Below are 217,955 nucleotides of genomic sequence, written 5' to 3' on the forward strand. Positions count from 1 at the left end.
CCTTTAATGCCAAAATTAAAGCCTTTAGGGCACAGTTTAGAGGAGTTAGAAATGTAGAATTCTTCTTATTTAGACTAACTAATATTTTTGCTTAATTCTAAAATCCCACAACTTTTTGACTTGATCCAACATAACTTTTGAGCAAGATCCTTTTTGAGCAAGATCCCTAATTAACACCCCATAAAACAAAAAATCCCGTAAACAGTGATGTTTCGGGATTTTTTTGTGGTACCTCCAGGAATCGAACCAGGGACACAAGGATTTTCAGTCCTTTGCTCTACCAACTGAGCTAAGGTACCTCGCCAAAGCGGTTGCAAATATATATTCATTTTTATTATTACCCAAACGAAATTCATAAAAAATCGCTCAGCTTTATTTATTTTTAATCAAAATGACTTTAACTAATTTGTAATTAATATAATATATTAAAAAAATAATTATTTGGGACTCGTTTTGTAAATTTATGCTTTTTTATAAAAAGTATGAACTTAATAATAGATGTAGGGAATTCTTTTGTTAAACTGGCTGTTTTTGAGGAAGGTATGCTTAAACATAAAGAAGTTGTAAGGCTAAATTTTGTTTTAGAAGGTATCAATATTTTAAAAGAAAAGTATATTTCAATAAAAAAAGCAATTATTTCTTCGGTAGGAAAGTTAAATAAGGGAGATATTAAAGCGATTAGTAAATCTTTTGATGTTATGATTTTAGATGCTAACATAAAACTACCGTTTAAAAACCTTTACGCAACGCCAAATACTTTAGGAGTAGATAGAATAGCATTAGTATGTGCTTCAGTTGAACAGTTTTCAAATAATAATGTGCTTATTATCGATGCAGGAACTTGCATTACTTATGATTTTGTAACAGCAAAAAATGAATATATAGGAGGCGCTATTTCGCCTGGGCTGCGCATGCGTTATAAATCATTGAATAATTTAACAGTCAATTTGCCGTTATTAGAATCAGAAATTCCAAAAAGCATCACTGGAAATTCAACAAATGAGTCTATCCATTCTGGAGTGGTGTTTGGTATTTTAAAAGAAATAGAAGGCATTATTGATGAATATCGTCGAAAATATTCAGATTTAACAGTAATTTTAACAGGAGGCGACACTAATTTTTTGTCAAAACAATTAAAAAGTAGCATATTTGCCAATTCTAATTTTCTTTTAGAAGGATTGAACTTTATTTTACAATTTAACTTAAACGAATGATAAAAAAACTTGTATTAGTTTTTATTGCAGTTTTTGCAATTCACAGTTACGGTCAAGAAGGAACGGCTTCACCCTATTCTTTTTATGGTATTGGAAGTCTTAAATTTAAAGGCACCGTAGAAAATAGAAGTATGGGTGGTTTAAGTATTTATAGTGATAGTATTCATATTAACTTGCGTAATCCTGCTTCTTATGCAGGAAAAAATATGGAAGCTTTTAATAACGAAAGCAGACCCGTAAAGTTTACAGTAGGGGGGAGTCATTCTAGTATAAAATTTAAAAGCGATTCTGAAACAGATGATACGTCATCAACTACTTTCGATTACCTAGCCTTATCAATCCCAATGGGTAAATTTGGCTTAGGTTTTGGATTATTACCGTACACATCGGTTGGATACAAATTAGAGTCCTTAAACACCAACGGAGCTATTCAAAATAGATTTAGAGGGCAAGGTGGACTTAATAAAGCATTTCTTAGTTTAGGATACCAAATAAAAGACGGGTTAAGTATTGGGGTTGATGCTCAATATAACTTCGGAAATATTCAAAACAGTACAGTTGAATACTTATATGATAGTGATGGTGCGCCGCTTCAATATCAGTCGCGTGAAAAAAACAGATCTGATTTAAGTGGTCTAAATTTTAATTTGGGATTGTCTTATAAAAAGATGTTAACTGAGCGTTTAGAATTTTCTTCTGGCTTAACTTATACGCCAAAGAGTAATTTAGTATCTAAAAATTCTAGGTCATTTTCTACGATAACAACTAATGCTTCTGGTCAAGAATTTGAAGTTAATAAAATAGAAACCGATTTAGAAGCGCTTGGTTTATTAGAAACCGATTTAGTGTTGCCATCAAAGTTTTCGATAGGTGCTGGGATTGGAAAACCAAGAAGCTGGTTTGTTGGTGCTGAGTATAGCTCTCAAAAGACCAGTGATTTTTCAAATGAACTATATACTAGTACCGATATTTCTACAACATATGAAGATGCTTCGACTTTTTCTTTAGGAGGGTTCTATATTCCACAATATAACTCGTATACCAGTTTTTTTAAACGTGCTGTATACAGAGCGGGAATACGCTATGAAAAAACAGGGTTAAATATAAATAACGAATCGATAAATGAGTTTGGCATATCTTTTGGGGTAGGGTTACCGGTTGGGAATCTTTTGTCTAATGCTAATTTAGGTTTTGAGGTTGGTAAACGGGGAACCACTAATAGTTCTTTGATTCAAGAGAATTTTATTAATTTTCAAATTAGTTTATCTTTAAACGATAGATGGTTTCAGAAAAGAAAGTATGACTAATAGCATAAAATTATAATTATGAAAACAAAAATTACATTATTATTTACATTATTATTTATTGGCTTAATAAATATAGGTTATGCGCAGCAAGATGAAGAGTGCATGACCAAACTTTCTATTTTTCATGAGTATGTGAAAGCTAAAAATTATGATGCAGCTTATGAGCCGTGGATGGCGGTAAGAAATAAATGCCCAAAATTTAATAATGCCATTTATATAGATGGGGAGAAAATTTTAGATCATAAAATTGAAAAATCATCGGGAGCAGATAAAATAAATTATATTAATGATTTATTAAAGTTATGGGAAGAAAGAGCGTTACATTTTGCAAGTAAGACCAAAAAAGGGGAATATGCTGCCAAAGCGTGTCAATTGATGTACGACAATAGAAAGGTATTAAATAAAACAGAAGAAGAACTTTACGAGTGTTTTGATGTTGCTTATAAATTAGATAAAGCTACTTTTACCAACCCTAAAAGTTTATATACGTATTTTTCTTTAATGGTTGATTTATATGATGCAAAAAAGAAACCAGCTAAAGATCTGTTTAATAAGTATGATGATGTTGTAGAGAAGGTAGAGGAAGAGGTTAAAAACTATTCTGAAAAGCTTAATAGGCTTATAGAGAAAGAAGATGCAGGTACCGAACTGACAAAAAAGGAAGATAGGTATAAAAAATATTATGAAAGCTATTTAAAAGCTTATGATCAAATTTCTGGAAGTATCGACCAAAAGTTGGGTGATAGAGCCAATTGTGAAAATTTAATTCCTTTATACAAAAAAGATTTTGAAGAAAACAAAAACAATGCAGTTTGGTTACAAAGAGCTGCAGGAAAAATGTCTGAAAAGGAATGTACAGACGATCCATTGTTTTTTCAATTGGTTAATGCATACCATGAGTTAAGTCCATCGGCTAACTCTGCTTATTATTTAGGGATCTTAAAGGATAAAGAAGGGAAGTCTAGCGAAGCTATCAAGTTTTACGAGCAAGCCATTGGTTTGGAAACAGATAACTTTAAAAAAGCAAAACTTTATAATCGAATCGCTTTAAAACTAAAAGCAAGACATAATTATGGGAAGGCCAGAAATTATTTCAGACAAGCATTAAAGTTAAACCCATCGAACGGGCGCCCTTACTTATCAATAGCGGCTATGTATGCTGCCAGTGCAAATAACTGTGGAGATACTAACTTTAATAAAAGAGCTGTATACTGGTTGGCTGCAGATGAAGCAAGAAATGCTGCCCGTGTAGATCCTACACAAAAGAAAAACTCGGCAAAATCTGTTGCTAATTATTTGGCAAAAGCACCGCAAAAATCTGAAATTTTTAGTTCAGGTAGATCTGGAGAAGTCATTAAAATAGGTTGTTGGATTGGAGCTTCGGTCACAGTACCAAAGATTTAATGAGCAGAACACATTCATATAATATATTAAGCATAGTCACAGTAATAATTACTGTGACTATGTTTTTTTCATGTAATGACAACTTTAACCAAGTGCAAAAAATTGGCATTTCGGAAAATGAACCTATTGGAATTGCCGAAAACATTAATTTAAAATATACAGACTCAGGTAGAGTGACAGCAAATCTTTTAAGTGCTAAAATGCTTGACTATTCAAATAGGGATTTCGCTTTTAATGAGTTTACAGGTGGTATTACACTATATGTATTTGATAAGGAAAATAAAAAAAGTACTATTGTCTCAGATTACGCTATAGTATATGACCGGACCAACCTGATAGATTTGCAAGGGCATGTTGTTATTACCACACACGATGGAAACGTTTTAAAGACAGAACAGTTATATTATGATCAGAAAAGAGAATGGCTATTTACTAATGTTCCTGTGTCATTTACAACAAAACAAGATGTTATTAACGGTAATGGTTTTGATTCTAATTCAAAATTTACAAATGCCGAAGTGCTTGAAGTAACTGGAATTATTTCACTTGACGAATAACTTTCCCGCGTCATAATTTCTTTTCCGATTTTACTATCTTTGTTTTAATTAATTAACGATTCGTAACCTGTGAAATGAGCCATAACAAGAAGTTGATACCAACCGAAATGATTATTGGCGAATTACACTTGCCTGCCGGCAAGGCAGGTCTGACCAATGAAAAGAAATAAAAATAAACAGATGAAACGAACATTAATAAATTTTAAGCATTTTTTTACAAACAGAAATGTTTGAAATTTTTAATGTGAGAGCGTAGCGGTTGCACACGTTCTCAATTTTATAATTTGCTTATTATTAAATAATTACTAAAATTTAAACGTGTGAAATATTCTAAGATCTTTCAATATGCCTATATAGTATTTGCAGTCTTATTTGCATACGATGCCATTGCAAAGTATATAAATACGGGTGAAATAGTATATCCTTCAATATTGCTGGCAGCCTTAGCTGTTTTTATGTTTTTCTTTAGAAGCCGCTTTAGAAAAAAGTTTGAAAATAAAGATAGCTCAAAGTAAATGAGTATTTATGCTATCATTATAATTGTATCATTAATTCTTTCGGCCTTTTTTTCAGGTATGGAGATTGCTTATATATCTTCAAATAAAATTCATATTGAAATTGAAAAGAAGCAGGCAGGTATATTTGCCAAAGTTTTAAGAAAGCTTACCGCTAAACCGTCAAAGTTTATAGCTACTATGCTTATCGGTAATAATATAGCATTGGTTATATATGGGTTTTTTATGGGCGATTTGTTGGTAAATTGGTTTCAAGCGATATTGCCAACACCATACCGTTTTTTTAACTATATGCTAACAGATTTAAGCCTACTAACGCAAACTGTAATATCTACAATTATTATTTTAATTACTGCCGAGTTTTTACCTAAAGTATTTTTTCAAATTTATTCGAATACATTAATTAAAATCCTGGCGATTCCAGCCTATGTGTTCTATGTCTTATTTACTTTTATTTCAGATTTTGTTATTTGGATATCAGATTTTGTACTTAAATATTTTTTTAAAACAGAAGGCGATCAAATACAATTGGCATTTACAAAAGTAGAGCTCGGTAATTATATAAGTGAACAAATGGAATCTGTTGAGGCACATGAAGAGGTAGATACAGAAATTCAAATTTTTCAAAATGCACTTGAGTTTTCCGAAGTAAAAGCAAGAGAAGTGATGGTGCCCCGTACCGAAATCATAGCGGTAGAAATTAACGATTCTATTAAATCGCTTAGTACATTATTTACCGAAACAGGTTGCACTAAAATATTAGTCTATAAAGAAACTATGGATGATATTTTAGGATATGTACACTCTTTCGAATTATTTAAAAAACCTAGGGACATTAAGTCCATGATGCTACCTGTTGAGTTTGTACCAGAGACGGTTCTTATAAAAGATGTATTAGGTGTGCTTACAAAAAAAAGAAGGAGCATAGCTGTTGTTTTAGATGAATATGGAGGTACATCGGGTATTATGACTGTGGAAGATATTGTTGAAGAGCTGTTCGGTGAAATTGAAGATGAGCATGATACGGTAGATTTAATTGAAGAGGTTGTAGATGATGTTACATATAAGTTTTCTGCACGATTAGAGGTGGATTATATTAATGAAACTTACAAAATAAATTTGCCAGAGAACGAAAATTACGAAACACTTGGAGGACTTATTGTTAATCATACCGAAGAGATTCCAACTCAAAATGATATTGTGAAAATCGACATCTTTCAATTTACAATTTTAGAAGTGTCAAATACTAAAATTGATATGGTAGAGCTTAAATGTTTAGACGAAGATCGATAAGTGAAGAACGGCCCGAAGCTTTGAATAATAGCCCCATCTATAATGGCTGTTCTCTTTAAAATAGAAATCTGAAAGCTTAACGCAATTAAAGCGCCTTTCTGCTTTTATTATTAAATAGAAAATGGTATTTTCGCGCACGATATTTTGTTAATTATATCATAATCTATAATCTATTTTGGAAAAAGGCATTTTAATACGAAAATGTTTTTATGATTAAATTGACAATTAACATAACAAGTTAAATCCTAACAAGGGGTTTCAAAAATTTAAATGACAAATGGCAGTTTTAAATAAGATTAGACAACGTTCACTATTTTTAATATTAATAATAGCAATGGCGTTATTTTCTTTTGTATTAGCAGATTTATTTAAAAATAGTGATGCGCTTGCTTCAAAATCACAAAATATTGTTGCTACTATAAATGGTATAGATATTACACGTGAAGACTTCATGCAAAAAGTTGAGGCTGCACAAAGACAAGCTGGACCAAATGCAACAAATACTCAAGTAATGAACATGGTATGGGAGCAAGAAGTTAGAAAAGCGGTCATGCAAACTCAATATGATAAACTAGGGATATCTGTTGAAAAAGATCAGATGAGGGATCTGTTAAAAACATCTTTAGCAACAAGCCCAGAGTTTTTAAACGAAGCAGGTCTTTTTGATGAGAATAAATTAAACGAATACATAGCCAATTTAAAAGAGACTTCAAAACAAGGGTATGCTAGTTGGATAAATTACGAAAAATCTGTTGCCGCAAATGGTTTACAGCAAAATTATTTTAATTTAGTTAAAGCAGGTTTGACAGGTACTTTAGCAGAAGGCGAATTAGAGCATAAATTAGAAGGTAATAAAGTTGATATCAAGTTTGTTCAAGTGGCTTATGCAACTATTAATGATAGTTTAATTGAAGTTTCCAAATCCGATATTTCAAACTATATCAATAAAAATAAAAAGGCATACCAAGTTGATGCCTCTAGGGATATTAGATTTGTAAAGTTTGATGAAGTAGCATCTGTTGAAGATGAAAGTGCTATTAAAGCCGATCTTAATGTTTATTTAAATGGTAGGTTTGTTGACGAGACCGGAAGAAAGGATACCATAGTTGCTTTTTCAAAAGTAAAGGATAACGAAGATTATATTAACATACATTCAGATATTAAATTCGACAATCGTTTCGTGTTTAAATCAAGCTTGCCCAAGGCTGTTGCCGATACCATTTATAGTCTTAGTGAAGGAGATGTTTACGGACCATATAAAGATAACGGCTATTTTAAAATTTCTAAAGTAGTTGCTGTTAAACAAATTCCAGATTCAGTAAAAGTAAGACATATTTTAATTCCTTTTGTAGGATCTCAAAGTGCCGCTCCAGAAGTTACGCAAACAGAAGCAGAAGCTAAAGTAACAGCTGATAGTTTATTGGCGGTTATTAAGTCTAATCGTTCTAAATTTCCAGAGCTGGTAAAAGAATTTTCTTCAGACAAAGGAAGCGTAGAAAAAGAAGGCCGTTACGATTGGCACCCATATAACACGATGGTTCCAGAATTTAATGATTTTGAATTTGAAGGTAAAACGGGGGATTTAGGTGTTGTTAAAACGGTTTTCGGATTTCACATTATAGAAATTGAAGGTCAGACAGATAAAGTCAAAGCGATACAAGTGGGAACCATAGCTAGAAAGATAGAACCATCTGAAACAACGACTGCAAAAGTATTTAGAGACGCCTCTAATTTTGAAATTAAGGCAGACGAAGGAGATTTTGAAGCATTAGCAAAAGAAGGAAAGCAAACAGTACGTCCCGTAAACGGCATTAAGATCTTAGATGAGAGTATTCCAGGTGTTGGAAATCAAAGACCCATTGTACGTTGGGCTTTTAAGGAAGGTACGGAGATAGGGGCTGTTAAACGTTTTAATATTCCTAATGGTTATGTTATTGCACAGTTAGTTGCAAAGCATGAAGAAGGCTTAATGTCTGTTGAAGATGCGACGGCTAAAGTGTTACCCCTTGTTAGAAAAGAAAAGAAGGCTAAAATGATAAGAGATAGAGTATCTGCTAAAACACTTGAAGATTTAGCAGCTGCTGAAAATACAACTGTAAGATCTGCATCTGCAATAAACATGAAAAGCCCAACTATTTCAGGCGCAGGAAGAGAGCCATTAGTTGTTGGAACTGCTTTTGGATTAAAAGAAGGAGAAACCTCAAAATTAATTGATGGAGAAAATGGTGTTTACATGATTCAAGTTACTAAAGTAACGCCAGCTGTAGAACTTGATAGCTACCAAGCTGCTGCAAATAGAGTAGAGCAACAAAAGATGAATGTGGTTAACTCTAAATTGTATAATGCTTTAAAAGAAGCTGCAGAAATTGAAGACAACAGAGCTGAAACACAGGTTCAATAAGAACTAATACCGTTTTATATTTGAATTTTTCGTGAAAGAAAATAAAGTTTAAAAAAGGTCTCGTTTTACGAGGCCTTTTTTGTTTTTATAAATGGTGTTTGATTTTGATTAAAAAACTACCCAAGTTTATAAAACCATATCTGTATAACAAATTACGGTTTCAAAGCCTTTTTGATTGAAATAAGGGCTTGGATTTTCTTTAGAAGTTACTAAGACAAAATCGCCTCCCCAAGCACCCAGACTTTTAATACTTCCTTTAAAGTCATTAAACAAAAGAGCCTTAATCGTTTTCTGCTTAGTTAGTTTGGATATAATTTCTTCATGTTGCATTAATAAGGTTTCAAAACCCTCTAAAGAATTTGAGGTCGTTATTTGCGAAGTGATATTGTTAATGTCTTCAATGACGGTTTTTAAACGCCCTTTATTGGCATGATAATGTTTAATGCCTTCTCTGCTATTTTGTTTTTTATTTAGATAAACAAAATATAAACGATCCTTAAAAGGAGGGTTGAAGTTTATGGGATTAACTATAGGGATATTGTTTTCTAATCGGTAGATAATAGGCGTGTCATGTTGTGCACATGCTATGTCGTACCCACTACCCCCAAAAGTAGCTTCTAACAGTTTGTAAGCATCAACCTGTGCCCATTGTGCTATGTTGTTTATTAACGTGGAAGAAGTCCCTAACCCCCAATGTCGAGGGAAATCTAATTTAGTAGTAATTTTAAAACCATTATTGGCGTTCAAAAAATTAGGATTGAACTGTTTCGCAGCATTTAAGATTTGAATGAGCCTTACTGAAACATCATGGTCATTTCGAACAATATGAGAAATCCCATTATTTATGATTTCAAAAGTCGTTTCAAACCAAATAGCTTTATTTTCATCTAAACTCTTCCAAACAAGTTTGGGTTCCGCAATGGTTTCAATATCTAAAGATTGCCCATATTTCGTAGGAATAGCTAACGATAGTGTGCCGTCAAGAACAGCATATTCCCCTGTAAGTAAAAGTTTTCCGTTGCTATAGTAACTCTTCACTTTTAATTTTTAACTCTTAACTTATTAATTTTTAACTTCTTAACTTACTAACCCTTAACTTGTTAATAGCCTCAACAACCGCGCTATGCGTTACAACGTTTGTTTTAAAATGCTCGGTGATGGTTTGCTTCTCTTCATTATTAGCATCAAACTGATTAAGAATATTCATTAAATGCATTTTCATATGACCTTGTTGAATACCGGTAGTCGTAAGTGAACGGAGCGCTGCAAAGTTTTGAGCCAAACCAGCTACAGCCACAATTTGCATAAGCATTTTAGCCGATGGTTTATGTAATAATTCTAATGCTAATTTTACTAAGGGGTGTAAACCTGTAAGTCCGCCAACAGTTCCTAGTGCCAATGGAATTTCCATCCAAAAAGTAAATATGCCATTTTCAATTTTGGCATGTGTTAAACTACTATATCTTCCATGTCTTGATGCATAGGCATGTACACCAGCTTCTACCGCCCTAAAATCGTTTCCTGTTGCTAAAACTACAGCATCGATACCATTCATGATACCTTTGTTGTGCGTAACGGCACGATAGGGCTCCACTTCTGCAATATTAACAGCCTGTATAAACTTATTGGCAAAAGTTTCACCAGACATCGAACTATCTTCACTTAGATCTTCAACTTTGCAGCTCACTTCGGCACGTACTAAACAATTAGGAACATAGTTGGATAAAATACTCATAACGATGTCTATTTGTTTTTCTTCCGCAGAGAAAGCTTGAAATAATAATGCGTCGTTCTTAAAAGTTTTGGCAAACTGTTCTAAGCAAGAATTTATAAAATTGGCACCCATCGCATCAAGCGTTTCGAAAGAAGCATGGAGTTGATAATAATGGTCTATATCGGCTGTTTTATCACGCAACTCAATATCAATAATACCGCCACCACGCTTTTCCATGTTTGCTGTAATAGACTTAGAGTCCTGTATGAGCTTGGGCTTTGTTTTGTTAAAAAAACGTTTTAATTTTTCATAATCACCCTTATAGATAAAGTGAACCTGACCAATTTTAGTTGTGGAAATAACACGTGTTTTAAACCCGCCTCGCTCTAGCCAAAATTTAGCTGCTTTACTGGCAGCAGCTACTACCGAGCTCTCTTCAATAGCCATTGGTATCGTATAGAGCTTGTCGTTTATTAAAAAGTTAGGTGCAACACCAAGCGGTAAATAATAGTTGGTTATCGTATTTTCAATAAATTCGTCATGAAGTTGTTGTAGTTTTTCGTCGGTATTCCAATACTGTTTTAAAATGCGCTTCGCATCTTCAGTATTAGAAAAATAAGTCTCAACAATCCAATCGATTTTTTTAGATTTAGATAGTTTAGAAAAACCAGCAATAGATTTACTCATAAAATGTTAATTTACAATACAAAGATACTACTCTTGATATGAATATTGATTACCTTAACTTATGCGAGGTTATTTAAGTGTTAATAATGACGGTTTTTTGCATAATTTTTAGTAAACTTGACATCATTTTATGAAATAAATATTTTTTTTGATGAAATACTTAAAATTGTCTTTTTATATTTGTTTTTTTACAACATTTTTTTTATCTGCTCAAACAAAAGAAATTACCCTCGAATCTATTTGGAACGGTTCTTTTAGAACGGAAAGAATGGACGTTTTGCATTCTATGGCAAATGGTCAGGAATATGCCGTTTTAAATTTTGATAGGCAATCACGAACAACGACTATAGATATATACGATTATAAAACTTTAAAAAAAGTTAAAACCTTAGTGAATTCAGGTGCACTGGAGGCTGTACAGTATTTTACGGATTACACCTTTAGTGAAGATGAGGATAAAGTGATTTTAGCCACCCAGGAAACAGCTATTTATCGACGTTCTACCTTGGGTAACTATTATGTTTATGATGTTAATGAAGCCTCTTTAACTTTGATAGATGAAGACAAAATCCAAGAACCCACATTTTCACCAGATGGAAATAAGGTTGCTTATGCAAAGGCTAATAATTTATATGTAAAGGATTTGCAATCTGGAGAGACAAGTCAAATAACTTTCGATGGTAAAAAGAATGCTATAATCAATGGTATTACAGATTGGGTTTACGAGGAAGAATTTGCATTTGTTAGGGCTTTCGAGTGGAATGCCGCAAGCAATAAAATAGCATTTATAAGATTTGACGAAACGAATGTGCCGGAATTCTCAATGGATGTTTATGGTGAAGGCCTTTACCAGACGCAACAAGTGTTTAAATATCCAAAAGCGGGTGAAGCAAATTCGATAGTGTCATTACACATTCATAATTTACACACGAAAACAACAAAAGAAGTTAAAGTAGACAAGGCCTATAGCGATTTTTATATTCCACGTATTAAATGGACCAACAATCCAGATATTTTAAGTGCACAATACATGAACAGGCACCAAAACGAATTGGATCTATGGATGATAAACGCTAAAAATAATACATCAAACTTAGTTTTGGACGAAAAAGATGTGGCCTATATTGATGTGACGGATAACCTAACATTTTTAAAGGACCATAGCTTTATTTGGACAAGCGAAAAAGATGGGTTTAACCATATTTATCATTATGATAAAAATGGGGAACTAATTAACCAAATAACAAAAGGCAATTGGGAGGTCACTAATTATTATGGTTACGACGAAAAGACAGACAGGATTTTTTATCAATCAGTTGAAAATGGTTCTATTAACCGGGATGTGTATTCCATTAAATTGAATGGGCGCAATAAAACACGATTGACAAAAAGCGAAGGTACCAATAATGCTTCTTTTAGTGCCGATTTCTCTTATTTCATTAATACCTTTTCAAGTGCCTCTACACCACCAGAATATACTTTAAATAGTGCTGCTTCAGGAAATTTAATTAAAAGCATAAAGGATAATGATGTATTATCACAAAAACTTTCAGATTATAAGACCTCCAAAAAAGCATTCAGTACCATTCATATCAATGGAAATGATCTTAATATGTGGATGATCAAGCCAGCTGATTTTGATGCATCGAAGCAATATCCCTTATTTATGACCCAATATTCTGGACCAGGTTCTCAATCTGTTGCCAATAGTTGGCATAGTGCGAATGATTACTGGTATCAGTATTTAGCACAACAAGGCTATATTGTTGTATGTGTAGATGGCCGTGGAACGGGATTAAAAGGAGCGGCGTTTAAAAAAGTAACTCAAAATGAGTTGGGAAAGTACGAAGTAGAAGACCAAATAGCAGCAGCAAAACAATTGGGGGAACGACCATATATTGATGCCTCCAGAATAGGAATTTGGGGATGGAGCTATGGTGGTTTTATGAGTAGTAGTTGTTTGTTTAAAGGAAATGATGTGTTTAAAATGGCTATTGCTGTGGCACCTGTTAGTAGTTGGCGTTTTTATGACACTATCTATACTGAGAGATATATGACGACCCCACAGGAAAACGCTAGTGGATATGATGATAATTCTCCTATAAATCATGTCGATAAATTAAAAGGAGATTTTCTATTGGTACATGGGTCTGGTGACGACAATGTGCATTTACAAAATACCATGCGTTTAGCAGAAGCATTAATTCAAGCAGATAAGCAATTTGATTGGGCGGTATACCCAGATAAAAACCATGGTATTTACGGTGGTAATACCAGATTGCACTTATTTAAAAAAATGACACATTTTATTAATGAGACGCTTGGAGATAAAATAGAAAAGCAAAAAGAAAATAACATAAAAAAAATAAAGATTAAAGGATAAACTAATTATAAATTTATGTCAAATTCAACTACAATAAAGCAAAAGGAATTATTTGGGCACCCAATAGGATTATATGTGCTGTTTTTTACCGAAATGTGGGAACGCTTTTCATACTATGGAATGCGAGCCATATTGGTGTTATATCTAGTAGCGCAAACGCAAGCAGAAAATGCTGGATTAGGATGGACAAATGGAGATGCCTTATCGCTTTATGGAACGTATACCATGTTGGTTTATGTAATGTCTATACCAGGAGGATGGATCGCTGATAAGTTTTTAGGTCAGAAAAAATCTGTTCTTTATGGAGGGTTGCTTCTTGTAGCAGGACATAGCATATTGGCGGTAGAAGAAATGTGGGCATTTTATACAGGATTAGGCTTAATCATTGCAGGTGTAGGCATGTTAAAGCCAAATATTTCAACCATGGTTGGCGGGTTATATCGGCAAGGAGACATAAGAAGAGATAAAGGGTTTACCATTTTTTATATAGGCATTAATGTTGGTGCTTTTTTATCAAGCTTAATTGTTGGTTATGTAGGGGAAGTACATGGTTGGCATTATGGTTTCGGATTAGCAGGAATAGGGATGGCTTTAGGGTTAATACAATATGTTGTGGGGCAAAAACATTTAAAGCATGTCGGAAATTTTTTAGGAGCTTCTGAAAATAAAGAAGAAAAGGAAGCCATGAAAAAACCTTTAACCAAAATAGAGAAAGATAGGGTAGTAGTGTTATTTATATCTTTCTTATTGGTTATTGTGTTTTGGGGAGCTTTTGAACAAGCGGGAGGACTAATGAATATATATGCCAAGGAAAATACAAATAGAATGTTAATGGGGTGGGAAGTGCCAGCTTCTTGGTTTCAGTCTTTAAATGCTATGTTCATTATATTTTTGGGAACCTCAGTGGCATTATATTGGGCAAATAGAAAATTAAAAGGAAAAGTATCCAGCTCTTTATTTAAAATGATAGTTGGGTTAATCATTATGGGAACAGGATTCTTCTTTATGTCTGCTGCAGCTTCAGAATTTAATAGCACGGGGGCTTCTGCTATGTATTGGTTAGTGTTGGCATATTTGTTTCATACAGTCGGAGAATTATGTATTTCACCAGTGGCATTGTCATATATCACAAAACTTGCTCCAGTTAAGTATGCATCGTTAATGATGGGAGTTTATTTCGCAATGACCGGTTTTGGTAATAAGTTAGCAGGGCTTTTGGGAGAATCTGCAGAAGGCTTAGGAGAGTTTACTGTATTTACGGGAATTGCTGTTTTTTGTGTTTTATTTGGAGGTTTGGTTATGGTATTCCGTAAAAAATTAGAAAAACTTACGCATGGTGCTGAAGATAATGAACATGTAATCCATGACGAAGCCGAAGGTTTTGAATTAGCAGATAATTAAAAATAAGTAATAAATATAAGTTAATAATTATGAGTGTTGCAAAGTATAGGTTTGAAGGTTCTGATATGAATAGAAAACTTTTGATGGGACATCCATCAGGTCTGTTTGTATTATTTTTTACAGAAATGTGGGAGCGTTTTTCATATTACGGAATGCGTGCAATATTAGTTTTGTTTTTAACGCGCTCTATATTAGATGGAGGATGGGCATGGTCTAGAGAAGATGCTTTAGGGTTATACGGAACTTATACTATGCTAGTATATTTCTCTCCAATTATTGGAGGGTTTCTGGCCGATAAATTTTTAGGCTATAGAAGAGCAGTAGCAATTGGAGCGTTTATTATGACCTTGGGTCATGCTAGTATGGCTTTGGATACTCCTTGGAGTTTATATCTAGGAATTGGGTTTTTAGTTGCTGGAAATGGGTTGTTTAAACCAAATATTACATCTATTATTAGTGGCGTTTATAAAAATGCACAAGATAAAAAAGACGGTGCTTTTACTATTTTTTATATGGGAGTTAACGCTGGAGCTTTTATTGGGATATTGCTTTGTGGGTATATTGGTGAAACTGTAGGATGGCATTATGGTTTTGGACTGGCAGGGATATTTATGTTTTTTGGAATGTTACAATTTTGGTATGCACAAGGTATTTTTGGTAGTATTGGCTTATCGCCTTCAAAGAAAATAGAATATGGTGATGCTATAGAAGATATAGGTGATACACAAGAGGTTGTTGAAGAAGAAAAAGTAGCACCAAAAGTTCAAAGAGATAGATATATTGTAGTTGGAATTTTAGCCTTTTTCACGATCTTTTTTTGGGCAGCTTTTGAACAAGCAGGTGGGTCAATGACCATTTTTGCCGCTGATTATACAGATAGGGTTTTAGAAGGTAATTCGGCTAATATTTTTAGAGTAGCTAACACTTTGTTAGTTGTTGTGCCATTGATAATAATAACCTATGTATTATTTAAATTATTTCAAATTACATTTAAAAAGTACGGGCTTTCAAATATTTTTTTAGGAACAAGTTTTGTTATTATTTGGGGTATAGTAATTTGGATGCTTAAAAACCAATACTCAGAAGTAAGCACAGAAGTACCCGCATCTTGGTTCTCAATTTTAAATTCTTTTTATATTATAGCTTTTGCTCCATTAGTGTCAAAAATATGGGAAAGCAAATATAATCCACCAGCTTCAGTAAAGTTTGGTATTGGGCTTGTATTACTTGGACTAGGTTTTGGGGTTTTAGCTTATGGTTCTTCTGCAATAAGTCAGGGAGCACAAACTGCATCGGTAAGTATGATATGGTTAATTTTGGCTTATTTACTTCATACACTTGGGGAATTGTCATTATCCCCGGTAGGATTATCTTATGTAAGTAAATTGGTGCCGGCAACTAAAATTGGTCTCATGTTCGGACTGTGGTATATTGCCATAGGATTAGGGAATAAAGCAGCAGGATCTATGGGAGGTATGATTGATAAAATTACAGCAGCTTATGATATGAGTACGTTTTTCTTAATATTTACAATTGTTCCTATTACTGCAGGGTTAATAATAATGTCTTTAACATCTATATTGAAAAAACTCATGCACGGTGTCCGTTAATCGAAAAAAACAGCTAAAATAATTTCAAAATGCTCCTGTTTAGGAGCATTTTTTGTAAGTTCGGTATATGTTTTGCAACAAATAGGACTATGAAGAAAACAATTTATATACTTTTAATAAGCATTTTTGCTACCGGATTTGTAAGTGCCCAAGAATTAACTTGGCATACAGATATGGGTAAAGCATCAGAATTTGCCATAAAGGAAAAAAAACCACTGTTAATGTTTTTTACGGGATCAGATTGGTGTGGTTGGTGTATCCGTTTACAAAAAGAAGTCTTTCAAACTAACGAATTTAAAAAATGGGCACTTGAAAATGTCGTACTTGTAGAGTTGGATTTCCCAAAAAGGACCCCTCAGGAAAATAGCATTAAAACCCAAAATAGGCAATTGCAAAGTATGTTTAAAGTAAGAGGGTATCCCACCATTTGGTTTGTTGATCCAGAGATTAATTCTGAAAAGCAAATAAATTTAAGAAGCCTTGGAAGTACGGGGTATATAGCTGGAGGCCCAACCAAATGGATAGGCAAAGCAACATCAATGTTGTAATTAAAGTAAAAATTTAAACGTATGAAAAAGATATGGCTATTATTAACTGTTTTTGCAACAGTTTTTACAAATGCACAGGAGATTAATTGGGTAACTTTTGAAGAAGCTTTAGCGCTTCAAAAGAAGACGCCTAAAAAAATTATGATGGATGTTTATACTAACTGGTGTGGCCCCTGTAAGATGTTGGACAAAAACACGTTTCATAATAAAGATGTTGTAGACTATGTTAATAAAAACTATTATGCTGTAAAATTTAATGCAGAGGGTAATAAGGAGGTTAATTATAAAGGACAAACATTTTCGAACCCTAATTATAATCCGGCAAATATGAATAGGCGAAATTCTGCCCATGAGCTGTCCCGCTATTTTCAAATACAGGCCTATCCAACGATTGTGTTTTTAGATGAAAAAGGCGATGTGATTGCCCCGATTAAAGGGTATCAAACGCCTCCTCAATTAGAGTTATATTTAAAAATGTTTAGAGAAGACAAGCATAAAGAAATTGATACTCAAGAAAAGTTTAATGTTTACTATAAAGCATTCAAACCAGAATTTAAAGGTTGAAAGAGAACGCGGTTTAAAAGAGGAAGAATGGGCTTTGTCATTCCTGCAAAGGCAGGAATCCACTAGATTACCAGAATTTTTCAAAAAAAATCAATACTCAATAACAAAAGCACCCTTTTTACTGGTTTGATGAAAAGGAAGTGCTCTTTTTTTACAAATAGCCTCCCATTTTTCCATATAAGATCTGTAATTGCTTCCATCTGCAATAATATATTTTGGTTTTATCGAATCGATCAACCTGTTCAAATTTATCTTAGGTGATTGCCTTAGCAGTACATAATCCGGTTTAAAAGATTTAATATTGTAAATACCCAGACTATCAATAATTAAAAGTTTTGACTTGTTAAGAAGGTAAATAGGCCGTAGCGAGTCTTTTTCAATAACATCGATATGATTGCCAACTGCGTAATCCCTTATGATATTGTTTTTCACTTTCGATAAAGTATCAAGATCCAGATCCTGAGCTACTATCATTTTGTTATGTATCATGTTTCCAATAAGGCTATGTCTGCTTTTGTGAAAAATAATAAAGGCATTTGTAGAGGCATTATAATTGGTGTAAATAACAATACCTTGAAAAATCATAATCGTCATCAATAAATATTTCAAACTCGAATAATGCCTTTTCTTAAAAAATCTTAATAAACAGATAATAACGAGGTAAAAAGCCAAAACATACCAAAAACTAAAGGCAATATCTTTTATTAAAAATAATTCTTGTCTTGACACCCAAGCAATAAAATCATTCATTAAGGTAATAATATGTCCATAAATATTGGCTATAAACTGGGGAAGTAAATTTAAAATGGCCAAAAGAATGATGAGTATTCCGAGACCTAAAATAAGCCCCAAAAAAGGAATGATTACTAAATTAGATATAAAAAACAAGCTTGGAAATTGATGAAAATAATAAAGACTTATTGGGATGATTCCCAATTGAGCAGAAAGTGTAACAGTAAAGGTATGCCAATAAAAATCAATAATTTTAGATTTTGGTTTCCATTGTTTATATATAACAGGATCGACAATAACAATGGCAAAAACAGCCAAATAACTTAATTGAAAACCAACATCAAATAAAAACATAGGTTTAAAAAGCAATATTATAAATAGCGATATCGCTAAAGTGTTATATATATTAGTGGGCCTTTTAAGGTTCATAGCAATGGTGAGGATGCTAAACATGGTAACGGCTCTGGTAACAGATGCCGATAATCCGGCAATAAGCGCAAAACACCATAAAATAAGTACTAGAAGAAACGTTTTTATAAGTTTTCCATGTTTAAAGTTTTCAATAGGCCTAAGTACGAAGCTTAATATGATTAACAGCATCCCTACATGTAAGCCAGATATAGCCAAAATGTGTATAGCCCCTGCATTGGTATAATTAGAGTAAATGGCTTTACTAATGTTTTGCCGTTGCCCTAATAATAAAGCATTAATGATAGCGAGTTCGTCTGGTCTAAAATGATGGGATTTTAATTTTAAGTTGATATATTCACGAATATTACTTGCTAACCCGAACAGGGAATGTGTCTTTGAGCTTACTTTTAAAAGTGATTGATTGGAAACAAATAATTGTTGGTAAATATATTTTTTCTCAAGATAGGTTCTGTAATTAAATTGATGGGGATTTAAAGGTTGGTTTAAATTTTGGAATACTGTTTTACTTATAAACAGGTCATCAACTTTTAACGCCATTTGCGTGGAATCTTTTTGAACATTTAAAAGGGATTTTCCTTTTACCTTGCTTTTATCGATCTCTAAAATCTCTATAATGTATTTATCATGGAAATTTCCAGATTTTAAAACCTCCCGAATCCTAAAGGTTATAGTTTTTAAAGAATCATTTTCTATTGAAGCTTGATTTGTATAATGATTGGAATGATTTTTTTCGTTATGAAGGTTTATTGTCAATATACCAATACAAATCATCATTAAAAAAGAAGACAAGCCAAACCAGTTGGTTTTAATGAACTGTTTTTTTGCAATGAAATAAAATACTAATAAGGCAACAAAGAGGAAAGCTGTTAAGTATAAAGATATATACAAAGGTATATTAAACAGATAACCAATAACAATACCTACAATAAAGCAGATCGTTAATTTGATAATAGTAAAATTCAACAATGGCATCTGCTTGCAATATACGAAATATCTTACAGAAACCTACGAGTTTCGACAAAAGCGGATTTCCAATAGTTTTCAGAAAGTTTAGAAACAATAACCCCTTTTCTGGTTGTTGCATGTATAAAAGCAATATCTCCTGCTTTGGATTTTACAATCAAACCAACATGATTAATATCATGTCTCCTACTTTTACTGGTCTTAAAGAAAAGCAAATCACCTTCCCGTGCTTTTTTTAATGGAATTTTATCACCTTTTTTAGCCATGTCCCTAGATATTCTGGGTAATATGATACCATGAGCTCTAAAAGACTCAAAAACCAACCCAGAACAATCCATTCCTGATTTTGTGGTACCTCCCCATTTGTAGCGCACCCCTTTAAATTGTTTAGAGTAGTCAACTATCCTATCAGCCTTAGTTTTATAAGAAGCAGTTTCTTTTTTGTTTTTTTTGATGACGTAGGATGATACAGAGGCGTCTTTTTTGCTTTTAGCTCTTTTTGAAGATTTGCAGCTAGTAAAGCTTACAATTACAATTATTAAAAGAATAATGATTGTTCTTTTCATGTATTTTAAAGTAGGTTTGGGTTACTAATTGTAAATTTATAATAAAATGAGATACTTTGTATGTATTTTGATTGGTTAGTTATAGTTCAGTGTTCAGTATTCAGTCCTCAGTCCTCAGTCCTCAGTGTTCAGTGCTCGGTGTTTAGTTTCGGTTTCAACTTCAATTTCAATTTCGATTTCAGTCTTCAGTCTTCGGTCTTCAGTCTTCCATCTCCTGTCTTCAATCTCCAATCTCCAATCTCCAATCTTCAATCTTCAATCTCCAATCTCCAATCCCCAATCTCCAATCCCCAATCTCCAATCTCCAATCTCCAATCTTCAATCTCCAATCTCCAATCTTCAATCTCCAATCTCCAATCCCCAATCCCCAATCTCCAATCCCCAATCTTCAATCTCCCACCTTACCCCTTTATGCTGTTATAAATCAACTCAGCAGTTTTTTTACTAGCTCCCTTACCGCCTAAAGTGCGTTCCAACTCATAATACGCTAAAAATAAATTGTGGCGTACATCTGGATTTAAAATTTTGTCTAACTCTTGTTTAAGCCTTTTTTTATTGAAATCATTTTGAATAAGCTCTGTGACCACTTCTTTGTCCATGACTAAATTAACTAACGATATAAATTTTAAAGTGATGATTCTTTTTGCAATTTGATAAGAAAGCTCACTTCCTTTATAACAAACCACTTGAGGTACTTTAAACAAGGCGGTTTCTAAAGTGGCCGTTCCAGATGTAACCAACGCCGCAGTTGAAACACTTAATAAATCGTACGTTTTATTGGAAATGAATTTAATATCGTAAGATTTTATAAAAGTTTCATAAAAACTATAATCTTGACTGGGCGCACCGGCAATTACAAACTGATAATCAGGATAATCATCGACCATACTTAGCATAACCGAAAGCATTTTTGTTATTTCCTGTTTTCTACTACCTGGCAATAATGCAATAATTGGCCTGTCTCCCAAGCCGTAGGTTTCTCTAAACTTAAATTCGTTAACCTGTTTACGATTTATAATAGCATCGATTAATGGGTGACCAACAAACGTAACATCGTATCCATACTTTTTGTAAAAGGGTTTTACAAAGGGGAGAATAACATACATGGCATCAATATCACGTTTAATAGCCTTTACCCTACCGGCCCTGGATGCCCAAACTTGAGGGGAAATATAATAATTAGTTCTAAAACCCTGTTGTTTTGCCCATTTGGCTATACGTAGATTAAAACCTGAGTTATCAATAAAAACAACAACATCTGGAAGGAAAGCTTTAATGTCGTTTTTGCAAAATGAAATGAGTTTGAAAATTTTAGATAAGTTCATGATAACTTCAGAGAACCCCATAAATGCGCGTTCTTTGTAGTGTTTTACTAAAGTTCCGCCAGCAGCTTGCATAAGGTCGCCGCCCCAAAACCTGATGTCAGCATTAGCATCTTCTTCTAATAATGCTTTTATTAGGTTGGAACCATGTAAATCACCCGAAGCTTCCCCTGCTAAAATGTAATATTTCATTTTCTTTATTAAAAAAGCTTAAATATAAACGTGAAAACAGCTATAAAAACAGTAATCAATAAAACGCCTCTGGCTCTATAATCCTGTTTTTTTCTTATAAAGATAAAGAAAGCTATTAAATTTAAAATAGCGCCTAAGCTTATTAGTTTTCCTAAAAAGCCTTCATTAGCTGCGGCTTTAATAACTGTTACAAAATCATCTCCATTTCCTAAAAGAGTTGCCGAAAAAAATAAGCCAATAGCATTAGCTATCAAGCCTACAAATATGCCTATAAAAATATCTTTTTTAATCATTTAGATTCCATGTATTTAAATCTTTAATGTATGTATGTGCTGTTAAATCAAACTGAATAGGTACTACAGAAACGTAACCTTGTTCTAAAGCCCACTCATCGGTATCCTCACCACCATCTAAATTAACAAATTTACCCGAAAGCCAATAGTAGTCTTTTCCTTGTGGGTTTTTACGCTTGTCAAATTCTTCAATCCAATTTGCTTTAGCCTGTCTACAAATTCTAATACCTTTTATGAATTTTTTTAAAATATTAGGAACATTAACATTTAGCACAATACCGTTAGGTAAGCTATTTTTTAAAACCTGTTCGGTAATTGTCTTTACATAACCTTTTGATGCTTCAAAATCGGCATTCCAAGTATCATCGAGCAAAGAAAAACCAACTGCCGGAATGCCTTCGATACCAGCTTCAATGGCAGCGCTCATCGTACCAGAATAAATAACATTTATAGACGAATTAGAACCATGATTAATACCAGAAACACAAAGGTCCGGTTTTCGGTCTAATAATTCTCTAATAGCAAGTTTGACACAATCGGCAGGTGTTCCGGAGCAACTATATTCAATTTGTGGGCCATCGTCTATATACACACGCTCGGCATAAAGTGTTGAATTCAAGGTGATAGCGTGTCCCATACTACTTTGAGGACTGTCTGGTGCCACGACAACAACTTCGCCAATGGTATTCATGATAGAAATCAATGTTCTAATACCAGGCGCATTAATGCCATCATCGTTTGTAATTAATATAAGAGGTCTTTCTGTCATTTGATGCGTTTATGGCATCGCTAAAATACATAATTTACCCAGTAAACTGTTAATTTGTTTGGTTTAACAAAAAATTTGCAGTAATTCTACATATTGGCACAGTTTTTTCTTTTATTTTAGTGAAGTAATTAAATAATGATAGATGAAAAAAAATATGAAAAGGAATTATAAAATTTTATCGCTTTTATTGTTATTGGCTTTTGGATCATGCAGCTTTACTACAAAAAAATTCAGTAACCCAGATAAAGATAAATTATTGATTCAAATCATAACATTTGTTTTAGAGCAAGGTCACTTCGACCCTATAGCTATGGATGATGAGTTTTCTGCCGAACTGTTTACAGATTATCTTGAAATTCTAGATCCGGTAAAACGTTATTTCTATGAATCTGATTTCAGGGATTTTGAAAAGTATAAATTTTTCCTTGATAATCAACTTAAGGCTACAGATGTTACATTTTTTAATGTTGTAAACGAACGCATGCTAAAGCGTATAGAAGAAGCAAAGGCCATTTATAAAGAAGTTTTATCGGAGCCTTTTGATTATACAATAGATGAAGTATTTGACACAGATTACGATAATAGCGCGTTTGCAAAAAATAAAAGAGAAATGAAGGAGCGCTGGAGGAAACAACTAAAATTCTCAACGCTTTCTAATTATGATGATTTGATTACGCAAGAAAAAATGGCAAAAGAAAAAGACCCATCTTATGTCATGAAGACGGAAGCCCAAATTGAAAAAGAAGCTCGGGAATCCACTTTGAAATCCATCGATATTTATTTTAATGATAATATTGAAGATCTACAGCGTGAAGATTGGTTTGCTATTTATGTTAATACCATTGTAGAAGAGTTCGATCCACATACCTATTATTTGGCTCCTAGAGGCAAAGAAGATTTTGATCAACGTATGTCTGGTAAATTAGAAGGTATCGGGGCCAGGCTACAAAAAAGAATGGATTATATAAAAATAGTAGGGCTTATTTCTGGAGGCCCAGCTTGGAGAAGTAATGAGCTTGAAGTTGAAGATATTATTTTAAAAGTAAAGCAAGAAGATGAAGAGTATCCTGTAAATATTGTAGGGATGCGTATAAATGATGCCATAAAATATATAAAAGGCCCAAAGGGTACCAAGGTGACGTTAACCGTAAGGAAAGTAGACGGAAGTGTTAAGGATATTGTGATTACAAGAGATGTTGTGGAATTGGTCGAGACTTTTGCAAAATCTTCAGTAGTAAATAAAGACGGCAAAAAATTTGGAGTGATTAATCTACCTGCTTTTTATGTAGATTTTAAAGATTATAAAAATATAAATGCAGCAAAAGATGTAAAAAATGAAATCGAGCATTTAAAATCTGAAGGTGTGGAAGGCATCGTTTTGGATTTACGAAACAATGGAGGAGGTTCATTGCCAGCAGTTGTAGATATGGCTGGTTTATTTATAAAAGAAGGCCCTGTGGTGCAAGTACGGTCTACTGGTGAATCTAAAGAGGTTTTAAAGGATATGGACAAGTCTATTGCTTGGGATGGCCCTTTAGTTATTTTGGTTAATGAAATATCAGCATCTGCTTCCGAAATTATGGCAGCAGCCATGCAAGATTATAAGCGTGCGATCATTATAGGTAGTAAACAAACCTATGGAAAAGGAACCGTTCAAAATGTTATTAATTTAAATAACATGCTAAGGAGTAATACGAGTGGAGATTTGGGAGCCTTAGCTTTAACAACCCAAAAATATTATAGAATTAATGGAGGTTCGGTACAGCTTGAAGGTGTTAAAAGTGATGTGAAAGTACCTGGACGATTTAGTTTTATAGATGTTGGTGAAAAAGATAAAAAGAATCCACTGCCATGGGATGAAATTGATGCCGCAGAATATACGCCCTGGGAATATTATTTTGATTACGATGAAACGGTAAAAAGAAGTGAAGAGCGTATGGTAAATAATATGCAGTTAAAGCTTATTGAGGAAAATGCTAAATGGGTAAAGACTAAAATTGATGATAGGATTTTTTCATTAAATTATAAAACATATAGAGCACAGTTGGATTTAAATGAGCAAGAAGCTAAAAAATTTGATGCCATAGCTGAGTACCAAACAAATTTAACTTTCCAATCACATAGTTATGAGAAGTCACTTTTTAAAAAGGACACAACAGACTTAAAAGAAAAGCGTGTACGTTGGCACGAGAGTTTAAGCCAAGATGTTTATATTGAAGAAGCGCTTAATGTGTTGGAAGATTTAAAAACATCGCATCCTATAAAAAAAGTGGCGTCTACAGTAAGGAAATAAGTTTATTTATGAGTCATAAATCAAGCTCATTAAAACAATTAGCGCTCCAAAAGTTTAAAAAGAACTTTTGGGGCGTTTTTAGTTTTTGCTTTATTGTATTTGTTGGTTTAATAGCTGTATTTGCTTATGTTTTTGCACCCGATAATTCGCAGTCTGCTAACCAAATGCATTTGTCAATTCATTCTAAAAAGCCTGGCTTTAAAGTTGATATGTTGACGATTCCATCTCAATTGGAAACCAGTCAAAGTTGGGTAAATAAGGTTTTCTTTGGAAAGAAAAATACCGATACCGAAATACCTATTTCGAAACATACAATCGAACAAAATTTGTTAATGTACACAGAGTATGCGTCCGATGGTTTAGAGGGTGTTGAAAAAACGATTCCATTAAGTGCTTTTCCAGATAGCAAGGTAGGTAATTATATAGAAGAAAAGACCTTTCTTTTTGGTACGGATAAATACGGAAGAGACCTATTAAGCCGTGTGTTGGTAGGTGCCAGAATATCGTTTTTTATAGGATTTGTGGCCGTTTTCATTTCGCTGCTCATCGGTGTTTGTATGGGGAGTATGGCAGGCTATTTTGGAGGAAAAACAGATGCTGTTATTATGTGGGTTATTAATGTTACATGGTCTATTCCAACTTTATTGCTCGTTATTGCTATTACCTTAGCTTTAGGAAAAGGGTTTTGGCAAGTATTCATAGCGGTGGGACTTACCATGTGGGTCGAGGTGGCCAGGGTGGTGCGCGGACAAATAATTAGTGCCAAAGAAATGCAATATGTAACGGCTGCAAGGGCTTTGGGGTTTAGCAATCTTAGAATTGTTGCCAAACATATTTTGCCCAATATTATGGCTCCGGTTATAGTCATTTCGGCAGCTAATTTTGCAGGTGCTATTTTAATAGAAAGCGGACTAAGTTTTTTGGGTATTGGGGCACAGCCGCCTATGGCAAGTTGGGGAGCCATGATTAAAGATCACTACAATTATATTATACTAGGGAAGCCTTATTTGGCTATTATACCAGGACTTTGTATTATGAGTTTGGTAATGGCGTTTATGCTTATTGGTAATGCCCTTAGGGATGCTTTGGATGTGAAGGGTTAATGAGTTTGTTTAACGGTCTTTGTAAATACACACAAACCTCTCGGAAATCCTGTAGTAGCTATGTTTTATTGCGTTGTTAGCTACTGACTTTATTCCGATTTACAAGTAAATTTTATATTCAAATCCCTTATAAATTCAAAATCGTCAATACACTTAACGTTCATATTATCGCAAACGTGAGGAATTTTAATCTTGGTTTGTTTCTTAAAATAGTCTTTCGTTTCCTTTGTTACTACAATTGCATTTTCTTTAATTGCGTGAGCGATTACCCAAGGGTCGGCTTTTGAGTGGATACCGTTGCTTGAAACTAAATATTTATGACTTGGATTTGATGCATAAATTTCTTTTAAACAGTTTGTTACCTCTCCGTTAATTTTTCTAATCGGAATATCACTGTTTTTTAGCCATTCAAATAGATTGTCTTCACCTTTCTCTATTTCTTCATAAACTAATTCGGGAATAAAAATCACGCCTTTTTTACCTAAATTGTTTAAAACCTCCCAATAAGAAGGACAAATTTCTGGTGAGTAATATTTTTGCCAAGCTTGAATAAGAATATTGGCATCAATACAGTATACTACTTTTTCATCTTCGAACATTAGGCAAGCAGTTTTTCAAATTTTTGGAATTTATTAATCTGCGTGTTAAGAAGATTACTTGCAATTGATGGTGACAACGAACCGTTATTAAAAGAATCCATTACAATTCTCGTGAATAGTTTACTGTTTTTATTTAGACGTAAAAGGTAAGCGTCTGGTCCACCTTTTCTTTCTCTTTGTTTTTCCTTTTTTATTTTTTCTCTTTCCAAAAACTTCTCAAATTCATCTTGAGCATCTTGTTTTAGAATTCTATATTGAGATTGGGAAATTAAATTTAAGTTTAAAGCGCGAACCAATAATGCAAAAGAACTTACACCGAGTTCTTTAGCTTGCTTAAAAAGTAAATCATTTGTATCAAATGTATCTGTGCCCAATTGGATAATTAATTCCCTTGGCATTAGTGCATTGGCTGCAACTTGGTTACAAAACAATTCTACTGGGTGAAATTTTGATTTAGGTTTATCAGTAAAATCAATATCTATTTCATTTGAGATACCTGATTTAGCTATCCAAATATGTGCTAATTCATGGACTAATGTAAATAGTTGTGGTGCATTCCAATTTTTTGAATTCACAAATACAAAAGGAGTAAATTTGTCAGCAATGGCAAAACCTTGAATTAAGTCTCTATCTAGAACTAAATGTGAATGCAAATAACTAGCACGGGATATAAATATTCCTGCAGTTTCTGCTTTTTCAATCCATTCGTTTATCGGTGTTTCCTGATAATTATTTGGACTAATTTTTAAGGTGTCCAATATATCTCTAGCAACAATTTCTGGATTATCATTGATAGAATATTTCCCAACAAAAGGAAGTTTGTCTTCGCCAATTTCTTCGAATAATTCACTTATCCAATTCTGTTTTTCTTGAACATCACGAATAATAAATAATGATGCTGTATCTAATTTCTGCGCATCATCTCTTCGATAATCTTGTAGTGGTTGAAAATCTTTTGGTATTTCTGGTAAAAAGAAAAGTGAAAATGGTCTTCTAAAACTTTTTGCCAAGATTTGAGCTTGTCGAATTGTCGGAAAATCATTTCTGTCCTCCCAAGTCAGATACCTTTCACGCGATACAGAAACCTTTTTGGCGGCATCTTCAACAGAGATATTAGCGGACTCTCTTGCCCACTTTAAAATCTCAGATGTTATAAATGCTTTATCAGCCATTATTTTTTTATACAAAAGTAAAATTTTAATTCAGAACGTAATTTTTTTTAGCTTGTAGCTAACAACTGAATATGAAACCGTTTTAATACTGAAACGAGTTCAGTACAGGTTGTTTTATATCGAATGTTAAACGAAAGTAGTTGAAAATTTTTACAAAAACAAGGTAAGAGGAAGAGAACGGATTAATTAGAGCTTAAATCCATATTAGTATTCAAAGAATCTATATACCCTAAGACTTCTTCTTTGCCAATATCTTTAGAAGACGATGTTATAAAGTAATTTGGCATGTCTTCCCAGGTCTCTAAAAGAATGGCTTTGTAAGCTTCCACATGGTTTTCAATGGCTTTGGGCTTTAGCTTATCGGCTTTAGTGAAAACAATAGAAAAAGGGATGCTATTTTCTCCTAGCCACTGCATAAATTCCAGGTCAATAGGCTGTGGGGTGTGTCTAATATCCACTAAAACAAAAGCGGTAACAAGTTGCTCCCGCAAACCAAAATATTGTGTTATAAATTTTTGGAACACTTTTTTGGAACTTTTGGAAACACGCGCATATCCATAGCCCGGTAAATCTACCAAGTGCCAATTTTTATTAATCAGAAAGTGGTTTATTAGCTGTGTTTTTCCTGGTCTGCCAGATGTTTTTGCTAAACTTTTTCGCCCCGTTAACATATTAATAAGCGATGATTTTCCAACATTGCTCCTGCCTATAAAAGCATATTCCGGTAACATACTTTTAGGACATTTAGCAACATCGGAATTACTCATTATAAATTCGGCAGACTTAATCTTCATATTCATTATTCCCGAGAAGTCGGGAATCTCATTAATTGAACTTAGTTTTTGTATTCTGGGTCGCTCTTTTACCTCTCCTTTGGAGAGGTCGAAACTGACTTTTTCAGTTTCGGGTGAGGCTTTAAAACCCTCTTTTTTTTAGCCATCCATCAAGGATGGTATTAAATTCGTCGGGATGCTCCATCATGGCAGCATGTCCGCATTTGTCTATCCAATACAAATCAGAATCTGGGAGTAATTCGTTAAATTCCTCTGCCACTTCTGGAGGCGTTACAGTATCGTTCCTGCCCCAAATAATACAGGTAGGTATTTTCATATTGGGCAAATCTTTAGCCATATTGTGCCGTATGGCACTTTTGGCAATGGCTAATGTTTTTATAAGTTTATTACGATCGTTTACGGTTTCGTAAACCTCATCAACAATTTCTTTAGTAGCCACTTCAGGGTCATAAAAAACATCTTGAGCCTTCTTTTTAATCACTTCATAATCGCTACGCTTCGTATAGCCACCCCCCATAGCACTTTCGTAAAGTCCAGAACTGCCAGTAATGATAAGGGCCTTTACTTTTTCGGGGTACAGTTTAGTATGATATAAGCCTATGTGGCCACCAAGGGAATTTCCTAGTAAAATAACTTCATCGAACCCTTTAAATTCGATGAAATCATGTAAGTACTTGGCAAAGCTTTTAACATTGGTTTTTAGCAAAGACATGGAGTATATAGGTAATTCTGGAATAATGATTTTATAGCCCTTGGTGCTAAAAAAATCTGAAACAGCATTAAAGTTGCTTAATCCACCCATAAGACCATGTAATACTACGATTGGTGTACCTTCTCCAGCTTCAATATAAGTGTATTCTTTTTCCTTTTTTAAACGATATATCATTAAGTTAATTAGTCATTGCATTAAAAACAAATATAGTTAATTCATTCATATTTCAACGATTTAAATTTTTATCAAAAATAAAATTTTCCAAAAGAAATGTTGATAAAATGTATGTTATTAAATTTTTGCCTTTAATGTATTGATAGTAAGTACTCCGTGTTTTTTTTTAAGCTAAAATCGTGTTTAACCTTCATTTAATCGAAAATTTATTAACAAAGTGGTATAAAGTGGTAAAATGTGGTATATTTTTCAATATATTTGAAAATCAAACGTTAAAATTTCAACAAAACCGTTTTGGACTTAATAACAGGGACATACGATTGTAAAGTAGATGCTAAGGGAAGGTTAATGATGCCTGCTGCTTTAAAAAAGCAGCTGTCTTCTATTTTGCCCGATGGTTTTGTGTTGCGTCGCTCTGTATTTCAAAAGTGTTTGGAATTATATCCCATGGGAGAGTGGCAAATTTTAATGAAAAAAATGAATAAGCTTAATAAGTTTAAGAAGAAAAACAATGATTTTATTCGCAGGTTTACTGCGGGAGCAAAAATAGTAGAAGTTGACGTTAATGGCCGTCTGTTGATTCCAAAAGATTTAACGGTATTTGCCAGTATTTCGAAAAACATAGTTGTGGCTTCGGCTATAAACATTATCGAAATTTGGGATAAGGATTTGTATGAGCAAGCTATTGATGATGCGGCTATTGATTTTGCCGATTTAGCTGAAGAAGTAATGGGACAAGACGACGACGATCATGGAATATCATAACCCTGTACTGTTAAAAGAAACCGTAGACGGCTTAAATATTAAGGCCGATGGCGTGTATGTAGATGTGACATTTGGAGGTGGCGGGCATAGTAGGGAAATATTGAGCAGGCTTGGTGAAAATGGTAGGTTGTTCGCTTTTGATCAAGATAAGGATGCTCTTGAAAACACTATTGAGGATGCTCGATTTACGTTGATTCATGAGAATTTTAGATATATAAAGCGGTTTTTACGCTTTCACGGTGTGAGACAGGTCGATGGGGTTTTGGCAGATTTTGGGGTGTCTTCACATCAGTTTGATGTTGCGGAACGAGGATTTTCCACACGTTTTGAAGCAGATTTGGATATGCGAATGAATCAGCAAAATAAACTATCTGCCTTTCATGTGGTAAATGAATATGAAGAAGAGCAATTAAAGCAAGTGTTTTTGCAATATGGAGAATTGCGTGCGGCACCAGCCATGGCAAGATTGATAGTAGCTCATAGGAGGACAGCCCCAATAATAACAAGCGAGCAGTTAAAGGGGGTGTTGAGGAAGTTTTTACTACCACGACATGAAAATAAAGTGTTGGCTCAAATTTATCAAGCTATTCGAATAGAGGTAAATCAGGAAATTGAAGTTTTAAAAGAGTTTTTGGAACAGACACCGGAAGTCTTGTTTAAGGGCGGTAGGTTGAGTTTTATATCCTATCACTCCTTGGAAGATAGACTGGTAAAGCGTTTTATTAGAAATGGCATGTTTGAAGGGGAGCCAGAGCGGGATATGTTCGGGAATTTTGAAGTCCCCTTAAAAAAAGTAAATGGTTTGATCGTGCCCTCTAAAGAAGAAATAAGTGTTAATAGTAGAGCTAGGAGCGCCAAGTTGCGAATTGCAGAAAAGCTTTGAGGATTATATATAAGAACAATGAGGTGCTCTCCTTTGGAGAGGTGTCTCAAAGAGACAGAGAGGAATGAAAAAAAATATCTACAACATATTAAAAGGGACTTTCTTGGTCAGTGATGATTCTTTTAAGAATTGGAGGTTTATCATTTTTATTTCTGTTTTGGCAATTATAATGATCGCTAGTTCGCATAGTGCTGATAAAAAAGTATATGAAATTGTCCGATTGAAAAATGAAGTCAAAGAAATGCGTTCGGCTTTTGTAGATGGGCGTTCCAAACTTATGAGGCTCAAAATGGAGTCGGCAGTTATTAGAAAAATGAAAGAAAAAGGCTTGTCGCCCTCGGTGATTCCGCCTAAAAAAATAAAAGTTAAATCTCGAAAATAAAGAAGTCTTTGGCAGTAAACGAAAAAGGCATATTAAACCGATTGTATTTTATAGCAGGATGTATGTTCGTCTTCGGGCTTGCTGTGATGTTTAAATTGTTAAGCATTCAGTTTTTGCAAGGGGATAAGTATCGTGCCTTGGTTGATAAAAGGGATATTAAAAATGTAACAATACCTGCCAATAGAGGTAATGTGTATGCTAATGATGGCAGTTTGCTGGCAACGTCCATCCCAAAATACAATATAGCTATAGATGCGGTAACATCCCAAAATAAAACCTTTGAGAAATTTATAAAACCATTATGTGATTCCCTTTCTGGTTATTTGGGGAAATCTTCAAGTTATTATGAAAGGGAAATAAGAAAAGCAAGAGCTAATAAGAACCAGTATTACTTGTTGGTTAAAAATATTAATTACACAGATTATGTCCGGTTTAGAAATTTCCCGCTTTTAGAGCGAGGCGCTATTTCTGGAGGGTTGATTGTTGAGCAAAAAACGAAACGTGAGTTTCCTATGGGAAGTATTGCGAGGCGTACTATAGGGTATGAGCATTTTGATGATGAAGGTAATGTAACAAGACCAGGTATTGATGGCGCTTTTGGGTTAAAATACTTAAGAGGTACAGATGGGTTAAGAAAAAAACAGAAAATAGGTAATGGCAAATGGAAGCCAATGACCGATCATAACCAAGTAGAACCAAAAGATGGTTATGATGTATATACCACTATCGATGTTAATATTCAGGATATAGCGCATCATGCGCTTTTAAAACAATTGGAGCTATATAAGGCAGAACATGGTTGTGTGGTGGTCATGGAAGTGAAAACTGGAGAGATTAGAGCTATTTCAAATCTAGGTAGGACGAGTAAGGGTACTTATTATGAAAAACTAAACTATGCTGTAGGAGAGAGCCATGAACCAGGTTCTACATTTAAGGTGATGGCATTCATGGCTGCTTTAGAGGATGAAGTTATTGATACCTCTACGGTTGTCGATACCCAAAAAGGCAGGAAACGATTTTATGGTAGATATGTACATGATTCCCGTTATGGGGGGTATGGAAAGATTTCTGCAGCTCGGGCATTAGAGGTCTCTTCAAATATCGGTCTGGCTACCATCATAGATAAACATTATTCTGATAATCCTAAAAAATTTATAGACAGGCTTAAGGAATGGAAGCTGGATAAGCCTTTGGGGGTTTCAATTATCGGTGAGGGGATGCCGGATATTCCTGAGCCAGGCGGTAAAAAGTGGAGTAGAAATGCGCTTCCTTCAATGGCATATGGTTACAATTTAGAATTAACGCCACTTCAAACATTGGCTTTTTACAATGCTATTGCTAACGATGGAGAGCTTATCAAGCCTAGGTTTTTAAAAGCTGTAAAAGAATTTGATAAAGAAATAGAGGTTTTCGATAAAGAAGTCATTAAGGAGAAGATTTGCTCTGATAAAACCTTAAATAAGGTACGGGAAGTTTTAAAGAACATTGTAGTTAGGGGAACGGGAGAGAAATTGTATTCTAAAAATTTTTCAATGGCAGGAAAAACCGGAACAGCAAGAACTGAATATTGGATGAAGGATTGGGAAGAAAATAAAAGGTATATCTCTTCTTTTTCAGGATACTTTCCAGTAGAAAACCCTAAATATTCGTGCATTGTGGTTATTCATAAACCAAGTACAGAGGTTGGTTTTTATGGCGCAGATGTCTCGGGGCCTGTATTTAAACGCGTAGCGCAAAAAATATATACAGATACACCAATGGTAGACGAAATAAGATCATTGGATATTAAGGTTGCTTCGGTAGAAAAGGAATATGAGTCCTTTTATCAAGCAGCAAGAACTTACAAGACAATCATGCCAAATGTTGTTGGTTTGCCAGCAATGGATGCTTTAGCGCTTCTTGAGAATATGGATGTGGAGATAAAGGTGCAGCTTAATGGTAATGGGGTTGTTGAGGAACAATCTATTAGTGAAAATGTGAAATTAAAAAATAATCAAACAGTAGTTTTAAAAGCCTCATGATGTTATTAAAGGACATATTGTATAAAGTAACTATCAATGCAGTGGTAGGTAGCACTAGTATTGGTGTCGATGCTATTGATTTTGATTCTCGAAAAATTAGTGACGGCCATTTGTTTGTTGCTATTCGGGGAAATGTGGTAGACGGGCATCGTTTTATAGATGCTGCTATAGAGAATGGGGCTGTTGGAATTGTGTGCGAAGCACTGCCAGAAAATTTAACCGATGGGGTTACTTATATAGAGGTTGATAATTCTAGTAAGGCCTTAGCTATTATGGGGGCTAATTATTATGGGTCGCCGTCTGAAAATTTAAAACTTGTTGGTGTTACTGGGACTAATGGAAAAACGACAGTGGCGAGTTTATTGTACCAATTATTTAAAAAAGCAGGCTATAAAGTAGGCTTGTTATCAACCGTTAAGGTCATGGTTGATAATACGGTCTATGAAGCAACACACACCACACCAGATTCATTAACCATAAATAAGTATTTAAAGGCCATGAATGATGTGGGGGTTGAGTTTTGTTTTATGGAGGTAAGTTCTCATGGAATTCATCAATATAGAACGGAAGGCTTGTGCTTTGAGGGCGGTATTTTTACCAATTTATCTCACGATCATTTAGATTATCATAATACGTTTGCTGAATATAGGGATGTTAAAAAAGTGTTTTTTGACGGACTTTCGGAAAAAGCTTTTGCATTGGTAAATGTAGATGATAAAAACGGACTCGTTATGTTGCAAAACACAAAGGCCAGAAAGTTTACTTATGCTTTAAAAGGGTATGCCGATTATAAAGCCCAAATTTTAGAGAACCAATTTAGTGGCCTGTTGCTTAAAGTAAATGAGAGTGAGGTTTGGACACGGCTTATTGGGGATTTTAATGCATACAATGTACTGGCTATTTACGCTACCGCGGAATTATTAGGTCTGGAAAAAGTTGAAATATTACGCTTAGTAAGTGAACTGGATAATGTAAGTGGACGATTTCAGTATTTAATTTCTGATGAAAAAATTACTGCTATTATAGATTATGCGCATACGCCAGACGCTTTAAAGAATGTATTGGAAACTATTAATAGTATTCGAACTAAAAATGAAGAATTAATAACAGTAGTAGGATGTGGAGGCGATAGGGATAAGACCAAGCGTCCAAAAATGGGGCACATAGCTTCCGCTTTAAGTACTAAAGTCATTTTTACGAGCGATAACCCGCGTAGTGAAGTTCCAGAAGACATTCTTAGCGATATTGAAAAAGGAGTGGCACCTCAGGACTATAAAAAAACACTCACTATTGTTGATAGAAAACAAGCCATAAAAACAGCTTGTCAATTAGCCCAATCTAATGATATTATTTTAATAGCGGGGAAAGGTCATGAAACATATCAGGAAATTAAAGGTAAGCGCTTTGATTTTGATGATTATAAAATAGTACAGGAATTTTTAAAACAAATACAAAAATAAATGTCATTCTGAGCAGCTTGTGCTGAGCGTAGCCGAAGTAAGTCGAAGAATCCCAATATAAATAAACATGTTATACTATCTATTTGATTATTTAGAAAAACAGTTTCAAGTTCCTGGAGCATCGCTTTTTGGTTTTTTAACCTTTAGGGCCGCTTTGGCAATGATTTTGTCGCTCCTTATTTCAACAATATATGGAAAACGAATTATACGTTTTTTACAACAACAACAGGTAGGTGAAACTATTAGGGATTTAGGGTTGGAAGGACAACAGGAGAAAGCAGGAACACCAACAATGGGGGGGATTATTATTATTCTGGCAACATTAATTCCAGTGCTGTTATTGTCTAGACTGGAAAATATTTATATCATTTTGCTAATAGTAACAACCCTTTGGATGGGTGCCATCGGTTTTATTGATGATTATATTAAAAAGTTTAAGAATGATAAAGAAGGATTAAAGGGACGCTTTAAAATTCTTGGACAAGTAGGATTGGGTATTATAGTTGGTGCTACTTTGTTTTTTCATTCAGATGTTACTATCAAGGAAAAGTTACCCGTAGAAGTTCAACAAGAAATGTTGGCCGCAGATGCTCATATGGCACCGTCAAAACTTTTTAAGGAAGAAGTAAAATCAACCAAGACAACAATTCCTTTTGTGAAAGGAAACGAATTTGATTATGCCAGCCTAGTTACATGGATAAGTCCAGACTTGGAAAAATATGCCTGGATCATATTTATTCTAATATCCATTTTAATAATAGCTGCGGTTTCAAATGGCGCAAACCTTACAGATGGTATTGATGGGTTGGCAGCAGGAACATCGGCAATCATAGTACTCACTTTAGGAATATTTGCATGGGTTTCCGGTAATATCATCTTTTCAGATTATCTCAACATCATGTATATCCCAAGGGTAGAGGAAATTACTATTTATATCGCGGCTTTTGTTGGAGCCTTAATAGGGTTTTTATGGTATAATACATTTCCGGCCCAGGTTTTTATGGGAGATACGGGAAGTTTAACGATAGGAGGTATTATTGCGGTGATAGCCATTGCAGTTCGTAAAGAGTGGTTAATTCCGCTGCTGTGCGGCATCTTTTTGGCAGAAAACGTATCGGTAATGATGCAAGTGAGCTGGTTTAAATATACCAAGAAGAAATATGGTGTAGGGCGTCGCATTTTTAAAATGTCACCGTTGCACCATCACTATCAAAAAATAGGATATCACGAAAGTAAAATTGTAACCCGATTTTGGATTGTGGGTATTCTGTTGGCCATTGTTTCAATTGTAACATTAAAGATTAGATAAATTCCTGCGAAGGCAGGAATCTTTTGAAATGAAATGGAATGGTAAAATTTAAGGGAATCATATATATAAAATGATGAGAAATCGTAAATCGTAATTCTAAAATCGAAAAGAAGAGAAATAGCGCTAAGAGAAGTGAAAAAAGAAATTTATATAAAAACAATTAATAAAAGCAGAGTGGTAAGTCCTTACCCTTTGGGGAAGGATTTAGGATGGGGCGTTTAGTCATATTAGGAGGCAGAGAAAGCGGTATAGGTACAGCACTTTTGGGAAAAGAAAAAGGGTACCATGTTTTTGTCTCAGATAAAGGAGCCATTAAGGAAAAATATAAACAAGTTCTTATACATAATGAGATTGAATGGGAAGAGAAAAAACATTCTGAGGATAAAATTCTGAATGCAGATATCGTCATGAAAAGCCCTGGGATTCCTGATAAAGTGCCTTTGGTAAAACAGCTTCGAGAAAAAGGCATATTAATAGTGTCCGAAATTGAATTTGCCTCAAAGTTTACTAACGCCACCATAGTTGGAATTACAGGGAGCAATGGGAAAACAACGACAGCCTCTTTAACGCACCATATTTTAAAACAAGAATTAAATGTGGGCTTGGCAGGTAATATAGGAGACAGTTTTGCAAAGCAGGTTTTAGAAGAAGATTTTGAAAATTATGTGTTGGAGATTAGTAGTTTTCAATTAGATGATATCGTCGATTTTAAACCGCATATAGCAGTAATAACAAATATTACACCCGATCATTTGGATAGGTACGATTATCAATTTGAAAAGTATATCGCTTCAAAATTTAGAATAGCTATAAACCAAACAAAAGACGATTATCTTATTTATGATGCCGATGATGCCGTGATTACAAATCATTTAAAAAACAACCCGGTTCAATCTATATTATTGCCATTTTCATTAACAAAAAGCATTGAAAGCCTGCCTGTCGGCAGGCACGGTGGTGCGTATTTAGAGGACAATAACATTAAAATAACAATTAATAACAACCAAATAATTATGCCAACAAGAAACCTGACATTAGAAGGAAAACACAATATAAAAAATGCCATGGCTGCCTCGACAGTCTCGCATTTATTAAGGATTAGAAAGCAGACCATAAGAGAGAGTTTGGAAAATTTTCAAGGTGTAGAGCATCGTTTAGAGCAAGTTTTAAAGATTAATAAAGTACAATATATAAACGACTCTAAAGCAACTAATGTAAATGCGACCTATTATGCTTTAGAGAGTATGGATACACCTACTGTTTGGATTGTTGGGGGCGAAGATAAAGGAAATAATTATGAAGAATTATTCCCTTTTGTAAACGAAAAGGTGAAAGCCATTATTTGTTTGGGGGTCGATAACGAAAAACTGATGAGAACATTTGGAGGTATGGTCGATGTTATTGTTGAAACACAATTTATGAGTGAAGCTGTAAAGATAGCTTATAAAATGAGTGAGGCAGGAGATAGTGTTTTATTGTCTCCGGCATGTGCAAGTTTTGATTTGTTTGAAAGCTATGAAGATAGAGGGCGTCAATTTAAAAACGCAGTAAGAAATTTATAATTATTTGTCGCCCTGTGTGTCACACTAAGCTAGCCTGTGCTGAACGCAGTCGAAGCATCGAAGTGAAAAGCAGGGATCAATAAGTATATATATTAATTAAATAACAATTTCTTCCCTTTGGGAAGATGTCCGAAAGGACAGATGGAATGCAAACAATATTTAAAAACATAAAAGGAGATCGGTTAATTTGGGCCATAGTAGCATTGTTGGCTATAGCTTCGTTTTTGCCCGTTTATAGTGCCGCTAGCGATTTAGCATACGATAAGTATGATGGAAATACATTTATTTCGTTTGTAAAGCATTTTATGCATTTGTTTTTAGGGTTTGCGATCATGTACGGTGTTCATAAAATTCCATATAGATATTTTAAAGGCTTGTCTTTGGTAATGATCCCTATAGTTCTGGTGTTGTTGGTCATTACTATGTTGCAAGGAACGGTTATGGGAGGAGCTAGTGCTAGTAGATGGATTAAAATACCTATTATTGGTATGTCCTTTCAAACATCAACTTTTGCATCGGTGGTGCTTATGGTATATGTGGCCCGGTATATGTCTAAAATTAAAGACATTGATATTACATTAAAAAAATCTATCCTGCCACTTTGGGTGCCGGTTTTCTTTGTATTGACCTTGATCTTGCCATCAAATTTTTCGACAGCGGCTATTATGTTTTTAATGGTTCTGTTTTTGGTTTTTTTAGGAGGGTATCCCGTGCGCTATTTAGGGGTTATACTAGGTTCGGGGTTGGTGGCGTTAGTGTTCTTTGTCATGTTTGCTAAATTAACAACAGGTCCTTTGCATGTTAAGGTAACGACTTGGGAAAATAGAATTAAAAATTACTCAAATAACGAAGATACAGAAGCCGATTATCAAATAGAAAAAGCAAAAATAGCGATAGCATCCGGTAGGGTTTTTGGTGTTGGTCCAGGCAAAAGTATCCAAAAGCATGCCTTGCCACAATCGTCATCAGATTTCATTTTTGCCATTATTATAGAAGAGTATGGTTTAATAGGAGGTTTTCTAATCATAATTCTTTATATGTGGTTGTTGTTTAGAATTGTTATTGTATCTCAAAAATCTGATACCATATTTGGTAAGCTTTTAGTGCTGGGTGTGGGTTTGCCAATAGTATTTCAGGCATTGATTAATATGGCCGTAGCTGTAGAGTTATTTCCTGTAACCGGACAAACACTGCCATTAGTGAGTAGTGGAGGAACCTCTATATGGATGACCTGTTTGGCAATAGGAATTATTCTAAGCGTAAGCGCTAAAAGAGAGGAAATTAAAGAACAGGAAATTAGAGAAGATAATCCGTTGGAAATTTTATCGGAAACGATCTGATTTTAGATATACGATTTTTGAATTACGATTTGTGAAATGAAACAGATTTTAAAAAATAGGACAAAGAAATATGCAGCGGATTGTGTCAAATATTTATATAAAACTAAGCATAATCGTAAATCGTAATTCATAAATCGTAATTCAAAAATCAAAAATCAAAAATCGTAAATCGTAAATCATAAATAGTGAATCAAAAATATAGAATCATATTATCAGGAGGTGGTACAGGAGGGCACATTTATCCTGCCATTGCCATTGCAAATTAAAGAACAGGAAATTAGAGAAGATAATCCGTTGGAAATTTTATCGGAAACGATCTGATTTTAGATATACGATTTTTGAATTACGATTTGTGAAATGAAACAGATTTTAAAAAATAGGACAAAGAAATATGCAGCAGGTTGTTGGAGTTCATTATAGGGCTACATATAGAAGGAAATGAGTTGTTGCCTAATTGTAAGCCTCTATTAAAACTAGGTGTAATCGTAAATCATAAATCATAAATCATAAATCATAAATCGTAAATCAAAAACCGTAAATCATAAATAGTGAATCAAAAATATAGAATCATATTATCAGGAGGTGGTACAGGAGGGCACATTTATCCTGCCATTGCCATTGCTAATGAGCTGAAGTCTCGTTTTCCGGATGCTGAGTTTCTATTTGTGGGAGCGAAAGATAGAATGGAAATGGAAAAAGTGCCACAAGCAGGGTATAATATCAAAGGACTTTGGATTTCCGGAATTCAACGTAAACTAAGCTTAAAAAACCTGGTATTTCCTTTTAAGTTATTAAGTAGTCTTTGGAATGCGCGAAAAATAGTGAAATCGTTCAAACCACATGTTGCCATAGGAACGGGGGGGTTTGCCAGTGGACCATTATTATATATGGCAGCATTGAATAAAATTCCAAGCTTAATACAAGAACAGAATTCGTATCCAGGAATTACTAATAAGTTGTTGGCTAAAAAAACACAAAAAATATGTGTGGCTTATGATGGTTTGGAACGTTTTTTTCCGAATGAAAAAATTATAAAAACAGGAAATCCGGTACGTCAGGATTTATTAAATATAGATAGCAAAATAGTAGAGGCCAAAGAGTTCTTTAATCTAAAGCATGGAAAGTATACGCTTTTGGTTTTAGGAGGCAGTTTAGGGGCTAGAAGGGTAAATGAATTGATTGAGAATAAATTGGATTTTTTGGACATGCAAAATGTTCAAATTATATGGCAATGTGGAAAACTATATTACCAACAGTACAAAATTTATAACAATACAAATAATGTACAGGTTTATGAGTTTTTAAATAATATGGATTTTGCTTATGCAGCGGCAGATATTGTGATATCCAGAGCTGGTGCAAGCTCGGTTTCTGAGTTATGTGTTGTGGGCAAGCCAGTGATTTTCATTCCGTCCCCAAATGTGGCAGAAGACCATCAAACAAAAAATGCGATGGCGATTGTGAATAATAATGCGGCCATAATTATTAAAGAAGCAGATGTAGAGGTGGATTTTGAAAACAAGTTCTCTCAGCTTATGGCATCTCCCAAAAAGCAAAAGGAACTGGGGGACAACATTAAAAAAATGGCATTGGTAAATGCTACAAACCAAATAGTGGATGAAGTAGAAAAGCTTCTGAATAATAATAAATAACTAAAAAAAGATTCCTGCCTACGCAGAGGAATTGTAAGATGAATTTAAATAACATACATAATATTTATTTTGTTGGTATTGGAGGTATCGGGATGAGTGCTTTGGCGCGTTATTTTCATGCTAATGGTAAATGTGTTGCAGGGTATGATAAAGCGCAAACGGAAATAACAGATGATTTAGTGGTTTTGGGTATTGCCGTTCATTTTGAAGATTTAATCGATAATATTCCTGCGTCTTTTTTAAATATTGAAAAAACGTTAGTTGTTTATACCCCGGCCATTCCTAAGAATCATTTAGAGTTAACCTATTTTCACGACCATGCATATCGGGTTTTAAAGCGCTCTCAAATTTTAGGATTAATAACAGCGCATACATTTTGTTTAGCAGTTGCGGGAACTCACGGAAAAACAACTACAACAAGTATTTTAGGACATTTGATGAATGAATGTCATGTGCCTTTAACAGCTTTTTTAGGAGGTATCAGTGAAAACTATAATTCTAATTTAATATTAAATGGGACGGATGTTTCGGTAGTCGAAGCAGATGAGTTTGACCGTTCTTTCTTGGCACTGTCTCCAGATATGGCTTGTATCACATCAATGGATGCCGATCATTTGGATATTTATGGTGATCCTTCAGAATTAAGAAGGTCATTTGAGGATTTTTCAAGAAAATTAAAACCCAACGGAAAATTATTTGTCAGGAATGGATTGCCATTACAAGGCATTACTTATGGTATAGAAGATGGTTCAGATTATGCCATTCAAAATATAAAAATAGAAAACGGCACCTATGTTTTTGATGTAAAAACCCCAAAAACAGTACTTGAAAGTTTACGGTTTAACTTACCGGGTAGGCATAACCTGTTGAATGCACTAGTAGCTTTGGCGATGGCTATAGAGTACGGTTGCCCTTATCAGCAACTTACCAAGGCTTTAGTGGATTATAAAGGGGTAAAACGTAGGTTTACTTATCATATAAAAACGGATGACCTGATTTTTATTGATGATTATGCACACCACCCAGAAGAAATTAATGCGGTTCATCAAGCCATTAGGGAAATGTATCCCAACAAAAAAGTGTTGGCCATTTTTCAGCCGCATCTATACAGTAGAACACGTGATTTTATAGATGGTTTTGCTAAAAGTTTATCACAGTTTGATGAGTTGATATTGTTGGATATTTATCCAGCTAGAGAGTTGCCCATTGAAGGCGTGACCTCAGCTTGGTTATTAAATAAAATAAAGACTAAAAATAAGCAGTTGGTAGACAAAAAAGAGTTGTTATCAACGATACATAATAGCCATGCACAAATTGTACTCACAATTGGTGCAGGTGATATTGGGGAACAGGTAAAACGAATAAAAAAAGAATTTAGCATTGCGGGTTAATTGGAATTATATAAAGATGTTTGTTTTATTGATGCTGGTAGGATTTCTGTTCGCTTTTGCATCACAAAGAAATGCCGCTAGAAAGGTATCAAGTCCTCGTGTGCAGTTTATCGGAGAAAATAACCTTTTCGTTACAAACGAGACTGTTAGTAAATTGTTAATACAAAAATATGGCGGCGTTGAAAATGTACCCAAAGAAACTTTAGATTTGAATAAGCTGGAAAACGCCCTGAAATCTAATCCAATGATAAAAACGGCAGAAGTGTATGTTGCTGTAAACGGGACACTTAATGCTGAGATAGAACAGAAAACACCTATAGCGCGAGTGAGTACAAATGCGTCTTATTATATTGATGACGAAGGTTTCTATATGCCATTATCTAACAATTATTCGGCAAGAGTACCATTAGTTACTGGTTATGTGGAAAAAAATAATTTAAGAAGCATTTATAAAATTGCAAGTAAAATTACTCAGGATGAATTCTTAAAAAAAAATGTTATAGAGATTCATCAAAGTATGGATAAAACTATTTATTTAAAATTAAGGCAATGTAAGTTTATAGTAGAATTAGGCCATGCGGATTTTTTAGATAAGAAGATTAATAATTTAAAAGTGTTTTATCAAAAAATACTAAAAGAGAAAACATTTGATAATTATAGTAAAGTCAATTTGCAGTTTGACAACCAAGTAATATGTACCAAAATATAAGCCATGGAGCATAATTTAGCAGTAGGATTAGACATAGGAACCACAAAAATTGTGGCTATGATTGGTCGTAAAAATGAATACGGTAAAGTAGAGATTTTAGGAATAGGTAAATCTAAAAGTTTAGGTGTGCACCGTGGTGTTGTAAATAATATTACGCAAACCATTCAATCTATACAGCAAGCTGTACAAGAGGCAGAAGTTTCTGCTGAGATGAAAATAGGTGGTGTTACTGTAGGTATTGCAGGGCAACATATTAGAAGTTTACAACATAGTGACTATATCACAAGACCCAATTCGGAGCATGTTATTGATGATGAGGATATTGACAGATTGATAAATCAAGTACACAAGTTGGTGATGCTCCCTGGAGAAGAAATTATCCATGTATTGCCTCAAGAGTATAAAGTAGATGGCCAAGCCGAAATTAAGGAGCCCATAGGGATGTATGGGGGGCGTTTAGAGGCCAATTTCCATGTCGTTGTTGGCCAAGTGTCTTCTATTAGGAATATTGGGCGCTGTGTGCAGAGTGCTGGTTTAAATTTAGAGGGCATCACGTTAGAGCCATTAGCTTCTGCAAATGCGGTTTTAAGCCAAGAGGAAAAAGAGGCTGGTGTAGCACTTATTGATATAGGGGGCGGCACAACAGATCTGGCCATTTTTAGGGATGGTATCATTCGTCATACTGCAGTGATTCCTTTTGGAGGTAATGTGATTACGGAAGATATAAAAGAAGGTTGCTCTATTATAGAAAAGCAGGCCGAATTATTAAAGATAAAATTTGGTTCGGCGTGGCCAGGAGAAAATAAGGATAACGAAATAGTATCCATACCAGGTTTACGTGGTAGGGAGCCAAAAGAAATTACGTTAAAAAATCTCTCAAAAATAATTCATGCACGGGTTGTCGAAATTGTTGAACAAGTATATGTTGAAATTAAAAATTACGGACACGAAGAGCAGAAGAAAAAATTAATTGCAGGTATTGTCTTAACGGGTGGTGGAAGTCAGTTAAAACATTTAAAACAATTGGTAGAATATATAACAGGAATGGATACTAGAATAGGATATCCAAATGAGCATTTAGCGGGAGATAGTGATGATGATATCACAAGTCCGTTGTACGCCACAGCAGTAGGATTGGTTTTAGACGGTTTAAAGCGTCAAGACAGAAAAAAGCTAGAACAAAATGAAAAGGATTTTTTAAATGAAGAAGAAAACCCCATTGAAGAAATTAAAGAACAGCCTATAAAGGAACGTCGTTCTTTCCTTGATAAGTTAACCGAACGCGTTAAAGATTTTTTAGATAACGCAGAGTAAGAAGTATCATGAAATTATCTAACGGATAATTTTAGTGAAGTGTTAGATGGCACAGAGATAATAAAGCCCCATTGAATAAAAAAATAAAGTATAAAACCCTCAATAATTATAGAGTTTATGAGCAGCAGCAAAGAAGAATTCGAAAGTATAGCATTTGATTTGCCCAAGAATCAGTCAAATGTCATTAAAGTTATCGGTGTTGGAGGAGGAGGCAGCAACGCCATTAATCACATGTTCCAACAAGGTATTAAAGGTGTCGATTTTTACATCTGTAATACCGATGCACAAGCACTTCAAAACAGTGGTGTACCAAACAAAATCCAATTAGGGCTTAACTTAACCGAAGGATTGGGAGCAGGTGCAAACCCAGATATTGGAGAGCAATCGGCCGTTGAGAGTTTTGATGATATTTCCCAAATGTTGGATTCCAATACCAAAATGGTTTTTATAACTGCAGGAATGGGGGGTGGTACAGGAACAGGGGCTGCTCCTATTATTGCTAAAATGGCTAAAGAACTAGACATCTTAACAGTTGGTATCGTTACCATGCCATTTCAATTTGAAGGGAGAATGCGTATTGAGCAATCTCAAAAGGGGATTGAAAAGTTAAGAGGTGTTGTCGATTCTTTAATTGTAATAAATAATAATAAACTTCGTGAGGTTTATGGGAATCTTGGTTTTAAAGCAGGATTCTCTAAAGCAGATGAAGTGTTGTCAACCGCTGCTCGTGGTATCGCTGAAGTTATTACACATCATTATACACAAAATATAGATTTACGTGATGCTAAAACGGTATTGAGCAATAGCGGAACTGCTATTATGGGATCTGCTTTGGCCTCAGGCCAAAATCGTGCTCAAGATGCTATTCGGAAAGCTTTGGACTCTCCATTGTTAAATGATAATAAGATTACAGGTGCTAAAAATGTACTGTTATTAATTGTTTCAGGGTCTCACGAAATTACTATCGATGAAATAGGGGAGATCAATGATCATATTCAGAATGAAGCTGGTCATGGTGCCAATATTATTATGGGGGTTGGTGAAGATGAAGCGTTAGAAGAATCTATTGCAGTAACCATTATTGCTACTGGATTTAATCTTGAACAACAAGATGAAATTTCTAATACAGAAACTAAAAAAGTAGTGCACTCACTTAGTGAAGAACAAGATTTAAACCCGAAAGAAAAAGAACCTGTAATTATAGCTCCAGAAATCGAACTGGAAGAGAAAAAGGAAGTGCCGATTGTTCGTCATACTTTAGATTTGGAATCTGAAGAAAAAGAGCATGTTAATATTGAAAAACGTTCAAATAATAAACAGAAGCCAGCCAAGCCAACTGAAAATATAGATTTAATACCAACATCAGAAATTATTAAAAACATCAATGTAGTATATGACGAAGTCGTGACTAATATTGAAGAAGATGAAGATTTTATTATTAAACCAGTTACAAGGATGTCCGACGATGTAGAAGATATTACTGATGTTGAAATTATTTCAGATTATATTGAAGAAGAAAAACAGATTACCCTGACCTTTGATTTACCGCTTTCGTCAAACAATCAAGAAGCTAAAGGTGAAGACGTTATTTCCCATGAGTTAACGGACGAAGACGTAAAAAAAATACCGGTGAATGATTATGTAGAGCTTATCCCTGTTACAGAAACTAACGAAGATGGAGATGTGCGTTACGCGCTGGATGATTATGTTGAGGTTGAGTCTTCAATGAATAAAAAGAAGCCATCACCTAATGAAGTTGTGGAAGAAGTGGATGACGATATGGTGTTTGAGAAAAAGACGATGCATGAGTCTACTTTAAAGGAAGAAACTGCAGAAGAAATAGACCCTATGAATAGTCCTATTTCAGAATTGCTTAAGGAGCGAGCAGAAGAACGCAGACTCAAAATGAAGGATTTTAATTATAAATTCAATAATGCCAAGATCGATGATATAGAGAAGGTGCCTGCATATAAGCGTCAAGGTGTTAACTTAGATGAAGCTAAGCATTCTTCAGAGACAGATATGTCTAGGACCACTATTGGTACAGATGATAATGATGATATACAATTAAGAAGCAATAATTCGTTTTTACACGATAACGTAGATTAAACGTTATACTGGCCTTACTTTGTTATGAACCCGAAAAGTCTCCCTCAACTTTTCGGGTTTTTTATTTCTTTTTTATTGTTGTCCGATAAAAGCTATTGACTATTATTAGAAGCCCATCAATAATAGTATAAGTAAAAGCATTACAGATTAGACACTTTGCTTTAAATACCAGTAAAAACAATCAAGAAATATTTAGGTTTCAGGAAGTAAAACAATAGAGGTGTATCTTGTTTGTCAGTTAGTTACAATCAAGTCTTTGTTCTTGGTTCAAATAGCGAAGCGGTCTTACGTCTTTAGTCGGGCACTGATGATTTTTTTTTTGAAGGTTTTAAGCATATACTTTTTCCATTATAAATCATGTTTTTTACTGAAAACTGTTTACTGAAGACTGCTTACTTTTTTATATCTTCGCATCCAAATAGAATTATAATGGGTTTACAACAAGATGTCATGTCTGCCTTAAAAGAGGCCATGAAAGCTAAAGATCAAACAGCTTTAACGGCTTTACGTGCCGTAAAATCTGCGATTTTATTAGCACAGACTGAAAGCGGTGCAAAGGAAGATTTAACAGAAGAGCAAGAACTTAAAATACTTCAAAAACAAGTAAAACAGCGAAGAGATAGTGCTACTATTTATATAGAGCAAGGACGTGAAGATTTGGCTGCTCCAGAATTAGCAGAAGCTGATGTTATTGCACAATTTTTACCAGAAGCTTTAACCGATGAGGAAATAGAGAAAGTGGTTGTTATGACTATTGACAAAATTGGTGCAGAAGGTATGAAAGATATGGGTAAAGTTATGGGTATTGTTAGCAAAGAATTAGCAGGGCAAGCCGACGGTAAAACAATTTCTAATATTGTAAAAGCTAAATTATCTTAGTATAAGTCTTGGTATTTATTAGTTTTTTAATAAAGTAAAAATTAATTTTGAACACTGAACACTGAACACTGAACACTGAACACTGAACACTGAACACTGAACACTGAACACTGAACACTGAACACTGAACACTGAACACTGAACACTGAACACTGAACACTGAACACTGAACACTGAACATTGAACACTGAACACTGAAAAAAGGCCACGTAGCTCAGCTGAATAGAGCACTGGATTTCGGCTCCAGCGGTCGGGGGTTTGAATCCCTCCGTGGTCACGAATAAAAGAAAAACCCACACGTCAAATCAAGCTTGCTTGAATTTGTAAGTGTGGGTTTTTCTTTTTCAAAGCGGCGCTTTGAGGGATCACCGTAGGTAGTCCCTCTTTCATGAATAAACAGAATAAAGGTCACCCTTATTTGCTTGAATTTGTAAGTGTGGGTTTTTCTTTTTCAAAGCGGAGCTTTGAGGGATCGCCGTAGGTGCCCCCCTCCGCGGTCACTAAAGCTAAAATTGTTTAGTAACAAAACCATGTAATTTTTATTAATTAACGTGAGTTCGATATAAGCATAATATTACCGAACTGACTATCAGTAATTTAATCCTGGTTGTCAGGTTGAGTACTTCGGTAAACTCAGCACAGGCTCTGTCAAAACCCATTTAAATAGCTGGTTTTAATGACTTTTCGACTTTAGTTTATGCTGAGCCTTTCGTCTCCGCTCAAAATAAACTGTAGTCGAAGTACTTAAGGAGACAAATCGCTTTATTAGAGAATTTATTGTTAAAAACTCCCTTGTTTTAAATCGAACTCACGTTAATCATGTGGTTTTCAGGTTTTTATAATCACATTTAATTTAAATCATATTGAAGATGAAAACACATTAAGTTTATTTGAAAAAGTTGATTATGGGTTTTGATTCATTTTGGGCTTTAACGAATAAATTCAATGTTTATAAAAGAATAGATAAACAAACATTTGAAGAGATTACTAAAAGTAATCGTTTTAGTATTAGACCACTTTTAAAACAACAAAATATAGTTGATTTTTTTTCTCAAAAAATCAGAAACTTTTTTATTGATAACCCTGTATCAGCAGAAATATTATTGTCATTTTTTGAAGAAGCTCAAGGGAGAAAAAAGAAGACTTATACTTTCCTAATGCTTTAAATAATTTAGATAAAGAAAGTTTAATTTTAGATTACATTAATTATACTAAAGCTAATATGAATTATGTCAAACTAATAGAAAATTCTAAAACTGTTAAACTATCTAATAAAACAAAATTGTTAGCAAAGAAAAAGGCAAAACAGTTAAATGATGAAGCCTTTAAGAATAGTAATGTTTTGAGTCAGATGGGCCAGAGGACCCGGTTTCAAAACAATATTATTTAGTTATAGATGAATTGAGAACTGTTTTGAATGATTTGGAATACACTTCCCTATAAATGAAGTGATTTAAACTTTTTTCAATGGGCTGCAACCTGCCTCTCCGGCAAGCAGGAATGCTTCTTTTCATCCTTTTTTCGTCTTTTTTAATCATGACATGATGTCTAATAAAAAAGACCTCAACAATTTATAAAGAAGTAATATGTTGAGGTCTAATTATCTAACTAACCAACCATTGCTAAATTAATTTAGTCCTATTTTTTAGATTAACTCTATCAAGTAAACATTTAACAGATTAGCTTTAAAAACCAATGAATACATTTTTTTGTGAACAAAAATTAAAAACCGATTTTCTTTAGGTTAAATTTTGTTAATAATTTTTTTTGAGCTAATAAATGCAGTTATTGCGTTCATTCTACAAGCGGTATTTGGATACTTTTGATATAAATGAACAATAAAAAAGTAGATTTATGAAAACTCTAAAAACAATAGCAGTAGCTTGCTTGATATTTTTTACAATAGGAGCTGTTGCGCAAAATAACAAAGACAAAAAAATAATGGCAGATGCCGAACAAGCAAAAACAACCCTTATAACCAAAGACCCTGGACTTGATAAGTTTTTTAAAAACTCATCGGGTTATGTGATTTTTCCTAATGTAGGGAAAGGAGGATTAATCATTGGAGGAGCAAGTGGCAACGGGGTTTTGTATGAAAACGGGACTGCTGTTGGTATGTCAAGCTTAAAAAAACTAAGTATTGGACTTCAAGCTGGTGGACAGGCTGTTATTGAAGTTATCTTTTTTGAGACAGATGCGTCTTTAGAAGAATTTAAGGAAGGTAATTACGAATTTTCTGCTGAAGCTTCTGCTGTTATAGCAGATAAAGGGCAATCTGAAAATGTCGATTACAATGATGGCGTCATAGTTTTTGCTTTACCTAAAGCAGGTTTAATGGCCGATGCCTCCATTGGAGGGCAAAAATTTGAATACCATGCCTTTAAATAGAGGTATTAAAAGTTTTAAATTTTAAGAAGAGGCTGACATTAGTTAGCCTTTTTTGTTTCAAATACCATCAAGTTTTTAAGTCAACTTATAGTACCCTTAGGTTGTATTTTCGAGTATTGAAGTTAAAGGACTTGGCTACTGAGAATGTTAAAAACATGACGATCTACCCTTCGTGGGTGAACGATATTAAAAGGATCTTATAATTTATATATAAGGACAGTTTTAAAATTAAACACCTACCTTCTTTACTTATTGATACTTATAAATCTTGGAATGCAGATAATCCATTTAGATTAAGTGCAGTAATAGCTTATTATGCGGTACTTTCTTTGCCTGGACTTTTGGTCATCATCATTAATCTGGTCGGCTTGGTTTGGGGCGTAGAGATTGTAAAAGGGCAATTAACCGATGAGATTTCAAGTGCATTGGGAAGTGATGCGGCAAACGCTATTGAAACTATGATGCGGGAGACCCAAAATGAAGAAAAAAGTACTATAGCAACCATCCTAGGTATTGGTACTTTAGTATATGGCGCTACAGGGGTTTTTTATCATTTGCAACTGTCCCTAAATCAAATTTGGAATAGTGCACCTGTTAAGAGTTACGGATTTTTAAAGATGATTTTTGATCGAATAAGAAGCTTTGCCTTTATCCTGGTTATTGGCTTCTTATTATTAGTGAGTTTTTTAATTACAGCAGCTATTTCTGTATTGAATAATTACATACGCAGTATGTTGCCCAACATTATTGTTTACATTGCTTTTATGTTGGATTTTCTTGTTTCTATAGGCGTTGTCACTGTACTGTTTGCCCTTATATTTAGATACTTGCCAGATGTAAAAATAAAATGGAAAACAGTATGGATAGGGGCCTTGATAACTTCAATCCTGTTTGTTTTTGGTAAATTTTTATTAGGACTTTATTTTGGTAAGGCAAACCCAGGTTATACGTATGGTGCAGCAGGCACCCTTGTTTTAATATTACTTTGGGTATCTTATTCGGGTTTGATTTTATTTTTTGGTGCTAAGTTTACCTATATTTATGAAAAACGGTATGGATCGGGGATTCAACCAAACTCAAGATCGTCTCTTTAAAAGTCACGATGCTTTAAACAAGTGCTTTACGGTTAAGAACCGATCTTAGTTAGTGGTAATGGCTAAATTTAACTATTTCTATATTTTCAATATGAAGCCTATTAATAATATCATACACCAGGTTAAATAGCATTCCTTTAAAAAGTTAACGTTTGTTGTTTTTCTCTGATGTTTCAATCTTCTTCTTGAGCTTCATGTTTAAAAACTCAACGATTAAAGAAAATGCAATAGCAAAATAAAGATAGCCTTTAGGTATCGCACCAACTTTATTTCCAAAAATGACGGTATTTGAAAGGTGTGCAGCTTCTGTAATGAGCATAAAACCTATTAATATTAAAAAAGAAAGCGCTAGCATTTGAATAGAAGGATTTCTATTAATAAAGTTTCGTATCGTGTTGGCAAAAAATATCATTACTATTATAGAAATAATTACAGCAATAATCATTAAGATAAGAGCATCGTTTGGTGAATTTCCAATACCGTTGGTCATCCCCACAGCAGTTAAAATTGAATCTATGGAAAAAATAAAATCGATAATCAATATTTGAACAATGGCATTTTTCAGGCTGGTTATTTTTTTTGAATTCAATGTGTTTTCTTCTTGATATGGGGTATCCAATTTAATGTGAATTTCAGAAGTACTCTTGTACAAAAGAAACAACCCGCCAAAAAATAATATCAAGCTCTGTGAACTTATAGAGATGTCTAACCACGAATTATGTATGGTATAAAAAGGACGTTTAAGTTCTACTAAAAAAGAAATGCCAAATAATAAAAAGATACGTTGCACCATGGCCATTAAGAGCCCTAGATTTGTAGCCTTTTTTTGTTGGTGTTTAGGTAGTTTATTGGCGGCTAGGGAAATGAATACAATATTGTCAATTCCAAGTATTATTTCCAGAAAGGTTAGTGTTAATAAGGCTATCCAAGTATCAACGCTAGAAAATATTTCAAACATTTTTCGTAAAAAACACCCCTAATGGTATCATCAGGGGATGGATTAATTAATATTTACACACTAAGAAGTGTTTACCATTCAGCAATTTCTTTTTCTAACTCTTCTCTTTTTTTGCCTGTTTTTTCTTGTAGATTACCTAACATTTCATCAAATTTACCTTCAGAATATGTTAAGTCATTATCGGTAATATTCCCATATTTTTGTTTGAACTTACCTTTAACTTGTTTCCATTTACCTTCTAACTGATCTCTGTTCATAATTTCAAAATTTTTAATTAAACAATTCTTGTTTTTAATTTCTGAATCTAAATTATCTAAACGGATACAATCACATTGACTCAAAAAAATAATTTCTTAACGCACAAAAATACAAACTACCCTTGTCAATAGTTAATATTTTATGTGATTAAGTTAAGCCATACTGCTTTTTATTTTAAAATTTAGTACTTAAAAATGAAAACATAAAAATTATATAATTATGGATATTCCAAATATTAAAAATGAAGAACAATATGAAGCCCTTCGTGAAAAGGGGTATAGTAAACAGAAGTCTGCAAGAATTGCTAATACACCAAATGCGGGCAAAAAAGGAGGTAAAGCAAAATCTTATGAGCAATGGACAAAAAGCAAATTATATGAACAAGCTAAAAATGTGGGTATTGATGGACGGTCTAAAATGGATAAAGCGCAACTTATTCACGCATTACGAAACAATTGAGTTTGTTTAAAAATTTATAATAACAGTTGGGATAGACAAGCACTAAAATAATCGTTATGGAGACAGGAGCCATTGGGGGCGGAGATATAATAAAAAAAGGTCATGAGGTACCAGGGATAATTATAAAAAAGAAGCAAAAATGTATATTTATAAGTTGTTTGTTTACACAAAACTTTACACATATTGTTGATTAATTAAAGTTGATAAATAAGATGAGTTGGGAAATTATTTTAATGTTCATTGTTTTGCTGATTACAGTGGTCCTTTTTGTCTTTGAAATTTTCCCCGTAGACAAAGTTGCCTTTTTTATTATTGTATCGCTTATTTTGTTGGGCTTGGTGTCTCCAGAAGAAGGCATAAGTGGTTTTTCAAACAGTGCTACTATAGCTGTATTGGCACTTATGATATTGGCCATTGCGATGGAACAGAATGGTGTAATACAATGGCTAACTTCTGGCATGTCTAGGATAAAGTTTTTGCCCCTTATCGTTATGGGGCCCATTTTTATGTTTGTTACGGCTGGTATTTCAGCATTTATCAGTACCACAGCCGTTGTCATTGTTTTTATAAAAATGATAAACCAACTCTCAGAGAAATACAATATACCACAATCAAAACTCTTTTTGCCTATTTCTTTTGCAGGTATTTTAGGAGGTTCGTGCACCCTGATGGGAACTTCTACAAATCTAATTGTTAATTCAGTTTCAAAAAACCTTGGTATGGGAACATTAGGTTTCTTCGAGTTTTCTCTTTTAGGCTTAATTTTTCTAGGTATTTCAATTATATATCTTACCATCACTTTACGATGGTTGCCATGGGGGAGAGCACAAAATCTTAATAAGGATTATAATATTGATAATTATATTGCAAAAGTTCGTATTAACCCACAGTCTCAATTAGTGGGAAAGAAGATTCAGGAAAGCTTTATGTATAATAATTCCGATGTATCACTTTTGCAACTAATAAGGAATAACCGTGTTTATAATTCGCCAGGGAAATATATCACTTTAAAGGCTGAGGATGATTTATTTTTAATGTGCGACTTAAATAATTTATCACGGATAAACGAATCGGAAAACCTAAGTATTTATAAAGAAAAAAAACTAGAAGAACAAGATAATGAAACTGGAGAACAAGGTTTGGAGGAGCGTATTTTTGTTGAACTTTTAATGTTGCCAGGAGCCTCACTATTAGGTAAAACCATAGGCGACCTTAGGAGTTTTATGTTACGGGATGCCATTCCCATTGCCATTAAAAAAAGAAAAACATTAGTAAACATAAAAGAAAGAATGGTCCATAATAGTATGAACCAAATGGTTTTAAAAGCAGGAGACCGCTTATTGGTAGAAATTTTTAAAGAGAAAATGTATACTCTTGAAACTATGGATAATGTGGTATTACTGCAAAAGTTTGATGAGATAAATAGAAAATCTAAATTTAAAAGATACTTTTCATTAGGTGTTCTTTTATTGGTTATTGCCTTGGCTGCTTCTGGCTTATTATCTATTATGGTAAGTGCTTTAACTGGAGTGTGCCTATTATTGATTACTAAAAACTTAGATCTAAATAGCGTCTATAAAAAAGTGAATTGGCAAATCTTTTTCCTGTTGGCAGGTATGATTCCATTAGGTATTGCTATGCACAATACAGGGGCAGATATGTGGATTTCAGAAAAATTATTAGAGTTTCTGGTTGACCAGCCAGATTTTATCATTATAGGCACGCTGTTTTTAGTCACGATGCTTATGAGCGGTGTGGTTAGCAACAATGCCACAGCTATCATAATGGCACCCATAGCTATTTCCGTCGCTCAAGGTATGAATTTAGATTTCAAGCCTTTTATATTGGCAGTGATGTTTGCAGCTAATTTTAGTTTTTTTACACCAGTAGGCTATCAGACCAATACATTAATATATAGTATTGGCAATTACAAATTTCAACACTTTTTATTAATAGGAGGGATCCTTAGTATAATATTATGGATAACCGCTACGGTTTTATTAACTTATATGCTATAAATTTTTATACAATGAAAGACAAATTTTTTTCGATAGAAGACGCTATAAGCAAATTATGGGACAAATTGGATGGTTGGATGGATGCCATAATTTTAAGATTGCCCAATCTTGTCATGGCTATTTTGATCATGATCGTATTCTATTTTATTGCTAGGGGCGTTAAGAAGCTTTTACTTAAATTATTGCTGCCTCGTATAGGCCAAAAATCAATTCAGGATATTATAGCTAAAATTATTTTTTTAAGCGTTCTTTTAATTGGTTTTTTTATAGCACTTGGCGTTTTAGAACTTAATAAGGTATTAACCAGTATACTTGCAGGTGCGGGCGTCGTTGGTCTTGCGGTAGGTTTAGCACTTCAGGGTACTCTAAGTAATACGGTTGGAGGCTTGGTACTATCCTTTATGCCAAAAATTAATATTAACGATTATATTGAGACCGATGATGTCAAGGGGTTTGTATCAGAAATAAGCCTTCGTAATATAGTTTTGCGCAGACCCGATAATAATTATACCGTTGTTCCTAATTCGAAATTTGTAGAAAACTCATTTACCAACTATTCCATAAGTAAACGAAGTCGGATTACTGTTACTTGTGGTGTAGGCTATGAAAGTAGTATGCAAGAAGTTGAAGACTTGGTAATACGTATTATTTCTGAAAATTTTGAACAAAAAAAAGGGGAGTCCGTAGAGTTTTTCTTTACTGATTTTGGAGATAGTTCCATAAATTTTATGACACGATTTTGGATAGATATGGTAAAAAATAAACAAGAATATGCAGCTAAGCATAAGGCTATGAAACTTATTAAAAGCGAATTTGATTCTAAAGGAATTAATATCCCTTTCCCGATTCGAACCTTGGATTTTGGAAAAAACAAATTACAAATGGCAAAGAATGAAAATGAAGATTAGATTTTTGATAGTTCTGATGAGCCTACCGAACTACCAATTTAATATATGAAAAGTATATGAAGTTTGGGTTGGCAAATTTTTAGAAAACGGCATCATGGGTCAATACTTATAATAAACGACTATTATTGAGCTAATAGCATTAAAATTCAATGGGATTGCGTTAACCTTAATGCCTTTTTTTTTGCAAATTTGATATACTATAGTGAATTATGTGAGATAACGTCCGTCTTTCCTTCATTGTAGGTATTTGTCTAAATAAAATTTAATATGATGGAAAACGAATTAGCAAAACACGAAAAGGATTATATAAGAATTTATGAAAAGAAGGGCTATGGTTCTAACTTCTATTTTAAAAAAAATAAACTTATAAATAGTGAGACTAAAAATCAATATTTACCCGAAGATATTACCATTGTTGCAGAACATAGATATGAAGGTATGAGTGATCCTTCAGATATGTCAATTCTTTATGTCATTGAAACCAATAAGAATGAAAAAGGAACTTTTTTATTGGGTTATGGACCAAATACCGATTTGGACATCGCAGAATTTTTTAAAAAAGTACCAAAATCGAATATTACTGATGCTAAGAACATCAATCTAAATGATAAAGATTAATTAAAAATTTGTTTAATAACCTTATAACAATCTTGTGTTATTTTTTTATGAAATAACACAAGATTGTTTGTTTTATATCTATAGAATTTTTAATTAGAATCAGTTTTTTTCATACTTGATATGAAGAAAAAATAAATGGATTTATTTGTGTCGTGGAATAATTCTTGTATCTTATATATAATTGAACTTATTGAAAAAGTTTAAAAGTTCATGACCTTTTAAGCCTTTATTTTTATTTTAAAAACGGCTTTTACTTCTCGTTCATGTTTTTTAGCACTTTTCTTATTAAAAACTAAAAGTTATATAACATAATCTAAAAGTTGTATAATGTATTTATCTATGTCTATAACGATCTTTATATCATTAATAAAAACACAACAACTTAATATATAAAGAAGTTTATGGAACAAAGTATAAAAGCAAGAGCGAGACAATTTGCAAGAGTGGGTAAATCAAGACCCAGACCTCAATTTATCAATAGTGATTTTTTAAAAAATGCCGTTTGGCGGGTTTTTGGTAAACGAAAAAAACTCTAAAAAATAATCTTCAGCGTTAAAATAATCACGTTTCATGCCTAGAATGTCATGGATACATAATCTCTATGTGCTTAATTATTTGGGATATTGGGTTTTCCCCTTACAAAATAGGTAAGCTGTTCACCTTTTATAAGTTGTAACGATTAACGGTTACTATAGCTATAGTACTTAATCGCCTAAAACAAACAATTCAATATTCTATTCAATAAAAATTTAAAAAAAGTAATACAATGAAAACTACATATTTAAAGACAAATACTATAGAAAACATATTCAAGAAATTAAAACTTAGTTTTGGAGGTTTAATGACAAAAGAATCTAAAGAATATATTTTAGAAATAAAGAATAATATAGGTACTGGTACTATTAAAGGCATCACCTTAACGGGAGGCATTTCTTATATCGAGTTTAATATGATTTTCTCTGAAGATGTTGTACTATCTATCAATGTGCCCGATAAAACTCCAATTTATTTTGCCTACTGTTCTAAAGGAAGTTTAGGTCATAGTTTTGGAGTTAATGGTAAAAAGAATGTGTTACAAAGTTTTCAAACAGGTATTCTAACCAGTCAATCGAGCGACGAGAATGTTCTATATTTTAAGAAGGATAAGCATATAAAAGTTACCTTAATTACAGTACAGGCCAATAATAAAGCAACAGTTTCTGAAAATTACGGATTAAAAAATAAGCTATACAAAGCGTTTTTTAAAGAAGGTACCAATAAAAATTTTATATATATAGGTTCGCAAAATTTAAAGATTGCAGAAAAAATACAACAACTAGAGGCCATTAAACAAAAAGGATTGGTAAGAAGCCTTTTAATACAAGGTTTAGTACATGTTATATTAGCATTGGAAGTACAACAGCATACCGATGATACTACCTCTAGTGAAAACCAATTGGGCTCTCTACTAATAAGAGAGGTGGAAATTATAAAAGAGGCCTCGCAGTTTATAAGAGATCATTTTGATTTGCAGTTGTCAATCACACAATTGTGTTCAAAATTTGGTATAGCTCCATCAAAACTTCAAGAAGGTTTTAAATCAATGCATAATCACACGGTTGCAGATTTTATAAGAGAAGTGCGTATTCAAAAAGCAGAAGAATTTATAAAAAATACCGATATGAACATTTCAGAAGTAGTATATAGTATAGGGTTTTCAAGTAGAAGTTATTTCTCCAAAATTTTTAGAGAAAAATACAATTGTAGTCCGAGCAAATATAAAAATGCCAATAGGGTAAGCTCATTTGTAGCGTAAAGAAATTTGTGTGAATATAAAATATAGCTAAATCAATATAAAATAATTTCTAAATATTCTATGCCATTTTATATTGATTTAGCTATATGTTGTGGAAATTGGCGTAATTGTGAATCCTTTTTTACAATGAAGTGATTTAAGATCTATTTTTTCGATAGGCGGGTTTTCTTCATTAAGAAAAAACGATGATGATGAAAAACTTCTGAAAAATCTAATTTTAGATAAAATTTTCATCCTCTGTTGTTGAGGATATTGTGGGCGATTCCCCACTAAGTCCTTTTTTAAGCCCGGCAGAATCTACTCCGAAAAACTTTAATATTTCAGCTCGGTGTGCTATCAACATAACTTTATCACCATTAACTGCTATAGGTTTTTGCAAAAGTTCCGGGTTTTTGTTTATAATTTTAAGCCAATCATCTGTGCTAAAATTATTTGTATCGCCTATATTAGAACTATCATTATTTTTGACAGTAAAAAGCTCGGCAAGTGATAAGTCTAGATTGTCTGCAAGTTCTACCCAGATAGTGTCACCTAAGTTTTCTTTCACTATATCTATAACCTCTACTTTTTTATCTATACCTTGAATATAACCTAAAACTTGTTTTCCTAAATGGGACAAAGAGCTGTATATGTATGTAAGTTGTTTTTTATCTCGCGCTAATATTGACATGTTTTTACGTTTATTAATTAATTTTTTGAGTTATCGAGATGGTGATTAATAGTTTTAAATTCAAAAAACTGATTGTACACCTCACAGCGATCAGTTTCAGAATCTGGAGGACGATTTTATGCTACCTTTCTTTTCTTTTCTTTTATAGCTCCCATAGTATTTGTTTTTATAGTTAATTATAGGTTTTAATTCCATCCCCGTCACCAAGTGTTAAATTAACTATCTTTTATAATAATGGTTAACGCTAAAAAGAGCATGATTGACTCAAATGATGTTTTTTTTAAACATTCAAAAAACAGGTTGATAGTGTTTTTAATACCGTTAAGAAAATTTGGTTTAGAGCAAATGGATCTGCCATTACTCAATTAATTTTATAAAAGATTATTAATTTTTAAAATATAAAAACATGAAACTTGAAAATAAAAAAATAGCCATTTTAGCGACCGATGGATTTGAAAAATCAGAGTTGTTCAAACCTATGGAAGCTTTAAAAGAAGAAGGCGCAATAGTGCATATCATTTCAAACAAGGACGGAGAAATTAAGAGTTGGGATGATGCTAATTGGGGAAAAACGATTAAAATAGATAAAAAAATTAATGAAGCAAATGAAAATGATTATAATGCTTTGGTACTCCCTGGAGGTGTTATAAGCCCGGATATTTTACGTGTGGATGAGTCTGCCTTAAACTTTATACGTGCTTTTTTTAAAAGTAAAAAACCAGTTGCAGCTATTTGTCATGCCCCTTGGTTATTAATTAGTGCAGGAGTTATTCAAAACCGTACAGTAACTTCATATAAAAGTATTAAAGACGATGTTGTAAATGCTGGAGCTCATTGGATTGATGAAGAGGTTGTTGTTGATAGCGGACTGGTAACAAGTAGAAAGCCCAATGATCTTCCTGCCTTTTGTGACAAAATTATAGAAGAAGTAAGAGAAGGTAAGCATGTAGCACAACATGCCTAGTTTTTAAAAGGGGCAGTTTATGCCTACTGTTAGAAAAAAGGTTCACATTTTTATTAATTAAATCAAATAAAAAAAATGGTACGTGATTATGAAAGTTGTATAGAAGCCTGTCAACAATGTTTAATTGATTGTCAAAAGTGTCTTTTTGAAATGATGGGCAAAGAAAGTGATAATGATTGTCCGAGCTGTTGTATCCAATGTGTGGAAGCTTGTCTAATTTGTATAAAGTTTATGCTAGCCGATAGCCCATTTGTGAAAAAATATTGCAGATTATGTGCTGAAATATGTGAATGGTGTGCAGCACAATGCAAACAGCATGACCACGAACACTGTAAAGTTTGCGCAGCATCATGTATGGCTTGTGCACAAGAATGCCGTGTACATATGGCTTAAAGATTCCAACAAAAATAAATATGATGAGCACTATAAATTATACAGAAAATAAAGCAGGTTTAGAAAAGATTAGGAGTATGATTGGCAATGAGCCAAAAATTGTAATGATAGCAACTAGGTTGGAAAAAATACCCTTTTCAGTCTGCCCGATGACTCTACAAGAAATGGACGAGCAAGGAAGTTTTTGGTTTTTTGTATCGAAAGAAAGTAATTTTTTTAAAGATATAAGATATGATAATAGAATACAAATTCTTTATTCCAATCCAGAGGCACAGGAATATATGTCCATTTTTGGAAAGGCCACACATGTTATAGATAAGAAAAAAGTACATGCCCTATGGAATTCTTTATTGCACAGTTGGTTTGAAGGCGAAGATGACCCAAACTTGATACTATTGAATGTTCAGATAAAACATGCTTATTACTGGGATAATGATACAAGTAAACTAGTTTCTTTTTTCAAAATGTTAAAGAATGCTATCACAGAAGACAAATCTGATTTAGGAAATAAGGGACATATAAGTTTACAGGATTAACCTATTATACCAATTATGAATTAAAATGAGCAACAGAAAACGACATAGCTTATTTGTTTTAGCCAGCTGCGAGTTATTTGCATAGCCTAAGCTATGGAAATGATGAGAAAAGAGAAAAAACGAATTAATGAATGAGTTTGAATAGCGTATTTTAATTCATAATTGGTATTACACATTTTTGATATAGATCTATCAATGAGGTAGTTACGCCATACGCTATGTAAATAGAAAATAAAGACAGTGTATGGCATACTACCTTTTTTATTTTTAATTCTATTTTTTAAACTCCGTGAGGTTATTGTCTATTATAACTAAATCATTATAAAAAGTCATTTTTATTTACAGCCCAGACCTGTCAGGTTTTTAAAACCTGACAGGTCTAAACGGTGAAATACAATTGATAAGATGGTGTTGTTTCTGATTTTAAAATATCTTGGAATGACATTTTATCTTGGTTTGACTATAGCTGACAGTGTTAGGGCTCATTAAAAAAAATATAAAGTTTTTAATGTAAATCAATGATCTTTTTTATAAGGTTTAGCTTTTTTAATAGTTATTATAAATACATTCTTGTAATTTTAACTTTTATAAAGGCTATATATGATAAATACCTTGTTTTTTTTAATGAATCAGCCTAATAAGATTATATTAGGTATTGTGTTTGCAGCACTAGGATGGTTGGTTCTACATTATGCTTTCAAAATGGTAGAAATGGCGTATGTCTTAAAGTATAAAAAGCCATTATACAATCATTTTTATATCTTTTTAAAACAATTAGAGGGACCCAAAAAAGCTATTTTAAAAAATCATTTTTCATTTTATAAAAACTTAACAGATAAAGAAAAGAAGTATTTCGAACACCGAGTAGCATCATTTATTAAAGACAAAGATTTTATAGGTAGAGAAGGAAATAGAATAACCGATGAAATGAAAGTTTTAGTTTCTGCAACCGCGGTTATGTTGACTTTTGGTTTTAGGGATTTTTACATTGGTATTATTTCTAAGATTGTGATCTACCCACACAAATTTTATTCCCATACGAACAATGCTTATCACAAAGGGGAATTTAATCCTAAATTAAAAGCATTGGTATTATCTTGGGAAGACTTTGTACAGGGTTTTCATGATGGAAACGATAATTTAAATTTAGGCATACATGAGCTTACACATGCCATTCATATTAATAGTATGAAGGAACGGGATGTGAGTGCTATCATTTTTAGTGATTCTTTTAAAGAGTTATCTGCTTTATTCTCTGAAAATGAATCCTTGCGAGATATGTTAAAAGAGTCTGATTACTTCAGAAAATATGCCTTTACAAACCAATTTGAATTTTTAGCTGTTGCTATTGAGAACTTTATGGAAACACCACAAGAATTCCAGTCTCAGTTTCCTGAGGTTTATAATAAAATTAAGCAAATGCTTAATTTCAAGGTTAAGGGGTATTAGTTTTCATGAAATTATCTTTTCATGATAACAAATACGCCAAAAAAATGGCAAAACAGATAAGCCTGTTGTATATAATTGGTGAAATTAACACGATATAAATGTCGTTTTATGTTTTTATATGAGCGACATGATTTTTATCATACTTTATTTGCATTTCCGTGCTTAATTTTAATGTAGAATTAAAAATTTAGTAAGATGAAACACCCATGAGAATTGCTTTCACACACACGAGAATGATTATCAAGGCGTTCCATATGACCTCTAAAACAATAAAAATAAACATATGAAAAGAAGCACTCCAGTTTCAGAAATAATGAGCAAGGATGTTATAGCCTTAAGAAGATCGGATAATTTAGAGAGAGCCGAAATGCTTTTTAAAAGATATAATATTAGACACATCCCTGTTGTTAGTAGCGAATCTATAATTGGCATGTTAAGTTATACAGATTTACTCAGAATTAGCTTTGCTGATGCTACAGATAACGGTAGCAGTGTTGATACCGTTGTTTACAATATGTTTACTATTGAACAGGTTATGACAAAAAGCCCTGTAAGTGTTTCAAGTGATACAACTATTAAAGAAGTGGCCGAAATTTTAGCTAAAAATGAATTTCATGCATTACCTGTTGTAGCCGATTCGCTTTTGGTTGGTATCGTAACAACTACAGATTTGATAAATTATTTGCTGAAGCAATATTAAGAATTCGCCAATTCTTTTAAGTCTTTAACCGTTTTAATCTGGTCGCTACTTTTAAATACGTAGCTTCCAGCAACTAATACATCTGCACCAACATCTACAAGTGCTTTTGCATTTTTGTTAGTGACACCGCCATCAATTTCTATAATAGTTGAAGCGCCTTTGCGTGTTATTAATTCTTTTAGTTGTGAGACCTTATTATAAGTGTTTTCAATAAAGCTTTGACCTCCAAAGCCAGGGTTTACACTCATGACACATACCAAATCGATATCGTTTATGGTGTCTTCCAGGACATTTATACTAGTGTGCGGATTTAATGCAACGCCCGCTTTCATACCTTCAGCTTTAATAGCTTGTAAAGTTCTATGTAAATGTGTACAGGCTTCATAGTGCACGGTAAGGACATGACTACCCAACTCGGCAAAAGTTTTAATATACCTGTCTGGGTCAACAATCATTAAATGCACATCTATGGTTTTTTTTGCATGTTTGGCAATGGCTTTTAAAACAGGCATTCCAAAAGAAATGTTAGGTACAAATACACCATCCATGATATCAATATGAAACCAATCGGCATCACTTGTATTAACCATTTCTATATCACGTTGAAGGTTTGCAAAATCTGCTGCCAAAATTGATGGCGCAATTAGTTTAGAACTCATTTAATGTTTTTTGTTTATTAGTGAAACTCAATTTTGAAAAGTTGCGAAGCAAAGCATTCAAAGTTGATCGTTGAACTAATCCCGCTTTTCTAGCGGGTCTTTGGATTTAATGCCTTAAAGCTTATTCCGAAGCAGTTCATTCAGCAAAAATAATTGTTTTACTCAATGTTTAGCTGTTTTTTGTGCAATAAAATTTTCGACCATGTTGATAACTTTATTGGCCAGCTTATTATCTGCTTTTCTTAACCATTCAAGATATTCGTGAAGGTTGTTTAGTTCTTTACTATTATTCACTATTGTGAACCCAAAGTTATAGTCTTCAAAAATACGTTGTTGAATATCAATATTAATAACTTTAAAAATATTCCTATGCCTAGTGTCCAGGCTAATTCTTTTAAAAGTGGCATCAACATGAATTTGATCACCTTCAAGAACTTGTAAGAAATTAGAATTAGAATATATCAATATACCAGTTATGTTATATTTTAAATTATTTTTTTTTGCTTTTGAAAATAACTTTTGGAGAGCCTTTAACGATTCTTCCTGACAAGAATCACTTATATAGCATATGGTCTTTAGCATTTAAAAAAAAAAGTTCGTTTTCTCGAAAGTACAAAAAATAATGAACACATTCTGACTTTTTGTTTTTAACAGAAAATGAGATGCGGTTGAAATTGAAATTGAAATTGAAGTTGAGGTTGAAGTTGGAAGATTGAAGTGATCTGGTGTACTAATTGAGAGGTCGGGGCTATGTCGATAGACAGGTTTCAAGGTTTTTAATTTTTAAATACTACGATGAGACTTTAGATTCGTGTGAATTTGTGCCATTCGTGTCCTTTTTAAAAGTGTATATACAGGTAGTTTTTTGGAACTGGAAGTTATAGCAGTGAGGGGGGATTGAAGTTGAAATTGAAATTGAAGTTGAGGTTGAAGTTGGAAGATTGAAGTGATCTGGTGTGCTAATTGAAGGGTCGGGGCTATGTCGATAGACAGGTTTCAAGGTTTTTAATTTTTAAATACTACGATGAGACGTTAGATTCGTGTGAATTTGTGCCATTCGTGTCCTTTTTAAAAGTGTATATACAGGTAGTTTTTTGGAACTGAAAGTTATAGCGGTGAGGGGGGATTGAAATTGAAGTTGAAATTGAAATTGAGGTCGAGGTTGAGGTCGAGGTTGAAGTTGGAAGATTGGAATGATCTGGTTTGCTAATTGTGGGGTCGGGGTGTCATGTCTGTAGACAGGTTCCTAGTCTTTTAATGTATTACGATGAGACGTTAGATTTGTATGAATCTGTGCCATTTGTGTCCTTTTAATGATGCGTACACAAAAGGAGTATTTTGCAAGGGGGTGGGCTATTTTCAGCTATAGTAATTTAAAACAAGACATGGTATAAAAAATGAACCCCCGGTAATCAGCCGAGGGTTCTTTCATCAATCAAAAAACGAACAGTTATGTGTAACTGTTTGTTACGGTAATTTAGTCGTAAAAAAATTACTATCCTAAATATGTTTTTAATATTTTACTTCTAGAAGTATGTTTAAGTCTTCTAATCGCTTTTTCTTTAATTTGCCTTACACGCTCTCTTGTCAAGTCAAATGTTTCCCCAATCTCTTCTAAAGTCATCGGGTGTTGGTTCCCTAACCCGAAGTATAAACGGATAACATCGGCTTCACGAGGTGTTAAGGTTTCTAAAGCACGCTCAATCTCAGTACGTAAAGATTCATGTAATAACTCTCTATCTGGATTTGGTGATTCACCACTATTTAGTACATCGTATAAGTTGGAATCTTCACCTTCAACTAAAGGAGCATCCATACTTACATGACGACCAGAGTTTTTCATAGATTCTTTAACATCGTTAATAGTCATGTCTAATTCCTTGGCAATTTCCTCTGCACTTGGCGGGCGTTCATGACTTTGCTCAAGAAAAGCAAACGTTTTATTAATTTTATTAATAGAACCAATTTTGTTTAACGGTAAACGAACAATACGGGATTGTTCAGCTAAAGCTTGTAAAATGGATTGACGGATCCACCAAACAGCATACGAAATAAATTTAAAACCACGTGTTTCATCAAAACGTTGTGCCGCTTTTATTAAACCTAAATTACCTTCATTAATTAAATCTGGTAATGTTAAACCTTGGTTTTGGTATTGTTTAGCTACCGATACTACGAAACGTAAATTAGCTTTTGTTAACTTCTCTAAAGCTATCTGATCTCCAGCTTTAATACGTTGTGCTAATTCTACTTCTTCGTCTGCAGTAATTAAATCAACCTTACCAATTTCTTGTAAATATTTATCTAACGAAGCGGTTTCTCTATTAGTAACCTGCTTCGTAATTTTAAGTTGTCTCATCTAAAATTTTCCTGTGATTTTTAATTGAATATTTGGGCTTTCAGTGGTTATACGTTTATATGTCGTATAATGTTACAAAAAGTTTCAAATAATTTTTACATTTCGATATTTTAGTACCCAACGGAATCTCAGGTTTAATCTAAAGAATTCCTCGAGGCTTGCCTGGCGACGAGGCAGCGATATCCCCCTACGGCATGCCTCGGGGATAGTCGGTTTAAGAAGTTTTTTAGTATCTATTATTGAAATTTTAATTATTCAACCATGGACTTATTTGCCTCTTTTGCGTAAATATTAAATGGCATCTGGTTTATACTATTTTATTTCAGGTAAACCACGCGTTAACCAGCCTCTTTTGCTTGCCGTTGCAATAGCATAAGGGGTGATCCAAAATAAACCAAATGTGTACAGAATACTGTAAGTATAGGCCCAAAAAGATGTTTTTATTTCATATCTGTTTGCATAGAATATTACAGAAAATGTCGATAACATTAGTATGCTTAAAAATGTTGAGCTTAAAAACAATATAGGATGAGTAATTACAAAAAATAGCATGAACAATAAAAAAGGGTAGGCCATGACTATTTTTAGTGATTGATTAAAAAATAGAACCCGAGTGGCGGTTTTAGAACCTTCTCTAAAGTTTTTAAACACGTATTTTGACATTTCAATATTCTCACGAACATTACTTCTTCCCCATCTGATAAACATTTTGTACAAACCATTATATTTTTCTGGTACGTTGGTATATGCATAAGCATTTCTTTGGAACAATACATTGTAGCCTTGTTTCAAAATCATGTTTGTCATGGCTCTATCTTCGCCAATATCTGAAAGCTGTCCCATAAAAGTTTGATTGATCCATTCTGGAAGACAAGCAAAAACAGCTTTACTTTTATATGCAGCTAAAGCCCCAGGAGTACATAATACAGAATTTAAACTACTTTCTGCCGAACGTACAAATTCGAAACTTAAAACAAAACTAACATCTAGCATTTTGGGCAATAGTGCTTTTTCCTTATTCAATACACGTATATTCCCTGCGACTGCACCACATTTTTCATTTATAACAAATGGGCTGACTAGGTTTCTTAAGGTATTTGGTTTTACGATAGAATCACTATCAACCGTTACAAAAATGTCTCCAGTACCTTGATTAAAGCCTCTATAAAGGGCATGACGTTTCCCTTTGTTTTTAGGTTGCTGGTAAATTTCCAAACGGTCTCCCAATTGTTTTTTGGCATCTAGCATCCAGTCCCAGGTATCATCCACACTTCCATCGTCAATGGCTAATAGTTGCAATTTTTCTTTGGGATAATCACTCTTTGTTAAACTCATTAAGGTATCCCAAACTTGTTTGCCTTCATTATAAGCTGGCACGATTACGGTACAGGTTGGTAACGCGTCGTTAGATACGGACTCAATATGCTTGTATTTAAAATAGCGATATAAGTTATAGACAAAGAAACCGCCTTTAAATAAAAATAAAGAGATAAAGATTATCATGAACGAAAAGCCCAGTGTGGAACTCATACGTTCGGCATTAAATTCTATAAAGTCTTTTTGTAACACATACCCCAGATAAACAGCATCGATGATTAATAAAAAAGTACACGTTAATACGAGGGCGCCCCAGATTTTAGATGTTTTTATTGATGAAGCATATTTATTGAAGAGGAAGGATTGAGGGGTATTAAAATTGTTGTTTTTGGATGTTTTTAATAGTTTAGAAACTATCTTTTGAATTTTCATAAATCTTTTTTGACTATTAGGTTTATACCTTTTACGTAGTAAAAACGATTTCAGATTTTTTTTAATATTTATTTATGAAAATGATTCTAATTATAGATTTATAAAGGGAAGATCTAAGGTAAAACACCTCTAAATACTGGTGTATATTATAAAAATAAAGAGTCTGAAAAGTACTTAGATGCCCGTTGGATGTCCGTTCTTTCTACTTAAGTCCATACTGAGTGGAGCCGAAGTGTGCGATAGGACAACTTTTAGTTTCTAATACTTTTCAGACCTTTGAATTCTATAGTTTTATAGAGATCTTAAAAATTAATTTTCTTTTTTATCCTCTCTAGGTTTTCTGTCATCACGACGGTTATCACGTCCACGATTATCTCTACTTCTATTATCACGTCCACCTCTGTTATCACGACCATTGCTTTCTCTTGGTGGTCTTGCTACATAACCTTCTGGTTTTGGTAAAATAGCTTTACGAGATACTTTTTCTTTGCGTGTTCTTGGATCAACTCCAAAATACTTCACATCAAAAACGTCTCCCATGTTTACAACGTCCGATACATTTTCCGTACGTTCCCAAGCTAATTCGCTTACGTGTAATAATACTTCATTTCCAGGAGCGTCCAGGTATTCTACAACGGCTCCAAAATCAAGCATTTTAATAACTTTTACTTCGTAAACGCTACCAACTTCTGGTTTAAACATTAATGAGTCTATCTTTGCTAAAACAGCATCGATACCTTCGTTACCAACACCTAGAACTTCAACAATACCTTCTTCTGTAACAGGATCTTCATTAATAACGATCGTTGTTCCTGTTTCTTTTTGTAATTCTTGAATTACTTTTCCGCCAGGGCCAATTAACGCACCAATAAATTCGTTAGGAATTCTTCTGGTTACCATTTTAGGAGCGTGTGGTTTCACGTCTTTTGCTGGAGCAGCGATAGTATCGGTTAATTTACCTAAAATATGTAAACGACCATCACGAGCTTGATTTAAAGCATTTACAAGAATTTCGTAAGACAATCCTTTTACTTTTATATCCATTTGGCAAGCTGTTATACCATCTGCAGTACCAGTTACTTTAAAATCCATATCCCCTAAGTGGTCTTCATCACCTAAAATATCAGAAAGCACTGCGTACTTTCCAGAATCTGCATCAGATATTAATCCCATAGCGATACCAGAAACGGGTTTCTTTAATTGAACTCCGGCATCCATAAGTGCCATAGTACCAGAACAAACTGTTGCCATAGAAGACGAACCGTTACTTTCTAATACTTCACTTACAACGCGAACTGTATAAGGACAGTCTTCAGGAACCATACCTTTTAAAGCACGTTGAGCTAAGTTACCATGTCCTACTTCACGACGAGATGTCCCACGAATTGGTCTGGCTTCTCCTGTTGAAAAAGGCGGGAAGTTATAGTGTAAATAGAAACGCTCTTCACCTTCAAAAGATGGCATATCTATTTGATTCGCTTCTCTAGATGTTCCTAAAGTAACTGTTGCTAACGCTTGAGTTTCTCCACGAGTGAAAATTGCAGAACCATGAGTTGATGGTAAATAACCAATCTCACACCAAATAGGTCTAATTTCATCAGTCTTACGACCATCTAAACGTAAACCTTCGTTTAAAGTTAAATCCCTAACAGCCGCTTTTTCAGCTTTACTGTAATATTTAGATATTAAATCTCCAACATCTTCTAATTCTTCTTCAGAGAAAGTGGCTTTTATTTCTTCCTTAATTTCTGCAAATGCAGCACCTCTTTCATGTTTTGCAGAACCTGCTTTTGCTACAGCATATACTTTATCGTATGCCATATCATGAATTTTTTGAGCTAAATCGGCATCTTCACGTTCAGGCTCGTACTCGCGAACTTCTTTTTTTCCGAATGCTTCAGCTAAAGCAACTTGTGCGGCACATTGTACTTTAATAGCTTCGTGCGCAAATTTGATAGCCTCAGTCATTTCTTCCTCTGAAATCTCATTCATTTCACCTTCCACCATCATCACTGAGTCTGCAGAAGCACCAATCATCATATCTATGTCAGATTCTGCTAGTTGTGCTCTAGTTGGGTTAATTACAAATTCACCATTTACACGGCCAACTCTGGCCTCGGAAATAGCACATTCAAAAGGGAAATCTGATAATTGGATCGCAGCAGAAGCCGCTAATCCAGCCATGGCATCTGGCATTACTTCATCATCATGAGACATTAACTGGATCATCACCTGTGTTTCACTATGATAATCTTTTGGGAATAGCGGACGTAAAACACGGTCTACAAGACGCATTGTTAATACTTCACCATCACTAGGTCTTGCTTCTCTTTTAAAGAACCCTCCAGGGTAACGCCCAGCAGCAGCAAATTTTTCTCTATAGTCTACTGTTAATGGCAAGAAGTCTACGTCTGCTTGCTTGTAGTTGGAAACAACTGTACACAAAAGCATACATTTTCCAGATTGCACAACAACGCTACCATGTGCTTGTTTTGCTAATTTTCCGGTTTCGATAGAAATTTCTCTACCATCACCTAGGTCTATGACCTCTCTAAAAACTTGTGGAATCATAAATTTTTTAATTCTAATTAAACAATGGTCGTTGTGTTGTTGTAGTGTTGTGACCAATGAAAAACTATGTGTCCTGAACTTGTTTCAGGATCTGCTTAATCATGTAATTGCGTAGTTTATACTCTTCGCTAGAGTTATACTATTTGCGCCTGAACAGTTGCGCAAAAAAGAAAAAGAGGCTGATTAGCCTCTTTTAATTATTTTCTTAATCCTAATTCTTTTACTATAGCACGATATCTTAAGATATCTTTCTTAGTTAAGTAATCCAGTAAAGCACGACGCTTTCCTACTAATTTAACCAATGAACGCTCCGTATTAAAATCTTTACGATTATTTTTTAAGTGCTTTGTTAAATGGTTGATTCTGTGGGTAAACAATGCGATTTGCCCTTCTGCAGAACCTGTGTCTTTTGCATCTTTGCCATGTTTTTTAAAAATGGCTTCTTTTTCTTTTTGATCTAAATACATGCTAATATTATTGTAAATAATTGTTATGTAAACGAAAGTTTCTCTTTCGAGCGGCAAATATAGTGATTTTTAATGATTTTCAAGAAAATCTGTTAAAAAGAAAAGAGCCTGCCTAAAAAATTAAATTATTCTAGGTAACCTCTTTTTTTTATGCTCTTAAAGGTTGATTTGTTATTAAATCAAGGTATTTGTTGACTTTGTTTTTCAATTCTTTCCTAACTGTAATAAAGTCTAAGAACCCATGCTCTAATAAAAATTCGGCAGTTTGAAAACCTTCTGGTAATTCTTTTCCCGTAGTATCTCTTACAATACGTGGTCCTGCAAACCCAATTAAAGCTCCTGGTTCGCTAATGTTAATGTCTCCTAACATGGCAAATGATGCGGTTGTACCCCCTGTAGTTGGATCTGTACATAACGAGATATAGGGGATTTGAGCATCTGCCAGTTGAGCTAGTTTTACAGATGTTTTAGCTAATTGCATTAAGGATAAAGCAGCTTCCATCATTCTTGCTCCCCCAGATTTGGATATGACCATTAAAGGCATTTTGTTCTTTAAGGAATAATCTGCGGCACGTGCAATTTTTTCTCCTACAACGCTTCCCATGGAGCCGCCAATAAATGCAAAATCCATACAAGCGACTACTAAGTCTTTTCCTTTGGATTTTCCAACTGCTGTACGAACGGCATCTTTTAAATGGGTTTTATCCTGGGCTGCTTTTAAACGTTCTGGGTATTTTTTTGTGTCAACAAATTTAAGTGGATCTTTAGATTCTAAATTAGCATCTAATTCTTTGAATTTATTGTCATCAAATAATATTTCAAAATATTCTTTGCTTCCTATACGTACGTGATAACCATCTTCTGGACTTACATAGAAGTTTTTTTCTAATTCTTCTGCATCAACAATTTTACCAGTGGGAGATTTATACCAAAGCCCTTTAGGGGTATCTTTTTTCTCCTGGGTTGTTGTTGTGATTCCTTTTGTTTTTCTTTTAAACCAAGACATAGTGATTTACAATTTTAGATTAACGATTGTTGTTAAGTAAACGTTATTCGTGTTAAGGATTATTTGTCCTTTAATTTTATTAAATACAAAATCATCAATATTTCATATTCTAGGCATTTATTAAAGCCCTTCTATTTTTATTTAGAAGTGACTACCAAAAGCCTAAACGCAAAATTAAACCTTTTTTTAATTTTGGGGTTACGCCCTAATGATTTTATTAGTTTAATATTTGTAATTTGTTGTTTTACAAGAGGGTATAGAAAAAAAGACTCTGCTTTACACAGAGTCTTTAATAAATGTATTTGTAAGTAAGTTTACTTATAATTATAAGGTGTTTACGTTGTTTAAATCCTCAAAAGCCTTTTTTAAACGTTCTATAAAGGTAATCTCGCCCGCACGTAGCCAAACACGTGGGTCGTAGAATTTTTTATTAGGAAGATCATCTCCATCAGGATTACCTATCTGTGCTTTTAAATATTCAGATTTATCACCCATATAGTCACGAATACCGCTCATAAAGGCATATTGTAGATCAGTATCAATATTCATTTTTATAACACCGTAACTGATACCTTCACGAATTTCTTCAACTGTTGAGCCAGAACCACCATGGAAAACGAAATCGATATGATTGTCTTCAACACCATATTTCTCAGTAATATATTCTTGAGAATTTTTTAAGATTTTAGGCGTTAATTTTACGTTCCCTGGTTTGTAAACTCCATGTACATTACCAAAAGCAGCTGCAATTGTAAATTGATCACTTACTTTGCTTAATTCTTCGTAAGCATAAGCTACTTCTTCTGGTTGTGTATATAGTTTGGAATCATCAACATCACTATTATCTACACCGTCTTCTTCACCACCAGTAATTCCAAGCTCTATTTCTAGTGTCATACCCATTTTGCTCATGCGCTCTAAATAGGTTTTACATATTTCAATATTTTCTTCGATTGGTTCTTCAGAAAGATCGATCATGTGTGAGCTGAAAAGTGATTTCCCGGTCTCAGCGAAATGTTTTTCACTGGCATCTAATAAACCATCAATCCAAGGTAATAGTTTTTTTGCACAGTGGTCTGTATGTAAAATGACAGGAACACCGTAAGCTTCTGCCATGGTATGTACATGTTTTGCGCCTGCAACAGCCCCTGCAATAGCGGCTTTTTGACCATCGTTACTTAATCCTTTACCAGCATTAAATTGCGCACCACCATTAGAAAATTGTATAATTACGGGAGCATTTAAAGCTGCTGCAGTTTCTAATACACCATTAATGGTGTCTGAACCTATGACGTTAACTGCAGGTAATGCAAATCCTTTTTCTTTTGCAAGTTTAAAAATTGCCTGTACTTCATAACCTGTAGCAACTCCTGATTTAATATTGTGTCCCATTTTAAATAATTTGATTAGTAATTAATTGAAGCCAAAAGTAATCAATTTTTGAATAAATAGATATGATTTAATGGCTTGAAAATACTAAAAGAGGACTAAAACGTTATAGTTTTCATAATGGGGATTAGATTCCCGCTTTGCTCGTTAGTCTTTTATTGAAACAAGTTCAGTACAGGCAAGAGAATAATAACTTTAATAGAAAACTCATTACTAAGCACCTACCGTGTGTACACATTTTTAAAAAGGACACGAATGACACAAATTTACACGAATCTAATACCTTAATAGCACCAATTGGCAACAGAAGTGAGTCTTAAATAATACCAATTATTACTCAAAACAACCCATATAATTTGAATTATAGTGTACTTATATGGAATAAAAAACATGAGCTCAGCTTCCTACCTGCCGGCGAGGCAGGAACTGGGTATGAAAGCATAACCTTAGCTATGGGGTAATACCCAGTCAAGCTGAGCACATGTTTTATCTTGAAAAATAAGAGCCATAGAAATCGAAGATTCATGAACTCCTATTTTTAAAATGAAAGATAGTGAACTAAACGAATTATTAGGCTTATTTTATTTGTTAATAGGTATAACAAATAGCTAAGTTAAACAAGAACACGAGTCACCAAGTCTATGTACACTTGAAACCTATCAATAGAGAGGATAATTAATGAGAAACCCGTTTAAGAGTTAATGTGTCTCTTCTGTCACGCTAATTAGTGATAATTTGTGTCATTCGTGTCTGATTTCTATTATTTCATTTCTGCTGTTAATATTTGTGTCCAAACGGTAGTACTAAGCACAGATGTTTTTTTGCGATTGAAGTGATTTGAACTTTCCCGCTTCCTTTTAAAAAGTTTAAGCCACTTTATCAAAAAGGGTAGTTTATACCAATATTATAAACGGCATTTGAGAAGTTATAATCATTAAACCATCTGTTTTGGTCGGTATAAAAAGGATCATAAGTCTTGAATCCTATGTCGAAACGAAATACAAAAAACTTAAAATCGTAACGTAGGCCAAAGCCAGATCCAACGGCAATATCCTTTAACGAATTGAAGCCCGTAAATGTGGCGTTGTCGTCTTCTACATTATCTAGTACATTCCAAATATTTCCAGCATCAACAAAAATAGCGCCATTTAAGTTTTCGAATATATTGAAGCGTTGTTCAACATTTAGGGCTATTTTTAAGTTAGCCTCATTAAACTCATTAATGGTTTTAGAGCTACCGGGGCCTAAGCTATAAGCTGTCCAGGCACGATTGTCGTTAGGGCCGCCCGCAAAGAAACTTTTTGAAAAAGGGATGCTTGTAGAGTTTCCATAAGGGATGGCAATACCTAAAAAATTTCTCATAGCCAATATGTTCTTTTTTCCTAAATCCCAATGTTTTGTATAATTAAATTCTGTTTTCACATATTGAGAATACGCCACATCAAAAATTTCATATCGGTTGTCATCATTTTTTTTTAGACCTACTAATTTTGATACGTTTGCTAGTAGATTACCTGCCAGTTCTAACTTAAAACGAAAGATAGAAAAGTCGTCATCAAATAAATTAGTGCGTTCGTCATTGATAAAACTAAAACTGGAAGAAAGAATTAAGTTGTCTTCCGTTAATCTGTCTTTGCGCTCGTCGACACTATTTATTATTGCTAATTGACTACTTGAAATTTCGCTGGGCGTTTGTGGATTTAAGGCATAATCTAAAAAGGCATCTGTTTGGTCGGGAATACTTAAATCACTATTTGAGTCTATGTAATTGACATCTTTTGCAATCTGGTTCAAAGATCTATAGGAGTTTTGATAGATGCCAAAATAGTTGTTTACATTTAGGTTCCTAACGTATTGGGCATTAAATAAATCTAGTCTGTTGCTTACTTTTTTATTTGGATACCAGTTATAATTAAACGTGCCACTAAAGGTTTGTTTGTCTAGCCCTATATTGGTCTGCCCTGTTGCAGATAAACCAATTCGTGTAGAAGGAGACATATATTTAGGGATAATGCTTTCTGTATTGAAAGGTGAGAACAGTCTCGGGATTGTTAGTTTAAGGTCGATACCAATTTCGTTAATATCGAAAAAAGGATCGTCAATATTGTTTTTGTCTTTTGAAGCTCCAATGGATCCAATGGCAGAGACCTCAAGTGTTTCTGCACCTCTAAAAATATTTCGAATTGATAAGCTCGGGTTTAATGAAAATCCAAATGTTTGAATGTTGCTTTGTGAAGCATCAGCACTAAATCCTAAGCTAAACTTTTTTAAAGGTGTTAATCTAATGGTATCTGTAAGTGTATTATCGGGGTTCTCAATATATTCAATGCTTGGATATTTAAAGATACGTAATTGATTTAAGTGCCTATAGGTACGTGTCCTATCTATATCTTTAAAAACAGAACCTGGGTTTATAAATATGGCATCTGTGAGTGCTTCTGGCCTGTAGCGCATTTTGTTATAACTATAAAGTTTATAGCCGTTGTAAGTTATTGAATCTTGAAACGGTTTCCCCCTGTTTTCAAAGAGGTAATCTGTAATAATGTTAACCTCCTTGATCTTGAATATTTTAAAAGGTTCTCGCCTAATGGAATCTTGTGTTCTAATAGCTCTATCCTGAATCTGAATCCCAACATTTACTTTCTTATTGGTCCCTATGGTATCCATTTCAAAGGTGATATAATCTTGATCAAAATGAAATACGCCAGCGTTTCTTAATTCATTGGAAATTCTATCGCGTTCTTGCTCAAAATTACTGGTTTTATATTGTTCGTTCGATTTTAGTAATGCATTTTTCTTAATGTTTTGGTATAAAGAATCTATGATGGGGGATTTTATTTTTTCTGAAATAGAATCGATTATAAAAGGAACCCCGGTTTTAACCTGGTACTCAATACTGGCACGTTTGTTATCATCTTTTTTAATGTCATAAGAGGTTTCAACATCAAACCAGCCATTATTGATGTGGTAATCCTGAAGCCGCTTTACAGATTTTTTTGTTTTTTCCTCACTCACGATTACTGGAGGTTCTCCCGTTTTACGTAGCCAATTATTAAACCCGATAGCAGAGCTTTTTAGCCTATCAAGTTGTTTTTTCGATAATCTTTTGGTTAACCTGGCCCTGCGGTTGGGTTTTTCATCTAACCATGCTTCAAACAAAGAATCCCTATTGTTACGTGCTAAATTATAAATATGCAAACGTAATGGGATCCCCGCAATTTTTCTGTTGGGCCTTTGATATAGTAAATCGTTTATGGTCTCTGTATTATCTTTTTTGCCATTTACCGACACCGTTGTACTGGTTAGTAAGTGTTCATTTTCAGCAACTCTTTTTGTGCTATCACAGGATAAAAAGTATCCTATCGATACTAAGGAAATTAATATTTTTGAAAGCTGTTTTTTCAAATGAAATTAGTTCAAGTTATAATTTTTATGAATTGATTTTAATTAATGAAATATAAATTGTCTATTTGAGACTCAAAAGTACATTTTTTCAAGTGTTTATTTTATTTTTTTTCAAAGGTAACGTGTAACATCTATATTAAAGATGATTTTAAGTGATTGAATTTTTAGTCTTTGATATTTTCTTTAAGAAAATATTTAAATAATTTTGGTCCGGGACAATGGTATTTTTCATTTCTTTATAAAATATCACATTAATTTAGATTACATGCTCTCTAAAAGCCATATAAAATTAATTACGAGTTTAAAACAGAAAAAATATAGACAGCAACATGGCCTTTTTGTTGTTGAAGGTGTTAAAACCATAAAGGAACTATTGCGATCTAAATTAACGCTTCATGCATTATATACGACAGAATCTTTCAATATTGATGCCAAAAATGAAATTTCAATTACAGAAGCAGAATTAAAGCGTATAAGTTTTTTAACCACACCTAACAAAGCACTCGCCATTTTTAAAGTTCCAGAGGTTAAGCCAATTGAAGAAGGTAGACTCGTTTTAGCATTAGATGCTGTTAGGGACCCTGGGAATTTGGGAACAATTATTAGGCTTTGTGATTGGTTTGGTGTTAAGGATTTAGTTTGTAGTAAGGAAACAGTAGATTGTTTTAATCCAAAAGTGATACAAGCAACTATGGGGTCTATTACCAGAGTAAATATTAGTTATGTAGATTTAGAGCTATTTTTAAACAAAACGAGCTTACCTATTTATGGCGCTTTTATGGAAGGTGAAACGGTTTATGATACCTCATTGCCAAAGCAAGGTGTTTTGGTAATGGGTAATGAAGCTAATGGTATTTCAAAAGAAATTGAAATTTTTATAAAGAAAAAAATCTCTATTCCCAGATTTGGGGAGTTGCAAGCTGCCGAAAGTTTAAATGTAGCTACGGCAACAGCTATTTTATTGAGTGAATTTAGAAGGGGGTAGTGTTCAGGGTTCGGTGTTCAGTGTTCGGTATTCAGTGTTCGTGTTCAGTCGCAGTAATCAGTTTCGGTAAACAGTCGCAGTCTTCAGTATTCAATTTCAACTTCAATTTCAACTTCGACTTCAATTTCAGTATTCCGTTTGTAGTCTTCAGTAGGTAGTGTTCAGTGTTCAGTCGCAGTAATCAGTTTCGGTAAACAGTCGCAGTCTTCAGTATTCAATTTCAACTTCAATTTCAACTTCAATTTCAGTATTCCGTTTGTAGTCTTCAGTAGGTAGTGTTCAGTGTTCAGTGTTCAGTCACAGTAATCAGTTTCGGTAAACAGTTGCAGTCTTCAGTATTCAATTTCAACTTCAATTTCTGCTTCGACTTCAATTTCAATATTCCGTTTGTAGTCTTCAGTAGGCAGTGTTCAGTGTTCAGTCGCAGTAATCAGTTTCAGTAAACAGTCGCAGTCTTCAGTATTCAATTTCAACTTCAATTTCAACTTCGACTTCAATTTCAATATTCCGTTTGTAGTCTTCAGTAGGTAGTGTTCAGTGTTCAGTCGCAGTAATCAGTTTCGGTAAACAGTTGCAGTATTCAATTTCAACTTCAATTTCAACTTCGATTTCAGATTAGGTTTTGTCTCGCCATTTATTGATTATAGCATCATCCCATACCTGTACTTCAATATACTTGTCATACTTTAGGTTTTCTTGAGACAACGATTTTTCTTCAGAAGGCATCCCGTATTGGTCAATTAGTTCTTTCATTTCGTTTAGTAAGAATACTTGTCCGTTACACGCTTTTCTATATTTAGCAAGTTTGGGCTCGTCATAAAACTGAAATGATACCATGCTATCTGGGTAGGTGAAACTTATTTGTTCTGGCTTCAAATCTGTCAAAGAGATTTTTACCACATCAGGGTTTTTATAACAAGATTTCATCCACTCACATGGACCTAAGGTGAAATAAAAGGGATCATTTCTTTTTGGTTTGCCCCCTTTAGCTATAAAGCCTTCTTTTAGTCTTTTTTCCAAAGCAAATCTTAATTCGATATAATTAGGAGGTCTTTTGCTATTAAAACCAACCGATATATTGTTTTGAATTTTTTTTGCCTCTTCAAATTTGTTTTGGGTAATATTTAGAAATGGTCCTTGATCCTTTTCATAATAATGATACAAAAATTCAGGAATATGCATAAAGTATTAATAAATAATGACTAAAGTTTAACCTATTTAAAGGCCTGGTTGTGATGTGTTTTTTAGAAAATTGATTTTAACTTCCAATTTCCAACCGAATACTGTGATTGAATACTGAAAAAAAACTACTGAAACGTAAAATTAATAAACACACCTCTGGTTTTCATACTGGCAATATTACTGGTCCAAGGGCTATTAGGATCTTTGTCTCTAACAAGTTCGTCTCCTATGCCAAAAAGCCCGCGTATAGAAGGGGTGAATTTAAAGTTGTACAAGTATAGATCTATCCCAAACCCAAGTTCATAAAACAATGAATTTTTTTTGGTCCTAAATTGCCCATTACTGTTATCTTCTGGATTATCCTGATTGCTAGATAGATTTAAAGCTGTGGAAAATCCACCTACAATAAAAGGTTTAAAATTGTTAATACGTTTGGTAGAGATTTTTACTAGTAAAGGGACATGTATATAAGTTGATTTAACTTCCCTAGTTAAGTCAGAACTCTTAAAGGTTGTACCGGTAAAATATGTTTGGCTATAATGTAACTCTCTCGTTGTAATTAATAAACCAGGTTCTAAACGCAAATCAATAAAACTATTAATACGTAAATTTCCAATTAAACCAACACTAAAGCCAGGACTTCTTTTTACATAAACATCGCGTAAGTCTTCATTATAATCAAAATTAAAGTCATAATTATTGATCCCCAAAAAGTAACCCCAGCGTAATAACCTATTATCTGTAGAGCCTCTTCCTTGGTTTGCATCGTAAGTCACTTTTTCTTTTCTAAAAAGTTGCGCGTGAGATGTTTGAATTATAAATAAAAATGATATTAGTGCAAAAAACCGCTTCATATTTATTACTTAGATGATTTGTAAATTGTTGCCACACCAAAGGTTTGTGGAAAATCTTCAACATTAATAAACCCAATTTTTCGTAAAATATTGTTCAAAGCTTCTCCATAAGGAAAAACAGAGGCAGATTCGCATAAATATTTATAGGCACTTCTATCCTTGGAAAATAGTTTTCCAATGAGGGGTAAAATGTTTTTTGTGTAAAATTTATAACCTTGTTTATATGGTGTTTTAGAAGGAATGGATGTTTCCAGTATTACGAAAGTGCCATGAGGTTTTAAGACTCTAAATATTTCTTTCAAGCCATTTTCCAAAGTTTCAAAATTCCTCACGCCAAAGGCTACAGTAATAGCATCAAAAGCATTATCTTCAAAAGGCATATTTTCACTATCGCCCAAAACCATTTCTATTTTCGACTCTAAAGATTTCTTTTTAATTTTTTCTTTACCAATTTCCAACATACCGCTACTAATATCCAAACCAACAATTTTTGTGGCATTGGTTTCGGCCAGGTTAATGGCTAAATCTCCAGTTCCTGTAGCTATATCTAAAATAGTTTCAGGATTATTTTCCTTAACAATTTTCACTACTTTTTTCCGCCATTTAATATCTATCCCAAAAGAAATAACGCGGTTTAAACCATCATAATCTTCAGAAATAGTGTCAAACATTTTAGTGACTTGTTCTTTTTTGCCTAAATCGCTGTTTTTGTAAGGTTTAATTTTTGACAATGCTCTAATTTTTTTGGCAAACGTACATAATTTATTTTTACTTTAATATATTAAATTAAGGCAAAATAAATTATACAGGTTGTCCCATTCATAATTATTGAAATAAATATTCTACGGGAGAATATATGTTTTTTAATAAGCATTAACCAATACGATGTCAAATATTATATTTATAATATCTCATGTGGTAATATGTATTTTATAGTATATTTGTTTACTTTTTATGATAATTAATAATGAAAATAATCATTGCTGGTGCTGGTGAAGTTGGGTTTCATTTGGCAAAATTATTGTCTTACGAGTCTCAAGAAATAACATTAATAGATATAGACAAAGAGAGTTTAGCTTATGCCGATACTCATTTGGATATAAGGGTTATTAAAGGAGATACGACTTCCATCTCTATTTTAAAAGAAGCTCGAGTAAATAATTGTGACTTGTTTATTGCGGTAACAGCAATAGAGACGACTAATATTACAGTATGTGTATTAGCAAAGCAATTGGGGGCTAAACGAACCATAGCCAGAATTTCTAATACCGAATTTATAAACTATAAAGACGAAGTGGGCTTTACTAAGTTTGGTATTGATGAATTAATTTCTCCAGAAGCTTTAGCTGCGGCAGAGATTAAATTATCTTTAAAACAAACATCTTTCAACGATACTTATGAGTTTGAGGGAGGTGCGCTTACCATGGTTGGTCTAACATTATCCAGTACGGCTTCATTTGTTGGCAAGACTGTTAAAGAAGCTGCAAAAATATTTCCTGAAATCCATTTTGTACCTATTGCTATTCAACGTTTTGGGGCGCAATATACCATCATTCCAAGAGGAGATACAGAATTTAAGAGGGGTGACAATGTTGTATTTGTGACTTCTGAAGGCGGCGGTGAAGAACTTTGTAGACTCACAGGAAAATCAAACCGGGAGATAAAGAATGTGATGATTTTAGGAGGTAGCCAAATTGGTTACAAATCGGCTAGGGATTTAAGCGAAAAAGGATTTAAGGTAAAACTTTTTGAAGCAGATAAAGAACGGGCATTTGAAATTGCCGATGACTTACCAAATGTTTTAGTGATTCATAGTGATGGGCGTAATGTTAATTTGCTTGATGAAGAAAATATTAGTGACATGGATGCTTTTATAGCTGTAGCAGGTAATTCTGAAACTAATATTATGTCCTGTTTAGTAGCAAAATCAAAGGGCGTTGAAAAAACAGTGGCTTTGGTTGAGAACATGGATTATTTTGAATTATCCCATTCTGTTGGGATTGAGACATTAATAAATAAAAAGTTATTAGCTGCAAATAATATCTTTAGATACATAAGAAAAGGCGAGGTCGTTGCTATGACGAAACTTAACAATATGAATGCCGAATTGTTGGAGTTTCATGTAAAATCCACTTCGGCTATTTGCAATAAATATATTAAGGATATCGATTTTCCAAGATCGGCCATCATAGGAGGCGTTATTAGAAAGGGTTTAGGGGTCATTGCGCTAGGAGGTTTTAAAATTCAAGAAGGGGACAGGGTTGTGGTCTGTAGTCTGCTTAAATCGATAAAAGGTGTTGAAAAATTATTTCGCTAATATGGATTTTGAAGGTAAGATGAATTTATAAGATGAAATTAAATTACAAAATAATTTTTCATTTCTTAGGATTACTGTTGCTATTTAATGGCGGTTTTATGTTATTATCTGCTCTTGTAAGCTTGCTTTACAAAGACGGGGTGACATTTCAATTGTTCTTATCGGGTATTTTTACGTTAATAGCTGGACTTTCATTGATGGTCTTTACGAGACATCATGAAAAAGAAATGAATAAACGGGAAGGCTATATCGTGGTTTCTTTTGGTTGGATAATTATGGCGCTTTCCGGTACGTTACCATATGTGCTGACCGAAAGTATTCCAAATTTCACAAATGCTTTTTTTGAGACCATGTCCGGTTATACGACAACGGGAGCCTCTATTCTAAATGATATTGAAGCGGTCCCTAAAGGTGTTTTATTTTGGCGTAGTTTAACACATTGGATAGGAGGTATGGGCATTATTGTTTTAGCTATTGCCATACTACCATTATTAGGGATTGGAGGCATGCAGCTTTTTGCAGCTGAAGCACCAGGGCCCAGTGCCGATAAATTACACCCTAGAATTACGGATACAGCAAAACGTTTATGGCTTATTTACTTCGGGTATACAGCCGCAGAAACCCTATTGCTAAGTGTAGCGGGCATGTCTTTTTTTGATGCTATAAACCATTCATTATGTACCTTGTCCACAGGTGGGTTTTCGACTAAAAATGCTAGTATTGCTTATTGGAACGGTGAACCGATTATTCAATACATTATTATATTATTTATGTTTTTGGCAGGGACTAATTTTGTTTTAAGTTATTTTGCTTTTAAAGGAAAAGTCCAAAAAATAATTAATGATGAAGAGTTTAAATTGTACTTTAAATTTATAATAATCTTTACCATAATAGCAGCAGTTATCATTTATTTTAGAGCAGATATATCGGCATCCTCTATTGTGCATCCTATGGTTTGGGGGGAAGCAGAAAGTGCATTTAGGCACTCCCTGTTTCAGGTATTGGCTATTGTTACAACAACAGGTTTTGTAACAGCAGATTATACGATGTGGACACCTTTTCTAGTGGTTTTCTTTTTTGGTCTTATGTTTTTAGGAGGATCGGCAGGAAGTACCTCGGGTGGTGTAAAAGTAGTGCGCCATTTAATATTGATAAAAAATGGTTTTTTAGAGTTTAAGCGTACTTTGCACCCAAATGCTATTATACCGGTACGTTATAATAAAAGAGCTATTTCTGGGGATATTGTATTTAATATTTTAGGATTTTTTATTCTTTATATGCTATCTTTTATTATTGGTGCTTTGGGGTTCTCTATGTTTGAAATAGACTTTAAATCATCCATTGGTTTAGCGGCATCCAGTTTAGGAAACGTAGGGCCGGCACTTGGGGATTTTGGACCTGTAAATAATTATTCGGCTTTGCCTTTATTGGCGCAATGGTGGGCTTCTTTTTTAATGCTTATTGGGCGTTTAGAGCTCTTTACTGTACTTATTTTGATTACCCCTTTCTTTTGGCGTAATAGGTGATAAGATGTTTTAAGGCCATGCACATTATTTATTAAGTGCTATCGTGGAGTGTTTTTTTGATAGATAGTCGTCCAAATAAAGAAAAGACAAGTGTTTTAAATAGGGAATTTTATAAAGAATAAGAGAATTTAAAGGGTCTTCTCATTATTTTAATCAGCAGTAGTAATTTATCTGTATAATATATCTAATATAAGCGTATTACTATAAAATTATACTAAAACTACCTAAACATAGAATGATCTTTCTTTGTTAAATAAAACCAAGCTTTTTTGCTTCTTTTACTAAGTTAAAGTTCTCATTGTTGTTGGTATCTAATAAGTTTTTTAATTTGGTTTTCCTTACTTCAATGGCTCTGGTCGATAAGGGGATATAATTAGATAAATTTTTAGTCTTTTCGCCCATGGATAAATGATATAGTATTTGTCTGTCAAAATCATCAATGGTTATTTTATTGGCGAATGTTTTACGGGTATAGCCTTCAATGGTTTTACTATAATATGTTTTTCCTTTAAAAGTGTTTAGGATAGCATTTTTTAGATCAATACCATCAATATCGGATTTGATCATAAATCCTTCAGGATGAATTTCATTGATGATGTTTTGAATTCTGGATTGATCTGTAATAGATGTTAAAATTAAGATATTTGTACTGGGTGACTCCTTTCTTATTAAAACGGCCAAGTCTTCTCCGCAAATATAGCGTTCGTTTGTTGAAATAGGAAGCTGGAGATCTAGAAGAACTACTTGTGTTTTAATTCGTTGAATCTTGTGTATAGCTTCGTCACAATTTTTGGCAAAAGTCACATTAAAGACAACATTCGTTATTTCACTTAATATATTTTTGTAAGCATTTGCTATAATAGCAGAGTCTTCTATGATGAGTAGATTAATGCCGATTTTGTTCATCTTGAGGTATTTGTTTTTAGTCCGACCTTCAAAAATATAGATTGTTTTCTGGAGTCTTATTTAATGTACTGAAAATTTGTGGTAAAACCGCAATAAATTTATAAATAAAAAGTATTCATTTGTACTTTGCTTATAACTTGGTAACAAGGGCTATTATATTGAATACCATTGTTTAAGCAAAAGGTTATTATGAAAGTCACTGATTAATCGGTGGCTTTTTTATGTGTTCTATCCTGAAATAAATTGACTAAAAAGGGCGGTTTTTGAGGAGCAATAAATGCCTATAATTGATTTTTAAAAGGGAACTCATCTTGGTTTTTATAATTATAACCACAAGAAATTCACAACAGAGAATTTAAGAGATAAACGGTTGGTTTCTGCACTAGAACTATTTTAAAAGTCCTTGTCTTTATTACTATTACCATGACAGCTTTTTTCTAAGCATTATTTATTTGAACTTATCTTGATTTTTTGTTTTTAACCGAAATCGAAGATTCATGAACTCCTATATTATGATAATAAGAGTTAAGTGAACTAAAATGAGCTAAAATGAGCTAAAATTTGTTCAGATAAGGCACTTTTTGAAAGTCATAGTACTGTTACGAATAAGAAAAGTAACAAAATATGAACGAATTTGGGCTATTCCTGCCTGCAGGCAGGTTTTAGGAAATAGTAAAAGTCAAGATAAGTTCTTTATAAAACTTGTAACATTTTCATAAAATAAATTACATATAGCTAAGTCGCTATAAAATGGCATAGAATATTTAGAAATAAAAAATTGAAGTTCAAGGCAAAAAGCGCAGGCATAGCCTAGTTACGACGAGTATTTTTAACGAAGAAATTCGGTTTTTTACTCTGAAGGTTCATGTTATTTTATATTGATTTAGCTATATATATGTATATAAAGCAGCTTTTTTTACGATTGTTGAGGATAATCTTTTTTACTAACCTCAAAATAATCTTTTAAAATTTAATTTCAATAAACTTGGTTTTATTGAATGGTCAAATTATTATAAGAACTTTAAATGTATTGAACGTTTTCAATACAATAATCATTTTAATACTTAGAAATTATGGGAGGAGAAGGCGCAATGATGGCTGCTAATAATTCTTTAAAAAATAATAGGAGCCTTTTATCAAAAAGAAAAGAAAAAAGTGCTTTAGGAGGCAGCTATTCTAATGTTAAATTAGCTATATTTCCAGAAGCAACACCAGAGCAGTTAAAAGAAATTAAAGAAAAAATTAAGCAGGAAAACAAGCAGAATAGACAAAAACTAATCATTGTTTTTAGCTTAATGATAGTCTTGTTGCTTTTAGTTCTTGTGTATTTCAAACAATAAATGGTATTATCCAAATAAAAAAGACAGCCTTTTTACAGTCTTTTCATTATTTTTTGTAGAGTGGTATTATTTGTTTGTATTTTTAAAAGCATCTTTAAACTCCACCTCATCATCAACCTGTCCTTTAAAAGCTTTTATCCAGGCATTTCCAAAAATGTTTAGTATAGTGGGCCATACGCCAGCTTTTACATTGTTTAAATCGCCTTCAATGGGGATTTTAGTTGCTAAAGTGTCGGTGCGCTGGTTTTTAAAAATAAATTTAAAAAAACCTACAAGGCCTTCCCAGAGTACGCCGAGAAATCCATCTTCTTTACCAATGAGTTTGGAATCTGTTAACAAAGGCTTCATATAGCCTGTTAAAAATCCATCGGCAATGGCAATTTCGCTATACAGTCCAAAAGTTCCTTTTTCAAAATCTATTCCTGCATAGTGACGCGTAAATTCATTTAAGGCTTTGGCATTGGATTTTTCTAATGAAAAAGCTAGATCCATATCTGGAATTTTCTTTATTAAATTAATACGGCCATCTAAAGTCATATTTCCATTTCCAAAAGTGACACCTGTAGCGTGAAGTTGAGAGGGAAGTATCCTTTCTTTCAATACGACGTTACGTAAATTATCTGCTACTAATTCTACTTTAGAGATGCTTAAATCTATATTAGGGTCTGCTTGCAATTGTACAAAGGCCACTTTTCCATCATGCACTTCAAAATGGTTAATGTCTATAGGGACAATTTTTGTTAAGGCTTGTGTCCAATCTTTTACATTGGGTGTTTTCCCTTCTTTTTTTTGGTCTTCGAAAACATAAATGAGCTCAGGGCCTGTCATGATAATTTCGCTTACAATTCTACCTTTAAAAAGTGATTTCCATTCAATGGAAACATCACTTTTCGGAAAATTTAAAAAGGGCACTTGGGTTTGGGCATTCGTTTTGTTTAAGTACATGCCTTTTATAACATAAGCCCCTCTGTATAAGGCAATATCAATGTCGTTTACATGTCCATGATATCCAGGGATATTGACTAATACATCGTTTATTTTGTTTTTGACCATAGTGGGTAAATACAATCGAAAAGCAACTAAAAATATAATAACGACAATAGGTATAATATAGCGCTTCTTTTTGTAGATTTTACGATTTTTTTTAATGGACATACTATCTTGGTAGTTTACGAATAATTAAACTTTCTCCCCTTAATTCTGGTTTTACAAAAGGCAGCCTTTAAGGCTGCCTTTTGATCTATAACCTGCTTATTTATGAAGTGAATGTTGGTTTAACGGTTCTATTCCACTTCATCTTCAATTTCATCGACTGCATCTTCAATACCATCTCCAACTTCTTCAATACCGTCTTCAACTTTTTCTTCTGCTGTTTTCTGGTCTCTACAACTAGTGAACATAGTTCCTAGTGAGAATAATAATATAAATATATATGATAATTTTTTCATCTTTAATTCGTTTTTAAATGTTTTTGTTTTACCTTTTTATGCCACTTTTTATAAGTGACAAAATAAATAGCACAATAAATATGAAGAATAGAATTTTGGCTATGCCTGCAGAGGCTCCTGCAATACCGCCAAATCCTAATATTCCTGCGATTAATGCTATTACTATAAATGTGATTGTCCAACGTAACATACTTTTGGTGTTTTTTTAATTAATGTTTATCTTTCTAATTTTAGGATACGATATCTTCAAGTCTTTTAACCGTATTTAAAGCATTCTTTATATCTGTTAATTGACTTTTTAATAAATCTCCTATATAAGAATACACTTCGTTTTTTTCAAGTTGTGCTTCGTATTCTTTTACGCTGGCTTTTTCGCCTCTAATACATTCTTCTAAAATAGCTTCATCTGTATCTGAACTTAAAGCTGTTTTAATGTCTATCCATGTTCTGTGTACCGATCCTAAAACACTTCCGCTGGTAGCAGGTGTAGCATTTAATTCGCGAATTTGACTATCTAGTTGTGTGGCAAAAGTGTTTCTTTGGCGCGCTTTACTTTGTAACCAATCTTTTAAAGCTAAGCTGTTTGCTTTGGTCATTACTTTTTTATAGCCTGTCTCTGCATCGTAATTCTTTTGTAATAGTTCCTGTAGAACCTCTACGGTTTCTTTATTTATTTTCAGGGTTTCTTTATTTATACTTTCCATGTTTTCTGTTTTTTAATTATTAATATTGTCTTTGACTTAAGTCCTAAGACATTTTTTTAAATATTTAGAGCTCTAACTATTAAAGCAATTACCAATGTTGCTACTAAAATGTTCTGTTTGGATTTGCTTTAAACGGTTATTTTATGTTTTTTGAAATCACTTTTGTTGAAACATATTGAACAGCATATCCCAATAAACTCTTGAATATATTATTGGATTTGCCTATGAGCAGTTTTTTCGAAAAATACCCTCCTAAAACGCTTACCGTGATTTCGAATAGATTGTTTTTGGTATTAGGGCTTTTTTTCAAATCCATTAAGGCCCTGTTCAATAATTGAGAAGGCCTTAATTCTCCATAGACCATGTTAAGCTCATTTTTTAGTACCGAAAATTCGTTTTTTTGCTTGTTTTCCAGAGCGATTATTTTAGCCTCTAATTCCTGGCTTTTATTTTTGTAAACTTTCATTGTCTTCTGGATTGTATGCTTTGTTCTGAGTTTTTCTCCTTTTCGATAATTTTGATATCACTAAATTGGTAATAGGCGTTTTTATTAATACATCGTTAAAAAGATATATTAGCAGTGCTATAATTAAATAGAATATAGATACTATTAAAAAGCCTAGATAATAATTTCCTATCCTGTTTCCTATAAAAAGGCTTATTGCAATGTTTAAAAACATTGTGAATATGGAAATTACCAGTACCAAAGCAAATTTCAAGACTAATGCCGAGGCGATATCTGCAGTCGTATCAATCGCGTTAAGCTTATATAATTCAATACTGGTTTCAGTATAGTTTTTGGCTTTTTGATAAACAGACTCAAAATGCTTTGATAAGGTTTCCATTTTTATTTATGCTTTTTTTGTTTCGTTATTAATGGCGGGCTCTTTTAAATCTCCTTTTTTTGACTTTATAAACGCTTCGCCTTCTTGTTTGAGCTCAGAATATTTTTCTGAAGCCGTTTCAACAAATTCATCGAAACCTTCTTTTAATTTGTTTTTTGCCTCTCGAGATTTAGCAGCAATTTTTTTTCTGGTTTTCTCTCCTTTATCTGGTGCAAATAATACGCCTAAAGTAGCTCCTACTGCTACACCTGTTATTAATCCTAATAAACTATTTGTTTTCATGTTTTTTAATTTTTTTTATTGTTATTGATTTTTTTTTTATGCTTTTAAACAGATCTGCCACCTATCAATCGTAATAGAATTGCTATAACGGCAATAACTAATAAGATATGTATTAGACCTCCCAAGCTGTAGACAAAGAATCCCAATGCCCAACCTATTACAAGTATAACAGCTATGATATATAATAAACTTCTCATTTCATATGGTGTTTTTAAGGTTAATGTTAATTTTATAATGTTGGAAGCTAGAACTTTTCCATTCCAACCCCTTTACATTTGCATAAAGCGTCTTTATGCTGCTTCTGTTTATAATTGTATTCACAATATTTTTTTATCCATTTCTAGCTTCTTGAGCATGTCTTTGGTTTTGATAAGTTCTAATTTTAAAATTGGATTCGTTTTTTTTGAAAGCTCACTAAACGCTTTGTTATTAGTAGTTTTTGAGAGCTTATTCAGTAATTCAATTTGATTGTTTATTTTTTGGACGATATGTTTTAAATAGTCCTTAACGAGTTTGTCATCTTTGTTTTTTTCTAGCTTGGCATTAACAAATCCATATTCTATATTGTAATGCTGGGGGATTGATATTAGTTTTTCCTGAGCCAATTCTTTATAATCGTTAAATATTTTGATATGGGTTTGTTGTAGTTCTTTAGCTAAGTGCTTAATGTCTTTTTCCGTTTCAGAATTTCTAATTAATTTGCATAACTCGACAGCATCTATATTGTTTTGCGAAGCCATGACCAATAATTTGGCCTCGTGTTTATTCGTGTTCACTTTATTTTGGTTGATGCCAAATACCTTTTCTTTGTTGTGGTTGTTGTTAACAATCATCCAATCACAAGAAGTCAAAGAAGTCGAGACAAAAGATGTTATGGAGATCATAATTATAATAGATTTAATGTTTCCTTGGGATTTCATTTTACTTTTCTTTTTCATTACAAAGATGCCATAGAGTCATCCATTTTCCATTACATCATTTTCTCTTTTGCTTATATAATTTACGTCCAATCCAATACTTTTTGAACATTAACGCTTAATTATAAGACAAAGTTCGTGAAGGTTGACACTATTTGTGTTACAATATTTTTAGTAATGGTTATATGATTTCAACACAACGCTAATAATCATTAACGAATCATTAAAAGAAAGGGCAAAAGATTCATATTCAACTGCAGATATGGATAGGATATTGTAATCGAAAGGAACTTCACTAGGCTTTGCTCCAGGGTTTTGAGCTGGGATTGCCACTCTCGCTATCTGTGCAGAACCTGTTTCGGTAAGGCAAGGTTCGTTTTAAAAAATTCTTTGCTTAATACCAAATAAACTTCAAAACAACTGGTTAAATTCGTTTTTATCTCATCTAAAGAAAATATAATTCAAATTTATCACCAATCATTTTAAAATTCATTGGGTATAAGAAGAAAGCAATGAGGACTAGAATAGTTTACAGTTTTGCTGGAAGGTAGATCGTAAATTTTGCACCAATTCCAGGTTTCCCTTTTGCAATAATAAAACCTTTGTGATTTTCTATGATTTTTTTACAGATAGATAAACCAATACCAGTTCCAGAATACTCGTCCTTATTGTGCAGTCTGTTAAAAAGCACAAATATTTTTTTTGCATATGCATTATCAAAGCCAATACCATTATCTATAAATGTAATTTTATGATAATTGTCTTTTTTCCCTTTTTTGATATTGGACTCTTCGCTTGCTTTAACTTTGCTGTAGGTAATTGTTATTTCTGGTGTTCTTTCTAAAGACCTATATTTAATAGAGTTACCTATTAAATTGGCAAACAATTGTTGAATTTGAAAAGGAATGACTTTTACAATAGGAAATTCATTGGCATTGATAATGGCTTTTTCGTTAGAGATGGCTTCTGCCAAATCTTGTTTGGCACCTTCCAAAAGCAAGTTGAGATTGGATTTTTCAAAAACCTTATCGGCTTTATTGGTCCTGGAAAATTGTAGTAAATCATCAATTAATAAACGCATCCTTGTAGCGGAGGTTTTGATTCTATCGACATATTTTAGACCTGGTTCCGATAGGTTCTCGGCCTCTTTTTCTTCAAGACGGGACAAAAAGGTCTGTATCTTTCTTAAAGGCTCCTGCAAATCGTGACTTGCAACATAGTTAAAAGCAGATAGCTCTTTATTATTGCGTTCTAGGGTAAGATTATGTTCTTCTAGTAGTCTGAAGCTCTTGACTTCCTCTGTAACATCTGAGGTGGTGCCTATAAGCTGCTTTTTGCCATCGGTATTAATTACTTTTTTGGCAAATGACTTTAAGTGCCTTATTTTGCCATTTTTTTGAACAATCCTAAAATAAGTATATGGCAAGTTTTCATTTTCCATCATTTTTTTGATGTCTTTATTCAATTTCTTGATGTCTTTTGGATGCACAAATTTTAACAAGTTTTCTATTGAAGGATGGAACGCATTGGGTTCTTCGCCTAATAACCTATATAAATTATCGGAATATATATAGGTGTTCTCATCAATATTCCATACCCAATTACCATAATTACTTACAATTTCAGATAAGTTGGCAGATTCTTTAAACATTTCTAATTCAATGTTTGATTTTTTTAACTTTTTTAAGTTTGAAATGATTTTTGCGTATGCACCATACATTAACAGTAAACACATTAATAAAACCATATATAAAAAAATGGGCGTAACTTTTAAGTTTTCTTTAAGTTCAGATTGCTGTTCTTCTAATAATTTGTTTTCTAGGGCAATCATATGCTTAACCTTATCCCTTACTGCATCCATGGCCTGTTTTCCCGCCCAAAAATTTTCTTTAAATACTGGATTCCCTAAATCTGAAACGGCAGAAAACCTGAATGATTTTTGAAAGCAGGCTATTCGTACATCTATCAACTTATTGAGCTCTTTGAGATTGTTTAGTTGGGTGGGATTGTTTTTTAAAAGCTCTCTTAGTTCTGCAAAACTATTGTTTATACTGTCCCTTCCTGAATAATAAGGTTCTAAATACAGAGGGTCGTTGGTAATAATAGAACCTCTTTGTGCGGTTTCAGCATCTTTTAAGTATGACAAAACCTGTTCTAGTTCTACATTTATTTTATAAGTGTGCGTTACTAGATTTGAAGCTTGCGACAAGCTTTGTATATTTTTATAGGTCATCCCGCCAACAAGCAGTATGACAAAAGCGCACACATAAACAACTGTTTTTACAAACCAAAGCTTTTTGTGTAATCTGTAAGGCATAATATTATAGTCTTAATAAAAAATTGTCTTTATTTAAGCCATTGGTATGGTATTGCCAGTTAGTGGTTACCACTTCGGAAAGGACTTTTTTAAGAACCTTAAAACTGCTAGGTTTTTTTATATAGATATTGGCGCCTTGCACAAAGGTTTTTTCAATGTCTTCTTCTGATGCTGAAGTGGAATAGATGGCAATGGCAATATCGTTGAATTTAGGGTTTGCTTTTATCTCGTACAAACATTCTAAACCGGATTTTCGTGGCATATTTAAATCCAGGAATAGCACATGGGGCAATTCGCAATTATTTGAATTCAAATAATCCATCAAATATATCCCATCATTAAAGGTTTTTACTTTGGTGCCTATTTTTAATTCATCGAAGGCATCTGTAAAAAACATACGGTCATCTTCATCATCGTCTGCTAATATAATATGAATAAAATCTTTTTTCATGAGGGATTAGTTTTGTTGATTTAGTTCACGCCTTTTAGAAATAATTCTTTGGAATGCAGATGGTGTAATGCCCGTCGTATTTTTAAATTGGGTGCTTAAATGTGCGACACTGGAATAATTGAGTTTGAAAGCAATTTCAGTTAAACTCAAACGGTCATTAATAATAAGTCGTTTGGCATATTCTATTTTCTGAAGAATGATAAAATTTTCTATTGAGGTATAAGTGACTTCTGAAAATAGGTTGGACAAATAGCCATAACTATGCCCTAATGTATCCGATAAATATGCAGAGGTTTTTACATGAACTTCGGTATTTTCATTAAAAACCATATCAATAATAGTATCTTTTATTTTTTGTACGAGGATACTTTTTTGATTTTCTACAACTTCAATGTTGTAGTTTTTTAAAGCATCAAAAAGCATTTGTGCTTTTTCTGTGGTTGGTTTTTTTAGAAGCTCAACTTCCCCAAACCCCATTATTTTATATTCTATATTATAAGCTTGCAATGTGTCCTCCAGAACTTTTTTGCAAATAGCACGAAAATCGAATTTTAGGAATAATGTCATGTCTTGATGTATTACACTTGTAAAGGTAGAACATTATTATTTTATTTTTTATTTTTTTTCCAGCGTTTTAACCTGTTTCTGGCATTACTATGAAGGTGTTTATCTACGGGTTCTCCAATTAAAAATCCGTAAGCATTAAGCCTAGGAATTTCATCAAAAATTATTTTTAAAGAAGCCGTAATGGGAAGGGCTACTATCATCCCCGAAATACCCCAGAGCATTGAGAATACAATAAGGGATAAAATGGAAATAAAAGCATTTATGCTCACTTTCGAACCTGTTATTTTTGGCGTAATAAAATAGCCTTCAAGAAACTGAATAAATCCAAAAACAGCAACAACTCCAAAAGCATACCATGCACTATCTTTTGTAGCAAGTGCAATAATGGCTGGAATTAATGAGCCAATAATAATGCCTATATAAGGGATCAATAATAAAAGAGCTGCAAAAAAACCAAAGAAAAAGGCATTTTTAATACCTAGTATAAGTAAGCCTACAGTATTTAAAATACCTACTATGATAATTACTTTTGTTAATCCTAAGAGATAGTTTCTTTGAACATTATATATTTTTTTTATCATATAATTTAGAAAACTTTTGGAATTGTTCCTAAAAAGTTTGTAAACGAACGCCCTTAAAAAACGTCTATAATACAAGAAGAAGAATAGGTAAATGGGAATTAAGGCAAGATCACTAAAAAGAGAACCGGATTCTGAAATGAATTTACCAATCTTATCGAAATTCCCTTTTACTAGATTTTCAACTTTCAGATCTTTATTGGCTAACGAGTTCCTTTCGCTGATATTTAGAATATCCTCAAAATAACCAATGGTATTATAATATAATTCAGTAATTTTTGTTGAATAATTTTCACCATTATTACTGATACTATTTATTTGAAAATAAATGTAGAATATCACTAATGCTGTTATAAATATAATAATGGCAATGGAAGATAATGTAGCAAACAAACGGTTGCATTTTAATTTTTTTTCGAAGAATTTTTGGACAGGGAATACCATTACTGAGAAAATCATTGCTAACAGTAAAGGCATGATGATTGGCTTCAAGACATATAGAATAAACACAATGGCAATAAAACCTAGTATGTTTAGAGTATTATGAGTTACAGTAATGCTGTTTTTCATTGTTAAAATAAATATGAAAAATTAAAAAATGCCCTACAGGCCAATTTATTAACAACAAACCAAAATAACAATAATGATAATAATCGGCTTTCGGGCAATTTTATGAATATATCTTGACTTTTTTTAGTCTATTTCTGTCTGCTCGCAAGGAGGTTTTAGGAAATAGAAAAATGAAAGTGAGCGGCCTCATAATTTAGAGATCAAACCATACAATTCCTGTTTGGATCTGCCTATTTTTTTGAATTGTCCCTAAAGTTCTATCTTTTTTCCTTCGATCATCAATAGATTATCGTCGTCAATTGGTCATGTTTTTGTTTCAATTAGCCTTTTAACGCTTTCTAATTCCTTTCATCCCTATCATGTTCATCTTTAAATTTTTAGATCTTAAGAAAGATAATTTCTTATCATCCAAGCTTGAGATTCATGTAATTGCATTAAAGACGTCAAGAAATCTATAGTTCCAAAATCTTCTGAGTCTTTCTCCATGTTGACAATCATCTTTCTGGTGTTTGTAATTATAGCCTCATGGTCGCTTAACAATTCAGTTAACATATTTTCTTGAGATTCATATTTAGTAGATTCTTTTAAAGTGGTATGCTCTAAAAAATCCTTCATGGTACCTATAGTTTTACCTCCAAGTTTACTAATACGCTCTGCAACTTCATCAATAGAATGTTCTATGTTATTGTATTGGTCCTCAAAAAGTTTGTGTAACTCCATAAAACTATTTCCAGAAACGTTCCAGTGAAATTTTCTCAGCTTAACATATAAAATCATTTTGTTCGATAATACAACGGTTAAGTTTTTTATACTTCTTTCTAAATCTTTTTTTGATAGTCCTATTTTAATTGTCATGTTTTTTGTGTTTATAATTTATTAATTCAAAGATATGTGTATGTTGAAATTAATGCCTTACATAATTTTTAGCGTTTATTATAGAATTGTTATTATGAGTGTGTTCGAGAGCATATACCTTAGATTGTAAGGAATGGCCAGTTTGCGAATTTTCACTTGCGAATGGTTTCAAGCTTCTTAATTTATTCTTGTAATTTGTGTAAAATTGATGAATATTAGTCGTAATAAGGCCCCATTTAATTTCGTGATTTAGGGCATCTAACATGGTCTTATCGATTTTTTGACATTTCCTTATTATCAAATTATTATCAATGCTTATAAATTTGAGCTTCATGTTTAGCCAAATTTGATTAAGGCTTGCCTTCTTAATAGGAGGTGATTGTGGATGAATTTCAAACTCTTGTGATAGAGTTAAAATTTTCAAGATAAAATCTGTTGTTAATTCTTGTTTTGCAGTAAGCCAATCTCTAATATCCATATGATTGGTTTTCGTTTTTAATTGTTCGTAGCTTGCTTCTGCATGAAGACTTAAAACTAACATTTTTTGTAATGAGTCCATTCCTACTAGATATTTTATTTGAGTTTTCATAGTACTAAAGAATAAATGGTTAATCAATATTTGAAGTTTTTTTTTGAAAAGTACCCATTGCTTCTCCATAGCTTCTCCATAAGATTTGATATTTATTAAGGAGTTTGATACCTTTTTGAGTTTTATAGTTTCATTTTTAAGATATTGAACCTTATCTTTTTAGTTGGTTGATAAATTTTTTTTGTTACAATTTTTTACAACCTCCTAAGCTTTTTTATTTATCAAATGTATTTCAAGTAAGGGATTTAGGCGTTACAACATTTTTTGTAAGGTTTATATAATTTCTTTTTAAGGAATTGATTTGGGATAATCTATAACAGGGATAAAAAAGAGATGCAGGACACCAAATAATACATTACCACAATAGTTTATTTAACAAATGTGTAGGAGTTCTGTAACAATCTTTTAAAATGTTGTAACGTGTTAAGTGGTACTAGTTTGCACCTTTGTGCCATAATAATTTTTATAAACCAATAAAAAAAATGAAAACAATAAAAATAACATTAGTAATCATTACCATAGCTTCGATATTTGCATCTTGTAAAAAAGACGGTAAGAAAGAAATAGCACAAGAAAAATTAGAAAGATATCATACTTATGTAGATTCGGTAACAGGTGTGTCTACCAATGAAGCCGCTAAAAATTGGGATGCTATTGAGAAGGACTACAAAGACAACAAGGCTGAGGCAAGTAATGCCATTGAGGGTATTCATGAAAAAGCAGAGATGCAAGAGGCTATGGATAAATCGACAGCAGATTACGAGGCTTTTAAAGCTGAGGTGATTGCTGAAAATGAAAGAATACAACAAGACACATTAAAAACGGCTCTAAGACGATCCTTATTAGGAAAGGATTATTCTGGAGATGATATGAAATTTATGTGGATTAATAAAGACAATATTTTAAGTGTTTATGAAACATTTGTGTCGACAGTCGAAAAAAACAAAGATGCTTATTCCAGAGAAGATTGGGATGAAATCAAACTGATTTATGAAGCTATTGATACTAGAAAAAATACTGTAGAAAAAGAAGGGTTGACAAGCGCTGATAATAGAAAAATAGCTGCATTGAAATTAAAATTTGCACCTATGCATACATTTAATAGAATGGGGGCAAAATCTGAAGAAAATGCAAAAGCAAAACAATAACTAAAAGATATATTTACGAAACGAATTTAATAACTATGGTATTCATAGGACTTTAGACCAGAAATAGGTTTTAGCAATGAAGTTTATAACAATAGTGGGTCTAGATTTGGATATTGTATTAAATATAAACTATCACAGTTTTAAAAATAATGCAGTATGGCAAAAAACAAAAAAACCAGAAAATATAACTTCTGGTTTTTTTGTTTTCAAAAAATAATTTTTTAGGTCACAGCTTCTTTAATACGCTTAATAGCCTCAATAATCTGCTCTTGAGACGCCGCATAAGAAATACGAATACAATTAGGATTACCAAAAGCATCACCCGTTACAGTTGCCACAAGAGCTTCTTCTAATAAATACAAAGAAAAATCTGTAGCATTATTTATCGTTTTACCTCTTAATGTTTTTCCGAAGTAATAAGAAATATCTGGAAACACATAAAAAGCCCCTTCCGGAGTATTTGAGTTAAAGCCTTCAATGCCACCCAAAAGATCAAGTACTAAATCGCGACGAACTTTAAATTCATCAATCATGTATTTTACTTGGGTAGGAGGCGCGTTAAGCGCTGTAATAACAGCTTGTTGCGCAATACAGTTAGCACCACTTGTAATTTGACCTTGCATTTTGTTACAAGCACGTGCTATTTTTTCTGAAGCGCCAATAAAACCAATGCGCCACCCTGTCATAGCAAAGGCCTTAGATACACCATTTACCGTAATGGTACGATCGTACATATCGTCAAACTCGGCCATACTTGCATGTCCGCCTACATAGTTTATGTGCTCGTATATTTCGTCAGAAACAACATATATGTTCGGGTATTTAACCAGCACATCTGCTAGGGCTCTTAATTCTTCTTTACTATAAACAGAACCACTTGGGTTACAAGGCGAGCTAAACCACATCATTTTGGTGTTTGGGGTGATAGCTGCCTCAAGTTGTTCTGGTGTCATTTTAAAATCGGTATCAATAGATGTTTTAACCTCTACAGGAACGCCGTCATTTAATTTAACAATATCAGAATAACTCACCCAATAAGGGCAAGGTAAAAGGACTTCGTCTCCCTTGTTAAGCATGACAGCGGCAATATTTGCCAAAGATTGTTTAGCACCTGTTGAAACAACTATTTGAGGTAACGTATAGGTCAAGTTATTATCACGTTTAAATTTAGTAATAACAGCTTGCTTTAATTCCACATATCCATCAACTGGAGAGTACGAATTGTAATTATCATTTATAGCTTGAATGGCTGCGTCTTTAATAAAATCTGGCGTATTAAAGTCTGGTTCTCCAAGGCTTAACCCAATAATATCTTTGCCTTCCGCTCTAAGTTCTCTTGCCTTTGCCGCCATAGCTAAAGTGGCAGACGTAGACATGTTTAAAATTCTATCTGATAATAAATTCATTGATTATATGTGTTGTGTTGTGATAAATGTGAGTTTTAGGCTAAACTAGGTTTTTCTCCTAATGTTTTTAGTTGGTTGTAATGCTCATAAATAGCTTTCCAAATAGTATCGTACTCGTTATAAGGCAAACTAAATTCTTTTGCGGTTTTTTTAACGATCTTTGCTATATTATTATAATGAATATGGCTAATTTGAGCAAATAAGTGATGCTCGACCTGTCGGTTTAATCCACCAGTATAGAATTCCACTAGCCAACTTTTGGGTGAAAAATTTGATGTTGTAAATAATTGATGAATGGCCCAGGTATTTTTCATGCTGCCATTTTCATCCGGTAAAGGCATTTCTGTATTGGGCATAACATGTGCCAATTGGAAAATAACACTTAGAATAATTCCAGCGGTATAATGCATAATGAAAAATCCTATTAAGACTTGCCACCAGGTAAAACCTAAAGCCAATGGTAAAATAACCCAAATAGCATAATATATAATTTTACCAATAATTAATTTAGTCCATTGCGTTGCCGGGTTAGGGAACTTGCCATAAGAAAGTTTCCTTTTTAAGTACAAAAATGTTTGTTTGAAATCTGTTGTGATGGCCCAATTTACCGTTAATAAGCCATATAAAAAGAAGGCATAATATTTTTGGTATTTATGAATTTTAAGCCATTTAGTATGTTTTGAAAAACGGATGATTCTCCCAGCGTCAATATCTTCATCATGTCCTTGTATGTTCGTATAGGTATGGTGCAAAACATTATGCTGAACCTTCCAGTTATAATCATTTCCAGCTAAAATATAAATACTGCTTCCCATTAATTTATTGACCCATTTCTTGCTTGAAAAAGAACCGTGATTTGCATCGTGCATGACATTCATGCCAACACCAGCCATACCCACGCCTACTATCATCATGAAAATAATTTGTACCCATCCAGGCAGATCAACTGTAAAAATCAATACAACCGGTACAATAAGTAACGAAAACATAACGATGGCTTTAGTGTACAATTTCCAGTTTCCAGTGCGTTTTATATTATTGTCTTTAAAATAATCATTAACACGCCTGTTAAGTGTTTTAAAAAATTTAGCTGGATCTGTTCTTGAAAAGGTTAGTGCTTGTTTACTCATGCTATTAATTTAAAATATAAGAAGGAATAAATTCCAATTATTATATAGGGCACAAAGATAAGTATAAACGAACTTAAGTAATAACGTTTTTTTATAAAAATATGTGTTTAAAAAGTATATTTTTGTTGAAAATTTAACACTTATGGAGCTAGTTTTAAAATATTTTCCAGAGCTAACAGACGACCAGATTTTACGGTTTAGAAAGTTGGAAACCCTTTATCAAGATTGGAATTTAAAGATTAATGTGGTGTCTCGTAAAGATATTGATGAGCTTTATTTGCGTCATGTGTTGCATTCTTTGGCTATAGCAAAAGTTTTAAAGTTTAAAGCAGGGAGCAGCATTCTGGATGTTGGTACCGGTGGTGGATTTCCTGGAGTTCCTTTAGCTATTTTGTTCCCGGAATGTTCTTTTCATTTGGTTGATAGCATTGCCAAAAAATTAAAAGTTGTAGATGAGGTCGTTATAGGTTTGGGGTTAACCAATGTAAAAACGACACATAGCCGTGTCGAGGAAATTAAGGATACCTACGATTTTGTTGTAAGTCGTGCTGTGGCTGCTATGCCAACCTTTGTGCATTGGGTAAAAGGTAAGATTGCCAAAGAACAAAAGCATGATCTTAGAAATGGCATTTTATACTTAAAGGGAGGGGATTTAAGCGAGGAACTTCAAGACTATAAAACAACAACAATATATAACATAAGCGATTTTTATAACGAAGATTTTTTTGAAACTAAGAAAGTGGTACACTTACCGCTAAAATTTAGAAGATAGTATTCTTACAGTTTCAATAAAGGCGTCATATTATTGTTAAAATAGTAGTACTGATTTTGAAACCAGTAGGTGTTAGCAAACAAATCGAGGCTATCAATACTTTTTTCTGGAGATATTATCGACTTTGCTTTTTGTAAATTCAATTTAGCATTGGGAATGTCTCCCATTTTGTAATAGGCCAATGCCAAGCCAAGAAGGGCATCAAAATCTTTGGCATCAAATTTCAATGCGGTAGAAAAATCAGAAATGGCGTTATTGTATTTGCCCAATAACAAATAGGAGGCACCTCTGTAAAAGTATGCAAACGTATTATTTTTATTAATTCTTAATGAGGTCGATAAATCGGTATTAGCGTTTTGATAGGAATTAATATCCATATAAAACACGCCCCTATTATAAAAGTTATCGGCACTTGGTTCTGCTAAAATAGCTAGGGAATAATCTTCTAATGCTTTTTTATATTCTTTTAAGGCTTTATATGCAGAGGCTCTTAATAAATAAGTCTTTGGTTGGGTAGGCACTGCTTTTATGACCTTGCTAAAATCTTTTATGGCTTCTATATACTCTCCTAAATCATATTTTACACAGCCAAGGCTATATAAAGCGTCCATAAAGGTAGAATCCATTTCAAAAGCTTTACCATAATCACTTTTGGCACCAACAAAATCTTTTAAGCTATATCTGGAATTTCCTCTATTATAGTAGGTGTCGGCATCGGGATTCAATACAATTATCTTAGAGTAATCGACAATGGCACCATGATAGTCTCCTAAATCATTTTTTGCTATACCTCGATAAAAATAAGCATCAAGATTTTTAGAATCTAACTCTAAAACTTTAGTAAAAAGAGCTATTTTTTCATTTAAATCGGTTTCTCTTACAGCTTTCCTGAAAAACTTATTGGATTGTGAAAAAGTTAATATTGGTAAAAATATTAACATTATTATGATAACTCTTTTCATGCTACGAGCAAGTATTTTGGGATAAAATTCTAAACATTAAAGTTAGTGATATTTTACATATATAATACCATTTTCACTTTAAAGTTACCCACTAAAATTTGTTCTTTTCCGTTTATGCTTCAAAATAAAACTTAAACGTAGCTAGGCTATGCTTGCTACCCAGTCAAGCTGAGCACTTGCTTTTCTTTTTTGCCTAAACAAAAAATAACTGTATTTTTTTTGAGTAACTTTAAAGTGAAAATGGTATAACGTTTGCTTTTGCTTTTTAAGTATCAATAATTGATTAAGTTTAATGGTAGGAAAGCTAAAATGAATCTTTTTTATTGATTTTCAGCCAATAATAGATTTGATTTCTTTTTTTGTAAATAGCTTTTTTCAAATTTGTTATTAACCATATTTATCGCATAGTCAATATGTTTAATGGCTTCTTTGGGGTTGTTTATAGCACAATAGAAATCGGATAATGTTCCATGATATAAGTATGCTCTTTGAACAAAGTCTTCAGGTTTAATTTGATCAAGATATTTTTTGGATGTTTCGTAGTCTTTATTTTGTAGGCAAACAACTGCCATCGTTAACAGATGAATTGGCATGGGCTGAATGGTATGGAGACATTCGTACCAATGGAGTATTTTGCTCCAATTGGTATCTTCAAAACGAGGGGCGCGCAAATGCTCGGCAGCAATGGCAGCTTCATAATGATAACAGGAAAATATAGAGGTGTCCACAGCTTTATTCATCATAGTATTTCCCAGTTTTATTAAAGGAGAATGCCATAGACTTCTATCTTGGGTTTTTAAATCTAGGAGTTCGTCATCAGCATTCGTTTTGGTTTCAATACGAGCCGAATGAAAACACATTAAAGCAAACAAGGCATACGCCTCAGGAGTGCGAGTGTGCTTATTTTTAAGAAGCATTTTGCATAAACGCATGGCTTCTCCGCATAATTCTTTTCGTATAAGGGTATCTTTCCTATTGGAATGAAACCCCTCGTTAAAGATAAGATACAATACTTCCATGACACTTTCCAATCGCAAGGGTAATGATTCCCCTTGAGGGATTTGGAATTTTAATTGAGATTGCTGTATGGCTTTTCGAGCACGGGTCAATCTTTTTTTTATACTATCTTCTTTGGTTAATAGGGCAGAAGCGATTTCTTTAATACTGAATCCTGAAACTGTTTTTAATGCAAATGAAATACGGTCTTTGGGATCTAATTTTGGATGACAGGCCGTAAAAATCATACGAAGCTGCGAGTCTTCAATTTCGGTATCTAAAAAGAGGTCGTTTAGGGCAATGGTATGAGTACCGTGAATAATACTAGGGAGCTGTTTTTTTTCGGTATTAAGTTTTCTAAAAAGATCTATAACTCTATTTTTAGCCGCTTTGGTTAACCATGCTTCAGGATTATCAGGTTGTTTGACGCGCCAGGAAATGCTTGCTTTTATAAAAGTATCTTGAATGGCATCTTCAATGATTTCAAGATGCGAAAGCCCGAAAATTCGAGTTAAAACAGAGACCATTTTTCCGCTATGATAGCGGAATAAATGGTCAATAAGTTTTGTTTCCATTAGCGATCAAATACCATGATTTCACGAATTTCTACAGTACCACCAAGGTCATAATCAGGATAATCTTCAGCAATTTTTTGAACGGCATCAAAATCGGTAGTTTCAACAATGTAATAGCCGCCAACAATTTCCTTAACTTCTGCCGAAGTAAGATCTGTTACGGTTCTGTTTGCACCAACAACACGACGGATGGCAGGGGTTAAAGCATTTCCCCCGCGAAGCACGCCCGCTTTTTCCATTTTGTCATTCCAAGCAAACCATTTGCCCATGCGGTTTTGAAGTTCTTCTGGAGATAAACCAAGATCGGTGTAATCGGCTCCAATGAAAATCATCATAAATTCTTTCATAATTATATGTTTTTAATCGTTTATATACTTAAGACGTTTGTTGGATTAAAAAGGGGGACATTATTTTCAAATTTAATGAATTCCTGCGAAGGCAGGAATCTCTTAATTATTGATTTAACGTAAATGATTAGAGCTGAAACATTTCAATTTTTATATAGGGTAGAAAATAGTTTGTTAAAATGTTCGTTTAACGTGTCTATGTAAAAAGATTAGCTATGTTAGTTTAGGCAATTAATTTCATACAACTAAATTGTATAGTTTTATTCTATAATGTAATCTTTGTTAAACTCATGCATTTTTTGATTATGATAATTTTTCAACCACAATATTTTTTTTTCACTTCGCTTTAATTTCCCTTTTTTTAATTCAAAATCATTATCGACTTCTTGAAGAGAATTGATTTGCTCTTGAATTTTTTCAAGGTTTTTTGAAATTGTATTTTTATGTACTTCAATAAATTTATTTATAGTAAGTAAACTAAAAGGATTTTTTTTGGTTAAGGAAATGTTATGTTTTAAATAATCAATATAGTAAATATCATTCTCGCATTTTTCTAAAAAAGAGGTTTCATTATAAATCGCTTTACAAAGAAAATCGAATGCTTTAATTAGTGGTTTGTTGTTTGTAATGTTTTTACTTATCGCTATACGTGGGAAAACCGCAAATTTCGACTCTTGGATATAGGCATCTATTACACCTTCTCCTACGGCAAAGTTGTTTTCTACAAGGCAATATTTATTAGATACTCCGCCACGAATCAAAATGCTTTTATTAGACATACAATTATATATATACTCTTGAAGTCTATTAATAATAATAAAAAATGTGTTTGCAGAATGTAGTATTCTTTTTCCTTCAACTATTTCTTCATTAACTTCTTTGGGTAGATAATTTATTATAAGTGAATCTGATACTAAGGCTGTCTGGATGTCATAATATTTGTATAAATCAAATTCTTGATTTTCATATATTTTCTTCTTTCCGTCATTATCCTGCTTGATAAAAATAGAAACATTACTTTGCATAAATTTTATAAAATCTTTAGCTTCATTTTCATTGGTTATATTGCCGTTTATGTTTCCGTAGCCAAGCATATCGATAAATAATGTCCATTGTTCTAATTTCATAGAGGTTCGTTTTTTTTAATTACACACAACGACATGGTATAAAATCGTTTTAGTTTTTTATATCTGAAGCCAAGCAAAGCATGCTAATTTTTCTGACAAAGCCAACAATCTCAATTACATAAGTTTACAAAACAAAAAAGAGACTGTTCCAAAATTTCAGACAGTCTCTTTTTATATGTTAAATTTAGGTTTCCCGATTATGGGATTCCTGCCAAAGTTTATCTTGAGCGGAGTCGAAAGGCAGGAATATTACTCACCCAAAAACGGATAACGGTAATCTGTTGGTGTAACAAACGTTTCTTTTATCATTCTAGGCGACACCCAACGTAATAAGTTTTGCGCGCTTCCTGCTTTATCGTTTGTTCCAGAAGCTCTGGCACCACCAAATGGTTGTTGTCCAACCACAGCACCTGTTGGTTTATCATTAATATAGAAGTTTCCTGCAGCATTTTGTAACGCTTCCGTAGCCTGAGTGACTGCATACCTGTCTGTTGAAAGTATGGCGCCAGTTAAAGCATATTCACTAGTCTCATCTACTAATTTTAAAGTGTCCGCATAAGCGTCATCTTCATATACGTAGATAGTAATTACAGGACCAAACAACTCAGTACACATGGTTGTGTATTTTGGGTCTTTAGTAACGATAACAGTAGGCTCAATAAAATAGCCTTTGCTTTTGTCATGGTTTCCACCAACTATAATTTCGGCATCTGCATCCGCTTTAGCCTGATCGATATACTTTGCCAATTTATCAAAAGAGCCTTCATGGATTACAGCCGTAATAAAGTTACTCATGTCTTCGGGGGATCCCATTTTAAAAGATTTTACATCTTCTATAACCATGTTTTTTACATCGCTCCATAAACTTTTTGGAATATAAGCTCTTGAAGCAGCGCTACATTTCTGTCCCTGAAATTCAAAAGCACCACGTACAATAGCGGTAGCTACTTGTTTCGCGTTTGCTGATTTATGAGCAACAATAAAATCTTTACCTCCAGTTTCTCCAACAATTCTAGGATATGTTTTATAGTTGTGTATATTGTTTCCTATTTGTTTCCAAAGTTCTTTAAAAACAAAGGTAGAGCCAGTAAAGTGTAAACCAGAAAAATCCGGACTGGCCATAACAGTATTGGTTATCATGACCGGATCACCAAAAACAACATTGATAACGCCAGGAGGCACACCAGCTTCTTCAAAAATATCCATAATTACTTTTGCAGAATATATTTGGCTATCACTTGGTTTCCAAACAACAACGTTACCCATTAAAGCCATACAAGCAGGTAAGTTTCCGGCAATGGCAGTAAAGTTAAAAGGAGTTACCGCATAAGTAAATCCTTCCAACGGTCTGTACTCAATTCTATTCCAGGCATCACTGGTACTTTCTGGTTGCTCCATATAAATGTCAGTCATAAACTGTACATTAAAGCGTAAGAAATCTATAAGCTCGCAAGCAGAATCAATTTCAGCTTGGTGAATTGTTTTGGATTGCGCTATCATGGTTGCAGCATTTATTTTAGCTCTATAAGGGCCGGCAATTAATTCGGCAGCCTTTAAGAAAATACCGGCACGCTGCTCCCATGGCATTTGAGACCAATTTTTTCTTGCCTCTAATGCGGTAGAGATGGCAGAATCAACATGTGATTTCTCGGCTAAATGATATGTGCCAACAATATGTTTGTGATCATGTGGAGGAGATATGGTTCTAGTATTACCAGTTTCTACATCTTTTCCATTTATATATAATGGAACGTCAATTTTACTATTGAACATTTCTTTGTATGCTTTTAGTACTGCTTCTCGTTCAGGAGAACCAGGAGCATAACTTTTAACAGGTTCATTAATAGCTATTGGTACATTAAAAAAGCCTTTACCCATGATTTTTGTGTTTTTTATTATTGAATTTTCATTAAATGTGGTGCAAATTTACGAATTATTTAATAGCTGTACTCGTTAACGATGTTTAAAAAGAAGTTAAAATTTATTTATTTTTTGTAAGTTGCTAAACCGTATTTAGACTACTAATTTTATGTGTACAGTAACAATTATTCCGAAGGCCAATAAGGGGTTTGTTCTGACTTCTAACAGAGATGAAGCTCCAGATAGGATATCGCTTGAACCAGACTTTTACATGACCAATGGTATTAAAACTTTATTTCCTAAAGATGAGGTGGCCGGTGGGACATGGATTGGTTTGAGTGATAAAAATAGAGTGGTTTGTGTATTAAATGGTGGATTTATAGGGCATAAACGTAAATTAAACTACAGGAAAAGTAGGGGAATGGTTGCTAAAGATTTCATGGTTGTTGATAATATAGAAGATACGATTGAAACTTATAATCTTCAAGACATAGAGCCGTTTACTATGATCATCATAGATTGGAATGCTGGTTTGAAATTTTATGAAATGGTTTGGGACGGAGAGCGTAAGCATTTTAAGCCATTGCCGCACGAACCAAGAATTTGGTCTTCTTCAACATTGTATTCCGAAGACATGAAGAAAGAAAGGTTGAGTTGGTTTGAGTCTTTTAAAGATGACAATGAATTAGGTGAAGCTTCTGTATTAAAATTCCATAGAACCGCAGGGGGGGATAATAAGGATTTTGGTGTTATCATGGATCGAGGTTTTGTTAAAACGACCAGTATCACACAAGTCGTAAAAGAAGTTGGTTCTGTAAGGATGCACTATGAAAATCTTCACAATAAAACCATGACAACTAAAACATGGAATCTACCACAAGTTGTAAATGGATAATACGGGCATTATCTTAACATTGGCGTACCCAGATACTATTGTTATGGTTTCTGAAGAATGGTTTTCTCCTTATTTAAGGTTTCTCGGGGTTGGAAAAAAAAACTATGTGCGGGCAGGACATGCTGCTTTAGTATTGATTGATAAAAAAACGGGCGTTTTAGAGTATCATGATTTTGGACGTTATATTACTCCTGAACCTAATGGAAGAGTGCGGGGAAGGGATACGGATAATGAACTGGATTTTCCAATAAAAGCGGTCATTGAAAACAATACGATTAAAAACTTAAATGACATTTTAAAGTTTTTGGGAACACATCCTAAATTAACACATGGAGAGGGGAAACTGGTGGCTTCTGTTTGTGATGTGGTTGATTATAAAAAAGCGAGAACACATATTACCAAAATGCAAAAACGTGGGTTTATCTATTATGCCGCTTTTAAAAAAAACGCATGTAATTGTGCCCGTTTTGTAACAGATAGCTTAATAGCTTCGGTGGTCGATCCAAAAATTAAAAAGAAGCTAGAAAGATCTAAATGGTTTACACCTAGTACTGTAGGCAATGTACTTTTGGCAAATACCAAAAATCATGCTTTTGAGGTTTCTGAAACGGGGGTTGTTTCAGAATTTAAAGGATCTCAAAAAAGTGAAAATATACGTTGTTTTTTAGATAAATTGAAAGCACATCAACCTAGTTTTGTTGGAACTCTAGAGCCAAAACCAGTTGAAGGTTTGCACGAAAAAGCACAATGGTTGTCAGGGATCGCTGCAGGTGCTTGGTTTGAGCTGCATTATAGTGGACATGACACTGAGTATCATTTTAAACGTATTTCGCCATATGGAAATACTGATGTACATGATACCTTTGTTGTTGAAGATGATGCCTTTGACTATGATTTAGGGTTTGAATTCATACATTATTCAAATTGTAAATTCTTTCATATAAAGCAAAACGGAAGGGTTTTTAGATTTGAGAGAAAAGTTTGATGTTTCTTGTCATTCTGAGGAGCGCCTAAGCGCGACGCGAGAATCTTTTGAATTCAAACTAAAATTAAACAAATTGCCACAGTCGTACTTCCTTCACAATGACATTTCATTTGATGTTTTTAGGTCAATATTCCGTCATTCTGAGGAGTGCCTAAGAGCGACGTGAGAATCTGTTTATGTTAAGTTTTGAGTTTAGAATAAACAAATTATCACAGGCATTCCTCCCTCGTAATGACGGTACATTTTAAACCATGAAAAATCAGATTTAATCTAGCCGGTTAATTTATGGCAAAAGGTGCGCTTAGCTTAAAAGTTGGTATAGTCACTTTAAACTTTTTTGTGGTAGTAAAGTTCACCATGCTATAATGTCCCTGCATGGCCCCAAAAGGAGAGGTTAACAAGCATCCAGAAGTATAAGTATGGGACTCTCCAGGTTTTAATACTGGTTTTTTACCAATAACACCTTCTCCAGAAACTATTTCAACATTATTTAAAGCGTCTAAAATCTCCCAATGACGCGCATTAAGTTGCACAGAATCTTTACTTTGGTTTTCAATAGTTACGGTATATCCAAAAGCGTACTGCATTTTATAATTTTTATAAAACGAGCCTTCAAAAGTGGTAACCACTGATATTTTTATACCTCTTGTAATTTGTTGAACCATCTAATTCCTAATATACAAAGTGTTTGTTGGGTGCTAAAATAGTAAATATTAAGTGGTTAGTGGTTATTTTTAATGTCTTTGGTTAAAAAACCAGTTAAAAAGCATTATTATTAGTTCGAAATGTTAACGGAACTACCTTCACCAAGCCCAATAATTTTATCATATCTTGCACCTAAGTCCCTATAATATACAATAACTTTATAATTGTTTTCTGTTTGGTAGAAGTTTCCACTAATAACGCCTTCTTCAATACTTTTATTATTTGCTACAATATACTTGTAGTTATAAAAGCCTTGTTTTAGTAACAAGGTGTTTGTATAAACGTTACGGGATTCGTCAAAAACCATTTTTGTACTTTCGTCAATAACATAATTGTTAAAGTTACCATAGATATGAATGTCTTTGTTCTTTAAAGACGCTATGGGTAATAAAGAAAAATGTATCCAGACATAATCTGCTTCAATACTTGGGTTTTCTGCATCAAGGTTTAGAATGACATAATTCCCATTAATATCCGGGTTGTAGGTATATGGCCTGGAGGCTCTCTCAAAGTTTGTATATAAATAATTATGGTATAAGTCTTTTAAATCTATGCTCTGTATCCCTGTATTTGCAGCTCGAACATCTTTGTTTTCAAAAAACAAATACTCATTGCCTCCCCAAAAACTGGTTTCTTTATCATATTTATAGATTAACTGATTACCAATAGTATATTGTGGCTTTATATTCGAAATAGCCGTTTTTAGATTATTGTTTTGAATGATTACGGCTTTTATCGTTTGAGTAGGGTTGTTAAATGGCATGGTATTGGAGTCAACAACAATATCTATGCGTTGCTTTTCTTCGATGAATTCCACATCGCGCGAGCGTTTAACACTCACGCCCACATGGGCCATGTTTTCATAAATCATGAATTTTCTTGAAAAAACAAGGATGTTATCACTGTTAAAAACAGAAAGCATATAATTTCCTGAGACTTTTAAACGCCTGGTTTGTGCGTTAGGAATGGTAAGTGTATAATGCGAATAAATTTGATAGGTGTTAAATGAATTTTCGTAATTTCTGATACGCTGGTTATCAAAACCATCCATATATTCAGATTTCACCAATACCGATGGTGTCCAGTCAAAATTAAAATGTTCAATCTTATAATAAAAATCTTCTTCATCACCATTCAAGGCATCAAATTCTAAAATCACAGATTCACCAAGTCTTAAAATGGGTAATTGTGTTTCAGGTGTATTGCCCTTAAAATTGATTGTTTTAATATAATCGGGAGGGTTTACTTCTTCTACTTGACTAAAGATTAGATTAGAGGTTAAAAGAATAGATATAAAAGCGAAAAATTTAAACGGCATTATAGGACATTTTTGTAAATATAAACAAATTTCATGCCCGAAAATAAACTTATTTTAAAGTGTGTTAAATTCTATTCAATTTATTATGAAAACTGTATTTTAAATTTGTATTTTTGCACCGATTTTTAGACAACTAACTTCAATAAAAAAAATATGTCAAACGACATTCGCATTAAAAAAGGTCTAGATATTAAACTTAAGGGTGAAGCTGAAAAAACCTCTGAAAAGGCAATAGTAAGCAACTTTTATACTTTAAGACCTGAGGATTTCCACGGCGTTATACCTAAATTAATTTCTAAAGTTGGAACTAAAGTAAAGGCAGGAGAACCTGTTTTTTTCGATAAGTCTAATGAAGCTATCAAGTTTGTTTCTCCAGTTTCTGGTGAAGTTTTAGAAATATCTCGAGGTGAAAAACGTAGAATTTTAGCCATCAAAATTAAGGCAGATAAAGAGCAAACCTACCAGGAACATGGTAAGTTCGATGTAGATGCTGCAAATTCTGAAACTATTAAATCACATTTATTGGCATCTGGTTGTTGGCCGTTTGTAAAGCAACGTCCATACGATGTTATTGCTAACCCGGACAGAGTACCAAAGGCTATTTTTATATCTGGCTATGCCAGTGCACCATTAGCAGCCGATTTGGATTTTACTTTGCAAGGAAAAGAAGCTGAATTACAAGCGGCTGTTACGGCTTTAGGTAAGCTTACAGAAGGTAAAGTACATATCTCTGTTGGTAAAAATGGCAATTCGCCATTAGCAGGATTGACTGGTGTTACATTGCACAGTGTTTCAGGACCACACCCATCGGGGAATGTAGGAACACAAATAAATAAGATAGACCCAGTAAATAAAGGAGAAGTTGTTTGGACGATTAATCCGCAAGACCTGGTTATCATGGGAGAGCTATTGTTAACGGGCAAGTTCAATGCCGAACGTATGGTGGCTCTGGTAGGTTCTTCAGTCGAAAAACCAAGGTATTTTATTACTAAAATAGGAAGCGAAGTCGCTACTATGGTTTACGATAAAGGTGTCGCTAAAGATAGTAATGATCGTATTATTTCTGGAAATGTTTTAAGCGGAAAACAAATACAGCCAGATGGTTATTTAGATTATTATAGCAATGTTATTTCTATAATTCCAGAAGGTGATGATTATGAGTTTTTTGGATGGAACAAACCTGTTTTTAATAAGGTTTCGACATCTAGAGCACTAACGTTTTCATGGCTAATGCCAAAGAAAACATACGATCTAAACACGAATACAAATGGTGAGCATCGTGCTTTTGTGACAACAGGAACTTATGAGGAAGTATTTCCTTTGGATATTTACCCGATGCAAATCTTAAAAGCGTGTATGTATAAGGACTTAGATGAAATGGAAGCTTTAGGAATGTACGAAGTGGCTCCAGAAGATTTTGCATTAACAGAATTTGTTTGTGTGTCTAAACAACCACATCAAAAAATTATAAGAGAAGGTTTAGACTTAATGCTTAAAGAGATAGGATAATGGGTTTAAAAGAAAATTTACATAGATTTAAGGAAAAGAATAAAGATAAGAAGTGGCTACCGGCATTTAGTGCCATTCATACTTTTTTATACTTACCAAATGAGACTACCCATAACGGTACTCATATAAAGGTTGCCGACGATTTAAAGCGTACCATGAATACCGTGATAATGGCTATGGTACCTTGTTTGATTTTTGGAATGTTTAATGCTGGTTATCAACATAATTTACAAGTTGGAGATATACAAGCAGCTGCGGGAAGTTTCTTTAGTTCTGAATTTTGGACTATGGATAACTTTATGATTGGTTTCTGGAAAATATTACCATTGGTTATTGTGTCTTATGGTGTTGGTTTGGGAATTGAATTCATATTCGCCATTATCAAAGGGCACGAAGTAGAAGAAGGGTATTTGGTAACAGGTATGTTAGTGCCACTTATTGTACCGGTAGATATTCCCCTTTGGATGTTAGCTGTAGCCGTTGTATTTGGTGTTGTTATAGGTAAAGAGGTTTTTGGAGGTACAGGAATGAACATTCTTAATCCGGCATTAACGATTCGCGCATTCTTGTTCTTTGCATACCCTACGTGGATGTCTGGAGATAAAGTTTGGGTTGAAGGCGCCGTTGAAAGAACTAAAGAAATTTTGGCTGGAGCAGATCTCGATGCTATTTCCGGTGAAACTATATTAGGTAGTTTGGCCCAGGGAAAAGAAGCAGGGTATGAGGTCATGGACATGTTCTTAGGATTTATTCCAGGTTCTGTGGGAGAAACATCTACCTTATTAATATTATTAGGAGGTTTGTTCTTGATCTTTACAAAAATTGGAAGTTGGAGAATCATGTTGTCTTCGGTTATAGGTGCTTTGGTCATGGGATTGATCTTCAATCAAGTGGTTGATTCTGGATGGATAACGGAGAGCAGTAAGTTTTACGGATTAATGAGTACGACTTGGTGGCATCACTTACTAATTGGTGGTTTTGCCTTTGGTACGGTGTTTATGGCTACAGATCCTGTGACGGCTTCCCAAACAAATAAAGGAAAATGGATTTATGGTTTCTTCGTAGGTTTTATTTCTATTTTAATTCGTGTGTTCAATCCAGCTTACCCGGAAGGTGTTATGTTAGCTATTCTATTAATGAATGTGTTTGCACCTACAATTGACCATTATGTAGTTCAAGGGAATGTAAAACAAAGAATGAAACGTTTAAAGGCAAAAACAGCTTAATCATGAGTAAAAAAACGGATTCAAATATATATACAATACTTTTTGCCATTGCCATGGTAATAGTAGTAGGAGGGTTGTTAGCGTATACCGCATCTGCCTTGAGGCCTAGAATTGATAATAACGAACGATTAGAAAAGCAACAAAACATTTTGTACGCTATGGGTGTTAATGCGAACGATGAAAGCAGTGCTATATTCGTTTCTACTGATGAGGCACCAGAGTTGTTTTCAAAATACATAACTAAGCAATTAGTGATACAAGGAGATGGTGTCACAGAAGATTCTGAGGCCTATCTAATTGACGTGAAGAAGGAACAGTCTAGAGCAAAAGCAGGTAAAGAAAGAAGATTGCCTTTATTTGTTGGTAATAAAGATGGTAAAACATTTTATATAGCCCCCATTAGAGGTAAAGGCCTTTGGGATGCCATTTGGGCCTATGTTGCCATGGATGTCGATATGGTAGTTCGGGGTGCTTATTTTGACCATAAAGGAGAAACGGCCGGTTTAGGTGCTAACATTAAGCAACGTTATTTTATGGATGATTTTATAGGCGAAAGCTTAATGAGCAACGGAAGCTTTAAAGGGATTACAGTTGCTAAAGGCAATAATGATCCGAAGAATATAGATAAAAACGATAATGAGGTAGATGCCATTGCGGGAGCGACCATTACCGGAGACGGTGTTTCAGCGATGCTTAAGTCTGAATTAAGACAGTATGTACCTTATTTTAAAACATTAAAGTAATATGGGACTTTTATCAAAAAAAGACACAGCATTAATTAAAGATCCATTAGCAGATAACAATCCTATTACCATTCAGGTATTAGGGATTTGTTCGGCCCTGGCAATTACAGCCGAATTAGAGGCAGCAATTGTTATGTCTATTTCGGTGTTGTTTGTATTAGGCATAGGAAACGTGGTTATTTCCTTAATGAGAAATATCATTCCGTCAAAAATTAGAATTATTGTTCAACTTATTGTGGTTGCTGCTTTAGTAATTATTGTTGACCAAGTGTTAAAGGCATTTGCATACGAATTGAGTAAAACACTTTCTGTTTTCGTAGGATTGATTATTACAAACTGTATCATTATGGGGCGTTTTGAAGCATTCGCATTGGGAAATGGACCTTGGCGTTCATTTTTAGATGGTATTGGAAATTCTTTAGGTTACGGTGTTATTTTAATTATAGTGGCATTTTTTAGAGAATTATTAGGAGCAGGAACTTTATTAGGATTTAAAGTTTTAGGAGACCCTATTGAAAAAACAGGTGTTTATGCGTTTGGTTATGAGAATAACGGATTTATGTTATTGGCACCAATGGCATTGATTGTAGTAGGCATTATCATTTGGGTTCAGAGAACTAAAAACAAAGCATTAATAGAAGATTAAAATTAGTAAGTAGTTGGCAGTGGCGGTAAGCAGTTACTGAACACTGAACACTGAGTACTGAATACTAGAAAATATGGAACATATAGAATTATTTTTCAAATCAATATTTATAGATAACATGGTGTTTGCGACATTTCTGGGAATGTGCTCTTATCTGGCTGTATCTAAAAAGGTTTCTACAGCTGTTGGTCTTGGAGCCGCAGTTATATTTGTATTGGCAATTACAGTACCTTTAAACTGGTTACTTGATCAATATCTTTTACAACCGGGCGCATTGGTTTGGCTAGGCCCTGAATATGCATCTTACGATTTAAGTTTCTTATCGTTTATCATGTTTATTGCAACCATTGCAACTATGGTACAATTAGTGGAAATTGTTGTAGAAAAGTTTTCACCATCATTATATAATTCGTTAGGGATATTTTTACCACTTATAGCCGTAAACTGTGCTATTTTAGGGGGGTCTCTATTTATGCAATCTCGCGAAATTCCAACTTTAGGTTTAGCAACAACTTATGGTATTGGTTCTGGAATTGGATGGTTTTTAGCGATTTTAGCCATCGCGGCCATTCGTGAAAAAATTAGATATTCGAATGTACCGCCTGCATTAAGAGGTTTGGGAATTACATTTATTATCACAGGTTTAATGGCTATTGGTTTTATGAGTTTTGGAGGTATGTTAACTGGAGGAGATGATAAAAGCCCTAAAGAAGAAAAAACAGCTTCTGTAGAGAAGCAAGAAGCTTCAAAAGAAAATGAAAATATCACGTTGAGCGCAGTCGAAAAGTCTGAAGATAAAGTGATGGCTAACAACATAAAAGTAAATGAGTAATATGATATTAGCAGCAGGTACCTTAGGAACCATAGTAGCAACTGTAACAGCATTTTTAATTATTACGCTGTTGTTGGTAGCTTTACTACTATTTGTAAAACAAAAATTATCACCATCTGGTCCAGTAAAGATTACCATTAATGGAGAACGTGAAGTTGAAGTTGCTTCTGGAGATAGTTTATTAACGACATTAGGAGCTCAAAAAATATTTTTACCATCTGCTTGTGGTGGGGGTGGAACATGCATTCAATGTGAGTGTCATGTCTTAGAAGGTGGTGGGGAAGCCTTACCAACAGAAACACCACATTTTACGCGTAAAGAATTACAGCATGGGGCACGTTTGGCTTGTCAGGTCAAAGTTAAGCAGGACATGAACATTACCATTCCAGAAGAAGTGTTTGGTATTAAAAAATGGGAAGCAACTGTGGTACGTAACTATAACGTAGCCTCTTTTATTAAAGAGTTTGTTGTTGAGATTCCAGAGGATATGGGATACAAAGCAGGAGGCTATATTCAAATTGAAATACCTGAGTGTGAGATTAAATATTCAGATATTGATATTACCGCACATCCTGAAGAGCATGAAACACCAGATAAGTTTCAGGCAGAATGGGATAAATTTGGTCTTTGGCCATTGGTAATGAAGAATACAGAAACTGTCGAAAGAGCATACTCTATGGCTTCTTTTCCGGCTGAAGGACGCGAAATTATGTTGAATGTACGTATTGCTACCCCGCCATGGGATAGAGATAAAAATGGATGGATGGATGTTAACCCAGGGATTGCATCATCTTATATATTTGCTCAGAAACCAGGTGATAAAGTAACGATTTCTGGTCCTTATGGCGAGTTCTTTATTAATGAATCTGAAAGCGAAATGCTTTACGTAGGTGGTGGTGCAGGTATGGCTCCCATGCGCTCACATTTATATCACCTATTCAAAACATTAAAGACAGGAAGAAAAGTAACATACTGGTACGGTGGACGATCTAAACGTGAATTGTTTTACTTAGAGCATTTCTATGAGTTAGAAAAAGAGTTCCCTAATTTTAGATTTTTCTTAGCATTATCTGAGCCTTTACCAGAAGATAATTGGAAAGTAAAAGAGAACATAGATGCAGCAGGAGATGGTTTTGTCGGATTTATTCATAATTGTGTGATCGATAATTATTTAAGTTTACACGAAGCACCAGAAGATATTGAATTGTATTTCTGTGGCCCGCCGTTAATGAATAAAGCAGTTCAAAAAATGGGAGAAGATTTTGGTATTCCTGATGAGCATATTAGATTTGATGACTTTGGAGGATAATCACCAAGTAACATTTATCGAGATTATAAAAAAAGCCAACTCATATGAGTTGGCTTTTTTGGTATAAAACCGATACCCTATGTTTACAGAAATCCTTTAGCTGGAAAAATTTAATGCGTATCTCGGTTTTTCATTTTCAGACTCAAACAGTTTTGTGTAATCCATAACGTTAGAAACATTATCCAAATAACATAAAAAGGTTACTACTTCGCTCAAACCATTAAACAAAACATCTTTATCTGTAGGGTTTTTGGGTTTTTCATTTTTATAGTGAAGCGGTAATCTATATCCGCAAGTATTCAGGAAAATGTGCTCAATTTTTAATAACTCTAGAGGTGTGTATCCATTAAATTTTTTACCAAGTGTTTGGTGTACTTTACCAATATAATTCAATTCTAATGCCCCATGGGAATCAGAGAGGTATTTCCAGCTATCATTATTATCTAAAATATTTCCAACGGCACATTGCTTACAACATTCTGGATTCAATTCATTGTTGTGAAATGCCGTATATAACTTTTTTAAAGCCTGCTCTAAACGTTTTGAAGTTTTCATAAGCCGTATTTTTAGATTAAGTTACTAAAAAATATAAACTTCAACTGTCAAATTAGTCTTAAATTTTTATTGACTAGATACGAAGTATTAGCGGTTAACGTTAAATAAACATACAATTTCCATAATCGAATAATGGATATTCATAGGATGATTATAATGGAAACCGACATCTTTCATGACAAATAAAAAATAGTGAATATAAATTATATGAAACGCCCATGAGAATTGCTTTCACACACACGAGGATGATTATCAAGGCGCTCCATATGACCTCTAAAACAATAAAAATAAACATATGAAAAGGCTTTTAGTTTTAATTTTTGCGGTAATAATAGTGGCTATCATGTTACAAATAAAACCTGTAAAAAGTAAAGCTAAAAGATTGGTAGCTTCATTAGAGGCACCGAACCTATTAAATAAAGATAGCCTCACTATTAAAACTAGGGTTAATCTTCCAAAAGGTTATAAGCGGGTTGCATATCCTAAAGGGTCTTTTCAGGAGTATTTACGTCATTATAAGTTAAAGCCGTTTGGCACCAAGATTATTAATTATGATGGCTCAGAGTATTATTGGCAACAAGGACACATAGGAATATTGGATATTCCAGTGCCAAAGAATGGTTTGCAACAATGTGCAGACGCTTTAATTAGAGTGAGAAGTGAGTATCTATGGGACCACAATAGGAAAGATGAGATTGGTTTTAATTTTACTAGCGGACATTATTGTTCTTGGAAGCAATATGCAGCGGGTTATCGCCCTAAAATTAATGGCAATCAAGTGACATTTCATAAATCAGCTTCAATAAATCATTCCAAAGAGAACTTTTATAAGTATTTAAATTTGATTTATATGTATTCTGGAACACTTTCATTGTATCATGAATTACCTAAAATAGAACATGCAAAAGATCTTAAAATTGGTGACATGCTAATTAAGGGTGGGGCTCCTGGGCATATTGTTATGATCTGTGATGAAGTTATAAATAATAAAGGAGAGAAATTATATTTGTTATTTCAAGGAAATACCCCAGCTCAAAGTGTACATTTGGTTAAGAACTTAGAAGATTCAAATATCTCACCTTGGTACCTCCTTAAAAAAAATGCGGTCATTCCGGTTTCAAATTATACATTTGGGAGTTCTAAATTTGTTCAATTTAAATAGGGGGCTTTTTATAAAATATAAATAAAGTAAAAAACGGTCCCTGCAGGTGCACATTATTAAATAGAGCACGAATGGCGCTAATTCACACGAATCCAACATCCCTCTTAGTATTGAGACCCAGCACAAACATGAATCCCTAGTCCATATAGATTTGAAATCTGACTACCAACAGATTAAATAGGTTCATGCTTATTGCATAGCAGGAAAAATTCGTGATACCCGTGTCAACTTTTATTGTTCATTACATATGTCAATATTTGTGTGCCAAGCGGCTGCGTTCTATAACAGGATAGACTATTTTCAATGACAATCGTGTTCCAACAGAAGAAATGGTATAAAAAACAAAAGCTTTACCAAAAATGAGTAAAGCTTTTGTTTTTAACCAATTAAAGTTTAACTTTTTTATTTAGAAAAAGTTAAATAAGTTCTGTATGATCATTAATCGTCTAAATCAGATTTGTTATAAACCCAACTAGGTAATGCAGAACTATCAAAATTAGGCTTCCTTGTGGTATTTACATTTTCAAAACAAGAAGCATATACTAACGATTTAACACTTAAGATATTATATACTTTGTCATGTTGTTCTTTTGTAAATGTTCCAAATACAAGGTTGGGATCAACAGATTTATATGCACCATCTTCTAACATAAAAGCAAACATGGTTTTTACGTCACTTTCATAAAAATCTGTATTTTTATCGTAGTCTGCTTCATTATCTATATAACTTTTTCCAGCTACTAAAAGGTATTCATTTCCTGATTTTAAATTCTTAACACTAACGGTACCTCTAAATAAAAGGTGGTAATCATCATTATATAATCCTGGTTTTCCTTTTACCTTATCTTTGTTTCTATTATAGAATTCTTCAAAATAAGGAGAACTTAGACGTTTTATTTGGCTAGAATGTACATGTTTCAAGAATTCTTCTTTCGTTTTAAAAAAAGCAGGTAAATTTTCAGCACAGTATCCTGGATACCATTTTGGGATATATTCATCATGTAATAATTCATGACTCCCTTTTTTAAAGATTACTGGACGTTCATAAACTCTTGGATTATAGAATTTATAATTTCCAATTTTGAACAATTCACAGCCATCAGCAGTGATGGCACTTTCTTTTACTCCTGTTTTGCATGAAACAATAAAACAAAAAAGTGCTAGAGTTTTAAGTATTGTTTTATTCATAATTAAAGTATTGTTGTAAACTCAAAAAATAGTTGGTTTCAAGCTTACATGGTTAAATTCATTTTAAAGAACAAACTTAATGTTTATTCTACGTTTTGGGTTTTGTTAGCGCATTATTAAATTTATGGTTAATTTTAACAGCGCGGTAAATATATATTTTTTTTCCAATAAGGTAGATTAAAAGCATATATAATCGATAAAATACATGTTTTGTGTTGTAAAATCTTATTTATTGACTATATTTATATGTTTAATCTTACATGTGCAGTATAGGATTATGTAAGTTTTTTTAAACACAATTATTTGCTCACATAAAATATTATGTGAAAAAATAATTCATAATTTTTAAATCTAGGGTTAGTTGATTATTAATATTAATTTTGTCTTATGAGCAAACCACTTACAGAACAAGAATTGCATAACTTGGCTATGAATTATGTTGGAAAAGATTTGGAACAGCGTGGTTTTGAATTTATAGCTGTGAATAGTAAGCTTAAAAAGCATCCGCAATTTGTTTGCATCGATAAAAACAAACAGTACTATTTTGTTATTGTAAGAGCCGTTATATTACCAGACAACCCTAATAATTATGATGTTGTTTGGATGGAGTCGTTTAAAAAGCATGCCAGGGAAAAGGATGCAAAAGTTTTATATGCTGGGGTTGGTTTAGGAAATATAGATAATAAAAAAGGAAAGATTTTTTTAGATGAAGAATACCTTTTAGAGTATAACGGCATACAGGTTTTAGAAACCAATTTTAATTAAATGAAGCAGATTACAATAATCCTAACGGTTTTATTATTAATATCTTGTAAAACAGATCGAAAGAACACAAAAATTTCTGGAAATGTTTTTGGAACATTTTACGAGGTCACTTATAGCTCAGATATAAATTATGAAAAACAACTTGATAGTTTATTTTATGTGATAAATAAATCATTATCTACTTACCAAACAAATTCAGATATTTCTAAATTAAACAGAAATGAAGTTGTTGAGGTCGATGCCCATTTTAAAAGGGTATACGAGATTTCAAAAGTAATTCATAAAGAAACTGAAGGTGCTTTCGACCCTACTATTGGAGCTGTTGTAAATGCCTGGGATTTTGGTCCGGAAGGCAAAATTGTTAATTTGGACAGTTTGAAAATAGATAGCTTAATGCTTACGGTTGGTTTTGATAAAGTCCGTAGAACCCATAATACGATTACCAAACCAAAAGGCACATTTTTAGATTTTAATGCCATAGCAAAAGGATATGCCGTAGATGTTATTGCAAAATTTTTGGAGACTGAAAATACTAAGAATTATATCGTTAATATAGGAGGCGAACTTAGTGCCAAAGGCATTAATGTTGAGAAGAATAGTGGTTGGACAGTTGGTGTTGAAAATCCTAATTTTGATGGCACCCGATCACTTTCCAGAACGCTTGTTTTAACTAATGAGGCGATGGCAACTTCTGGAACGTACCGAAAGTTTAAAACGGATAAGGACGGTAACCGATATGCTCATATTATAGATCCCAAAACAGGTTACCCAAGTAAAACTAATTTATTAAGCATTTCTGTAATTACGACAGATTGCATGACGGCCGATGCTTATGCTACGGCATTTAAAACCATGGGGATTGAAAAAGTAAAAACCTTTTTGAAATCACATTCAGAACTTAAAGTGTTTTTAATTTTTGAAAATGAAAAAAAGGCATTGGAAACACTTTCATTAAATGGGTTTCCTGAAAACTAAGGCTTGTATACTACAGGGATAATCTCGCCTTTAGCTAAACAATATTTTGTAACATCTGCTCCAGAAAGTGTTGATGTATAATCAATTTCATCCACCTTAAAACCGATGCTTCGAAGTTTATCAAAATAATCACGTCCATAAACGCGTACATGATCATATTGACCAAATATTTTTGCACGCTCTTTTTTATCGGTAATCGTGTTATCCTCAAATGTTTTTTCTCTTGATAAGTCCTGCGGAATTTGAAGAATTGCCATTCCGTTAGGTTTTAAAACACGATACAGTTCTTGCATGGCTTTGGTGTCATCTGGAATATGTTCTAGTACATGATTACATAAAATGGTATCATAGCTATTATCTTCGAACGGAAGATGGCATATATCAGCTTTAACATCTGCAATAGGGGATAATAAATCCGTCGTTGTGTAATCTAGGTTTTTGAGTCTCTTAAAGCGTTTTAAAAAGCATTGTTCTGGGGCAAAATGAAGGACCTTCTTATTCGCCGTAAATAAGTCGGTTTCGTTTTTTAAATACAACCATAACAGCCTATGGCGTTCTAAAGATAGTGTAGAAGGGGAGAGTGCATTATTGCGTTGTGTGCCATAACCATAGGGTAAAAAGCTTTTAAAGCTCCTGCCGTCTATAGGGTCTGTATAAGTATTACCCTTTAAAAAGAGCGCTAAAATAGGGCGAATAATATAACTGAGCCTGATAAGTAGAGGCCTTGGAATAAAATTTAGTATGAATTTAAAGAGTTTTTTCAAGATATTTTTTTCACAGAGTTACTCAGAGAATCCACAGAGATTCACTGAGGTGTATTTATAAACCGTTTAATGCCACTTTTTAAAAGTTTAGTATGAAAATTTATTAATAACCCCAATGGGTAATTTCCTAGTTTCATATAGGTCAATATCTGAGCAAAATGAACATTGGTAAAAGCTTCTACGGTTTTAAGTTCAATTACAATTTTATTTTCGACTAATAAGTCAATTCTATAACCATGATCTAATTTAATATCTTTATATTTTATAGGGAGTGCCATTTCTTTAGTAACGTTTAACCCTAAATGCTTTAATTCAAAAAATAAGCATTCCTGATATGCAGATTCTAATAACCCTGGGCCTAAAGTTCGATGCACTTCAATAGCAGCCCCAATAATTTGTTCTGTAAGATTGTTATTCATTAATTTTTCTCTGTGTATCTCGGTAGATTCTCTGCGTATCTCCGCGAAATAACCTATAAGATTAAAGCCTTTTGACGAAACTCATCTTCTTCATGGCTTTGAATCCCTAAAGCTTCATGTACATAGGTAAATGTTGATAGTATTTCAGGCTTTCCGTCTACAAGAGCGACATCATGTTCAAAGTGAACACTCGGTTTTCCATCCTGCGTTACAATAGTCCATCCGTCTTTTAATTGTCTCACTTTATGGGTGCCGCCATTTATCATAGGCTCTATGGCTACTACCATCCCTTCAACAAATTTCTTGCCACGACCGCGTCTTCCATAGTTTGGCATTTCAGGATCTTCATGCATCTTTTTTCCTAGGCCATGACCAACTAATTCCCGAACCACACCATAACCGTGGTTTTCACAATGTTTTTGTATGGCATGCCCCACATCACCAACACGGTTATTTGCTTTAAATTCCCTAATACCAACATAAAGGGATTCTTTGGTTACCTGTATGAGTTTTTTAGTTTCAGGGTCTACATCACCAATCTCAAAAGTATAAGCATGATCTCCATAAAAATCGTTCATTAAAGCACCACAATCAATAGAAACGATATCACCATTTTTTAAAGGTGTATTTGTGGGTAAACCGTGTACTACAGCTTCGTTTACACTACAAAGTAAAGTCGATGGGCAGTCATACAATCCTAAAAAACCAGGTAAGGCGCCTTGGTCTCTTATAAATGCTTCAGCAAGCTTATCAAGTTGCATGGTGGTCACCCCCTCTTTAACTTCTTTTGCGAGCATACCAAGTGTTTTGGATACTATTAATGCACTTTGACGCATTAACTCAATTTCTTCTTTTGTTTTTGTTATAATCATGCTTAAAAAATAATGGCAAAGATACTTAAAATAAGTATTAATATTTTTTGATAACATGACTTTTGACATTTTTTAAGAGTCTACAAATGAATAAATTTATATACTAAATTGAATAAGATGTATAAAAGAGTTCGTGCTGAAGATGCTGTTAAAATAATTAAAAGCAATGATAGGGTTTATATTCAGGCAGCAGCGGCGGCTCCCCAATTATTAATGGATGCTATGACAGAGCGCCATGAGGAATTAAAAAATGTTGAGGTCTGTCATTTACATGTTGAAGGGAACACAGGCTACGCCAATCCTAAACTTAGTGATAGCTTTCATGTAAATTCATTTTTTATAGGAAATAATGTGCGTCATACATTAACATCCGGCAATGGGTCGTATACGCCAGTTTTTTTAAGTGAGCTGCCCTTGCTGTTTAAGAGAAATATTTTACCATTAGATGTCGCATTAATCCATGTATCTGTTCCAGATAAACATGGATATTGTTCATTGGGGGTTTCGGTTGAAGCTTGTCTGGCTGCCATAGGCAATGCGAAAACGGTCATAGCACAAGTAAACGAGCAAATGCCAAGAACGCATGGAGATGGTATTATTCATATCACAGAGATAGATTTATTTGTTGAATGTAACGATCCTATACCTACTCATATTTTTGGAACCCCATCAGCTATTGAACATAAAATTGGTGATTATGTAGCGCGTTTAATTGAAGATAAAAGTACGCTACAAATGGGAATTGGAACCATTCCTAATGCTGTATTGTCCCGTTTAACAAATCATAAAGATTTGGGATTGCATACTGAAATGTTTTCTGATGGGGTTATTGATTTAATATTAAAAGATGTGATTAATGGAAACTTTAAAGGTGTTAATCCTGGACGTACATTGGCCACATTTGTTATAGGTTCCAAACGGCTGTATGATTATGTTGATGATAATCCGTTTGTTGAAATGCGTGCTTCGGATTATGTGAACGATGTTTCCATTATTAAGCAAAATCCTAAAATGGTAGCTATTAATTCTGCTATTGAGGTCGATTTAACAGGTCAAGTTTGTGCAGACTCCATTGGAGCTAAAATGTATTCGGGGGTAGGTGGGCAAATGGATTATATTAGAGGTGCTTCTTTAAGTCATGACGGGAAAGCCATTATAGCATTGCCCTCAATTACAAAAACAGGCGTTAGTAGGATTGTTCCGTTTTTAAAGCCGGGAGCTGGTGTGGTTACTACCAGAGCACATGTACATTATGTTGTTACCGAATACGGAATAGCCAACTTATATGGTAAAACGATTAAAGAAAGGGTTAAGGCATTAGTGAATATTGCACACCCGGATCATAGAGCATCTATTGATAAGGCCTATTATCAATTAATTTAAGAAGGTACTATTTTAGAAAACTAAAGAGGCCTTTCTTTTTTTCAACCTCGGGAGGTTTTGTATTTGTGAGTAATTGATATATTTCACCCCAACCTAAAAAACCTCCAATGTTTCTGTCGTCAATAAATAAATCGGCATTAATTTTTCTGCTTATATCATCAGTGTACACCTCTTCCGGAAAGCTTCTGTTTACAGCATAAAAAAAGATACCGTGAACCTCACAGAATTTAACAGCTTCATTTAACCTTTCACCACTTCTGTAGGTCCATAATATAAGACGATGCCCATCATCTTGTAGCTTTTTTAAAGTTTCAAAAGCGAACAATATCGGTTTTCCTATTTTAGGATAGGCATCCTCAACAATAGTGCCATCAAAATCTATTGCAATTATGAGTTGATTGTTAAAATTCATATCAAGTTATAAACTTGGGTTTACAACAAAAGTACAATAATTTATTTTTTACTTATTTAAACTAAGCTATGCTGCGTCATAGATTCTGGTTGTTCAAGCCCCATTAACTTTAAAATAGTAGGCGCCATATCACCTAAAATGCCATCTTTGATCGTTTTTAGTTCTTTATCGATTAAAATAACTGGAACAGGATTTGTTGTATGTGCTGTATTTGGTGACCCGTCGGGGTTTATCATAGTTTCACAATTTCCATGGTCGGCTATAAGTAATGTAGAATAATTGTTCTCTAAAGCGACATTGATAACATCTTCTACACATTTATCTACAGCTTCACAAGCTTTTATTGCTGCTTCCATAACTCCTGTATGACCTACCATGTCGCCGTTTGCGAAATTTAAACAAACAAAATCTACCTCTCCTTTTTGAAGTTCAGGAATTAATGCATCGCGTAATTCGTAGGCACTCATTTCTGGTTTTAAGTCGTAAGTTGCTACTTTAGGGGAATTTCTTAGAATACGTGTTTCTCCATTAAAAGGTTCTTCGCGTCCACCGGAGAAAAAGAATGTTACATGAGGATATTTTTCTGTTTCTGCTATGCGAATTTGTTTTTTATTATGTTTTTCTAGAACTTCACCTAATGTCTCGGTTAAATTATCTTTATTAAAAATAACATTTACATTTTTATAAGTTTCATCATAATTTGTAAGTGTTACATAATGCAAATTCAATTTGTGCATGTTTTGCTCATGGAAATCGGTTTGTGATAGCGCTTCGGTTAATTCTCTACCGCGATCTGTTCTAAAATTAAAAAAGATAACAACGTCCCCTTCCTTTATGCTTGCCTGAGGATTGCCAGATTCATCAACCATGATAATGGGTTTAATAAACTCATCCGTAATGTCATTTTTATAACTTTTTTGAATGGTCTCAGTGACATTAGTAGACTTTTCTCCATAACTATTAACCAAAGCATCATAGGCTAATTTTATACGCTCCCAACGTTTGTCTCTATCCATAGCATAGTAACGCCCCGTAACCGTAGCCAATTTACTATTGGTCTTTTCTAAATGACTTTCTAATTCGGTAAGAAAACCATAACCGGATTTGGGATCTACATCACGACCATCTGTAAAGGCATGAACAAAAGTTTTTGTTAAACCAAAATCATTAGCGGCATCCAATAGTCCAAATAGATGATTAATATGAGAATGCACACCACCATCACTTAACAATCCTAAAAAGTGGACATCTTTGTCATTGGTTTTTGCATAGTTGAATGCATCCACTAGTACCTTTTCGTTATTTAATGTTTTGTTTTTTACAGCTAAATTGACTTTTACCAAGTCTTGATAGACTATGCGTCCGGCACCAAGATTCATGTGTCCAACTTCACTATTTCCCATTTGACCTTCTGGTAGTCCAACATGTAATCCATCAGTTCTTAACGTTGCGAATGGATATTTTTTATAAAGAGCATCTATAAAAGGTGTGTTTGCATGATCGATAGCAGAAACTTTAGGGTCTGGAGAATTGCCCCAACCGTCAAGGATCATTAAGATAACTTTTTTGTTCATTTTTACGAAAAATTTATGAGAAACAAATATAAAGAAGTTATATAAGATAATGCAGAAATAACGTTTCAAATACTAGTATTTTTGAGGCTTTTGTGAGGTTTTCAAAAAAGGAACCGTTCGGTTAATTATTTGTGAAGAAAAGTTAAAAATGTGTTATTTATTGTTTTTTTATGTAACAGATTAAAATTAATATCGTCTATTTAATATATCAAAAAACGAAATCATAAATCAATTAAATCTTTCATCATGAAAAAAACAGTCATTATTACAACCATGGCATTATGCTTCTCTATTGTAGCTGCCAATGCCAAAACGATCACAGAAAACACTAACAATACTAATGTTGAGTTTGTATTTAAAGTGAACTCATTTTGCGTTTCAATCGCTAAAGGAGATCTAGAAACCGTAAAAAAACTTATTGATAGGGGAGCAGATGTTAATGAAATGTCTAACGGAATGACCCCAATTATGTATGCCGCCAAATTTAATAGAACAGAGATCTTAAAACTTTTAATTGCAAAAGGAGCCAATATAGAAGCTAGATCTGCTAAAAAAATGACCGCATTAAAATATGCTGAATTGCATGGAGCAAAAGAAGCAGCAGCAATTTTAAAAGAAACTATAGCAGCAGCCAAAAAAGCTAAAAAGAGAAAATAATTATAAAGTAAATAGTTGTTTTAAGTTAGTTAATTATTAAAAGCCTTGGTTTTCAAGGCTTTTATGTTTTAGTTATTCTTGTACTTTTCTATAGCTTCTTGAATTTTTTCAATTCTGTTATCTGGATCTGGATGTGTGCTTTGAAACTCTGGAACCCGATTGGGGCCGGCTGCCGCTTTTAAAATCTCCATGACACCAATCATTTCTTCAGGATTATAATCGGCTTTAATCATAAAAAGAACGCCAAGATCATCACTTTCCAATTCATCGTCCCTTCCATTGGTAAGCAGTGTGTTTTGACCAATATTATTTATGAGACCACCCATGTCTGCTCCAACAGAGCCAGCTGTTGTTAATCCTTGCCAATATTCACTTTCTGCTATTCTTTCTGCACTATGACGACCTAGAACATGTCCAATTTCGTGGCCTAAAACTCCTGCTAGTTGGTCTTCGTTTTTTAATTTAGAAAACAAAGCATAAGTTATAAATATCTGTCCTCCAGGTAACGCAAATGCATTAATAGTGTTAGGATCTGCCAATAAATGAAATTCATATTGATAAGGTGTCTCTTTAGCGATACTGTTGTTAACTAATTTGTTTCCAACATTGTCAACCAAAGCTTGGTATTGATTGTTGGAATGTAGGCCTCCATGTTGCTCTGCCATTTGAGGTGCACTTTGTAATCCAATGGCAATTTCTTTATCGGGGGTCATAGATATATTTTGGGTTCTTCCTGTATAAGGATTTACTTCTTGTTGACTACATCTTTTGAAAACAAAAAACAATGCGATAGCGGCACCTATCAATAAACGGACTTTAAAATTTTTTCCTCTCATTTTTTATATTTTAATGTAATTAAAAATATGAAATTTTTAAGCATTAAATTGGTTCATTTGGAATTAATACCAATTATGATACTAGTGCAAATAAAGACCATTTATATATTAGACCTCATATTTTATTAAAAGTCACAGAGATCATTATGGAAAATAAAATTAATTTTGGGGAGTCGTTTATAAAAAATAATCTATGTCCATCGTATTTAAAATTATAGAAAAAGAAAATATAAATTCTGTTATTCCTTTAGTACAAAAGTTAAATAATAATAAGGTTTCCTATGCTGTTCTAGAGCAACGTTTTTTAGAGATGGTTACTCAAAATTATGAGTGTGCCGTGATATATGATGGTGATGATTTAGTTGGTGTTACAGGATTGTGGTTTTGTACGAGGCATTATTCTGGAAGAAGTATGGAGGTCGATCATGTTTATATAGACGAAGCCTATAGGGGAAAAGGTTTAGGTAAACAGTTTTTTGAATGGCTATATAACTATGCTTTAGAAAAAGGCTGTGAATCAGTAGAGTTAAATACATATGTGAGCAACTATGCTTCCCATAAGTTTTATTATAATGAAGGGTTTCATATTTTGGGTTATCATTTTTTTAAAAAATTGTAATTTTTTTTGCAAAAGAGTTGGCAGTTTATATATATTTGCAGCACAGATAATGCGGGAGTAGCTCAGTTGGTAGAGCGTCAGCCTTCCAAGCTGAATGTCGCCAGTTCGAACCTGGTCTCCCGCTCTTAAAAGCTCCGTAGAAATATGGGGCTTTTTTTATGACGCGCATTTTATTAGGAGTTTCTCTTTAAGGTGAGAAGTTTATCTTGAGCGTAGCCGAAAGGAACCTGGTCTCCCGCTCCAAAAGCTCCGTAGAAATATGGGGCTTTTTTTATGACGCGCATTTTATTAGGAGTTTCTCTTTAAGGTGAGAAGTTTATCTTGAGCGTAGCCGAAAGGAACCTGGTCTCCCGCTCTAAAAGGGGATCAATCTCAAAAGTTGTGTTTAGGTAAAAGTTTTGGTCGATCTGAAAAGAAGGCCTGCCATTGACCTATACTGGTTTAACCCTCCTAAATTTCGACAAGGTCGAAATTATCCTCCCTTTTCAAAACTACCGTGAGTACACATCTATAAAAAAGACACGAATGGCACAAATTCACACGAATCCAATACTTTACGGAATAGATTGGATACAGCAAAATATGAATCCCTAGTCTATATAGGCTTGAAATCTGTCGATAGTCTGAATAATTAGTGAAAATTTGTGCCATTCGTGTCCAATCTTTTTTTGTGCTTTATTTGTGTACACACGGTAGTTTTCAAAAGGGAGGAGCAAGTCCGATTTGTATTTTCGGGTACAGTTTTTAATATGACCCCACATGTTGAACTAGCAGGGCTCTCTTAAATTTAAGAGGAGAAGAATTCCAATTTTAAGCCTAAAATTGGAAGAAAGAGGTGTTTTATTTTAAGTGGTTTAGTTCAGTGCCAGGTGGTACCTCGTAAGGTGTCTTGTTACATTCAAAAACACGAGCTGTTAAATCCCCTTTTAGGATAATGGAATTCCCTTTTACATATAGCCAACTGCCTTCCCGCAAACCTATAACGGGCTGGGTATTAAAATTATGAAATTCTTTTATTCTGGTCTCTCTGGTTTCACCCATATGTTTACTGCCTTTATCGGGGTCTAAATAATGCGGATTAATGTTAAAAGGAACAAGGGCCAAGGCATTAAAATTGGGTGGATATACTATAGGCATATCGTTAGTTGTTTTTATTGTTAGCCCGCAAATGTTACTACCGGCACTTGTGCCTAAATATGGGGTGCCATTTTTTACAACAGTCTGTAAAGTGGTTATTAAGCCATGTTTATAAAGTTGATTTGTTAGGACAAATGTATTGCCTCCCCCCGTAAAGATGGCTTCCGCTTTTTTTATAGCATCCATAGGATTTTTATAAGTATGAATGCCCTTTGCATTTATATCGATTTTAGAAAAGGCCGTACGAACGATTTTAGTATATTCATCATGGGAAATACCGCCCGGTCTGGCGTAGGGAATAAACAGAATGTCTTTAACCCCATTAAAAAAAACGGCTAAATCATCTAAAATATAATCCAAATAACCGCTTCCATGAACAGTTGAAGTACTGGCAATAATTATGTTTTTCATAATAAATGTTTTCACTGTAAAACTAACTATTAAAGACTAATATTAATAATATGTGTTAGAAATTTTTATAGGTTTAGGTGCTGAAAAGTCTAATAAAATTCTTATTTTCAATAAAAAACCAATTATGAAAAAAACTATTTTCCTTCTTGCATTATTATCTACAATCTATATGACGCCCCAAAGTATTAAACGTGTTCAGGTTAACGGAAAAATAATTGTAGAGAGTAGTGATATCTCTGGTATCACGATTTTTAATATATCATCAAAAAAAGGTGCTATTAGTGATGAAAATGGAGAATTCGCATTGCGTGTGGCTGTAGACGATTTAATTGAAGTAAGTGCTTTGCAATATCAAAATATTAATTTTAAGGTTAACGAGGATATTATTAAGTCTAAATCAATGAAACTTTTTTTAATTGAAGAAGTTCATAAATTAGAGGAGATTATAGTATCTACAGAAGGGTTATCTGGAGATTTAAATACAGATATAAAAAAAGTCAATGCTTTTAAGCCTCAATTAGATGCCCTGTATTTTGGGATTAAGCATAGTGATGATTTCGATTTTAAGGATGATTACAAATCCGAAGTAAAGAATATTGGTATGAATTCCCAGCGTCAAAGAATGATCAACGGTCTTAATATAGTAAATGTAGTAGATCAATTATTGTTACCTTTATTTAGGTCTAAGGTTACTAACAAAAAAGAGTCTGGTGTTCCAGATGTCCCTGTAGAATCGATAAAATATTATTTCGGATCTGAGTTTTTAGTCGATAATTTTAATATTCCAAGCCACAGAGTTGAAGAGTTTATAAGATTTGTTGAGCGTGGGGATTTTAACTTTTCGCTGCTTAATTATGGAAAAGAAATGGAGTTTCTTGAATTGTTAAATAAAAAAAGTGTGGAGTTTTTAAGTTTAAAAAAGAAAAAATAATATTACTTAAGGTGTGGGTTGCATAAGTTCTTTTAAGTTTTAAGTTGTGTTTTAACAAAAATTTAAAATGGATTTTCAATTTATTTAAGAATTGAAAGGCGTTCTTTATACTTTAATTCTATCGACTTGAAAAGAACATTAATCTCTTCTGTATTTATTTTTTTGTCACTTTATTTAAGTGGCCAATCCATAAATAGAATAGAAATAAAAGGTGTGCTTCTTTCCGCTACCAATGATGTTGAAGCTGTAACCATCTTTAATACCTCGTCAAATAAAGGTACCATCACCAATGATAAGGGTGAATTTATTGTTAAAGTGGCATTACATGATGTTATTGAAATTTCTGCATTGCAATTTCAGACCGTTTTTGTTACAGTTGATGCCGACGTTATTAAATCAAAACAGTTAAAAATACAATTAGTTGAGCAAATTAATCAACTAGACGCTGTGACACTTTCGTCTGGGCTCACAGGCAATATATTGGCAGATGTGGGGAATGTCAAAGTAGTTGAACCTATACGGGTTGATATGGGTAATATAAACGAAGCTTTTGAATATAATGACGTCAAGGCTTTTGATAGAGAGGTTATTGATAACCATTTAAAGGCTGTAATTAATCCTGAAGCACGTAATTATCTTCCGGACGCCGTAAAAATTCTTGAACTATTATTTAAAAAAGACCTATCTATTAAAATGAATCCATCCAAAGAGTATGTAGAAGAGAAACCAAAAGATTTGTTGGATGTCTATAGTCGTAATTACATAAGTAAAAATTTTAATATACCACCAGATCGAGTTTCTGCTTTTGTTGCTTTTATAGAGCAACAAGGTATGGACATGGAGCTATATAAACGTGAAAATGAAATACGGCTTATAGCGTTTTTAATAAAACAAAAAAAGTTGTTCTTAAAACTTCAAAATGTTAAAAATTAAGGTATTTCCAGTCATTTTTGCTTTGTTCCCTTTCCAGTCGTTTTTAGCTCAATCTATTGAAATATCTGGAAAAGTTCAAAGTAAATTAAGCGTTGAGGGGATTCATGTCATTAATAAAACGGCCCAGGTTTTTACCGTAACGAATGAGAGAGGCGCGTTTAAAATCAATGTTGCTTTAAACGATTCTTTGGTGTTTTCATCCATTCAACATAAGTTAAAAAAAATGGTCATTTCTAAAGATGATATGTCTAATAAAGCCATTTTGGTAACATTGGAAGAACAAATTAATGAGCTTGATGAGGTTATGGTAGGTAAGGTCTTAACAGGGGATTTACTTAAAGATATTGCCAGTATAGAAGGGAAGCCACCTATTAATTTTTTCGATGTTGGCATACCGGGCTACACAGGTAAAATAGCCACGCAAAGTGAACGCCGTTTGAGCGAAGCGGGAGAATTCAAGCCAAAAATGTTACTAGGATTACTAGGGGGAGGTGTGCCTTTAAACCCTATATTAAATGGTATTTCCGGAAGAACTAAAATGCTAAAAAATCGCGTGGAAATTGAAACCAAAGAAACATGGATGCACACTATAAAAGCAAGGTTTTCGAAAGATTTTTTTGCTATCAATCCATTAGATAAAGACTTGCGCATGGACTTTTTCTATTTCTGTGCAGATGATAAAAATTTTATTAAAAATTGTAAAAATAAAACCGACTTTGAAATATTGGTTTTTTTGAAGTATAAGTATAAACAGTATCTTAAAAATTTGCAGGTTGGGAACGACTAATACTTATGGAATGCTTTTTGAGTGTCAAAATAATTACATTGAAGTGGTTTAAACTACCCAGTCAAGCTGAGCACATGTTTTTTGATTTAAGCGAAAAATAGTAATTTCCTGCCTGCGGCAGGCAGGTATTCCCAAATGAAGGCTTTTTTGCACTGTATAGCATCGCTATGGAGTAATAAAAAGATAAAATGTGGGGGTAAAAGGGTATTTTGCAGCCAATTATAAAAAGTTTAAACCGCTTCATTAGCAAAAAATATCTAGATGAAACGAACATTAATAAATTTTAAGCATTATTTCACAAAAGGAAATGTTTAAAATTCCTGCCTGCCGGCAGGTTTAATGTGAGAGCGTAGCGGTTGCACACGTTCTCAATTTTATAAATAATTTATTATCAAATAATTACTAAAATTTAAACGTGTGAAATTTATTAAACCATTTTTGTTTTTTTTAATCATACCACTTTTAGCGTTTAATGGCCTCCATAAATATTATATAAGTGTTACTCAAATTAATTTTATTGAAGAGAAACAGTCTGTACAAATAACAACAAGGATTTTTATAGACGATTTCGAAAGTTTGTTACGTGAACGTTATGACGAATCTATAACCTTGGCAGGTAAAGATGAGCCCAAAATAGCCGACACTTATATTGGTAGATATTTAAAAGAAAGCATAAAGGTTAAGATTAATGAAAAAGAAGCCCATCTTACTTTTATAGGTAAAGAATACGATCAAGATATTATGCGTTGCTATCTAGAAATAGAAGGTGTTCGTAGTGTTAAGTCTTTTGAGGTTAGCAATAAGGTATTATTCGATTTATTTGAAGAACAACAAAATATTGTAAAGACAAAGATCAACGCCAAGCAAAAAAGTTTTATACTTATTCCGGAAAAGCATAATGCATTGTTAAAGTTTAATTAAAACTAAGTTAAAAACTTGCCGAATTCATTATTTTCGAATCTTATTTTGTAATAAGCCAATATTATTGCTTAATCCATCAATTTATCAAACAATACATAAAAGTTGACAATGAAAAAACGTACTTATTATTTACTTTCTTTGGTTTTTGTTTTAACGAGCGTTTTTGCACAAGCGCAAGAAAAAACAAAGCCTCAAGGTCACACAGATCAGAATAAATTTAGGCAGATGAAAGATCTGTTGCCTACACCAAATAGCACCAGAACAGCTTCTGGCGCACCTGGTCATCAGTATACCCAACAGAAAGTTGATTATGTCATGGATATTCGTTTGGATGAATCTAAAAACCAGATTTTCGGTAATGAAAAAATAACATATCATAACAATTCCAAAGATTATTTAGAATATTTATGGGTACAGCTTGATCAAAATATGAGAGCTAAAGATTCAAAAACTCCAGACATAAATTCAGATAAATTCAACAACACATTTAACGGACCGACTACCTTCACCAAGGACAATTTAAAGAAAAGGTTTGATGGAGGTTTTAACATTGAGGCTGTAAAAAATTCAGATGATTCAGATTTACCCTTTATGATAAATCAAACAATGATGCGAATTAACTTACCTAAGCCATTAGCGCCGGGAGATGTTTTTAAGTTTCAAATAAAATGGTGGTACAATGTCAATAATCATATTGTCGAAGGAGGAAGATCTGGTTATGAGGCATTCCCAGATGGAAACAGTACGTATGTCATTGCTCAATTTTATCCAAGACTTTGTGTTTACGATAATGTTGAAGGCTGGCAAAATATGCAGTTTTGGGGTCGTAGTGAGTTTGCTTTGGAGTTTGGAGATTTTGATGTTAAACTAACAGTTCCCGCAGATCACAAATTAGAAGCAACGGGGGTGCTACAAAACGAAAAGGATGTCTTGACAAAACAGCAACTTAAACGTTTTGAGCTGGCTAAAAAATCGTATAAAGATCCTGTTTTTATTGTCACTCAAGAAGAAGCTGAAAAAGCAGAAAAAGAAAGAAGTACAAAAACAAAAACATGGCATTTTAAAGCAGATAACGTAAGGGATTTTGCTTTTGCAACTTCAAGAAAATTTTTGTGGGATGCTATGGCAGTAGATATAAACGGGAGGTCTGTGATGGCTATTTCATTATATTCTAAAGAAGGAAACCCACTTTGGGAAGAACATTCAACAAGGGTTGTAGCCAATACATTAGAAGAATATTCTAAACTTACTTTTGATTACCCTTATAACAAAGCGGTTTCTGTACACGCACAAATGGGTATGGAATATCCTATGATTTGTTTTAATTATGGAAGGCCAAACCCAGATGGAACTTATTCAGAAAGGCTTAAAAGAGGGATGATTGGTGTTATTACCCATGAAGTTGGACATAATTTTTTCCCAATGATTGTAAATAGTGATGAGCGTCAATGGACATGGATGGATGAAGGTTTAAATTCGTTTGTAGAGACATTGGCGGAATTAGATTATGATCCCAATTTTATAACGGGTAACTTGCCTAAAGATATGGTTCCATATATGAGTGGAGACCAGAGTTTTATTTCTCCAATTATGTCACAAGGAGACTATGTACATCAATTTGGTCCTAATGCCTATGCCAAACCAGCAGCTGGATTATATATGCTAAGACATACTATTATGGGACCGGAGCTATTCGATTATGCTTTTAGAACCTATTCAAAGCGCTGGATGTTTAAACACCCAACACCGGCAGATTTTTTTAGAAGCATGGAAGATGCTTCTGCCATGGATCTAGATTGGTTTTGGAGAGGATGGTTTTATACAACAGACTATTCAGATATAGGGGTTAAAGAAGTTAAAAGCTACTATTTAACAGACAAACCAACTGAAAGAGCTAAAGAAGTTGCTAAGCTTAATAATTTAAATCTTGATGATTATAAAGATAAGTTGGTTTATTTTGCAGAAGCTGAAGAAGGAAAAAAACCTGAGGGAGCCATGAGCGCTTCAGATTTTCCAGCCTTAAATGATCACATAAATAATTTAAGTGATGAAGAAAAGTCACAGTTAGGTGAAGCACCAAAATATTTTTATGAAGTTACTTTCGAAAAACCTGGCGGGTTGGTAATGCCGATAATTTTAGAGTTAACCTACGAAGATGGTACTAAAGAGAGAAAAACATATCCAGCACAAATATGGAGGTATAATGAAAATGAAGTAAAAAAAGTTTTTAAAACTCAAAAAGCGATTACTAATATTGTAATAGACCCGGATTTAGAAACTGCCGATGTAGACCTATCGAATAATTCCTGGCCTAAAGAAGTACAGCAAAGTAATTTTGATCAGTTTAAAGAAAAGGTCAAAGGATAAAAAAAAGAATTAAAAGCCGATTTTTATAATCGGCTTTTTTTTATTCTAACAAAACAACTTACTATATTTGCGTTGTGATACAACAAACTACATTTTTATTTATTAGTGGTGCAGAAATAGCATTTATACTATTTATTGTTATTATGGTTTTTGGTGCAGATAAGTTGCCAGAAATAGCCCGTGGATTGGGTAAAGGGATGCGTACCCTAAAAGATGCCACTAATGATATTAAGCATGAAATTACCAAAACAGCCGAAAAAAACGATATTGATTTAAGTATCACTGATGATGTTAAGAAAGAACTTAACAAGGTTAAAGATGATTTAGACGATTTTACAGGCTCAGTAAAACGTAAGTTCTAATCTTCTGTAGGGATTATCTTTGTTAATTGCACGTCAACGTTTTAATTAGGTTTTCAACGAGTATTTTCAATTTCTCATTCATTGAAAAATATATTTACTACACCAAATCTAAAATGCTAACCAAAAATGAAAACAATCCTACTTGTATGTTTTCTGTGCGCTATTAATCTATCTTTTCCTCAAGATGATAAGCACACTATATTTCAAATAGACAGTTTAAATTCCAATGCTTTACGTTTTTATGATAATAATGAGATCGTAAATGCGCTATCTTCTATTGATCAATCTAAAAAGTTATCAGAGTCCATTAATGATATTTACGGCTGTGCATTGGCTAATTTTATTCAAGGCCAAATTTATAGCTCTATGGAGGAGTACGATGCTGCCGAGAATAGATTTATTAGGTCACTTAAAAATTCATTAAAAATTGAAGATAATTATTTAATAGCAAGATCATACTTAAATTTAGGAAAGTTATATAAAAAAAAGAAACCATTAAAATTGTTACAAACTTACTTCGATCATGCTTTAAAGTATGTTTTAGACGGTAATGTTAAGGATCACAATAACTATGATAAACAACAAGATATCCTGTTTGAAATTCAAATTAATTTGAGCCAAATATATTTAGATAATAACTCAATGGAAAAAGCATTGATCCATCTTTTAAGAGCAGAGGAGAGTTTGAATGATTATGTGGTAGATTCAGATGCTTATGCCTATTTAAAGTATACGCAAGGATTATATTTCATTAAAAAAGAATTGTTTAACAATGCGAGTAAAAAATTCAATGAGGCATTAGTATTGTTAGAAAAAAACAATCAAGTTAAAAGACAACACTATAACTTGCTTTTACCCAATATCTATAAGGAATTAGCCTTTTCTTTTGAGAAGCAGGGCTTAAATAAGCAGGCATATAATGCACTATTGAAATATAATGATTATATGCACCAATATAGAGCAGAGACACAATCCGAACGAAAGTCTATTGCAAAATCAGAATTTCTTATTGAAGATTATAAAAAGGATGCTCAAATAGCAAATACAGAACGGATACATCAAGTTGAAATTACTAATAAAGTAAAAAACTTAAATATTATTATTACGATCGCCTTATTTCTGTTTCTTGTATCATTAATTACAGTATATAGGAGTTATATTTCTAAAAGAAGGTTAACCAATATCTTAAGAGATCGGAACGAGGAATTGGAAATTGCTCGAAATGAAGCTGTGAAATCATCAGAGTTGAAATCTAAATTCATATCAAATGTAACACATGAATTAAGAACACCTCTTTACGGTGTTGTTGGCGTGACCTCATTGCTTCTTGAGAAAAGTGATTTAAGTAAGAGTGAGACTAAACTTTTAAATTCACTAAAGTACTCGGGAGATTATTTGTTAAATCTTATTAATGATATTTTACAGGTAAGTAAAATTGAATCACATAAAATAGAATTAAAAGATACCTCCGTTAATTTAAAAACATTAGTAAAGAATATTGTGGACTCTTTTGATTTTAGGTTAAAGGAAACCAATAATAAAATTAATGTATTAATAGATGAAGGACTGCCACGGTATATAAAATGTGATAATGTAAGACTGTCCCAAATTTTAATCAATTTAATAGGAAACAGTATAAAGTTTACCGAAAGCGGGTATATTGACCTTAGGGTAAGAATGATAAATAAAAATAAAAAAGAAGTTGGTATACGTTTTGAAATTGAAGATAATGGATGTGGAATACCGAAACATAAATTTGATACTGTTTTTGATAATTTTTCCCAATTAGATGAAAACAATAATATTAACTATCAAGGTACGGGACTGGGACTTTCTATTACCAAAAACCTGGTGGAATTATTTAAAAGCAAAATTGAACTAGAAAGTGAAGTAGGAGTTGGTAGTAAGTTTAGTTTTAATATCACTTTTAGAATAGATCACGTTGTAAAGAATAAGCTGGAATCTAAGAACGAGATAGAAGAAGAAGATAAATTATTAAATAAAAAATATAAGATTCTTGTTGTAGAAGATAATAAAATAAATCAGGTCGTTACACAAAATTTATTAAAAAAGGCTAATTACGAATCTTTGGTTGTTAGTAATGGTTTGGAAGCATTAAACGCAGCTAAAAATAATAAGTTCGACCTTATTCTAATGGATATTAATATGCCGATTATGAATGGTAAGGAGGCCACGAATCACATCAGGGAATTTGATGTTAATATTCCTATTATAGCCCTAACTGCATCTGATGTTGATAGTGTAAAAAACGATTGTAATGGTATTGGCTTTAATGATATTATTTACAAACCATTTGATACTTATGAGTTTTACCAGATCATTGAAACAAATATTCAATTTAGTAAATTAAAGCTGTCTAAATCTATAAAAACTCGCTTAGCGGTATAATATTGATAGCTATTTAATCTTTCTGCTAATTGTCAGCCCATCTCTAATAGGTAAGACCACCGTTTCAACTCTATCGTCATTTTTTAGAAGTATGTTATATTCTATTAATGCTTTTGTAGCGGTGTCATCTGGTTTTAGGTCCTCAAGTACTTTGCCGCTCCAAAGAACATTATCGGATAGAATAATACCTCCAGGGTTTAATTTATCAATAACGCTATTGAAATAGTTGGGGTAGTTTTCTTTATCGGCATCAATAAAAACCAAATCGAAAGCTATATCCAGGCTTGGAATGATTTCTAAAGCATTTCCCGTATGCTGAAAAATTTGATTTCCATAATTGGACTTATTAAAATACTTTCGTTGAAAGTCTGTTAATTCTTCATTTATATCAATGGTATGCAATACTCCAGAAGCTTGTATGCCCTCTGCCAAACATAATGCAGAATAGCCGGTATAAGTTCCTATTTCCAAAATATTTTTTGGGTTTATTAGTTTAGAAATCAAACTTAAAAGGCGTCCTTGATAGTGCCCGCTAAGCATACGTGGTTGCAATATTTTTTGATAGGTTTCTCTACTAAGCTGCTGTAATAATTCTGGTTCGTTTTCAGAATGTTTTACAACATAATCTTCCAATGTTTCAGGTATAAAATGCATGAATAATCATTAATGGTCACCAGATATCATTTTTTTAATGACAAGTGAAATTAGTCATGCAAATATAGCTAAGTCGCTATAAAATGGCATAGAATATTTAGAAATAAAAAATTGAAGTTCAAGATAAAAAGATTGGACACGAATGGCACAAATTTTCACTAATCTATTCAACGAGAGTTCGATTTAAAACCTGTCTGCCGACCAGGCAGGCAAGGGCGTTTTTAACAATAAATTCACTAATAAAGCGATTTATCGCCTTGAGCCTTTCGTCTTTTAGTTTATACTGACAGACTGTGTCGTAATTCAAAACACATGTTTGAGATTGCCTTATTTGAATTTCTTCTCGGGCACCCTCCCGAGTGTTTTTCGCTAAAAAAGGCGAAAGTGCTAATTGTGACACAGTCTGCGAAGTCGAAGTACTCAAGATAAACTAAAGTCGAAAGGTCATTAAAACCAGCTATTTAAATGGGTTTCGACATAACCTGTGCTGAGTTTACCGAAGTGCTCAACCTGACAACCAAGATTAAATCATTGATAGTCAGATTAATACTATTATGCTTATATCGAACTCTCGTTATTCAGTCTATTTACAGATTTCAAGCCTATATAGACTAGGGATTCATATTCGTGCTATATCCAATTCTATTCCATAATGTATTGGATTCGTGTGAATTTGTGCCATTCGTGTCTTTTTTATAGATGTGTACACACGGTAGTGCCGGCAAGGCAGGGTCGGTTTTAAGATTTTTTTTAATTAGCTAGAATTCTATTTGCTAATTCTTGTTTCGCAGTATCATCATCCCCAAATAACCACCGTAACACATTGGCTTCCCAAATGTCGTCATATTGTTTATTGTTGATAACATTCTTTTCTATGGCTAGATCCAACAGTTTTCCGGGATAAGAAGATTGTGCATCGCTTTCCATTTCACCTAAAGGGTAGGGGTCGTCTAATCCCATAATGACTTGATTGCTACCTTGACGATCTATCATAAGTTTTAACGAATCGGTATCATGTACCAAGGTGTCAAAATAAATATTTGGATGTCCAACGGCCTTTCTTGGGTGGTGTTTCCCTTTAAATAAATCGGGTCTGCCATCGAAACCTTGAATACGTCTCCCTAAATTCATCTGTGCCAGTTGACCACCATGTGCGAAACAGGTTCTTATGTTTGGGAAACGTTCTTGCATACCATTTAATGTATAAAAATGATAAGCATCTCCACATTGTGCGAGCATCCATATTAAATGAAATCGCCACGAGGAGTTTTCCAGATTTATCATTTTATCACCATCATACGGGTGTATTTCGATAGCTAATTTATATTCATTGGCCAGTTCAAAGATAGCATCGTTTTCTTGGTCAAAAACAGAACGCCATTGCCCAATGGAATCCATAAAATGAGTTGGCAAACAAAGCACTTTCATATGCAATTGTTTCACACAGCGTTCAATTTCATATAGGGCGCCATGTATAAACCCAGGGTGGACTACAAATCCACAGGTAAATTTATTAGGATGATTATGCTGTACTTTTGCATTGAAGTCGTTTTGAAAACGGAGTGCTTTTTTCATTTCTTCTAAGCGCAGACCATTGCCATAAAGTTGTGATAGGTTTAAAACAACGGCATGATCTAATCTGTTACGTTCCATCCATTCTAATTTCTCATGTAAAAAGAAACTGGAATCTGTAACAGGTCTACTCCATCCTTTTTGAAGCATATATTTGCGTTCATCATCTACCCAAAAAATTTCTTTTTCTTTCATGAACTGTGGAATATCCTCAGGATAAGGAAGTAAATGAGAATGTCCATTAATACGAAGTTTACGTGCCATATTTTTTATTTAAACTTGTTTAGGAGCTTCCATTTTTGTACCGCACTTATTGCAAGTACATTTTTCTTCGCTAGAGTAGTATTTGTCGAAAATCTTGGGCATATCGGTTTCTATATTATCCAACTTAAATTTCTCTCTATATAATAAATTATTGCAATTTTCACAGTACCACTCTAAGGCATCTTCCATTTTTTTAGAGCGTGGATACTCAATGACCAAGCCAACGGTATTAGCTTGGCGTTGTGGAGAATGCGGTACTTTTGGTGGTAACAGATAGATATCACCTTCTTTGATATGTACATCTTTTTGGTTACCGTCATCTATGATTTTTAAAACCATATCGCCTTCAACCTGATAGAAAAACTCTGGGGTTTCATTATAATGATAATCTTTTCTGTTATTGGGACCACCAACAACCATCACAATAAAATCACCGTCTTTCCAAACACATTTATTACCAACAGGTGGTTTTAAAAGGTGTCTATTTTCTTCAATCCAGGCTTTAAAATTTAATGGTGAAACTAATTTGCTCATAGAAAGCCCCTTTTAATCTCCCTTGAGGGGGGAGAAACTCAAATTGGGTGTTTGAGTTTTTGTTAAACATCGTATTTTATATAAAGATACTATATTCATATATTTTTTCCTCTTCCTTTGGGAAGGTTAGGATGGGTTTTTACAAGCTTTTTGTTCGTCCACCATCCACTGGAACATTAATGCCATTAACATAACTAGCGGCTTCACTTGCCAAAAAAGTAATAACACTGGCCATTTCTTCGGGTTTGGCAAAACGATTAACAGGCGTATGGCCTTTCATGATTTTGCTCATCTCTTCAACTGAAGTATCGGCATTTTTTGCTTTAATTTCAATGATTTCCGATAAACGTTCTGTTTCTGTGAAACCAGGTAGTACATTGTTTACGGTAATACCAAAAGAGGCCACCTCACTTGATAAGGTTTTACTCCAATTACCAACAGCACCTCGAATGGTATTGCTAACACCTAGACCTGGAATGGGTTCTTTCACAGAAGTGGAAATAACATTTATAATTCTTCCAAACCCTTCCTCCTTCATAAATGGGATGGTCGTTTGGGCTAGTACGTGATTGCATTTAAGGTGTTGTATAAAAGCATTTTCAAACTCTTCTAAACTAGCCGTTAGAATATGACCGCTTTTTGGACCACCGGTATTATTGACAAGGATATGAAATCCATGATTTCTATCTATAAACTTGATGACCTTTTCTTGTAAATCCCTGGGATCTGAAAAGTCTGCTACAATAAAACTATGGTTTCTGTGTTTAGGTAATGCTTCTAAAACAGCTTTAAGCTTATCTCTATTTCTGGCAACTAAAGTGACATTCACACCTTCTTGAGCCAATGCTATAGCCGTAGCTTTACCAATGCCTTGTGTGCTCCCACAGACCAAAGCGTTTTTATTATTTAAGTTTAGGTTCATATTATTTTTAATATTATTTCAATTCAAAAGATTCCTGCCTTCGCAGGAATTAATATTTTATGCATACATTTTTTGCTTCGGTAAAAAAACGTAATGCTTCAAAGCCACCTTCCCTGCCAACACCAGATGCTTTAACGCCTCCAAAAGGTGTTCTTAAATCACGGAGCATCCATGTGTTTACCCAGACAATGCCAGCTTGCAATTGGTGACTCATTCTCATGGTACGCTTTAGGTTATTTGTCCATAATGTTGCCGATAATCCATATTTAACCTTGTTAGCCATTTGTAAGACGTTATCTTCAGTGTTAAACGGCATAATGGTTACCACTGGGCCGAAAATCTCTTCTTGGTTTACCCTGCATTCATCAGTAGCTACTTCAATAACTGTAGGCTCTAAATAATAGCCGTCTTCATAATCGGTAACAATGACTTTATTACCTCCACAAAGAATGGTGCCGTTTTCTTTTTTAGCCATGTTAATGTATTGTAATACTTTTTCTAGATGTGGTTTTGAAACTAAAGCCCCAATATTTGTGTCTTCTTTTGAAGGGTGACCAATTTTAAGTTTTTTGACTTTTTCGACAAAATCAGTTTTAAATTTTTCATAAATGGCCGCTTCTACAAAAATGCGGCTTCCGCATAAACAAATTTGACCTTGATTGGCAAAAGAAGAACGGACCGTTGTTTCCAGCATATCATCATAATCACAATCGGCAAAAATGATATTTGGGTTTTTACCACCAAGTTCTAGGGATAGTTTTTTAAACATAGGTGCTGCAACTTTGGCAATATGGGCCCCTGTTGCTGTACCGCCTGTAAACGAAATAGCCTTAATGTCCGGATGTTCTATAATGGCTTGTCCCGTTGTGTTGCCTAAACCATGAACAATGTTTAAAACGCCTTTAGGCAATCCTGCTTCTGTGCAGATTTCCCCTAATAAATAAGCCGTCACAGGTGTTATTTCACTTGGTTTGGCAACGACACAATTTCCTGCAGCAATGGCTGGGGCAATTTTCCATGTAAAGAGATAGAGTGGGAGGTTCCAGGGAGAAATACAGCCTACTATGCCAATAGGTTGACGTAATGTGTAATTTATAGCATCATGGCCAACACTTTCGTGACTTTCACTGGCAAATTGTGTAATGGCATTTCCGAAAAAACGAAAGTTACTTGCCGCTCTAGGAATATCGACGGTTTTTGCCAAACTGATAGGTTTGCCATTGTCCTTACTTTCGGCCTCGGCAAATCGTTGTAAATTGGCATCTAGTAATTCTGAAATCTTGATTAAAATTTTGCTGCGTTCATCTATAGTGGTCTGGGACCAGAGGGGAAAAACAGACTTTGCAGCGATATAGGCATTTTCTATATCATCTTTTGATGAGTTTGGTATTTGCCCGTAGATTTTACCATTAGCAGGGCAATAGTTGTCAATCCACGCGTCATTGACGGGCGGTGAAAATTTACCGTTTATGTAGTTTTGAACATTCATTGGTTTGTCTGGTCGAGCGCAGTCGAGACCGGCTCGCTTTCCAAATTATATTTTGAATGGGATGCCTTTCTGCATGCAGCTAAAATTTGTAACATATTAAAATTTTTGTTAGCTAAAGCCAACTTCTCCTTTGCCCTCCAATTTTTAATCTTCTTCTCGAAAGAAATGGCCTGATTAATATCGTTAAATTCCTGATGAAAAACTAATTTTAAAGGTCTTCTCTTAAAAGTGAAACCATTTTTATTAAGCCCATTTTGATATTTTTCAAAACGTCTTGATAAATTATTTGTAACTCCAGTATAGATTAGTCCTTCTGAACATTTTAATATGTATACATCATCGGTTTTCATTATAAAGCTCTCGACTGCGCTCGAGGAAACATTTTAATTAATATTACAGCTTCTTATAGGCTATTACTTTAATTTCCACAACCAAATCTGGATGAGGTAATTGGTGAACGGCTACTGTGGTACGCGTGGGACCGGTCTCTACATCAAAAAATGCTGCATATGCTTTGTTATAACCAGCAAAATCGTTCATGTTTACTAAAAAAGATGTAACATCGACCACATCCTTTAATGTGGCGCCTTCTTTTGTTAAATTCTTTTCTATATTTTTTAGTACCTCACGGGTCTGTACTTCAATATTTAAACGTTTGGTACCCATGTCGTCAATAATATCCACCCCAGCAATGGTATTATCTGCTCTACGCGAACTGGTTCCCGAAACAAATATAAAATCGCCTACACGTTTGGTATGTGGATAGGCCCCTCTTGGTGTTACTTTCTCTGTTTCTTTCATATTTTTCATTCCTGCGAAGGCAGGAATCCCATAATTTTAGTTTCTATTTCAATTTCATCCTACTGTCTTCAGTTTCAAAAAAAATGAAGGAGTCGTTTTGGAATACCATTTCATTAATGTTTTAGATCTCCCTAATATTTCTATATTCGTTTTTGCTTGTTCAAAAAACCTTCGACTACGCTCGGGATAAACCAAGTCAAGGGATTTTTTAGTTTTATTATGCGAGTTTTAATGCCATTTTATTTCTAACTAACTCCTAACTTCCAACTCCCTAACCCCTTTTCAATCCAGCAATTTTATCTTCATCCAAAATGTCTTGAGTGGCTATTTTAACCTTTTCCAGGACCTCTTTTAATGCCTCTTTTGTCATATTGGCCGCAGTTGGGATATCCTTATCTACTATCATATTCAAAATGGCTTTATCCTGTGCACGTCCTCTTGTCATGGCTTCATGATAACTAATATTTTCGTTAAAAGTAACCAAAGCGTATTTTGATGAATATTCATCTGGAAAATGCTGCTCTAAAGCCATCTCTAATTTACGCTTTTCTTGAAATATAGGATTGGCAACATGATCTCTCATTTCATAAAAGTTATCTATAGCCAGGTCCGCAATAGCGTCGGTGTTTTTTTTGCGGGTTGCCTCATAGGTTTTAAATACAGTTTCCCAGTTCTCTAAACCTTGATCCAAAACAGCATCGAATTCTACGACATCTTCAAAAGAGGCATTCATGCCCTGGCCGTAGAACGGAACAATAGCATGTGCGGAATCACCCATTAATAACGTATTGCCTTTATAATGCCAGGGCGAGCATTTTACAGTACCTAATGCAGCTGTTGGATTATTAAAGAAATCTTCAACAAGATTTGGCATTAACTGTAAGGCATCCGGGAACTCCTTTTCAAAGAATTCTGTAACAATTTCCGGGGTCGTTAAATTATTGAAATGGTATGTGCCTTCATCATAACTTAAAAATAATGTGACCGTAAAGCTGCCATCTAAATTTGGTAGGGCAATAAGCATAAAATCACCGCGGGGCCATATATGTAATGCATTTTTATAGGTTTTATAATCGCCTGTTTTGGTTGGTAGGATACTTAATTCTTTATAACCATGCGTTAAATAGTCCTGCGAAAAACTGAATAAGAATTTTTTGGCTAGGTAATAACTCTTGCGCATGGCAGAACCAGCACCATCTGTAGCGATAATAACATCGGCATCTTCTACAAATTCCGATTTTGTTTCATAATCTTTAAATAATGCCGTTGTTTTTTTGAAATCGACCGATTTGCATTTTTTATTGAAATAAATGGCAACATTTTCATGCTTTTCTGCTTCGTCCAAAAGTAAAGCATTGAGACCTCCACGAGAAATGGAGTTGATATATTCATGGTCACGTCCGCTATAATTTGATAAAAAAGTATGGCCTTCTCTATCATGGATCATACGGCCTTTCATGGGAATGCAAAGCGCTTTTACCTTATCTTCAATACCAACCAGTTTCATGGCTTTGTTACCACGATCTGAAAACGCTAAATTTATAGAACGCCCTGCACTAATATCCACTTTGCGTAGGTCTGAACGCATTTCGTAAACCGAAACGTTATAACCTCTTTGGCCCAAACGTAAAGCCAAGAGCGAACCGCAAAGACCGGCACCTATAATGAGTATGTTTTGTTGTCTATCTTTCATTTTGTCATTCCTGTGAAGGCAAAAATCTTATTAGTTAAACTTATAATTTATAATGGATTCCTCTCCTTCTCACACATCGACTGCGCTCTGTGGGATAGTGAGGAATGGCAAATCAATTGAGTATTCCTTTTAATTTATCAACCATATGATAGACATCTTGAAATGAATTATAAAGCGGTGTAGGGGCGCAACGAATCACATCGGGAGCTCTCCAATCACTTATTACCCCAGTTTCTGTTAACTTATCATGTAATCTTTTATTAGCATTCAAAACCTGAATGGATAGCTGACAGCCACGATTTTCTGGATTTGCAGGGGTTATTATTTTAATAGTATCTTCTCCTAATTGTTTTAACAAAAACTCAAAGTAACCAGTTAGTCTTTTAGATTTATCGGTCAGTTTTTTTATGCCTACTTCATTGAAAATATCTAAAGATGCCCTAATAGCGGCCATTGATAATATAGGGGGGTTGCTAAGTTGCCACCCTTCAGCACCTGGAAGTACATCAAACTCGTGACGCATATTAAAACGGGTTTGTTTATTATGGCTCCACCAACCTGCAAAACGATTTAAGTCTTTGTTATACGCATGTCTTTCATGTACAAAGCAGCCTGCTAGACTCCCTGGGCCGGAATTTAAATACTTATAGGTACACCAAACAGCAAAATCTGCACCAGAATCATGTAAATTAAGTGTTACATTTCCAGCGCCATGGGCACAATCAAACCCCACGATACAATCGTGTTTATGTCCAAGTTCTGTAATACGTTTTAAATCGAAATACTGTCCTGTGTAATAGTTTACGCCACCAATCATTACCAATGCCACTTCGTTTCCATGTTTTTCTAGAATGGCTTCTAAATCCTCGTAATGCAATAGTGCTTCATCCTTTCTGGGTTTCCAGAGAATTAAACCTTCTTTTTCGTCAAAACCATGATGCCGTAATTGTGATTCTACAGCATATTTATCAGATGGAAAGGCGTCGCTTTCAATGATTATTTTGTAGCGTGTTTTTGTTGGTTTATAAAATGATACCATCATAAAATGCAGATTGGCGGTCAATGTATTCATGGTAACGACTTCAATAGGTTTTGCGCCAACGACATTTGCCATGCTTTTGGTTAAAAACTCATGATACGGCAACCAAGGGTTTTTTGCCTCGGTATGTCCTTCTACACCTAAATTAGCCCAATCTTCCAATTCTTGATCTATATATGCTTTTGTTTGTTTTGGTTGCAGCCCGAGCGAGTTCCCCGTCATATAAATCAGTTCATTGCCATGTTTGTCCTTAGGGATATGAAATCGATTGCGGTAATTAGAGAGTTCATCTAATTCATCTTGCTGCTTTGCGTAATCTAAAGTTACTTTGTGCATTTTAAAACCAGTAGTTTAATATTGAAATTTCATAATTATACTAATGAAAAGGTTGCTTGATTTTATAAAAATACAAAAAAACGTTTCACTATATGAAACACTGTTTCAAAATTAATACTTATTTTTGAATAACAAAAATTATTTTACCATTCGATACAAAGGAAGGGTTAACAAATATGCTACAATGAAAGAAGTTGATAAAAATTTGAATTTATCCGTAATCAAAGCTTTTAAGCTTTTGGATGTGTATATGAATAATAAGCAAGAATGGGGGGTGCGTGAATTGGCAAAGAAAACGGGATATAATAAAACGACTACTTACCGCTTGTTAAGTACATTAGAGTCTTTGGATATTGTACAAAAGAATGATGATGATAAATATATTTTGGGGCTTAAGTTATTCGAATTGGGGAATTTGGTATCTGTACATAAATCACTAAGGAACTATTCTAGAGCTCCTTTAGAGACTATTGCTAAAGATATTAAAGAAACAGTACATTTTGGGGTGTTAAGTAATCATCGGGTATTGTATTTAAATAAAGCAGAGAGTGAATTGGGATTAAAGGTAAGTACGCAAATAGGATCCTACCAACAGGCATATTGTACCGCTTTAGGGAAAGTGCTTTTGGCTTTTTCGCCTACAGATCAAATTTTAGATTATTTAAAAAATGTAAAGCTAGATGCTCATACCACGAATACCATAATAGATTCCAAAGCTTTGTTGGGCCATCTGGAACATATAAGAAAAGAAGGTTATGCACTGGATATGGAAGAGCTTGAAATAGGCCTTATTTGTATCGCTATACCTGTATTTAATAAAAATAAAGAAGTTGTTGCGGGTATTAGTGTCTCGGGACCATCAAGTAGATTTAAACCTGAAAACGTACAATCCTACTTATCCATTATAAAAAAGGGTGCTTTGGAAATAGAAAACCATATACGTGATTATAATTAAATTTTATCTGTTATCCATTTTGCAGAGGTAGTCAGAAAAGTGTCATTCAGAATATTACCGAGAAACAAAATATATTTTGTTAAGAAGGTAGCAGCGAAGCTGTGAAGAATCTCTTAAAAACATAATATATTGTTTTACTAAACTATAAGATTCTTCGCTATAGCCTGTACTGAGCGTAGTCGAAGTACTCTGAATGACAAAATATATTACTTTTCAGACTGCCTCTATTATAACAGAACTAGTATTAGCTGTCACCGTCAAACGCCAATATTTTGTATCATTTTTATTTAGTATCTTTAGTAAAATCTTGATGTTATGGGTAAAGTCAAAGAATATTCAAACGGAGAAACGACCGTTGTCTGGGAAGCAGAAAAATGCATACATTCAGCAATTTGCGCTAAAGGCTTATCGAGCGTCTTTCTGCCAAAAGAACGGCCGTGGATTAAAATAGATGCGGCTTCCACAGATGCTATTGTAAACCAGGTCAAGCAATGTCCTTCTGGTGCGTTGCGTTATTATATGAATGCAGAAAACGATAAAACCTCGGAGGTTTTAGAGACAAAAGTTGAGGTTTTAAAGAATGGGCCATTGTTGGTTTATGGTACGTTGAAGGTAACTCATAGAGATGGTTCTCAAGAAACTAAAAACAAAACGACAGCGTTTTGTAGATGTGGTGCTTCTGCCAATAAGCCTTTTTGTGATGGTGCCCATGTTACTACTGGGTTTAGGGATTAGCTGCGCTTATCATTTTGGGTGCTCCCCATTATAGCGGTTTCCTAAAATTAAGTTTTACTTGAAAAGAAAAAGCACTTCAGTCTAACACAGAAGTGCTTTAATATATATAGACGCAAAATGCGGAAAGTTCCATCTATACCTAATATACGATTTTAGTCGTAGGTTGGATTTTTTTGTTGCAGAAAAAATTATATTTTAAGATTTGTGACAGTATTATCTCCCATTTGAAGGTGAAATGTTGTATTAAAGCCGATGTTATTTTAAAATCTAAAAACGCTGTGACTGTATTGCATAGCATCGTTATGGCATTTATGAGCAAGGTATTTGGATTTTAAAAAGCCTGTACGCAACTTCCTGCCTGCCGATGAGCTACGGTGTACCCACAAATAATATAAATAATCACACCAAGTTAATTAGTATCTATTTTGTACCAAAGGCTTGTCCGAGACGTGTTCCTCCCTTTTTAGCAAAAAAAGGAGGAGGCTGTATGTGGTAACATACAGACGGAGGGTTTGTTTTTTAGAGTGTTCTTTTCTTGTTTAATTTGTCAAACGCCCCTTTCTTTTCCTCCTGGCGTCGAAAAATTCATCCCTTCTTTTGCTGAAGCTACCGTGAGTACACATCTATAAAAAAGACACGAATGGCACAAATTCACACGAATCCAATGTTTTATGGCATTGATTGGACTCGGCATGAATATGAATCCCTAGACTATATAGGCTTGAAATCTGTCGATAGGCAGAATAATTAGTGAAAATTTGTGCCATTCGTGTCCCATCTTTTTATTGCGCATTATTTGTATACACACAGTAGTTCAGCTGAAGCGGGGAGGTGGTTCAATGATACGGCATTACTGCATAATAACGCCTGTCTGTCGTGAAAGCTATTGGCATATCCATTTAACTGCGGACAAAATAGTTCCTTAAAAGATGTGGGCACACCGTAGTTGTCGGCGAGGCAGGGATTGGGTAAATGAGTCGATATGCAACATTTTATTCAAGTTGGTATTAGTCTTGATCAAGGCCGATTTTTATATTGGTAAAGTTAAGGTTCCAGTTTGCATCTGCTTTTTTATGCTCTAAAGCGATCTTGATACCATTAAAATCTTGATAGTTTTCAAAAGTTGTAATCATAGACGGTTCGTTAGAGTTTCCTTCTCTGAAAATCCATTCTTTAATTAAGAAATCATTCCCATAATAGATGTCGTAGGCATCACCAGGGGTATAGCCTCCTTCTTTAGAATAGGTCAAGGTTATTTTGTTCATTGTTTTTTTGCTAATTGGAGCGATTTCTTTTTTAGGTTCGGAAATGCTTAAGCCTTCATCCCAAATGAGTTGAAATGGTACTAATAACCAGTATTTATCGTTTATAAAACCACTATCTGTTTTGGTTAAAGTGGAATCGATTTTTGTTCTATTATAGCTAATGGTGTCGTTTTTATTGATGGCAATAACAGCATTTGTTTTAGGTTTCCAGATCCAAGTTCTTTCAAAATGACTACTATCTTTATCGACATTAAAAGTAAAATTAATATTGGCCACATGTTTCCAATTTTCAAAACCATGGGCATTAGCTATTTTTTCTGCAATAGTGAGCGGTTGGTTTTCAGGCATTTTTTCTTGTTTTTGTCTACAGGAAAAACTTAATGAAATGATGAGAGCAATAAAGATGTATTTTTTCATAATCGAAATTTTTAGTAAAGATATAGAACATTCAATAAGATGTTTTATCTTGAGGGATTAAATTTTTATTATGGATACTCATGCTGTTTATTTTAATGCTAATAAAGCGACCTGGAACGATAAGGTAAAAGTACACGCTAAGAGCGATATGTATCATTTGGATGCTTTTAAGAAAGGTAAATCTTCTTTAATGCCTTATGAGTTGGAAGCTTTGGGAAGTGTAAAAGGTAAGGCGCTTTTACATTTGCAATGCCATTTTGGACAGGATACGTTAAGTTGGAGTCGGTTAGGGGCTAAATGTACCGGTATCGATTTAAGTGACGAAGGTATTAGGTTAGCGCAAAGCTTAAATGCAGAACTAAATTTGGATGCTGAATTTGTTTGCTGTAATGTTTTGAATACTTCTAGTTTTATAAAAGATACATTCGATATTGTTTTTACAAGTTATGGTGTGATTGGTTGGTTGCCCGATTTAAAACCTTGGGGGCAAATGATTGCCGAACGTTTAAAAAAAGGGGGGACCTTTTTTATGGCTGAATTTCATCCCATTGTTTGGATGTTCGATTATTTAGAAGGTAAGCCGGTTATGAAATATGGTTATATGCAGGATGAGGTTATCTATGAAGAATATGAAGGGACTTATGCCAATCAGGAATCAAAAATGGTCAGCAAGGAATATGGGTGGAATCATGGTTTGGGCGAAGTGGTTTCTGCTTTGACCGAAGCAGGCTTGCATATTGAGTATTTAAAGGAATATGATGAAAGTCCTTATGATGTTTTACCAAATTTGGAGAAAACAGCATCTGGAATGTATGCCACTAAAGATAAATTGTATCCTTTAATTTTTACGTTGAAAGCTGTTAAGCTATAGGTTGAGAATGCTTCGTATGAGGTGGTATTCGTTTAATGGTTGGGCTATGGTTTTCGTTGCGGAATTATCTGCGAGGACTATTCCGAGAGGATCAAGCTATCATTGCAAGATAAGAATTTTCTGTAGGGAGTTCCGTCACAATAAATTATGGCTGTTGTTGTATGTAGGTTTTTTAATCACTTTAATAATGGTCACGAATTGAGCTCTTGAATTAACTCAAGTTGTCCATTGATTTGACTAATCATTAACTTTTTTGAAAAAGATTTAGGTCTGTTTTGATATTGGTATTCAAATTCAATTGCGTATTGACCATTTTCTAAATGTTCACTGTTAAATCCAATTTGAGGTGCCCTAGCCACTCTTCTGTATATTACCTTCCTGTTTTCGTAAGGTTCCAATAATAAATCAGTCCTCAAAGTTTGGTAATCCCCTAAAAAGTCAATATTTATTTTCTGTTGACGGTCATAAATTATTGGTTGTCTCATTAGGCATTCACTACCATCAATAAATCGAGTCCCGTTAATTTTATTTATTCGAACTGATTCAATTCCGTTTTTAATCAGAATTGGAATTTCAAAAGTATATTCGGGATCGTTACTATTCTTCTTTTCTTCGTTCCAAAGAATCCAACTCTTTTTATCCGAAATTTCAAAGATTAAGTATTTCTTCTTCCTTTCATTTATGAAGACCAGATACAAGATCATTATTCCTGATAGAATCAGAACAGTTGCCGTAATAATCTGAATATTGGTTAACTGCGATGAAGTTTCAATATTTATATTAAGTAAAATTGTCCCAAATATGAATTCCCAAAACCCTGGAATTAGAATAGAAACACCGAGACTAATAAATCCAAGTCCTACTTTGATCCATCCACGTTTTAGGAAGTAATTCTTTATTATCTGCAAAATTGGATATTTCACTTCTTGGTTTTAGCTTGCATACAATGCAAAAATAAAGTTCTATCTCAATGAACTTTATCGGTTGTAAACGAATTTAGTTGAAAATTTTTACAAAATCAAGTTTGAGTTAAAACTAATAGTGATCCTCTTTTAATAATTCTTTTGGAAATTTAGCTTTAAACCTATTTAATCTGGGAATGGATACATTCTTTATATAGGGGTGATTTGGGTGTAGCTTTTCATAATCCTGATGATAATCTTCAGCAACCCAAAATTTTTGAAACGGATAGATTTCTGCAGCAATTTTAACACCTAATTCTTTAGCTAAAGCTTCTTTTTTCTTTAAAATGATCTGTTTTTGTGCGTCATTTTGATAAAAAATAATAGAGCGGTATTGAGAACCTCTATCATTGCCTTGTCCGTTTACCTGTGTGACGTTTTGCGACCCAAAGTACACATCAACCAAAGTTTCAAAGCTTACCACCTTAGGGTCGTAAATAATTTCAACAGCTTCTGCATGTCCTGTTCTTCCTGTATTGCTTGTCTGGTAAGTCGGATTTTTAGTATGTCCGCCAGAATATCCAGAAATGGATTCTTCAACGCCTTTTACACTTTCATAAATGGCTTCTACGCACCAAAAACAACCACTGGCAAAATAGGCCCGGGCTTTTCCATTTTTTAAAGGGACTGCTACAGGTTCTGCATTGATAATAGCTTGTTGCTTGGCATTTACTTGTGCCGTGTTTTGACAACTGAATAAAAGGGCTATAATAAATAGTGGCATGATGTTTTTCATATAGAATATACTTTTATTTCCTTGAAAAAGGAAATCTTATTAATTTTTACTTTACAATAGACGGAAAAAAATATGAAACCTTAAAAAGTAGATAAGAAAAATTTCTTTCATAGTCGGTACTCGACAGGAGGGGTGCCAATTTTATAAATTGCCACACGAAAGGATTCGTGCGGCAGGGAGGGATAGAAAAGTTTACAATGAATTTATCTTGACTTTTCGTTTCAATAAAAAAAGCCTTCATAGTTATGAAGGCTTTAAAAATATATTTTAAAATGGATTATAGTTTTGAAAACAGTTTTTCCATTTTTGCTTTTTGTTCTTCAGCTAAAGCGGCGTCTACCAAAATTCTGCCACTGTGCTCATCTGTAATGACTTTTTTACGTGAAGCAATTTCTACTTGTACTTGAGGCGGTATTGTAAAGAAAGATCCTCCAGAAGCTCCTCTTTCGATAGGTACAACAGCTAAACCATTTTTAACATTTAAACGAATTCTATTATAAGCAGCTACTAAACGCTCTTCAATTTGAGTTTTGTAAGCTTCCGATTTTTCGATTAAAGCTTGCTCTTCTTTTTCTGTTTCAGATAAAATGGCATCTAACTCACCTTTTTTGTGCTTTAAATGTGTTTCACGTTCTTTTAAACGACCTTTTGTCTCGGTAATAACTTCTTTTTTCTGCTCAATTTGAGCCTTGAATTCTTTAATATGCTTTTCAGCTAATTGAATTTCTAATTCTTGAAATTCAATTTCTTTAGTCAAGGAATTATATTCTCTGTTATTTCTAACATTTTTTTGTTGCTCGCTGTACTTTTTTATTAAAGCTTTAGACTCTTCAATAAGGTTTTTCTTAGAGGTAATATCATTATCGATTACTTCTAAACTAGCAACAAGTTTTTCTAATCTTATGCTTAGTCCAGCAACTTCATCTTCTAAATCACGAACTTCTAAAGGAAGTTCTCCACGAACATTTCTGATTTCATCTATACGAGAATCTATTAGTTGTAAATCGTATAAAGCTCTTAAGCGCTCTTCTACAGTTACTTCTTTCTTTTTAGCCATACTTTAAAAATACTTAACAGGATTGGTAGTTATCTTTGATAAAACGACTGCAAAATTAGTGATTTTTTTTGTAAGATATGCTACTAAAAGATTTTTTGTGAACTGTTCGCTTTCATAATGTCCTATATCTGCCAAAAGAATGCGGTTTTCCGCGGTAAAAAAGTCATGATATTTTAAATCTGAAGTTATAAAGGCATCAGCACCAGATGTTTTAGCTGCTTCAATGGCGAAACTGCCAGACCCTCCTAAAACGGCTATTTTTTTTATTGGTTTGTTTAAAAATGAAGAATGCCTAATACATGCTGTATTCATTTTGGTCTTTATATGGTTTAGGAAGCTGGACGCATCCATGGGATCTTTTAATTCGCCTACCATGCCCATACCAATACTTTGGTTTTTATTTTCGAGCGTGGTTATCTCATAGGCAATTTCTTCATAACTGTGGGCATCAAAAAGGGTATTGATAACAGTTGGTTCTAAATGTTTAGCATAGGTAAACGTAACTTTAGTTTCTATTTCGGTATGTGTTTTTCCTTTTTCTCCTTTTGTTGGATTGGAGCTTTCATTGCCCTTAAAGGTGCCGTAACCTTCTACGTTAAAACTACAATCGCTATAATTACCTATGCTTCCAGCGCCTACATTAAATAAAGCTGCTCGTAATTTTTCTGCTTCATCTTTTGGGACATAGGTCGTTAGTTTTTTAATCGTTTGAGATTGCGGAATTAAAATATGTTTATTGGTTAGCTCCAATTGATTGCAAATCATATCATTTACACCTTGCAAGGCATTATCCAGAGCAGTATGCATACTGTAAATAGCAATATCGTGTTTGATCGCTTTCATAACAACACGCTCTACATAATTCTTCCCCGTTAGTTTTTTTAAGCCTTTAAAAATAATGGGATGAAAACTAACAATAAGATTACAGTTTTCTTTTATGGCTTCATCTACAACAGCCTCTAGGGTGTCCAATGTAACAAGAACACCTGTTATTTTTTCATTTTTGTTACCAACTAAAAGCCCAACATTGTCAAAATCTTCAGCGTAAGCTAATGGCGCTAATTCTTCTAAGTGGTTAATAACGTCTTGAACAATCATAGTATTTGTGTTTAATTAAAAAAGAATTCTCCAACGTTCTACGTTGGAGTTTCCATTTAATACCAATTATCATTCCCGTAAAAACGGGAATCTAAAATATAAAGAATTTGGGGTTTTGTCTCAATGACCATAATGAAACGTTTAAAATACCTTTATAGCGCTACCTTAAGGGTCGTTCGTTTCAGAAATTCTTTTATTTTCAAAGATAAAATAATTACATTCGTTGCAATGAATTTTTTGCGTTACATTTTGTTTCCTATTGTTCCTATTTACTATTTGGTAACATGGTTAAGGAATAAGTTATATGATTTTGGAATTAAAAAGTCTAAATCGTATGGGCTTCCTGTGATTTGTGTTGGTAATTTAAGTGTGGGAGGTACAGGAAAAACACCTATGATCGAGTATTTAATCAATCTTTTAAAAAATGATTATTTGGTAGCTACTTTAAGCCGAGGTTATAAACGAAAAACAGTGGGGTTCCAATTGGCGAATGAGGGATCTACTGTTGAATCGATAGGAGATGAACCTTTTCAGTTTTATAATAAGTTTAAAAATAAAGTTTACGTAGCTGTCGATACAGATAGAAATAACGGGATTAAACAGTTACGATCCATGACTAACCCGCCGGAAATTATTTTACTTGATGATGCTTTTCAGCATAGAAAGGTAAAAGCTGGATTTAATATTTTGCTAACCACTTATAATAATCCATATTATAAAGATATTGTTTTACCTACCGGTAATTTACGTGAACCTAGAAGTGGTGCAAAACGAGCTCATATTATTATGGTTACCAAATGTCCAAAAGATCTGCATGAATCCGAAAAGAAAACCATCTTACAGCAAATAAATCCGGAAATTAATCAGCAGGTGTTTTTTAGTTCGATTAGCTATTCAAATAATGTTGTTTCTGCTAATACGACCAGATCTATTGAAGAGTTGGGCGAGTTTACTTTGGTTACGGGTATTGCAAATGCATCTCCTTTAGTTGGCTTTTTAAATGGGAAAGGTTTAAAGTTTGAGCATTTACATTTTAAAGATCATCATGAATTTTCAAAACAAGATATTCTTGAGCTAAATAAAAGGGCATTGATAGTAACTACAGAAAAGGATTTTATGCGTTTAAAACAATATAGGTCTTTAAAGAACAAATTATTTTATCTGCCCATTAGCATGGATGTTAATGATGAGATAAAAATAAATAAGTTGATACAGGATTTTTTAAAATCCAGGAACTAGGCTGTAGCAGATCGATCTTTATTTGCTGCTAAAGCGTTATAAAGTTTTTTCTCGAACTCTTCTTGTTTAAATGGTTTTGGAATAATATCAGTAAAGCCAGCTTCTTCAAATTCATGCATTTTATCTTCAATGGTGACAGCCGTTAGGGCAAAAATGGTTAACTCCTTATCAAAAGATCGAACTCTTTTGGTCGCTTCCATGCCGCTGATGCCAGGCATATGAATATCCATTAAAATAATATCGTATTTGTTAGCCTTGATCATTTCGACAGCTTCTTCACCATTGTCTACTATATCACATTTAAGACTCATTTTAGTAAGAATCTTTTTGGTAATCATTTGATTTATTTTATTGTCTTCAACAACCAAAATCTTAACATTGGTCAAATCTAGTTTACTTGTATCCCCATCAAAATAAGTTACTTTGTTTTCTTTTGCTTCTTCTACAGAAGTGTACTCAAGAGGTATTTCAAAGTAGAATGTCGTTCCTTTTTCTAATTCACTTTTTACGTAAATTTTTCCTTTTAGGATATCAATTAACCCTTTTACGATAGAGAGTCCTAGACCCGTACCACCATATTTACGATTTATTTGAATAGAGCCTTGTGAAAAGCTCTCAAACATATTGTCCTGTTTTTCTTGACTAATGCCAATACCATTATCTTCTACTTCAAAACGCAAGGTGTAAACATTCTCTTTTTCCTCTATTTTATAAGCTCTAATCCAAATATCGCCATCTTTGGTAAACTTAATGGAGTTCCCAATTAAATTAATGAGGATTTGAGAGATTTTTAATTGATCGGCAATAAAGTTCTCTGGTAAATCGGTATCGTACTCAAAATGAATTTTAACATTGTTATCTAGTGCAGAATTGTTAAGTGCTAAAACAATATTGTTTATTTTCTTTTTTAAGTTGAACGATTCTGGTTCAATGTCAACTTTATTTGCTTCAATTTTATTTATTTGAAGAATATCATTAATAAACGTTAAGAGGTAATCCCCAGAAAATTTTAACGATTTTAAATGCTGAACTTGTTCAGGTTTTGGGTTTTCATCCAATAACATGTTACTTAACCCGGTAACCGCATAAAGAGGTGTACGTAATTCGTGAGTAACCGTAGATAAGAAATTAGCTTTGGTTTTTGATGCTAATTCCGCTTTTTCTTTAGCAATAATAAGTTCTCCATTTTTTTTATGAAGCATATTATTGGTTTTAAGTCTAATGTTGTTGTTTTTGTAGAGCGATAAGGTTAACAGTGATAATATGGTTATTAAAGCAACACTTAAAATAGAAATTAAAGTGCCCAGGTTTTTATCGTCTTCGGCTTTTTCTAATTTTTCTTCGATCTCATCATTCTTTTCATTGGCCAGGTTTAATAGGTCCAGTGTTGATAGATCTTGAGCGTTCGAAGAATTTAAACGTATTAAGGCTCTTATAGAATCAGAAAGTTTTAAATGCTTATATAAATATTCTCTGGAAAGTTTGAAATCTTCCAGGGCTTTATATATATTACTAATAACGAACAAGCCCTCATTTTGTATACTTTTAAAGTTGTTTTCTTCGGTGATTTCCAGACCTTCATTAGCTAGGGCCAAAGCTTTTTCGTAATCACCTAATTTACTATAAACGATACCATGTTTAATCAGGGCATCACTTAGAACTTCTTTGTATTCACCTTTTTTAGCCTGTGCCACAGATTGTTCAATAATGTCCCTTGCTTTTTCATAATCTTTTAAAAACATATAAGTTTTACCTTCACAGAGAAGCACTTCAGCCAATTTTTCGTTTAAACCTTCTTCCTGAAATTTTGACTTTGCTGCGGTGTAAGAGTCAAGAGCCTGTTCATAGGCCTCTTTTGCTAAATAAACATCTCCAAAAATTTTATAGGATTTACCTAGGTTTTTGTTATCGTTAATAATTCTTTGTACTTCAATTGCTTTATTAAGATATTTTATAGCGTTGTCTTCCTTTTCAATTATGAGCTGAAGTTTTCCTTTAATAGTATAAATAACTCCAATGCTTTTCTTATTATTCGATTTTTCTGCTAATTTTAAGGCTTCATCCAGGTTTTTTTGAGCGTCATAATAGTTATATTTCTCAAGATCGGCTTGAGCTTGCTCCATACGATAATTGATTTCATTTTGCTGAATCTCAGGGTCGTCATCCATTGTTTTTTGTGACGAAGCACTCAGGCAAAATAACATGACTATAACGTATATGTAGTTCTTAACTTGGGACATTTTATTAAATATTGCTAACAAATATAATTATTTTATCGATAAAATACACTTTTTTTCCGACAAATTGCATATTAGGTCAATTATCCGTTTAGAATAACCGGTTTCATTGTCATACCAACCTATTATTTTTACCATGTTTCCAATGACAGAGGTCATACCTGAATCAAAAACACAAGAATGCGTATTTCCGACAATATCAATTGAAACAATAGGGTCTTCAATATACTCTAGAATACCTTTATAATGATTTTTAGAAGCTTCTTTAAAAGCATTATTAATATCCGCTATAGAGACATCTTTTTTTACATTAAAGGTAATATCGGTTAGAGAACCATTTATCACTGGTACTCTTATGCCACAACCGCCTATAACATCTGATAAGTCTGGGAATATTTTAGTAAGCGCTTTTGCCGCTCCTGTTGTGGTAGGTACAATAGATTGACCAGCAGCTCTTGCACGGCGTAAATCGCGATGTGGTTGATCATGTAAACTTTGATCGGTGGTATAGGAATGAACCGTAGTAATATAAGCCTGGTTAATACCACAAAGTTTATTGATAACATCAATCATAGGAGCCGCATTATTAGTAGTGCATGATGCATTGGAAATGATGGTTTCAGAACCATCAATACTACTATCGTTAACACCTATAACTATGGTTTTTATAGTATCCTCTGAAGATGGAACACTTAAAATAACAGATTTAGCACCATTGTTTATGTGGTTTTGTAGCTCTGAAGTTGTTTTGAATTTTCCAGTAGATTCAATAACAAAATCTATATTATAGGGGCTCCAATTAACGGTTTTTGGATGCTTGCTATTTAGTAAAGGAATTTTTTCTTCATTTACAATAATGTGACGATCATCGTACGATACGATACCATTAAACAACCCATGAACACTATCATATTTAAGAAGGTGACTTAGCGTTTTGGTATCTGCTAAATCATTAATAGCGACAACCTGTATATTTTTATAATCTTGAAGTAATCTAAAAACACGTCGACCTATTCTCCCAAATCCATTAATTGCAACCGTAATCATAATTTTAATTAATGTGTTTTTGTGCTCGGTAAGAAGATCTTACCAAGGCACTACTTTCAACATGGCGGAAACCTAGTTCAAGACCAATTTCCTCATATTCCTTAAACTGATCTGGATTTATAAACTGTTTTACGGGTAAATGTTTTTTGCTGGGTTGAAGGTATTGGCCAATGGTAACGACATCGACATCATTTGCTTTTAGATCGTGAAGCGTAGCAATAACTTCCTCTCTGGTTTCTCCCAGACCAAGCATAATACCGGATTTTGTACGTCTTTGACCTTGTTGCTTTAGATATTTTAAAACGCCTAGACTTCTATCGTATTGAGCTTGTATGCGAACTTGACGGGTTAAGCGTCTAACAGTTTCAATATTATGGGACACCACTTCTGGAGCTACCTCTATAATTCTGTCTATATGTTGCTCAATACCTTGAAAATCGGGGATTAAAGTTTCAAGGGTCGTTTCGGGATTCATTCTGCGTACTGCTTTAACAGTTTCAGACCACATAATACTTCCCATGTCTTTTAAGTCATCCCTATCAACACTTGTTAAAACGGCATGTTTTATTTTCATGATTTTTATAGACCGCGCTACTTTTTCAGGTTCATCCCAATCTACAGTTTCTGGTCTTCCGGTCTTTACACCGCAAAAGCCACAAGAACGGGTGCAAACGTTTCCCAGTATCATAAACGTTGCAGTACCTTCTCCCCAGCATTCACCCATGTTTGGGCAGCTACCGGAAGTACAAATAGTATTTAGTTTATATTTATCAACTAAGCCCCTAAGTTCGGTATACTTTTTACCAGTTGGAAGCTTAACACGAAGCCATTTTGGCTTTGCTTGTCGTTCTGGCAGTATATTTGAAGCAGTTTCTGAATTCATACATTAAAAAATAAAGCGCAAAGATACAAATAATGCTTTTAAAAGTACTTTATAAAGTGACGAGGTACCAGATACTAAATCCTATTAAAAAAGTAATTCCCAACCAGCTTAAAATATGTAGTTGTTTGGACGGTCTCCAATCTTTGGGAGTATATTTACTGGAAATCAGGCGATAATTAATAATCGCATAAAAAGGAGCTGTTATAAAAGATAAAATGGTCGCTATTTTAATAAGGAACCCCATTTCTGATGCAAAAAAGAAAAAGATACAAATGGTTCCCATGGCCAATAAGATGATCCAAAAATTATAGTTGAATTTTGAGGATGTATTAAAAAGTAATTGTGTGCTTTTGCTCATAGCTCTTGGTGAAGCATCTAAGGCTGTTAGTGTTGTGCTAAACATGGTTGTAAAAGCTGCAATGCCAATAATTATATACGCCCAATCTCCCAGATTACTGGTATACATTTTTATTAATTGATTAGAGAATACACTAGCGGAACTACTAAATGTTTCACCATTATTAAACATCACCAATGCTCCTAATAAAAGAAACCCAATACCTAAAAAGATAGTACCTATATAGCCAACATTAAAATCAAATAATGCCGATTTGGTATTGTATTTATTAATAGCCTTCTTTTTTTCGATACACCAGAGTGATTGCCATACAGAAATATCTAAAGGGGCCGGCATCCAACCCATAAAGGCAATTAAGAAAGCTATTTCTAAGCTGTTGTTTGGCAACGTTTGAGTAAAAGAGATTGTGTTGGAATTATCAGATATAGCCATACTTACAGCAATTAAGGTGCTAATGGTTAATGTAAAAATGATAATTTTCATTAATTTATCTAGTAATCTATACTTACCGATCATGAGTAATAATAAACAAATGGATGTAATAATAACGGTCCAGATTTCAGTACTGGTTATAACCTTATTGCCAATTTCAAAAGTTGGAAAATCACCAAAAAGAGAAGAAGCCAAACCAGCAGTTACTATAGTTACCGCTGTTTGAATGGTAAACATAGTGGCTAAACTTAGTATGTAGTAGGCCGTTAAGACCCCATTTCCTAATTTGTGATAGCCATCTAATAAGCTTTCCCCGGTAGCAGTGGCATAACGAGGGCCAAATTGAAAAAATGGATACTTAAATAGGTTTACTAAAAGTAAGGCCCAAAGTAGCCCTAAACCAAAATCTGCACCTGCACGGGTAGACTGCACTAAGTGCGATACACCAATAGCTGCACCTGCAAATAATAGGCCTGGACCTAAATTTTTGAGTTTGGTAGTCATTTATTTTTCTCGAATAATTTCAGCAAGTAATTTTTTTGCGCGCAGTAGTTTTACTTTAACATTATTTATTGGTTCCCCCAATTTCTGGGAGATTTCTTTATAGCTTAATTCTTGAAAATAGCGTAAGTTTATAACTTCTTGATAATGCGGCTTTAATTTCTTAATGTCCCGTAAAAGCTTTGCTAAATGCTGTTCGGTTATTAGTTTATCCTCGGGAGAAGGCGATTCATCTAAAATTTGATAAACGGATTTATCATCGTTGGAAACAATTTGGGAAATGGAGTGCTTTTCTTTCCGTAATAAATCAATATGAATGTTTTTAGAGATGGTAATTAACCATGTTTTAAATTTATAATTGTCATCAAAAGTCTCAATTTTATCAAATGCTTTAGAGAATGTTTGAATGGTAATATCTTCCGCATCATTTTCATTTTGAATGCGTTTTAATTGAAAACCATACACATCGTCCCAAAAGAGATCTAATAAATAATTAAACGCTTTTTGGTCGTTTTCTTTTGCACGTTTAATGGCTTTGTTTATTTCCAATAATTAGGTTTTGATATAAGATTATTTATAAAGATAGTTAATTGTACAATAATTAGAAAAACTTCAAGGAAGGGAAGTAGTACTAACAGATCGTTTTCTTTCAATTTCCTTGAAGATATTCCAAAAATAATATATTGAAAAATAATTCTGAGTAAAAATAAAGATAAAACAATATGCCAATGGTATGTTGTTATGAGCAAGACAATTGCAAAAATCCAAAATAATAGTTGGGAACTGTAAATTAAAGTAAGCAAAATTTTATGCTTTAATTTATAGTACTTTGCTGTCGATACGTGACGCCTTTTTTGTTTAAGCCAATCTTTAAAAGTAGTTTTTGGAATGGATTCTGTAAAACCATTTTTTAAAAAACAGATAGCGGTGTTCTTTTTGTTTGCTATTTGGTTAACAAATAAGTCGTCATCTCCAGACTTTACTTTTATATGATTAATAAAGCCATTGTTTTTGAAAAACTTATCTTTTGTATAGGCTAAATTTCTTCCAACACCCATATAAGGTATTCCTGATTTTGCAAAAGAAAGGTAATGCACTGCCGTTACTAATGTTTCAAAACGGATGAGCTTGTTTAACAAGGAGTTTTTAATTTTTGAATAGCCGCCATAACCTAAAACAAGTTGTTTCTCTTCGCTAAAATGACTGCTCATATGCTTGATCCAATATTTAGAAGCAGGTTTACAGTCGGCATCAGTAAATAAAAGAAACTCATTCTTTGAAGCCTTAATACCAAGAGTTAAGGCATATTTTTTATTTCCCCAAAAAGCTTCGGTGCTTTTAACGTTTACTATTTTGATGTTTTCGTGTTGACTCGCAAATCGTTCCATGATTTTTAATGTATTATCATGCGAAGCATCATTAATGAGAACAATTTCAAAATTTGGATAGTCTTGGTTTATAACAAAGGGTAAAAACTTTTGCAAGTTTTCGGCTTCGTTTTTAGCACAAATAATAACTGAAACGGCTAGGTCTTTTGGCGTTTTTTTTTCTTGCTTAAGAACAGCAAACTTTATGAAGAAAAAAAGATAAAAAATGGCTTGAATAACAACTACAGCAATAAATGCGTAGAAAATAAAATCAAGAAATACCATAAATGATTATGAATGTTGAGGTTCATTACAATCAGCAAATTGATCTGGAGTTTTTCCACAGAAACCACAGGCTTCACCATCTTTGTTTAGCATGGGGTTCTGGCTTGCACAAGTACCAGAAAATTTGCCGTCTTTTTTTGTCCAAATTTTAACAGCAATTCCGGCAATGCCCAACCCTAATAAAATGATAGTTATTAAAAAAAGTTCCATTATGAATTATTTTTTACAAAGATAATGCTTTTCATTAAAAATGGTGCTGAATATGGCGAGGATATACATGGAGTGACGGATTTCATTATTTTGTGTCCAATTGTAAGATACTAACTAATTAAATTAATATTTATGAAAAAAATATTTGCAGAATTTTTTGGAACATTTTGGCTTGTTTTTGGAGGTTGTGGTAGCGCTGTTTTTGCAGCTGGTTATCCAGAGTTAGGAATAGGCTTTGTTGGTGTAGCACTAGCGTTTGGACTTACCGTATTAACTATGGCTTATGCAGTGGGGCATATTTCTGGCGGACATTTTAACCCTGCGGTATCTCTTGGTTTATGGGCAGGAGGGAAGTTTGAAGCTAAAGACTTGTTAGGCTATATTATGGCACAATTAATAGGTGCTGTGGTGGCTGCAGGAGCATTGTATTTAATAGTAATAAACAAATCTGATTTTGTTACAATTGGAGGTTTTGCAGCTAATGGTTATGGTGATTTATCTCCTGATGGCTATTCCATGACGGCAGCATTAATAGCAGAGTTTTTATTAACGGCTTTTTTCTTATTAATTATTTTAGGAAGTACTCATGTTAGCGCGCCTAAAGGGTTCGCTCCCATTGCTATTGGTTTGGGCTTAACATTAATACATTTAATAAGTATTCCAATAACAAATACATCTGTTAACCCAGCACGTTCTACGAGTCAGGCCTTATTTGCAGAAGGTGCTTTTGCTTCTCAACTTTGGTTATTTTGGGTTGCTCCAATTGCAGGCGCTATTGTGGCAGGTTTTATACATAAGACATTATTTGACAAAGAATGATATAGCTAAATCAATATAAAATAACATGAACCTTCAGATTAAAAAACCGAATTTCTTCGTTAAAAATACTCGCCGTAACTAAGCTATGCCTGCGCTTTTTATCTTGAACTTCAATTTTTTATTTCTAAATATTCTATGCCATTTTATATCGACTTAGCTATAGTTAAAATTTTTACCGCGAGGTTCAAACTGACATAAATTTTCTTATCCAAGATTCGCGTTATTTAATCATGTTAATGAGAGTTAATTATAGCAAAAAGCCCCGTTTTAATTACTAAAACGAGGCTTTTTTATGTGATGTTAATAAATTCGATGTTATTTATTACTGTAAGCTAATTGCCGCTACTTTATTTTCCATAGAAGCTATCTTGTTTCCACCTTTTGGTTCAATAGTAATATTTAAAGCAAGCGCATTTTCAGCGTACGGAATAGACATAAGTTTTCTGTCGGCTTCATTTAAAATACCTAAGCTTACCATTTTACCTTGCAGGTCAGCCCATATTTGGTAGCATTGCTCCTCAGGTAATTGAGGTAGTGAAACCACATCGATCATCGATGTTTTCTCCTTTGGATTTATGTAAGCAACCGTTTTTAAGTCTTTGGCTCTTTCATTTCCTGTGATGATGTACTTTTCAGTTTCTGGGTTATTGAGCTTTAATAATTGTCTCATGACATCGTCCAGCTTCTGATTGTTTTTTGCAATATCACTTCGCAAATCAAAAATTTCATCAACCACTACCTGATTTTCTTGAGATAGTTTTTGTTTTTGGGAATAGAAATGATAAGAGGTACCTGCAAAAATTAAAGCAGCAATACTGGCAGCTATGCTAAATTTATACCACGATTTGTATTTGCTTCTCGTGTTTAAATTTACAACTGGTTTTTCATCAAGCTCCTCTAAAATATTATCTAAGATGTTTTTGGGAGCTTCAACAGCATTACTTTTGGCTACAATTTCTAAATTGTATTGTAACGTGTTGTACGCATTCTGTACTTCTGGATATTTTGAAATATAAGATTCAACCATTTCTGTTTCTTCAGAAGTAGTTTTACCTATTAGATAGTTTTCTAAAAGGCCAGAATTTAAAAAAGTAGTTATTTTCTCATTCATGACTTTACTTAGTTAAGGATTGTAAATTTTTTTCAATTCACGTAATCCAATTTTTAATCTCGATTTTATAGTTCCCAGCGGAATATCTAGTTCATCACTGGCTTCTTGTTGTGTCATACCCTCAAAAAAGAGCGCATTAATCACTATTTGATACTTTTCATCAAGTGTATTTAGATGTGTTTTTATGTCTAAAACATCTTGATTTAGCGCATTCGATGTTATTTTATATACGGATGAAGTCTCTATTTGGACTTCTTTACCACTTTTGTTTTTTTGCGATCTAACTTTATCTATAGCAGTATTGTACGCAATTCTATATAGCCAGGTAAATAGTTTGGCTTTACTGGAATCGTATTTTTTCGCATACCTCCATATCTTTACAAAACTTTCTTGCAGCACATCTTGGGCAGTATCGTCATCTGGTATTATTTTTTTGATAACACCGAACAGCGAATCCGAGTAACTTTCATAAAGTAGGGTAATGGCCTTTTTATCGCCATTTTCTAGGAAGTTTATTATTTCTTTTTCTGTTGATGAAATCAAAGTAAATTTGGTTTAAACGATAAATCGATATGGTCGTAATTTTGCCAAAGTTAGAAATTTTTTTATATTATAGGATATTTACTTCTGCTTCAATAGAAATATCGAAAAGCCTCTTCACTGTTTTTTGTATTAATTTTGAAAGGTTTAAAAGGTCTGAACCCTTCGCATTGCCATAATTTACAAGTACTAGGGCCTGGTTTTTATGGACGCCATAATCACCAAATTGCTTCCCTTTAAATCCCGCTTTTTCAATAAGCCAGCCTGCAGGGATTTTTACTTCATCTTCAGAAACTGGGTAACTTGGAATATCTGGAAAATTTTGTAATAAGGTACTGAAATTAGATTTAGATATTACTGGATTTTTGAAAAAACTGCCACCATTTCCTATTTCTTCTGGATTAGGAAGTTTGCTTTCCCTTATAGTTATAACTGCTTTTGAAACATCTTGAATGGTTGGTTGGGTAATATGCATGGCCTCAAGTTGAGAAGCGATAGCCCCATAGTTTATACGAAGTTTGTGATTCTTTTTACTAAGAATAAATGTCACACTGGTTAAAACATATTTCCCTTTAGCATGCTGCTTAAAAATAGAATTTCTATAACCAAAATCGCAATGGGTTTTTGTAAACGTTTTTAACGTTTTTGTTTCTAATGAAATGGCTTCGCATGATACGAAAGTGTCTTTTAATTCAACACCATAAGCTCCAATATTCTGAATAGGAGCGGTACCCACATTACCAGGAATTAGTGATAAATTTTCAAGACCTCCAAAATCATTATCAAGGCACCAAAGTACAAATTCATGCCAGTTTTCGCCTGCACTCGCTTTAATGGTAACGAAATCATCATTTTCAGAAATAGTTTCAATACCTTTTAAATTGATGTGTATAACAAGCCCTTCAAAATCTTTAGTAAGCAGTATATTACTGCCTCCACCTAATATAAGTTTGTTAGGATGCTCTTTAAGGGCTAAAACTTGCTTTAATTCATTTATACTGGAGATAGAAATAAAAAATTTCGCCAATACATCAATACCGAAAGTATTGTATGGCTTTAAAGATATGTTCTGTTTTATATACACTAATTATTGTAAACTTTCAAAGCCTCTTTTAAAATGTTAACAGCTTTTATCAAACTTTCTTTTTTAAGTACGTATGCAATGCGTATTTGGTTTAGACCAACTCCCGGTGTGGAATAAAAACCACCAGCAGGCGCTACCATTATCGTTTCACCATCAACATCAAAATGCTCTAAAAGCCATTGTGCAAAATCATCAGAATTTTTTACAGGAAGTTCAGCAATGCAATAAAAGGCACCTTTGGGTTTTGCAACTATAACACCTTCTATTTTTTGCAATTCTGAAATTAAAGTATTTCTTCTATCAACATATTCTTTATTGACATCATCAAAATAACTTTGTGGTGTATCTAGAGCAGCTTCACTGGCAATTTGAGCTAGTGTTGGAGGGCTTAAACGTGCTTGGGCAAATTTTAAAACAGTTTGTATAAGTGTTTTGTTTTTTGATACGAGGCATCCAACCCTAGCGCCACACATGCTATATCTCTTTGAAACAGAATCGATCATAATGGCATGATCTTCGAGCCCGGTTTCTTGCATGACAGAATAATGCGTGTTTCCATCGTATACAAATTCTCGGTACACTTCATCAGCAATTAAAAACAAATCGTGCTTTTTAACAATGGCCGCTAATTTTTGTATTTCTTCTTTAGAGTATAAATAACCTGTTGGATTTCCAGGGTTGCAAATTAAAATAGCTTTTGTTTTAGGCGTAATTAATTTTTCAAATGCTTCAATTGGAGGCAAAGCAAAATTATTTTCAATCTTAGAAATTACTGGAACGACCTTGACTCCAGATGCTGTTGAAAATCCATTGTAATTGGCATAAAATGGTTCAGGGATAATAATTTCATCGTCCGTATCCATAATGCTTCCAAAGGCAAACAGAAGTGCTTCACTACCTCCAGTTGTTACAACAATATCATCATGTGCAACATTAATATTGTATTTAGAATAATATGTTGAGATTTTTTGTCTGTATCCTTCAGATCCTTCAGATCTTGAATATGCCAATACGTCTATATTGCTCTCTTTGACCGCTTGTATAGCAATTTTAGGAGTTTTAATATCTGGTTGTCCGATATTTAAATAATAGATGCTTTTTCCATTTTTTACAGCTTCTTCAGCATAAGGAACTAATTTCCGTATAGGTGATGCGGGCATTTGTTGCCCTTTTTTAGATATTGTTGGCATTGATTATAAATTATGCTGCAAAGTTGAGAAAATTATCTTAATTTTTTTTTAAAAAACAGTACTAAATAAACAGGTTAACCTAAAAGATTCGTAAATTTATTCTATGAAAATTGCATTCTTCTCACTTAAGGAGCTTTTAAATTTGATTTTGGTTTTTTTTTGCCTCTGTAATCTTAGTTTTTCCCAAAAAAAATTTTTCATTCAAAACAAAAAGCAGTCAGATAAAGTTAAATTTCAATTAATTAATAATTTAGTTATAATTCCTGTTGAGGTTAATGATGTAAAACTGTCTTTTTTATTAGATACAGGAGTTAGTAAAGTCATCATTTTTAATTTTTTGAATGTATCAGATACACTAAAAATAAAGGATACCGAGACTATTTTTTTAAGAGGTTTAGGAGAAGGAGAATCAGTGGAAGCATTAAGGTCCAAAAATAATGTTTTAAAAATTGGAGATGCTGTTAAGTTAAATCAGGACTTATTTGCGATTTATGATTCTAATCTCAATTTTGCTCCCAGATTGGGTTTTCCGGTTCATGGCATTATTGGCTTCGATTTATTTAAGGATTTAGTAGTTGAAATAAATTACTCTAAAAAGGTTTTAAGGCTAACGGCTCCAGAAAAATATAGATATAAAAAATGCAAAAAATGTGAAAGACTAAATTTGGAATTTTATAATGGGAAACCTTATATAAATGCTGAGGTCATGATGAATAGGAGAGAGGTACCTGTTAAATTGTTAATAGATTCTGGAGGAAGCGATGCTTTATGGTTGTTTGAAGATGACTCTTTGGGCATTAAATCCAGTAATAAATATTTTTATGATTTTCTTGGTCATGGTTTAAGCGGAAGTGTTTACGGGAAGCGTTCAAAAATTAGAACCCTTTCTTTAAAAAGCTTTGACCTTAATAAAGTCAATGTCTCATTTCCAGATTCAACATTTACGTCATTTGCAAGAAAACATAAGAGTCGTAGCGGTAGTTTGTCAGGCAATATTTTAAAGCGTTTTAATGTTATTTTCGATTATCGGAACGCCATAATTACGCTCACAAAAAACCGCTATTTTAAAGAAGAGTTTCAATATAATAAAAGTGGTATAGAGTTAGCACACGATGGATTTAGATTGGTAAGGGAGAAAGATAAACCTGTTGGGAATAATAATGGGAGGCATGGAAATTCTCAAGACCAAAGCGGTACAAAAATTATAGTAGATCCTCAATATAAATTATCATTAAAGCCAGCTTATGCTATAGTGGAATTAAGGCAGGGCTCTCCTGCCCAAAAAGCAGGTTTGCTTAAAGGTGACACCCTCTTGAGCATAAATAATAAGAGTACGCATCATTTTAAATTGCAAGAGTTAATTATGATGTTTTATGGTGATTCTGGTAAACGTATAAAACTAAAAGTAGAAAGAAATAAAAGGGTTTTGATTTTTGATTTTTATTTAGAAGACCTATTTTAATAAAAAAAGCTTAAACGGTACAGTCTAAGCTTTTTCAATTTTCTTTATGTTAAAGAGGTTTATTGCTGAACGATACTTTTATCTTTCTTTTCTAAAACACTCTTTTTACTTGAGTCAACTACTAAACCTTTTATTTTTAGAGCAACAGTAGGTGTTTCTGCATTAGAAATAACCGTTATTGTTTTTCTAATAGGGTTTACTCTATTGGTGTCGTATTTAACTTCAATTTCTCCGGTTTGTCCTGGTAAAATAGGATCTTTTGGTTTTTTGGGAATAGTACAACCACAACTAGATGAAACCTTAGAGATTATAAGAGGCGCATCACCAGTGTTTGTAAATTTAAAAACACGTACACCATTTGAACCTTTTTCAATAGTTCCGTAATCGATAGTGTCAGACTTAAATTCTATTTTTGCTACTTTATCTTGTGCATTTACAGATAAACTCATCAATCCGATAAATAAAATTGTAATTAACTGTTTCATTTGTCTATTTTTAATTGTTTTTTTAAGGTCAAATAATGAACATTTCCAGTTATTATTAAAGCTTAGTCATGTTCATTTTATTACTTTTAATTTCATGTCAAACATACTTACTTTTTCTACAATCTACAAAAATATTAGATATAATGCAGAGATGTTAACATATTCAACCGAGTTAAAAGTACATACAACTTTTCTGAAATAAGCCCATATTTTTGTTAAAATGTGCAAAAACCTTTGTTATCTAGATGAATATTATAGTTTTCATTCGTTAATATTTATTTTTTTACTGTTAGATATAGCCCCGTTATTTAATGCCATTCGCTTAATAAATCCTATTTATTAATGAAATTAATAGCAATGCTCATTTCACAGAAAAAGAAATATAAGTACTTTTGCACATTAATTGTTCAAAAACTATTCCAAAGTATGCAAATACCTTCAAAATATGAAGCAAGTCAGGTAGAAAGTAAGTGGTATGATTACTGGATGGAGCATAATTATTTTCATTCAGAACCAGATGAAAGGGAACCATATACTATTGTGATACCTCCACCAAATGTAACTGGGGTTTTGCACATGGGGCATATGCTTAACAACACCATTCAGGATGTGTTAATTCGTCGTGCACGTCTACAGGGCAAAAATGCTTGTTGGGTACCTGGTACAGATCATGCATCTATTGCAACGGAGGCCAAAGTGGTTGCTAAATTAAAAGAAGAGGGTATTGATAAAAACGATTTATCTCGTGAGGCCTTTTTAAAACATGCCTGGGATTGGACCCACAAATATGGAGGTGTTATTTTAGAGCAACTTAAAAAATTAGGGTGTTCTTGCGATTGGGAACGGACTAAGTTCACCATGGATGATGACATGAGCGAAGCAGTCATCAAGGTATTTGTAGATTTGTTTAATAAAGGTTTAATTTATCGCGGTTACCGTATGGTAAATTGGGATCCTGAAGCAAAAACAACCTTGTCTGATGAAGAGGTTGTTTATGAAGAACGTCAAGGGAATTTATATTATATTCAGTATAAAATCCTCACCCCGGCCCTCTCCAAAGAAGAGGGAGCGCATACAGCCTCCCCTGCTTTGGAGGGGTTGGGGGAGGAATACTTAACGATAGCTACGACGCGTCCTGAAACTATTTTTGGTGATACAGCTATTTGTATTAATCCCAATGATGCACGTTTTACGCACTTAAAGGGAAAAAAAGCTATTGTGCCTATATGTAATCGGGTCATTCCTATTATTGAAGATGATTATGTAGATGTTGAGTTTGGTACAGGTTGTCTTAAAGTAACACCAGCACATGATGAAAACGACAAGACTCTAGGCGATAAGCATAAGCTGGAGGTTATAGATATTTTTAATGAAGATGCTTCTTTAAATAGCTTTGGATTGCATTTTGAAGGTCAAGATCGTTTTTTAGCCAGAAAAGCAGTTGTTAAAGAATTAGAAGCAACAGGTGTTTTAGTTAAGACGGAAACCCATACTAATAAAGTAGGAACTTCAGAAAGAACAAAAGCGGTTATTGAGCCACGTTTAAGCGATCAATGGTTTCTAAAAATGGAAGACTTGGCGAAACCAGCAATTAAAGCGGTTTTAGGCGAAGATCCTGAAATTAATTTATTTCCTAAGAAGTTCGAAAACACCTATCGCCATTGGATGGAAAATATTCGTGATTGGAATATTTCACGTCAATTACTTTGGGGGCAGCAAATTCCAGCTTATTACTATGGTGAAGGAAAAGAGGATTTTGTAGTAGCAGAAAATATTGATATAGCAATAGATCTAGCTAGAGTTAAAGCCAAAAATGTTAATCTAAGAAAAGAAGATTTAAAACAAGAAACGGATGCTCTAGATACTTGGTTTAGCTCATGGTTATGGCCAATAAGTGTTTTTGATGGCATAAGAAATCCTGAAAATAAGGATATTAAATACTATTACCCAACAAACGATTTGGTAACGGGACCGGATATTTTATTCTTTTGGGTAGCGCGTATGATCATTTCGGGGTATGAGTATAAAGGCGATAAACCGTTTAATAATGTGTATTTAACGGGCTTGGTTCGTGATAAGCAACGACGAAAAATGTCTAAACAACTTGGTAATTCGCCAGATGCTTTAAAGCTTATAGAAGCATATGGAGCCGGGGGTGTTCGTGTTGGATTGCTATTAAGTTCTGCTGCAGGAAACGATTTAATGTTTGATGAGGCACTTTGTCAACAAGGGAAAGGTTTTGGGAACAAAATTTGGAATGCTTTTCGTTTAGTTGATGGTTGGAAAGTTGATGACCATATAGAACAGCCAGAGTCGAGTAAAATAGCTATAGATTGGTATGAGTCTAAATTTCAGAAAGCTTTAATTGAGATTGAAGATCATTTTAGTAAATATAGATTGAGTGATGCACTAATGACTACCTACAAACTTATTTTTGATGATTTTTGTGGATGGTTCTTAGAAATGATCAAACCAGCTTATCAAAAACCAATTGATACCAAAACGTTAAAAAGTGTTATTGCTATTTTTGAGGATAATTTAAAAATAGTACACCCTTTTATGCCATTTTTAACGGAAGATATTTGGCATTATATAGCAGAGAGAACTCCAGAAGAAGCTTTAATTGTTGCCAAATGGCCAGAATCCAAACAGGTTAATGAGACTTTAATTAATGAGTTTGAATTTGCTTCGGAGGTTATTTCGGGGATTAGAAATATTAGAAAACAAAAAAATATAGCTTTTAAGGATGCTATTGGGCTTTCTTTAATTAATAATGAAAAGGGCCATGCGACATTTGACAGTATTATTTCTAAGTTAGGAAATTTAGAAAACATCGATTATGTTTCTAATGCTGTTGATGGTGCTCTGACTTTTAGGGTAAAATCCAATGAGTATTTTATACCTATGGCAGGTAGTATTGATGTGGAGGCAGAAATTAAAAAATTAACAGAAGAATTAAACTATACAGAAGGCTTTTTAAAATCGGTACAAAAGAAACTTTCCAACGAGCGCTTTGTTGCTGGAGCACCAGAACAGGTGGTTGCTAGCGAGAAGAAAAAAGAAGCAGATGCCCTGGCAAAAATTGAAACACTCAAAGCAAGCTTGGAGAGTTTGTATTAAGTGTTCAGTGTTCAGTCGCAGTATGCAGTCTTCAGTAGGCAGTCTGGGTATCCAATATTCAATTTTAATTTCTTTTGACTATGTAGTACAAAGTATTAAAAATTAAATATCAGGCCTCCGTAGATGGATTCAATTTCGGATTCGATTTCGGCTTCAGTTTCAGTTTTCAGTAAGCAGTAAGCAGTCTGGGTATCCAATATTCAATTTTATTTCTTTTGACTATGTAGTACAAAATATTAAAAATTAAATATCTGGTCTCCAGTAGATGGATTCGATTTCGACTTCGATTTCAATTTCAGTTTTCAGTAAGCAGTCTGGGTATCCAATATTCAATTTTAATTTCTTTTGACTATGTAGTACAACGTGTTAAAAATTAAATATCAGGTCTCCAGTAGATGGGATTCGATTTCGACTTCAATTTCAGTTTTCAGTATAGCTAATACTGTCACCAACCGAAAGGGACCAAGTGTCTACTAAACCAGCATTGATTTCCAGTACATACTTAGCGGGAAAATTAGAGGGCAAAGAGCTTTCATCGAATGGTTGGGCATTTTTTTGAAAGCTCACGATGCTTTTGTTTTCGTTTATAAAAATTAAATCTAAGGGTATTTTGGTGTTCTTCATATAAAAGAAACGTTCTCTAACATCATCAAACACAAATAACATGCCTTGTTTTTGGTCCATGGAATTTCTATACATTAATCCTGTTTGAACATCAAAATCGGTATCGGCTATTTCAATGTCTAGGGTTACCTGTGTAGAATCAATGGACTTAAAAATAGTAAGTTCCCCTTCCTTTTTAAAAGTGACTTCGGTCTGTTTTATGATTTTTTTATTGTCTTTACAAGATGATAGGGTTAAAATTAAACCGCTTGAAATTGCAAAAGTTACTAAAGAGAAACGTTTTAAGAACATCTTATTTAACAGCTGTTTTTGGTTTGTAAACAAACATAAAATATAGACCAATAATAATAAATGGTATACTAAGCCATTGTCCTGTATTTAAATTAGCCCAATTAATATATTCATCGCCTTGAGGTTCTTTGGTAAACTCGACAAAGAAACGAATGGTCCATAATAGGATTAAAAACAATCCGAATAGAAAACCGGTTTGATCTCTTTTTTTGGTTTTTGAATAGAAATACCATAAAATTAAAAACACAAAAATATAGCAGAAAGATTCGTATAGCTGTGCGGGATGTCTATAGGGTACTTTTTCAAGTAATTCTGCAAACTGAGGGTTCTCGGTTACGGCGTTATATGCCTGTTGAACGTCTTTAATGCCTGTAAGCTGAGTGATTTGACTCTTGTAGTATTCGTCTTGAATAAAACGAACACCCAAACCAGATTCGGTAACCTTTCCAATAATTTCAGAATTGATAAAATTCCCAATTCTTATAAAAATGGCTCCAGAAGCCACAGATATAACAACACGATCTAAAACCCATAATAATGATTTGTATTTGTATTTTTTGCGATAGAGATACATGCCTATTATGATACCAATAGCTGCCCCATGACTTGCCAATCCTTGAAAACCGGTAAATTCAAAACCACCTTTAAATTTAAATGGTAGAAAAATACTAAAAAAGTCCTGTGATATTAATTCCGATTGATAAAATAGAACATGTCCTAAACGTGCGCCCAACATGGTTGCTAATACGGTGTAAATAAACAAAGGATCTAGATAGTCTAAAGATACTTTTTCTTTAGTGAAAATACGCTTCATAATATACCAACCTATTATAAAGGCGACCACCCACATAAGACTGTAGAAATGCAATTTGAAATTGCCAACAATGTCAATTCCGGTTATAGGGTTCCAATCAAATTTTAATACATGCATACGTTTTGTTTTTACTTTAAAAGTTCAAGAATTTCGACTTCGAAAATGATATTGGATTTTCCAGGAATCCCTCTACTTCCAGCTTCTCCATAAGCCAAATGGTATGGAATGAATAATGTTGCTTTATCTCCAACGCTTAATTGCTGTAAGCCTTCTTTAAAACCAGGAATCATACTGGCATCAGGACCAATACCCGCATTAATTGGTTGATATTTGTCTGCTGCTTTGCGTTTTTCATTTACAGCGTCTAGAGCTTCGGCAATTTCTAGTTTACTGGTTTGAAATAGTTCTCCATTTTCAAAATATACTGCGTAGTGTGTGAGCACTTCAGCGTTTTCCGGTAATTTTTCTCCAGTGCCTTTTTCTGTGATAACATATTGTAAACCTGAAGATAACGTAATAGCTTCAGCTTTTTGTTTGTCGAATTTCTCTTTGGAAGCTTTTATAATGGCTTCTTTTTTGGCTTGCTTTTCTTTTTCTTTGCGTTCTGCTTCAGCAAAATGATTGTTAAACGTGTTTGGAGCATCAAAGGATTTGGCATCTTTGCCTTTTCTAATAATGTTTAATTCTTTAATAACGACATCCTCTACAGGCCTGTTGCCAGCTGCCGTTTTTACATTAGAAATACTGTCCTGGACATCTATGCCAATAACTAGCTCTCCAAAAACATTATACCCATTATCTAAGTGCGGTTTTGGAACTTCTGTAATGAAAAATTGACTCCCATTGGTATTACGTCCAGAGTTTGCCATAGACAAAATACCAGGCTTGTCATGCTTTAAGTCTGGATGAAACTCATCCATAAATTTATACCCAGGACTACCTCCACCAGTACCTGTAGGGTCTCCACCTTGAATCATAAATTCATTAATAACCCTATGGAAAATAAGTCCGTTATAGAATTTTTTTTCTTTATAAATACTGTCTACCATCGTGTTGGTGCCTTCTGCTAATGAAACGAAATTAGCTACTGTTATGGGTGCTTTTTTGTGTTCTAATTTTGCAACCATAATGCCTTTTGTAGTAATAAATTCTGCATATATACCATCTTCAAGATCAGGATATTGGGCTTTGCATGAAGCTAAAATTAATAAAGAAATGGTTAATGAAATTTTGACTGCTTTTTTTAAAAGGTTCATTTTAATTAGTTTGATTTTGGGTAATTGAATTTACTGTAACTTCACAAATTATAGGAGTATTGCTACCTATTTTGTTTTCATCTCCATAATAACCATATGCTTTTTGTGAAGGGAAAAGAAAAGTAACGGTTTCACCAGTTTTCATTAGTTTTAAGCCTTCTCGTAAACCAGTAAATAGTTCTTCTTTGTCCATGGCATAGTTTTGCGTTTTAATATCTTCTTTAGAATATATGAGGTTGCCATCTAATGCTTTTATATTGTAATTATAGTTAATAATATCACCGAAAAGAGGTGTTTTTAAAGTATCTGTTTCTATTTTATGGTTGTAATAATACCAGAAACCACTTTCTGAAGCTATATAGTTTATGTTTTGCGCTTCCATAATTTTTTCTATGGAAATTTGTTCTTGAGCAATCAGTTTTTTATTGCGTTCTACCGAAGCATCTATAAAAGAGCCCGTTTTTACCGATATGGGGCGTCGGGCTTCAGTTGTTTTACAGTTTAATGCCATTAAAACAATGGCCAATGTTAGTAATTTATTCATTATTTAGGGCTTTATTATAACTAGGCAATATACTAATAAATTTAGCAACTGTATCTTCTAGTGATAAATAGCTTTTTCCTCCAGCAGCGTTGGTATGACCACCACCTTCAAAATGCGCTCTGGATAATTCATTAACAGAAAAATGGCCTTTAGAACGTAATGAGATCTTTATGATGCCTTCTTGTTTATCTTCAATGAAAATAGCAGCTAGTACTGTATTGTTTAATGACAAGGCATAATTTACAACACCTTCTGTATCGCCTTTTTTATAATTATATTTATGCAGTTCTTCTTGTGTAAGTGTAATATAAGCGGTTCTTGATTCTGGGATAACTTTTAAATTCCTTAGCGCACATCCCAGAAGTTGCAAACGTTCGTAGCTATTGGTGTCATAAACATTGTTATGGATTTCTGTATTGTTAGCGCCTTTTTCAATAAGTTGAGCTATTATTTGGTGTGTTTTACTGGTTGTGGATAAAAACCTAAAAGAACCAGTATCGGTCATAATACCAACATATAAACAGGTAGAAATGTTCGTGTCTACCAGATCTGTGTCGCCTAGCATGTCAATAAAATGATATACCATTTCGCAGGTAGAACTCATACTGGCATCACTAAAGGTGTATGTTGCATAATCATCGGGAGCTTGATGATGATCGATCATAATTTTTAAGGCATCACTTTCAGTTAGTACAGTTTCCATATTACCAGTTCTGTGCAAAGCATTAAAATCTAAGGTAAATATAATATCTGCAGCTTCAATTAATGCATCACAATTTTTGGTCTGGGAATCATGTTTTAATATGATGTCGTTACCCGGAATCCATTTCAGGAAGGTAGGGTAATCATTAGGCACTATAACATTTACTTGGTGATTGCCTTTTATAAGATAATGATAAAGTCCAAGAGTAGATCCAATGGCATCACCATCTGGATTTTTATGGGATACAATCACCATCTTTTTTTTAGAAGATAAAAGCTGTTTTATACTTGTAATATCCTGTCGGTTCATAGTTGGCGAAGATACAATTTTTTAATCTGAATGCTATTTTAAAAAACCGTTAAAAAGCTTAAAACTATAATGGAATATTGGCTTTTTATAAGGATTCAGGATCATATTAGGTTAGCCTATCTTCTCGAAAATGAGGGGTTAATTAAAATAAAAATAAAACAATATAACGCGTTTTTTTTTGTAATAACTTAAGACATCATGAGGTTTTAATACATTATATTGGTTTACAATTTATTGGTTGTTTTTAATTAGAAATACACTACTTTTGCAGCAAAATTAAAATAATAAAATGGCAACAAACAGAACATTTACAATGCTTAAGCCAGATGCTGTTGAAAAAGGACACATTGGCGCAATATTAGAAAAAATTTCAGCTTCAGGATTTAGAATCGTAGCAATGAAATTAACACAAATGACAAAAGCTGATGCTGAGGCATTTTATGCCATACATAATGAGCGTCCATTTTTTGGAGAATTAGTCGAGTACATGACACGTGGCCCTATTGTTGCTGCTATTTTAGAAAAAGACAATGCTGTTGAAGACTTTAGAACATTAATAGGAGCAACTAATCCTGCTGATGCTGCCGAAGGCACTATTCGTAAGCTTTATGCAGCTTCAATTGGTGAAAATGCTGTACATGGAAGTGATAGTGATGATAATGCAGCTATAGAAGGGGCTTTTCATTTTTCTGGTAGAGAGATGTTTTAAGTTGTTAAAAATTATAAATGAACAAAAAGGAGGGTGAATTCTAAGTTAAACTCCAAAGAATTCACCCTCTTTTTATTTAAGAAACGGATTGTAACTATTCTTGCTCTTAATGATGAAGCAATCTTAATGTCTTTAATTGGGTATTAATGATTACTAAGTTGTTTTTTTAAAGCTTCTTCAACTATTTTACCCTGCTCTCTAACAATCATTTTAATAGTGTTTCCTGTGCCGTCTTTAACAAACTCAAAAGTTAAAGGGGCTTCTTTACTGAAGAATAATGATTTGGATTGCGGATACACTGTAACCAGCATTTTACCTGCTTTAATTTGAAGCAACCCTGTCTTTTTTGTAACGATTACAGCTCCTGAATTCGGTGCTAGGTATTCACCAAGAAAAGTATCAAGCAAGTCGTTAGGTAATGAAATTTCTTTTTTGTCGAGGTTTTGTGGTGGATTCTTATGGTCATAACTCAAAACACGTGTCATTTTCCACAAGCCATCTTTTAATTGCCACACATGTGTGAATTTAGCAATGCCATCTAAATATTCTGGATTGTTGTTTTCGGTAATATAAAATGTATGATCGCCAGAAATGATGGCGCCATAATTATTTATGGGATATATTTTTATGCTGCCTTTAACAGCTTCCCGTCTTAACCTCCAATTGTTTTTTTGACCGCATAAGTTCTTTTTTGATGTTTTTAAAAATGTTTCGGCTCCTTGTATTAACCCGTTTTTATCATGATAAAATTCCAGATCATCCGATACATAATTTTTCATTATGTTAAAATCACAGGTATTAAAACCTTTCCAGAACATACTATCATGATAAGTGATGATGGATTCCAACTCCTGTCTGTCTTTAATTTGATTTTGAGCGTTTGAAATAGTTACTGTTAGTAGTAGTGTAGTAAATAAGAACACCGTCGTTTTTTTTGTTTTTACCATTTTTTTTGATTGATGAATAAATATTTATGCTGCTAAGACGACCATATGGATTAGATAGTTACATAAAATAAAAAATCCCGTAACAATGTCAAGGGATTTTTGTTTTGAAAGAGATCATACTTTCAATTACACACAATTAATTCCATAAAAAAAAGTCTACCAAATAAATGATAGACTTTTAACTGTAATTGTTAAAGTATATTGTTAGATTACTTTTACGTTTACGGCGTTTAATCCTTTTCTACCTTCTTGTAGATCGAATTCTACTGCATCACCTTCACGAATTTCATCGATAAGTCCTGAAATGTGTACAAAATGTTCTTTGTTGTTGTCGTCTTCAACGATGAATCCAAAACCTTTAGAATCATTGAAAAATTTTACGGTACCTTTACTCATGTTATGTTTTATAAAAAATTAAGTCACAAATATAATATAAATAATAATAGCTTTTTGGTTTTATACGAAAATTTTGTATAAAGTTTGTTTTTATAATTATCGGAATACCAGTTTTTTAATGATTTCTTTCTTTAATTCTTCGTTAAGCATGTTGATTATTTTTTGTTTGCCATAACTTAATTCTTCTCTAAGAACGCTTGAGGTTAGTTGTACATAAAGCGTGTCTCGCTCTAGGTTTACCGATGTTGTATAGTTATTCACACCATTACCCATTAGGTTGGCCCATGCCTCAGCTACATGGACTTTATTTAGGCCTTTTTCTAATTTATTGGTTTCTACAAATTCTTTTAATGCATCTTGGATGCTAATATGTTCGTTGTTACGTTTTGCCATTAGATTTGTTCTCTTAGTAAATGACTTGAAGCTAAATACTGAAGTCAAATAATTTTGTGCATGTTTTTCTTGTTGATATCAATCATTGAATACTAATTCAAGATTTTTCGCTTTAAAACTACTAAAATTATAATTTTTAAAGTGTTCGACGGATTTAAGAAATTTTAATTTTCCCTTAAAACGACATACAGTTGCATAAGCTGTTTGTATAGAGTAGTGCTTGTCAATACTTGGCTGTAAGGTAGTGTTTTTCAGGATTCGTTGAAAATATATATTAAAATTTTAAAGTCTAAAAATTTCATAAGATTGATGCACTTGCTTTACTGCCGCTTCTGTGCGTTCTGCATGGGTGTCGCTTATAAATAGCTGCCCAAAATTCTCATCATCTACCAGTTTAATTATTTGGGCGACACGGTGTTCGTCTAATTTATCAAAAATGTCATCTAGCAATAGAATGGGGTTTACGCCACTTTGTGCCTTTATAAAATCGAATTGTGCCAACTTTAGTGCAATTAAAAATGATTTTTGCTGACCTTGACTCCCAAATTTTTTAATAGGATGCTCTTCAATATTAAAATGTAAATCATCTTTATGGATTCCAACGCTCGTGTACTGTAGTGCTTTGTCCTTATTAATGCTATTTTTTAACAATGTGTTTAAATCAGTTTCAAATAAATCGCTATGATATTTTAGGCCTACCATTTCCCTACCATTACTAATAGCTTCGTATCGTGACTTAAAAATGGGAATAAACTCCTTTAAAAAGGTATCCCGTTTTTCAAAAATACGAGTGCCAAAATCTGTTAGTTGCTTATTGTAAACTTCTAAAGTGTCATTGTTAAAGGTGTGGTTTAAAGCAAAATATTTTAGTAAGGCATTCCGTTGGGCCAGGATCTTATTATAATTGATTAAATGGCTTAAATAGGTCTTGTCGCTTTGTGAAATAACACTATCTATAAACTTTCGTCTGGTATCGCTACCTTCAATAATTAAATCCCTATCGGCTGGCGAGATAATCACTAAAGGCAAAAAACCAATGTGTTCACTAAATTTTTCGTAAACTTTAGCGTTGCGCTTAATAACTTTCTTTTTTCCCCGCTTTAGGCTAATGATTATCTTTTCGGTTTTACTGTCTTTTTCATAATCACCATTAATCACAAAAAAATCTTCATTATGCTTTATATTTTGTGTTGCCACGGGATTAAAATAACTTTTCCCGAAGGATAAATGGTAAATAGCATCAAGTATATTGGTTTTTCCAATACCATTGCTGCCCACAATGCAGTTTATTTTAGCATTGAAAGTAAATGATTTACTGTCAAAATTTTTATAATTAAGTAACGAAAGGGATTTTAAAATCATACAAAAGCGACTTATGCCGATTGAATTTTTAAGATATCGTATAAATAAATTGAATTGTTTTTTGATTCATTGAGTTTAAAAATCTAAGCATAGTTATGGCTGTGGTTTTATTTTTAAATGAAAAGTAAGCGAAAAAGACCTGTGCTCAACGTGATTGGGTAAACTATTTATATGTGACATTTTAATGTTAAATCGGTATTATGGGCTATTTAGTTGCTAAACTCTTTAAAAGAAGTGCAAATTATTGAAAAATATCAAATAAATACCCTTTTAGTTATGAAGAAAAATTATATTTTTGCGGCGCATTAATATATAGATAGAGCATGGCGACTTACAATAAAAGAGGATACAAACCAAAAAATAAAGTAGAGAAAGAACAAAACATTGAAGAGGACTCTACTACTGCGGAAGTTTTTAATACACTTGATGAGACAGCTTCTAAAACAGAAGCATTTGTTGAAAAAAATCAGAAATACATTTTTGTGATCATTGGACTTGTTGCAGTCATTGTTTTAGGGTCTTTAGCCTATAAGGAATTTATAGCAAAACCTAAGCAAATATCTGCTATGAACGATATGTTTCAAGCACAAAAATATTTTGATCAGGCAGTTACAGGTGTTGAAAAAGACTCGTTGTACAATTTGGCCTTAAATGGAGGAGAAGGAAAATTTGGGATGTTAGATGTCATTGAAGAGTACAGTGGTACACCATCAGCGAACTTAGCTAATTATTACGCTGGAACTGCATATTTAAGATTAAAGGATTATAAAAAAGCAGTTGAGCATTTAGAGAATTTCAAAAGTGATGACGAAATATTAGCGCCCATAGCAAAAGGAAATATTGGAGATGCTTTTGTACAATTAAATCAGCCAGATGAAGCTTTAGGGTATTATGAGCAAGCTGCTGAAATGCGCAATAATGAATATACAACACCCATGTATTTATTTAAAGCAGGGACCGTTGCCCTGGATTTAGGGAAGGCAGATAAGGCCTTGACCTATTTTAAAAGAATTAAAGAAACATATTCTAATTCGGTAGAGGCGTCTAAAGTAGATGTTTTTATAGGTAAAGCTCAAGTGTTGGCAAATAAATAATATGGCTACGGTAAATAAAAATTTATCCGATTACGATAAAACAACAATCCCAAACGCGAATAAATTTCGGTTTGGGATTGTTGTTTCTGAGTGGAACGATACAGTCACTGAAGGGCTTTATGAAGGCGCCTATAATACTTTAATAGAAAACGGCGTATTGCCAAATAACATTATTAGATGGGATGTGCCAGGTAGTTATGAACTTATCTATGGCAGTAAAAAAATGCAAGAGCAAATGGTAAATGCTGTGATTGCCATTGGTAGTGTTATTCAAGGTGAAACAAAGCATTTCGATTTTGTTTGTGAAGCGGTATCTCAAGGCATAAAAGATTTAAATGTGAGAGGAGAAATACCTGTTATATTTTGTGTACTTACAGATAATAATATGCAACAAGCTATAGAGCGCTCTGGTGGTAAGCATGGCAATAAAGGTACTGAAGCCGCTATTGCTGCTATTAAAATGGCCGAGTTGCGGAGGAATAGTTAGGTTAGTGGGCAGTCTCAGTAAGCAGTATTCAGTATTCAGTGGGCAGTGTTCGGTAATTAATTCTTGGTATAGAGCGAATTCAAAAATCGTTAATCGTCAATCGTTATTCTAAAATCGATTTGTTTTTTCGGTAATTAATTCTTGGTATAGAGCGAATTCAAAAATCGTTAATCGTCAATCGTTATTCTAAAATCGATTTGTTTTTTCGGTAATTAATTCTCGGTATAGAGCGAATTCAAAAATCGTTAATCGTCAATCGTTATTCTAAAATCGATTTGTTTTTTCGGTAATTAATTCTCGGTATAGAGCGAATTCAAAAATCGTTAATCGTCAATCGTTATTCTAAAATCGATTTGTTTTTTCGGTAATTAATTCTCGGTATAGAGCGAATTCAAAAATCGTTAATCGTCAATCGTTATTCTAAAATCGATTTGTTTTTTCGGTAATTAATTCTCGGTATAGAGCGAATTCAAAAATCGTTAATCGTCAATCGTTATTCTAAAATCGATTTGTTTTTTCGGTAATTAATTCTCGGTATAGAGCGAATTCAAAAATCGTTAATCGTCAATCGTTATTCTAAAATCGATTTGTTTTTTCGGTAATTAATTCTTGGTATAGAGCGAATTCAAAAATCGTTAATCGTCAATCGTTATTCTAAAATCGATTTGTTTTTGTTAACAATTTTTGGCATTTCAAGCTCTGTTTTCTCCCTATTTTTAAGTATTTTTGAAGAACTTGTCTTAGACTGCAAAGTTTAAGATTAGTTCATTATTAAGAGCATTATAGAGTTTGTTTAAACAGCGTAAAAATAGAACCTTTCAGTACCAACCTAGATTTTCTAAGGAAAATCGTACGGATTTGGATTCGGATAATACATCTGAGACTAGGGATTTTGTTTCCAAATGGCGGCGACAAAGCGAGAATAAGATAAAAGTCAAAGGTGCCTTACCTGTAAAAACTTTAATTTTAGCTTTGGTATTATTATTGCTTTGTATGTATGTATTAGAAAAGAAATACATGTAACCTAAAAGCTTAGAAATTATGGGAATTTTAAAATTACGGAAAAACAAAAAGTTCAGTTACACACCACGTTATTTTGATGATAAAGGAGCTGGAAACCCTTTTGAAATCAAGCATAAGTTTGACGAACATAGAGTGACGGTTGGCAATGATAAAGGATTAAAAGCAAAATTTAATAATGCTATAGATGATTTTAAAAACAATCCAGACAAAGAGGTTAACAAGCGTGTTTTAATAATTGTAGCCTTTCTTGTTTTAATATTTCTTTTTATTATCGATTTCGATTTATCTATATTCTTTTCTAAGTAATACATGGCAGACATTATCCAGCTTTTACCCGATCATGTAGCTAATCAAATAGCCGCAGGAGAAGTTGTACAGCGCCCGGCATCCGTTGTAAAAGAACTGCTTGAAAATGCGATTGACGCAGGCGCTTCAACTATTAAACTTATTATAAAAGATGCAGGAAAAACATTAGTACAAGTTATTGATGATGGAAAGGGGATGAGTGCTACCGATGCCCGTCTAAGCTTTGAGCGTCATGCCACTTCTAAAATTCGTACTGCCGATGATTTATTTCAATTGCATACAAAAGGATTCCGAGGAGAAGCTTTAGCAAGTATAGCTGCCATTGCCCACGTAGAATTAAAGACAAAGCAAGAACAAGATGACGTTGGGACTGCTATCGTTATTGAAGGTAGTAATGTTGTATCCCAAGAAGTGGTGGTGACACCAAAAGGGACATCCATTTCTGTAAAGAACCTTTTTTTTAATATTCCTGCGCGACGCAATTTTTTAAAGTCAAATACGGTTGAATTGCGTCATGTTATTGATGAGTTTCATCGTGTGTCATTAGCGCACCCTAATATTAGTTTTGCTTTGTATAACAATGGAAGCGAATCTTTTAATTTACCAATTAGTAACTATAGACAGCGTATCGTAAACATTTTTGGGAATAAAACCAATGAAAAACTGGTGCCAGTTGAAGAAAATACAGAGGTTCTAGAAATTTCGGGATTTGTTGGTAAGCCAGAATTCGCTAAGAAAACAAGAGGGGAGCAGTATTTTTTTGTAAACAATCGCTTTATTAAAAGTGCTTATTTAAATCATGCGATAGCCTCTGCTTTTGATGGTTTATTAAAAAGTGGTACACATCCAAGCTATTTTTTAAATTTAGAGGTAGATCCGCAAACGATCGATATTAATATACATCCCACAAAAACGGAAATTAAGTTTGATGACGAGCATACGCTGTATGCCTTGCTGCGTTCGGCAGTGAAACATAGTTTGGGACAATTTAATATTGCCCCTGTTTTAGATTTTGAAAGAGATCCAAGTCTTGATACGCCATATAGCTATAAAAACAATGAGACAAGCGTTCCCAAAGTAGAAGTGGATAGAAGTTTTAATCCATTTCAAGAGGAAACAAAAGCCAAGGGAACATCTTATAAAAAAGAACCTGCTGCAAATTGGGAAAGTTTATATGTTGGATTAGAATCTAAAGGTACAAAAACACACCATGATTTTAGTGAAGTACATTTTGAAAGTGAAGAATCTACAGCTTCTATTTTTGATGATGAAAAACAAATAGAAAATGTAAATACAACGTATCAGCTTCATAATAAATATATTGTAAGTACTATTAAATCGGGGATGTTGGTTATAGATCAACATCGTGCCCACCAACGTATTGTATACGAAGAGCTTCTTAAAAATATGACCATTAAAGGAGCGATAAGCCAGCAATTGTTATTTCCGCTGCAGTTACATTTTTCAACACAGGAAATTACTATTGTAAAGCAATTAAAAGACGATTTAGAGAATACAGGATTTGTTTTTTCAAACTTTAATGATGAGTCTCTTGAAATTACCGGTGTTCCGGTATCGGTTCCAGAAAGTGAAGTGTCCATTATTTTGGAACAATTAATTAGTGATGTAGAAAATGAGGTGCCAGATAGTAATTTTAGTGCTATCGATTTATTGGCAAAGTCAATGGCAAAAAGTTTAGCTATAAAAACAGGGCAGTCATTACAGAAAGATGAACAAGAACATTTGGTAAATAAGCTGTTTGCTTGTAAAGAACCAAATATTACACCTGCTAACAGATCAACGTTTATTACGCTAAGTGTTGATGAGTTGGATAAAAAATTTATATAGATTATGATGATGAGGATTTCAGAAACCGTTAAACATTTATTGATCATTAATGTGATTATGTTTATTGGTACTTTAGTAGTTGGTCAAGATTTATTTTTTGATTGGTTTGCGATGCATTTCCCGAAAAGTGATGCTTTTCAATTATGGCAAATCATCACGCACATGTTTATGCATGGCGGAATAACACATATTTTATTTAATATGTTTGCGCTTTGGATGTTTGGTACGCCCGTAGAGCAGGCTTTAGGTTCTAAGCGGTTTTTGTTTATCTATATTTCCGCTGGACTGGGAGCTGTTGCATTGCAAGTAGCGTATTATTATTTTGATTTTTATCCTTTATTGAGTAATATCTCCGATTTGGGATTTTCATCGGATATTATTAAGAGTATAGTTAATTTAGATATTGTTGATTACAATATTAGTGGTAAAGGTTATTTTAGTCAGGAAATATTTGAGAATAAATTGCTTTCACTTTTTACTGATAATAACTTAGATAAAAGCTTATTGAACCAAAACTCTTTTAATAGCTTGTATGAAATGAATGTTATTACTCATAACAGTACCATGGTAGGGGCATCGGGCTGTATTATGGGTATTCTAGCGGCATTCGGTATGATGAACCCTAACGCGGAACTTATGCTGATTTTTTTACCAATTCCTATTAAGGCTAAATATTTTATTCCGGGGATCATTATTTTGGATTTAATTTCTGGTTTAACGGGGCAATCCTTTTTTAGTCCGAGCAATACAGCTTATATGGCGCATGTTGGAGGCGCTTTAATTGGTTTTTTAATTATGTGGTATTGGAAAAAAACACAGTTTAATAGAAACCGTTGGGATTAATGACTTCGCTCTCTCAAGACATAAAAGATAAATTGTCCAGACTTAATGTCCTGGAAAAAATAATAGCCATTAATGCTGTTGTTTTTGTGCTGGGATTACTTTTAAAATCTAATTTGGGTTGGTTTGAACTACCAAGTGATTTTTCTGATTTTATAGTAAAGCCATGGACTATTATGACCTATGCTTTCTTACATTACGATTTTTGGCATCTTTTTTTTAATATGTTATGGCTGTATTTTATTGGGCGTATGTTTTTAAACTTATTTAGTCCCAAAATGGCCCTGAATATTTATTTTTTAGGTGCTATGGCAGGGGGGCTATTATACATGTTATGTTACACCATGTTTCCTAATGTGTTTCAAGCAAACTCACGATTATTAGGAGCTTCGGCTGCAGTAAGGGCTTTATTGATTTTTCTTTGTGCTTATATGCCAAACCAGGAGTTGCGCTTTTTTACATTTAATTTAAAACTGTGGTATGTAGGTGTTGCTATTGTAATCATTGATATTATTGGCGTGTTTTCTGGAATTAATAATCCAACAGGTGGTAATTCTGGCGGTTATTTAGCACATCTTGGAGGGGGGATATTAGGCTATTTTTATGCAAAGCAATTATTGAAAGGACAGGATATAGGCAGAGGCTTTGAAAGTATTATGGATGCTACTTTTAATATGTTCAAAGCAAAAAAAGGACCATTAAAAACAGTCCATAAGAACAAATCGAAAGTTGGAGGATACACTAAATCAGATTTTAAAGAGTTTAATAATCAGAAGAAAATAGACGTTATTCTGGATAAGATTAGTAAAAGTGGTTATGATAGTCTAACAGCTGAGGAAAAAGAATTTTTATTTAGGGCAGGAAAAAAATAGTTTTATTAGTCCAAGCTTATTGCGTGGCAGGAAAACCCTGTTTTGAATGTATTGCTTCGCAACTTTTCAAAACAGATAGATGAACCACGCCTTTGTTGTGGCAGGATAATCCCACTGAAAAAGTGAAATCTTAGGTTTAATATCTCTTATAAAAAGGGGGAGGGCGGTTAATAATGAACAATCATGTATTTGAGAGAAGATATTTATTAATAGAAAAATTCTTACAAATAAAGAGTTGTAGTTTATCTTCTCAATTATTATTAAAATCCTAGGTTTAGGGGTTTTAAATATTTGGGGGTATTCACCAGCTTAATTCAGGATAAAATTAGTTTATTGGATATGCTATTCACTTTCTATTGGAGGCTGTAACATGCTTACATGAAATTAATAGAATATTTGAAATGGAATTAAATGCCCTTCAAGCAATACTATGAAGAAATTAAGTTTTATTAATAAAATTATCTATTTCATAAATGTAATCGTAGCAGTTCTGTTACTGTTTTCGTTTGTTTTATCTTTCTTGCCACCTAAAACGTTTTCTATATTATCGGTACTTAATTTAGGTGTTTCATTTTTAATATTAGTTAATGTACTATTCTTTTTATATTGGTTGGTAAAGCTTAAAAGGCAATTGGTCTTATCATTATTAGTTCTTTGTATTGGATATATTGCTTTTGGCTCTTTATATAAGTTTTCATCTTCAAAAAAGATAGAAGCCCCAGATAATATAAAGATTATGAATTACAATGTGAGGCTGTTTAACCTCTATGATTGGCTTCCTGAAAAAAATATGGAGAATAAAATCGTCGATTTTATTAAGGTAGAAGCTCCAGAAATTTTAAGTATTCAAGAGTATCACCCCCATAAAAATATCGATCTTTCTTTTTTTAAGTATAAATATGAAAAGCTTTCGGGAAACAAAACAAAATATGGGCAAGCTATTTTTTCACAATTTCCCATTGTAAATTCTGGATCTATTGAGTTTCCAAACACAGCTAATAATGCTATTTTTGTTGATATTTTAAAAGCACCGGATACCATTAGGGTTTATAATATTCACTTAGAATCACTGCGTATAGATGCTAATGTTGAAACTCTTAAAAAAGAAGATTCCGAACGTCTTTTTAAGCGTATAGGAGAAGCATTTAAGATGCAACAGTCTCAAGCAGAGTTATTTTTAATGCATAAAAAACAATGCCCATATAAAATGATTATTTGCGGTGATTTTAATAATACAGGGTTCTCTTATGTTTATAGAAAAATTAAAGGCGATCTAAACGATACGTTTAAAGAAGCTGGAAATGGATTTGGACGTACTTACGATTTTAAATTTTTTCCTGTTCAAATTGATTTTATTTTTGCCGATGAAGCGTTTGCTGTAAATGGTTTTAAAACATATAATGAACGCTATTCTGATCATTATCCCATTATGACTACTTTAGGGGTAGGGCCTTAGTGTTCGGTGTTTGGTGTTCAGTGTTCGGTGTTCAGTGTTCAGTATGGTAGAAGGTTATTAGAGGTTTAGTGTCTTTGCGCCTTATTGACTTCGCGAGAAAAACCAGTATTCAGTGTTCAGTATGCAGTGTATTAAGTATGATAAGAGATTGTTTGAGTCTAGGGGCTATTTTGTTATTTTCAGATCTTAGCGCCTTAGCGTCTTTGCGAGAAAGAAAAAGTGTTCAGTCTACAGTAAGCAGTAAGCAGTATTCAGTATGATAGAAGGTTGATAAAGGCTTTGCGTCTTGGCGCCTTTGCGAGAAAAAAGAAGAGAACCAGTCAACAGTACGCAGTATTCGGTATGGTTAGGGCTTTAGTGTCTTAGCGTCTTTGCGAGAAAAACCAGTATGCAGTCTACAGTTGCAGTGCTCAGCTAATCTCAGTGAAAACTTTGTGAACCTCTACAGGCTTTACATAAACGAACAATCCACAATATCGGCTATAATATGGATGACCAACCCTAAGCCAATTAAACGCGTTTTTTTGGGAAATAGAAGCATAATGTAAAATGCTGTGGCGTAATAGGAATGAAGTGGGTGGAAATCGATACTGCATCTATTGGGATCAAAGATCGGGTTTGCGAGTAAATGATCTAAATCTATCCACATACCGGAGAGCATGATTAAAAAAGCTGATTTCCAACGGGGTTTGTACCAAATTAGGGCCACTAATAGTGGTGTTAAAATATGGCATCCATAATGAACAATAGTTTGTAGCATTATTGTACTGTTATGGTTTGGGATTCTAAATAATTTAAAGCATTGGGGCCTTCATTAAAGAGTAGATCTAAAATACTAAGGTTGGGTATAAAACCATGTTTGTTACTAAATACCTGGGTGTAGGTGTCAAAGTGTTGAAAGGGCTCTTTTTTTGCATTGACTAAATGCCTAAAGTCTGTTATGCCTTCAACTGTTTTTTGATAAGTTTTAGATTTTGAAGTGTTCAATTCTAATTGCATACAGTTATAAATGGCTTCAAGGCATTTAAAGTTATAATCTAAAATATAGTCAACCTTTGTATTAAATAAAGGCTGGAGATCATCTTCGTAATATTCAAAAAAAGGAGAGGTTCTGTATGCAGAAAGTAGTGATTTCCAATGCAGACTTTGCCATTTTTCCTCATTAAAAATTTTTACATCACGATATTTTTGACGGTTCTTTTGCGAATGAATTACCGGCATGTTTAAAGCAAGTTTACCATTAGCTCCATAAATATAGGTACGATTTCTGTAGGTTTGCTTTAAAAAATTATCATCAACTTCAAACATAACTTCTTTTGCTTTTGCCATAGCAACAAAATGAGCAATATTTGGGAAGTATGCAGGGTGGATTAATATGTCCATTAGTGCTGTCATTCCTGCGAAGGCAGGAATCTCATAAATTAAACTTTAACTTTATAAAAGCAGATTCCTGCCTTCGCAGGAATGAAAATTAACCATTTTTCTTACGTGCTCGCCATTTATTAAACCCGATCCATCCAAATAATAAAATAAGAAATGGAATAAAATAAGAGGTGGCCTTGCCACTGCCACTTACAGTTGTAAAGAAACGTTCCCAGCGCGGGTTTTTTATACCGTCCCAACTCATCCAAATAAAAACGGGCTTACCAACCACATGATCAAAAGGGACAAAGCCCCAGGCACGGGCATCAATAGAGTTATGACGATTGTCACCCATCATCCAATAATAATTTTGTTTGAACGTATAAGTGGTAGCAACTTCTCCGTTAATTAAAATCTGGTTCCCGCTTACTTGTAGCGTATTGTCCTCGTATTCGGTAATGACGCGTTTGTATAATGGTAAAATTTCTAAATTTATGTCAATCGTTTTTCCTTCTTCGGGGATATATAGAGGGCCAAAGAAATCGGTGTTCCATTTATAATTTGGATCATGTGGGAAAATATTGGGGTTTCTTACACCTTTTTCTTCTTTAATGGGCGTGATGTTAGCTACATTTGGATGATTTTTAAACTTCGCTAAGGCTTCATCTGAAATGGCCGAAAATTTATATGTGTTTTGATTGTTAACAATTCCAAACGCATCTGTAATATCATAACGTTCTTTAAGGTATTTTGGGTTGAATTGATTCGTTTTAGGCTGTACATAGTAGCTAAACTGTAAATGTGCTCTATCTGGTAATACATTTTGTTTTCCGTTTATATAGACATAGCCATTTCGAACTTCCAATGAGTCACCGGGAATGCCAACACATCGTTTTACCAAATTGGTTTTCTTGTCAATAGGTTTATAATAATTTCTATCTGGATGAAAATCATTCATATTCAGCAAGGTGTCTGCGGGTTGATTAAAAACGACTATGTCATTTCTATCTATTTTTTCAAAACCCGGAAATCTTAAATACGGTAATTGTAATTTATTTACCCAAGAGGTTTTTCTTTCTTCAAAATGATCATTAAACAGGTACGATTTTGTCCCCAATTTTGGAATGGTATCATGTACCATAGGAGCTGCAACTGTTGTCATAGGGATTCTGGCACCATAATGAAATTTACTTACAAAAAGGAAATCACCAACTAGCAAAGATTTTTCTAATGATGATGAAGGTATAGTAAAGGGTTGTATAAAATACGTATGAACTATAGTAGCAGCAACGATTGCAAACAAAATAGAGCTTACCCAATCACCAGCAGATGTTTTTGGTTGCAGGCTTCTATTTTCAACATAACTAACATTGACTGCATAATTTAAATAATAATTATAGAGACCAAGTGTAGCAACAGCTAAAAAGGTGTCTACGGGCATATTTTTACCAAAGCTCCTAGCGGTTTCAACCCAAACCACAGGGAACATGATGAGGTTTACTATGGGTAAAAATAATAAGATAATCCACCACCAGGGACGGTTTATAATTTTCATTAAAACAATGCCATTATAAACAGGTACAAAGGCTTCCCAAGCTTGCCTACCGGCTTTTGTATAAAGTTTCCAGGTACCTAAACCATGAATTACCTGAATAATCAATATGAATATAAACCATTGCGAAAGTGTCATATCTTAAAATTTTAATTTTTTGTTAGTAGTTAAATTTGGTAACGCTGTTACAGATTTATTAAGTATTAACCAATATTTAACACATCGTTCATTGTAAACACTCCTGTTTTTCCTGCAATCCATTCGGCAGCAATGACCGCGCCTAATGCAAACCCTTCCCTTGTGTGTGCAATATGCTCTATAGAAATGGTATCTACGTCACTTTTGTAATTGATTGTATGGGTGCCGGGAACCTCTTTAATACGTTTGGCAACGATGGGAATGGTCGTTTCGTCGCTTTCATCTAATTTCCAGTTGTTGTAACCAGTATGTTGCGAAATAATATCGTTTGCTAAAGAAATGGCCGTCCCACTTGGGGCATCTAATTTTTGTGTATGGTGAATTTCTTCCATACTAACATGGTATTGCTTAAGTGTGCTCATCATTTTAGCAAGCGTTTTATTAAGCTCAAAAAATATATTGACACCTAAACTATAATTAGAGGCATAAATAAATGCGCCTTTTTTCTCTTTACATAAAGAGACAGCTTTATCATAATCATCCAACCAACCTGTTGTCCCGGAAATAACAGGTACTTGATTGTTCAAACAGTTGGATATATTATTAAATGCTACTGTCGGGATACTAAAATCTATGGCCACATCTGCTACCGAGATATCATAATCCTTATCATCTTTATCAACAGTTAAAACAATGTTATGTCCTCTTTTAATGGCAATTTTCTCGATGGTTTTTCCCATTTTGCCGTATCCAAGTAAAGCTATATTCATCTAAAATTTAAAATTTAAAGTTAATCCGAGATTACTGGTTGCATCCAGTTCATTAAACTTATAATGTGGTGCTAATGACAAATTTTCATCTACATTATACTGCAATAAATGTGCATCAACATTAGCATCAATTATATTTAACGCATAAAGCCCAAATGTTACCAGAAGTGAGATGTCTTTATTTTTTCTATAAAACTTTTGACCTCGCTCTAAACTTTCTGTTGTCACTCTGGGGGCTAATAATTGTTCGCCTGTTGTAGGGTTAAAATAGAACTCATCATCTGTATAACCAGCTAATCTTCTCTTATATGCATCTCTATATCTGTTGTATTCTTTATTATTTTTTACATAAAAATAAATACCTGTACCAATAGCTCCATAAACTATTGGGATTTTCCAATATTTTTTATTGTAGGCTTGCCCCAGCCCTGGTAATATGGCTGAGTAAAAGGCTGCTTTGGCAGGGGATAAGGGGTTGATGGGTTCTCTAATTTCTATGATAGAATCTATAACGACTTCTTTTGGAAGCTTTTTTCTTTCCTTTTCTTGTGCGATGGTTGAAAAACAAAATAAAAAGGCAAAGATACTTGTTATTAGAAATTTATTTGGCACCCTCAACTAGTTTTTTAATACGATTAAAGTCTTCTTCCGAATGAAACGGGATTGTAATTTTCCCTTTTCCATTTTTAGAGACTTTAACGTCAATTTTATGCCCAAAGTATTCAGAAAATGTAGTAATACCTTTTTTAATATATTTTGGAGCGTCTTCATCCTTTTCTTTTTTAGGAGCGACCTTAACTTCTTTGCTATCATTAAAGTCACGAACTAAATTTTCAGTTTCTCTAACGGAAAGCTTATTGGATATTATTTTTTCGTAAATATCAAGCTGAATGGTTGTGTCTTCAATATTGATCATGGCACGTCCATGGCCCATGGAAATAAAGCCATCTCGCATCCCTGTCTGGATGATTGGATCTAGTTTTAATAGGCGCAGGTAATTTGCAATAGTAGAGCGTTTTTTCCCTACACGCTCGCTCATTTGTTCTTGTGTTAAATTGATTTCATCAATTAAGCGTTGGTATGATAAGGCAATTTCAATAGGATCTAAATCTTGGCGTTGAATGTTTTCAACCAATGCCATTTCTAACGATTCCTGGTCGTTAGCAATTCTAATATACGCAGGAATAGTTTCTAGCCCATTTAATTTTGAGGCTCTATAACGACGTTCTCCAGAAACTAACTGATAGCTGTTAAATCCTAATTTTCTAACGGTGATAGGCTGTATAATCCCTAATTCTTTGATAGATGAAGCTAATTCGCGTAATGATTCTTCACTAAAATTAGTACGTGGTTGAAAAGGGTTAACCTCAATAAAATCAATATCTAATTCTACTATATTTCCAATAACTTTATCAGCGTTTTTATCTTGAACCGATTGAATATCGTTATCGGGATCTTTTAATAATGCAGATAAACCTCTACCTAAAGCTTGTTTTTTTGTTGCCTTAGCCATAATATTTAAGAGTTTTTATTGATGATTTCTTTTGCCAAACTTAAGTAATTGTTGGCACCTTTACTACTAGCATCATAATTAATTATGGTTTCACCATAGCTAGGCGCTTCACTTAAACGTACATTGCGTTGTATGATGGTATCAAAAACCATGTTGTTAAAGTGTTTCTGAACTTCTTCAACAACTTGATTGGACAATCTTAACCGTGCATCGTACATGGTCAGTAATAAGCCTTCAATATCTAATTCTGGATTATGAATTTTTTGAACACTTTTTATGGTGTTCAATAATTTACCTAAACCTTCCAATGCAAAATACTCACATTGTATGGGGATTACGACGGCATCCGCTGCTGTTAAAGCATTTAACGTTAGTAGGCCTAAAGATGGCGCACAATCAATTAAAATATAATCGTAATCGTTTTTAATATCAGATAAAGCGTTTTTTAACATGTATTCACGATTATCTTTATCAACGAGCTCTATTTCAATGGCTACTAAGTCTATATGTGCAGGAATAATATCCAAATTAGGAGAATCCGTTTTCATAATAGTATCCCTAACGGAATTAGAGTGCTCTAAAAGTTGGTAAGTGCCTATTTCAATAGAGTCTAAATCTATTCCTATACCAGAAGTTGCGTTTGCTTGAGGGTCAGCATCAATAAGTAATATTTTTTTTTCCAGAACGCCCAGTGAGGCGGCTAAATTTATAGACGTCGTTGTTTTACCAACTCCCCCTTTTTGATTAGCAATTGCGATGATTTTACCCATTAAATGATTTGGTTTTGTTAACGGTAAAAATACAATTATTTATGAGGAATAAAAACCGAAATCGATAACAGTCGTTTAAAATTAATTTCGAAGTAAGTTAAAAGTAATTATTAAGATGTTTTTATGTTTTTTTGTAAGAAAAAACGATTAAAAGTGAAGATGGGTTCAATATCAAATTATTTTTAATAATAGTTATTGAACCTTGTTGATTTTAAATGTTGTGAGCTTATAATCCGCTATTATTTCGTTTTCAAAATATAAATACAAATAATTTTTTTTCATTAAACTGAAAGATGTGCTAATTCTGTACATCCATGTATTTGAATGAATATCATTATAAGAAAACCCTAAAACCTTATTTACTTCATCTCTTTTTAATCCAATTAAGTGGTTGTAATCTTCTTCCTTTTTATTGGTACTGGTAGTTGTGTGTCTTTTTATTAAATGATCTACATTTTCTGTGTTATGTGTCAATATTTTAGATAAATCATTTCCATTTTCAGGATTTGTTGTTACGATTTTGTTTTTGCTTATTAATTCTGCTCCTAAATTTAGATAGTTTTCTGCACCAACACTATAAGGACTGTATTTTATAATACTTAAGCCATAACTAGGGGCTTCTCTTAGTTTAACATTTTGCCGTATGGTTGTATTAAAAACCATAGATTTAAAATGTTTAGTTAATTCTATTTGTAATTGGCTTGATAAATTTGTTCTTGAATCGAACATAGTAATTAACAATCCTTCAATATCAATATATGGATTAGATGATTTTTTGATACTTTTTATAGTTGTCAGTAGTTTGCTTAAGCCTTCTAAAGCAAAGAATTCACACGGTACAGGTATAATTACCGAATGGCATGCTGTTAATGCATTAAGTGCTAATAACCCAAAAGAAGGAGGGCAGTCAATAAGAATATATTCATAACTTTTTATAACATTAGAAAGTGCCCTTTTTAGCATAAATAAATCAATGGTTTTAGATTTGTTTATTTCTATTGAGGCCAAACGTATGTTGGAGGGGGTAAAATCAAAATGTGCAGATTCAAGTTTTACAATACCATTTTCTGCTTTAAAGGTATGATCAAAAAAACCTAGACTACTATATTTAATGTCAAAAGGAACAAGGCCAACACCTGAAGTAGCATTAGCTTGGGGGTCTAAGTCTATTAAAAGTACTTTTTTCTCAAGAAAACCAAGTGCATCGGCCAGGTTTATAGAAGTAGTTGTTTTACCAACGCCACCTTTTTGATTAGCGATTGCAATTATTTTGTTCATTAGTTCTTTGGGTAGGGGAAAATAAAAATACAATTATTTTAGAGCATAATAAAGAGAGTTTGCTGATAATTTTTTAAAATTAACCTATTGTATTACCGAATATCTTTATTATTGATATTTTAACCTGTTTGGATTTTATACCATTTTTACTTTAAAGTAGTTAAAGTAGTTCCCCGCTAAAATTTGTTCTTTTCCGTTTATGCTTCAAAGTATAATACCAATTATGAATTAAAATGAGCTACAGAAAACGACATTGCTTATTTGTTTTTGCCTGCTACGAGTTATTTGCATAGCCTAAGCTATGGAAATGACGAGTAAAGAGAAAAAACGAATTAATGAATGAGTTTGAATAGCGTATTTTAATTCATAATTGGTATAACTGGTATAAAAAGTAAAAAAGACATTTTACTACGGTTATATCAAATAAGGAATGTTATAGGCCATAGAATTATATTTCGATAGTTCTGCTATTTTTTGAATTATACCAAATGAATTTTAAAATGATTGGTAATAAATTTGAATTATATTTTCTTTAGATGAGATAAAAAACATAAGCATAGCCTAGTTATGGTTATGTTTTTTATTGGAATATAAAGGAAATAAAAACGGATTTAACCAGTTATTTTGAAGTTTATTTGGTATTACTAATTTCATAGATTTTCATCCGTAAAATTAACGCAAGCTCATTGGAAAGCAGACTAACAAATTTTAATCAAGAGGTATCACAGGTTTTTTAATCAATCAAAATTTCTAAAATCTTAATAGCAGCCTCACTAATTTTGGTTCCAGGACCAAATACGGCTATAGCGCCAGCATCGAATAAGTATTGGTAGTCTTGCTTTGGTATCACGCCACCTACAATGACCATAATATCATCACGTCCATAAGCTTTTAAGGCTTCAATAACCTGTGGTACTAAGGTTTTATGTCCTGCAGCTAATGACGAAACGCCTAGTACATGTACATCGTTCTCTACAGCTTGCTTTGCAGCTTCTTGTGGTGTTTGAAATAATGGGCCAATATCTACATCGAAACCAACGTCTGCATAGCCTGTTGCTACTACTTTAGCGCCCCGATCATGACCGTCCTGTCCCATTTTCGCAATCATAATACGAGGTCGTCTACCGTCCTGTTCTGCAAAAACATCGGCTAATTGTTGCGCTTTTTTAAAGGATTCATCGTCTTTTATTTCTTTACTATACACACCGGAAAATGATTTTATTTGTGCTTTATAGCGTCCAAATTCAGCTTCTAAAGCATCACTGATTTCTCCAAGGGTAGCACGTTCTCGAGCAGCCTCTACCGCCAAAGCTAATAAGTTATAATCCTCGCGAAAGCGTGGATCTTTTAAATTCATGTCCTCACAATAGTGGGAATCTCTTGAATCTGCCTCCTGATTGTCTTTTAAATTTGATTCACCCGAATTTAAGGAAAATTTAGCGGCTTTGGTTAATTTTAATAATGCTGCCTTGACTTTTTCGGGATTTCGTTCAGATTTAATTTTGTTTAGGCGCTCTATTTGCTGGGTTCTAACAGTTTGGTTGTCAACTTCAAGTGTCGAAATGGCTTCTTCTTCTTCAAGTTTGTATTTATTGACTCCAACAATAATATCCTGGCCGGAATCTATACGTGCTTGCTTTTTAGCGGCGGCTTCTTCAATACGGATTTTTGGAATACCGGCCTCGATCGCTTTGGTCATACCACCTAAAGCTTCGACTTCTTCAATTAAAGCCCATGCCTTATGGGACATATCATGGGTTAGTTTTTCTACGTAATAGCTTCCTGCCCATGGATCGACAGTTTTGGTGATTTTTGTTTCTTCCTGTAAATATATTTGTGTGTTTCTGGCTATACGTGCCGAAAAATCGGTTGGTAAGGCAATAGCTTCGTCCAGTGCGTTAGTGTGTAGGCTTTGAGTGCCGCCAAAAGCAGCAGCAGCAGCTTCTATAGTTGTTCTTGCCACATTGTTAAAGGGGTCTTGTTCTGTTAAGCTCCAACCACTGGTTTGGCAATGTGTACGTAAAGCTAAGGATTTTTCATTTTTTGGATTAAATTGTTTGACCAATTTAGCCCAAAGCATGCGGGCCGCCCGCATTTTGGCAATCTCCATAAAATGATTCATCCCAATGGCCCAAAAGAAAGAGAGGCGAGGTGCAAAAGTATCTATATCCATGCCAGCAGCAAGCCCTTTTCTAATATATTCTAAACCATCGGCGAGTGTGTATGCTAATTCAATGTCACAGGTTGCCCCGGCTTCTTGCATATGATATCCTGAAATACTAATGCTATTAAACTTAGGCATATTTTTACTGGTATATTCAAAAATATCTGAAATGATCTTCATGGAGGGCGTAGGCGGGTAGATGTATGTGTTACGTACCATAAATTCCTTTAAGATATCATTTTGAATGGTGCCGGCAAGTTGTGCTGGCTTTACGCCCTGTTCTTCAGCTGCCACAATATAAAATGCCATGATGGGTAATACGGCACCGTTCATGGTCATGGAAACCGACATTTTATCCAAGGGAATTTGATCGAACAGTATTTTCATGTCTTCGACCGAATCAATAGCAACACCAGCTTTTCCAACATCACCAACCACCCGTTCATGGTCGCTATCGTAACCTCTATGAGTCGCTAGATCAAATGCCACAGAGAGCCCTTTTTGTCCAGCAGCTAGATTACGTCTATAAAAAGCGTTACTTTCTTCGGCTGTACTAAAACCGGCATATTGCCTAATGGTCCAAGGTCTTCTAACATACATGGTACTGTAAGGTCCTCTTAAGTTTGGCGCCATTCCGGCCACAAACCCAAGATGTTCCAAGTCTTTAACATCGTCTTTGGAATAGGATGATTTAACGGCGATACCTTCGGCAGTCGAAAAAACTTCCGATTTTTCCGTTTTAGCATTTTTAGGTTTACTGTTTATGGCAATATGTTGAAGGTCCTTTCTCAAGATTATTCAGGTTTCTTGTTAAAATCTACTTTAGATTCAGGTTTGTTTGAATTAATTTTAGACAAGTCTACATCGAAAAGCTTGGCATAAAACAAATCCAATGCTATGTAGGTTGCTAAATATTTATCTTTAATGGCTGTTCTATATTTATTGATTAAAGGTGCTCCAAATAACTTTGGGCTCATGCTGTTGGTTGTTATAAGCGAATTAAGGGTTGTTTTTAAAGCGGTGTCCTGTATACTATTTGCTATACAACTTACCATGGGACTCTTATAATTTAAGTGACTTTTAGTATTGTTAACATCCCATAAAGTGTTTTCATTTTTCAAAGCTTCAAATACCTTGAGGGTATGAGCAGAGACCATATCTTCAAATTTTAACCTGACTCTTCCGTAAAAGGCATCTCTTACAAACTGATTATAAGCTTGGGTTTGGGAGGCATTTTTGTTGTTTTTGCCATAAAAGGACAAAATATCATTTTCAAAGGAATACAATGCTTCATGGTACAGTTTTGAGTTAAAATCACCACATGTTAGTAAAACAGGACGATCGGCATATTGGTAGTCTGAAAACGTATTTTCATTTTTACAGTTAAATAAAATAAGTACTAATACAAGTGCAAAAAACTTAGGGTTTAGGTTCATTTTTATCTTCATTTTTTAATCGTTCTTTTTCTATTTTTTCTGCTAATCGCTTTTCAATTATGGGTTCGATTAATGTTTTTCTTTGATTTGTTTTTACAAAAGGGTAAAGTTCTAATTCATGTTTCATTTTATCTTCTGTATTTGGATGCTTATTGGTACCCAACAATATGTCTTCTCCGGCATGAAATTGTACTTCTTCTTTAGTAGCACTTTCTTTAATTTTTCGTTGAATCGTGCCATCTTTTAACTGTTTTAAAAAGCCACTATTTTTTTCAATATTTTTGAATAAATCTAAAGCTTTTTCGGCGAGTTGATTGGTTAAGGATTCTATATAATAAGCCCCATCTGATGGATTGCGAACGACATTAAAATAACTTTCATGTTTTAAAACCAATAGTTGATTTCTGGCAATGCGTTCGCCAAATTCATTGTCTCTGTGGTAAATAGCGTCGTAAGGTAAATTACAGATACTATTTGCACCACCAAGAATAGCACTCATACATTCGGTAGTGGTGCGTAGCATATTGGTATTATAATCGTACAGTGTTTTATTGCGTTTTGTTGGCGTTGCCAGAATATAACAATTATAATTTATATGGTATGCCGTTGCCAAGGTGTCCCAAAGCATTCGTAATGCCCGTAACTTTGCAATTTCAAAAAAATAGTTTGAGCCAACAGAAACCTCAAAATTGACTTCTAAAGTGGGTAAGGTTTCTTTATTGTTTTCAAAATAATTTAAATATTCATTGGCATGTGCCAAAGCATATGCTAGTTGTTGCACCATGTTTGCTCCTGCATTTTGGTATAGCGACACATCTATCGAAAATGATTTTGTGCTTGTTACTATCGTTTTAAATTTAGAGAAATCATCCTTTAAGTTATCATACCAGTTTCCACTTTTTGCTAGATGACCTATAATATCTGTGTGGATGCGGATTCCTGTGCCAGGCAAAATAGCCGTTAACTGTTTTACAAATGTTTCAGAAAGAAATTGTAACTCAAAATAGAGTGGTGTAGACTCTGGATTGATATGCTCTAATAAGTCGTTAATTAAAATGGTTTCCGAAGGAATAATAAATTTAATGCTTTCGGCACCTCTTTCAATAGCATCAATTGCTTTCTGATTGGATTTTTTAACATCAGCTACAAAAATAGATTGAGAAATGTTCCATGCTGTTGGTTCTGGGGAAGGGATTTTAGGTTGTTCTTTAAAATCGTCAGTATGATAAAAAGGCTTTACGGAAATATCTTCATTGGTTTTCCAAATTAACGTGTCATTATAGTCAGCCCCTTTTAAATCGAACTGTATTTTTTGCTTCCATTGTTTAGCTGAAACCGATTCAAATTCATTAAACAACCTATTATTCATTCTTTTTAGTTTTTAAACTGTCTTCGTATTCAATAAGATAGATTTCTTCGTTGTCACGTTTCATATAATATGCTTCACGAGCAAATTTTTCTAAACCATCTTGTGTGCTGAGCTTTTTTATGGCTTTATTATCTTTTTCTATTTCTTTTTTGTAATATTCTTTTTCATTCTCTAGGGCTTCTACATCTGTGTTCAATTCATGGTGTATAAGCCATGAATTGGCATCAAAAAATAGCATCCAAACAATAAAAGTGGCCAAAATTAAGGAGAACCAATTTTTAAAGGGCTTGAAAAATTTATGTTTGAATAATGCCATTTATAGTTTGTCGTTTATGATGGTTTTAACAATATCGATAGCCACAGTATTGTATTTATTGTTTGGTATTATAATGTCTGCATACTCTTTCATGGGTTCAATAAATTGATCGTGCATGGGCTTTAACGTGGTTTGGTAACGTGCTAAAATTTCGTCTAAATCTCTACCACGTTCAGAAATATCGCGTTTTAAACGTCTTATTAAACGTTCGTCTGTATCTGCGTGTACAAATATTTTAATATCAAACATGTCCCGTAATTTTGGATTTGTCAAAATTAAAATCCCTTCAATAATCATGACCTTTCTAGGGTGTGTTAAAATAGTGTCACCAGTTCTATTATGCTTAACGAAAGAATATACGGGTTGGTGTATAGGTTTGTTTTTTTTAAGTGTTTCTAAATGATCTGCTAAAAGGTCAAAATCGATAGAGCGGGGATGGTCAAAATTTATTTTTACACGTTCTTCATAAGATAAGTGCGTAGTGTCTTGATAATAGGAATCTTGTGAAATCACTCCAACCTCGCCTTCAGGAAGCTCATTTAAAATCTGATTGACAACAGTGGTTTTACCACAGCCCGTGCCACCCGCAATTCCAATTATAAGCATTATTGATTTAGTTTAGTTATACCACTTCTATCATAAAATGTAACATATAATTCGTTTATTTTTACGTCTTGAAATAGCAAAAACCAATTCAAATTATTTATATCGCATTTTATAGCAGAATGGGTATTAAGTTATACAAAGTTAGTTAAATGTAAAGTTATTTATATGGGAAACGGCCTATTTTTTTATTTTTGAAACTTCTACTTCCGTTACTATTTTGTCATTTTTATTTCCCCAACTATTTGTAATATAGTTCATGACATCGGCAATTTCATCATCGCTTAAACCCATAGGTGCCATATAACCATTGTATGTTTGTCCGTTAACAACGATTTTGTTTTTTTGACCATATTTTATGCCTCTAATGCTAGCTTCTCGATTTTTTATAAGATAATCTGAATTTGCTAGTGGCGGATAGACATTTTCTACGCCTTTACCGTTAGGCAAATGGCAGGAAACACAAAAGTCTGTGTAAATTTCATGGCCCCTTTGTATGCTTTCTTTTAAAGGGTCTGTTTGCGATTTTCTATTTTGATTTGTGCAAATAAAGACTGTAGAAGATAGTGTTATTAAGCTTGCTATAATTAATTTCATGTGTTGTTAAATTTTTAGTACGGGCTATTTTTGGGTATTAATTTTTAGGTACGATCTTTACAATGCCCAAACCTTCAATAGCTAGATAAATATAACCATCGGGTGCTTGCAATATATTTCTAACGCGGCCTAAGCCTTCAAACAGCTTTTCGCGTTTTACTACTTTATTATTTTCTAAAACAAGTCTTTCGGTATATTCAAATTTTAAAGAGCCAACGAGAATATTACCTTTCCAATTGGGATATATGTCCGAAGAAACGAAGGTCATACCGCTGGGAGCAATAGAAGGCACCCAGTAAAATAAAGGTTGTTCCATGCCTTCTTTTTCAGTAATATCCGTAAATGCTGTGCCATCATAATTAATACCATATGAAATAACTGGCCACCCAAAGTTTTTTCCTTTTTGAATGATATTAATTTCGTCTCCTCCTCTTGGACCATGTTCGTGAACCCAAATGTTGCCTGTGAATGGATTTTTTATCATGCCTTGTGGATTTCTATGGCCATAGCTATAAATAGCGGTTTTTGCATGGGCCGTATTTATAAAGGGGTTGTCTGCTGGAATACTTCCATCGTCATTTAACCTGTAAATTTTGCCACAATCCCGAGTAATATCCTGTGGGTTTACATCTCTATCGCCTCGATCTCCTACAGAAAAATATAAGTACCCTTCGTTATCGAACTCAATGCGAGACCCCCAATGTTGACCTCTTTTTGTATTTGGGTTGGCTTTATAAAGTACTTGTTTCTCAACCAATGTGTTATTCTCTAACTTAGCTCTTAAAATAGCGGTATTACCACCATCCTCATCACCTTCTGGTGATGCATACGATATATAGAGCCATCCGTTGTTTTTATAATCGGGGTGTAATTCTAAATCCATTAAACCACCCTGACCGCGTACGTATATTTCTGGCAACCCTTCAATAGTTGTTTTCTTACCGTTATTAAAATGAATGAGCTCACCGGTTTTTTCGGTTATGAGCATACTGCCGTCTGGCAAAAGCACCATACCCCAGGGAATATTTAAGTCTGGAACAATGACTTGGGTTGTATAATTAAGACTAACAGGTGTTTCTGCTTTGACCTCAGATTCCGTTTGCTGTGCACATGACATGCATGAAATGAGAATGATCGATAAAGATGAAAAAATAGTTCTCATGGTTTTTTTATTTAAAGATAGACTAAAACATATAGTTTATATGCATGCCTGTATAATAATTTACAGGATTTCCAGGATAATAATACCGTGGTGCATTACCATTAAAGCCCGATGCATTTATTAAAATTTGTGAAGCATGGGCTTTGTCAAAGATATTATTTATACCTAAGAAAATATTTAAGTTTAGCTTTTTATTAAGAGATGTTTTATATCCCATTTTAAAATTTGTTAAACTGTAACTGTCTGAATATAGACTATTACTATCTGTAATCGGTATGTCACCTACATATTGAAAATTAATATTTCCATAGATTCCAAAGGAGGATTCTATTTGGACTCCTGTGTTAAAAACATCTGAAGGAACGCCTGTTAAATCATTTCCTGAAAAATTATGATCACCATCAATGAATTCCTTGAATTTAAAATTATTGTACGTATAGTTTACAAATGAGTTTATAGATACTGTTTCTTTTTTTAACCATTGATAATTTAATGATAGTTCTAATCCGTTATGTTGCGTGCTTCCAGCGTTTATTCCAATAAACTGATCTTGAGCTGTTCTACGGGATACCAAAAGATTTTTAATGGCTAAACGATACATTGCTAAATTGAATTGTAAGCGATCATCTATAAAAGTACCTCGGGTACCCATTTCAAAATTCCATCCCGTTTCTGGTTTAAGGTTGGTGTTTATTTGTCCGTCGGGTAACAATGTTTCATTTAATGTGATAGGAGAAAAACCATGGCTCATATTTGAATAGAGATTAACGGTTTGAGAAAGCTGATAAGATATACCAAGTTTAGGGGATACAATATGTTTGAATTTAAAATGACCTGATTGATCTGGATTATTTTCAGAAACAGGAAATCTGTCATTTAAACCATATGATGTTCGATTTAAATTCAAGCCTATTGAAAGTATTGTTTTTTCTGAAACCTGATAGGTAGTTTCAAAAAAGGCATTATAATAATTTCTTTTCTCTTTGAAGTTCGATAATTGATTGCCTTCAACACTTCCAGTGCCATTAGGAAAATCTTGGTATAAATTCTCAAACGTTTCAGATTTATAGGTGTCTCTAAAAAGTTCACCACCAAATGTCCAATTAAAAATTCTGTCAAAAAGTTTAGAGCTGCCTAAAATTCGACTGCGAACTCCTATTGCCAAAGTGTTTTCTTTTAAAATATTAAAAGGCCTGGGTTCGTATGCATCTAAAAAAGAAGTAAAGATACTGGTGACTTGTTTTGTGCGGCTGTTGTATTGATGGTTCCAAGACAGACCGAAAATCCCTCGTTTAGAATCTTCAAAGCCTTGGGATCGTTGCCAGGTAAATGCAGCAGATTTAGGATGGTTTAGATACGTTTCTTCGTTAATCGAGCTAGGGATAAATGCTTTTAAATCAACATAGCTAGCCAAAAAAGATAGTTCATTGTTTTCGTTTAAATAATGATTTGAGCTTATTGTAAAAGTTTGCCTGTCGTAGGTATTGTTTTCGCGATATCCATCGCTATGTGTATGACTGTAAACGGTTCTTAAACTATGTTTTTTAGTACCATGATTTATATTTATCGTGCCTTTTGATAATCCAAATGATCCTACAGATATTCTACTATCTATGCTGGATTGAGCTAAAAAAGCATTTTGGGGTATTATGTGTATAGTACCACCAAGACCAGCTCCATACATAGTGGAAGTAGCTCCTTTAATAATTTCAAGACGAGACATGGTATTTAATTCAAAATCCTCAATGGCAGTTTCTCCGCTACCATTTGTTAAAGGAATATCCTTAAAGTAGGCCCTGATTTTTGCAGTTCCGAATATGTTTCTAGAGCCAATACCCCTAATGGTTATTCGGTTAGTGTTGAGAGCGCCACTTTGCATAAATATTCCAGGTGTTCTGTTTAAAATAGGAGCTATATTGATGTCATTACCAAGTTCAATAGCTTTTAAAGAAATAATATTGATTGATGTTGTTGCCTTTTTTAGCTTTTTAGGAATATGGTTTGAGTTAACAATAACTTCATTCAATTCGGATGGATTGATGTTTAGTTGAATAATGTAGTGTGAGTCTTCTTTTAATTCAAGGACTTTTTCAAGATAACCTTCTTTTTTAAATGAATAGGTACCGGCTTCTGTAATTTCGAAGATTCCGTCTAAATTAGAAATCATGATACTTTTAGTGGCAAGGTTTGTTATTAGTGTATTGGTCAATACAGCTCCATGGTCTTTATCAACAATTTTCCCTTTAATTTTTGATTGTCCAAAAGCATTAAAGGCAAAGCCAATAGTTAGTAAAACAAGAGTTCTTTTTTTTATAAAATGCACAAATAAATAGTATGTGTTTGAGTGTACTAAATTATAGTTTTTTTAAGAATAAATTTTTAATTATTGCTGTCCGATAAAAACTATAGACTATAATTAGAAGCCCATCAATAATAGTAAAAGCATTACAGATTAGACACCTTGCTTTTAATACCAGTTAAAACAAACAAGAAATATTTAGGTTTCAGGAAGTAAAACAATAGAGGTGTCTCTGTTTGTCTGTTAGCTTACAGTTAAGTCTTTGTTCTTGGTTCCAATAACGAAGGGGTCTTACGTCTTTAGTCGGACACTAATGATTTTTATTATATACAGCAGTAAAAATTTTTAGTATAAAAAATGGTGCAATGAATAAAAAAACTATATTTGCAGTCCTAAAATGATAACCAATTTTGTGTGTAGTACCGTATCATGCGGCATAAACTACGCTCAAGGAAATAAGGTTAAGAAATGGAATTGAGTTCCCAAGTATCTATGTTCAGTTCTATTTAAATTCGGGGTGTAGCGTAGCCCGGTTATCGCGCCGCGTTTGGGACGCGGAGGTCGTCACGCTAGAGGCGTGACCACCCACAATGAGTATGAAGTATGTAGTTTACATATTATATAGTCAAAAACGTTCACGGTATTATGTGGGTCAAACCGATAGTATCAAAAAAAGATTAGAAAGACATAAAAAAGGTTTAGTACCTTCAACAAAGGGCGGATCGCCATGGCAACTAATAAAAACTCTGGAAGTTGCCAGTAGATCGGAAGCCCTGAGGCAGGAGAGAAAGATAAAGAAGCGAGGAGCAAAACGATATTTAGAAGATAACCAATTCGGGGTGTAGCGTAGCCCGGTTATCGCGCCGCGTTTGGGACGCGGAGGTCGCAGGTTCGAATCCTGCCACCCCGACAAACCTAGTAATAGGTAAAACTAAAACACTGTTAATCGTGTGATTATCAGTGTTTTTTTGTTTTTAGGCATTTTATTTGATTCCAAATAAATCCATTTAAAACCATATAAAAGGTGTGCAATTAGGTGTGCAATGTTTCACCAAATATGTACTAACTTTATAGGACTTTGATACTTGATTTGGCTTTCACATTTACAAATTATTGTTCAATCAAAGTCGCGTAGAAATGAAGACAACATGCACCTTTTCCATTACTTTCTTCACTAGAAAATCAAGAAGCAACCTCGAAGAGTTTGACGTTTACGCACGCATAAACGTTAACGGCAAAAGAGCAGAAATCTAAAAACCCATTCAAACAATTTCAGTTAAAATATAACAAGTACGATAGACAGTATTTAAACCAAAGAGAACTGGAGCTATTGGAAACCATAGAATTTAAAGCAGAACGATTGGAGCGAATAAAGGACTGCTTTATATTTTCCTGTTACACAGGACTGTCCTATATAGTTGAATCAAGATAAAATAGCATAGGATGATCAGACCTGACAGGTTTTTAAAACCTGTCAGGTCTCTTAAGCTTCTACAAAACACAAGTACAGGCTATGTCAAATTATTATGATTTAGCTATATCGATATAAAAGAACTCAAAAACACCCATATCGTCAGGGGCATAGACAACCACCACTGGATATATACCAAAAGGGAAAAAACGGACGAACTGGTAAAGATCACCATACTGCCCAAAGCATGGTCAATACTGGAAAAATACAGAACCATAAAAGAAACAAACTTTACCGATAGTATCTTGCCCATAAGCTCCAACCAAAAGACCAATACCTACCTAAAGGAAATAGCAACAGTCTGTGGCATACACAAGAACATCACCTTCCATGTAGCCAGGCATACCTTTGCCACGACGGTGATGCTATCCAACGGCGTACCCATAGAGACCGTATCCAAGCTCTTGGGACACACCAAACTATCCACCACGCAGATATATGCAAGAGTGGTCGAGACCAAAATAAGCGAGGATATAGAGAACCTACTTGTCCGATTCGAAAAGAAAAAAGCAACAAAAGCAGTATAAAAGAAGCATAAAAAGAGAATCGTTTTTCAATGATTTCCCTTTCAATATTATTTTATTGGTTTTTTAATCAAATAATTTTAATTTGCATGAATTTTCAATGAAAAAACTTGCATTGTGGCATAAAATTTGCTTTATTGTATTAGTAAAAGTTGCATGACATGAAAAAGTTGAATAAATTAGTAAGACACCTAAGGCGTGGCAGCGTATACCGCAGGGGAGACCTTGAGCAATGGTCTAACGCCGTCGACCGTCATCTTGGGGAATTGGTACAGAACGGAACGCTCCAAAAGCTTTCACAAGGACTGTACCATTACCCAAAAGAGACACCATTCGGATTGGCCCCTCCAAAAGAAGAAGCATTGGTGCGCAGTTTTCTTAAAGAAGATGCGTTCCTCCTGACCTCTCCCAATGCATATAATGCCCTGGGAGTTGGCACTACTCAGCTTTATAATAAACGGGTTGTATACAACCATAAGCGGCACGGCGAATTTGAATTAGGAGGCAGAACGTTTTTTTTCCATGTTAAGCCACGGTTTCCCAAAAAGCTGACATCAGAATTTTTATTGGTCGATTTGGTAAATAACCTTGAAACACTCGCAGAAGACCCCAAAGAAGTATTGTCAAAAGTCAAAAGCAAAGTAAGGAAAATGGACGCAAAGAAACTTCAAAAAGCGGTCAAGGCGTATGGAGGAGCAAAAGCAAAGAAAGTTTTTATGTCAATATTCAATTCCATGGAAAAACGTCAATATGCCCAATAATTACCTCCATGAACGCGCTGATTTTGTTGACCTGTTACGAATTTTGGAACAAGAAACAAGCATCCAAATACAGTTAATCGAAAAAGATTACTGGATTATGCACGTATTATACGGACTCAAAAAGCAAGGTCTGGATTTTGAGCTTAAAGGAGGCACGTCCCTATCCAAAGGCTATAAAATCATAGACCGCTTTTCAGAAGATATCGATATCCATATCAAGCCGCCTGCCCATTTGGGCGTAAACGAAAATCCCAAAAACATAAAGGACAAAAGCGTCCAATCCCGTAAAAAGTTTTACGACTGGCTTGCCGGCCATATTAAAATGGACGGTATAGTCTCCATTGAACGGGATACCGCATTTGATGACGAGTCCTATTATCGTAGCGGGGGCATTCGCTTACGATACGAAGCCAAAACAGGCCATGTGGACGGTGTAAAGGAGGGCATATTGCTCGAGGCAGGATTTGACACAGTGACCCCAAATACGCAAATTTCAATAAGCTCTTGGGCGTATGATAAGGCTATTAAAACGCCCAATATAGCTATTACCGATAATCGAGCCATTAATATAACCTGCTATCATGCAGGATATACATTTGTAGAGAAACTGCAAACAATCGCCACAAAATACATACAAGAGCAAAACGGGGCGGATCCTCGTCCCAACCTGATGCGTCAGTACTACGACGTTTATTGTTTGCTGGCACATAAAGAAGTACAGGACTTTATCGGTACACCAGCATACCATGAACATAAAAAGATACGTTTTCCCAAGACCGATTTAGAAATTCCTATTTCAGAGAATGAAGCATTTTTATTAAACGACAAGAAAATAAGGGATGCCTTTAGAAAACGATATATTGGTACTGCCTCCCTATATTATAAAGGTCAGCCTGATTTTGAAGAACTGTTGGCAAGAATCAATAAGTATATAGGAAAGCTGTAAACAAGCTGGCCATAAAATAATCCCAAAGCTATTATTTAAGCACAGAATAGAATTAATAAAAATGAAAAGCCTCCCTTTTCGGAGGCTTGATATTTGACTATTTACCCTCAAAAAAATTAAATAGTCAATTTTGATTGCTCACAACCAAAAAGATACCCCAATAAGGGTTTTTCTATGATAACAACTACAGAAAAAATTTCAATTTAAAAACACATTGGTTTTTAGATAATTGAAGCACTCCTTTTTTACGGCACTATAAAAATAACCCGTTCTGTGGTTTTCATTTGGAAAAGTAACTCGGTTTTCCCAGACCATGACAAAAACCTCCTGAACAAGTTCTTTAGCCGTTTCCATATCATTGAGATACCCGTGTGCAAACACACAAAGTTGCGGATACAAACTTTCAAAAAGCTGTTTGTAATCCATAAGCGTCAACTCTTTTTTATCCCCTTCCATCATTTTGTATTAAGCTGTTTTCGGTCTTATCATCTAAGGTGTTTACAACCATATTAGCTTTGATACAAGACTCCATGTGTTTTGCCACGGTATAAATACAGACCCATTCCCTGTGTTCCCTGTTTTCGCTATAGTATTTAACGGGAAGACAAGCAAAGAACGGGTCGAATTCCTTTTCCGTTAACAAATGGGTTCCCGTACCGTACTTTAAATCTGCCAAGAAGATTCCAATAATTTTCAAGCCCAACCTGCAATGCTTTTTTACCTCAGGATTAATAGGCGTTTTATTAATCATAAACTTTAGGGAACTAGAAAGCGCATTATGCGCCAAAATCAAGATTTCACGTGAATTGTTTACTTTGTTTTTTTCCATGGATTAAATTTTAAACAGTACCTATCTCTCCTTGGATGGGACTAACCTTACTAAAAAATGAAATCTATCTTATAGTTGAGGTTGCCAGAAATGAAATAAACATCCCGTTAAAAGCCTAATGTATAGATACAAAAAAGGCGCAGAACCCAACTTATTGTACTGGAGGTACTGGTATACCCTGAAACAATAAGTGAGCCCACGCCCATAGACGTGAGCATCTTACTTATCATCCCGTTTCTATTAAATTACCAGTTTTCCAGTACGAGACTCAAAGCGAATGCTTCAATATTTTCTATATGAAGAATCGCAAAATTACTAAAACGACTGCTAATATAAGAAAATAATTCTTATTGAGCATTATCGTGCTCAATAAACAATAGTCTAATAACTTCCTTTGCCTTATGGCAAATAATAAAAGACCCAAAAGAATATATCTTACTAGTAAATATGTCTGCAAGTATCTTAGCGAGGAATGGCTTACCGATGGTAAATCAACTAGAGAATATGGGAGATTATATGGAGTTCATTATCATACTATAGAAAAGATAATGGAGAAAGATGGTTACAACATACCGTTATTTACACTATCAATCATGTGCTTCAACAAAGGAGTAAGATTATCGGACTTTTTTAAAATGGTGGAGGATAAATACAGCGCTAAATTAAATGATACGTTTATCACGAAATAGCTAATTTATTAATCATAATTATTAAATTTAAAACTACGCGCTTTTAACTACTACCCATTTTTACATCTTTGATTTGTTGAAAAACAAAGGCAAGATTCCGATTTCCCGATTTCCATTTTACATTCATTTCCGAGAGCAGCATCTACTACCTTTTTTGATATCAAAACTACAATATTCATACGTTGCGTTACGGCATAAAGCCTTGCCCGTATCCCTCCTTATTTATACGTTCCACAGCGTATGAATATTGTGCGAACAACAAGCATCAAAAAAAGGTAACAGCTGACGGCTCTATGGGAAGTAAATCAAAACTGAAAACCATGTAATCATATACAGATGGTAAAGCGGGAACACAGCAAGAACAGACTTAGCAGTCAAGAAACCAAAAAAAGGAAAACGCCTCCGGATATAATAAGTAAATCATTTTAAAGGTCTTACCCGTTTGGATGGTTCGGACAAGTTCTAAGGGCTGTTTTGTAGCCGTATTTTTTGTTGATTAGGGGCGGTGCTATTCTAAGATTCGACGTCCAGATCTGCAATTTTTTCCAAAAGCATATTTTTTGATACCAAAACGCACTATTTGCGGGCAAATCCGATTTTTGGTTTGCGTACAAAAATGATAAGTTTATAAAGCCGAGAACCAGTATAATTTAAGTGCGGTCGATTACTTTTTGATTCGACTTTCCTTATGACCGTACATTTTAAAACCGAGATGCTGTCGGGATGAAAGTTCCGTAAAAAGAGCAACTGGCTTTTTTGCCAGTTGTTCGGAGATTTTAATCGCCAAAGCGATTAAAGTTTTTATTCACACTCAGGATCTGGAATCACCGCACATTTTTTAGACTGATGATCACTCCTACTAACACAGAGCAAACACACCACCGTAGCTCCCTGCCTTTTAGTCTCAAGCAGATAATAGATTTTGGGGTTAGAAAAGCTTCTCTTAATGACAAATCGTATGCCTTTTTGTGTTCATTTTGGTAATTACCTCTTTTCAGAATAGAGATGAATGAAATAGTTTGTCGAAAACTAAACCGTTGTTTTTAATAGACTTATATTTGTATCAAGAACTGAATTCGAACCAATAACCTTCAAATTACACTCTTAATATGGTATTAGTATTGATTATCTAAATAAAAAAGCCATGTTGATAATCATATAAAAAACTTCAAGGAAAAACAGATGCAAAACGTTCGGGAATTCCTTTCTATTAAAAAAATTAAAGGGTAATAATAATAGCTTCTAAAGAATCTGTAGGTTCCAGACCTATTTTTTTACGAAGACGATGTCTTGCTTTTTTAACACCATCTCCAGAAATATTAAGGATATTAGCGATTTCTTTTGAAGATAAATTCATTTTCATCAATGCCATTAAACGTAAATCGTTAGAAGTAATATTTGGAAATTGTTGTTGTGCCTTTTCGTTGAAATCTTTGTGTACAGCTCCAAAATACTTACTAAAATTCTCCCAACTATTATCATCTTGTATATCGAAATTTATAGTTTGAATAAGCTTTTGATACCCAGAATTATCATTGGAATTAGTTTTAAAAAACTGGGCTTTCTCTTTTACTTTGTTTAAAACCTCATTCTTTTTAGCCAAATGCAACGCATGTGTTGTAAGTTCTTTGGATTTATATTCTAAATCTATTTCGGCTTTTTCCTTAGCGATCTTATTTATTTTGCTTCTTTGGTAAAAGACATAAACACCAGTAAGCGCTATTAGTAAACAGGAAAACAAAAGTAAACGCTGCATACTGCTAATTTTTTCTTTTATATTTAACAGATCAATTTCTTTTTTTTGAGTTTCGATTTGCTGTTCTTTTCGCTCTGTATCATAAGTTGCCCGTAGCTCTTCTATTTGCTTAGACTTTGCCTCGTTGAACATACTATCTTTTAACTTGGTATAGATTTCATAGTCTTCTAATCCTTTTTTATACTCTCCGTTTTGTTTATAGAGATCATGGCGACTATCATAGACCTCAGACAACGTACTTATATCATGTTGTGCTTCTGCAACTTTTATAGCTTTACTGTAATAGTGCAAAGCACTATCTAAATCTTTTTCTCTCAAAAAATAATAATTTCCTAAATTGCTATAAAGAACAACATCTTCGATATTTAAGGTTTCATAGAGTTTAAGCGCTCTCAAATAACTAGTTTTAGCTTCGTTATTCTTTTTTAAGTCAAAATAAGTATTTCCTAAACTTGATAACAATTGAGCTTCTGTTAGTTTTTCACCGAATTTTTGGGCTAAACGGATCGTTTCTTTATGTAGTTCAAAGGCTTTATTCGTTTCTTTTAGAAAAGTTAAAATCCCCATTTGGTTCATCATTGCTGTTAAAACCATCATGTTTTTACCATTGAGCCTAAACAACTTCTCTGCTTCTTCATAATACATTAGGGATTGCTTATAGTTTCCTAACTCGCTTTCTAAAATCCCCATATTGTTATATATAACAGCAGTATAATATGTTTCTCCAAATTCTTTGAATAATTTTAATGCTTTTAATTCATTCTTTAAAGCCAAAAGATACTTATCTGTTCCCATATAAATTAAACCTATCATATTATAGGTTCCCCCCATCCACTTCTTGAATTGCTCATTTTGTTTGGTTGAGCTACTATCTCTGTTTTTATATAAATTAATATTTTTATCCAGATAGTAAAAGGAAGAATCATATTCCTTTTTGCGCCAATAGATATCTCCATGTAACAAATTATTTCGAAGATGCTCGGGTATGTTTTTTGTGAGCAATGATTTTGCTTTTTTTGCATATATTAAAGCTGAATCGAGCGAAGTTTTTGCTCCAAAATAAAAACCTAAATTGTTATACCCCTTTGCTAAACCAACTGGGTAATTTATTTTTTGGGAGAGCATAATCATCTCTTCGGCATATTTTCTAGCGATTTCTGGTTTATTATTAAGTTCTAATCGTGAGATTACATGCATTGTTTCAACCTTGGCAGCATCGTCTTTTTGAACATTATAAACTTGTATAAGACTGTCAAGATCGCTTTGCTTTTGGGCATATACATTGATACAAAAAAACAGTAACATGCATATAATAGATGATTTTTTATTCATTTCGTTAGGTTTAAAAGGATATTATTTGGGTGCCAATTTAAGTGATGGTTTCAAAGATAAAATTATCACTCAACAAACAAAAGAATATTCCAAAAATAGGTGTCAAGTGAGTAGGAGAGACAAATAGTTATACCAATTATGAATTAAAATGAGCTACGGAAAACGACATTGCTTATTTGTTTTAGCCTGCTGCGAGTTATTTGCATAGCCTAAGCTATGGAAATGACGAGTAAAGAGATAAAACGAACTAATGAATGAGTTTGAATAGCGTATTTTAATTCATAATTGGTATTAATCCTTAATTTTGTTTTAAATCCCGCTTTTTTATAATTAAAAAGCGGGGTTTTTACTACCTATTAGGGTTAAAAAACGACATCGTATATCAATACCTGATTTTTTAACAAAAAAACTTGAACCGTTGCAGGATGTCTTTTGGGTTCATTTATACAATGTTATTTATGTGCTCTAATTACCTATGTGCATAAGAAATAATAAAACCGTGTCTTTTTGTTCACCCTATTTTGTGTTAAATCAGGCCATATTATGGTTTATTTGAAATACAATTTAAAATTCTAAAAACATGAAAAAACATTTACAAGTATTAATATTTTTAATGCTACCTATTTTTAGTATTTCGCAAACCAGTTTCGAAATATTCGAAATAGATGATATAAAGTACTGGGTAACGTCCTCTCAAGAGAACCCCACTGTAAAAATTATAGATTCACCAAATGCAACAGGCGCTATTGTAATACCAGAAACAGTAACCCATCAAGGTATAACATATCATGTCACGGATATTGGTACTTGGGCTTTTACTGGTAATATCTTAACAAGTGTCACCATTCCAGGTAGTGTCACGGCTATTGGTCGTTTTGCTTTTTCTGGTAATCTCTTAGAAAAGGTTAAGGCAAAAGGCATAACACCAGTAACGATTTACTCAGAGACATTTGGAAATCATCGAGAAAAAATCGCATTAATTATACCAGAGGGTACTAAAAGTGAATATGGAACTGCAGGTTGGACAGGCTTTAAATCAATTACCGAAGATGATGATGCGCTAGGTATAATCACCTTCGAAAAAGATCATATAAACTACCGGGTAACTTCCTTAGAAGGTGTTAGCCCCACAGTAGAAATCAAAGCGTCACCAAATGCAACAGGCGCTATTGTAATAATACCAGAAACAGTAACCCATCAAGGCATAACATATCGTGTCACGGCTATTGGTAATTATGCTTTTAGAGATAATGGGTTAACAAGTGTAATTATTCCGGATAGTGTCTCTACTATTGGTCGTTTTGCTTTTGATAATAATGGGTTAACAAGTGTAATTATTCCAGATAGTGTCACGGCAATTGGTAATTTTGCTTTTAGATATAATGACTTAACAAGTGTCACCATTCCAGATAGTGTCATTTCTATTGGAGAAGCTACTTTTTATAATAATGCCTTAGAAAAGGTTAAGACAAAAGGCTTAACACCAGCAACGATTTTTTCAAATACATTTAAAAATCGAGCAGAAATCGCATTAATTATACCAGAGGGTACTAAAAGTGTTTATAAAAGCGCAGGTTGGACAGGCTTTAAATCAATTACCGAAGATGATGATGAGCTAGGTATAATCACCTTCGAAATAGATCATATAAATTACCGGGTAACTTCCTTAGAAGGTCTTAGCCCCACAGTAGAAATCAAAGAATCCCCAACTGCAACAGGCGCTATTGATATACCAGAAACAGTAACCCATGAAGACATAATATATCGTGTTACTGTAATTGGCGATGAGGCTTTTGCAGGTAATGGCT

The 217,955-nt window shown here is 33.6% G+C and carries 200 protein-coding genes, 4 tRNA genes and 2 pseudogenes; 92 read left to right on the top strand and 114 right to left on the bottom strand.

All coding sequences use genetic code 11. The features are described from left to right. Positions 1 to 226 precede the first annotated feature (226 nt). A tRNA-Phe gene (locus tag PQO00_RS11025) sits at positions 227 to 299 on the bottom strand. Positions 300 to 482: 183 nt separating this feature from the next. On the opposite strand from PQO00_RS11025, the gene PQO00_RS11030 reads away from it, so the two are divergent. The 7 genes from PQO00_RS11030 to PQO00_RS11060 all read left to right on the top strand — a co-directional run bounded on the left by PQO00_RS11030 (position 483) and on the right by PQO00_RS11060 (position 8,691). Then, positions 483 to 1,214 (top strand): type III pantothenate kinase, encoded by a 732-nt coding sequence (locus tag PQO00_RS11030; RefSeq protein ID WP_274184904.1) that lies wholly within the window; start codon positions 483 to 485, stop codon positions 1,212 to 1,214. Next, on the top strand, positions 1,211 to 2,521 hold the full coding sequence (locus PQO00_RS11035) for a hypothetical protein (protein WP_274184905.1): 1,311 nt from the start codon (positions 1,211 to 1,213) through the stop codon (positions 2,519 to 2,521). Before PQO00_RS11030 ends, PQO00_RS11035 begins: the two co-directional genes overlap by 4 nt. Before the next feature lie 18 nt (positions 2,522 to 2,539). Further along, positions 2,540 to 3,925, top strand: a complete 1,386-nt coding sequence (locus tag PQO00_RS11040; RefSeq protein ID WP_274184906.1) for a tetratricopeptide repeat protein — start codon at positions 2,540 to 2,542, stop codon at positions 3,923 to 3,925. Then, positions 3,925 to 4,482: an LPS export ABC transporter periplasmic protein LptC gene (gene lptC, locus PQO00_RS11045; protein ID WP_274184907.1), complete on the top strand. Its 558-nt coding sequence runs from the start codon at positions 3,925 to 3,927 to the stop codon at positions 4,480 to 4,482. Before PQO00_RS11040 ends, lptC begins: the two co-directional genes overlap by 1 nt. 320 nt (positions 4,483 to 4,802) lie before the next feature. Continuing rightward, positions 4,803 to 4,997 (top strand): hypothetical protein, encoded by a 195-nt coding sequence (locus PQO00_RS11050; RefSeq protein WP_274184908.1) that lies wholly within the window; start codon positions 4,803 to 4,805, stop codon positions 4,995 to 4,997. Continuing rightward, positions 4,998 to 6,290, top strand: a complete 1,293-nt coding sequence (locus PQO00_RS11055; protein ID WP_274184909.1) for a hemolysin family protein — start codon at positions 4,998 to 5,000, stop codon at positions 6,288 to 6,290. It abuts the gene before it with no gap. 277 nt (positions 6,291 to 6,567) lie between these two features. Then, entirely contained in the window at positions 6,568 to 8,691 is a 2,124-nt protein-coding gene (locus PQO00_RS11060) for a peptidylprolyl isomerase (protein WP_274184910.1), read from the top strand. 126 nt (positions 8,692 to 8,817) lie between these two features. Here PQO00_RS11060 and PQO00_RS11065 read toward each other — a convergent pair whose 3' ends face one another. Together PQO00_RS11065 and PQO00_RS11070 are read right to left on the bottom strand one after the other, a co-directional pair. Further along, positions 8,818 to 9,729 carry a GYDIA family GHMP kinase gene (locus PQO00_RS11065; RefSeq protein WP_274184911.1) on the bottom strand — a complete coding sequence of 304 codons (912 nt, stop codon included), beginning with the start codon at positions 9,727 to 9,729 and terminating at the stop codon, positions 8,818 to 8,820. A 31-nt stretch (positions 9,730 to 9,760) separates the two neighbouring features. After that, complete coding sequence (locus tag PQO00_RS11070) at positions 9,761 to 11,092, bottom strand: hydroxymethylglutaryl-CoA reductase, degradative (protein WP_274184912.1); 1,332 nt, start codon at positions 11,090 to 11,092, stop codon at positions 9,761 to 9,763. Between the two features lie 151 nt (positions 11,093 to 11,243). Here PQO00_RS11070 and PQO00_RS11075 point away from each other — a divergent pair, with 151 nt between their 5' ends. From PQO00_RS11075 to PQO00_RS11095, 5 genes are all read left to right on the top strand, one after another. Further along, positions 11,244 to 13,475: a S9 family peptidase gene (locus tag PQO00_RS11075; RefSeq protein WP_274184913.1), complete on the top strand. Its 2,232-nt coding sequence runs from the start codon at positions 11,244 to 11,246 to the stop codon at positions 13,473 to 13,475. 15 nt (positions 13,476 to 13,490) lie between these two features. Next, the gene (locus PQO00_RS11080; protein ID WP_274184914.1) at positions 13,491 to 14,876 is read left to right on the top strand and encodes a peptide MFS transporter; all 1,386 of its coding nucleotides are present in this window, start codon (positions 13,491 to 13,493) and stop codon (positions 14,874 to 14,876) included. A 29-nt stretch (positions 14,877 to 14,905) separates the two neighbouring features. Continuing rightward, positions 14,906 to 16,486 (top strand): peptide MFS transporter, encoded by a 1,581-nt coding sequence (locus tag PQO00_RS11085; protein WP_274184915.1) that lies wholly within the window; start codon positions 14,906 to 14,908, stop codon positions 16,484 to 16,486. A gap of 89 nt (positions 16,487 to 16,575) precedes the next feature. Next, a complete protein-coding gene (locus tag PQO00_RS11090; RefSeq protein WP_274184916.1) occupies positions 16,576 to 17,034 on the top strand; it encodes a thioredoxin family protein in 459 nt (152 codons plus the stop codon). A gap of 21 nt (positions 17,035 to 17,055) precedes the next feature. Then, a complete protein-coding gene (locus PQO00_RS11095; protein ID WP_274184917.1) occupies positions 17,056 to 17,598 on the top strand; it encodes a thioredoxin fold domain-containing protein in 543 nt (180 codons plus the stop codon). Between the two features lie 90 nt (positions 17,599 to 17,688). On the opposite strand, the gene PQO00_RS11100 is transcribed toward PQO00_RS11095, so the two are convergent. Both PQO00_RS11100 and PQO00_RS11105 read right to left on the bottom strand, forming a co-directional pair. Then, on the bottom strand, positions 17,689 to 19,734 hold the full coding sequence (locus PQO00_RS11100) for a ComEC/Rec2 family competence protein (protein ID WP_274184918.1): 2,046 nt from the start codon (positions 19,732 to 19,734) through the stop codon (positions 17,689 to 17,691). A 23-nt stretch (positions 19,735 to 19,757) separates the two neighbouring features. Further along, complete coding sequence (locus PQO00_RS11105; protein ID WP_274184919.1) at positions 19,758 to 20,291, bottom strand: C40 family peptidase; 534 nt, start codon at positions 20,289 to 20,291, stop codon at positions 19,758 to 19,760. 251 nt (positions 20,292 to 20,542) lie between these two features. Between PQO00_RS11105 and PQO00_RS20400 the strand changes: the two genes are divergently transcribed. After that, on the top strand, positions 20,543 to 20,755 hold the full coding sequence (locus tag PQO00_RS20400) for a hypothetical protein (RefSeq protein ID WP_369128011.1): 213 nt from the start codon (positions 20,543 to 20,545) through the stop codon (positions 20,753 to 20,755). On the opposite strand, the gene lpxB is transcribed toward PQO00_RS20400, so the two are convergent. Genes lpxB through surE form a run of 3 tightly spaced genes read right to left on the bottom strand, consistent with a single transcriptional unit; the run spans position 20,693 to position 22,867 of the window. Continuing rightward, entirely contained in the window at positions 20,693 to 21,805 is a 1,113-nt protein-coding gene (gene lpxB, locus PQO00_RS11115) for a lipid-A-disaccharide synthase (RefSeq protein ID WP_274184921.1), read from the bottom strand. The two genes, PQO00_RS20400 and lpxB, sit on opposite strands and share 63 nt — an antisense overlap. 8 nt (positions 21,806 to 21,813) lie before the next feature. After that, positions 21,814 to 22,098: a hypothetical protein gene (locus tag PQO00_RS11120; protein WP_274184922.1), complete on the bottom strand. Its 285-nt coding sequence runs from the start codon at positions 22,096 to 22,098 to the stop codon at positions 21,814 to 21,816. After that, positions 22,091 to 22,867 carry a 5'/3'-nucleotidase SurE gene (gene surE, locus PQO00_RS11125; protein WP_274184923.1) on the bottom strand — a complete coding sequence of 259 codons (777 nt, stop codon included), beginning with the start codon at positions 22,865 to 22,867 and terminating at the stop codon, positions 22,091 to 22,093. The genes PQO00_RS11120 and surE overlap by 8 nt, the downstream gene beginning before the upstream one ends. 154 nt (positions 22,868 to 23,021) lie before the next feature. Between surE and PQO00_RS11130 the strand changes: the two genes are divergently transcribed. Together PQO00_RS11130 and PQO00_RS11135 are read left to right on the top strand one after the other, a co-directional pair. Next, on the top strand, positions 23,022 to 25,160 hold the full coding sequence (locus PQO00_RS11130; RefSeq protein ID WP_274185091.1) for a carboxy terminal-processing peptidase: 2,139 nt from the start codon (positions 23,022 to 23,024) through the stop codon (positions 25,158 to 25,160). 8 nt (positions 25,161 to 25,168) lie between these two features. Further along, on the top strand, positions 25,169 to 26,263 hold the full coding sequence (locus PQO00_RS11135; RefSeq protein ID WP_274184924.1) for an ABC transporter permease: 1,095 nt from the start codon (positions 25,169 to 25,171) through the stop codon (positions 26,261 to 26,263). Between the two features lie 89 nt (positions 26,264 to 26,352). On the opposite strand, the gene PQO00_RS11140 is transcribed toward PQO00_RS11135, so the two are convergent. From PQO00_RS11140 to PQO00_RS11155, 4 genes are all read right to left on the bottom strand, one after another. Next, positions 26,353 to 26,862 (bottom strand): DUF4411 family protein, encoded by a 510-nt coding sequence (locus PQO00_RS11140; protein ID WP_274184925.1) that lies wholly within the window; start codon positions 26,860 to 26,862, stop codon positions 26,353 to 26,355. Next, positions 26,862 to 28,034 (bottom strand): XRE family transcriptional regulator, encoded by a 1,173-nt coding sequence (locus PQO00_RS11145; protein ID WP_274184926.1) that lies wholly within the window; start codon positions 28,032 to 28,034, stop codon positions 26,862 to 26,864. Before PQO00_RS11145 ends, PQO00_RS11140 begins: the two co-directional genes overlap by 1 nt. Before the next feature lie 182 nt (positions 28,035 to 28,216). Next, on the bottom strand, positions 28,217 to 28,828 hold the full coding sequence (gene yihA / locus PQO00_RS11150) for a ribosome biogenesis GTP-binding protein YihA/YsxC (protein ID WP_274184927.1): 612 nt from the start codon (positions 28,826 to 28,828) through the stop codon (positions 28,217 to 28,219). Between the two features lie 121 nt (positions 28,829 to 28,949). Further along, positions 28,950 to 29,714: an alpha/beta fold hydrolase gene (locus PQO00_RS11155; protein WP_274184928.1), complete on the bottom strand. Its 765-nt coding sequence runs from the start codon at positions 29,712 to 29,714 to the stop codon at positions 28,950 to 28,952. Positions 29,715 to 30,008: 294 nt separating this feature from the next. Between PQO00_RS11155 and mraZ the strand changes: the two genes are divergently transcribed. The 19 genes from mraZ to PQO00_RS11245 all read left to right on the top strand — a co-directional run bounded on the left by mraZ (position 30,009) and on the right by PQO00_RS11245 (position 50,972). Beyond that, the gene (mraZ, locus tag PQO00_RS11160; protein ID WP_274184929.1) at positions 30,009 to 30,479 is read left to right on the top strand and encodes a division/cell wall cluster transcriptional repressor MraZ; all 471 of its coding nucleotides are present in this window, start codon (positions 30,009 to 30,011) and stop codon (positions 30,477 to 30,479) included. Next, positions 30,466 to 31,362, top strand: a complete 897-nt coding sequence (rsmH, locus tag PQO00_RS11165) for a 16S rRNA (cytosine(1402)-N(4))-methyltransferase RsmH (RefSeq protein WP_274184930.1) — start codon at positions 30,466 to 30,468, stop codon at positions 31,360 to 31,362. Before mraZ ends, rsmH begins: the two co-directional genes overlap by 14 nt. A 64-nt stretch (positions 31,363 to 31,426) precedes the next feature. Next, positions 31,427 to 31,744 (top strand): FtsL-like putative cell division protein, encoded by a 318-nt coding sequence (locus tag PQO00_RS11170; protein ID WP_274184931.1) that lies wholly within the window; start codon positions 31,427 to 31,429, stop codon positions 31,742 to 31,744. A 62-nt stretch (positions 31,745 to 31,806) separates the two neighbouring features. After that, a complete protein-coding gene (locus PQO00_RS11175) occupies positions 31,807 to 33,765 on the top strand; it encodes a penicillin-binding protein (RefSeq protein WP_274185092.1) in 1,959 nt (652 codons plus the stop codon). Continuing rightward, positions 33,762 to 35,225, top strand: a complete 1,464-nt coding sequence (locus PQO00_RS11180; protein WP_274184932.1) for a UDP-N-acetylmuramoyl-L-alanyl-D-glutamate--2,6-diaminopimelate ligase — start codon at positions 33,762 to 33,764, stop codon at positions 35,223 to 35,225. Before PQO00_RS11175 ends, PQO00_RS11180 begins: the two co-directional genes overlap by 4 nt. 67 nt (positions 35,226 to 35,292) lie before the next feature. Further along, on the top strand, positions 35,293 to 36,534 hold the full coding sequence (mraY, locus tag PQO00_RS11185) for a phospho-N-acetylmuramoyl-pentapeptide-transferase (RefSeq protein ID WP_274184933.1): 1,242 nt from the start codon (positions 35,293 to 35,295) through the stop codon (positions 36,532 to 36,534). Positions 36,535 to 36,743: 209 nt separating this feature from the next. Further along, positions 36,744 to 38,096, top strand: a complete 1,353-nt coding sequence (murD, locus tag PQO00_RS11190) for a UDP-N-acetylmuramoyl-L-alanine--D-glutamate ligase (RefSeq protein WP_274184934.1) — start codon at positions 36,744 to 36,746, stop codon at positions 38,094 to 38,096. Between the two features lie 146 nt (positions 38,097 to 38,242). Beyond that, positions 38,243 to 39,436, top strand: a complete 1,194-nt coding sequence (locus tag PQO00_RS11195) for an FtsW/RodA/SpoVE family cell cycle protein (RefSeq protein WP_274184935.1) — start codon at positions 38,243 to 38,245, stop codon at positions 39,434 to 39,436. A 185-nt stretch (positions 39,437 to 39,621) separates the two neighbouring features. Further along, entirely contained in the window at positions 39,622 to 39,702 is an 81-nt protein-coding gene (locus tag PQO00_RS20405; protein WP_369128012.1) for a glycosyltransferase, read from the top strand. A gap of 279 nt (positions 39,703 to 39,981) precedes the next feature. Beyond that, positions 39,982 to 41,088, top strand: a complete 1,107-nt coding sequence (gene murG / locus PQO00_RS11200) for an undecaprenyldiphospho-muramoylpentapeptide beta-N-acetylglucosaminyltransferase (protein WP_274185093.1) — start codon at positions 39,982 to 39,984, stop codon at positions 41,086 to 41,088. 38 nt (positions 41,089 to 41,126) lie between these two features. After that, positions 41,127 to 42,479 (top strand): UDP-N-acetylmuramate--L-alanine ligase, encoded by a 1,353-nt coding sequence (gene murC / locus PQO00_RS11205; RefSeq protein WP_274184936.1) that lies wholly within the window; start codon positions 41,127 to 41,129, stop codon positions 42,477 to 42,479. 16 nt (positions 42,480 to 42,495) lie between these two features. Next, positions 42,496 to 43,188 carry a cell division protein FtsQ/DivIB gene (locus PQO00_RS11210; RefSeq protein ID WP_274184937.1) on the top strand — a complete coding sequence of 231 codons (693 nt, stop codon included), beginning with the start codon at positions 42,496 to 42,498 and terminating at the stop codon, positions 43,186 to 43,188. 3 nt (positions 43,189 to 43,191) lie between these two features. Then, complete coding sequence (ftsA, locus tag PQO00_RS11215; RefSeq protein ID WP_274184938.1) at positions 43,192 to 44,502, top strand: cell division protein FtsA; 1,311 nt, start codon at positions 43,192 to 43,194, stop codon at positions 44,500 to 44,502. A gap of 117 nt (positions 44,503 to 44,619) precedes the next feature. Beyond that, positions 44,620 to 46,611, top strand: coding sequence for a cell division protein FtsZ (gene ftsZ, locus PQO00_RS11220; RefSeq protein ID WP_274184939.1), 1,992 nt, complete (start codon positions 44,620 to 44,622; stop codon positions 46,609 to 46,611). 429 nt (positions 46,612 to 47,040) lie between these two features. Then, positions 47,041 to 47,490, top strand: a complete 450-nt coding sequence (locus PQO00_RS11225) for a GatB/YqeY domain-containing protein (RefSeq protein ID WP_274184940.1) — start codon at positions 47,041 to 47,043, stop codon at positions 47,488 to 47,490. Positions 47,491 to 47,693: 203 nt separating this feature from the next. Then, positions 47,694 to 47,767, top strand: a tRNA-Arg gene (locus PQO00_RS11230). A 628-nt stretch (positions 47,768 to 48,395) separates the two neighbouring features. Beyond that, positions 48,396 to 48,656, top strand: a complete 261-nt coding sequence (locus PQO00_RS11235) for a hypothetical protein (RefSeq protein ID WP_274184941.1) — start codon at positions 48,396 to 48,398, stop codon at positions 48,654 to 48,656. A gap of 688 nt (positions 48,657 to 49,344) precedes the next feature. After that, entirely contained in the window at positions 49,345 to 49,878 is a 534-nt protein-coding gene (locus tag PQO00_RS11240) for a lipid-binding SYLF domain-containing protein (protein ID WP_274184942.1), read from the top strand. A gap of 251 nt (positions 49,879 to 50,129) precedes the next feature. Then, positions 50,130 to 50,972, top strand: a complete 843-nt coding sequence (locus PQO00_RS11245; RefSeq protein ID WP_337992839.1) for a YihY/virulence factor BrkB family protein — start codon at positions 50,130 to 50,132, stop codon at positions 50,970 to 50,972. Between the two features lie 145 nt (positions 50,973 to 51,117). Here the strand turns inward: PQO00_RS11245 and PQO00_RS11250 are convergent, their stop codons facing one another. Next, positions 51,118 to 51,930, bottom strand: a complete 813-nt coding sequence (locus PQO00_RS11250; RefSeq protein ID WP_274184943.1) for a TerC family protein — start codon at positions 51,928 to 51,930, stop codon at positions 51,118 to 51,120. A gap of 71 nt (positions 51,931 to 52,001) precedes the next feature. After that, a complete protein-coding gene (locus PQO00_RS11255) occupies positions 52,002 to 52,187 on the bottom strand; it encodes a CsbD family protein (RefSeq protein WP_274184944.1) in 186 nt (61 codons plus the stop codon). A 220-nt stretch (positions 52,188 to 52,407) separates the two neighbouring features. On the opposite strand from PQO00_RS11255, the gene PQO00_RS11260 reads away from it, so the two are divergent. The 5 genes from PQO00_RS11260 (at position 52,408) to PQO00_RS11280 (ending at position 57,986) form a co-directional block, all read left to right on the top strand. Continuing rightward, positions 52,408 to 52,647: a Rho termination factor gene (locus PQO00_RS11260; protein ID WP_274184945.1), complete on the top strand. Its 240-nt coding sequence runs from the start codon at positions 52,408 to 52,410 to the stop codon at positions 52,645 to 52,647. 212 nt (positions 52,648 to 52,859) lie between these two features. Then, positions 52,860 to 54,665, top strand: a complete 1,806-nt coding sequence (locus PQO00_RS11265) for an SLC13 family permease (protein WP_274184946.1) — start codon at positions 52,860 to 52,862, stop codon at positions 54,663 to 54,665. Between the two features lie 11 nt (positions 54,666 to 54,676). Next, complete coding sequence (locus PQO00_RS11270) at positions 54,677 to 55,573, top strand: mechanosensitive ion channel family protein (RefSeq protein ID WP_274184947.1); 897 nt, start codon at positions 54,677 to 54,679, stop codon at positions 55,571 to 55,573. A 270-nt stretch (positions 55,574 to 55,843) separates the two neighbouring features. Next, the gene (locus PQO00_RS11275) at positions 55,844 to 56,191 is read left to right on the top strand and encodes a hypothetical protein (protein ID WP_274184948.1); all 348 of its coding nucleotides are present in this window, start codon (positions 55,844 to 55,846) and stop codon (positions 56,189 to 56,191) included. A gap of 766 nt (positions 56,192 to 56,957) precedes the next feature. Continuing rightward, positions 56,958 to 57,986 carry an AraC family transcriptional regulator gene (locus tag PQO00_RS11280; protein ID WP_274184949.1) on the top strand — a complete coding sequence of 343 codons (1,029 nt, stop codon included), beginning with the start codon at positions 56,958 to 56,960 and terminating at the stop codon, positions 57,984 to 57,986. A gap of 217 nt (positions 57,987 to 58,203) precedes the next feature. On the opposite strand, the gene PQO00_RS11285 is transcribed toward PQO00_RS11280, so the two are convergent. After that, positions 58,204 to 58,656, bottom strand: coding sequence for an arsenate reductase family protein (locus PQO00_RS11285; RefSeq protein WP_274184950.1), 453 nt, complete (start codon positions 58,654 to 58,656; stop codon positions 58,204 to 58,206). Positions 58,657 to 59,062: 406 nt separating this feature from the next. On the opposite strand from PQO00_RS11285, the gene PQO00_RS11290 reads away from it, so the two are divergent. From PQO00_RS11290 to PQO00_RS11310, 4 genes are all read left to right on the top strand, one after another. After that, entirely contained in the window at positions 59,063 to 59,620 is a 558-nt protein-coding gene (locus PQO00_RS11290) for a type 1 glutamine amidotransferase domain-containing protein (protein WP_274184951.1), read from the top strand. A 416-nt stretch (positions 59,621 to 60,036) separates the two neighbouring features. Further along, positions 60,037 to 60,549: a pyridoxamine 5'-phosphate oxidase family protein gene (locus PQO00_RS11300; RefSeq protein ID WP_274184952.1), complete on the top strand. Its 513-nt coding sequence runs from the start codon at positions 60,037 to 60,039 to the stop codon at positions 60,547 to 60,549. A 600-nt stretch (positions 60,550 to 61,149) separates the two neighbouring features. Continuing rightward, a complete protein-coding gene (locus PQO00_RS11305; RefSeq protein WP_274184953.1) occupies positions 61,150 to 61,998 on the top strand; it encodes a zinc-dependent peptidase in 849 nt (282 codons plus the stop codon). A gap of 283 nt (positions 61,999 to 62,281) precedes the next feature. Beyond that, positions 62,282 to 62,698: an HPP family protein gene (locus PQO00_RS11310; RefSeq protein ID WP_274184954.1), complete on the top strand. Its 417-nt coding sequence runs from the start codon at positions 62,282 to 62,284 to the stop codon at positions 62,696 to 62,698. Here the strand turns inward: PQO00_RS11310 and rpe are convergent. From rpe to PQO00_RS11355, 9 genes are all read right to left on the bottom strand, one after another. Continuing rightward, positions 62,695 to 63,357, bottom strand: coding sequence for a ribulose-phosphate 3-epimerase (rpe, locus tag PQO00_RS11315; RefSeq protein ID WP_274184955.1), 663 nt, complete (start codon positions 63,355 to 63,357; stop codon positions 62,695 to 62,697). The genes PQO00_RS11310 and rpe overlap by 4 nt on opposite strands. A 162-nt stretch (positions 63,358 to 63,519) precedes the next feature. Next, positions 63,520 to 63,939: a BLUF domain-containing protein gene (locus PQO00_RS11320; RefSeq protein ID WP_274184956.1), complete on the bottom strand. Its 420-nt coding sequence runs from the start codon at positions 63,937 to 63,939 to the stop codon at positions 63,520 to 63,522. Positions 63,940 to 64,852: 913 nt separating this feature from the next. Beyond that, positions 64,853 to 65,716 carry an RNA polymerase sigma factor RpoD/SigA gene (locus PQO00_RS11325; protein ID WP_034041378.1) on the bottom strand — a complete coding sequence of 288 codons (864 nt, stop codon included), beginning with the start codon at positions 65,714 to 65,716 and terminating at the stop codon, positions 64,853 to 64,855. 312 nt (positions 65,717 to 66,028) lie between these two features. After that, positions 66,029 to 67,465, bottom strand: a complete 1,437-nt coding sequence (locus PQO00_RS11330; RefSeq protein WP_274184957.1) for a glycosyltransferase family 2 protein — start codon at positions 67,463 to 67,465, stop codon at positions 66,029 to 66,031. Positions 67,466 to 67,774: 309 nt separating this feature from the next. Beyond that, positions 67,775 to 70,036, bottom strand: coding sequence for a polyribonucleotide nucleotidyltransferase (locus PQO00_RS11335; protein WP_274184958.1), 2,262 nt, complete (start codon positions 70,034 to 70,036; stop codon positions 67,775 to 67,777). Positions 70,037 to 70,233: 197 nt separating this feature from the next. Continuing rightward, entirely contained in the window at positions 70,234 to 70,503 is a 270-nt protein-coding gene (gene rpsO, locus PQO00_RS11340; protein ID WP_274184959.1) for a 30S ribosomal protein S15, read from the bottom strand. 148 nt (positions 70,504 to 70,651) lie between these two features. Beyond that, positions 70,652 to 71,509 carry an acetyl-CoA carboxylase, carboxyltransferase subunit beta gene (accD, locus tag PQO00_RS11345; protein ID WP_274184960.1) on the bottom strand — a complete coding sequence of 286 codons (858 nt, stop codon included), beginning with the start codon at positions 71,507 to 71,509 and terminating at the stop codon, positions 70,652 to 70,654. 324 nt (positions 71,510 to 71,833) lie between these two features. Next, positions 71,834 to 72,901, bottom strand: a complete 1,068-nt coding sequence (gene fbaA, locus PQO00_RS11350; protein WP_274184961.1) for a class II fructose-bisphosphate aldolase — start codon at positions 72,899 to 72,901, stop codon at positions 71,834 to 71,836. A gap of 876 nt (positions 72,902 to 73,777) precedes the next feature. Beyond that, complete coding sequence (locus PQO00_RS11355) at positions 73,778 to 76,303, bottom strand: BamA/TamA family outer membrane protein (RefSeq protein WP_274184962.1); 2,526 nt, start codon at positions 76,301 to 76,303, stop codon at positions 73,778 to 73,780. Between the two features lie 265 nt (positions 76,304 to 76,568). Here PQO00_RS11355 and PQO00_RS11360 point away from each other — a divergent pair, with 265 nt between their 5' ends. Next, the gene (locus PQO00_RS11360) at positions 76,569 to 77,288 is read left to right on the top strand and encodes an RNA methyltransferase (RefSeq protein WP_274184963.1); all 720 of its coding nucleotides are present in this window, start codon (positions 76,569 to 76,571) and stop codon (positions 77,286 to 77,288) included. A 615-nt stretch (positions 77,289 to 77,903) separates the two neighbouring features. On the opposite strand, the gene PQO00_RS11365 is transcribed toward PQO00_RS11360, so the two are convergent. The 3 genes from PQO00_RS11365 to ubiE all read right to left on the bottom strand — a co-directional run bounded on the left by PQO00_RS11365 (position 77,904) and on the right by ubiE (position 80,055). Beyond that, positions 77,904 to 78,470, bottom strand: a complete 567-nt coding sequence (locus tag PQO00_RS11365) for a hypothetical protein (protein WP_274184964.1) — start codon at positions 78,468 to 78,470, stop codon at positions 77,904 to 77,906. Positions 78,471 to 78,595: 125 nt separating this feature from the next. Further along, positions 78,596 to 79,324 carry a porin family protein gene (locus PQO00_RS11370; protein ID WP_274184965.1) on the bottom strand — a complete coding sequence of 243 codons (729 nt, stop codon included), beginning with the start codon at positions 79,322 to 79,324 and terminating at the stop codon, positions 78,596 to 78,598. 5 nt (positions 79,325 to 79,329) lie between these two features. Next, positions 79,330 to 80,055, bottom strand: a complete 726-nt coding sequence (ubiE, locus tag PQO00_RS11375) for a bifunctional demethylmenaquinone methyltransferase/2-methoxy-6-polyprenyl-1,4-benzoquinol methylase UbiE (protein WP_274184966.1) — start codon at positions 80,053 to 80,055, stop codon at positions 79,330 to 79,332. A 236-nt stretch (positions 80,056 to 80,291) separates the two neighbouring features. Between ubiE and trkA the strand changes: the two genes are divergently transcribed. Then, positions 80,292 to 81,641 (top strand): Trk system potassium transporter TrkA, encoded by a 1,350-nt coding sequence (trkA, locus tag PQO00_RS11380; protein WP_274184967.1) that lies wholly within the window; start codon positions 80,292 to 80,294, stop codon positions 81,639 to 81,641. Between the two features lie 32 nt (positions 81,642 to 81,673). Then, on the top strand, positions 81,674 to 83,167 hold the full coding sequence (locus PQO00_RS11385) for a TrkH family potassium uptake protein (protein ID WP_274184968.1): 1,494 nt from the start codon (positions 81,674 to 81,676) through the stop codon (positions 83,165 to 83,167). A 249-nt stretch (positions 83,168 to 83,416) separates the two neighbouring features. Here the strand turns inward: PQO00_RS11385 and PQO00_RS11390 are convergent, their stop codons facing one another. Further along, complete coding sequence (locus tag PQO00_RS11390) at positions 83,417 to 84,073, bottom strand: response regulator (RefSeq protein ID WP_274184969.1); 657 nt, start codon at positions 84,071 to 84,073, stop codon at positions 83,417 to 83,419. Positions 84,074 to 85,146: 1,073 nt separating this feature from the next. Between PQO00_RS11390 and PQO00_RS11395 the strand changes: the two genes are divergently transcribed. Beyond that, positions 85,147 to 85,413 (top strand): hypothetical protein, encoded by a 267-nt coding sequence (locus tag PQO00_RS11395; protein WP_274184970.1) that lies wholly within the window; start codon positions 85,147 to 85,149, stop codon positions 85,411 to 85,413. 66 nt (positions 85,414 to 85,479) lie between these two features. Here the strand turns inward: PQO00_RS11395 and PQO00_RS11400 are convergent, their stop codons facing one another. From PQO00_RS11400 to PQO00_RS11465, 14 genes are all read right to left on the bottom strand, one after another. Then, complete coding sequence (locus PQO00_RS11400) at positions 85,480 to 86,568, bottom strand: DUF748 domain-containing protein (RefSeq protein ID WP_274184971.1); 1,089 nt, start codon at positions 86,566 to 86,568, stop codon at positions 85,480 to 85,482. Positions 86,569 to 86,889: 321 nt separating this feature from the next. Beyond that, on the bottom strand, positions 86,890 to 87,051 hold the full coding sequence (locus PQO00_RS11405) for a DUF1328 domain-containing protein (RefSeq protein WP_274184972.1): 162 nt from the start codon (positions 87,049 to 87,051) through the stop codon (positions 86,890 to 86,892). A 40-nt stretch (positions 87,052 to 87,091) separates the two neighbouring features. Continuing rightward, positions 87,092 to 87,565, bottom strand: a complete 474-nt coding sequence (locus PQO00_RS11410) for a PA2169 family four-helix-bundle protein (protein WP_274184973.1) — start codon at positions 87,563 to 87,565, stop codon at positions 87,092 to 87,094. A 136-nt stretch (positions 87,566 to 87,701) separates the two neighbouring features. After that, on the bottom strand, positions 87,702 to 88,031 hold the full coding sequence (locus PQO00_RS11415) for a hypothetical protein (RefSeq protein ID WP_274184974.1): 330 nt from the start codon (positions 88,029 to 88,031) through the stop codon (positions 87,702 to 87,704). Then, entirely contained in the window at positions 88,012 to 88,410 is a 399-nt protein-coding gene (locus tag PQO00_RS11420; protein WP_274184975.1) for a hypothetical protein, read from the bottom strand. The genes PQO00_RS11415 and PQO00_RS11420 overlap by 20 nt, the downstream gene beginning before the upstream one ends. 6 nt (positions 88,411 to 88,416) lie before the next feature. Beyond that, positions 88,417 to 88,692, bottom strand: a complete 276-nt coding sequence (locus tag PQO00_RS11425; protein ID WP_274184976.1) for a YtxH domain-containing protein — start codon at positions 88,690 to 88,692, stop codon at positions 88,417 to 88,419. Between the two features lie 44 nt (positions 88,693 to 88,736). Beyond that, a complete protein-coding gene (locus tag PQO00_RS11430) occupies positions 88,737 to 88,889 on the bottom strand; it encodes a lmo0937 family membrane protein (RefSeq protein ID WP_157757636.1) in 153 nt (50 codons plus the stop codon). A gap of 120 nt (positions 88,890 to 89,009) precedes the next feature. Next, positions 89,010 to 89,612, bottom strand: coding sequence for a DUF4142 domain-containing protein (locus PQO00_RS11435; RefSeq protein ID WP_274184977.1), 603 nt, complete (start codon positions 89,610 to 89,612; stop codon positions 89,010 to 89,012). A gap of 526 nt (positions 89,613 to 90,138) precedes the next feature. Then, positions 90,139 to 91,926, bottom strand: coding sequence for a CHASE3 domain-containing protein (locus PQO00_RS11440; protein WP_274184978.1), 1,788 nt, complete (start codon positions 91,924 to 91,926; stop codon positions 90,139 to 90,141). Between the two features lie 4 nt (positions 91,927 to 91,930). After that, positions 91,931 to 92,377 (bottom strand): response regulator, encoded by a 447-nt coding sequence (locus tag PQO00_RS11445; RefSeq protein ID WP_274184979.1) that lies wholly within the window; start codon positions 92,375 to 92,377, stop codon positions 91,931 to 91,933. Between the two features lie 6 nt (positions 92,378 to 92,383). Next, positions 92,384 to 92,944 carry an AraC family transcriptional regulator gene (locus tag PQO00_RS11450; protein ID WP_274184980.1) on the bottom strand — a complete coding sequence of 187 codons (561 nt, stop codon included), beginning with the start codon at positions 92,942 to 92,944 and terminating at the stop codon, positions 92,384 to 92,386. Between the two features lie 41 nt (positions 92,945 to 92,985). Continuing rightward, positions 92,986 to 94,092 (bottom strand): AI-2E family transporter, encoded by a 1,107-nt coding sequence (locus tag PQO00_RS11455; RefSeq protein ID WP_274184981.1) that lies wholly within the window; start codon positions 94,090 to 94,092, stop codon positions 92,986 to 92,988. 384 nt (positions 94,093 to 94,476) lie between these two features. After that, positions 94,477 to 94,947 (bottom strand): Dps family protein, encoded by a 471-nt coding sequence (locus PQO00_RS11460; protein ID WP_274184982.1) that lies wholly within the window; start codon positions 94,945 to 94,947, stop codon positions 94,477 to 94,479. 49 nt (positions 94,948 to 94,996) lie between these two features. Next, complete coding sequence (locus PQO00_RS11465; protein WP_274184983.1) at positions 94,997 to 95,536, bottom strand: hypothetical protein; 540 nt, start codon at positions 95,534 to 95,536, stop codon at positions 94,997 to 94,999. A 482-nt stretch (positions 95,537 to 96,018) separates the two neighbouring features. On the opposite strand from PQO00_RS11465, the gene PQO00_RS11470 reads away from it, so the two are divergent. Next, positions 96,019 to 96,684 carry a hypothetical protein gene (locus PQO00_RS11470; protein ID WP_274184984.1) on the top strand — a complete coding sequence of 222 codons (666 nt, stop codon included), beginning with the start codon at positions 96,019 to 96,021 and terminating at the stop codon, positions 96,682 to 96,684. Positions 96,685 to 96,905: 221 nt separating this feature from the next. Here the strand turns inward: PQO00_RS11470 and PQO00_RS11475 are convergent, their stop codons facing one another. Both PQO00_RS11475 and PQO00_RS11480 read right to left on the bottom strand, forming a co-directional pair. After that, positions 96,906 to 98,090, bottom strand: coding sequence for a pyridoxal phosphate-dependent aminotransferase (locus tag PQO00_RS11475; protein ID WP_274184985.1), 1,185 nt, complete (start codon positions 98,088 to 98,090; stop codon positions 96,906 to 96,908). A gap of 35 nt (positions 98,091 to 98,125) precedes the next feature. Continuing rightward, entirely contained in the window at positions 98,126 to 99,220 is a 1,095-nt protein-coding gene (locus PQO00_RS11480) for an acyl-CoA desaturase (RefSeq protein WP_274184986.1), read from the bottom strand. 142 nt (positions 99,221 to 99,362) lie between these two features. Between PQO00_RS11480 and rsmG the strand changes: the two genes are divergently transcribed. Further along, complete coding sequence (rsmG, locus tag PQO00_RS11485; protein ID WP_274184987.1) at positions 99,363 to 99,992, top strand: 16S rRNA (guanine(527)-N(7))-methyltransferase RsmG; 630 nt, start codon at positions 99,363 to 99,365, stop codon at positions 99,990 to 99,992. A 5-nt stretch (positions 99,993 to 99,997) separates the two neighbouring features. On the opposite strand, the gene PQO00_RS11490 is transcribed toward rsmG, so the two are convergent. The 5 genes from PQO00_RS11490 to pruA form a co-directional block, all read right to left on the bottom strand. Next, positions 99,998 to 100,954: a tetratricopeptide repeat protein gene (locus tag PQO00_RS11490; protein WP_274184988.1), complete on the bottom strand. Its 957-nt coding sequence runs from the start codon at positions 100,952 to 100,954 to the stop codon at positions 99,998 to 100,000. Between the two features lie 320 nt (positions 100,955 to 101,274). After that, positions 101,275 to 102,525 (bottom strand): RNA polymerase sigma factor, encoded by a 1,251-nt coding sequence (locus PQO00_RS11495; RefSeq protein ID WP_274184989.1) that lies wholly within the window; start codon positions 102,523 to 102,525, stop codon positions 101,275 to 101,277. After that, positions 102,525 to 102,860 carry a YciI family protein gene (locus PQO00_RS11500; RefSeq protein ID WP_274184990.1) on the bottom strand — a complete coding sequence of 112 codons (336 nt, stop codon included), beginning with the start codon at positions 102,858 to 102,860 and terminating at the stop codon, positions 102,525 to 102,527. The genes PQO00_RS11495 and PQO00_RS11500 overlap by 1 nt, the downstream gene beginning before the upstream one ends. A gap of 272 nt (positions 102,861 to 103,132) precedes the next feature. Next, a complete protein-coding gene (locus PQO00_RS11505) occupies positions 103,133 to 103,999 on the bottom strand; it encodes a hypothetical protein (RefSeq protein WP_274184991.1) in 867 nt (288 codons plus the stop codon). A gap of 249 nt (positions 104,000 to 104,248) precedes the next feature. Further along, positions 104,249 to 105,877 carry an L-glutamate gamma-semialdehyde dehydrogenase gene (pruA, locus tag PQO00_RS11510; RefSeq protein WP_274184992.1) on the bottom strand — a complete coding sequence of 543 codons (1,629 nt, stop codon included), beginning with the start codon at positions 105,875 to 105,877 and terminating at the stop codon, positions 104,249 to 104,251. Between the two features lie 151 nt (positions 105,878 to 106,028). Between pruA and PQO00_RS11515 the strand changes: the two genes are divergently transcribed. Then, complete coding sequence (locus tag PQO00_RS11515) at positions 106,029 to 106,754, top strand: NRDE family protein (protein WP_274184993.1); 726 nt, start codon at positions 106,029 to 106,031, stop codon at positions 106,752 to 106,754. Continuing rightward, entirely contained in the window at positions 106,747 to 107,739 is a 993-nt protein-coding gene (locus PQO00_RS11520) for a DUF6695 family protein (RefSeq protein ID WP_274184994.1), read from the top strand. The genes PQO00_RS11515 and PQO00_RS11520 overlap by 8 nt, the downstream gene beginning before the upstream one ends. A gap of 278 nt (positions 107,740 to 108,017) precedes the next feature. Here PQO00_RS11520 and apaG read toward each other — a convergent pair whose 3' ends face one another. Beyond that, complete coding sequence (gene apaG / locus PQO00_RS11525; protein WP_274184995.1) at positions 108,018 to 108,404, bottom strand: Co2+/Mg2+ efflux protein ApaG; 387 nt, start codon at positions 108,402 to 108,404, stop codon at positions 108,018 to 108,020. Positions 108,405 to 108,514: 110 nt separating this feature from the next. Continuing rightward, positions 108,515 to 109,762, bottom strand: a complete 1,248-nt coding sequence (locus PQO00_RS11530) for a DUF5103 domain-containing protein (protein WP_274184996.1) — start codon at positions 109,760 to 109,762, stop codon at positions 108,515 to 108,517. Positions 109,763 to 109,915: 153 nt separating this feature from the next. Between PQO00_RS11530 and PQO00_RS11535 the strand changes: the two genes are divergently transcribed. From PQO00_RS11535 to nqrF, 6 genes are all read left to right on the top strand, one after another. After that, a complete protein-coding gene (locus tag PQO00_RS11535) occupies positions 109,916 to 111,271 on the top strand; it encodes a Na(+)-translocating NADH-quinone reductase subunit A (protein WP_274184997.1) in 1,356 nt (451 codons plus the stop codon). Continuing rightward, positions 111,271 to 112,497, top strand: a complete 1,227-nt coding sequence (locus PQO00_RS11540) for an NADH:ubiquinone reductase (Na(+)-transporting) subunit B (protein WP_274184998.1) — start codon at positions 111,271 to 111,273, stop codon at positions 112,495 to 112,497. Before PQO00_RS11535 ends, PQO00_RS11540 begins: the two co-directional genes overlap by 1 nt. 2 nt (positions 112,498 to 112,499) lie before the next feature. Further along, the gene (locus PQO00_RS11545) at positions 112,500 to 113,240 is read left to right on the top strand and encodes a Na(+)-translocating NADH-quinone reductase subunit C (RefSeq protein ID WP_274184999.1); all 741 of its coding nucleotides are present in this window, start codon (positions 112,500 to 112,502) and stop codon (positions 113,238 to 113,240) included. Between the two features lies 1 nt (position 113,241). Further along, positions 113,242 to 113,886 carry an NADH:ubiquinone reductase (Na(+)-transporting) subunit D gene (locus PQO00_RS11550; protein WP_274185000.1) on the top strand — a complete coding sequence of 215 codons (645 nt, stop codon included), beginning with the start codon at positions 113,242 to 113,244 and terminating at the stop codon, positions 113,884 to 113,886. 73 nt (positions 113,887 to 113,959) lie between these two features. Then, on the top strand, positions 113,960 to 114,718 hold the full coding sequence (nqrE, locus tag PQO00_RS11555) for an NADH:ubiquinone reductase (Na(+)-transporting) subunit E (RefSeq protein ID WP_274185001.1): 759 nt from the start codon (positions 113,960 to 113,962) through the stop codon (positions 114,716 to 114,718). 1 nt (position 114,719) lies between these two features. Next, complete coding sequence (nqrF, locus tag PQO00_RS11560; protein WP_274185096.1) at positions 114,720 to 116,027, top strand: NADH:ubiquinone reductase (Na(+)-transporting) subunit F; 1,308 nt, start codon at positions 114,720 to 114,722, stop codon at positions 116,025 to 116,027. 96 nt (positions 116,028 to 116,123) lie between these two features. Here nqrF and PQO00_RS11565 read toward each other — a convergent pair whose 3' ends face one another. Further along, positions 116,124 to 116,582: a Na(+)-translocating NADH-quinone reductase subunit F gene (locus PQO00_RS11565; protein WP_274185002.1), complete on the bottom strand. Its 459-nt coding sequence runs from the start codon at positions 116,580 to 116,582 to the stop codon at positions 116,124 to 116,126. 295 nt (positions 116,583 to 116,877) lie between these two features. On the opposite strand from PQO00_RS11565, the gene PQO00_RS11570 reads away from it, so the two are divergent. Then, positions 116,878 to 117,744: a DUF4846 domain-containing protein gene (locus tag PQO00_RS11570; protein WP_274185003.1), complete on the top strand. Its 867-nt coding sequence runs from the start codon at positions 116,878 to 116,880 to the stop codon at positions 117,742 to 117,744. 438 nt (positions 117,745 to 118,182) lie between these two features. Here the strand turns inward: PQO00_RS11570 and PQO00_RS11575 are convergent, their stop codons facing one another. Next, a complete protein-coding gene (locus tag PQO00_RS11575; RefSeq protein WP_274185004.1) occupies positions 118,183 to 118,932 on the bottom strand; it encodes a hypothetical protein in 750 nt (249 codons plus the stop codon). A gap of 387 nt (positions 118,933 to 119,319) precedes the next feature. Between PQO00_RS11575 and PQO00_RS11580 the strand changes: the two genes are divergently transcribed. Both PQO00_RS11580 and PQO00_RS11585 read left to right on the top strand, forming a co-directional pair. Then, positions 119,320 to 119,697 (top strand): Na(+)-translocating NADH-quinone reductase subunit F, encoded by a 378-nt coding sequence (locus PQO00_RS11580; protein WP_274185005.1) that lies wholly within the window; start codon positions 119,320 to 119,322, stop codon positions 119,695 to 119,697. Further along, positions 119,698 to 120,672 (top strand): FAD:protein FMN transferase, encoded by a 975-nt coding sequence (locus PQO00_RS11585; protein ID WP_274185006.1) that lies wholly within the window; start codon positions 119,698 to 119,700, stop codon positions 120,670 to 120,672. Here PQO00_RS11585 and PQO00_RS11590 read toward each other — a convergent pair. The 3 genes from PQO00_RS11590 to map are packed head-to-tail and all read right to left on the bottom strand — an operon-like array spanning position 120,669 to position 122,727. Next, positions 120,669 to 121,436: a class I SAM-dependent methyltransferase gene (locus PQO00_RS11590; RefSeq protein ID WP_274185007.1), complete on the bottom strand. Its 768-nt coding sequence runs from the start codon at positions 121,434 to 121,436 to the stop codon at positions 120,669 to 120,671. The two genes, PQO00_RS11585 and PQO00_RS11590, sit on opposite strands and share 4 nt — an antisense overlap. A 41-nt stretch (positions 121,437 to 121,477) precedes the next feature. Then, positions 121,478 to 121,855 (bottom strand): GxxExxY protein, encoded by a 378-nt coding sequence (locus PQO00_RS11595; protein ID WP_274185008.1) that lies wholly within the window; start codon positions 121,853 to 121,855, stop codon positions 121,478 to 121,480. A gap of 53 nt (positions 121,856 to 121,908) precedes the next feature. After that, the gene (gene map, locus PQO00_RS11600) at positions 121,909 to 122,727 is read right to left on the bottom strand and encodes a type I methionyl aminopeptidase (RefSeq protein ID WP_274185009.1); all 819 of its coding nucleotides are present in this window, start codon (positions 122,725 to 122,727) and stop codon (positions 121,909 to 121,911) included. Positions 122,728 to 122,844: 117 nt separating this feature from the next. Between map and PQO00_RS11605 the strand changes: the two genes are divergently transcribed. Further along, the gene (locus PQO00_RS11605) at positions 122,845 to 124,110 is read left to right on the top strand and encodes an acetyl-CoA hydrolase/transferase family protein (RefSeq protein ID WP_274185010.1); all 1,266 of its coding nucleotides are present in this window, start codon (positions 122,845 to 122,847) and stop codon (positions 124,108 to 124,110) included. Between the two features lie 7 nt (positions 124,111 to 124,117). Here PQO00_RS11605 and PQO00_RS11610 read toward each other — a convergent pair whose 3' ends face one another. Together PQO00_RS11610 and gpmI are read right to left on the bottom strand one after the other, a co-directional pair. Continuing rightward, positions 124,118 to 124,522 carry a BT0820 family HAD-type phosphatase gene (locus tag PQO00_RS11610; protein ID WP_274185011.1) on the bottom strand — a complete coding sequence of 135 codons (405 nt, stop codon included), beginning with the start codon at positions 124,520 to 124,522 and terminating at the stop codon, positions 124,118 to 124,120. 56 nt (positions 124,523 to 124,578) lie between these two features. Then, positions 124,579 to 126,096 (bottom strand): 2,3-bisphosphoglycerate-independent phosphoglycerate mutase, encoded by a 1,518-nt coding sequence (gene gpmI / locus PQO00_RS11615; protein WP_274185012.1) that lies wholly within the window; start codon positions 126,094 to 126,096, stop codon positions 124,579 to 124,581. 246 nt (positions 126,097 to 126,342) lie between these two features. Between gpmI and PQO00_RS11620 the strand changes: the two genes are divergently transcribed. Then, positions 126,343 to 126,753, top strand: coding sequence for an ankyrin repeat domain-containing protein (locus tag PQO00_RS11620; protein WP_274185013.1), 411 nt, complete (start codon positions 126,343 to 126,345; stop codon positions 126,751 to 126,753). Positions 126,754 to 126,821: 68 nt separating this feature from the next. Here the strand turns inward: PQO00_RS11620 and PQO00_RS11625 are convergent, their stop codons facing one another. Beyond that, complete coding sequence (locus PQO00_RS11625; protein ID WP_274185014.1) at positions 126,822 to 127,589, bottom strand: M48 family metalloprotease; 768 nt, start codon at positions 127,587 to 127,589, stop codon at positions 126,822 to 126,824. A gap of 193 nt (positions 127,590 to 127,782) precedes the next feature. Between PQO00_RS11625 and PQO00_RS11630 the strand changes: the two genes are divergently transcribed. Further along, positions 127,783 to 128,208 (top strand): GNAT family N-acetyltransferase, encoded by a 426-nt coding sequence (locus PQO00_RS11630; protein ID WP_274185015.1) that lies wholly within the window; start codon positions 127,783 to 127,785, stop codon positions 128,206 to 128,208. Between the two features lie 51 nt (positions 128,209 to 128,259). Beyond that, positions 128,260 to 128,332 (top strand) — tRNA-Gly (locus PQO00_RS11635). Between the two features lie 716 nt (positions 128,333 to 129,048). Here the strand turns inward: PQO00_RS11635 and pepE are convergent. Continuing rightward, positions 129,049 to 129,756, bottom strand: coding sequence for a dipeptidase PepE (gene pepE, locus PQO00_RS11640; RefSeq protein ID WP_274185016.1), 708 nt, complete (start codon positions 129,754 to 129,756; stop codon positions 129,049 to 129,051). 124 nt (positions 129,757 to 129,880) lie between these two features. On the opposite strand from pepE, the gene PQO00_RS11645 reads away from it, so the two are divergent. The 7 genes from PQO00_RS11645 to PQO00_RS11675 all read left to right on the top strand — a co-directional run bounded on the left by PQO00_RS11645 (position 129,881) and on the right by PQO00_RS11675 (position 138,466). Then, positions 129,881 to 130,687: a carboxypeptidase-like regulatory domain-containing protein gene (locus PQO00_RS11645; RefSeq protein WP_274185017.1), complete on the top strand. Its 807-nt coding sequence runs from the start codon at positions 129,881 to 129,883 to the stop codon at positions 130,685 to 130,687. A gap of 126 nt (positions 130,688 to 130,813) precedes the next feature. Beyond that, positions 130,814 to 131,620, top strand: a complete 807-nt coding sequence (locus PQO00_RS11650) for a hypothetical protein (protein WP_274185018.1) — start codon at positions 130,814 to 130,816, stop codon at positions 131,618 to 131,620. Then, complete coding sequence (locus tag PQO00_RS11655) at positions 131,607 to 132,407, top strand: carboxypeptidase-like regulatory domain-containing protein (protein WP_274185019.1); 801 nt, start codon at positions 131,607 to 131,609, stop codon at positions 132,405 to 132,407. The genes PQO00_RS11650 and PQO00_RS11655 overlap by 14 nt, the downstream gene beginning before the upstream one ends. Positions 132,408 to 132,824: 417 nt before the next feature. After that, a complete protein-coding gene (locus tag PQO00_RS11660; RefSeq protein ID WP_274185020.1) occupies positions 132,825 to 133,328 on the top strand; it encodes a DUF6702 family protein in 504 nt (167 codons plus the stop codon). Positions 133,329 to 133,436: 108 nt separating this feature from the next. Then, positions 133,437 to 135,695, top strand: a complete 2,259-nt coding sequence (locus PQO00_RS11665; protein ID WP_274185021.1) for a M1 family metallopeptidase — start codon at positions 133,437 to 133,439, stop codon at positions 135,693 to 135,695. A 74-nt stretch (positions 135,696 to 135,769) separates the two neighbouring features. Beyond that, positions 135,770 to 136,057, top strand: coding sequence for a twin-arginine translocase TatA/TatE family subunit (locus PQO00_RS11670; RefSeq protein WP_274185022.1), 288 nt, complete (start codon positions 135,770 to 135,772; stop codon positions 136,055 to 136,057). A 126-nt stretch (positions 136,058 to 136,183) separates the two neighbouring features. Then, a complete protein-coding gene (locus tag PQO00_RS11675; RefSeq protein ID WP_274185023.1) occupies positions 136,184 to 138,466 on the top strand; it encodes a hybrid sensor histidine kinase/response regulator in 2,283 nt (760 codons plus the stop codon). A gap of 9 nt (positions 138,467 to 138,475) precedes the next feature. Here the strand turns inward: PQO00_RS11675 and PQO00_RS11680 are convergent, their stop codons facing one another. The 9 genes from PQO00_RS11680 to kynU all read right to left on the bottom strand — a co-directional run bounded on the left by PQO00_RS11680 (position 138,476) and on the right by kynU (position 147,770). Beyond that, positions 138,476 to 139,120 (bottom strand): O-methyltransferase, encoded by a 645-nt coding sequence (locus PQO00_RS11680; protein WP_274185024.1) that lies wholly within the window; start codon positions 139,118 to 139,120, stop codon positions 138,476 to 138,478. A 750-nt stretch (positions 139,121 to 139,870) separates the two neighbouring features. Continuing rightward, entirely contained in the window at positions 139,871 to 140,956 is a 1,086-nt protein-coding gene (locus tag PQO00_RS11685; protein ID WP_274185025.1) for an amidohydrolase family protein, read from the bottom strand. Between the two features lie 9 nt (positions 140,957 to 140,965). Further along, positions 140,966 to 141,490, bottom strand: coding sequence for a 3-hydroxyanthranilate 3,4-dioxygenase (locus PQO00_RS11690; RefSeq protein ID WP_274185026.1), 525 nt, complete (start codon positions 141,488 to 141,490; stop codon positions 140,966 to 140,968). A gap of 139 nt (positions 141,491 to 141,629) precedes the next feature. Continuing rightward, a complete protein-coding gene (locus PQO00_RS11695; RefSeq protein ID WP_274185027.1) occupies positions 141,630 to 142,412 on the bottom strand; it encodes an SDR family oxidoreductase in 783 nt (260 codons plus the stop codon). 49 nt (positions 142,413 to 142,461) lie between these two features. Then, positions 142,462 to 143,901, bottom strand: coding sequence for an aldehyde dehydrogenase (locus PQO00_RS11700; RefSeq protein WP_274185028.1), 1,440 nt, complete (start codon positions 143,899 to 143,901; stop codon positions 142,462 to 142,464). Further along, a complete protein-coding gene (locus PQO00_RS11705; RefSeq protein ID WP_274185029.1) occupies positions 143,898 to 144,251 on the bottom strand; it encodes a GIY-YIG nuclease family protein in 354 nt (117 codons plus the stop codon). Before PQO00_RS11705 ends, PQO00_RS11700 begins: the two co-directional genes overlap by 4 nt. Before the next feature lie 43 nt (positions 144,252 to 144,294). Further along, positions 144,295 to 144,702, bottom strand: coding sequence for a RidA family protein (locus tag PQO00_RS11710; protein ID WP_274185030.1), 408 nt, complete (start codon positions 144,700 to 144,702; stop codon positions 144,295 to 144,297). Positions 144,703 to 144,973: 271 nt separating this feature from the next. After that, a complete protein-coding gene (locus PQO00_RS11715; protein ID WP_274185031.1) occupies positions 144,974 to 146,395 on the bottom strand; it encodes an NAD(P)/FAD-dependent oxidoreductase in 1,422 nt (473 codons plus the stop codon). Between the two features lie 112 nt (positions 146,396 to 146,507). Continuing rightward, positions 146,508 to 147,770 carry a kynureninase gene (gene kynU, locus PQO00_RS11720; RefSeq protein ID WP_274185032.1) on the bottom strand — a complete coding sequence of 421 codons (1,263 nt, stop codon included), beginning with the start codon at positions 147,768 to 147,770 and terminating at the stop codon, positions 146,508 to 146,510. Positions 147,771 to 147,894: 124 nt separating this feature from the next. Between kynU and PQO00_RS11725 the strand changes: the two genes are divergently transcribed. Together PQO00_RS11725 and PQO00_RS11730 are read left to right on the top strand one after the other, a co-directional pair. Next, positions 147,895 to 148,725 carry an IclR family transcriptional regulator gene (locus PQO00_RS11725; RefSeq protein WP_274185033.1) on the top strand — a complete coding sequence of 277 codons (831 nt, stop codon included), beginning with the start codon at positions 147,895 to 147,897 and terminating at the stop codon, positions 148,723 to 148,725. A gap of 315 nt (positions 148,726 to 149,040) precedes the next feature. Beyond that, on the top strand, positions 149,041 to 149,460 hold the full coding sequence (locus tag PQO00_RS11730; protein ID WP_274185034.1) for a (4Fe-4S)-binding protein: 420 nt from the start codon (positions 149,041 to 149,043) through the stop codon (positions 149,458 to 149,460). 1,007 nt (positions 149,461 to 150,467) lie between these two features. Here PQO00_RS11730 and PQO00_RS11735 read toward each other — a convergent pair. After that, a complete protein-coding gene (locus PQO00_RS11735) occupies positions 150,468 to 151,142 on the bottom strand; it encodes a hypothetical protein (protein ID WP_274185035.1) in 675 nt (224 codons plus the stop codon). A gap of 70 nt (positions 151,143 to 151,212) precedes the next feature. Between PQO00_RS11735 and PQO00_RS11740 the strand changes: the two genes are divergently transcribed. After that, on the top strand, positions 151,213 to 152,013 hold the full coding sequence (locus PQO00_RS11740; protein WP_274185036.1) for a class I SAM-dependent methyltransferase: 801 nt from the start codon (positions 151,213 to 151,215) through the stop codon (positions 152,011 to 152,013). A gap of 191 nt (positions 152,014 to 152,204) precedes the next feature. Here the strand turns inward: PQO00_RS11740 and PQO00_RS11745 are convergent, their stop codons facing one another. The 4 genes from PQO00_RS11745 to PQO00_RS11760 all read right to left on the bottom strand — a co-directional run bounded on the left by PQO00_RS11745 (position 152,205) and on the right by PQO00_RS11760 (position 155,866). Continuing rightward, positions 152,205 to 152,936 carry a hypothetical protein gene (locus PQO00_RS11745; protein WP_274185037.1) on the bottom strand — a complete coding sequence of 244 codons (732 nt, stop codon included), beginning with the start codon at positions 152,934 to 152,936 and terminating at the stop codon, positions 152,205 to 152,207. A gap of 112 nt (positions 152,937 to 153,048) precedes the next feature. Next, entirely contained in the window at positions 153,049 to 153,711 is a 663-nt protein-coding gene (gene msrA / locus PQO00_RS11750; RefSeq protein WP_274185038.1) for a peptide-methionine (S)-S-oxide reductase MsrA, read from the bottom strand. Positions 153,712 to 153,988: 277 nt separating this feature from the next. After that, positions 153,989 to 154,768 (bottom strand): zinc ribbon domain-containing protein, encoded by a 780-nt coding sequence (locus PQO00_RS11755; protein WP_274185039.1) that lies wholly within the window; start codon positions 154,766 to 154,768, stop codon positions 153,989 to 153,991. Between the two features lie 3 nt (positions 154,769 to 154,771). After that, positions 154,772 to 155,866 (bottom strand): Nif3-like dinuclear metal center hexameric protein, encoded by a 1,095-nt coding sequence (locus PQO00_RS11760; RefSeq protein ID WP_274185040.1) that lies wholly within the window; start codon positions 155,864 to 155,866, stop codon positions 154,772 to 154,774. Positions 155,867 to 156,094: 228 nt separating this feature from the next. On the opposite strand from PQO00_RS11760, the gene lpxK reads away from it, so the two are divergent. After that, positions 156,095 to 157,105: a tetraacyldisaccharide 4'-kinase gene (gene lpxK / locus PQO00_RS11765; protein ID WP_274185041.1), complete on the top strand. Its 1,011-nt coding sequence runs from the start codon at positions 156,095 to 156,097 to the stop codon at positions 157,103 to 157,105. Here the strand turns inward: lpxK and PQO00_RS11770 are convergent. The 7 genes from PQO00_RS11770 to PQO00_RS11800 form a co-directional block, all read right to left on the bottom strand. Continuing rightward, positions 157,102 to 159,273, bottom strand: coding sequence for an ATP-binding protein (locus tag PQO00_RS11770; protein WP_274185042.1), 2,172 nt, complete (start codon positions 159,271 to 159,273; stop codon positions 157,102 to 157,104). The two genes, lpxK and PQO00_RS11770, sit on opposite strands and share 4 nt — an antisense overlap. Positions 159,274 to 159,372: 99 nt before the next feature. Further along, on the bottom strand, positions 159,373 to 160,389 hold the full coding sequence (gap, locus tag PQO00_RS11775) for a type I glyceraldehyde-3-phosphate dehydrogenase (RefSeq protein WP_274185043.1): 1,017 nt from the start codon (positions 160,387 to 160,389) through the stop codon (positions 159,373 to 159,375). Between the two features lie 4 nt (positions 160,390 to 160,393). Continuing rightward, complete coding sequence (gene lipA, locus PQO00_RS11780; protein ID WP_274185044.1) at positions 160,394 to 161,272, bottom strand: lipoyl synthase; 879 nt, start codon at positions 161,270 to 161,272, stop codon at positions 160,394 to 160,396. 49 nt (positions 161,273 to 161,321) lie between these two features. Then, entirely contained in the window at positions 161,322 to 162,566 is a 1,245-nt protein-coding gene (locus PQO00_RS11785) for an NRAMP family divalent metal transporter (RefSeq protein WP_274185045.1), read from the bottom strand. Further along, positions 162,567 to 163,112 carry an RNA polymerase sigma factor gene (locus PQO00_RS11790; protein WP_274185046.1) on the bottom strand — a complete coding sequence of 182 codons (546 nt, stop codon included), beginning with the start codon at positions 163,110 to 163,112 and terminating at the stop codon, positions 162,567 to 162,569. Continuing rightward, the gene (locus PQO00_RS11795) at positions 163,103 to 164,215 is read right to left on the bottom strand and encodes a glycosyltransferase (RefSeq protein ID WP_274185047.1); all 1,113 of its coding nucleotides are present in this window, start codon (positions 164,213 to 164,215) and stop codon (positions 163,103 to 163,105) included. Before PQO00_RS11795 ends, PQO00_RS11790 begins: the two co-directional genes overlap by 10 nt. A 6-nt stretch (positions 164,216 to 164,221) precedes the next feature. Then, on the bottom strand, positions 164,222 to 164,425 hold the full coding sequence (locus PQO00_RS11800; protein ID WP_274185048.1) for a membrane or secreted protein: 204 nt from the start codon (positions 164,423 to 164,425) through the stop codon (positions 164,222 to 164,224). Between the two features lie 132 nt (positions 164,426 to 164,557). On the opposite strand from PQO00_RS11800, the gene aqpZ reads away from it, so the two are divergent. Continuing rightward, complete coding sequence (gene aqpZ, locus PQO00_RS11805; protein WP_274185049.1) at positions 164,558 to 165,244, top strand: aquaporin Z; 687 nt, start codon at positions 164,558 to 164,560, stop codon at positions 165,242 to 165,244. A 322-nt stretch (positions 165,245 to 165,566) separates the two neighbouring features. Here the strand turns inward: aqpZ and PQO00_RS11810 are convergent, their stop codons facing one another. The 4 genes from PQO00_RS11810 to PQO00_RS11825 all read right to left on the bottom strand — a co-directional run bounded on the left by PQO00_RS11810 (position 165,567) and on the right by PQO00_RS11825 (position 169,169). After that, entirely contained in the window at positions 165,567 to 166,355 is a 789-nt protein-coding gene (locus PQO00_RS11810) for an anti-sigma factor (RefSeq protein ID WP_274185050.1), read from the bottom strand. A gap of 12 nt (positions 166,356 to 166,367) precedes the next feature. Beyond that, a complete protein-coding gene (locus tag PQO00_RS11815) occupies positions 166,368 to 166,898 on the bottom strand; it encodes an RNA polymerase sigma factor (protein ID WP_274185051.1) in 531 nt (176 codons plus the stop codon). 67 nt (positions 166,899 to 166,965) lie between these two features. Next, positions 166,966 to 167,979, bottom strand: a complete 1,014-nt coding sequence (murB, locus tag PQO00_RS11820) for a UDP-N-acetylmuramate dehydrogenase (RefSeq protein ID WP_274185052.1) — start codon at positions 167,977 to 167,979, stop codon at positions 166,966 to 166,968. After that, a complete protein-coding gene (locus tag PQO00_RS11825; RefSeq protein WP_274185053.1) occupies positions 167,979 to 169,169 on the bottom strand; it encodes a pyridoxal phosphate-dependent aminotransferase in 1,191 nt (396 codons plus the stop codon). Before PQO00_RS11825 ends, murB begins: the two co-directional genes overlap by 1 nt. Before the next feature lie 148 nt (positions 169,170 to 169,317). Here PQO00_RS11825 and PQO00_RS11830 point away from each other — a divergent pair, with 148 nt between their 5' ends. Then, positions 169,318 to 170,631: an aspartyl protease family protein gene (locus PQO00_RS11830; RefSeq protein ID WP_274185097.1), complete on the top strand. Its 1,314-nt coding sequence runs from the start codon at positions 169,318 to 169,320 to the stop codon at positions 170,629 to 170,631. A 59-nt stretch (positions 170,632 to 170,690) separates the two neighbouring features. On the opposite strand, the gene PQO00_RS11835 is transcribed toward PQO00_RS11830, so the two are convergent. Next, the gene (locus tag PQO00_RS11835; protein ID WP_274185054.1) at positions 170,691 to 171,116 is read right to left on the bottom strand and encodes a DUF1573 domain-containing protein; all 426 of its coding nucleotides are present in this window, start codon (positions 171,114 to 171,116) and stop codon (positions 170,691 to 170,693) included. Between the two features lie 426 nt (positions 171,117 to 171,542). Here PQO00_RS11835 and PQO00_RS11840 point away from each other — a divergent pair, with 426 nt between their 5' ends. Then, positions 171,543 to 174,236 carry a valine--tRNA ligase gene (locus PQO00_RS11840; protein WP_274185098.1) on the top strand — a complete coding sequence of 898 codons (2,694 nt, stop codon included), beginning with the start codon at positions 171,543 to 171,545 and terminating at the stop codon, positions 174,234 to 174,236. Between the two features lie 420 nt (positions 174,237 to 174,656). On the opposite strand, the gene PQO00_RS11845 is transcribed toward PQO00_RS11840, so the two are convergent. The 5 genes from PQO00_RS11845 to PQO00_RS11865 are packed head-to-tail and all read right to left on the bottom strand — an operon-like array spanning position 174,657 to position 178,777. Further along, positions 174,657 to 175,151 carry a DUF192 domain-containing protein gene (locus tag PQO00_RS11845; RefSeq protein WP_274185055.1) on the bottom strand — a complete coding sequence of 165 codons (495 nt, stop codon included), beginning with the start codon at positions 175,149 to 175,151 and terminating at the stop codon, positions 174,657 to 174,659. Between the two features lies 1 nt (position 175,152). Then, complete coding sequence (lgt, locus tag PQO00_RS11850) at positions 175,153 to 176,082, bottom strand: prolipoprotein diacylglyceryl transferase (RefSeq protein ID WP_274185056.1); 930 nt, start codon at positions 176,080 to 176,082, stop codon at positions 175,153 to 175,155. Positions 176,083 to 176,093: 11 nt separating this feature from the next. Next, a complete protein-coding gene (locus PQO00_RS11855; protein WP_274185057.1) occupies positions 176,094 to 177,221 on the bottom strand; it encodes a peptidylprolyl isomerase in 1,128 nt (375 codons plus the stop codon). Between the two features lies 1 nt (position 177,222). Further along, positions 177,223 to 177,765 carry a gliding motility-associated peptidyl-prolyl isomerase GldI gene (gldI, locus tag PQO00_RS11860; protein ID WP_274185058.1) on the bottom strand — a complete coding sequence of 181 codons (543 nt, stop codon included), beginning with the start codon at positions 177,763 to 177,765 and terminating at the stop codon, positions 177,223 to 177,225. Continuing rightward, positions 177,758 to 178,777 (bottom strand): bifunctional oligoribonuclease/PAP phosphatase NrnA, encoded by a 1,020-nt coding sequence (locus tag PQO00_RS11865; protein ID WP_274185059.1) that lies wholly within the window; start codon positions 178,775 to 178,777, stop codon positions 177,758 to 177,760. Before PQO00_RS11865 ends, gldI begins: the two co-directional genes overlap by 8 nt. 289 nt (positions 178,778 to 179,066) lie before the next feature. Here PQO00_RS11865 and PQO00_RS11870 point away from each other — a divergent pair, with 289 nt between their 5' ends. Further along, entirely contained in the window at positions 179,067 to 179,486 is a 420-nt protein-coding gene (locus tag PQO00_RS11870; protein WP_034044445.1) for a nucleoside-diphosphate kinase, read from the top strand. Between the two features lie 143 nt (positions 179,487 to 179,629). Here the strand turns inward: PQO00_RS11870 and PQO00_RS11875 are convergent, their stop codons facing one another. From PQO00_RS11875 to PQO00_RS11890, 4 genes are all read right to left on the bottom strand, one after another. Next, a complete protein-coding gene (locus tag PQO00_RS11875; protein ID WP_274185060.1) occupies positions 179,630 to 180,433 on the bottom strand; it encodes a nuclear transport factor 2 family protein in 804 nt (267 codons plus the stop codon). A gap of 204 nt (positions 180,434 to 180,637) precedes the next feature. Continuing rightward, the gene (locus PQO00_RS11880) at positions 180,638 to 180,829 is read right to left on the bottom strand and encodes a cold-shock protein (protein WP_042242688.1); all 192 of its coding nucleotides are present in this window, start codon (positions 180,827 to 180,829) and stop codon (positions 180,638 to 180,640) included. A gap of 96 nt (positions 180,830 to 180,925) precedes the next feature. After that, positions 180,926 to 181,222 carry a DUF721 domain-containing protein gene (locus PQO00_RS11885; protein WP_274185061.1) on the bottom strand — a complete coding sequence of 99 codons (297 nt, stop codon included), beginning with the start codon at positions 181,220 to 181,222 and terminating at the stop codon, positions 180,926 to 180,928. A gap of 282 nt (positions 181,223 to 181,504) precedes the next feature. Continuing rightward, complete coding sequence (locus PQO00_RS11890; protein WP_274185062.1) at positions 181,505 to 182,584, bottom strand: DNA replication/repair protein RecF; 1,080 nt, start codon at positions 182,582 to 182,584, stop codon at positions 181,505 to 181,507. A 323-nt stretch (positions 182,585 to 182,907) separates the two neighbouring features. Here PQO00_RS11890 and PQO00_RS11895 point away from each other — a divergent pair, with 323 nt between their 5' ends. The 7 genes from PQO00_RS11895 (at position 182,908) to PQO00_RS11925 (ending at position 190,510) form a co-directional block, all read left to right on the top strand. Beyond that, the gene (locus PQO00_RS11895) at positions 182,908 to 183,678 is read left to right on the top strand and encodes a tetratricopeptide repeat protein (RefSeq protein WP_274185063.1); all 771 of its coding nucleotides are present in this window, start codon (positions 182,908 to 182,910) and stop codon (positions 183,676 to 183,678) included. A gap of 1 nt (position 183,679) precedes the next feature. Then, positions 183,680 to 184,165 (top strand): 6,7-dimethyl-8-ribityllumazine synthase, encoded by a 486-nt coding sequence (gene ribH / locus PQO00_RS11900; protein WP_274185064.1) that lies wholly within the window; start codon positions 183,680 to 183,682, stop codon positions 184,163 to 184,165. Positions 184,166 to 185,206: 1,041 nt separating this feature from the next. Further along, on the top strand, positions 185,207 to 185,494 hold the full coding sequence (locus tag PQO00_RS11905; RefSeq protein WP_274185065.1) for a riboflavin synthase subunit beta: 288 nt from the start codon (positions 185,207 to 185,209) through the stop codon (positions 185,492 to 185,494). A 3-nt stretch (positions 185,495 to 185,497) separates the two neighbouring features. Further along, on the top strand, positions 185,498 to 187,342 hold the full coding sequence (gene mutL, locus PQO00_RS11910) for a DNA mismatch repair endonuclease MutL (RefSeq protein ID WP_274185066.1): 1,845 nt from the start codon (positions 185,498 to 185,500) through the stop codon (positions 187,340 to 187,342). Between the two features lie 6 nt (positions 187,343 to 187,348). Beyond that, a complete protein-coding gene (locus PQO00_RS11915) occupies positions 187,349 to 188,185 on the top strand; it encodes a rhomboid family intramembrane serine protease (protein ID WP_274185067.1) in 837 nt (278 codons plus the stop codon). Beyond that, positions 188,185 to 189,054 carry a rhomboid family intramembrane serine protease gene (locus tag PQO00_RS11920; RefSeq protein ID WP_274185068.1) on the top strand — a complete coding sequence of 290 codons (870 nt, stop codon included), beginning with the start codon at positions 188,185 to 188,187 and terminating at the stop codon, positions 189,052 to 189,054. Before PQO00_RS11915 ends, PQO00_RS11920 begins: the two co-directional genes overlap by 1 nt. A gap of 430 nt (positions 189,055 to 189,484) precedes the next feature. Beyond that, the gene (locus PQO00_RS11925) at positions 189,485 to 190,510 is read left to right on the top strand and encodes an endonuclease/exonuclease/phosphatase family protein (RefSeq protein ID WP_274185069.1); all 1,026 of its coding nucleotides are present in this window, start codon (positions 189,485 to 189,487) and stop codon (positions 190,508 to 190,510) included. 451 nt (positions 190,511 to 190,961) lie between these two features. On the opposite strand, the gene PQO00_RS11930 is transcribed toward PQO00_RS11925, so the two are convergent. The 16 genes and pseudogenes from PQO00_RS11930 to PQO00_RS12005 all read right to left on the bottom strand — a co-directional run bounded on the left by PQO00_RS11930 (position 190,962) and on the right by PQO00_RS12005 (position 207,863). Beyond that, on the bottom strand, positions 190,962 to 191,270 hold the full coding sequence (locus PQO00_RS11930) for a DUF6122 family protein (RefSeq protein ID WP_274185070.1): 309 nt from the start codon (positions 191,268 to 191,270) through the stop codon (positions 190,962 to 190,964). Beyond that, entirely contained in the window at positions 191,270 to 191,893 is a 624-nt protein-coding gene (locus PQO00_RS11935; protein ID WP_274185071.1) for a WbqC family protein, read from the bottom strand. The genes PQO00_RS11930 and PQO00_RS11935 overlap by 1 nt, the downstream gene beginning before the upstream one ends. 88 nt (positions 191,894 to 191,981) lie before the next feature. Continuing rightward, on the bottom strand, positions 191,982 to 193,562 hold the full coding sequence (lepB, locus tag PQO00_RS11940) for a signal peptidase I (protein WP_274185072.1): 1,581 nt from the start codon (positions 193,560 to 193,562) through the stop codon (positions 191,982 to 191,984). Between the two features lie 65 nt (positions 193,563 to 193,627). Next, positions 193,628 to 194,332, bottom strand: coding sequence for a 4-hydroxy-tetrahydrodipicolinate reductase (gene dapB / locus PQO00_RS11945; RefSeq protein WP_274185073.1), 705 nt, complete (start codon positions 194,330 to 194,332; stop codon positions 193,628 to 193,630). Next, on the bottom strand, positions 194,333 to 194,944 hold the full coding sequence (locus PQO00_RS11950) for a DUF5683 domain-containing protein (protein ID WP_274185074.1): 612 nt from the start codon (positions 194,942 to 194,944) through the stop codon (positions 194,333 to 194,335). Further along, positions 194,934 to 195,845: a ParB/RepB/Spo0J family partition protein gene (locus PQO00_RS11955; protein ID WP_274185075.1), complete on the bottom strand. Its 912-nt coding sequence runs from the start codon at positions 195,843 to 195,845 to the stop codon at positions 194,934 to 194,936. The genes PQO00_RS11950 and PQO00_RS11955 overlap by 11 nt, the downstream gene beginning before the upstream one ends. 5 nt (positions 195,846 to 195,850) lie before the next feature. Next, positions 195,851 to 196,615: a ParA family protein gene (locus PQO00_RS11960; protein WP_274185076.1), complete on the bottom strand. Its 765-nt coding sequence runs from the start codon at positions 196,613 to 196,615 to the stop codon at positions 195,851 to 195,853. A gap of 522 nt (positions 196,616 to 197,137) precedes the next feature. Continuing rightward, positions 197,138 to 197,893, bottom strand: a pseudogene (locus tag PQO00_RS11965) (ParA family protein); the annotation flags it as partial. Positions 197,894 to 198,626: 733 nt separating this feature from the next. Further along, positions 198,627 to 200,852: a methylmalonyl-CoA mutase gene (gene scpA / locus PQO00_RS11970; protein ID WP_274185099.1), complete on the bottom strand. Its 2,226-nt coding sequence runs from the start codon at positions 200,850 to 200,852 to the stop codon at positions 198,627 to 198,629. After that, positions 200,852 to 201,505 carry a hypothetical protein gene (locus PQO00_RS11975; protein ID WP_274185077.1) on the bottom strand — a complete coding sequence of 218 codons (654 nt, stop codon included), beginning with the start codon at positions 201,503 to 201,505 and terminating at the stop codon, positions 200,852 to 200,854. Before PQO00_RS11975 ends, scpA begins: the two co-directional genes overlap by 1 nt. Beyond that, on the bottom strand, positions 201,477 to 202,862 hold the full coding sequence (locus tag PQO00_RS11980) for a methylmalonyl-CoA mutase subunit beta (protein WP_274185078.1): 1,386 nt from the start codon (positions 202,860 to 202,862) through the stop codon (positions 201,477 to 201,479). Before PQO00_RS11980 ends, PQO00_RS11975 begins: the two co-directional genes overlap by 29 nt. Then, a complete protein-coding gene (locus PQO00_RS11985; protein ID WP_274185079.1) occupies positions 202,855 to 203,178 on the bottom strand; it encodes a septum formation initiator family protein in 324 nt (107 codons plus the stop codon). The genes PQO00_RS11980 and PQO00_RS11985 overlap by 8 nt, the downstream gene beginning before the upstream one ends. Next, positions 203,179 to 203,784 (bottom strand): uridine kinase, encoded by a 606-nt coding sequence (udk, locus tag PQO00_RS11990; protein ID WP_274185080.1) that lies wholly within the window; start codon positions 203,782 to 203,784, stop codon positions 203,179 to 203,181. It lies immediately after the preceding gene. A gap of 177 nt (positions 203,785 to 203,961) precedes the next feature. Beyond that, positions 203,962 to 204,378 carry a cytochrome c gene (locus PQO00_RS11995; protein WP_274185081.1) on the bottom strand — a complete coding sequence of 139 codons (417 nt, stop codon included), beginning with the start codon at positions 204,376 to 204,378 and terminating at the stop codon, positions 203,962 to 203,964. Positions 204,379 to 204,415: 37 nt separating this feature from the next. After that, the gene (locus PQO00_RS12000) at positions 204,416 to 205,540 is read right to left on the bottom strand and encodes a PQQ-dependent sugar dehydrogenase (RefSeq protein WP_274185082.1); all 1,125 of its coding nucleotides are present in this window, start codon (positions 205,538 to 205,540) and stop codon (positions 204,416 to 204,418) included. Positions 205,541 to 205,562: 22 nt separating this feature from the next. After that, a complete protein-coding gene (locus tag PQO00_RS12005; protein ID WP_274185083.1) occupies positions 205,563 to 207,863 on the bottom strand; it encodes a TonB-dependent receptor in 2,301 nt (766 codons plus the stop codon). Positions 207,864 to 208,435: 572 nt separating this feature from the next. Here PQO00_RS12005 and PQO00_RS12010 point away from each other — a divergent pair. The 5 genes and pseudogenes from PQO00_RS12010 to PQO00_RS12030 all read left to right on the top strand — a co-directional run bounded on the left by PQO00_RS12010 (position 208,436) and on the right by PQO00_RS12030 (position 211,541). Then, positions 208,436 to 208,684 carry a GIY-YIG nuclease family protein gene (locus tag PQO00_RS12010; protein ID WP_274185084.1) on the top strand — a complete coding sequence of 83 codons (249 nt, stop codon included), beginning with the start codon at positions 208,436 to 208,438 and terminating at the stop codon, positions 208,682 to 208,684. Further along, positions 208,675 to 208,749, top strand: a tRNA-Pro gene (locus PQO00_RS12015). Before PQO00_RS12010 ends, PQO00_RS12015 begins: the two co-directional genes overlap by 10 nt. Positions 208,750 to 209,372: 623 nt before the next feature. Next, positions 209,373 to 209,837, top strand: a pseudogene (locus tag PQO00_RS12020) (site-specific integrase); the annotation flags it as partial. A gap of 158 nt (positions 209,838 to 209,995) precedes the next feature. Further along, positions 209,996 to 210,595, top strand: coding sequence for a DUF6088 family protein (locus PQO00_RS12025; RefSeq protein WP_274185085.1), 600 nt, complete (start codon positions 209,996 to 209,998; stop codon positions 210,593 to 210,595). After that, positions 210,585 to 211,541, top strand: a complete 957-nt coding sequence (locus PQO00_RS12030) for a nucleotidyl transferase AbiEii/AbiGii toxin family protein (protein ID WP_274185086.1) — start codon at positions 210,585 to 210,587, stop codon at positions 211,539 to 211,541. The genes PQO00_RS12025 and PQO00_RS12030 overlap by 11 nt, the downstream gene beginning before the upstream one ends. A 198-nt stretch (positions 211,542 to 211,739) precedes the next feature. Here the strand turns inward: PQO00_RS12030 and PQO00_RS12035 are convergent, their stop codons facing one another. From PQO00_RS12035 to PQO00_RS12045, 3 genes are all read right to left on the bottom strand, one after another. After that, positions 211,740 to 212,000, bottom strand: coding sequence for a sigma factor (locus tag PQO00_RS12035; protein ID WP_274185087.1), 261 nt, complete (start codon positions 211,998 to 212,000; stop codon positions 211,740 to 211,742). Then, positions 211,984 to 212,370 (bottom strand): hypothetical protein, encoded by a 387-nt coding sequence (locus tag PQO00_RS12040; protein WP_274185088.1) that lies wholly within the window; start codon positions 212,368 to 212,370, stop codon positions 211,984 to 211,986. The genes PQO00_RS12035 and PQO00_RS12040 overlap by 17 nt, the downstream gene beginning before the upstream one ends. A 1,908-nt stretch (positions 212,371 to 214,278) precedes the next feature. Then, positions 214,279 to 216,147 (bottom strand): tetratricopeptide repeat protein, encoded by a 1,869-nt coding sequence (locus tag PQO00_RS12045; RefSeq protein WP_274185089.1) that lies wholly within the window; start codon positions 216,145 to 216,147, stop codon positions 214,279 to 214,281. Between the two features lie 580 nt (positions 216,148 to 216,727). Between PQO00_RS12045 and PQO00_RS12050 the strand changes: the two genes are divergently transcribed. After that, a partial coding sequence (locus PQO00_RS12050; RefSeq protein WP_274185090.1) for a leucine-rich repeat domain-containing protein occupies positions 216,728 to 217,955 on the top strand: 1,228 nt, incomplete at its 3' end.

The sequence above is a fragment of the Flavivirga sp. 57AJ16 genome (assembly GCF_028736925.1).
Lineage (GTDB): Bacteria > Bacteroidota > Bacteroidia > Flavobacteriales > Flavobacteriaceae > Flavivirga.

What these genes read in the sequence shown, in the direction of transcription:
- gldI (WP_274185058.1), bottom strand. Translation starts at nt 177,765, where the DNA reads ATGAATAAATTACTAACATTGGCCATTGTTTTAATGGCATTAAACTGT.
- PQO00_RS11795 (WP_274185047.1), bottom strand. Translation starts at nt 164,215, where the DNA reads ATGGTATTTCTTGATTTTATTTTCTACGCATTTATTGCTGTAGTTGTT.
- PQO00_RS11825 (WP_274185053.1), bottom strand. Translation starts at nt 169,169, where the DNA reads ATGCCAACAATATCTAAAAAAGGGCAACAAATGCCCGCATCACCTATA.
- PQO00_RS11270 (WP_274184947.1), top strand. Translation starts at nt 54,677, where the DNA reads ATGAAAGACAAATTTTTTTCGATAGAAGACGCTATAAGCAAATTATGG.
- PQO00_RS11610 (WP_274185011.1), bottom strand. Translation starts at nt 124,522, where the DNA reads ATGAATTTTAACAATCAACTCATAATTGCAATAGATTTTGATGGCACT.
- PQO00_RS11235 (WP_274184941.1), top strand. Translation starts at nt 48,396, where the DNA reads ATGGGTTTTGATTCATTTTGGGCTTTAACGAATAAATTCAATGTTTAT.
- PQO00_RS11585 (WP_274185006.1), top strand. Translation starts at nt 119,698, where the DNA reads ATGAAGCAGATTACAATAATCCTAACGGTTTTATTATTAATATCTTGT.
- ribH (WP_274185064.1), top strand. Translation starts at nt 183,680, where the DNA reads ATGGCTACGGTAAATAAAAATTTATCCGATTACGATAAAACAACAATC.
- PQO00_RS11680 (WP_274185024.1), bottom strand. Translation starts at nt 139,120, where the DNA reads ATGCATTTTATACCTGAAACATTGGAAGATTATGTTGTAAAACATTCT.
- PQO00_RS11980 (WP_274185078.1), bottom strand. Translation starts at nt 202,862, where the DNA reads ATGAATAATAGGTTGTTTAATGAATTTGAATCGGTTTCAGCTAAACAA.
- rpe (WP_274184955.1), bottom strand. Translation starts at nt 63,357, where the DNA reads ATGAGTTCTAAACTAATTGCGCCATCAATTTTGGCAGCAGATTTTGCA.
- PQO00_RS11505 (WP_274184991.1), bottom strand. Translation starts at nt 103,999, where the DNA reads ATGAAATTAGAACAATGGACATTATTTATCGATATGCTTGGCTACGGA.
- rsmH (WP_274184930.1), top strand. Translation starts at nt 30,466, where the DNA reads ATGGAATATCATAACCCTGTACTGTTAAAAGAAACCGTAGACGGCTTA.
- PQO00_RS11100 (WP_274184918.1), bottom strand. Translation starts at nt 19,734, where the DNA reads ATGCCATTGTTGAATTTTACTATTATCAAATTAACGATCTGCTTTATT.
- PQO00_RS12010 (WP_274185084.1), top strand. Translation starts at nt 208,436, where the DNA reads ATGAAGTATGTAGTTTACATATTATATAGTCAAAAACGTTCACGGTAT.
- PQO00_RS11535 (WP_274184997.1), top strand. Translation starts at nt 109,916, where the DNA reads ATGTCAAACGACATTCGCATTAAAAAAGGTCTAGATATTAAACTTAAG.
- PQO00_RS11490 (WP_274184988.1), bottom strand. Translation starts at nt 100,954, where the DNA reads ATGAAAAGAGTTATCATAATAATGTTAATATTTTTACCAATATTAACT.
- PQO00_RS11955 (WP_274185075.1), bottom strand. Translation starts at nt 195,845, where the DNA reads ATGGCTAAGGCAACAAAAAAACAAGCTTTAGGTAGAGGTTTATCTGCA.
- lgt (WP_274185056.1), bottom strand. Translation starts at nt 176,082, where the DNA reads ATGCATGTATTAAAATTTGATTGGAACCCTATAACCGGAATTGACATT.
- PQO00_RS11030 (WP_274184904.1), top strand. Translation starts at nt 483, where the DNA reads ATGAACTTAATAATAGATGTAGGGAATTCTTTTGTTAAACTGGCTGTT.
- PQO00_RS11695 (WP_274185027.1), bottom strand. Translation starts at nt 142,412, where the DNA reads ATGAACCTAAACTTAAATAATAAAAACGCTTTGGTCTGTGGGAGCACA.
- lipA (WP_274185044.1), bottom strand. Translation starts at nt 161,272, where the DNA reads ATGAATTCAGAAACTGCTTCAAATATACTGCCAGAACGACAAGCAAAG.
- PQO00_RS11730 (WP_274185034.1), top strand. Translation starts at nt 149,041, where the DNA reads ATGGGTAAAGTCAAAGAATATTCAAACGGAGAAACGACCGTTGTCTGG.
- PQO00_RS11420 (WP_274184975.1), bottom strand. Translation starts at nt 88,410, where the DNA reads ATGGAAACCTTATCAAAGCATTTTGAGTCTGTTTATCAAAAAGCCAAA.
- PQO00_RS11475 (WP_274184985.1), bottom strand. Translation starts at nt 98,090, where the DNA reads ATGAATTTATTATCAGATAGAATTTTAAACATGTCTACGTCTGCCACT.
- PQO00_RS11430 (WP_157757636.1), bottom strand. Translation starts at nt 88,889, where the DNA reads ATGAGAAGTTTATTATATATCATAGCTGTTATACTTGTAATAGGTTGG.
- PQO00_RS11500 (WP_274184990.1), bottom strand. Translation starts at nt 102,860, where the DNA reads ATGATGATTTTCATTGGAGCCGATTACACCGATCTTGGTTTATCTCCA.
- PQO00_RS11455 (WP_274184981.1), bottom strand. Translation starts at nt 94,092, where the DNA reads ATGAAAAACAGCATTACTGTAACTCATAATACTCTAAACATACTAGGT.
- PQO00_RS11690 (WP_274185026.1), bottom strand. Translation starts at nt 141,490, where the DNA reads ATGAGCAAATTAGTTTCACCATTAAATTTTAAAGCCTGGATTGAAGAA.
- PQO00_RS11465 (WP_274184983.1), bottom strand. Translation starts at nt 95,536, where the DNA reads ATGAAAACTCAAATAAAATATCTAGTAGGAATGGACTCATTACAAAAA.
- PQO00_RS11890 (WP_274185062.1), bottom strand. Translation starts at nt 182,584, where the DNA reads ATGATTTTAAAATCCCTTTCGTTACTTAATTATAAAAATTTTGACAGT.
- PQO00_RS11915 (WP_274185067.1), top strand. Translation starts at nt 187,349, where the DNA reads ATGATGAGGATTTCAGAAACCGTTAAACATTTATTGATCATTAATGTG.
- PQO00_RS11895 (WP_274185063.1), top strand. Translation starts at nt 182,908, where the DNA reads ATGGCGACTTACAATAAAAGAGGATACAAACCAAAAAATAAAGTAGAG.
- PQO00_RS11655 (WP_274185019.1), top strand. Translation starts at nt 131,607, where the DNA reads ATGTTAAAAATTAAGGTATTTCCAGTCATTTTTGCTTTGTTCCCTTTC.
- PQO00_RS11545 (WP_274184999.1), top strand. Translation starts at nt 112,500, where the DNA reads ATGAGTAAAAAAACGGATTCAAATATATATACAATACTTTTTGCCATT.
- PQO00_RS11625 (WP_274185014.1), bottom strand. Translation starts at nt 127,589, where the DNA reads ATGAGAGGAAAAAATTTTAAAGTCCGTTTATTGATAGGTGCCGCTATC.
- PQO00_RS11835 (WP_274185054.1), bottom strand. Translation starts at nt 171,116, where the DNA reads ATGAAACAGTTAATTACAATTTTATTTATCGGATTGATGAGTTTATCT.
- PQO00_RS11385 (WP_274184968.1), top strand. Translation starts at nt 81,674, where the DNA reads ATGAAATTAAATTACAAAATAATTTTTCATTTCTTAGGATTACTGTTG.
- pepE (WP_274185016.1), bottom strand. Translation starts at nt 129,756, where the DNA reads ATGAAAAACATAATTATTGCCAGTACTTCAACTGTTCATGGAAGCGGT.
- PQO00_RS11040 (WP_274184906.1), top strand. Translation starts at nt 2,540, where the DNA reads ATGAAAACAAAAATTACATTATTATTTACATTATTATTTATTGGCTTA.
- PQO00_RS11180 (WP_274184932.1), top strand. Translation starts at nt 33,762, where the DNA reads ATGATGTTATTAAAGGACATATTGTATAAAGTAACTATCAATGCAGTG.
- aqpZ (WP_274185049.1), top strand. Translation starts at nt 164,558, where the DNA reads ATGAAAAAAATATTTGCAGAATTTTTTGGAACATTTTGGCTTGTTTTT.
- PQO00_RS11370 (WP_274184965.1), bottom strand. Translation starts at nt 79,324, where the DNA reads ATGAAGCGGTTTTTTGCACTAATATCATTTTTATTTATAATTCAAACA.
- PQO00_RS11460 (WP_274184982.1), bottom strand. Translation starts at nt 94,947, where the DNA reads ATGACAATTAAAATAGGACTATCAAAAAAAGATTTAGAAAGAAGTATA.
- PQO00_RS11175 (WP_274185092.1), top strand. Translation starts at nt 31,807, where the DNA reads ATGTTCGTCTTCGGGCTTGCTGTGATGTTTAAATTGTTAAGCATTCAG.
- PQO00_RS11785 (WP_274185045.1), bottom strand. Translation starts at nt 162,566, where the DNA reads ATGACTACCAAACTCAAAAATTTAGGTCCAGGCCTATTATTTGCAGGT.
- PQO00_RS11435 (WP_274184977.1), bottom strand. Translation starts at nt 89,612, where the DNA reads ATGAAATCCCAAGGAAACATTAAATCTATTATAATTATGATCTCCATA.
- rpsO (WP_274184959.1), bottom strand. Translation starts at nt 70,503, where the DNA reads ATGTATTTAGATCAAAAAGAAAAAGAAGCCATTTTTAAAAAACATGGC.
- nqrE (WP_274185001.1), top strand. Translation starts at nt 113,960, where the DNA reads ATGGAACATATAGAATTATTTTTCAAATCAATATTTATAGATAACATG.
- nqrF (WP_274185096.1), top strand. Translation starts at nt 114,720, where the DNA reads ATGATATTAGCAGCAGGTACCTTAGGAACCATAGTAGCAACTGTAACA.
- PQO00_RS11320 (WP_274184956.1), bottom strand. Translation starts at nt 63,939, where the DNA reads ATGCTAAAGACCATATGCTATATAAGTGATTCTTGTCAGGAAGAATCG.
- PQO00_RS11330 (WP_274184957.1), bottom strand. Translation starts at nt 67,465, where the DNA reads ATGAAAATTCAAAAGATAGTTTCTAAACTATTAAAAACATCCAAAAAC.
- PQO00_RS11885 (WP_274185061.1), bottom strand. Translation starts at nt 181,222, where the DNA reads ATGGCAAAACGTAACAACGAACATATTAGCATCCAAGATGCATTAAAA.
- PQO00_RS11675 (WP_274185023.1), top strand. Translation starts at nt 136,184, where the DNA reads ATGAAAACAATCCTACTTGTATGTTTTCTGTGCGCTATTAATCTATCT.
- lptC (WP_274184907.1), top strand. Translation starts at nt 3,925, where the DNA reads ATGAGCAGAACACATTCATATAATATATTAAGCATAGTCACAGTAATA.
- PQO00_RS11975 (WP_274185077.1), bottom strand. Translation starts at nt 201,505, where the DNA reads ATGAAGATAAAAATGAACCTAAACCCTAAGTTTTTTGCACTTGTATTA.
- PQO00_RS12025 (WP_274185085.1), top strand. Translation starts at nt 209,996, where the DNA reads ATGAAAAAGTTGAATAAATTAGTAAGACACCTAAGGCGTGGCAGCGTA.
- PQO00_RS11310 (WP_274184954.1), top strand. Translation starts at nt 62,282, where the DNA reads ATGAAAAGAAGCACTCCAGTTTCAGAAATAATGAGCAAGGATGTTATA.
- PQO00_RS11570 (WP_274185003.1), top strand. Translation starts at nt 116,878, where the DNA reads ATGAAAAGGCTTTTAGTTTTAATTTTTGCGGTAATAATAGTGGCTATC.
- PQO00_RS11390 (WP_274184969.1), bottom strand. Translation starts at nt 84,073, where the DNA reads ATGAACAAAATCGGCATTAATCTACTCATCATAGAAGACTCTGCTATT.
- fbaA (WP_274184961.1), bottom strand. Translation starts at nt 72,901, where the DNA reads ATGGGACACAATATTAAATCAGGAGTTGCTACAGGTTATGAAGTACAG.
- PQO00_RS11265 (WP_274184946.1), top strand. Translation starts at nt 52,860, where the DNA reads ATGAGTTGGGAAATTATTTTAATGTTCATTGTTTTGCTGATTACAGTG.
- PQO00_RS11920 (WP_274185068.1), top strand. Translation starts at nt 188,185, where the DNA reads ATGACTTCGCTCTCTCAAGACATAAAAGATAAATTGTCCAGACTTAAT.
- lepB (WP_274185072.1), bottom strand. Translation starts at nt 193,562, where the DNA reads ATGACACTTTCGCAATGGTTTATATTCATATTGATTATTCAGGTAATT.
- PQO00_RS11400 (WP_274184971.1), bottom strand. Translation starts at nt 86,568, where the DNA reads ATGTCCATTAAAAAAAATCGTAAAATCTACAAAAAGAAGCGCTATATT.
- PQO00_RS11285 (WP_274184950.1), bottom strand. Translation starts at nt 58,656, where the DNA reads ATGTCAATATTAGCGCGAGATAAAAAACAACTTACATACATATACAGC.
- PQO00_RS11080 (WP_274184914.1), top strand. Translation starts at nt 13,491, where the DNA reads ATGTCAAATTCAACTACAATAAAGCAAAAGGAATTATTTGGGCACCCA.
- PQO00_RS11620 (WP_274185013.1), top strand. Translation starts at nt 126,343, where the DNA reads ATGAAAAAAACAGTCATTATTACAACCATGGCATTATGCTTCTCTATT.
- PQO00_RS12035 (WP_274185087.1), bottom strand. Translation starts at nt 212,000, where the DNA reads ATGATGGAAGGGGATAAAAAAGAGTTGACGCTTATGGATTACAAACAG.
- PQO00_RS11085 (WP_274184915.1), top strand. Translation starts at nt 14,906, where the DNA reads ATGAGTGTTGCAAAGTATAGGTTTGAAGGTTCTGATATGAATAGAAAA.
- PQO00_RS11960 (WP_274185076.1), bottom strand. Translation starts at nt 196,615, where the DNA reads ATGGGTAAAATCATCGCAATTGCTAATCAAAAAGGGGGAGTTGGTAAA.
- dapB (WP_274185073.1), bottom strand. Translation starts at nt 194,332, where the DNA reads ATGAATATAGCTTTACTTGGATACGGCAAAATGGGAAAAACCATCGAG.
- PQO00_RS11090 (WP_274184916.1), top strand. Translation starts at nt 16,576, where the DNA reads ATGAAGAAAACAATTTATATACTTTTAATAAGCATTTTTGCTACCGGA.
- PQO00_RS11755 (WP_274185039.1), bottom strand. Translation starts at nt 154,768, where the DNA reads ATGGCTAAAAAGAAAGAAGTAACTGTAGAAGAGCGCTTAAGAGCTTTA.
- PQO00_RS11700 (WP_274185028.1), bottom strand. Translation starts at nt 143,901, where the DNA reads ATGAATGTTCAAAACTACATAAACGGTAAATTTTCACCGCCCGTCAAT.
- PQO00_RS11565 (WP_274185002.1), bottom strand. Translation starts at nt 116,582, where the DNA reads ATGAAAACTTCAAAACGTTTAGAGCAGGCTTTAAAAAAGTTATATACG.
- PQO00_RS11925 (WP_274185069.1), top strand. Translation starts at nt 189,485, where the DNA reads ATGAAGAAATTAAGTTTTATTAATAAAATTATCTATTTCATAAATGTA.
- PQO00_RS11155 (WP_274184928.1), bottom strand. Translation starts at nt 29,714, where the DNA reads ATGATATATCGTTTAAAAAAGGAAAAAGAATACACTTATATTGAAGCT.
- PQO00_RS11450 (WP_274184980.1), bottom strand. Translation starts at nt 92,944, where the DNA reads ATGACATTATTCCTAAAATTCGATTTTCGTGCTATTTGCAAAAAAGTT.
- PQO00_RS11905 (WP_274185065.1), top strand. Translation starts at nt 185,207, where the DNA reads ATGGGAATTTTAAAATTACGGAAAAACAAAAAGTTCAGTTACACACCA.
- PQO00_RS11515 (WP_274184993.1), top strand. Translation starts at nt 106,029, where the DNA reads ATGTGTACAGTAACAATTATTCCGAAGGCCAATAAGGGGTTTGTTCTG.
- apaG (WP_274184995.1), bottom strand. Translation starts at nt 108,404, where the DNA reads ATGGTTCAACAAATTACAAGAGGTATAAAAATATCAGTGGTTACCACT.
- PQO00_RS11480 (WP_274184986.1), bottom strand. Translation starts at nt 99,220, where the DNA reads ATGAGTAAACAAGCACTAACCTTTTCAAGAACAGATCCAGCTAAATTT.
- PQO00_RS11645 (WP_274185017.1), top strand. Translation starts at nt 129,881, where the DNA reads ATGAAAAAAACTATTTTCCTTCTTGCATTATTATCTACAATCTATATG.
- PQO00_RS11840 (WP_274185098.1), top strand. Translation starts at nt 171,543, where the DNA reads ATGCAAATACCTTCAAAATATGAAGCAAGTCAGGTAGAAAGTAAGTGG.
- murC (WP_274184936.1), top strand. Translation starts at nt 41,127, where the DNA reads ATGAATTTAAATAACATACATAATATTTATTTTGTTGGTATTGGAGGT.
- PQO00_RS11260 (WP_274184945.1), top strand. Translation starts at nt 52,408, where the DNA reads ATGGATATTCCAAATATTAAAAATGAAGAACAATATGAAGCCCTTCGT.
- PQO00_RS11710 (WP_274185030.1), bottom strand. Translation starts at nt 144,702, where the DNA reads ATGAAAGAAACAGAGAAAGTAACACCAAGAGGGGCCTATCCACATACC.
- ftsA (WP_274184938.1), top strand. Translation starts at nt 43,192, where the DNA reads ATGGAGCATAATTTAGCAGTAGGATTAGACATAGGAACCACAAAAATT.
- PQO00_RS11770 (WP_274185042.1), bottom strand. Translation starts at nt 159,273, where the DNA reads ATGGATGACGACCCTGAGATTCAGCAAAATGAAATCAATTATCGTATG.
- PQO00_RS11195 (WP_274184935.1), top strand. Translation starts at nt 38,243, where the DNA reads ATGCAAACAATATTTAAAAACATAAAAGGAGATCGGTTAATTTGGGCC.
- PQO00_RS11300 (WP_274184952.1), top strand. Translation starts at nt 60,037, where the DNA reads ATGAGCACTATAAATTATACAGAAAATAAAGCAGGTTTAGAAAAGATT.
- PQO00_RS11470 (WP_274184984.1), top strand. Translation starts at nt 96,019, where the DNA reads ATGAAAACAATAAAAATAACATTAGTAATCATTACCATAGCTTCGATA.
- lpxK (WP_274185041.1), top strand. Translation starts at nt 156,095, where the DNA reads ATGAATTTTTTGCGTTACATTTTGTTTCCTATTGTTCCTATTTACTAT.
- mraY (WP_274184933.1), top strand. Translation starts at nt 35,293, where the DNA reads ATGTTATACTATCTATTTGATTATTTAGAAAAACAGTTTCAAGTTCCT.
- PQO00_RS11415 (WP_274184974.1), bottom strand. Translation starts at nt 88,031, where the DNA reads ATGAAAGTTTACAAAAATAAAAGCCAGGAATTAGAGGCTAAAATAATC.
- accD (WP_274184960.1), bottom strand. Translation starts at nt 71,509, where the DNA reads ATGTCTTGGTTTAAAAGAAAAACAAAAGGAATCACAACAACAACCCAG.
- PQO00_RS11250 (WP_274184943.1), bottom strand. Translation starts at nt 51,930, where the DNA reads ATGTTTGAAATATTTTCTAGCGTTGATACTTGGATAGCCTTATTAACA.
- PQO00_RS11255 (WP_274184944.1), bottom strand. Translation starts at nt 52,187, where the DNA reads ATGAACAGAGATCAGTTAGAAGGTAAATGGAAACAAGTTAAAGGTAAG.
- ftsZ (WP_274184939.1), top strand. Translation starts at nt 44,620, where the DNA reads ATGAGCAGCAGCAAAGAAGAATTCGAAAGTATAGCATTTGATTTGCCC.
- gap (WP_274185043.1), bottom strand. Translation starts at nt 160,389, where the DNA reads ATGATTACGGTTGCAATTAATGGATTTGGGAGAATAGGTCGACGTGTT.
- PQO00_RS11705 (WP_274185029.1), bottom strand. Translation starts at nt 144,251, where the DNA reads ATGAAAACCGATGATGTATACATATTAAAATGTTCAGAAGGACTAATC.
- PQO00_RS11070 (WP_274184912.1), bottom strand. Translation starts at nt 11,092, where the DNA reads ATGAGTAAATCTATTGCTGGTTTTTCTAAACTATCTAAATCTAAAAAA.
- PQO00_RS11800 (WP_274185048.1), bottom strand. Translation starts at nt 164,425, where the DNA reads ATGGAACTTTTTTTAATAACTATCATTTTATTAGGGTTGGGCATTGCC.
- PQO00_RS11120 (WP_274184922.1), bottom strand. Translation starts at nt 22,098, where the DNA reads ATGATTAAAAAAGATATTTTTATAGGCATATTTGTAGGCTTGATAGCT.
- PQO00_RS11140 (WP_274184925.1), bottom strand. Translation starts at nt 26,862, where the DNA reads ATGTTCGAAGATGAAAAAGTAGTATACTGTATTGATGCCAATATTCTT.
- PQO00_RS12045 (WP_274185089.1), bottom strand. Translation starts at nt 216,147, where the DNA reads ATGAATAAAAAATCATCTATTATATGCATGTTACTGTTTTTTTGTATC.
- rsmG (WP_274184987.1), top strand. Translation starts at nt 99,363, where the DNA reads ATGGAGCTAGTTTTAAAATATTTTCCAGAGCTAACAGACGACCAGATT.
- PQO00_RS12000 (WP_274185082.1), bottom strand. Translation starts at nt 205,540, where the DNA reads ATGAGAACTATTTTTTCATCTTTATCGATCATTCTCATTTCATGCATG.
- PQO00_RS11035 (WP_274184905.1), top strand. Translation starts at nt 1,211, where the DNA reads ATGATAAAAAAACTTGTATTAGTTTTTATTGCAGTTTTTGCAATTCAC.
- PQO00_RS11095 (WP_274184917.1), top strand. Translation starts at nt 17,056, where the DNA reads ATGAAAAAGATATGGCTATTATTAACTGTTTTTGCAACAGTTTTTACA.
- PQO00_RS11280 (WP_274184949.1), top strand. Translation starts at nt 56,958, where the DNA reads ATGAAAACTACATATTTAAAGACAAATACTATAGAAAACATATTCAAG.
- lpxB (WP_274184921.1), bottom strand. Translation starts at nt 21,805, where the DNA reads ATGAAATATTACATTTTAGCAGGGGAAGCTTCGGGTGATTTACATGGT.
- PQO00_RS11870 (WP_034044445.1), top strand. Translation starts at nt 179,067, where the DNA reads ATGGCAACAAACAGAACATTTACAATGCTTAAGCCAGATGCTGTTGAA.
- PQO00_RS11130 (WP_274185091.1), top strand. Translation starts at nt 23,022, where the DNA reads ATGAAAAGGAATTATAAAATTTTATCGCTTTTATTGTTATTGGCTTTT.
- udk (WP_274185080.1), bottom strand. Translation starts at nt 203,784, where the DNA reads ATGCTTATAATTGGAATTGCGGGTGGCACGGGCTGTGGTAAAACCACT.
- PQO00_RS11845 (WP_274185055.1), bottom strand. Translation starts at nt 175,151, where the DNA reads ATGTTCTTAAAACGTTTCTCTTTAGTAACTTTTGCAATTTCAAGCGGT.
- pruA (WP_274184992.1), bottom strand. Translation starts at nt 105,877, where the DNA reads ATGGGTAAAGGCTTTTTTAATGTACCAATAGCTATTAATGAACCTGTT.
- PQO00_RS11360 (WP_274184963.1), top strand. Translation starts at nt 76,569, where the DNA reads ATGCTCTCTAAAAGCCATATAAAATTAATTACGAGTTTAAAACAGAAA.
- PQO00_RS11930 (WP_274185070.1), bottom strand. Translation starts at nt 191,270, where the DNA reads ATGCTACAAACTATTGTTCATTATGGATGCCATATTTTAACACCACTA.
- PQO00_RS11810 (WP_274185050.1), bottom strand. Translation starts at nt 166,355, where the DNA reads ATGAATGAGAAAATAACTACTTTTTTAAATTCTGGCCTTTTAGAAAAC.
- PQO00_RS11305 (WP_274184953.1), top strand. Translation starts at nt 61,150, where the DNA reads ATGATAAATACCTTGTTTTTTTTAATGAATCAGCCTAATAAGATTATA.
- map (WP_274185009.1), bottom strand. Translation starts at nt 122,727, where the DNA reads ATGATTATAACAAAAACAAAAGAAGAAATTGAGTTAATGCGTCAAAGT.
- PQO00_RS11055 (WP_274184909.1), top strand. Translation starts at nt 4,998, where the DNA reads ATGAGTATTTATGCTATCATTATAATTGTATCATTAATTCTTTCGGCC.
- PQO00_RS11425 (WP_274184976.1), bottom strand. Translation starts at nt 88,692, where the DNA reads ATGAAAACAAATAGTTTATTAGGATTAATAACAGGTGTAGCAGTAGGA.
- PQO00_RS11440 (WP_274184978.1), bottom strand. Translation starts at nt 91,926, where the DNA reads ATGCCTTACAGATTACACAAAAAGCTTTGGTTTGTAAAAACAGTTGTT.
- gpmI (WP_274185012.1), bottom strand. Translation starts at nt 126,096, where the DNA reads ATGAACAAAAAAGTTATCTTAATGATCCTTGACGGTTGGGGCAATTCT.
- msrA (WP_274185038.1), bottom strand. Translation starts at nt 153,711, where the DNA reads ATGAAAAACATCATGCCACTATTTATTATAGCCCTTTTATTCAGTTGT.
- PQO00_RS11580 (WP_274185005.1), top strand. Translation starts at nt 119,320, where the DNA reads ATGAGCAAACCACTTACAGAACAAGAATTGCATAACTTGGCTATGAAT.
- PQO00_RS11145 (WP_274184926.1), bottom strand. Translation starts at nt 28,034, where the DNA reads ATGGCTGATAAAGCATTTATAACATCTGAGATTTTAAAGTGGGCAAGA.
- PQO00_RS11210 (WP_274184937.1), top strand. Translation starts at nt 42,496, where the DNA reads ATGTTTGTTTTATTGATGCTGGTAGGATTTCTGTTCGCTTTTGCATCA.
- PQO00_RS11520 (WP_274184994.1), top strand. Translation starts at nt 106,747, where the DNA reads ATGGATAATACGGGCATTATCTTAACATTGGCGTACCCAGATACTATT.
- PQO00_RS11395 (WP_274184970.1), top strand. Translation starts at nt 85,147, where the DNA reads ATGGGAGGAGAAGGCGCAATGATGGCTGCTAATAATTCTTTAAAAAAT.
- PQO00_RS11995 (WP_274185081.1), bottom strand. Translation starts at nt 204,378, where the DNA reads ATGAAATTAATTATAGCAAGCTTAATAACACTATCTTCTACAGTCTTT.
- PQO00_RS11550 (WP_274185000.1), top strand. Translation starts at nt 113,242, where the DNA reads ATGGGACTTTTATCAAAAAAAGACACAGCATTAATTAAAGATCCATTA.
- murD (WP_274184934.1), top strand. Translation starts at nt 36,744, where the DNA reads ATGGGGCGTTTAGTCATATTAGGAGGCAGAGAAAGCGGTATAGGTACA.
- surE (WP_274184923.1), bottom strand. Translation starts at nt 22,867, where the DNA reads ATGACAGAAAGACCTCTTATATTAATTACAAACGATGATGGCATTAAT.
- PQO00_RS12030 (WP_274185086.1), top strand. Translation starts at nt 210,585, where the DNA reads ATGCCCAATAATTACCTCCATGAACGCGCTGATTTTGTTGACCTGTTA.
- PQO00_RS11075 (WP_274184913.1), top strand. Translation starts at nt 11,244, where the DNA reads ATGAAATACTTAAAATTGTCTTTTTATATTTGTTTTTTTACAACATTT.
- PQO00_RS11575 (WP_274185004.1), bottom strand. Translation starts at nt 118,932, where the DNA reads ATGAATAAAACAATACTTAAAACTCTAGCACTTTTTTGTTTTATTGTT.
- PQO00_RS11335 (WP_274184958.1), bottom strand. Translation starts at nt 70,036, where the DNA reads ATGATTCCACAAGTTTTTAGAGAGGTCATAGACCTAGGTGATGGTAGA.
- PQO00_RS11225 (WP_274184940.1), top strand. Translation starts at nt 47,041, where the DNA reads ATGGGTTTACAACAAGATGTCATGTCTGCCTTAAAAGAGGCCATGAAA.
- kynU (WP_274185032.1), bottom strand. Translation starts at nt 147,770, where the DNA reads ATGCACAAAGTAACTTTAGATTACGCAAAGCAGCAAGATGAATTAGAT.
- PQO00_RS11365 (WP_274184964.1), bottom strand. Translation starts at nt 78,470, where the DNA reads ATGCATATTCCTGAATTTTTGTATCATTATTATGAAAAGGATCAAGGA.
- PQO00_RS11715 (WP_274185031.1), bottom strand. Translation starts at nt 146,395, where the DNA reads ATGAAAGATAGACAACAAAACATACTCATTATAGGTGCCGGTCTTTGC.
- PQO00_RS11665 (WP_274185021.1), top strand. Translation starts at nt 133,437, where the DNA reads ATGAAAAAACGTACTTATTATTTACTTTCTTTGGTTTTTGTTTTAACG.
- PQO00_RS11135 (WP_274184924.1), top strand. Translation starts at nt 25,169, where the DNA reads ATGAGTCATAAATCAAGCTCATTAAAACAATTAGCGCTCCAAAAGTTT.
- PQO00_RS11605 (WP_274185010.1), top strand. Translation starts at nt 122,845, where the DNA reads ATGTATAAAAGAGTTCGTGCTGAAGATGCTGTTAAAATAATTAAAAGC.
- PQO00_RS11530 (WP_274184996.1), bottom strand. Translation starts at nt 109,762, where the DNA reads ATGCCGTTTAAATTTTTCGCTTTTATATCTATTCTTTTAACCTCTAAT.
- PQO00_RS11595 (WP_274185008.1), bottom strand. Translation starts at nt 121,855, where the DNA reads ATGAATAACAATCTTACAGAACAAATTATTGGGGCTGCTATTGAAGTG.
- PQO00_RS12040 (WP_274185088.1), bottom strand. Translation starts at nt 212,370, where the DNA reads ATGGAAAAAAACAAAGTAAACAATTCACGTGAAATCTTGATTTTGGCG.
- PQO00_RS11875 (WP_274185060.1), bottom strand. Translation starts at nt 180,433, where the DNA reads ATGGTAAAAACAAAAAAAACGACGGTGTTCTTATTTACTACACTACTA.
- PQO00_RS11760 (WP_274185040.1), bottom strand. Translation starts at nt 155,866, where the DNA reads ATGATTGTTCAAGACGTTATTAACCACTTAGAAGAATTAGCGCCATTA.
- PQO00_RS11405 (WP_274184972.1), bottom strand. Translation starts at nt 87,051, where the DNA reads ATGTTACGTTGGACAATCACATTTATAGTAATAGCATTAATCGCAGGA.
- PQO00_RS11325 (WP_034041378.1), bottom strand. Translation starts at nt 65,716, where the DNA reads ATGAGACAACTTAAAATTACGAAGCAGGTTACTAATAGAGAAACCGCT.
- PQO00_RS11740 (WP_274185036.1), top strand. Translation starts at nt 151,213, where the DNA reads ATGGATACTCATGCTGTTTATTTTAATGCTAATAAAGCGACCTGGAAC.
- PQO00_RS11060 (WP_274184910.1), top strand. Translation starts at nt 6,568, where the DNA reads ATGGCAGTTTTAAATAAGATTAGACAACGTTCACTATTTTTAATATTA.
- PQO00_RS11735 (WP_274185035.1), bottom strand. Translation starts at nt 151,142, where the DNA reads ATGAAAAAATACATCTTTATTGCTCTCATCATTTCATTAAGTTTTTCC.
- PQO00_RS11275 (WP_274184948.1), top strand. Translation starts at nt 55,844, where the DNA reads ATGGAAAACGAATTAGCAAAACACGAAAAGGATTATATAAGAATTTAT.
- PQO00_RS11880 (WP_042242688.1), bottom strand. Translation starts at nt 180,829, where the DNA reads ATGAGTAAAGGTACCGTAAAATTTTTCAATGATTCTAAAGGTTTTGGA.
- PQO00_RS11240 (WP_274184942.1), top strand. Translation starts at nt 49,345, where the DNA reads ATGAAAACTCTAAAAACAATAGCAGTAGCTTGCTTGATATTTTTTACA.
- trkA (WP_274184967.1), top strand. Translation starts at nt 80,292, where the DNA reads ATGAAAATAATCATTGCTGGTGCTGGTGAAGTTGGGTTTCATTTGGCA.
- PQO00_RS11495 (WP_274184989.1), bottom strand. Translation starts at nt 102,525, where the DNA reads ATGGAAACAAAACTTATTGACCATTTATTCCGCTATCATAGCGGAAAA.
- PQO00_RS11935 (WP_274185071.1), bottom strand. Translation starts at nt 191,893, where the DNA reads ATGGACATATTAATCCACCCTGCATACTTCCCAAATATTGCTCATTTT.
- PQO00_RS11410 (WP_274184973.1), bottom strand. Translation starts at nt 87,565, where the DNA reads ATGGAAAGTATAAATAAAGAAACCCTGAAAATAAATAAAGAAACCGTA.
- PQO00_RS11855 (WP_274185057.1), bottom strand. Translation starts at nt 177,221, where the DNA reads ATGAACCTTTTAAAAAAAGCAGTCAAAATTTCATTAACCATTTCTTTA.
- PQO00_RS11105 (WP_274184919.1), bottom strand. Translation starts at nt 20,291, where the DNA reads ATGAAAAGAACAATCATTATTCTTTTAATAATTGTAATTGTAAGCTTT.
- PQO00_RS11685 (WP_274185025.1), bottom strand. Translation starts at nt 140,956, where the DNA reads ATGGCACGTAAACTTCGTATTAATGGACATTCTCATTTACTTCCTTAT.
- PQO00_RS11985 (WP_274185079.1), bottom strand. Translation starts at nt 203,178, where the DNA reads ATGGCATTATTCAAACATAAATTTTTCAAGCCCTTTAAAAATTGGTTC.
- PQO00_RS11540 (WP_274184998.1), top strand. Translation starts at nt 111,271, where the DNA reads ATGGGTTTAAAAGAAAATTTACATAGATTTAAGGAAAAGAATAAAGAT.
- yihA (WP_274184927.1), bottom strand. Translation starts at nt 28,828, where the DNA reads ATGAAGATTAAGTCTGCCGAATTTATAATGAGTAATTCCGATGTTGCT.
- PQO00_RS11290 (WP_274184951.1), top strand. Translation starts at nt 59,063, where the DNA reads ATGAAACTTGAAAATAAAAAAATAGCCATTTTAGCGACCGATGGATTT.
- PQO00_RS11865 (WP_274185059.1), bottom strand. Translation starts at nt 178,777, where the DNA reads ATGAACCGACAGGATATTACAAGTATAAAACAGCTTTTATCTTCTAAA.
- PQO00_RS11445 (WP_274184979.1), bottom strand. Translation starts at nt 92,377, where the DNA reads ATGAAAAAAGATTTTATTCATATTATATTAGCAGACGATGATGAAGAT.
- mutL (WP_274185066.1), top strand. Translation starts at nt 185,498, where the DNA reads ATGGCAGACATTATCCAGCTTTTACCCGATCATGTAGCTAATCAAATA.
- PQO00_RS11630 (WP_274185015.1), top strand. Translation starts at nt 127,783, where the DNA reads ATGTCCATCGTATTTAAAATTATAGAAAAAGAAAATATAAATTCTGTT.
- PQO00_RS11170 (WP_274184931.1), top strand. Translation starts at nt 31,427, where the DNA reads ATGAAAAAAAATATCTACAACATATTAAAAGGGACTTTCTTGGTCAGT.